This is a genomic window from Halomicrococcus pelagicus (genome assembly GCF_050954125.1).
Genome location: NZ_JBPBWC010000001.1, coordinates 1 through 217630, shown reverse-complemented (window position 1 = coordinate 217630; position 217630 = coordinate 1). Strand labels below are relative to the sequence as shown.

Here is a 217630-nt window from a genome sequence, read left to right as displayed (position 1 = left end):
AAGTTCGCGAAGTTCAGGATGCTGTACGTCATCGAGAGCCCGATGCCGGCGAGTCCGATTATCAGTCCACGCATGAGGCCGGTCCAAACCAGCGAACCGACGTCCGACAGGAGCAGGCCACCGAACAGCAAGCGGTTTGCGAAGTCCAGGAGCAGGAGAACGGCGAACGCCCCGACCAGTACGGCGAGTGGGCGCTCACCGACGAGGCTCCGCCCCCGGGAGTACGTATCTGTTACGCTCATTGATAACCCCCAACACGATACGGTGCCCGTCACACTACTAAACCTTTCTCACCGTGCCGTACCGCGGGGTTTCGTAACGAGAGCATAACGAAACAGCGCCGTGACAGTTCCGGCCAGCAAACGGCGCCTGGGACGTTGACTCGGTTCCGCGTTATTTTTCACAATACATCACCGACACACATATGCCGCGGGCCGGTGGAATCCCCCGTATGTCCATCGAGACCCTGGACGACCTCGCCGTCCAAGGGACCACGCTCGGCGTGCGAATCGACATCAACAGTCCGTTGACTGACTCGGGGGACCTCGCCGACGACGCGCGCCTACGGGCGCACGTCGACACTCTCTCCGAACTGCTGGAGCGGGGCGGAGCGGTGGCCGTCCTCGCCCACCAGGGACGACCCGGCGGCGACGAGTTCGCCGGCCTCCGCCCCCACGCCGACCGCCTCGACGAACTGCTCTCCGCCCCCGTCTCCTACTGCGACGCCACCTTCTCCGAGGACGCCCGCGACGTCGTCCGCACCCTCGACGGCGGCGAAGCCGTCGTGCTGGAGAACACCCGCTTCTACAGCGAGGAGTACATGGAGTTCCCGCCCGAGAAGGCCGCCGAAACCCACCTCGTCGACCGCCTCGCTCCCGCACTCGACGCCTACGTCAACGATGCCTTCGCGGCCGCCCACCGCTCCCAGCCCTCGCTCGTCGGATTCCCGACCCGCCTGCAAGGATACGCCGGTCGGGTCATGGAGCGCGAACTCGACGTCCTCGGCGGCATCGAGACGACCGCCCGTCCGCGGGCGTACGTCCTCGGGGGTGCCAAGGTCTCCGACTCCATCGGCGTCGCGCGGAACGTCCTCGAGCGAGACCTCGCCGACCACGTCCTCACGGCGGGCGTGGTGGGCAACGTCTTCCTGTTCGCCGACGGCGCGGACGTGGGCGACGCCACGGCCGACTTCATCCACGACCAGGGCTACTGGGACTACATCGACGACGCCGCCGACCTGCTCGAAGAGTACGGCGACCGGATTCGGCTCCCGAAAGACGTCGCAGTCGAGCGCGACGGCGACCGCCACGAGGTGGCTCGCGAGGCGTTTCCGCCGGGCGACGGCGAGGCGGCGATGGACGTCGGCAGCGCGACCGTCGACGCCTACTCGTCGCTGCTCGCCAACGCGGAGACGGTGGTGCTCAACGGTCCCGCCGGCGTCTTCGAGGAGGAGACGTTCGCTCACGGCACCCGAGAGCTGTACGCGGCCGCGGCCGAGTCCGCCTACAGCATCGTCGGCGGCGGCGACACCGCCGCGGCCATCAGACGGTTTGGCCTGGACGGCTTCGACCATGTCAGCACCGGCGGCGGCGCAGCCCTGCGGATGCTCACCGGCGAGCCGCTTCCGGCAGTCGAGGCCCTGGAGGAGTAGATGAGAGTCGAGGTGGCGACGACCGACGACGTCGACCGGGTCACGGACCTCTGGGTCGACCTCGCCCGCGACCAGCGCTCGTACGGTAGCCACCTCCGCGCGGAAGCGAACCGCGTCCCGGTCCGAGAGACCATCGCCCGCCACGCCAGCGAAGACACCCTCCTGGTCGCACGTGACGACGACGTCGTCGGGTTCGTGACTGTCGGCATCGAGACGGGGTCCTTCGCCCAGGACTGCACCCGGGGCGTCGTCCAGAACGTGTACGTCGCTCCCGAGCGCCGCGACGAGGGCGTCGGCTCTGCGCTGCTGGCCGCTGCCGAGGAGCGGCTGAGAGACCTCGGTGCCGACGTCGTCGCCCTGGACGTCCTCGCCGACAACGACGCCGCCTGGCGGTTTTACCGGCGCGCGGGCTACGAACCGCATCGCGTCGAGATGGAAAAATCGGTCGAAAACGATAACCACTCAAAGGAGTAACCGCAAGTGAGGCGTGCGCCAAGGGAGCTTGGGCGGCTCAAGCACTCGATTTGTAATCGAGAATTCGTGGGTTCAAATCCCACCCTTGGCTTGCGTCCGGAGGTCGGGACCGGTAGTCTTCGCTCCTGACCGAAACCGGTCCTTACTCGGACGGGAACGAACGGTTCTCCTCGAAGGTCGCGATGCTGGACGGAGACGTTCTCGGTTCGTGCGAGTTCGTTCTCACACGGAGCTCTCGAAGACCGCATATCCGATATCTTCGGGCACGTGGGCCGTTTCGTCGTCTGCGCTCTGTTCTTCTTCGACCGTGAGTTCGACGCCGGTTCCGGAGAGATTCCGGTAGCGGGGATTTGCCGGGTCGATGCCGCGGAACGTTTGCATGTCCGCGACGAACCGGGGGGATTCGTACTGCTACTGGAAGGTGATGGGAGTTCACTCGTCCGTAACCCCATGTCCGGACCGCTGTACCTCGAACGGTTTCCCGTCGAGCCGTCCGATTACCTGTTCGAGCGCGACGTAACCGATCGTCTCGACGCCCGTGCGGACCGAGGGCCTCCTCCTGCAGTCGCACGTCGAACGATTCCCGAGAGACCCTCGCCGGTCGCGTGACGATGGGGTCGATACCAGCGAACGTCTGGGCCTTCGTGAGGACGACCGGCACTTCTCCGTGAGAAGGAACTCTCGAACGGTACGGTGACGAAGTCGGTAGAGAGGGACGCCGATACCGACGAAACGGCGTGGAAGCGCACGGACCGAGCGGCGGCCATCCACTTCCGAGCGACGTACCGGACGACAGTTGACGCTACCGAGACCTCCCTCGATACGCTGGTCGGCCGGTTTGTAGCCGCGAAACCGCGAGGCTGAAGATCGTCGTCCCGCATTCCGTCACCGTACGAACCGAAACGGTCACCAAGTCGACGTGCGTCTCGTCAGACCGTCCACCGTCCCTCCTCGCCCTGCCCGCGACCGGAGACCGTGGTTCCGGGCACCGACGGCGAAATCCCCGGAATTACCCGCCTGAAACGCTCGAACTGGGGGCGTCGCGGCTCGGAAACGACTGCAGCGAGGCGGTGCGGTCGAACGGGTTCTCACCCGGAACCGCGACTCGAACGCAGCAGTCCGTTCGTGTCGAGCGAGTGCCTATAGAAACGGACAGTACCGCTTCGCTGAGGTGATTAATGGGGGGCTAACTCCGTTCTGGGAGTTGCAGACCGTTGTTCTGGTTTGCCGGCGGCGGGAGTATCCCCCGGGTTTATGCTCGCGCCGCACTTGGACATTTTCCTATGAGCCGGGCCCAGAGTGTTCCTCAGTGGATGGCAGCGCCGGAGGAATTCAGGAACACACTAAAGATGGTGTTGAGTACTGCGTACAAAAACGACCGCCGCTTCGACCGGGCCTGGACGTTCCGCTACTCGGAGGAGGGGCGTCACGACCTGATGGTGGAAATAACGCACCTTGAGAAGCGCGGAACAGGAGAGGTCGTGGAACCGCCGACGCCGACGAAGTCCCCCGGAGACGCCGTCGTCAGGGACTTCCGGGACGTGCTCGGGGACCTCCTCCTGAAGGCGTGGAAGCGGGGAATTCAGTTCGACCAGGCCTGGACGTTCCGCTACTCCGACGAGGACCACCCCGATCTGATGGTCGAGATTACCGTCCTGGGGGAAGACGAGGAAGCGCCCGGGTCGGCCGCCGACGAGCCGAGCGACGACGGAGCGGGCCGGGAAGCCTGAGTCCGCAGGCGCACCAGCGCGTCGGACACTGGGCAGGGGATGGGACGACCGCGGCCGTTCGGGACGCGACCGGCCCGGTCGCCCGGGAGAAGCGTTCTTTTGGCGGTTCGTTCGACGGCCGCCCGAACGTTCCCGCCAGGTAGCGGGGACGGAACGGCGAGTGGTACGCGGCGATGGTCGAAGTCTCGAACGACGTTTCCGACGAGAAGCCTGGCTCACTCCAGGTTCCCTTATATAAACCCCTTCTTTTCCGGTTTTGGAACCTCCTCCGTCGAGGGGTAGAAAACCCCGCCTGGGAGCGGTTTCATACGTTGTAGATTTTTAATTTATCTGGAATAGTACGAGTATACAGGCAACAGTTATATATCCCTACAGACCATGCATTAAATAGTATCGGGTGGCAAACCCCCACACGGTCGCGAACCACGTTCCAGCACTCGACCCCCGGCGACGTGCGCTGGCCAGAGTGGTGGCGTGCGTGGGGACGGCACGACATGACAGGTTACACTCGCAGTCAGTCCGGGTGTGCTTTGCATACCCCTGTTCGAGCCCTCTCGCAGAGTCGACCCCCCGTTCCGACCGTCATATCTTTGTGGGAGTACGTCATCTACATACTTCGCGTCGGCAACGCGCCGTCCAGTTGTCTCGATCTTATCTCGTGCAGCCCCAATCAATGCGTGATACAATGAAAGGTGACATGGAAACGCTGGAAGACATCAGTCAGCGCTACCAGGAATCGATGCCCGAAGACCTCCGCGAAACCAAGTCGTTCGACTGGTACCTCGAGGAGGTGTACGACGACCCGAAGATAGCCCGGAACGCCCACCAGCGGGTGGCCGACATGTTCGACTACTACGGCACAGAGTACGACGAGGACTCCGGCGTCGTCGAGTACCGACTCGCGTCGGAGGACCCGCTACACGACGGTGAGAACACGTTCTACGGGCGTGAGATCCACCGCGCCATCCACGAGTTCGTGAACAAGGTCAAAAGCGGTGCGCGGGGCCTCGGCCCCGAGAAGCGTATCAAACTGCTTCTCGGCCCGGTCGGCTCCGGCAAGTCCGACTTCGACCGCCAGGTCCGGGAGTACTTCGAGGATTACACGCTCCGCGAAGACGGGCGGATGTACACCTTCCGGTGGACGAACCTCTGCGACGTCATCGACGACCAGGACCCCGCCGACGACGAGGTCCGGTCGCCGATGAACCAGGACCCGCTCGTCCTCCTGCCGTACGACCAGCGCCAGCGCGTCCTCGAGGACATCAACGAGCGCCTCGATGCGCCCTACACCATCCAGAACGAGCAGGCCCTCGACCCCGCCAGCGAGTTCTACATGGACAAGCTGCTGGCGCACTACGACGACGACATCCAGCAGGTGCTCGAGAACCACGTCGAGATAACCCGGCTCGTCGCCGACGAGAACAAGCGCCAGTCCGTCGAGACGTTCGAGCCGAAGGACAAGAAGAACCAGGACGAGACGGAGCTCACGGGCGACGTCAACTACAGCAAGATCGCCATCTACGGCGAGTCCGACCCCCGGGCGTTCGACTACTCCGGTGCGTTCTGCAACGCCAACCGGGGTATCTTCTCCGGCGAGGAGCTGCTGAAGCTCCAGCGGGAGTTCCTGTACGACTTCCTGCACGCCACGCAGGAGCAGACGATCAAGCCCAAGAGCAACCCCCGTATCGACATCGACCAGGTCATCGTCGGCCGGACGAACATGCCCGAGTACCGGGACAAGAAGGGCGACGAGAAGATGGAGGCGTTCAACGACCGCACCAAGCGCATCGACTTCCCGTACGTGCTGGAGTACGAGGAGGAGGCCGACATCTACCGGAAGATGCTCCGGAACGCCGACGTTCCGGACGTGCACATCGAGCCCCACACGCTCGAGATGGCGGGCCTGTTCGGCGTCCTCACCCGCGTCGAGGAGCCCGACACCGAGACGGTCGACCTGATGCAGAAGGCCAAGGCGTACAACGGCGAGATAGAGGACACGGAGGACGTCGACGTGAAGAAGCTCCGCGAGGAGGCCGAGGAGAAGGCCGACATCGGCGAGGGGATGGAGGGCGTCTCCGCCCGGTTCGTCGGCGACGAGATAGCGGAGGCCATCATGAACTCCACGCACCGCAGTCGCGGGTTCCTCTCGCCGCTGTCGGTGTTCAACCACTTCGAGGAGAACCTGGAGAACCACGGCTCCATCCCCGAGGAGAACTTCCAGACGTACTACCGCTACCTCGAGAAGGTTCGCGACGAGTACCGCGAACGCGCCATCGAGGACGTGCGTCACGCGCTGGCCTACGACATCGAGGAGATACAGCGCCAGGGCGAGAAGTACATGGACCACGTGATGGCGTACATCGACAACGCCACGGTCGAGGACGAACTGACCGGTCGCGAGCAGGAGCCCGACGAGAGTTTCCTGCGCTCGGTCGAGGAGAAACTCGACATCCCCCGCGACCGCAAGGACGACTTCCGCCAGGAGGTCTCGAACTGGGTGTCCCGTCGCGCCCGCGAGGGCTCGCCATTCGACCCGCAGGACAACGACCGCCTGCGCCGCGCCCTCGAACGCAAGCTCTGGGAGGACAAGAAGCACAACATCAACTTCTCCGCTCTGGTGTCGGCCAACGAGATGGACGACGACGAGCAGAACGCCTGGATAGACGCGCTGATAGAGCAGGGCTACTCGCGCGACGGTGCGAAGGAGGTGCTGGAGTTCGCCGGCGCAGAGGTCGCCCGCGCGGAGATGGAGGAGTGAGCAGTGCCCGACGGCACCGACTTCATCGACGACGCCGACCGCCAACTCCGCGAGACTTACGAGGAGCCGATGAGCCTCGCGGAGTACGTCGACGCCGCGTTCGAGAACCCCGCCATCGCCGCTCAGGCCAGCAAGTACCTCCTGCTGGCCATCGAGTCGATGGGCACCCGGACCGTCGTCGAGGAGGGCGAGGAGAAGCAGCGCTACCGCTTCTTCGACGACCCTCACAACGACGGCGAGCACGCCATCCTCGGCAACACCGAGGTGCTGAACGCCTTCGTCGACGACCTCCGCTCGATCGCCGCCCAGCGCGGCAAGGAGGAGAAAATAATCTGGTTCGCCGGACCGACCGCGACCGGCAAGTCCGAACTGAAGCGCTGTCTCGTCAACGGCCTCCGGGAGTTCTCGAAGACCGACGAGGGCCGACGCTACACCGTCGAGTGGAACGTCGCCACCGCGACGGAGACGGCGGGGCTCACGTACGGCAACGACTCGACGGCCGCCAACGAGGACAACTGGCACGCGAGCCCCGTGCAGGCCCACCCCCTGCTCGTCTTCCCGCCGGAGGTGCGCGAGCAGTTGCTCGCTGATCTCAACGAGCGCGTCGACGACCACGTCGACGTCAGAGTCGACGGGAAGCTCGACCCCTTCAGCCGCGAGGCCTACGACTACCTCGAAGAGCAGTACCGCCGCAACGGCGAGGAGGAACTGTTCTCTGCCATCATCGACCCGAACCACCTCCGCGTGAAGAACTACGTCGTGGACGTGGGCGACGGCATCGGCGTCCTCCACTCCGAAGACAGTGGCCGGCCAAAACAGCGACTGGTCGGGTCGTGGATGCAGGGGATGCTCCAGGAGCTGGACTCGCGGGGCCGGAAGAACCCGCAGGCGTTCAGCTACGACGGTGTGATCTCGCAGGGCAACGGACTGCTGACCATCGTCGAGGACGCGGCCCAGCACGCCGACCTGCTGCAGAAGCTGCTGAACGTCCCCGACGAGAAGTCGGTGAAGCTGGACAAGGGCATCCAGATGGACATCGACACCCAGCTCGTCATCATCTCGAACCCCGACCTGGAGGCGCAACTCAACCAGCACGCCGACGCGGGCGGACAGGACCCGCTCCGGGCGCTGAAGCGCCGGCTCGACCGCCGCGAGTTCAAGTACCTCACGAACCTCAGCCTGGAGGCCGAACTCATCCGGCGCGAACTGACGAACGAGACCGAGGTCTGGCAGGCCGACAGCTACGACGAGATAGAGGCGCGCTTCCAGGAGCCGGTGACGGTGCAGGTGCGCGACAGCGACGACGTCGTCCGCGCCCGCGAGGTCGCACCCCACGCCGTCGAGGCGGCGGCGCTCTACAGCGTCGTCTCTCGACTGGACGACGGCGACCTCCCCTCGGGCCGGGACCTCGTCGACAAGGCGCTGCTGTTCGACAGGGGTTATCTCACCGACGGCGACGAGCACGTCGACAAGGACGACTTCGAGTTCGACGACGACGCCGCCGACGGCGAGCAGGGCATTCCGGTCACCTACACCAGGGACATCATCGCCGACCTGCTGAACGAGACGCAGGACCGCCACCACCCCGAGTACGACGTGGAGAACGTCATCATGCCCCGCGACGTGCTCAACGCGATGGCGGAGGGCGTCGCCGACGCCCCCGTGTTCTCGACGGCCGAGCGAAACGAGTACGAGAACCGGCTCGTGACGGTGAAAAACCACGTGTTCCAGCAGCAGGAGACCGACGTGCTGGACGCCATCATGCGCGACCGGCAGGTCGACGAGGAGACGGTCGCGGAGTACATCGAGCACGTCTACGCGTGGGCCACGGACGAGACGGTCGAGAACGACCGCGGTGAGCGCGTCGGTCCGGACGCCCTGAAGATGAAGGTGTTCGAGACCGAGCACCTCGGACGGTTCGGCGAGGACGCCTACGAAAACGACTACCAGCCGGGTCCCGCGGTGGCGGAGTTCAGGCGCAGCAAGGTCATCACCGCGCTGAACCGCCACGCCTGGGAGAACCGCACCGACGACTTCGAAATCAGCGACATCGACCTGAAGGAGGTTCCGGTCATCAAGACGGTGCTGGCCAACAACGACTGGAGCGACGTGCGCCGGGTGTACGAGGACTTCGAGCCGGGCCAGTGGGAGAACCCGCCGAGCAACACGGAGACGGCGGAAGTGAAGGAGAGGACCGTTCGGAACTTACAGGAGATGTTCGGCTACTCGGCGGCGTCGGCGGAACTGACCAGCCAACACGTCATGAACCAGGTGAGCTACAAATGGGACTGAGAGACGACCTCGAACGGTATCGCGAAGTCGGCGAACAGCGCCGCGAGGACCTCTCCGATTTCATCCAGTACGGTGACCTCGGACGGAGCCTCCCCGACGAGATCCATGTCCCGATCAAGATCGTCGACCTGCCGGAGTTCGAGTACGACCAGCGCGACCAGGGCGGCATCGGTCAGGGTGACCCCGACGTCGGCGACCCGGTCGGCGAGCCCCAGCCGCAGCCGGGCGACGACGGCGACGAGGACGGCGAGCCCGGCGACGAGGGCGGCGAACACGGCTACTACGAGATGGACCCCGAGGAGTTCGCCGAGGAACTGGACGACGAACTCGGCCTCGACCTCGAACCGAAGGGCAAGGAGGTCATCGAGGAGGTCGAGGGCGACTTCACGGACGTGACCAAGACCGGGCCCGACAGCACGCTCGACTTCGAGCGGATGTTCAAGGAGGGGCTGAAGCGAAAGCTCGCGATGGACTTCGACCCCGACTACGTCCGCGAGGCGATGAAGGTCGACGGGATGGGCCCGCAGAAGGTGTTCGAGTGGGCGCGCGAGAAGAACCTCACCGTCTCGAAGCACTGGGTCGAGGAGGCGTACGCCGACCTCGACGACGAGGAGAAGGCGAAGTGGTCCTCCATCGAGGAGATGGAAGAGTCGGTCGAGCCGACCTCGACCGCCCAGATGATAAAACAGGAGGGCATCAAACACGTCCCGTTCCGGCGCGAGGACGAGCGCTACCGCTATCCGGAGATAATCGAGGAGCGCGAGAAGAACGTCGTCGTCGTCAACATCCGCGACGTCTCCGGGTCGATGCGCGAGAAGAAGCGCGAACTCGTCGAGCGGACGTTCACGCCGCTCGACTGGTACCTGACGGGAAAGTACGACAACGCCGAGTTCGTCTACATCGCCCACGACGCGGAGGCGTGGCGGGTCGAGCGCAACGACTTCTTCGGCATCCGGTCGGGCGGCGGGACGAAGATATCGTCGGCGTACGAACTCGCCAGCCAGATTCTCGACGCGGAGTACCCCTGGAGCGAGTGGAACCGGTACGTGTTCGCGGCGGGCGACAGCGAGAACAGCCGCAACGACACGGAGGAGAACGTCATCCCGCTGATGGAGGAGGTGCAGGCGAACCTCCACGCGTACGTCGAGACCCAGCCGGACGGCAGGGCCATCAACGCGACCCACGCCGAGGAGGTCGAGGAGTACTTCGGCGACGCCGACAACGTGGCCGTGGGCTACGTCAATGGACCGGAGGACGTGACCGACGCCATCTACGAGATACTCAGCACGGAGGAATCATGAACGAACGGACGAAACTCGGCGAGGCCGAACTGGTACGGGAACCGGTCGTCGAGGCGCGCAAGCTGGCGAAGAAGCTCGGTCTCGACCCCTACCCGGTGAAGTACTGGATCATCGACTACGACGAGATGAACGAACTCATCGCCTACGACGGGTTCCAGGAGCGGTACCCGCACTGGCGGTGGGGGATGAAGTACGACCGCCAGCAGAAGCAGGGCCAGTACGGGGGCGGGAAGGCGTTCGAAATCGTCATCAACGACGACCCGGCCCACGCCTTCCTCCAGGAATCCAACAGCCTCGCCGACCAGAAGGCGGTCATCACGCACGTCGAGGCCCACTCGGACTTCTTCGCCAACAATCGCTGGTACGGGATGTTCGCGGAGGAACTCGACGCGGCCGCGCTGCTGGAGCGTCACGCCGACCGCATCGGGGAGATAATGAGCGACCCCGAGATAGACCGCGAAGAGGTCGAGAAGTGGATCGACAGCGTGCTCTGCCTGCAGGACAACATCGACCAGCACGTGGCGTTCAAGCGCCAGGACGTCGGCGACGACGAGGAGCGCGAGACCGACGAACTTGCCCAGAAGCTGGCGGAGATGGACGTGAGTGAGGAGGTCCGCAAGGAGGTGTTCGACGACGAGTGGGTCGAAGAACAGGAAGAGCGACGCGCCGGCGAACTCGACGAACCCGAGAAGGACCTGCTCGCGTTCCTGCGCGACCACGGCAAGGCGTTCGACCCCGAGGAGGAGCGGGCCGTCGAGATGGAGTCGTGGCAGCGGGAGGTCCTGGAGATGCTGCGGGCGGAGTCGTACTACTTCGCCGCCCAGAAGTCGACGAAGGTGATGAACGAGGGCTGGGCCGCCTACTGGGAGTCGATGATGATGGGCGAGGAGGCGTTCGCGGGCACCGACGAGTTCCTCGAGTACGCCGACCACCAGGCTCGAGTGCTCGGCTCGCCGGGGCTGAACCCCTACAAACTGGGCAAGCAGCTCTGGGAGTACATCGAGAACACCGAGAACCGCCGCGAGGTGGCGCGGAAACTCCTCCGCGTCGAGGGTATCACGTGGCGCAACTTCCACGACGTCGTCGATTTCGACCGCGTGGCGGAGCTCCTGGAGCCCGACCCCGCGCTCGACGGCATCGACCCGGACGACCTCGGCGCGGTGGCCGACCTCCCCGACGAGAAGGTCGACCGCGAGGCCATAGACCGGGCGATGACGGGCGAGATAGACGTCGGCGAGCACCCCTGGAAGGTGCTGACCTACGAGGGACTGGCAGAGCGACACTTCTCGCTGTGCAAGCTACAGAACCGTGGCTTCCTGGAGTCGGTGAACCAGGAGGACCTGGAGCACTACGCGCGCTACCTGGTTGACGACGCGCGCTACGACGACGTCGAGGAGGCCATCGCGGACGTGGAGTACACCGCCGGCTGGGACCAGATGTACGAAGTGCGGGCCAGCCACAACGACGTGACGTTCCTCGACGGCTTCCTCACGAAGGAGTTCGTTGTCGACAACGACTACTTCACCTACGAGTTCAGCCAGACGACCGGCGACTACCGGGTGGCGAGCACGGAGTACGAGGACGTCAAGAAGAAGTTGATGCTGCAGTTCACCAACTTCGGCAAGCCGACCGTCGCTGTGTACGACGGCAACTACCGGAACCGCAACGAACTCCTGCTGGGCCACCACTACAACGGGGTCATGCTCGACATCGACCAGGCCCAGCGCACGCTCGAACGCATCTACGACCTCTGGGGGCGGCCCGTCAACCTCAAGACCATCGTGAAGGAGGTCGACGAGCGCGACGCCGAGATAGCGCGGCGGCGCGACCGCGAACCGGAACCCGAAGAGCAGGGCAAACTCATCCGCTACGACGGCGAGGAGTTCGAAATCAGCGACCTGCCGTGGGGCGAGGTCGAGGACATCGCGGCGACGGAAGTGGACTACGACACCAAGCCCGACGAGTGGTTAGCGTGACCACTCGAACACCTTGATTTCTCCGCCGTCCACGACCACGTTGTACGGGCCGTACTGGAACGTCGCGTGGACGCTCATCCCGTCTCGCCGTGCGAGTCGCTGGAGTGCCCCGACGTCGACGACCTCCTGCAGCGGCCGGAGATCGGTCGGCGAGCAGCCCTCGACGGCCGCGAGCGCGCGGGCGAGCGACACGACGATGGAGTCGCGGTCCGTACCGTAGACGGTCCAGTACACCTCCTCCCCGGACATCTCGTCGGGACCCGTCAGTCTGGGGCCGACGACCTCCCCGGTGTCGGGCGGCGACCGCTCGTCGTCGCTCCCCCCGGCGTCGCCGAGGGTAACGTACTGCTCGAGCGCGTCGCCGTCCACCGTCGCAGTCACGACGTCACCGTCGACCGAGAGCACGTCGGTCTCGGCCAGTTCCGGGAGGTGGAGGTGGTGCAGCGTGATGCGAACGCGCTCGCGAACGTCGGCGCTCGGGTCGCCGCTCGGCGACTCCCAGACCGCCACTCGCGCGGCCAGGTCGGCGACCGTCGCCGAGTCGTCCACCTCGGCGAGATACCGCATCGCCAGCCAGCGGCGGCGCGACTCCAGAATCGCCGCGAGCACGTCCGGCGAGAGGTCGTCCGCGTACGGCGCCGGGAGGTCGCCGACCACCACGTCGAACAGCGGTCGGAGCGTGGCGACCGTCCGCTCGTCGTGGGCGACCGGGTCGAGGTGGAAGTGCGAGTCGACGGTGGCCTCGGTCAACCGGACGAGGAGGGAGCGAAGGAACCGGAAGGTGGCCACCCGACCAGCGTGGTCGAGCACGGCCGTAATCGAGTCGAAGCAGACGACCGTCGGGGCGTCGTCCCAACCGTCGACGAAGAGGTGGATGGCGGTCTGGAGTCGGCCGAGGCTCACGGGACGGGTCAGCGAGACGACGCTCGTTCCGTCGATAGCACCCGGTTCGTCGTCGGCGTCACGGACCGAGACGATGCCGAGTTCCGCCGGGTCGACGTCGACTCGCGCGTGCCACGACGCCAGCAACTGCTCCGGTGAGCGGTCGTACGTCACCAGCAGGACGTACTTGTCGTCGACGCCGTTCCTGGCGAACCGTTCCACGCACTCCGCGTCGTCGTCCGCCCCGACGGCTGGGGTGGAGAGCAAAGCGGTCGTCTGCCGAGGCCCTTCGTTCATTGTGTATTCCGTGCCGTCGAAATCAGTGTCGGGGGTGTCGGCTCGGGCGCTCCGTGGTACTCGGCAAAACTGAGGTGGCCACAACTAATAAATGTACGGACAGCGCTACGCGCCGTACCGCCGTCTGCCGGCAGCGTCGCTCGGCGGCCGCACGTCGCCGTCGTTCTTCGGTCGGTCGTTCCACAGGTCGGCGATGCGGCCGTGGCCGCATCTCCGTCGTGGTCGAGGGAGCCGACTGACCCGGAGCGGACCCTTTCGACCGGGCGGGCTACGGGGGCCGGTCGTGGTCGACCATGACGGCGGACGCTCTGGCGGCCCCACGTCGGCGCTCCTCGACCAGCCGCGACAGCGCTCGCTCGACGTCGTCGGCTCGCCCCGTCATACCGACCGTCGACAGGACGGCCTCGTCGAGGCGGTCCAGCGCCGTCGCCCGGTCGGCGTCGGCGTTCGCCTCTGCGTCCATCAGCGAGAGGACGCGTTCGCGGACGGCGGTCCGTTCTCTGGCGTCGAACGTCCGCGGGTCGGGAATCGGAACCCGCTCGGTCTCGTAGACGGTCTGCTGGAGCCGTGTCATCCCGTCGCCGCCCGCGCGTCGCCCGAGGAGTTCGCAGGCGAGCGCGGTGACCCGCGTGTTGAGCAGGCCACAGAGCACGAGCGGGTCGGCGTCCTCGTTCGGACGTATCTCGTAGAACTGCTGGTCAGCGACGGCTTCCGCCTCGTTCCAAACGGTGCGATGTGTCCGCCACGTGAACCGGGTGTGCAACAGCGGTGCCGGGGACGTCTCGCCGAGGTCGAACCAGACGTCGTCGCCGTCGAAACTCCGCCGGTCGTGGAACCCCTGCCCTCGCCCCCAGGCGACGTAGTCGGCGAGGGCGTCGTGGCCCTCGCGTCGAAGCCACCGCTCGACGCGCGTCCCGTTCGACCCGTCGCTCGCCTCGCCGGTCGCCGCCGACGGCGCGGTCGCAACAAGGTCGTGAACGTCCAGCACCCGCCACTCCGCCGCCGCGGCGTCGTCGAACCGGATTCGGTCGACCTGCCCCGACGCCCGCAGCAGCGGTGCGGCGTACTCCGCGACGCCGCGACGTTCGAACGCCTCCGTCCTGGCGTAGAAGAACTCGTTGGCACCGCTGGTGACGCCGCGGGAGACGTCCGCGACGTCGTCCAGCCCGACCACGTCGGCGGCGCTCCGGTAGTCGAAGTACGCCGGCGGTGCGGCGAACGAGAGCCACCACGCGCGTTCGTTCGCCAGGTCGGCCTGCCGGCGCGCGAGCAACCGGTAGTCGTCCGTGACGACGAGTTCGTCGGGGTCGCGGGACTGCTCGACGAGCGCCGCGACGGCCTCGACGGGACGGTCGCCGCGGAGTCGGAGGAACGTCGCCACGTTCTCGGCCCGACGGCGGTCGTCGCGCTCGCGTTCGAGCACCAGCATCGTCACCCCCGCCAGCGAGTCGTCGAACGCCTGCCGGTCGAAGGTGACGACCGCCTCGACGCGATACCGGTCGCGGACGAACCGCTGGACGTCCTCGCCGTAGCGGGTGTCGAGCCACCGGTCGCTCACCACGAAGCCGAGTCGACCGCCGTCGGCGAGAAACTCCGTCGCGTGGGTGAGAAAGTAGACCGACAGGTCCGAGCGCCCCGAGAGGTCGGTCGCGTCGAGGCGGGCGAGATGCCGGCGAACCCTCGTCCGCCCCTCGATTGCCTCCTGGCGGACGTAGGGCGGGTTTCCCACGACGGCGTCGAACCCCGCCGGGTCGCTCCGGAGGTCGCCGGGGTCGACCGCGAAGAAGTCGGTGACACGGACGTTCGCGTCGTCTGGAGCCGCACCGGTACGCTCGTCGTTCGCCACGCCGCCGGCCCGGAGCGCCAGCGCCGTCTCGGCGAGGCGAGCGGGAGCGGCGCGTACCTCGACGCCGAACAGGCGGTCGAGCAGCCGTCCGTCGTCCGCCCCTAGCGCGCGGAGTCGCCGGTGCGCGCTCGCCAGGAACCGTCCGCTACCGGCCGCCGGGTCGAGGACGACGTCGTCCGCGTCGGTGACGGTCAATCGCGTGACGAGGTCGCAGACGGCCGACGGGGTGTGGAACTCCCCCCGTTCGCGGCGTCGCTCGGCCGGAGCGAGCGCTTCGTAGACGCGGCCCAGCGCGTCGCGGTCGCGCCCGTCGGCACCCGGCGCGGTCGCGTCGGCCCCGATGCCGTCGCTCCGAATCTCCCGCACGAATCCGCGCAGGTCTGGCTCCACGGCGTCGAGCGCCGACGACACGTCCGCCGTCCTCTCGCCGGACAGCCCCGGTTCGTCGAGGGCGGCGGCGAGGTCCGGGTCCCGCTCGCCGAGGACCGCGGCGGTCAGCGCCTCCACGACCAGCAGGCGCGCCACCCGGTTCGCCAGCTCGGCCCCGAGGTCCGTCCGCAGCGACGACGCGACGCACTCGTACGCCGTCCGTGTTCGTTCGACGACGGACTCTCCGCTCTCGTCCATGGTCGGAGTTCCTCCCGTGCCGTTCGACGGCGAGCACGTAACCGTTTGGGGACGAACGTGCCGCCGCCCTTCCGCCCGAGTAGGACGGGACGCCGGCGACCAACGGTCGGCGGGCCGTCGGGTCGAGCGTGCGCCGCGACCGACGGCAGGCGGTCGTCACTCCGACGGCGTAACGTCGTCGGGGCGCTCGGGGTCGCCGCGGGTCGTCTCCGGCCGCGTCGTCATCCGCGTCCACCTGCCCTCGACCTCGCCGTTCCCGAGGACGACCACGTCGCCGTCGACTTCGAGACGGGTCTTCCGGAGCTCGATGCTACGGACCGTCCCCGTGACGCCGCCCGCGGTCACTGTGTCACCGACGTTGAAATCGGGGGCCCGGAGGAGGTAGACGCCCGCGACCGTGTCGGCGATCATGTTCGAGAGTGCGTAGCTGACGCCGAGCGCGAGAAAGCCCGTGGCGGTCCCGAGGCTCGCCGCTATCTCACCCATGCCGAGAATCTTTAGCAGGGTGAGCGCCGCTCCGAACCAGAGGAAGACGCCCACGATGGTGGTGAACAGGCCCACGACGAGGTCCTGGTCGGAGTAGATACCTGCCAGCACGGACCTGACGACCGAGAGCGCGACCTTGATGCCGAAGTACGCCACCGTCACGAAGAGCATCGCCGTCACCAGCCTCGGAAGGGCGTCGACGAGCCCCGACTGGAGTTCGCGGAGCGACGTCGCGACGATTTCGCCCAGTGTCTCTGCCATGCGGGAACCCACCCGTGCGAGCGAGAAATAAAGTTCCGGCTCGTCCGCCCCGTTCGGGGTACGGTCGCCGGCGTCACGGCGCGACCGAACTCGCGGCACGTCGACGCGTTCGACGTTCCCGGTCGCTAGCCCGACGGCACGACCGGTCGCCGCTCCGAGGACGACGGTCCGAACGAACCGCGAATAAGTAGACGGCGAGCCGTCGAGTCAGTCGGCGCCCGCCGCCGCCCGCTGTTCTTTGACGTGTTCGATGATCTCGTTCGTCTCGTCGATGAACTCGTCCACGTCGACCTCCGTCCCGTGGAGGATGGTCGAGAAGTACTGGGTCGCACTGGCCAGGTTGACGGCCTCCGCGAGTTCGTCCTCCGTCACGTCCTCCATCCGCGCGTCTTCTTTGTGGAAGTAGACGCAGTACGGGCACTTGATGGCCGCCGCGACGCCGACCCCGACGAGCGCCTTCTCCCGTGCGGACAGGTCGGTCTCCTCGAGCTCCAGGTCTCGCATCAGCTTCCAGCTGTGGTCGCCGGCCGGTTCGGCGAGGTTCTCTATCCAGCTCGGAACCTTCCCCAGATACTCCTCCGCCTCGTTCCGTGTTTCGGTCGATACCATACTGTTTCTCCCCCCGTTGGATTTCACGACTGCGCCGCGCCGTTCCTGCCGCTGTCGCTGTGGCGCTGGAAATCCGTCCGGAGATACAACCCCTGAGTAATGAAAATTTGCGAATGGGGTCTGATAGCACGAGTAATGGTATTATCTGTCCCGTCGGCGAACGGTACGGCGGCAATGGCGAACACTTCGTTACGAGGGAAGAGAAACCTCGAGAAGGCGGCAGAAGAGTGCTCCGTCTGGGATTTGAACCCAGGTCATCGGCTCGAAAGGCCGAAATGATTGGCCGGACTACACCAACGGAGCCAACGCATCTCCTGATTCCGCCCAGATTAGTTTAAACCTTCCGTCTTCGCCCGACAGCGCCCGAATCGGCCGTCAACGGTTCCCACGCGAGAGGCGTTTCGAGCGAGCATTTCCCTCCGAGGTCCGGTTCTGAGTCCGCGACGGCCAGCCGGGTGACGGGCGCGGCGAGGCCCTCACTTGCCCTGGAAGTCCGGTTCGTTTCCGTCAGAGCTTCTCTAACGACGTTCGCCGGACGTCCGGCGGCGTTCGCTTCGCTTACTTGCCCTGGAAGTCCGGTTCGCCGTCGCCCATGAACGCCGTGACGCCCTCCATCAGGTCGTCGGTGCTCATGAGGTGGCCGAACGCCTGGGACTCGATTTCGAGGCCGGCGTCGGTGTCCTCCCAGCCCTTCAGCATCGCGCGCTTGGTGTACTTCTGGGCGATGGGCGGACCGGCGGCGAGGTCGCGGGCGAGTTCCCACGCGCGGTCCTCGAACTCGTCGTTCGCGACGACCTCGTTGAGGAAGCCGTAGTCTTCCATCGTCTCGGGGTCGAAGCGGTCGGCGGTGAAGATTATCTCCTTCGCGCGACCCTCGCCGACGATGTGCTGGAGGCGCTGGGTGCCGCCCCACCCGGGGAGCAGGCCGAGGTCGTGTTCGGGCTGTCCCAGTTCCGAGCGCTCGGTGGCGATGCGGAGGTCGGCGCAGGTCGCCATCTCCATGCCGCCGCCGAGACAGTAGCCGTCGATGGCCGCGACGACCGGCATCGGACACATCTCCAGCTTGCCGAACGTCTCCTGGCCCTTCCGCGAGAGTTCGACGGCGGAGAGCGGGTCGCCGCCGCCCGCCGCCATGCTCTGGACGTCCGCGCCCGCGGAGAACGCCTTGCCACCTTCGCCCGTGAGAAGCAGGGCGCGCACGTCGTCGTCCGCGCCGAGGTCGTCCACGGCGTCGCCGAGTTCGTCGAGCAACTGCTCGCTGACGGTGTTCATGCGGTGCGGTCGGTCGAGGACGACGTTCGCGACGTCGCCGTCGCGCTCGACGCGAATGGTCTCGTACTCGGTCCGGCCGTCGTCGCTCTCGTCGTCGTAGAAACCGCCCGCCTCGGCGCGCTCGCGGAGGTAGTCGGCGGGCACGTAGCGGTCCGCGCCGGTCTCCTCGGACAGTTCTTCGAGCGTCTCCACCAAGGTCGCCAGTCCTGCGTTGTCGGCCATCTTGGCCGGCCCCTCGGGGAAGCCGGCGCCGAGCATCACGGCCTCGTCCACCTCGTCGGCGGGCGCGACATCGCCGCCGACGAGCTTCGCGACCTCGTTGGCCATCATGGCCTGCAGGCGGAGGACGATGTCTTCGCTACCGGCGTCCGTCGGGACGTCGGCGCCGCCGTCCTCGTAGTCGTAAAATCCTTCGCCGGTTTTCTTGCCGAGGTCTCCCGCTTCGACTTTCTCCGCCAGCAGGGGGCAGGGCTCGTAGGCGTCGCCGAGCACGTCGTTCATGTACTCGAGGACGTGATAGCCCACGTCGATGCCGACCTGGTCCGCGAGTTCGAAGCTCCCCATCGGCAGGCCCATGTCGAACTTCGTGGCGCTGTCGACCTCGGCGACCGTGGCGTCGCCGGACTCGACCATCCACGCCGCCTCGTTCATCAGGGGGACGAGCACTCGGTTGACGATGAATCCGGGGCTGTCCTTGCGAACTCGGACGGGCGTCTTGCCCATGTCCTCGGCGAGTTGCTCGGTGAGGTCGAGCGTCTCCTCGTCGGTGTGCGCGCCGGTGATGACCTCGACGAGCTGCATCCGGACCGGCGGGTTGAAGAAGTGCATCCCGCAGAACTGCTCGGGACGCTCGGTGACCTCCGAAAGTTCGGTGATCGAAAGGCTGGACGTGTTCGTGGCGAAGACGGTCCGGTCGGGGGCGTACTCCTCCAGTTCGTCGTACACCTCCTTCTTGATGTCCATCTTCTCCGGCACTGCCTCGACGACGAAGTCCGCGTCCGCGACCGCCTCTTCGAGGTCGACCAGCGGCGTGACCCGGTCGAGAGCGGCGTCGGCCTCCGACTCGCTGATCTGGTCTCTCTCCGCGAGTTTACCCAGACTCCACTCGATCTGATCGTAGCCGTTCTCGACGAACTCTTCCTCGACGTCCCGCAGGTTGACGTCGTAGCCGGCCAGCGCCGCGACTTCGGCGATGCCATGGCCCATGTTCCCTGCACCGAGAACCGTTATGGTGTTGATATCGTCTAGCTCCATGCGCAAATGCTCAACATGGGGGCGTTTCAACGTTTCTTTATCGCTAACGACAAACTCCTGGTGAGTTTATTCACGGTTACAAAACGATTTATCTGTGGCCCCGTAACGTCGTGACATGGACTTCGGACTGACAGAGGAACAACAGGCCATCCGCGACGAGGTGCGGCGCTTCGCGGAGAACGAGGTAGAACCCATCGCGAAGGAGTACGACCAGGAGGAGAAGTACCCCTGGGAGATAATCGACGAGGCGGCGAAGATGGGGCTCACCGGAGCGAACATCCCCGTCGAGTACGGCGGCGCCGGCTACTCGCCGCTCGAAACCGCGATCATCACCGAGGAACTGTTCGCGGTCGACGCCGGCATCGGACTCTGCATCACGAGCACCGCCTTCGGCGCGGACGCCATCATCGAGTTCGGGACGGAAGCACAGAAAGAGGAGTACCTCACCCCCATCGCGGAGGGCGAGGCCATCATGGGCACCGCCATCAGCGAACCCGACACCGGGTCGGACGTCTCCTCGGTCTCGACGTCCGCCGAGAAGGACGGCGACGAGTGGGTCATCAACGGCAACAAGATGTGGATCACGAACGGGTCCGTCGGCGACTACTTCGTCGTCATGTGCCAGACCGACCCCGAGGCCGAGGACCGCTACTCCGGGTTCTCCCAGATCATCGTCGAATCAGACCGCGACGGCTTCGAGGCCGACAAGATAACGGGCAAACTCGGCATCCGCGCCAGCGACACGGCGGAACTCATCTTCGACGACGTGCGCGTCCCCGAGGAGAACCTCATCGGAACGCGCGGGATGGGCTTTCTCCAGCTCATGCAGTTTTTCGACGAGACGCGAACCTCCGTCGCGGCCCAGGGCGTCGGCATCGCCAAGGGAGCCTGCGAACGCGCGCTCGACTACGCCCAGCAACGCGAGCAGTTCGGCAAGTCCATCAGCGAGTTCCAGGCCATCCAGCACAAGCTCGCGGAGATGCACACGCAGACGGAGGCCGCGCGCAACCTGACGTACAAGTCCGCCTGGAGCGTCGAGAACGAGGACGGCGACCTCACGCAGCTCGCCTCGATGGCCAAGGAGTACGCCTCCCGCATCGCCGTCGAAGTCGCCGACGAGGCGGTCCAGATTCACGGCGGCTCGGGGTACGTCAACGACTTCGACGTCGAACGGTTCTACCGGGACGCCAAGATCACCCAGATATACGAGGGGACCACGGAGATTCAGAAGAACATCATCGCCCGCGAACTGCTCGGCAAGGGCTTCTGACGGGGCGTTACGGCTTCCGAGCCGGTTCCGTCGGTCGACTCCCGTTCACGGGAGTCCGGGACGGCGAGCGTCGATACTTCTTTAATGGTTGACTACTTGGTTTCGACTGGAGGTCTACGACCATTGGAAATCTCTGATAAACTCCTGTGTCTGTTCAGTGCTGACGTTACTACCAAAGGCGACGAGTACGTCGTCTCGGTGCCGCGCCGAGAGATCGATACAGGGTCTGTAGAACCGGGCGAGACCTACCGGGTCGCACTCATCTCCCGCGAGACGGAGACCGAGTCTACCGAAACCGAGAACAGTGCCGGCGACGAGTCCGTCTCCTCGGAACCGCAGCCGCCGGTCGAGTCCGGCGAGGTCCGGTACGTCGAGATAGAGGACATCGGCAAACAGGGAGACGGCATCGCGCGCGTCGAACGCGGCTACGTCATCATCGTTCCCGGTGCCGAAATCGGGGAGCGCGTGAAAGTCGAGATCACGGAAGTCAAGTCCAACTTCGCGGTGGGCGAGATCATCGAAGAAGAGTTCTAGAGACGACCCTTTTACTTCGTCGAGCGTCCTCGCGTCTACGACGCTCGCGGTTCTACCGTCCGTTTCGTCGAGCGCTCCGCGCCTCGCACGCCGAGGCAACGGCCTTCGAAAAATCTGCACTCCCGAGTCCCGCGGGCGGACGCGTTCACTTCGCTCCGCTCCGTTCCTTGCTCGGACTCGCGTCCGCACGAGCGAACTTCGAGAGGTCCACGTCCACCACGTCGGCGAGTTCCTCCGGGGACTCGTACGGCCGGTCGACGAGGATGTTCCCGGCGCGCTGCCGTCCCAGCCCCGGGATGGCGGTGAGTTCGTCCATCGACGCGCTGTTCACGTCGAGCGGGTAGGGAACGCCAGTGACGGATCGATACCCGTGGTCGACGACCGCCACGTCGACGGTCCGTCCGAGTTCGCGCTCGCCGGGGATACCAACGAGCAGCGGATAGGTACCGAGCTGGCGACCAAACGTCCGGCCGTCCTGGTGGTATTCGAGGTGGACGTCCGGCAGCACGGTCCCCGCCGGGGCGACCCGCTGGAGCATCGGATTGTCGATCTCTTCGCGGACCTCCTGCTTGTACTGCTTGAACAGCTTCTTGTGGTCTCTGGCGATGTCCGCGCCCACGTCGCTCATCTCCGTCCCGTCGAACGCCATCACCTGACGGATGTTCACCCGGCGCAACGTCAGACCGGCGTCGTAGACACGGTCGAGGAACTGCTTGTTGTGTTCGAACGTCTCCTCGCGTTCGCCCTTCAATCCGTGCAGCAGGTTGATACCCGGCAGGAGTTTCGGCAGTCGGTTCGCGGCGTCCGGACCGGGGGTGGGGACGTCGTTCGCGGCTTCCCCGCTCGCAATCGCGGCGCGGTGGGCATCGGGGTCCTCTCCGGGCCGCCAGCCCGCTTCCTCGTTGACTATCTTCACCGCCCGGAAGCACTCCTCTGCCGTGACGTTGAGGTTGTTCTCCTCCTGGACGAGGGGATCGGCCGACTCCAGGCCGAAGGCGGCGGTGTCGCCGGGCGTGTTGTGTTCGGCGATGACCCGGATACCCTCCCGGGCGAGGTCCGGCCACTCGACGACCGTGATGGGGTTCATGTTGTCGAGATGCAGCGTCTCGAGGTCGGGGGCGACCTCCCGGATGCCGCCGTAGAGGTCGCGCAGCGCGTCCGGGTTCGGCTTCTCGCCGTCGCCGCCGTACGCGAGGATGTCCGCCTGGCGACCGAGACGGAAGTGACGCGCGCCGCGGTCGTAGAGGCTCTCGACCTCCGCGACGACCGAGTCGGGCCGGCGGAAGGAGGGGTTGCCGTACAGCGGTTCCGTGCAGAACGAACAGCGGTACGGACAGCCCCGCGAGGTCTCCATCTCGCAGATGAGATACTCGGGATGGTTCGGGTGCTGTTCGACGACGAACGCTCCCTTCGCGGCCCAGCGGTCTATCTCCTCGTTGTCGCGCATGCGGTTCCCGAAGCCCTCCAGACCGCTCGCGACGAGGTCGTGGGCCGCCGCCTCCACGTCGCCTTTCGCTACGAAGTCGAAGTCGAGGTCGTCGCGCTCGGTCTCGGTCCCGCCGGCGTTCTCGTCGCCGACGCCGAACTTCACCGGACCGCCCATGAGGCTCGTCCCCTCCGCGGTCCAGGCCATCTCCTTCACCTCGTCCGGTTCCGCCGGCGTCCCGCCCACGTACTTGCCCGGGACGGTCATCCCGCCGATGTAGACGAAGAGGTCGGCGTCGGCCACGTCGCGCCACTTCGACCGGTCGTCGCGCAGTTCGTCGATGGTGTGGTAGGTCACCTGCTCCGCCGGCACCCCCGCGTCGACGAGTCCGCCCGCGGTGTACCGCGGATACGTCGAGATGTACGGCGGCACGCCGAAGTGAGCGGGTTCGTCGACGTAGCCGTCAACCAGCGTCACGTCGAGGTCCCCGGGGTCAATCATACCAGTCCGTTGCGTCTCGACGTGTAAAACGATGACTACCCCGAGGCCAGCCTTCGGGACGACGCGAACCTTTAAATCGGAAGGCGAGGCCATCACCGGCGTGACCTGACCGACCGCCGCGACGGGGTCCCGGCCGGAGCGCGGCACGCCCCTCGCGAATCGAGTCCGACGCCGCCCGTTCGCCCTACTCCTCGAGTCGCTCGCGCAGTAGCTCGTTCACCGCACCCGGGTCCGCGCTCCCGCCGGTCTTCTGCATGACCTGCCCGACGAGGAAGTTCAGCGCACCGCCCTCGCCCGCGTGGTAGTCCTCGACCGCGTCGGGGTTCTCGTCGATAGCGTCCTCGACGGCCACTTCGACCTCGCCGGAATCCGCTTTACCCAGCCCTTCGCGCTCGATGATCGCCTCGGGGTCGTCGCCCTCGTCCAGCATCTCCCTGAGGACGACCTCCTCTGCGTTCTTCGTGGTGATCTCGTCCTCGGCGACCAGTTCGACGAGACGCGTGAACTCGTCGAGACGCTCCTCGACGTCCGTGATAGCCATGTCGCGGTAGTTGAGTTCGCCGAGCAGGTTGTCCGCGACCCACGTCGCGGCGAGGTCCGGGTCGAACGTCTCGGCGACGTCCTCGTAGAAGTCCGCGACCTGCTTCGTCGAAGTGAGCTTGCTCGCGGCCTCCTCGCTGAGACCGTACTCCGCCCGGAAGCGCTCGCGACGGTCGTCCGGCAGTTCCGGAATCGAGAGTTTCTCCTTCCAGTCGGAGACCTGCAGCGGCGGGAGGTCGGCCTCCCGGAAGTAACGGTAGTCCTTCTCCGCTTCCTTGCTCCGCATCGAGACGGTGATTCCCCGCGTCTCGTCCCAGTGGCGCGTCTCCTGTTCGACCTCACGACCGCGCTGGATGGCGTTCTTCTGGCGCGTCTCCTCGTACGCCAGCGCCTTCTCTGCACCCTTGTGACTGGAGATGTTCTTCACTTCGGTGCGGTTGGCCGACTCCAGCGTCGCCTCGTCGATGCCGCTCACGTCGTCTACCTCCTCCCCGGAGACGATGCTCAGGTTCGCGTCCACGCGGAGGCTCCCGTCCCGGGCGCTGTCGAACACGCCGAGGTACTCCAGTACCTCTTCGAGTTTGGCGAGGAACGCCCGGACCTCTTCGGCGCTTCGGAAGTCGGGGTCGGTGACGATCTCCATCAGCGGGACGCCGGCGCGGTTGTAGTCGACCAGCGTGTAGTCGGCGGTGTCGATGTTTCCGCCCTGATGCTGGAGACTGCCGGGGTCCTCTTCGAGGTGAGCGCGCTGGATGCCGACAGTGCGGCGTTCGCCGCCCACTTCTATCTCCAGTTCACCGTCCTGGCAGACGGGGGCGTCGTACTGGGTGATCTGGAAGCCCTTCGGCAGGTCGGGATAGAAGTAGTTCTTCCGGTGGAAGCGCGTCTCTTCCGGGATGTCGGCGTCGATGGCCTTGCCGACCTTGACGGCGGACTCGACGGCTGCCTCGTTGAGCACGGGGAGCGCCCCGGGCAGGCCGAGACAGACGGGGCAGGTATAGGTGTTCGGCTCGGCGTCGTCCTGCTCCGTCGAACAGCCACAGAAGATCTTCGTGTCCGTCTCCAACTGGACGTGGACCTCGAGGCCGATGACGGCCACGAGCTCGTCCTGCTGGACAGCCTGTGCAGTCATTGTTCAGGCTTCGGGCCGCCACTCCTTAAAAGGCTACGGGACGCCGTGCTCGGACTCGACGTTTGTATCGTCGGGTCGCGTCGCTGCCGGAACCGGAAGCCTCTAAGCCCGTCTGTGACAAGGGTTCGACAATGAAAGAGCAGTTGCCCGACGTACAGGCGACCGAACCGGACGTGACGGTGGGACTGAACCGCGTCGGCGTTACGGGCGTCGAGAAACTGGTCGAAGTCGCCCGGCCCGACAAGCGACCCTACGTGCTGATGGCGGAGTTCGACGTGCTCGTCGACCTGCCGAGCTGGCGGAAGGGCGCGGACATGAGCCGCAACATGGAGGTCGTCGACGAGGTGCTCGAAGACGCGGTCAGCGAACCGACGTTCCGCGTCGAGGACGTCTGCGGTGACGCCGCCGAGCGCCTGCTGGCCAAACACGAGTACACGACGAAGGCGGAGGTCAGCATGGAGGCGGAGTTCATGGTCCGCGACGAGACGCCCGAGAGCGAACGTCCGACGCAGGCGACGGTCGACATCATCGCCAGCGCGACCGCGACGGACGAGCAGACGACCGAGGAAATCGGCGCGCGCGTCACCGGCATGACGGTCTGTCCCTGTTCGCAGGGGATGATGGAGGGCCGCGCCCGCGAGAAGCTCCAGGAGCTCGGCGTCGGCGAGACGGAAGTGCGGGAGTTCCTCCAGGCGGTTCCGCAAGCAGGCCACGCCCAGCGCGGCCACGCCACCCTCACCGTCGAGAGCGCCGGCGCGCCGGAGGTCGACATGCACGAACTCGTCGAAGTGGCCAGGGACTCGATGAGCGCCCGCATCTACAACCTCGCCAAGCGCCCGGACGAGGACCACATGACCTACGAGGCGCACGCGAACGCGAAGTTCGTCGAGGACTGCGTGCGCGACATGGCCCACGGCGTCGTCGAGCACTTCCCGGACCTGGCCGACGACGCGATCGTGACGATGAAACAGAGCAACGACGAGTCCATCCACCAGCACAACGCCCACGCCGAGCGCGTCGCCGAGGTCGGAACGCTACGCGAAGAGGTCGCTACCAGCTCGGAGGCGTAAGCGCCGCAGCGCGGCGGGCGAGCCGAAGGTTTTTGGGCGTCCTTTCGATACGTACTCCATGGTCACCGTACGGGCTCCCGCGACTAGCGCCAATCTCGGAAGCGGCTTCGACGTGTTCGGACTGGCGCTCGGGCGGCCCGCAGACGTGGTGCGCGTCGAGCGCGCCGAAGAGACGACGATAGAGGTGAAAGGAGCGGGCAGCCAGTACGTGCCCGAGGACCCGGCGGAGAACACGGCCGGCGTCGTCGCCAGGGAACTCGACGCTCCGGCCCACATCAGCATCGACAAGGGCGTGCGTCCGTCGTCCGGACTGGGGTCGTCGGCCGCGAGCGCGGCGGGCGCAGCCGTCGCGCTGAACGAGTGTTACGACCGCGGGCTGACGAAGCGCGAACTCGTCCGCATCGCGGCGGAGGGCGAGGCGGCCGTCTCGGGCGAGGCCCACGCCGACAACGTCGCGCCGGCCATCCTCGGCGGATTCACCGCGGTCGTCGACGACGAGATAACGCAGGTCGACGCCACCATCTCCCTGGTGGCGTGTCTGCCCGAGACCGTCGTCTCGACCCGCGACGCGCGGCAGGTCGTTCCCGAGTCCGTGTCGCGAGACGACCACGTCCGCACGGTCGGCGACGCCGCGACGCTCACCGCGGGGATGTTCCGCGACGACCCCGAACTCGTCGGTCGGGGACTCCGCGACGGTGCGGTCACCGCCTCGCGTACGTCGCTCGTCGACGGGTTCGACGAGGTCCGGGACGCCGGGTTGACGGCCGGCGCGACCGGCGTCGCCATCAGCGGAGCCGGGCCGAGCATTCTGGCGGTCTGTCGAGAAGACGACCGCACCGCCGTCGCGGGTGCGATGCTCGAAGCGTTAGCGGACGCCGGTGTCGACGCTCGCGCCTACCAGACCGAAATGGGACGCGGAGCGACGGTAGCGAATCGCTGACGGGGGCGGTCGAGTCGTCCGACGAACGGACGGCTACGCGCCACGCGCACGTTCTCCAGACTGGTCGAGGGAGCTATATCCGGTAGAGCCGCGTCGTCCAGAACTCGTGGAACGCGTCGTCGAGCGCGGCGCGGGGGTCGCCGGTCGCGTCCACCGGTCTCGTCCGGGTCGCTTCCTCGCGGAACTCCGAGAGCAGGGTGCGCTGGCCGACGACGTAGAGGCGGTCGGCGTCCCGCGCTTCGACGGCCTCCCGGCACTTCTCGACGTGCTCGTCTATCTGGGCGTCCCGGCGGCGCTCGAATCGTCCCTGCGAGAAGCCGCCCTTCGAGTGGTCGCCTTTCACGTCGCTCTCGAATCCCGAGAAGGCGGTACGTTCGCGCCCGTCGTACTCGCCGAGCGCGAACAGGTCCGAGCGGACGAGCGCCAGCGCGAACTCCCCCGTCGGCTGGAACCAGCGGCGTTCGACGTCGAACTCCTCACCCCACGCGACGAAGGGTTCGGGTGGGTCCGGCGGGACGAGCGCGGCGCTGACGAGGCCGGCGTCGTCGGTCGCCGCGAGGCAGGGCGTCGCCCGGGCGACGAGCGCGGCGTGGTCGCCGAACGCCTCCCGCACGTCGTCGGACGGGTCGTCGTCGACCATCGCCGTCAGCGCTCCTTCCGGCCCCGCGTCGACCGACGCGAGCCGGTCGAGCACGGCTGCGAGTCGGTCGTCTCGGAGCGTCTCGACGCCCCGGTAGTCGAGGTCCGACTCGCCGTCCTGGAGGCGCTCGACGCGGTCCTCCAGTTCGGCGACGCGGTCTTCGAGGCGGTTGACTTCCTCCTCCGCCTCCTGCCGCGCGGTCGCGGCCTCGGCACGGCGTTCCCCTTCGGCCTCCAGTCGTCGTTCCAGATGGCGTTTGTCCTCTTCCAGGTCCGCTATCTTCTCCTTCAGTTCGGCGCGCCCGAGCAACTCGTCTAGCATCGGATAGGTGGGTGTTCCCGTGGACCTTGTAGGTTCGGGGTCGAAAACCGGACCGGGCGTCGCCGTTCGCTACGCTCTCTCACGGATGTCGTAGCGGTAGGGCGACGAGCGGATGACGGTGACGTCGCCGTGCCGGGCCCGCCGACCCAGCACGGTCGCTATCTCGTGAGCGCTCTCGAACTCCTCGTCGCGTTCGTCCAGGAGCGTCAGTATCTCGCGCGCGGTGAGCGGCTCGTCGGCACTCGCTTCCGAGACGACCTCCCGAATACGCTCGAACTCTCTTCCGCGAGCAGACATATTTGTCGTTACGAAAGACGCGGACTTAACGTTCAGTCAGACGGACGTCAGACGCTCGCGCGGGCGTCCGGACGCGGACTCGACCGTTCGGGATGTCGACCTCTCAGCGGGCGGTGTCGTTCGGGCCGGTGAAATCGCGCTCGCGACGGTACTGCTCGACGAACGCCTCGACGTCGAAGTCCAGCATGTCCTCCTCGAACTGCGTCATCGCGTCGGAGTTCTCGGCGTGGCTGACGGCGTGTTCCATCAGTTCGACGAGCAGTTCCACGACGATCTCGTGGAGGCGGCGCGAGTCGAAATCCGTCATCCAGACCAGCGCGTAGCCGACGTCCTGGTCGTCCTCGACGTTCTCGCTGACGACCTGCTCCGGGAACTCCTCCAACACGATGCCCATGACGTGCGTCGTCCCGAACTCCCCCATGTCGTCGGCCGTGTCGACCGTCTCCCGGAGCACGGAGACGAGGAACTCCGGGACGAACCTGGACGGCGGGTGGACGTCCGTGACGACCGCGTGGGAGTCGCCGCAGGCGCAGTCGTACTCCCGCATTCCCATGTCGAGGTCGTGGACGTGTACCGACTCGCCGCAGGGGAGGTCGAGTTCCGCCCCGCGACCGCCCGGTACGCGCGGTTCTGCCATGCCGTCCGCTTCGTGTTTCGCGCGTTTAAACGCCGCGGAACGCGCGACGACCGAGTACTCGGACTCAGACCGAGTACTCGGACTCCGTCAACTGGACGTACTTGCCGTCGCGGTAGCTGTACTTCGTCTTCTTGTACTTCCCGACGAGCTTCGCCCCGCGGACGCCGGAGGAGAACTTCTTCTTGAACATGCCGCTCTCCCGGTCGTCGTCGAGCAGGTCGTCGACCATCGAGAACGTGCGGTCCCAGTCCGCGGGGCCGTAGTCGGCGACGATGTCCGCGAAGGAGACGTTGCGCAGGAGCTCCTCGCCGATGGCCTGCTTCCACCGGTCGTTGTACTCCCCGAGCGAGTCGGTGGCGGCGAGTTCGCCGGCGAGTTTGCCGGTCCGGACGGCGAGGTGGTAGCCGCCCTCGTGGAACGCGCTCGTGGTTCCCATCGCCCCGCCGGCGACGGCGACGCCGGCTCGCGTCGGCGACTCGATCGGGCGCGTCGACGAGATGGGGTACGTCTCCGTGCCGCCCGACTTTCCGCGGTCTTCGACGAGCGGGAAGTCGCTCTCGACGTCGTACTCGTCGCCGTACAGGCGGTCGAGCAGTCGGCGGACGTACTCGCCGCCGCGCGGGACGCGCTCGTCGTCAGGGCGGAGCAGGGCGTAGTCCTCGCGGTTCTCCACTTCGGCGAGGTCCAGTCCGATGGGCATCGTCAGGCCGACGCGCGCGACGGTGCCGTCGTTCGGGAAGACCCAGGGGTACGCCGTCTCGCCCGGCATGACGCCCCACCAGAACTTGAGCGCGGAGGGTTCGAACGCCTCCTCGGGGAACTCCCGGTACTCCTGATAGGCGATGTGGTTCGCCCTCGGCGGCGAGAGGTGCTCGCTCACCGAGCGTCCCTCGGGCATGAACTGGTCGAGCGCGTTCAGGGTCACCTGGCGCTGCGGACCGTCGGCGAGCACGAGGTACTCGGCCGCCACGTCCTCGCCGTCCGCGAGGCGGAGGGTGTGACGGGGCGCGGCGTCCAGGTCGGTGTCGACCCGCTTCACGCCGACGCCGACGCGGTAGCTGGCCCCGGCGGCCTCGGCGCGCTCCCGGAACCAGTCGTCCATCCGCGCGCGGTGGAAGGTGAACCCGAACTCGGGGTACGACGATTCGATGCCCGTACTCTCCAGCACGCAGGCCTCGTTCGGCCCGTAGAAGTCCACGCGGTCGAGTTCCTGCAGAATCACGTCGTCGGGGATGTCGCGGTAGTCCTCGTCCATGAGGTCGACCCAGTAGTCGAGCATCCCGGCGGCGTCGGTCGAATCTGGACCGAGCACTTCCCGGTCGGCTCGCGGTACTCCTTTCTCCAGGACGACCGTCTCCGCCCCGCGCTGGGCGGCCTGCTCGGCCGCCGCCATGCCGGCTGGACCCCCGCCGACGATAGCTACGTCGAAACGCTCCATACCACTACGCTACTCGACATGGGGTACTAAATTCTTGACCTTCAGGCCCGGGACGATGTCTGCGGCGGCCACGTGCGAATCCGCCGGACCGGACGGGAGGCCGCCCGGGCGAATCGCGGTACGATTTTCACGCGGCCGCCCCAACTCCGGACGTGGCCGAGTACGAACACCTCAGCGTCGAACGAACCGAGGGCGTCGCCCGTATCGTCATGGACCGCCCGGCGACGAACAACGCGATGGACCGCGCGATGGCGAGCGAACTCCGGACCGCGACGGCGAACGTCGTCGACGGGGACGCGCGCTGCGTCGTCCTCACCGGCTCCGGCGACGTGTTCAACACCGGTGCGGACCTCTCCGTGCTCGACGGCGCGGCGAGCGACGCCCGCATGCTGCGGAAGATCGCATCGAGCCTCCACCGCGCCATCGAGAACCTCGTCAACGCTCGCAAGCCGGTCGTGACGGGCGTGAACGGCGTCGCCGCCGGCGGCGGGTTCGGACTGGCGCTGTCGGGCGACCTGGTCGTCGTCGCCGACGACGCTCGCTTCGAGTTCGCCTACCCCCGCGTCGGCCTGACCGGCGACGGCGGGTCGACGTTCTTCCTCCCGCGCCTTGTCGGACTGCGGCGCGCGAAGGAGATAGCGCTGCTCGACGAACCCATCGACGCCGACGCGGCGGTGGAGATGGGGCTCGCGACCGAGGCGACGGCGGCGCTCGACGAGCGCGTCGCGGAACTCGCCGCCGACCTCGCCGACGGGCCGACCCGCGCGTACGGCGCGACCAAGCGCCTGCTGACCGAGAGCGCGGGTCGCGGGCTGTCGACCCAGATGGCGGCCGAGGTCGACGCTATCACGTGGGCGACGCGGTCGGCCGACTACGAGCGCGGACTGGCGGCGTTCTTCGGCGGCGACGACCCCGCGTTCGAGGGCCGCTAGCCGGCGGACGCCGGCCTCCCCGCGTCGGCGGCTGGCCGCAGTTCGGCGAGCGCCGTCGCGGCCGGACCGGAGACGTCGGACGGGAATCTTGAAGTCGGCGAGGGCCGTCGGTTCGCGTATGGACGACGCCGGAATCTACGCGCGCGAGTCGACGTATCTCGAACGACACGTCCAGCTCGGAATCGCCAGCGGCCGGGTTCTCAGCGTGTCGTTCCCCCACGACCCGGACGAGGAGGCTCAGGGCGACCACGACCTGCTCGACCGCGTCTTCGCGTACCTCGAGGGCGTCGAGGACGACTTCTCGGACGTGCAGGTCGCGCTCACGCTGCCGACCGACCAGCGGAGCGTGCTCGAACGAGTGCGCGAGATACCGTACGGCGACCAGATCAACGTGGAGACGCTCGCCCGGATGACCGCGGGGGTCGACCACACCGACGAGGACGACCAGAACATGGTCCGGAGCGCGCTGGACTCGAACCCCGCGCCGCTTTTGGTGCCGGACCACCGCGTCCGGGACGGGCCGAGCGCCGCTCCGCCGGACGTCGAGCAGAAGTTGCGGTCGCTCGAAGGGCTGTAGTTCCGGCGTCGGGCCGTCCCACGGAAGCGACGCAGCGTCCGTCGATTCCGCCACACCTTTTTATCTCCCCGCGGCGAACCTCCTGACATGTACGTCCGGGACGCCAAAAACAGGGAGGAGGTCTGGTTACTCGATCACATCGAGGCGATGGGGCTGGACGAAACCGCCTTCCGCTCCCGGGATTACGTCATCGCCATCGACGAGAAGAGCAACGAGAAGGCCGGGTTCGGTCGCATCCGCATCCACAAGCCCGAGGACGCGCCGGAGATCTGCGAACTCACCAGCATCGGCGTCCTCGACGCCTGGCGCGAGCAGGGCGTCGGCGCGCACGTCATCGAGCGTCTCGTCGAGCAGGCGGGGGACCAGGGGTTCGAGGAGGTGTACGCGCTCGTCGGTGAACCGGGATATCTCACGCAGTTCGGCTTCGAGCGCATCGACGAGAGCGCCCTGCCCCCGAAGCTCCAGGACCGCCTCGAATCGAAGCGCGAGGGCGTCGAACCCGACGCCGTGCCGGTGGTGCTCGACGTCGACGCGTTCGAGATGCCCGACCGCCTCCGCGAGCGGTTCAAGCACGCCGAACCGAAGGACGAGGGCGAGGAGGAGGTCGAGGAGTCCCCCGAGGACTTCGGCATCGACCCCGACGAGGCGACCTACAAGTACGACACGGGCGGATAACCGCGCGATTACGACCGGACTCCGCACGACGCGGTCGGGACGGTCCCGGGCCCGCCGTCGCAGCCACAGCGAACTTGTCGCTTCGCGTCCTTGCTCCGACCATGGAACAGTGCCCAGTCTGCGGCATGGACCTGTACGAGAACCGCGACGAGGAGTTCGTCACCGTTCACCTGGGTCGCCAGCGCCGGTTCTGCTCGGCCGAACACCGCGACGAGTTCGAGGAAACGCCCGGAAAGTACGACTGACGACCGTCCCGCGCCGGAGCGTCGGTCGGACGAAGAGTGTAGCAGCGTAGACGGTCTGTACCGCCTTTTCTCACGGTCGTGCGGTCGAGAAGCACGCCGCGCGAAACAAAACCAGAGAACGCGCGCCGTAGTCGTACCGACGCGGAACTGCTCGACTACCGCTGCGACCGCGAGCGTCGGCGTCTCAGGCCGTCGGCTGGACGCGGACCGTGTCGCCCGGCTCGACGGGGCTGTTCACGGAGACCGGTTCGCTCGCGTCGCGGGACTCGCGGACGATGCGGGTGTCCGGACGGATGCCGAGCGTGTCGACGATGCCCGCGGTGGCCTGCGGGCCGCACTTCTCGCCGAGCTTGTCGATGACGTCGGCAACAGTGGCCGACTCGGGGACGGCGACGCGAGCGTCTCGGGTACCGGTGCGCGCGACCAGGCTACCGGTGAGTTCGACTCTGACGTTCATACCCCGTACTACGAGCGCCAGCTAAAAAAGTTTACTCACACTCGAAAAAGTACTGTCGAACGAAACGGCTTATGGGCGCGGGCGGTGACGCCCCCGACATGGCGAACGCACCCAGTCCCGGGTCCGCAGACCCCCTCGACCTGCACGGCGTAGTCCCGCCGACCGTCACGGCGTTCGACGAAGACGAATCGGTCGACTACGAGGCGACGGCCGCACACGCGGAGTTCGTCGTCGACGGCGGCGCGCACGGCGTCTTCCCCCTCGGAACCAACGGCGAGTTCCCGCTGCTCACCCACGAGGAGCGCGACCGCGTCGTCGAGACGGTCGTCGACGCCGTCGACGACGTGCCGGTCATCGCGGGCGTCGGCGCGCCGAGCACGCACGAGACCGTCCAGCACGCCGAACACGCCGAGTCGGTCGGCGCGGATGGCCTCGTCGTCGTGACGCCGTACTACTACCCCCTCGACGACCACGCCGCCGTGGAGCACTACCGGCGCGTCTGCGAGGCCGTCGACCTGCCCGTCTACGTCTACCACATCCCGAGCAAGACCGGCAACGCGCTGTCGCTGTCCGCGCTCGCCGACATCGCCGAGATTCCGAACCTCGCCGGCCTCAAGGACTCGAGCAAGGACGTGCCGTGGCTCGGCCAGGCCATCGACGCCCACCCCGACCTCACGTTCCTCGCCGGGTCCGACTCGCTGCTGTTCCCCGGGCTGGAGGTCGGCTGCTCGGGGATGGTCAGCGCCGTCGCCAACGCCTTCCCCGAACTCGTCGTCGACCTCTACTCGGCCTACGACGACGGCGACGAGGAGCGCGCCCGCGACCTCCAGAGCCGGGTGTACGACGTCCGGGACGCGCTCAAGACCGGGCCGTACATGGCGGGCGTCAAGACGGTGCTCGACCTCCGCGAGACGGGCTTCGACCCCGGTCCGCTCCGGAGTCCGCTGCGAAAGATGGACGACAGCGACCGCGCCGCCCTCGAGTCCGACCTCCGCTCGCTCGACCTGCTCTGACCCGCGTCCGATACCCCCGCTCGACCTCCGCGTCGGCACCCCGCAGGTCCCTAGCACTTTACGGACCGCGGGCGTGCCGGTCGCTATGGCGAAAGTCAACGCAGACGACGTCGAGTGGACGACGCTCGAACGTGGAGAGACGCGTTTCAGGCGGAAACAGCTGAGCCAGGCCGCCGGCGGCGACGACCTGGGGTGTAGCCTGTACGAACTCCCGCCGGGCCGACGGTCGTGGCCGTACCACTACCATACGGGGAACGAGGAGGCACTGTTCGTCCTCGCCGGCACGGGCGCGCTGCGACTCGACGGCGAGACGACCCCGCTCGCCGAGGGCGACTACGTCGCTCTCCCCACCGACGAGTCCGGCGCACATCGGGTCGTCAACGACTCCGACGAACCGCTCACGTACCTGATGATCTCGACGATGAACGACCCGGACGTGCTCGTCTACCCCGACTCGGAGAAGGTCGGCGTGTTCGCCGGGTCGCCGCCGGGCAGGCGCGAGACGCGAACGCACCACGCGTACTATCGACGCGAGGACGCCGTGGACTACTGGTCGGGGGAGGAGAGCACCGAGTAGACCGGCCGAGCACCCATCGCGGTGGAGCGGGTCGGTCGCACCCCGGTCGACCTGCTCGAACGCCGACCGAGCCGCCGGATTCTCAGCGCCACCCGTACAAATAAAAGTGGGAACGTGTACGTAACTACGGAGATGGCGAACGACCCTCCAGGAACGCCGTACCCGAACCGTGGACAGATACGCACTCACGACGGACGGGGGACGCCCGTGCTGGCGTCCCCGGCGAACGAACGACGGAGCGAGAGCTGAGATGGCTGACGACCGAGACGCGGTCGTGATTCCGGCGTCGCGGTACCCGCACGGGTACGCGTCGGTTCAGTCGCTGGCGCAGGCGGACGTGCACGTCATCGTCGCGGTCGCCGACGACGCCCTCCCGGTCACCGCGTCGCGGTACTGCGACGAGGTGGTCACGATTCCGCCCGCCCGCGACCTCCTCGCGTACAAGGACGCGCTGCTGGGACTCGCCGCCCGCCCGGACGTGCGGACCATCGTTCCGCACCGACCCCAGGGCCCCTACCTCCTCTCGAAGTACTACGACGAGTTCGACCGGTACGTCGACCTCGTCGTTCCACGGCTCGAGACGCTGAAACGGGCCCACGACAGGAAGCGGCTGATGGACGCCGCGGACGACGCCGGCGTCCCGGCACCGCGGACGGAGCTGCTCGACGAGGCCGACGACTGGGAGTCCGACCGGATCGTCAAGTCCCGGTACAACCTGCTCGTCGACGAGTACGTCGACTCGTTCGACCTGGGCGAGTCGAGCATCGCGAAACTGGTGAAACACGTGCCGGCGAACGAGTCGCCCGACACCGCGGCTATCCGGGAGAAGATGAGTCACACGCCCATCGTCCAGGAGTACGTCGACGGGACGGACGAGTACGTGTTCGGAGCGCTGTACGACCACGGCGAACCGCTGGCGACGTTCCAGCACCGACAGCTACGGGGCGATTCGTACACCGGCGGCGGCGGCGTCTATCGCGAAGCGGTCGACATCCCGGAACTCGAATCGGTGGCTCGCTCCCTGCTCGACGGCCTCGACTGGCACGGACTCGCCTGCATCGAGTACGTCGAGGACGCCGCCACCGGCGAGTTCAAACCGATCGAACTCAACCCCCGCATGTGGCAGTCGCTCGCGTGTGCGACGCGTGCAGGGGCGGCGTTCCCGCTCTGGTACTGGCTGCAGGCGACCGGTCGCCCCGAACTGGTCGACCCCGGGTACGAGGTCGGGGCCGGCACCCACTATCTGGCCGGCGAACTCGAACACCTGGTGAGCATCGTCCGCGAGAGCTCTTCTCTCGTCGACGGACCGTCGCTGTCGGGGACGACCCGAGAGATTCTGCGGTCGTGCTACGAACGGCCCGACTTCGACTACCTCCATCTCGACGACCCGGGCCCCATCCTTCGTCAGGCCCGCCGTGGATTCGCGCAGGTGGTCGACAGGCGACTCGGTTGACGAGGTCGTACGCTGTTCGGGCCGCACACCGAACGGCGAGCGGTCGAGAAGCCCGAGCGCGGGGCCGGGGTCGACGCCACCGAGAGGAAGGGACACCACAACCAGGCTTATGGACGACCGTACCGTCACCCACGAAACCCGAACATGACGACGATTCCGGACCGGTACGACGACCTGTTCGAGCGGGAGACGCTGGCGCACTTCGCGACCGTCCTGCCCGATGGCGCGCCCCACGTCGTCCCCGTCTGGGTCGACCGGGACGACGACCACCTGCTGGTCAACACCGTTCGCGGGACGCGAAAGGAGCGGAACGTCCGCCAGGACCGCCGCGTCGCCCTCTCGCTCGTCGACCCCGACGACCCGAACCGGTTCCTCGCGGTGCGGGGGGAGGTCGTCACGGCGACCGAGGACGGCGCGGTCGAGCACGTCAACCGACTCGCCCGCCGGTACATGGACGTCGAGGAGTATCCGCGGCTTGGCGAGGAGTCCGGCCCCAGACTCCTGCTCCGTATCCGCCCCGACGAGGTCACGACCAGCGAGTAGGGGCCGTCAGGTCCCCGTCGCCTGCCGCCACTCCTTCAGGCCGACGACCGCGCCGTCGACCTCCTCGGCGGGAGCCTCGGTCGCCGCCCAGTGGAAGAGTCCGGCGACGTCCTCGGGGCTCCGCCCTCGCTCGCCCTTCTCGCCCATCATCTCGGTCGCGACGACGCCCGGGTCCACACCGGCGACGGTCGCGTCGATCTCGGCCGCGAACCCGCGGACCAGCGCCTCCGCGGCGGCTTTCGAGACGGCGTAGGAACCGTAGCCGGGCCGTGACTCGTGACCGATGGCGCCCGTCGGCACGAGCACGCGCGCACCGTCGTTCACGTGCGGAAGCGCCTCGCGGACGGTCGCGTACGCGCCGCGGGCGTTCGTCCGCATCGTGTCGTCGAACGCCGAGTAGGACTCCTCGGCGAGCGGCGTCTCGCCGGGCGTGCCGTGATAGACGCCGGCGCACGCGACGACCGCGTCGATGCCGTCGCCGCCGAACCGCGCCGCCGTCTCCATCAGACGCTCCAGGTCGAACTCGTCGCGCACGTCGGCCCGGAGGCCGCGCGCGTCGCCGCCGGCGTCCTGAATGGTCGCGACGGTCTCCTCGACGCTGTCGCCGTGACGCCCGCAGACGACCACGCGAGCGCCGTCGTCCGCGAACGCCGCCGCGACTGCCTCGCCGATGCCCCGGGTACCACCGGTCACGACTGCAGTTCGTCCGTCCATGGACGAGACAGGACCGGCAGGCTGAAACCGGTTTCTGTCCGATTCTTTCGGGGCGAAATCGACCACGACAGTTTTCCCCCTGGAACGTAATCACCGGGCATGCACCGGCCGGGCCATTACGGCGTGGCGCTGGCGCTGTACGCGCCGCTAGGCTACGCGCTCGTCGCCGCCGGCCAGTCGACCCTCGCGCTCGCTGGGGGTCTCGTCACGCTCGCGCTGACGAACCTTCCGGACCTCGACGGCAAGACCGACCGACTGCAGCACCGCGGGCCGACGCACTCGCTCGTCTTCGCACTCGCGGTCGGCGTGCTCGCCGCGGCAGCGGCGGTCCCGTTCGGGTTCGAGGCCGGACCGGTCGCCGTCCTTCGGCTGGCGGGACTGGGCTTCGCCGTCGGCGTGCTGGCGGTCGTCGCCCACCTCGTCGCGGACGTGATCAACCCGATGGGCGTGCGACCGTTCTGGCCGTTCTCCGACCGGCGGTTCACCTTCGACCTCGTCCTGGCGAACGACCGGGCGACGAACTACCTCCTGTTCGCCGTCGGCGTGACGCTGGCGGTCGTCGCGTGGGTGCTCGGGCGCACGACGGCGTGACCGCGGCGGCCGCGTCTCGCAAGATAGTTGGCGCTCGCCCCCCGAACGGGAGTCATGACCGAGTACTTCGAGGTCCACGAGCGGGACGGGGCGGCCCGCATCGGGGAACTCCGCCTCGCGGAGCCGCTGACGACGCCGTCCCTCGTGGAGCGAGCGGACCGCCGCTCCACCGACGGGGCGAGCGGCGGACGCCGCGAGACGGCCGTGCTGGCGGACGCCGGCAGCCTCTGGCCCGCCGAGCGCGACGTTCCCGAGGGCGACGAGTCGAAGCTGACCGTCCTCCCGCACCGCGCGTTCCCCGGCGGGACCGCCGACGAGGTGATGGAGTCGTTCGCGGTCGACTACCCCGAGGTCGACTACCCGAACGCGGTCGTCGTCGCGCCCGAGACGGCCGACGACTACGGTGCCGACGGCTACGTCCTCTCGGGCGCGCAGGAGTTCGTCGGGCACGGCGCGGGGTTCCGGGACGCCGTCGTCGAGACGCGGTCGGCGATTCCGGCCGACAGCGCGCTGCTCCTGCCGGGGGTCGCCACGCCGCGGAACGTCGCCACGCTGGTCTACGCCGGGGTCGACCTCGTCGACGCCGACCGCGCGGTCGTCGCCGGCACCCAGGGAATCTATCTCACCACCGAGGGTCGCCACTACCTCGATAGCCTCGACGAGCTTCCGTGCGCGTGTCCCGCGTGCCGGCAGTCCGTCTCGGAGTTCGACCGCGAGGACTGCGTCGAGCACAACGTGAACGCGCTCCGGGCGGAGCTGGCGGTCGTCCGCGAACGCGTCCGGGCGGGACGACTCCGGGACTACGTCGAAGGACAGGCCCGCCACAACCAGTGGCTCACGGCGGCGTTCCGCGAGTTCGACCAGCAGTGGACGTACGTCGAGCAGCGCACGCCGGTCGTGCGCGACGCCGAACTCGCCGCGACGACCGAGGACAGCCTCCGTCGCGTCGAGATACAGCGGTTCGCGGACCGCGTGACGTCCCGGTATCGCAACCGGTTCTCGAACCCCCTCGTGCTGGTGCCGTGCTCCGCGAAGAAGCCGTACAGCGAGTCCCAGAGCCACGGCCAGTACCACGACGCCATCCAGTTCCGGGGGCACAAGGTGTCGATGACCAGTCCCATCGGCGTCGTCCCGCAGGAACTCGAACTCACCTACCCGGCCCAGCACTACGACTCGGCCGTGACGGGGCGGTGGAGCGCCGAGGAGAAGGAGTTCGTCGCGAGAGTGCTCCGGCGCTATCTCGAACGCAACGACTACCCGCAGGTCATCGCACACGTCCCCGACGAGGGGTACCGCGACGTCTGCGAGCGCGTGGAGGCCGCGCTCGACCTCGACTTCGAGTACACCGTCGAGGACCACCCGACCACGACGGAGTCGCTGGCCAACCTCTCGTCGGCGCTGTCGGACGAACTGAAGTACGGCAAGCGCGAGCGCCAGCACAACACCGTCCGCGCCATCGCCGACTACCAGTTCGGCGAACGCGCCGGCGACGACCTGTTCGAGTCCATCACCATGCAGAGTCGCTACCCGAAACTCCGGGTTCACGACGACGACGACGGCGAGCAACTCGCCGCGATGGTGCCCCAGTACGGCGTCCTCTCGCTGACGCTCGCGGGCGCGCGCCGCTGGGTGGACAGCGACGCCCCCACGAAGCGCGTCGAGATAGACGCCTTCGCCCCGCACGGCAGCGTGCTCGCGCCCGGCGTCGTCGACGCCGACGAGGACGTCCGGGTCGGCGACGAGGTCGTCGTCGAGGGGCCGAAGGCGTTCGCCGTCGGCCGTGCGTCGATGTCCGGGGCGGAGATGAGCGAGAGCACGCGCGGCATCGCCGTCAGCGTCCGGCACGTCGAGGAGAAGTAGCGCCGAACCGCCGTCAGTCGTACTCGTAGAACCCTTCGCCGGTCTTCTTCCCGAGGTCGCCCGCGTCGACCTTGCGCTTGAGGAGGTAGGCGGGCTTGTACCGGTCGCCCAGCTCCTCGTGGAGCGTTTGGCTGGCGTCGAGACAGATGTCCAGGCCGATGTGGTCGGCGAGTTCGAGCGGTCCCATCGGGACGTTCGTGCCGAGTTTCATGCCCGTGTCGATGTCCTCCCTGTCGGCGACGCCCTCGTCGTAGGCCCGGATGCCCTCGTTTATCCACGGCATCAGGATGCGGTTCGTGACGAAGCCGGGTTTGTCGTCGGACTCCCAGGTCTCCTTGCCCAGTTCCTCGGCGAACTCGTGGGCGAAGTCGACGACGGCGCGGTCGGTCTTCTCGCCGACGACGACCTCGACGCCTTTCATCACGGGGACGGGGTTCATGAAGTGCAGGCCGACGACCTCCTCCTCGAGGTCGGTCGCGCTGGCGATGGTCGTGATGGAGAGCGTGCTGGTGTTGGTCGCCAGCACCACGTCGTCGTCGACGACCGCGTCGAGGTCCGCGAAGACGTCCTGCTTGACGTCCATGTCCTCGACGGCGGCCTCGACGACGAAGTCACAGTCCGCGAGGTCGTCGAGTTCGGTGGTGCCCGCGATGCGCTCGGTCACCGCGTCCGCCGTCGACCGGTCCATCTTCTCCTTGGAGACGAACCGGTCGAGGCTCGACTCGATGGTGTCGAAGCCGTTCTCGACGAACTCCTCTTTCACGTCGCGCATGACGACGTCGTAGCCGCTCGTCGCGGCCACCTGTGCGATGCCGCTGCCCATGGTGCCCGCTCCGACCACGCCGATGGTGTCGATGGTTTCGAGGTCGCGCATGGGCGGGACTGCTTCCGGCACGGTTGTAAGCATAGCGGAACGTTTCAACGGACGGTGCCGGACGAGTGTCGTCCCCGAGTCACGTCGGCGGCTCGGACGCTGCCGGGAGGCCCCGGACGGTCGTCTCCGGCGCTCCGGTCGCCGACCCCGTCCGATCTACCGTTCCGTCGAAACATTCAAGAACCGATAGTGTGACTCGGAAACGAGTTGGGACGGCCGTGACGGAAAACGACACGAACGGGGAGACCGACGACGCCGCGGGGGAGAGCGACGCGCCCGACGAGTCGGCCAAGAGCGAGGCGACCGTGACCGACCCGACCGACCCGACCGACGTGAAGTTCGTCGGTCCGGCGACGGCCTCGACGCTGGCGGACGCGCCGTTCGACGCGGCGGCGATTCCGGCCCGCGACGTGTCCTACGAGATGCTGACCGAGGCGGGCGTCAACCCCGGAGTCGCCGCGCGCCTGCGCCGCGAGCACTCGCTGTCGTGGTCGTTCGAGAGCAGCGGCGACGACCTCGAACACCGCTCCGACCAGGTTCGAGGGCTCCGAGACGGCGAGCGCGCCTGGGTCGCGGCCAGTTCGGGCGACTGGGAGGACGCAGACGTCGCGACGACCGACGACGAGGACGACGAGCGCGCCTGGGCCGCGTCGGCCGGTTCGGCCGAGCGGGGGGACGCCGGCACCGCGACGACGGACGGCAGCGGGGACGCCGAGCAGGCCGAGGCGGCGTGGCGCGAGCGGAGCAAACCCGACCCCGTGACCGACGTGTCCGGCGTCGGGGACGCCGAGGCAGCGGAACTCGCCGAGGCCGGCATCACGTCGGTCAGGAGTCTGGCGACCGCGAACCCGGAACGGGTCGCCGACTCGCTCGGCCTCGACCGCGAGGCCGTGACGGCGTGGCGCGACGCCGCCCGGGAACTGCTGTGAGTTTACTACTTTCGTAGTTCCGATATCCGCCAGTAGAGGTTCCGAGACTCCGCGTAGCGGTGGTCTCGGTCTCCGGCGGACCACCACATTCATATATTTCGTCGCCGCAGTTTCCGACGATGATACCGCTGACTGACTCGCCAGTAACGCGCGACGGCAAGTCACTTATCCTCGCTATGGACCACGGACTGGAGCACGGACCGTCGGCCGACTTCAGTTCCGTCCCCGACACGCTCGACCCGGAGACGGTCTTCGACATCGCCACCCACGACGCGGTCACGTCGCTGGCCGTCCAGAAGGGCGTCGCGGAGACGTACTACCCCTCCTACGACGACGACGTCTCCCTGCTCGCCAAGCTGAACGGCACGAGCAATCTCTGGATGGGCGAGCCGTACTCGCCGCAGAACTGGACGGTGGACTACGCCGCGGAACTCGGCGCGGACGCCGTCGGCTATACCGTCTACTCCGGTTCAAACCGGGAGCCGGAGATGTACGAGGAGTTCCGGGACGTCCAGGAGCGCGCCCACCGCGAGTACGACCTGCCGGTCGTCATGTGGTCGTACCCGCGCGGTCAGGGGCTGAAGAACGACACGAAAGAGAGCGTCATCGCCTACGGCACCCGCATCGCCCACGAACTCGGTGCGGACATCGCGAAGGTGAAGTACCCGGGTAGTCCCGAGGAGATGGAGTGGGCGGTCAAGTCCGCCGCCGACACGAAGGTCGTCATGAGCGGCGGGTCGAAGGTCAGCGACTACGACTTCCTCTCCAGCGTCGAGGCCGTGATGAACGCCGGCGGCTCCGGACTCGCGGTCGGACGCAACGTCTGGCAACGCGACGACCCCGAGCGCATCCTCGACGCGCTCGAACAGGTCATCTTCGAGGGCGCGACGACCGACGAAGCCCTCGAATGATGGACGCAGTCGACGAGATATTCGAGGCGGTCGCGGCCGCCGCGCCGGAGATTCGGGGCGGGCTGGCGGGTCGCCGCCGGAAGGCCGACGAGGAGAACCCCAGCGGCGAGACCCAGCTCGCGGCGGACGTGTGGGCCGACGACCTCCTCGAAGAGCGACTCACCGCCATCGAGGGCGTCGGCGAGTTCGCCAGCGAGGAGCGCGAGTCGGTCGTCGACTGCGGGACGGGGCTGTCGGTCGCCATCGACCCCCTCGACGGCTCCTCGAACGTCGAGTCGAACAACTCGATGGGGACCATCGTCGGCGTCTACGACGCGTCCCTGCCCGCATCGGGCCGGGACCTCGTCGCGGCGGGCTACGTCCTCTACGGTCCCCTCACGACGATGATGGTCGCCCGCGACGGCGAGGTGACGGAGTACGTCGTGGAGAGCGGCGAGACCGGGAGCGCCTCGGAGCGACGCGGGCCGGGCGACCGTCGCGCGGTCGAGGAGGACCTCGCGCTCCCGGACGACCCCGTCGTCTACGGCTTCGGCGGACGCGTGCCGAACTGGACCGACGCGTTCACCGAGTACGCCCGCGAGATAGAGGACGAACTGAAGCTCCGGTACGGCGGAGCGATGATCGGCGACGTGAACCAGGTGATGACGTACGGCGGCGTGTTCGCCTATCCTGGTCTGGCGTCCCGCCCCGAGGGGAAACTCCGCCTCCAATTCGAGGCGAACCCGATGGCGTACGTCGTCGAGAGCGCCGGCGGCCGGTCCTCCGACGGCGAACGGTCGCTCCTCGACGTCGAACCGACGGACCTCCACCAGCGCGTGCCGGTTCACCTCGGCAACGAGGCGCTCATCGACCGCCTGGAAGCGACGCTTCGCTGACACCTCCGCTTCGATTTTTCGCGACGGTACCCGACTTCGACCGCGTGCCAGCACTGTCGGCACCGCCGCTTCGACGACCCGTCGATTCCTGTCGCCACGACCGAACGTTCGCCCGCGTTAGCGCCTCTCGTTCGTCGTCGCTGGCATCTTTCTAGGCATCTAGATTCACCATTCTTTAGTGTCGGTCGTCAACTGAGAGTGCGCGCAGGCATCATGAGTAATGAGTCACCATATCGGGACGACTCGGGGAAACGACAGCCGGCACATCCACCGCACGTACTCCGTGCGGAGCCCGGCGTGAGCAGGCCCTCGTTCGACGACATCTTCGACCTCCTCTCGGTCGAGCGGCGGCGGTACGCCATCCACTATCTCTCGGAGATTCCGGACGGCGTGGCGACGCTCGACGACCTCTCGGAGCAGGTCGCCGCCTGGGAGACGGACACGGCAGTGGCCGACGTTCCGGACGACTTCCGCAGGCGCGTCGAGGCGTCGCTTCACCACACGCATCTGCCGCGGCTGGCGGACGCGAACGTCATCGACTACGACGCCCGGAGCGAGTCGGTCCGGTACTACGGTCAACCGGTTCTCGAAGAGTACGCAGAACACGTCGCTGCGATGGAACTGCCGGACCAGTAATCCCGTTTTCGCCGTTCCGGTCGTCCGTCCCCGTCCCGATACGTCCCCGCCCCGACCGACGAGCCCCGGCCGTAGTTTAAGGACGATAGCGGTCGAAGCACCGACGTGCGACTCCACTGGCATCGCCGCGACCTTCGCGCGACCGACAACCTGGCGCTGGCGGCCGACGACCGCGTGCTCCCCGTTTTCGTCGTCGACCGCGCGATACTCGACCACGGCGCGCCGCCCCGGGTGTCGTTCATGCTCGACGCGCTCGATGCGTTGCGGGCGCAGTATCGCGAGCGCGGCGGCGACCTGCTCCTCGTCCGCGGCGACCCGAGCGACGCCCTTCCCGACCTCGCCGCGGCCTGCGACGCCGACGCGGTCACCTGGAACCGCGACTACTCCGGGCTGGCGACCGAACGCGACCGCGCGGTCGCGACGGCGCTCGCCGACGCCGGCGTCGCCCGCGAGCGGTTCCACGACGCCGTCCTCCACGAACCCGGAACCATCACGACGAACGAGGGGAGCCACTACTCCGTCTACTCGTACTTCTGGAAGAAGTGGCGGGACCGGGAGAAGGCGACCCCCGTCGCCGCCCCCGGTCGCGAGGACGTGGTCGACCCGCGCGACGCCCTCGGCGAGGACTTCGATACTGCCGCACCGCTGCCGTCGCTCGCCGACCTCGGGTTCGACGACCCGGAAGCCGACGTGCCGTCCGCGGGAACTGACGTCGCACGAGACTTGCTCGACGACTTCTGCGATGACGCCATCTACCGCTACGCGGACGAACGCGACTACCCCGCCCGGGCGTCGACCTCGCGCCTCTCGCCGCACCTGAAGTTCGGGACCGTCGGCGTCCGGACGGTCTGGGAGGCCACCGCCGATGCGACGGCCGCCGCGAGAGACGGGGAGGCGCGGGAGTCGGTCGAGGCGTTCCGGCGACAGCTCGCCTGGCGGGAGTTCTACGCGCACGTCCTCGACGCGCGCCCCGACGTGGTCACCGAGAACTACCGCGAGTACGCGAACGAGATCCGGTGGCGCGACGACCCGGAGGCGCTTCGGGCGTGGAAGGACGGCGAGACCGGCTACCCCCTCGTCGACGCCGGGATGCGACAGTTGCGCGCCGAGGGGTGGGTCCACAACCGCGTCCGGATGGTGGCCGCCGCGTTCCTCACGAAGGACCTGCTGATAGACTGGCGCGAGGGGTACGACTGGTACCGCCGGAAGCTGGTGGACCACGACACCGCGAACGACGTCGGCGGTTGGCAGTGGGCCGCCTCGACGGGCACCGACGCCCAGCCGTACTTTCGCATCTTCAACCCCGCGACCCAGTGCGCGAGGTACGACCCCGACGGCGAGTACGTCCGGGAGCACGTCCCCGAACTCCGGGACGCACCGACCGACGCCATCCACGAGTGGCCGGCGCTTTCAGACGAGGAGCGTGCGAACGTCGCGTCCGACTACCCCGCGCCCGTCGTCGACCACGCCGAGCGCCGCGAGTGCGCCATCGCGACGTTCGAGGCCGCGCGCGGTGACGGGTAGCTGAGAGTCGATGTCGTACGAGCGACTGCCGACCGTCGGTGCCGAATTCGGCCCGAACGGACGGTGAACCGGCGGAACGGCGTCGATCGCGGACGGCCTCGCCTAAACGTTTAACACCACCACCGTTGACCCACAGACGGGGGTTCACATGGCAACCTACGAGCTACCGGAACTACCGTACGACTACGACGCGCTGGAACCGAACATCGACGCGCGCATCATGGAACTGCACCACGACAAACACCACCAGGGGTACGTCGATGGTGCGAACGCGGCGCTGGAGACGCTCTCGGAGATGCGCCAGAACGACGAGTGGGGGGACGTGAAAGGCGTCGAGCGCAACCTCGCGTTCAACCTCTCGGGGCACGTCAACCACTCCGTCTTCTGGGAGAACATGTCCCCGGACGGCGGCGGCGAGCCGGGCGGCGAACTCGCGGACGCCCTGGACGACCACTTCGGCGGCGTCGACGCGTTCAAGAACCACTTCTCGGCGGCGGCGAAAGGCGTCGAAGGGTCCGGGTGGGGGCTGTTGCTGTACGACCACGTGTCCGACGAACCCATCGTCAGCATGGCGGAGAACCACCAGAACCAGACCCCGCAGGGGACGACGCCGCTACTCGTGCTCGACGTGTGGGAGCACGCCTACTACCTCCAGTACGAGAACAACCGCGGGGAGTACGTCGATAACTTCTGGAACGTGGTCGACTGGGACGACGTGGCCGAACGCTACGACGAAGCGAGCAGCATGGCGTAATCGTCAGCGGGATTACTGAAAATTATTTTTGTAGTTCTGAGACGTGTTATCATACAACTTCTCAAGGTTTAACAGCTAGAAGGGTGATGTAAAACGTGGAGGCTACACCATGCCAGAAAAATCAAACGCCGAACTGCCGCCACTTCCCTACGACTACGACGCGCTGGAGCCGCACATCAGCGAGCAAGTGCTCACGTGGCACCACGACACCCACCACCAGGGCTACGTGAACGGTCTCAACGACGCCGAAGAGACGCTCGCCGAGAACCGCGAGAACGGGGAGTTCGGTTCCTCGGGGGCAGCCATCCGCAACGTCACGCACAACGGCTGTGGCCACTACCTCCACACGCTGTTCTGGGACAACATGTCCCCGAACGGCGGTGGAGAGCCGGACGGCGAGCTCGCCGACCGCATCGAGGAGGACTTCGGCTCCTACGAGGGCTGGAAGGGCGAGTTCGAGGCCGCCGCGAAGAACGCGTCGGGCTGGGCGCTGCTGGTCTACGACCCGGTCGCCAAGCAGCTGCGGAACCTCGTCGTCGACAAGCACGACCAGGGCGCTCTCTGGGGCTCCCACCCCATCCTCGCGCTGGACGTCTGGGAGCACTCCTACTACTACGACTACGGTCCGGACCGCGGCGACTTCATCAGCAACTTCTTCGAAGTCGTCGACTGGGACGAGGTCGCCTCCCAGTACGACACCGTCCGTTCGAACCACGAGTAGGGATAATCCGCCGATTTTTTCGCCCGCCGACCCGCACAGCCGCCGGTCCGTCACTCGAGCGCGACCGACTCGTCGACGTCGTCGCGGAGCGCCGCCTGTACCGCCCGCTCTGCGACCGCGGCGGCAGTGGTCGCCGTGCGTTCGACGCCGTCCATCGCCGTCGCCCACGCGTACGTCACGTCGTCCTCGCGGTACGCCCGTCGTCGCAGGTCGGAGACGGCCTCCGCGAGCGAGCGACTGGACTGCACCAGCTCGTGTGGCGGCTGGTCGGCCGTCAGGGCCGCGTCGACGGCCCGTTCGACGTAGTCCCGCGACTTCTCGGCGTGACCGTCGAGTTCCGCCGCCCACGACACGGAGTCGACGCGGTCACGCTCGTCCACCGCCTCGGCCGTGCGCTTCGCCTGTTCGGCGACCGACGCGAGATGCCGTGACACGGCGTACCGGTCGAACATCGCCGGCCGCGAGTAGCCCAGGCTGTCGAGCGACTCGACGTCGGTGAGCGACCGGTGGAAACAGCTGCTGGCGACGTCGAGTCGCCGCACGACGTCGTCCCAGCGGCCGGCGGCGCTCCCGGCGACGGTGGCGTTGCCGTCGAGCAGCGCCCGGACGGCGTTCCGGTGCATCGACAGGGCGGTGTACTGCAACTGCAACACCGTTCGCTCGATGGACACCGACTCCGTGTCGAGGATAGTTCCGAACAGGAGCTCCGCCTCCGTCTCTCGCTGGAGCTGGAGTCCGGTGCGGTCGGCGACCACCGTCTCGGCGGCGCGACGATGCTCCCGCTCGATGCCGTCGTCGCTTCCGAGCGCGAACTGCTCGTTGCCGGCGGCGTACAGCGCCTCGACCGTCTGCCGGACGTCCGCCGCTGACATCCCGGTGACGTCGACCTCGGGTCGCTCGTCGTCGCCGGCCCGGTCGGCTCCGATGACCAGCTCTCCGTTGTCGGACGGGTACAGCGGGAGTTGCATCCCCGCTTCGACGCCGTGGTGGTCGGCCCACTCCTTCGGCAGCGATATCGTGTACGTCGAGTTGCCCGTGAACTGGACCTTCCGCGTCTCCAGAGTGCGGTCCATGCTCATCCGAACTTTCCGGTGACGTAGTCCTCGACGCGCTGGCTGTTGGGGTTCTCGAAGATGTCGTCGGTGTCGCCGTACTCGACGAGTTCGCCGCCGGTGAGGAAGACGGCGGTCTGGTCGCTGATGCGGGCGGCCTGCTGCATGTTGTGAGTGACGACGACGACCGTGTAGTCGTCGGCGAGTTCTTCGATGAGCTCTTCGATTTTGGCGGTGGCGATGGGGTCGAGCGCGCTCGCGGGCTCGTCCATCAGGATGACTTCGGGGTCGACCGCCAGACACCGCGCGATGCAGAGCCGCTGTTGCTGGCCGCCCGACAGCCCCAGCGCGTTGTCGTCCAGCCGGTCTTCCACCTCCTCCCACAGGGCGGCGTTCCGGAGCGAGCGTTCGACGAGTTCTTCCTCCGCGTCGGGGTTGGCGTTGCCGAGCAGGCGCGCGAGCAGGCCGGTGTCGACGTCGCCGTGCTTGCGCGGGCCGTACGTGATGTTGTCCCGGATGGACTTCGGGAAGGGATTGGGCGACTGGAACACCATCCCCACGCGTTTGCGCAACTCGACGAGGTTGACGCCGTCCTGGTAGATCTCCTCGCCGTCGAGGGTCACCGACCCGTCGACTTCGGCGGCGTCGATGCGGTCGTTCATCCGGTTGAGACACCGTAGGTACGTCGACTTCCCACACCCCGACGGCCCGATGAGCGCCGTGACGCTCTTCTCGGGGATGTCCATCGACACCCCCTTCAGCGCGTGGTCGTCGCCGTAGTAGACGTCCATGTCCTCGACGGAAAGTTTCGTCGCGCCGTCGAAGCGGTAATCCGTCCACTCCACTCGAATCTCCTCCTCGCTCTCGCCCGTCGTGGTCGTGTTCGTCGGCTGTTCGTCTGCCTGGTTCGATCGGGTGATTTCGACGTTACTCATTGTGTAGCTTCCTCCGGAAGTAGAACCGGCTGCCGATGCCTATCGCGTACATTCCGAGGACGACGACGAGCAGCACCAGCGCGACTCCCCAGCCGAACTCGGCAGTGGTGAATGCGTCGCCGGGGACGTGGCCGGCAGTGATGGACGTGTAGAGCTGGTAGGGGAGCGCACTTCCCCGGTCCAGCAACACGGGGTTGGTCACGAACGGGGGCGTCGACGTGAACTCGAACGAGCCGAGCACGTCGGGGGTTCTGCTCGGGAACGGCTGTCCGCCGAACGTCAACAGCAGCGGTGCCGTCTCGCCGGCGATGCGACCGACGCCGAGGATGATGCCGGTGATGACGCCGGGCATCGCCGCCGGGAGCACGACGCTCCTGACGGTCTGCCACTGCGAGACGCCTAGCGCCGCGCTGGCGTCGCGGTACTCGTCGGGGACCGCCTTGATGGACTCCCGGCTGGTGATGACCACCAGCGGCAACAGCATGAACCCGAGCACGATTCCGCCGCCCAGGAGGGACTTCGTGCCGTTGCTGACCCGCGGCAGGACGAACGCCAGCCCGAACAGCCCGAACACGATGCTCGGCGTGCTCCAGAGGCCGTTGGTCGCCACCTCGACGAGCTGCGTGAACCGGCCCTTCTCGGCGTACTCGGTGAGGAAGACGGCCGCGCCGACGCCGAGCGGCACCGCGAACACCACGGCGATGAAGACGAGCCAGACGGTGCCGACGATGGCCGGCAGGACGCCGGGCACCTCCACGAAGAGGCTCGACGCGACGTTCGTCAGGAACGGAATTTCCAGGTTCCCGACGTTCGCGCCAGTCAGCACGGTTTCGATGCCGTTGACGACGATGAACGCGACGAGGAGGCCGAGAACGGCGAGCATCCCGAAGACGCTCATGGAGACGAGCAGGAACGCTCCCTGCTGGCGACCGCGAGCCCCGAATCCCGCGCGGGCCTTCGCGGCGCTCCACGACCCGACCAAGGCCGCGACGATGGCGAGCACCGGGACGACGACCGACCCGACGAGCGTCACCGACAGATTCTCCGGCGACCAGGTCCACCCGGCGTCGAGGAGTCCGGAGACGACGACCGCCCCGGCGAACAGCAGGAACGCGCCCGCGGGAATCGTCGACCCGACGTCCTCGCGCGGAAGGACGGTCGCGGCCGCGAACGCCGCGCCGAGCGCCAGTGCGCCGCCGACCCAGCCGACTGGACCGAGACCCAGCGTCTGCGAGGCGACCAGTGCGCCGACGACGACGCCGACGCCGCCGAACAGCGTGCCCGGGAACAGGCCGGCGGTGTCGACGGGGTCCGTCGGGAGGACGCCGTACCGCGACGCGGCGCCCTGCGCGAGAATGCCCGCGCCCATCGCGAGCAGGCAGAGACCCAGCGCGTCGAACAGGGAGACGCCGAACAGGGTCGTCTCCTCGCCGACCCACTGGAACAGCGTCGTCCAGCTCGCGACGAAGACGGCGAGTCCGAGTCCGACGATGGTGGTCGCGAGCCGGTCGCCGACCGTTCCGTCCTCGACGACGAGTCTGGTCCGTCGAACGTCGCTCATCGGCTCCCCCCGAACTTCCGCTCCATGCGGGCCTCGACGTACTGCGAGACGACGCTCAGCGCGAAGACGGTCGTGAAGAGGACGACGCCGGCGGCGAACAGCGCGCTGTAGTGCGTCCCGGAGGCGTTACCGGCCTCGAAGGCGACGACGGTCGTCAGCGTCTCGCCGACGCCTCCGAACACGTCGTACAGCGGATCGGGGAACGCCTTCGTGTGCGGAATCATGACCGTCGCGGCCATCGTCTCGCCGATGGCGCGGCCCACTCCGAGGAGAACGGCCGCGGAGACGCCGGAGAACGCCGCCGGGATGGTGACGCTCTTCATCGTCTGCCAGTCGGTCGACCCGACGGCCAGCGACCCGCTCTTCATCGACTCCGGCACCGTCGAGAGCGCGTCCTCGGCGACCGTCACGATGGTCGGCAGCGCCATCACGCCGATGACCGCTCCGACCGTGAAGTAGTTGCCAATCGTCGGCGTCCGCAATTTCGCGTAGAAGAAGTCGTTGATGATGACGAACCCGACGAACCCGTACGTGATAGACGGGATGCCGGCCAGCAGTTCGACGCCGGGTTTGACGACTTCCCTGACGGTGTCCGACGCGATTTCGCTGAGGAACAGCGCGCCCGCGATACCGAGCGGGGCAGCGACGACGGTCGCTATCAGCGTGGTCAGGACCGTACCGAACATCATCGGCGTGAGCGAGTACGTGTCACCGCCCCACAGCGGCTTCTCCGTGCGGAGGAGCAGGTCGAGCCCCATCGCTCGCATCGCCGGCAGTGCTTCCTTGACCGTGAACGCGATGATGAGTCCGAGGACCGTCACCGTCGCTATGGTCGCGAGGAACGTGAGCCCCATCGCGGTCTCGGGCTGGTACGCGAACCAGCCGACCGCGACGAGCGCGATGAATCCCACGACCGGAACGACGGTCCACCGCGAGCTGTTCATAAACAGGACGAACGCCGCGAGCAGGCTGACCGCTCCCAGTCCCCAGACGGCCAGTGCGCCGTCGTCGTGCTGCGTCCGATAGTTGGTTACGCGTGTCGATAGTACGTCTAGCATCTGAATAATGTGGTCGAGGTGATTGCGGCGGCTACTCTCGCTACGTCCGAGACGTCACTCGTACTTGCTCGGCTTGACCTTCTCTCGCTGCTTCTCGAGCCGGTCCGTCGGGAGCGCGAAGTAGTTGTTACCCTTCACGAACATCTCCTGTCCGAAGTCGCTGAGGACGAAGTTGAGGAACGCTGCCTCCTGTGCCGAGGTGTTCTCCCACGTGTATGCGTGGAGGTCGCGCGAGAGCGGATACTCCTTCGCCCCGAGGTTATTGCCGTACTCGTAGACGGTGTCCTCGATGTTGAGCGCTATCGGGGGGACCTGGCCGCTGGGCTGGACGAACGCGAGCGCGATGTACGCGATGGCGTTGTTGGCCTTGGAGACGGCCTGCTGGAGCTGCTGGTTCTTCCCGTAACGCTGGTCGGGGTCAATAGACGCCTTGGGGTCGCCGTAGACGTTCTTCCGGAACGCCGTGTCGGTACCGGATCCCTGGGCGCGGCCGAGCGCGAGGATGTCCCGGTCGGGGCCGCCGACCTCGCTCCAGTTCGTTATCGTGCCCTTGTATATCTTCTTGAGCTGCGAGAGGGTGATCTGCTCGACGCCCGCGTCCTTTATCTCCTTGCTCACGACGATGGGCTGGCCGTCGACGCCGACGACGTGGTCGACGAACTTCTTCATCTTGGAGTCGGAGACGTTCTTCCCGGCGAGTTCGGCTTTCGCCGACGCGCTCGAGTCGCCGATGTCGACGCGTCCGTTCATGACGCCTTCGATGCCGGTTCCGGAGTGCGAGAGCGCGATGCTCACGCGGAACGGCGGCTTCGACCGCTTGCCGGTCGCCTCGTAGCCGTACTCGCCGGCGAAGAAGTCCGCCAGTCGCGCGTCCGTGCTGTACTGCTCTTTCGCCCACTTCTTCGGCCAGTAGTCCTCGTCGCCGGGTTCGGGGTTCGAGTTCCAGTAGCTTGCGGCCGTGTTCGTGATGGGGAACACGGTCGAGGAGCCGTCGCCCGTCAGGACGTCGGTCTGGAGTCCCTTCTTCCCGCCGCCGTTATCGTTCCCGTTGCCGCCGCCATCACCCGACGTGGTGCCGTCGTTGCTGCCGCCGGAGCCAGCACACCCTGCGAGCGCGAGGGCGCTTGCAGTTCCGGTCGCCGCGATGAACGTTCTCCGCGAGGTGCCATCTTCGAGACGCTCGGTGTTACGCGTCATCCGGGCGGAACTGCGCAGTATCAGTTAAAAACCCCTTATAATAGGGGTACGTAGCGTCTACCCTCCGAACGTACGTCTCAATCCGGACATAATCTAGTATTTGTGCTATATAGAAATAGGGACGGATACGTCCGGTAGAGAGCCGTACCGTCGTCTCTACGACCGGCCGGCGTGTTCGGACGAGCGTCGTGGCCGCGGTTCCGACCCGGAAGAGTCCGCCGCGTTCACTCGCTCGGGGTCACCGACGCGAGCTCGTATCTCGACGCCGTCTCCTCCACGCGTTCGTTGAGCGTGGCGAACTCGTAGCCGCCGTCTCGCTGGTCGAAGCTGGCGAACACGCCGAGACGGTAGCCGTTCTCCCCGAAGAACGTTCGGAACTGCTCGAAGTCGTCGAACCCTCGGGCCGTGTACTGGTAGGACGCGTAGTACAGCTGGTCGTACGTGTCGCGGGTGACGAACCCGTACCGCTCGTTGTCGACGAACCGGGCGACGTCCACCGTTTCGAGTTTCTCGGCCACGTCTTCACGGAGGTAGAGGGCTTCGAACGCCGACTGGTCGAACAGCCAGACGTCGCGGAGCGACTCGCCACCGAACTCCGAGAAGACGGAGGCGAGCGCCGTCTTCGCGTCGTCTTCAGGTGCGTCGTTCTCGTCGCGCATGCGATGGGATATCAGGAACACCATCCATAAAAACTATGTTATATTACCACTCCTACAGCTCCCGGCGGCAATGTCGTCGCCGGCCGAAGGTCGGCCGGGCCGGACGTCCGAACGCCTCCGTTCGAGCGGTCGGGACTCCTTCGAGCGCTCCCCGGCGTTAAAGATAAGTACTGTGGTCTGGTAACACGATACATGGAGTTCTCCGAGAAACTAGAGTTCGGCCACGACGACCGCCGCCGAATATACGAGTACGTCGAACGGCACGGGGCCGTCGACGCCGAGGACGTGCGGGAGACACTGCACGTCGACCCCGGCGGGTTCCGCCATCACGTCGCCATCCTCCGTCGGGACGGCTACCTCTCGGAAGACGACGGCGTCCTGACGGTCGCGCTTGAGACCGGTGCCGAGGAGGAGTACGAAACTGACGACGTGGAGTTCACCATCCGGCCCGCGCGCCAGGAGGACCTCACGGGTATCGTGGGCGCCATCCGGCAGGTCGCCGAGCAGGGACGCTACATCGTCGCCGAGAGCGTCGCCGACGAGATCGACCATCAGGAGACGTTGCTGCGGCACAACGAACTCGAATCACGGATGTTCTTCGTCGCGATGGTCGGCGAGGACGTGGTCGGGTGGGTGCATCTCCACGCGCCCGAACTCGACAAGCTCAGTCACACCGCCGAGCTTACCGTGGGCGTGCTCGACGAGTACCAGGGCAACGGCATCGGGAGCCACCTGCTCGAGCGCGGTCTGGAGTGGGCCGCCTCGAACGGCTACGAGAAGGTGTACCAGAGTGCGCCCTCGACGAACGAGCGCGCCATCGAGTTCCTCTCGGACCACGGCTGGGAGACGGAAGCCGTCCGGGAGAACCACTACAAGATCGACGGCGAGTACGTCGACGAAGTGATGATGGCCGTCGAACTCTGAGAGAACCGCCGTCCGGTCGTCACTCCCCGTGGTGGACCGGGAACGCCACTTCGACCGTCGTCTTGTACTCCGTCACCTGACCGTCCTCGACGTTCGCGGTCCAGTCCTCGACCTCGATACCGTGGATGTCGTCGATGGTCTGGCTCGCCTCCTCGACCGCCTCGTGGGCCGCATCTTCCCAGGACTCCTCGGACGTGCCCAGCACCTTGATGATTTTTACTGCCGTCATGGCCAGATGGAGTACGCTAGCATCCGTATAGCCGGTTGTGGCCGCAGGGGGCGGGGCCGGCGCGTCGGGCCGGCGACGAGAGGTTTAACAGCGCGTCTCGAGAACCGTCTCGCATGCAGACCCACATCGTCCCGGTCGGGTTCGACTACGACCGGCTCATCGCGCCGCTGGTGCGCGACCAGCTCGACGTGGACCGGGTCGTCCTGCTGGAGGGGGCGGTCGGGAGCCAGGCCAACGTCGAGTACTCCCGGAACCTCTCCGAGAAACTGGAGAAGGACTTCCGGAACCTGCTCGGCGCGGCGACCGAGCGCGTCGTCGTCGGCGACGTGTACGACTACGACGCCGCCTTCGAGCAGGCGTTCGACCTCATCAACGCGGAACTGGACCGCGACAACGAGGTCTGGGTGAACATCTCGGCGATGCCGCGGACGGTCAGCTTCGCCTTCGCCACCGCCGCCCACTCCATCATGGTCGAACGCCAGGAGGACCGCGACCGCATCCACACCTACTACACCGCCCCGGAGAAGTACCTCGAAACCGAACTCGCAGAAGAGCTCCGCGAGCAGATAGACCTTCTCTCGGACCTCCGCGAGGACGGCGTCGACGACGGACGCGTCGACGAGCGCCTCGACAGCGCCCGGGACCTGCTCGCGGAGTTCGACGAGCGCGGGACGACCATCGGCGCGAAGGAGGTCGACGGCGGCCACATCGTCGAACTCCCGGTCGCCTCCTTCTCGAACGTCAAGCCGTTCGAGGAGCTCATCCTCTTCACGCTCGGCGAACACGGCGAGTTCGAGAGCGTCAGCGAACTCGCCCAGGAGCTCGCCGGGGAACTCGGCGAGGAGTACACCGACAGCTTCCGCTCGAAGGTCATCTACAACGTCGACCGCCTCGGGCCGGGCGGCAAGGGGTACGTCGAACAGGAGGAGCACGGCAAGTCCTACCGGACGACGCTGTCGCGCATCGGGGAGCTGTGGGTGCGAGCTCACGCGAACGGCGACCGGCGGTAGCCGGCGACCGGCAAGAGTCGGGAATCACCTGCCGGACGACGGTCGGGCGTCGGCTTCCAGCTTCTTCACTCGCGTCGACAGCGCCAGGAACGTCGCGGCGAGCGTCAGCACGACCGCGCCGGCCGCCGCTATCTCGTGGGTCGGCGAGGGGTGGCTGAACCCGACGACGTCGCTGGCCTCGACGAGGCGCTGGCCCGGCAGCGTGGTGTGGTGGGGCGTGCCGACGAGCGGGACGAAGTAGTCCACGAGGTCGTTGAACCCGTACCAGACGACCGCGACGAAGACGGCCCACACGGGGAAGTCGCTGTAACGGTGGATCAGAAACGCCTCCGCGACCATGGCGAGGTGGCTGCAGAAGAGGAAGGCGTACATCGGCCAGCCGACGCCGATGAACCCGGGGAAGAAGGCCGCGAGGACGAACGGCGTCCACGCGCCGAGCTTGATGCAGCCGAAGAACGCCAGCGCGTTCACCCACTCCTGGTTGCGGCCGAGCTTCCACAGCCCCAGCGAGAGCGCGATGAACAGCGTCGCCACGGGGCTGTCGGGGACGAGCGGCCACATCACGGCGGGCTCGCCGGCGAACTGCCACGTTATTAGCGGGTCCGACGCCGGCAGCGGGTGGAACCCGTAGTACCAGAAGCCGAAGGCCGTTCCGAGGAGGTTGACGGCGACGATGAGCCAGGCCGCCCGGAGGCCGAAGTTCTCCAGCCACACCGGCAGCGGCGCGACGTACCGCGGCAGGTCCTCACGCGCCGGAAGGTCTCCCATGTCCGCGGCGAGGGATGGAGCAGGCAAAGACTCTTCGATGCACTCGGTGTCAGCACCGCATCGAGAGAGAAGGTTGATTAACGGCGAATCCCAACCCATCGGCAATGGCACGGACAGCGAAGAAGGTAGAATCGCTCATCGCCGAGGACGGGGCGATGGCGGACGCTATCTCGACGGTGTACGAACGCACCGACGAGGGCACTCGCGAGGTCCAGTGGGGCGACGTGAGCGACGACATCACGAGCGGTCAGTGGGGTCGCCTCATCGAGAAGGGCATCCTCGTGGACGGCGACGAAGGGTTCGAACTCTCGAACCCCGACGCGGTCGAGCGAGCGCTCGAAGACGAGGACGCCACCGTATCGGCGACGACGAGCACCGACGACGTCGACGACGAGGGGAGCTCGTGGTCGAAGTGGGACAAGATAGCGGCGGTGGCCAGCCTCGGCCTGTTCGCCGGCTACTCCGTCGGCCCCATCAAGAACACCATCGGGAGCATCCTCAACGTCGCGCTGGGTCCCATCGAGAGCGTGTTGCCGTTCTACGTCGTCATCATGATTCTCGCCATGCTGACGGGGCTGTACTCGACGCTCCTGCAGGACAACCTGATGGACATGGAGAAGATGGGCGAGTACCAGGAGCGGATGAAAGAGATACAGGAGAAGCGCAAGGAGGCGAAAGAGCGCGGCGACGACGAGGAGATGGAACGCATCCGCGAGGAGCAGATGGACGCCATGGGCGACCAGGCCGGGATGATGAAAGAGCAGTTCCGGCCGATGGTGTGGACGATGTTCCTCACCATCCCCGTGTTCCTCTGGATGTACTGGCGCATCAGCTCCGCGAGCGCACCCGTGACGCCGTCGGGGCTCGTCATGCCGCTCGTCGGTAACGTGAACTGGACGGAGGGCATCATCGGCCCGATGCAGGCGTGGATCGTCTGGTACTTCCTCTGCTCGATGGGGTTCACCCAGCTCATCCGGAAGTCGCTGAACATCCAGACGACGCCGACGTAACAAAACCTCTTTGTCTCCCCTGCTCGCAGTGCGGATATGTTGATCACCGTCTCCGGACCGCCGGGTGTCGGAAAGAGTACGACGGCCTCCGAACTCTCTGCGGCGCTCGATCTCGAACACATCAGCGGTGGGGATATCTTCCGCGAACTCGCCGACGAGCGAGGCTACACCACTCTGGAATTCAACAAGCTGGCCGAGCAGGACGACCAGATAGACCGCGACCTCGACCGGCGACTGCGCGACATCGCCGCGAACCGCGACGACGTCGTCCTCGAATCGCGGCTGGCGGGCTGGCTGGCCGGCGACCACGCCGACTTCCGGGTCTGGCTCGACGCGCCGCTTTCCGTCCGGGCCGAGCGCATCGGCAACCGGGAGGACAAGCCGGTCCAGAAGGCCCGCGAGGAGACCGCCGCACGCGAGGGCAGCGAGGCGGACCGCTACCAGCAGTACTACGGCATCGACATCACGGACCTCACCATCTACGACCTGTCCATCAACACCGCCCGCTGGGACGCCGACTCCGTGGTGGACATGCTCGAGACCGCCGTCGAGGACTACGACCCGGCGGCCGACGAGGGGAAGTACCCCATCGAGATGGACTACGACTTCTGACCGATGAATCTCCGTGGCCCACCGGACGAGCGCGACCCCCGCGACCTCCTCGAGTTCGGCGTGGTCAACCTCGACAAACCGCCGGGACCCTCCGCCCACCAGGTCGCGGCCTGGGTCCGTGACCTCTGCGACGTCGAGCAGGCCGCCCACGCCGGCACGCTCGACCCCAAGGTGACGGGATGTCTCCCCGTGCTCACCGGCGCGGCAACCCGGCTCTCGCAGGTGTTCCTCGAGGGAACGAAGGAGTACGTCGCGGTGCTGGAACTGCACGGCGACCCACCCGCCGACCTCGAGGCCGTCGCCGCCGAGTTCGAGGGACCGATCTACCAGAAGCCGCCCCGGAAGAGCGCGGTCGTCCGCCAGTTGCGCGTCCGGGAGATCCACTCCCTCGACGTGCTCGAAGTCGAGGGACGGCAGGCGCTGTTGCGGATTCGCTGCGAGAGCGGCACTTACGTCCGGAAGCTCTGTCACGACCTGGGGCTGGCGCTCGGGACGGGCGCGCACATGGGCCACCTGCGGCGGACGGCGACCGACCCCTTCGACGACATCGACCTCGTGACGCTACACGACCTCTCGGACGCGCTTGCCAGATGGCGCGAAAACGACGACGACGATTGGTTGCGCGAGGTCGTCAGCCCGGCCGAGCGCTCGCTGGACCACCTTCCCCGGGTGACAGTGGCGTACAGCGCCGCCGAGGAGATCGCGAACGGCGCGCAGGTGTACGCGCCGGGCGTCATCGACGCCGAGGCCGCCGCCTCGGACGACGGACTCGTCGCCTGCTACACGCCCGACGACGCGGTGGTCTGTCTCGGCCGGATGGTCGGCGACCCCGACGCCGAGCGCGGCCGGGTCGTCGAACTGGAGCGCGTGCTGGTCTGACTCGACTGCCGGTTCGCGCGCTTTTTTGACACCGCCGGAACACCTCCGCGTATGCAAGTCGGCACCGCCGAATCCGCGCCCGGCGAACTCGCCACCGGGTGGCTCGACGTGACGGACCTCCCCACCGGAACGCCCGAACGACTCCCCGTCCTCGTCGCGGAGGGCGAGGACGACGGCCCGACGCTGTGGATCACGGCCGCGATTCACGGCGACGAGGTGACCGCGATGGCGACTGCACAGGACACGGTGGACGAGGAACTCGCGGAGCGCCTCCGCGGGACCGTCGTCTGCCTGCCGAACCTCAACCCCGCGGGCCTCCGGCGGAACGCCCGGACCTCCTACTACCACGGCGACGACCCGAACCGCTACTTCCCGGACCCGGACGCCGACGGCTCCTGCCCGCCGCGCGTGCAGGAACTGATCGACGAGCGCATCTTCGAGGCGTTCGCCGACTCCGCGGACGCGCTGATCGACCTCCACACCGCGCAGGTCGGCTCCGTGCCGTTCGTCATCCGCGACCGCGTGCTCTACGGGGAGACGTCGGGAACGGCGGACGGCGACGAACGGCGCGCGGAACGCGACGAGGACGAGGCCCGGGACCTCGCCGACCATCTGGACCGGCTCGCGGACGCCTTCGACTTCCCGGTCGTCAACGAGTACGCCGCCGAGGAGTACACCGAGCGGAACCTCCAGCGCTCGACCGCCGGCGCGGCGCTGAACAACGCCGGCATCCCGGCGTTCACGGTCGAACTCGGGAGCCACAGCGTCGTCGAGGAGGACGCCCGCGCCCTCGGCGTGACCGGCCTCCGGAACGCGATGTGCGAACTCGGGATGCTGGACGGCGACCCCGAGCCGACCGGCCTCGACGCTCCGGTCGACTTCCCGGTCAAGCGCGCGGTCTACCCCCACGTCGACGCCGCGGGCGTCGTGCGCCACCGCGTCGCGGCCGGCGACGTAATCGAGGCGGGGGAGGTCGTCGCGAACGTTGTGACGCCCCACGGCGAACGCCAGGCGACCGTCGAGAGCGAGCACGACGGCTACGTCCTCGGGCGCTTCGAGGGCGTCGCGGCGTACGAGAACGACCCCGTGGCGAGCCTCGCGGTGCGGGACGAGGGGGACCTCGTCGTACCGCGCGACGCCGGGGAGTGATAGCAGTCCGGCGGCGTGCCGCGGTTCCGCGCGCGAAACGAAGCGCTTAAACGGGGGACGCGCATTTTTCGAGTTGCAAGGCGGGACCGTGGGGTAGTGGTATCCTCTGCGCATGGGGTGCGTTGGACCCGTGTTCGAATCACGGCGGTCCCATCACCGATTCTCTCGCGTTTCCTACTTCGGCAGTATCGTCACGGTTCAGTAAATTACTAGTTCCATTAAGAGAAATAAATCGGCCAGCTCCACGTGGGAGTTTCGCTTCGGCCCCTCCTTCGACGAGCGAGACGTCCTCTCCCGGGAAATCCTCCGTCAGCCGAGTCCCTCCGACCGGCCGCTGACAGTGGCGGACCGCCCCGACGACGCCCTGCGGCGAGCGTGGCAGACGCAGGCCGCGAGCGTCAGCAGGCAGCCGTACAGCAGCGGGGTCCCGAGGGTGAACAGGGGTTCGGCGACCGCGAGGACGGCCGAGCGCACGCCCGGCGGGGGCGAGAGGGCGTCGAGGACTCGCCGGACGCTCCGCAGCGTCGCCGGGAGGCTGGCGACCAGCGCCCCCGCGACGAACAGCCGTCCCGCGCGACCCTCCAGCAGGTAGAGCAGGGGGACGAGGGGGAAGTACAGCAGGGGGAAGTAGACGAAGTACGTCGGAAAGAACAGGAGGACGGCGACCAGCGTGACGTGGACGCCGACGAGTCGGTCGGTCGCCGTGTCGAGGCCGCGGTAGCAGTAGGCGACGACGGGCGCGAGCAGCGCCGCCGCCAGCACGGGGAACAGCGTCGGGTCCAACCCCGGCAGGAGCACCGATAGCGGTCGCCGGAGCGTGAAGTACGGTGCCGCCGGCGCGAGACCGCCGACGAACGCCTCCCGGTACAGGCGCGGGAGCACCGCGTCGTGGAGCCACGTGCGGTGGGCGTCGAGTCCGAAGAGAGGGACACCGACGAGCAGGAGGCCGCCGCCGGTCGCGACCGCCGCGGCGACGGCCCGCCAGGCGCGCCGCCGGAGCAGCCAGAGGCCGACGCCGGCCGGGAACACCTTCACCAGCGCCGCCAGGCCGAACGCGACGCCCGTGGTCTCCTCGTCGCCGCGTTCGAGCGCGACGAATCCCAGAGCGAGCGCCAGCGCGAGCGGGAGGTTCGTCTCGCCGTAGAACAGCGACGGCACGGTGTGGACCGACAGCAGGACGTAGCCCGCAACGAGCGCGACGTCGACGGGAGCCAGGGGGTAGCCCCGGCGTTCGATGGACCGCACGACGAGCAGCGCCAGCGCCAGTCCGGCGGCGAGTTCGAGGACGGTGAAGAGCGCGAATGAGACGAGCCAGTCGCCGACGAGCGCGAACGGGTAGAACGGGAGAATCGTCACCGGCGGGTAGACGTACCCGTACGCGGGATGGGCGGGCGGGGAGACGGCGTACATCCCCTGGCCGGCGAGGCTGGCCCGCGCCGCGTAGTAGTACACCTGGAAGTCCATGCCGAACTTCCAGGACTGCACGACGGACTTGTACGCCAGCATCGCCACGCCGAGCACGAGACCGCTGGCGAGCACGAACCGGGGACCGGCGCGTCGCACGTCCGGGCGCTCGCATCGGGGGTACTTTACGATAGTGGTCGGCGGTTCGAGAGCTATCCACGTCGGTCGTCGCCGCCGTTCCAGCCGTACTCGACCCCGTCGTCGCGGTCGTCGCGGCCGCTCCAGCCGTATTCGACGCCGTCGTCGGCGTCGTCCTGACCGTCGCCGGACCGGGCGTCGCTATCGCGCGCGTCCCGGCGCGCGACGCGCTCCGCGCTCTCCCAGTCGTGGCCCTCGGTCCGTTCGCGTTCGGTCTCGGAGTCGACGAGCGCGTAGAGGACGAGCGGTGCGGCTATCGCCAGCGCGAGGACGGCCAGGAACGCGAATCCGAAGCCGGGGGGGACAGCGGCAGGAGCGGAGACACGTCCAGAAACGCCATCTCGCGGGGCTTAGTCCTTCCGCCGGCCCGGGTCGGCGGTCGAGGGAGGCAGCGGCGGGGACGCCGCCGAGGAACGAACCGGCCGACGTGCCGCGACTAGAAACGACCGACGTGGCCGTAGTAATTAAGAAAGCTTATTCGAGACGACCCCGGACCCAATCACCATGGTAGAGTTGCAAGTGCCGGAGGTCGATTACACCCGGTACTCGAACCGACAGCTCGCGAGCGTTCCACTCGCCGTCCTGACGCTCGCGTTGCTGGTCATCGCCGGCTGGTACGTCACCACCGGCGCACCGGTGAGCCCTGGCACCGAGTTCACCGGCGGCACTGAGATGCGTATTCAAACGGACACACCGCAGTCGCAGATAGATGCACAGTTCGACGCCGAGGTGACCTCGGTGACCGCGACGCAGTCGGGGACGAACACCTACATCGTCGAGTTCCAGTCGACGAACACCGACGCCCTTCGCGCGCAGGCGAACCAGGCCGGCTTCGAGATACTGTCGCTACAGAGCACGTCGGCGAGCTTCGGGGGTAACTCCCAGCGGCTCGCGCTGTACGGCCTCGTCGCCGCGTTCGTCGGCATGAGTCTCCTCGTCTTCGCCATGTTCCGGACGTTCGTTCCCTCCGTCGCCGTCGTCGTCTCGGCGTTCAGCGACATCGTCATCCCGGTCGCGCTCATGAACGTCCTGGGCATCAAGCTCTCGCTCGGCACCGTCGCCGCGCTCCTGATGCTCATCGGTTACAGCGTCGACTCCGACATCCTGCTGAACAACCACATTCTACGCCGCTCGGGCGGGTTCTACGAGAGCACGTACCGTGCGATGCGGACCGGCGTGACGATGACGCTCACCTCCATCTCCGCGATGTCGGTGATGACGCTGGTCGCCGCGTTCTACGGTATCGACCTGCTCACCGCCATCGGCGTCGTGCTCGTGATGGGACTGGCGACTGACCTGATGAACACCTACATGCTCAACCTCAGTCTCCTGCGCTGGTACAAGTACGAGGGGGTAGCCCGATGAGCCTCCGAAGCAACTGGCGCGTCATTCTGCTCGTCCTCCTCCTGCTCGGCAGCACGTTCGCGCTGTTCGCACCCGGGGGAGCCGTCGCCGGCGGTAGCGACGGGAACAACTTCACCACCAGCACCAGCGACGGCCCGACGAATCTCAAGTTCGGCCTCGAACTGGCCGGCGGGACTCGCATCCGCGCGCCCGTCCAGGGCGTGACCGCCGAGGACGTCCAGTTGACGCGGGACGTCAGCCAGAGCGAGGCCCAGAAGCGAGTCGCCGACAATCTCTCCGGCGCCGACGTCGGGGACGTGATGGTCCGCCGGACCCAGGAGGGCACCACCGTCGAGGTGTTCGTCGATAACGTGACCACGGCGGAACTGCAGACCGCCCTGGACCAGGCCGGCATCGAGTACGGTTCGGTCCGGACGGGCGTCACCGACACGACGCGCGACGAGATCGTCCGCATACTCAGCGACAAGATATCGAAGGCCGGCCTCGCCGGCGGACGCGTCCAGCAGGTGACGACGGCGACGAACGAGCACTTCATCGTCGTCGAGATGCCGAACGCGAACCAGAGCCGGATGAAGGAACTGGTGACGAGCAAGGGGAAGGTCCAGATCGTCGCCCACTACCCGACCCAGAACGGGTCGGAGAACACGACGGTCCTCCGCCAGGGCGACTTCGCCAGCATCGGGTCCGCCGAGCAGGACCAGAGCGGCACGTCCTACGTCTCCGTGACGCTCAACCAGCAGGCCGCCGAGCGGTTCGCCCGCGTCATGAACCAGAACGGGTTCACGAGCGGCGAGGGCATCCAGGCCTGTAACTACCCGGCGAGGAACGCGAACAACGCCGGCTACTGCCTGTTCACGGTCGTCGACGGCCAGGTGGTCTACGGCGCCGGGATGGGCAGCGACCTCGCCCCGTCCATCAGGAGCGGCAAGTTCGTCCAGAACCCGCAGTTCCGGATGATAACGGGCAACATGTCGGAGGCGCGCGAACTCCAGATCAACCTCCGCGCCGGCGCGCTCCCGGCGGCGCTCGACACCCAGGCCGGCACGACGACCTACCTCGCGCCCAGCCTCGCGACGGACTTCAAGGTCCAGTCGCTCATCGCCGGGCTCGCGGCCGTCCTCGCGGTCAGCGGCACGGTCTTCGTCCGCTACGGCAAGCCGCAGGTCGCACTGCCGATGATAGTGACGGCGCTCTCGGAGGTGGTCATCCTGCTCGGGTTCGCGGCCGCCGTGCAGTTGCCGCTCGACCTCAGCCACATCGCCGGGTTCATCGCGGTCATCGGGACCGGCGTGGACGACCTCATCATCATCGCCGACGAGGTGATGGCCGAGGGCGACGTCTCGTCGGGCCGCGTGTTCCAGTCGCGGTTCCGGAAGGCGTTCTGGGTCATCGGAGCCGCCGCCGCGACGACCATCATCGCCATGAGTCCGCTGGCGGTCCTGTCGCTCGGCGACCTCCAGGGCTTCGCCATCATCACCATCCTCGGCGTGCTCGTCGGCGTGCTCGTCACGCGCCCGGCGTACGGTGACATCCTCCGGTACCTGCTCACCGACCGCTGAGAAACCCTTTTTTGCCGTTCACTACCGATACAAGCACGGCCTGACGCCGTCACAGGCGGCGATTACGCGGACAACGATGCGTCCCCTATAACAGCGCGGTCGTGGAACCGGGGACGATGCTCGACCACCTCCACCACGGCCGGAGACGCGTCGCCGTCGAGATGGACCGACTCCGTCTCCGGGCCTCGAACGGCCGCGTGCTCGACGCCGAGACGGCGGTCCGGTCGCTCCCGTCCGACCCCGGCGTCGTCTTCCTCTGTCTCGGGAACATCTGCCGCAGCCCGCTCGCGGAACGCTACTTCCGGACGCGTATCGAGGAGACGGACTGCGACCCGTCCCTCGTCACCTCCGCCGGATTCGTCGACGCCGAGGGTCGGGAGAGCCCCGACCCGGCGGTCTCGGCCGCCCGCGAGCACGGCGTCGACCTCGCCGACCACCGCTCCCAGCGCGTGAGCGAGCGCCTGCTCGACGCCGGCGACCTCGTCCTGCTGATGGACGCCTGGAACTACCGGGACCTGAAGCGGGAGTTCCCGGCCGCGCTGGAGAAGACCTGCTTCCTGAAGGCGTTCGACCCGGGGACGGACTTCGAGATAGCGGACCCGTACGGCGACGACCCCGAGGAGTTCCGCGCGGTCTACGACGAGGTGACCGACGCCGTCGACGAACTCGTCGACGCGCTCGCGAAGCGATGAGCGAGGCGGTCGTCGTCCCCGCCATCGGAACGGGTAGCAGTCTCGCCTGCGTGCGGTCGCTCGGCCGGCGCGGGATTCCGGTCGTCGCGGCCGCCGCGTCCGAGAGCGCGCCGGCGGCGGCCTCGAAGTACTGCCGCGAGACGGCCGTCGTCCCCGACCCGTCGACGGGTCTCGGGGCCTACCGCGACGCCCTGCTCGCGCTCGCCGACCGCGACGACGTGCTGACGGTCGTTCCGCTGCGCGAACCGGACGCCTACGTCCTCGCGCAGAACCGCGACCGGTTCGCCGAGCGCGTCGCCGCGCCGTGGCCGGCGTTCGAGACGTTCGAGCGCGTGCGCGACCGCCGCCGCCTCTTCGACGTGGCCGAGACGGCGGGCGTCCCGGCACCCGAGACGGAGGTGCTAGACGGGTGGGACGTCCGGGCGCGCGACGCGGTCGTCAAGTCCCGGTACACCGTGCTGGTCGAGGACGACGCCACCGCGTATCCCGACGTGACCGTCGTCCCGGCCGGTACCGACCCCGACCCGGACGCCCTCGAAGAGCGGATGGGTCACCGCCCGCTCGTCCAGGAGTACGTCCCGGGCACCGACGAGTACGGCTTCTTCGCGCTCTGTGACCGCGGCGACCCCGTGACGACCTTCCAGCACCGGCGGGTGCGGAGCTACTCCTACACCGGCGGCGCGAGCGTGTTCCGGAAAGCGGTCGACGAACCCGACCTCCGGGAGCACGGCACCGCGCTGCTGTCGGCGCTCGACTGGCACGGACCGGCGATGGTCGAGTTCCGGCGCGACCCCCGCGACGGCCGGTTCAAACTGCTGGAGGTCAACCCCCGCTTCTGGGGGTCGCTCCAGCTCGCGGTCCACGCCGGCGTCGACTTTCCCCACGAGTACTACCGCCTCGCGGCCGGCGACGGAGCGTCCGCCGGGAGGGAGGAACCGGCACGCGAGACCGGTGACGGCCCGTCCGACGTGGCGGCGGAGTCGACGTACGAGACCGGTGTCGGCAGTCACGTCCTCCGGGGCGAACTCGCGTACCTCGCCAGTCTCCTGCGCGAGGGACACGACCCCGCCGAGCGACCGTCGCTACCGGCGGAGACGGCGAGAATCCTGGCGTCGCTCTGGCGGGAGCCGAACTTCGACTACTGCTCGCGCGACGACCCGAAGCCGTTCGTCCGCGACGCGGCCGGGGTCGTCGACGAGTACGCGCCGTCGCTGTCGGGCGTCGCGGCCGCCGGGCGTGCGGTGCCGACGGTCGCGCGGCGACTCTGGCGCAGGTGAGTCAGAACTCGTCGAGCGCGGACTGTTCGCGGGCGGCCAGCACGTCCTCGCAGGTGCTCCAGGAGGCGCGCGCGCAGTCGGGGAGGTCGCCGTGGTCGGCGACGTACTTCCGGAGGAACTGGCGGGTCGTCGGGTCGCTGGGGTAGCCCGACCCGAGGTCGCCGTACTCCTCGGCGAGGCGGTCGACGTGGGCGTCACGTTCGACCTTGGCGACGACGCTGGCCGCCCCGACGACCGCGTGGCGCTCGTCCGCGCCGTGCTCAGCCGTCACCGAGACGGGGACCGATGCGGCGTCCGCGACCCGGCGCGCGAACCGTCGTTCGCTGGTGTCGCCGGCGTCCACGACGCCCCGTTCGTCCGCCTCGGCGACCCGCGAGACCGCTCGCGCCTGGGCCGCGACGGTCAGTGCGTTCATGTCGGTCGCCGGCGCGTCGATGCGCTCGACCGGAACCTCGGCGACGCCGACCGCGACGCCGTCGCTCGCGCGCAGGTCGGCCGCCAGTTCCTCACGGCGGGCCGGCGCGAGGTTCTTCGAGTCGTCGACGCCGTCCGGCAGGTCGGCGGAGTCGTCCACCGCGACCGCCGCGGCGAACATCGACCCGAGCACCGGTCCCTTGCCCGCTTCGTCCGCCCCGAACACGGTCGACCGATGGCGGTCGCGGTACATGGTCGTTGCCCTTCGCGGTCCGGCGAGCGTCACGCATTCGTTCGCCCGGCGCGTACGCCGGGGCATGGTACGCGTCGCCGTTGACGACCGGGAGCCGTCGGTCGTCGTTCGGGAACTCAGGGAGCATCCGGACGTCACGGACGTCGAGGTCCGGCGGTTGGAGGCCGGTGACCTCGTGGTCGGGAAGGCAGGGTTCGAGCGCAAGACGCTCGACGACTACGTCGGGTCGGTCGTGGGCCGGACCGGGTCGGACCTGCGCGACCAGGTGCTGAAGCTGACCGAGGGGTACGACCACGCCTACGTCCTGCTGGAGGGCAACCTCTCGGACGTGGCCGAGATGAACCCCGGGGTCCGGCAGGCGGTCGTCCACGGGTCGATGGCGTCGTTCACCGCGCGCCACGACGCTCCGGTCCTGCCCTGCTCCGACTGCGAGCGCCTCGTCGACGTGGCGGTCCGCATCGGCCGCAAGCATCTCGAATCCCCCACCGCGCGCCCGGTACCCTCCGGGACCGTGACGGGACGGACGGCGCCGACGACCAAGCGCATCTACGGCTGTATCGAGGGCGTCGGCCCCGCGACGGCAGACGCGCTGTACGAGGCGTTCCCGACCGTCGAGGCGCTGCTCGGCGCGTCGGAAGCCGAACTGCTCGACGTGGCAGGCGTCGGCGAGAAGCGTGCTCGCGCCATCAGGGCGGCGTTCTGCGAGACGGACTGAGGAGCGGTGGACGCCGCGCCGGCGGCGCGTCCCTCGTCACTCGCCCGGGTTCGCCTCGACGACCGCGCCCTGGCCGACGTCCTCCCGCTCGACACCGTCGAACTCCAGCACGAAGTCGGGCCCGAACGCCGACGCGGGCGTCTGGAAGCCGGACTCGACCTCGCCGTCGGCGACGCGCCGTGCGGCCTCGACCGCGGTCCGGGCCGTCAGTTCGTAGGTGTCCGGCGCGCGGAGTCGCGCCGTCGCCCGGTCGCCCTCGTCGTCCTCGACCTCGCCCCACACGCGGCTGACGCTCTGGGCGCGCTCCTCCGCGGTCGGGCCGGAGACGGTCGCGTCGACGACCGCCTTCATCGCGCGCTGGACCGGCCGCGACCCGAGGACGGACGACAGCGGCCCCGTCCGGCGCATCACGGAGAGGGCGTACTCGGGCACGGTGGCGTAGGTCTCGATGTCGTCGATGCCCGTCGTGTAGTAGGCGGTCGAGACGTCGCCCCAGGGGATGGTCACCGCCGTCTTCGGCCCCTGACCGAAGTCCACGTACCGGGTCTTCCAGGCCGCCGGGACGGTCCGGATGGTGCCGTCCTGGCGCACTGCGCCGGGCCGCGAGAGCCCCTCGACGATGGATTTCGCCGTTCCCGGCGAGAAGGTGCCGAGGCCGTCGATGGCGAGCGTGAGCTTCGTCGGCGACGACAGCTTCGACCGGAGGTGGGCGGCCAGACAGTCCGTCGGCACCACGTCGAACCCGGACCCCGGCAGCAGGGTCACGTCGGCGTCCTCGGCGTCGACGTCCCGTCCAGCGATGGTCTCGAGGACGTCTATCTCGCCGGTGATGTCGAGGTAGTCCGTCCCGGCCGTCAGGCACGCCGTCGTGAGCGGCCCGGCGGTCGAGGAGAACGGGCCGGCGCAGTTCAGCACCGCCGAGACGTCTTCGATTCGGTTCTCGACCACCTCGGGATGTTCGAGGCTGAACACCCGGTGGTCGAGTCCGAGGTCGGTCGCCTGGCGCTCGACCTTCGCGGCGTTCCGTCCCGCCAGAACGGGCGAGAATCCCCGGTCGACCGCGGTCTCGGCGATCAACGCCCCCGTGTAGCCGTACGAGCCGTAGATGAGCACGTCGTCCATAGTGGAACGTGGGGCGGAAGTCGAAAAAACGCAGGGGCCGAACGCGTCGCGACCGTTCAGAAGTCGGTCAGCTTCGCCTCGGTCGCGCCCTTCGCGTCGGTGTCGAACTCCGAGAGGCCGACGAACTCCAGGCCGTCATCGCGGAGCGCGCGCTCGACGCGCTCGGAGGCCGAGGGCGCGACGAGCATCCCCCGCACGTCCTCGTTTCCGGCGGCCTCTCGCGGGTCGCCAGACGCCGACGCCGTCTCCTTCGAGGCAGGGTCGTCGCCGCCGAGCGACGCCGTCGGACCCTCCCCCATCTCGTACAGCGAGACGTATCGCTTGAGCTGGTCGAAGTGGTTCAGCGTCGCCTGGATGCGCTTTACCTCGACGACCACCGGGGTTCCGTCCTCGTCGCGGGCGAAGAAGTCGATGAAGCCGTACTTCGTCTCGCGCTCGTGTTCGACGATGCGCAGTCCCTCTTCCAGCGCGTCGGGGTTGGACTCGATGTACTCGTGCATCTCCGCCTCCGTCCCCGACTCCTCGTACGTCGCCCCGTCGGTCGCGTCGAACCGTGTCAGCGAGTGGGCCTCGTGGACGCGCACCTCGACGCGCTCGTTCGGGGTCGTGCGCCGCGCGAGCAGGACGGCGGTCCGGGACGGCTCGTCTGCAGCGTCCGCCTCGCTCACGCGAGCGGAGACGGTGCCGCCGCCCGGCATCCAGTTCACCGGCTCGTTGCCGGTCGGCTGGTGGACGAGGAACGTCCCGTCGGGCTTGGCGACCAGGAGGCGGTCGCCCGGCCCGAGATAGCCGCTCGTGCGTCCGTCGTACTCCACCTCGCAGTGCGCCTGCACCGTCAACACCGCACCGTCCCGGAACGCCGCCTTCGCCGCTTCGACGAGGGCGTCCGGGTCCGGCGCGTCGAGTTGCTCGACGACCATCCGTTCTCGGCGGTGGTTCCCTCCGGAGCAAAAAGGTAGCTGATTCGCGGCGAGAGCGCAGGTCACCGCGAGACGCGACCGTCCTGGCCGCCGGCGTCCGCGGCGCGGTCACACCGACGTGGCTCTGGTCCCGCTCTTGGCTCCGGTCGCGTCGGAGATGAGTCCGTTCACGCGCTCCGGTTCGCGCACGCAGTCGAACACGATCTCCGGAACGTCGTTGCCGGCCGTGTCGAGGGTGAGTTCGCCGCAGTTGGCCGGTCGCTGGAGGAGCGACTGCGCGAGCGAGACCGTCTGGACACGTTCGAGACGAACCGTGTTCTGGTGCTTGTTGAGGAGCCCCGTCTTCTTGTACGCCTTCTCCGTGGTGACGACGTAGGTGATGGTCCTCGTCTTGACGTAGGCGGCCGCGGCGACGCCCACACCCGCGACCACCGCGAGCCAGCCGAGCAGCCGCCAGTCCGGCGGGAGGAACGTCGCTCCGATGAGGCCGAGGACGATAGCGACGGCGGCGACGACGAGCCACCGTTTCACGAGATACAGGCTCGGATGGTCGCTCCACACGACCGTTTCCTCGCGTCCGAGCGTCACCCAGTCCGGCGCGTCTTCGTCAGTGGACATACGTTCAGTAGTCGCGCAGGCCCCTTATTTGTCGGGAGCTACCGGAAACGTGAACAGTCGCCGAGAGCGAACGGTGGAAGTCGGTCAGAACCGGTCGTCGACCTGCCGGTAGGTCTCCTCGAGCGTCCCGGAGTTGTCCACCGTCACGTGGTCGACGGAGATGGGGTCGAACCGCTCGCGGTAGGTCGCGTACACCTCGAAGTCCGCGTCGCTCTCGTCGTCCTCTCGCTCGGCTATCCGCTGGCGGACCCCGGCTTCGCCGCACTCGACCCGCACCAGCGAGAACCCGACATCGGTCGTCGCCGCGAGCGACCGGGCACGCTCGCGGTCGCGCTCGCGCCGGAACGTCGCGTCGAGGACGACGCTGCCCCCATCTTCGAGCGTCGTGCGCGCACGGTCGAACAGTTCCCCGTACACGTGCCGGGACTCCGCCTCGGTGTACTCCGGGTCGGGGAAGAGGTCCTTGCGGACCACGTCCGTCCTGAGGAGTCGCCCGTCCACGCGCTCGGCGACGCGTTCGGCGACGGTCGACTTTCCGACGCCCGGCAGCCCACAGACCGCGACGAGCGTCGGCGTTCGCGCTCGCGCGTCGGTCGCGTCGACTTCAGCCACCGGAACCACCTCTCTCTCGAGTCCGGCCCGAACGAGCGGTCGCGGAAGTTTCAGTCATTCGAGTAATGCTGGCGGTGAACCCCATATCAATGTAGCGCAACCGGGTTCGGCGCGACCGCTCACAGCGAGACGTGCGAGAGGTCCGACTCCAGTCCGTCGACGTGGGCGTTGAACGCCTCGACGAACGCCGCGAACTCGCCGGCGAGTTCGCGCACGTCGCGCGTCGACGGCGGTTCGTACTGCGAGAGCAGGTAGACGCCGCCCTCGCCGCCGACCCGGAGGTACGACGCGCCGTCTCCGTCCCACTTGAGCTCCCACCGGGTGCCGGACACCCGCGTCGAGAACGTCCCGTAGTCGCCGCCCTCGTACCGGGAGAGTTCGTGGGCCATCCGGTCGGTCGCCTCGCGGACGCGTTCCAGGATGCGGTCGCGCTCGCTCACGACGGCGTCGGTCGACTCGACCGCGGGGAAGTCGGCGGACACGTCGTCCAGCACGCCGTCGAGCGACGCGACGTAGCGGTTGTACGACGCCACGAAGGCGTCGTAGTCCGCCAGTGCCGCCGCGAGCGCCTCCGGTTCGGGCTGGCGCTTGGTCGAGACGACGTACGTCTCGCCGCGGCCGCCGTCGAAGCGGAGGTACTGGAGGTCGCCGGCCTCGTACTTGACCGTCCACTCCCCGTCGTCGGTCCCGAACGTCCGCTGGCCGTAGTCGCCCCCCTGGAGGCGGGCGAGTTCGCGCGCGATCTGGCCGGCGTGGTCCCGGACGCGAGCGACCACCTCGTCCCGGCGCTCGGCGACGGTCTCGGTTGAATCGACGTCCAGTTCGAACGGCTCTGTCATCCACTCGTCGTCGGAGTTCGAGGGAGATAACGGCTGTGACGCCGACCGGAGAGCGCCAACGGAGCGGTTCGACGACGACGGCCCGGAACCGGTCGCGTTCGCTCGACGGTCGCCGGGTCGGGCGTTCGTCTCGCGGTCGTTCTCGTCGGCCTCCGGATTCGCCGAGGAAACCCGAGCCATCCTGCAGTTCAGGACGTCCCTAAGAGCCGGACGCGGGCTAGGCGGTTCGTTACAGCGGACGCCGACGGAAAACGGTGGCCGCGACTTATCAGTTCCGCCGGCGAAGACGGTCACCATGCAATCGACGTACCTCCGCCGGCGGACCGTCATCGCGGCGAGCGCCGGCCTCCTCGGACCGGGAGTCGTCGCCGGCGGCGACAGAGACCGCGACGCGAGCCAGCCCGACCGGGACGGGGGCGGCGCACGCAACCGCCTCGTCGTCGCGGGGGGCAGCCCCGAGAACGTCGTCGAGTACCAGTTCGTCGTCAGCGGTCGAGCGCGCAGGAGCGGGCGGGCGGGCGACGCGCCGGTCGACGACAGCGCCGTCACCGTCGACGAGGAAGACCGGATCGAGGACGGTAGCCTCGCCAGCGGGGCCGTCGCGGGCGGAGCCGACGCCTACGTCTTCACCGGGCGGATATCCCGGTTCAACATTTCGCTCACCCGCCGGAGCGCCGACGAGGTTCGACTCTTCCTGAACGGCGAGCGCGTCCGGCCGAGCGAGCTTGGCGACGACTCCGCCGCCGGGACGCCCGTCGAGTTCCTCGACTGCAACACGGCGGTCGTGACCGGCGACTTCGAGGGGGTGCAGTTGAACGTGAGCTTCTGGGCCGAGAGCGGCCTCGGAACGAGCGTCCTCTTCCCCGGTCCCGTCAGCGGCGTGACGACGCTCCACCCCGCCGACCAGTTCGCCCCCGACCCCTTCGCCCTCGATTCGGTCCGCCTCGACCCCGACCCCATAGAGACGCCGGGTGCGCCGGCGCAGTTCAGCGCTGCGAACCCCTTCGCCGGGCCGTGGTGCGAGGACGAGGAGAACCAGTTCCCGAACCACCTGGTCGTCGCGGGCGGTAGCCCCGAGAACGTCGTCGAGTACGGGTTCGCGGTGACCGGCAGCGCGAGGAAGACGGACAGCGCGGGTGACGCCCCCGTCCCCGAGAGCGCGGTCACCGTCGACACGGAGGACCGGGTTTCGAACGGGCGGGTCGGCGGTGCCGTCGCGGGCGGGGCCGACGCCTACCGCTTCTCCGGGGCGATAGCGGCGTTCCGCGTCGGCGGGTCCGCGGCGATCTTCCTGAACGGTGAGCGCGTCCGACCGGACGACCTCCACGGGTCGGCGCGCTCCGGCAACTGAACGGACGACGTGACGACCGCGGTCGCTCGCGGTGGCGAACCGCCGAAGAGCGGACCGCCGCGGGTCGAGTCGGACGGCGGGGAGCGGAGGCGGGCTACGGCGGCGGCCGTGGAGCGCCGACGCGAGGCCGAAGCCCTGAAAGGGGCGTCGTCCGACGGTGGAGGTAGCGATGTTCGGCGTCGAAACGCTCGCGGTGTTCGTGCCGGCCGCGCTGGCCCTGGTGCTCGCGCCGGGACCCGACACCGTCTACGTCCTGACCAGGTCGATAGGCGGCGGACGACGCGTCGGCGTCGCGTCCGCCGCCGGTATCGGCGTCGGCGTGCTCGTCCACACGAGCGCGGCGATTCTCGGCCTGTCGGTCGTCGTGCGGCGGTCCGCCCTCGCGTTCCGGGTGGTGAAGTACGTCGGCGCGGCGTACCTCCTCTACCTCGGCGTCGAGACCCTCCGGTCGTCGCAGCAGTTCGAACTCGACGGTGCCTCGACGACGTCGACCGACCGGCGGACCAGTTTCGCCCGTGGCGTGCTCGTGAACGTCCTCAACCCGAAGGTGGCGATATTCTTCCTCGCCTTCCTCCCGCAGTTCGTCACTCGAACCGGCCCCGTCACGCCCCAGCTGGCCGCCCTGGGACTGACGTACGCAGTACTGACGCTGTCGTACCTCGTGGCCGTCGCGCTGCTCTCCGGGACGATTCGACGCGTGCTGGCGGCCCGGTCGTGGGTCGAGGACGGCCTGCGCGCGGTGACCGGCAGCGTCCTCGTGGGACTCGGCGTCCGCCTCGCGGTCGAGGAGTCGGCGTGAGTCACGCTCGGACCTGAACCGCCGTCGATACGCCTCGCCGTCGCTCGGCGATGGAGGATGGGTAAAAGTGGGCCGGCGCGAATTTGAACCGGGCGAGACTCGCTACGCTCGTCTCGCTTGCTCTCGTTCGCTTCGCTCACGAGAACGCGGTTACGGCCACCCCAAGACCGCCGCTAGAGGAACGAAAGTGGGGAGAAGTGGGCCGGCGCGAATTCGAATCGCGGTTACGGCCACCCGAAGGCCGAAGGATACCAAGCTACCCCACCGGCCCGCAACTTCAACAAGGCAATCCCCGCCTTTAACGCTTCCGAAATTCACCCCCTCTCGTCGAGCGCAGTTTCGACGTACGAAAGCGCCTCCTCCGGCGTCACGACCGCCTCGACGCCGGGCGCGTTATGGGTGCCGAGGCCGGCGACGGGGCGGTCGAACACGCCAGCGAAGCCGAGTTCCGACAGCGTCCCGGGGCCGCCGTCGATGGCGACGACGGCGTCGCCGTTCAACACGACCAGTCCGTTCCGGGCGTGACCCAGGCCCGTGGCGATGGCCACGTCGACGTGGGGGTTCGCGGCGTCGCGGTCCTCGCCGGGGAGGATGCCGACGGTCCGGCCGCCGGCCTCGCTCGCGCCGCGACAGGCGGCTTCCATGACCCCGCCCAGGCCGCCACAGACCAGGTCGTGGCCGCGCTCGGCGACCAGTCGACCGACCGCCTCGGCGCGCGCTGCCTCCTCGTCCGTGACGGTTCCCCCGCCGACGACGCTCACTCGCATGGTCAGTAGTCGGCGTACCCCGCGGTGTCGAGGTAGTTGTGTGCGACGGTGATGGCGTGGTCGCCGTGGAGCAGTTCCGGGCCGAGCCGCACGCGCTCGTCCCCGGCGTCGGCCAGCAGGTCGGCCTCACGGTCGGTGAAGTCGCCGTGGTCCGAGAGCACGAAGACGGGATTCTCGGGCGGTTCGACCTCGACGACGGGGCGGCCGTCCTCGTGGAGTTCGACGACGGTGCCGTCGCGGGCGGCCGCCTCCAGCACCGGCTCGAACCCGCGCTTGGAGACGTAGACGCCGGGCGTGCTCTCCTCCTCGATGTGGCCGACCGCCTCCCCTCTCGCTTCGAGGGCCTGCCGGACGAGCGCGGCCGTGCTGCGCTCGTCGGGGTTGAGCCGCCGGAGCTCCGACCCCTCGAAGCGTATCGTCACCTCGTCCTGATGGACGAGAAAGCAGCGCACGTCCTCGCGGATGGCGTGCGAGAGGAAGAAGGCGCTGTTGACGCAGCGGCAGAGGGCGTCGAGTCGGCCCGCACCGCCGGCGAGGTCGTCGAGCGAGAACTCGGGGGTCGTCGGCGCGTCGTGCCCGAGGACGATGAACTGTCGCATGCCCGGAGGCTGTCGGCGGGTACGTAAGTCGTTTGCTCACCTCGTCGCGGCCGTTTCTGAAAGCTGACAGACGTGCGTCTGACGCAGCTTTATGGTGACACCGTTACGCATAGATGATATGACTAGCCAGCGCGACCGCATCGAGTCGCTCGAATCGCGGGTCGAGGAACTCGAGGCGACCATCAGGGGGCTCACGGAGGAACTCGTCGAGGCGAACCAGCGCATCAAGGACCTGGAGACGACCGAGGAGGAGCGCGACGTGGCCGCCGAGTCGGCCGGAGCCATGAGTGCGTCCGCCGACGGGCCGGCCGCGGCGGAGGAAGCGCCCGCGGACGAAGAGGCTAAAAACGACGAGTCCCAGGGAGAAAACGAACCAGAAGACGAGGGTGGTTCCGAACTCGGCGACGACATCATCGTTGCGTAGGGCCGTTCTCGTCCTCACGAGCAACCTATGCACATAAAAAAGCTCGTCCTCGACAGCTTCAAGAGCTTCGGCCGCAAGACCGAAATTCCGTTCTACGAGGATTTCACGGTGGTCACCGGTCCGAACGGCTCCGGGAAGAGCAACATCATCGACAGCGTCCTGTTCGCCCTCGGCCTCGCTCGAACGCGCGGCATTCGGGCCGAGAAACTCACCGACCTCATCTACAATCCCGGGTACGAGGAGGGCAGCGAGTCGACGAGCGGGCCCCGCGAGGCCAGTGTCGAGGTCGTCCTCGCGAACGAGGACGGCACGCTCGACCGCTCGCAGGTCGTCAACGCCGCCGGGTCGGACGACGTCGGCGACGTCGAGGAGATTCGCATCAAGCGCCGCGTCAAGGAGACCGAGGACAACTACTACTCCTACTACTACCTGAACGGGCGCTCGGTCAACCTCTCGGACATCCAGGACCTGCTCGCGCAGGCCGGCGTCACCCCGGAGGGGTACAACGTCGTCATGCAGGGCGACGTGACGGGCATCATCAACATGACTCCCCACGAGCGCCGGGAGATAATCGACGAAATCGCGGGCGTCGCGGAGTTCGACGCGAAGAAGGAAGACGCCCTCGGAGAGCTAGAGACCGTCGAGGAGCGCATCGAGGAGGCGGAACTACGCATCGAGGAGAAGCGGGACCGCCTCGACCAGTTGCGCGACGAGCGCGAGACCGCCCTCGAGTACCAGGGCCTCCGCGAGGAGAAAGAGGAGTACGAGAGCTACCGGAAGGCCTCAGAACTCGAAGAGAAGCGGTCGGACCTCGAAGCCACCCGGCGGGACATCGACGAGCGCGAGGACGAACTCGCGGACCTCCAGGCCGAACTCGACGAGAAGCAGGGGCGGGTAATCCGCCTCGAGGACGAACTCGAAGAGCTCAACGCCGAGATAGAGCGCAAGGGCGAGGACGAACAGCTCGCCATCAAAAGCGAGATAGAGGAGGTCAAAGGCGACATCTCGCGGGTGGAGGACAAGATAGCGTCCGCCGAGGAGCGCATCGAGGAGGCGGAGAACGAGCGCCGACAGGCGTTCGTCGAGATAGACCGCAAGCAGGAGACGGTCGACGACCTCGAGGACGACATCCGCGAGGTGAAAATAGAGAAGGCCTCGGTCAAGAGCGACATCCAGGGGAAGGAGACGGAACTCGCCGAGGTCGAGGCCGAGATAGAGAGCGTCGACACCGAGTACGACGAGGTGAAGGCGGAACTCGCGGAGAAGAAGGAGGCCCTGGAGGAAGAGAAGAGCGCGAAGAACGAGCGCCAGCGCGAGAAAGACCGCCTGCTGGACGAGGCACGCCGCAAGTCCAACGCCGTCGAGGAGAAGCAGGCCGAGATAGACGCAGCACGGGAGAAGATTCCCGAACTGGAGACCGAACTCGACGACCTCGCGGACGAACTGCTGAAGGCCGAGCGCAACGAGGAACAGATCCAGGGCGTCGTCGACGACCTCAAGCAGGAGAAACGCGAGCTACAGGACGACCTGGAGTCGGTCGAGAACGACCTGCAGGCGCGCCAGCAGGAGTACGCGGAACTCGAGGCGAAGGCCGACGAGAGCGGCGACTCCTCGTTCGGTCGGGCGGTCTCGACCATCCTGAACGCCGGCAAGGACGGCGTCCACGGCGCGGTGGCACAGCTCGGGAGCGTGGGCCAGCAGTACGCGACCGCCCTGGAGACGGCGGCGGGCGGTCGGATGACCCACGTCGTCGTCGACGACGACAGCGTCGGCCAGAGCTGCATCGAGTACCTCAAGTCCCGTAACGCGGGTCGGGCGACCTTCCTGCCCATCACGAAGATGAGCAACCGGTCCCTGCCGAGCGCGCCGAACCTGCCGGGCGTCGTCGACTTCGCGTACAACCTGCTGGAGTTCGACTCGGAGTACGCACCCATCTTCTCGTACGTCCTCGGGGACACGCTGGTCGTCGAGGACATGGAGACCGCCCGGGAGCTGATGGGTGACTACCGCATCGTCACCCTGTCGGGCGAACTCGTCGAGAAGAGCGGCGCGATGACCGGCGGGTCCAAGAGCGGGTCGCGGTACTCCTTCTCGGCGTCCGGCAAGGGCCAACTGGAGCGTGTCGCCCGGAAGATAAACGAACTCGAGGACGAGCGCCGGTCGGTTCGCGAGTCGATACGCGACGTCGAGGAGCGACTGGACGACGCCCGCGACCGACAGGGCGACGCCAGCGACCAGGTCCGTATCATCGAGAACGACATCGAGCGCAAGGAGGAGGAACTGGCGTCGTTCGAGGAGAAGATAGACGACCTCGAGGCGGAGATCTCGGAGCTACAGGACGAACGGGAGTCGGTCGACGAGCAGATGCAGGAGATAGAGGCCGACATCGCCGACCACGACGACGCCATCGCCGCCATCGAGTCCGACGTCGCGGATCTCGAAGCGGAACTCGAGGACTCGAAGATTCCGGAACTCACGGCGCAGGCCGAGGAGATAGAGGACGAGATAGACGACCTCGAAGACCGGATGGACGAACTCGACGGCGAACTGAACGAACTCCAGCTGGAGAAGCAGTACGCCGAGGACGCCATCGACGACCTCCACGACGACATCGAGCAGGCCCAGAACCGCAAGGCCGACCAGGAGGAGGTCATCGAGGAACTGGAGGCGAGCATCGCGGAGAAAGAAGAACTCCTGGAGGAGAAGCGCGAGGCCGTCGCGGAGCTGGAGGACGAACTCGCGGAACTCAAAGACGAGCGGTCGGACCTCAAGGAGGACCTCCGGGACGCCAAGGAGGTCCGGGACGCGAAGCGCGACGAGGTCGAGAAGGTCGAGAACCGCCTGGAGAGCCTGCGTCGGAGCGCCGGGCGACTCGAAGACGAGGTCGCGGAGCTTCGCGAGGAGGTCGGCGACTACGACCCCGAGGAGGTGCCGGACCACGACGAGGTCGAGGAGAACATCGAGCGCCTCGAACGCCAGATGGCGGAGCTGGAGCCCGTCAACATGCTCGCCATCGACGAGTACGACGAGGTCGAGTCGGAGCTCGACGAACTCGAGGAGCGGAAGGGGACGCTGGTCGAAGAGCGCGACGGCATCCGCGACCGCATCGACTCCTACGAGGCCCAGAAGAAGTCGACGTTCATGGACGCCTTCGAGGCCATCGACGACCACTTCAGGGACATCTTCTCCCGGCTCTCGAACGGGTCGGGCGAACTCCACCTCGAAGACGAGGACGACCCCTTCGACGGCGGCCTGACGATGAAGGCCCAGCCGGCGGACAAGCCGGTCCAGCGCCTCGACGCGATGTCCGGCGGCGAGAAGAGCCTGACCGCGCTCGCGTTCATCTTCGCCATCCAGCGCCACAACCCCGCACCGTTCTACGCGCTGGACGAGGTGGACGCGTTCCTCGACGCCGCCAACGCCGAGCGCGTCGGCGAGATGGTGGACGAACTCGCGGGCGACGCGCAGTTCGTCGTCGTCTCCCACCGCTCGGCGATGATGGAGCGGTCGGAGCGCGCCATCGGCGTGACGATGCAGGGAGACAACGTGAGCACCGTGACCGGTATCAAACTCGACGGAAGTCAGGAGGTGCCCGCCGATGACTAGCGAGGAACCTCGTTCCTCGGAGAAAGCGAGCGGAGAGGCTCCGGAGGAAAATCGGGACGATGGCGACGTTCCGCTGGACATCTCCGGTCACGAGGAGCGCAAGCGGGAGCGCGAGGGCGACGCCGAGGCCGGCGAGAACGGCGAGGAGAACGGCGACGGCGTCCTCCCGGGGGAACTCGCGCCCGACGACGAGGACGACGAGGCGGTCGAGCCGGTCGAGTTGCTCGTCCAGATGGCCGAGGAGGGCGAGATAGAGCCGTGGGACATCGACATCGTCGAGGTGACCGACAAGTTCCTCGACCGCCTCGACGAGGCGGACCTGCGCACGTCCGGCCGCGCGCTGTTCTACGCCAGCGTCCTCCTGCGGATGAAGAGCGACGCGATGCTAGCGGACGACGACGAGGACGAGGAGCCCGAGCCGGAGCCGTGGGAAGCGCCGATGGCGATGGACGACGGCGCTGACGCGCCGGCGTACGACCCTGTGGACTCGCTGGAGCGCGAGATGGAGCGCCGACTCGACCGCAAGCACGCCCGCGGAACGCCCGAGACGCTGGAGGAGCTCGTCCGGGACCTCCGCGAGCGCGAGCGGGGGTCGTGGTGGAAGGAGTCCCGGAGCTACGACACCAGCGACTCGCCGGAGGGGTACCAGCGGGGCACGCAGACGCTCGACTACCACGCCGGCGACGACATGCGGCTGGACGACGAACCGACGGAGAACGACGTGACTGGTACGACCCACGACGAGGACATCGAGTCCGTCATCGACGACGTGCGGTCCGAACTGGAGACCCAGTACGACCGCGGGCGCAACGAGGTGCTGTACGCCGAAATCGAGGACGTGGGTCCGACGCGCGTCGAGACGTTCCTCTCGCTCCTCTTTCTCGCCCACCGCAATTTCGTCCTGCTGGAGCAGGACGAACTGTTCGGCGACCTCTGGGTGCAGAACGCCGAGATAGCGGACGAGCGTGCCGAAGAAGTGCTCGCTGACTGACCGCGGCGACGCCGGTCGTGACGCTCTGCTTTCGAGTCGACGCGGCGTCCGAGCCACCGGTCGGGAGGCCGAGATACTTGTCGACGGCCGTCGTAGCCGGCAGGTATGCGTCCGCGACGCGCACTGGTCGCGGCGCTGGGGGTCGCCGTCCTGCTGTCCGCGGTGGGGGGCGGTGCTACCGGCGGCGCGACGCGAGCCGAGAACGGTACCGACGCGACGACCATTCGAGTGTCCGGGGCCGGCGACGTCGAGGCGGACCCGAACCAGGCCGTGCTGGAAGTCGCCGTCGTCCAGACGGCCGACGACGCCGACGCGGTCAGACGGGGACTGGCCGCGAACGTCTCCGAGATGCGCCGGGCGCTCCGCGAGGCGAACGTGAGCGACGACCAGGTCCGGACGACGAGGTTCGACATCGGCGAGGACCGGGACGAGACGGGAGAGCCGGCCGGCTACCAGGGCCTTCACGCGTTCGAGATAACCCTGAACGACACGTCCCGCGTGGGAGCGATAATCGACGTGGCCGTGGAGAACGGCGCGAACCGGGTCGACGGCGTGGCGTTCACGCTCTCTGAGGAGCGCCGGAACGAACTCCGGGCGGCGGCGCTCCGCGAGGCGGTGACCAACGCTCGCGCCGACGCGGACGCCGTCGCGGCCAGCGCCGACCTCGCAATCACGGGCGTCCGGACCCTCTCGACCGTGGAGTCGGGGGTCGCCCCCGTCCGGACGGACGTTGGCGGGGTCGCTGCGAACGCGGCGAAGACGGACGTGGAGTCCGGGCCGGTGACCGTGTCGGTGCAGGTGGTGGTGACCTACGAAGCCGGGCAGGAGGAGAAGTCCGCGGCGGCCTGAACGCTTTTTCCGGGCCGTATCCTTGCACGAACGTGCGTCTCGTACACGTTCTCACCCCTGACGACAAGCGCGACGAGATACTGGCGACGCTTGACGACGAGGACGTCGACTACGTCGCTACGGCTGCGCAATCCGGGGAGAAAAGTACGCTCGTAGAGTTCCCGGTCCCGACGGACGCGGTCGAAGACGTGTTCGAACAGCTCCACGAGGCCGGCCTCGCAGAGGACGCGTACACCGTCGTCGGCAGCGCCGAAACCGCGACCACGCCGTCGATGGAGACGCTGGAAAATCGGTACTCCAGCACGTTCTCGCCGCTGGCGACGACGATGCTGCGGTCGAAGGCGCGCGACATGGCGCGGGACTGGTACTCGTTCGTCTGGATGGTCTTTCTGTCGGCGATCATCGCCGCGGGCGGACTTCTCGGCGACTCCCCGGCCATCGTCGTCGGGTCGATGGTCATCGCGCCCATGGTCGGCCCCGTCCTCACCGCGGGCGTCGGCGCAATCACCGGCGACGGCAGGATGCTGATAGACAGCATCCTCTACCAGGTCGCCGGACTGTTCGTGGCCATCGTCGGGGCGACCGCGTTCAGCTTCCTGCTCAAACTGGTCGGGTTCGCCCCGACGGGGCTCGGGGTGACGGCGCTGGAACTCGTGAACGTTCGCCTCGCACCGACGGCAGTGTCGGTGGCCGTCGCGCTGGCGGCGGGCGGCGCAGCGGCGTTCTCGATCACGACGAAGGGGCCGACGGCGCTCGTCGGCGTGATGGTCGCGGCGGCGCTCGTTCCGGCGGCGGCGACGACCGGCATCGCGCTCGTCTGGGGCTCGCTCGCGGTCGCGGTCGGGTCGTTCCTGTTGCTCGCCGTCACGCTCGTCGCGATCAACGTCGCGGTCTGGGCCACGCTCCGGTTTCTCGGCTACCGGTCCGAGAACGGCGTCGTCGGCCACGTGAGGAAACGCACTCCGATACTGGTCGCGGCGGTCGTCCTCCTCGCGGCCGTGGGCGGCGTGCTCTTCGGCACGTACGAGCAACTGTCGTACGAGCAGCAGGCGACGGAGACGGCGTCCGACGTCGTCGCCGACGAGCGGTACGCCGGTCTCGACGTGGTCGCGGTTCGTTCGGGGTACGCACCTCCGTTCCTCTCCTCGTCGCGGACGGTCACGGTGGTGTTGCAGCGAACGTCGGGCCGGGCGTATCCCGACCTCCCGGAGCGGCTCAGGCGACGCATCGCGGCCGAGACCGGCGAACCGGTCACCGTCCACGTCCAGTACAAAGACTACGCGGTCGCACGTCCGGAGCGTCAGCCGTCGAAGGGGAGTTCGGGTTCGTACCCGATCGCTTCGACGGCCGCGTCGAGCGTCTCGTCGACGTTCTCGCCGTTCTCGACGCTCATGAAGCGGTCGGCGTCGACGTCGGTCGAGAGGTCGGCCTTGTTGCAGACGGTGAGCACGGGAGTGTCGCCGAACTGCTCCGCGACGGAGTCCCGGAGCGCGAGCTGTGCGTCGACGTCGAACCCGCAGTAACCGCTGGCGTCGACGACGAACAGGACGCAGTCTGCGAGATGTTCGAGCGCGGAGACGGCCTGGGCCTCGATGTCGTTGCGCTCCGCCGGGGGGCGGTCGAGGAGGCCGGGCGTGTCGACTATCTGGTAGCGGACGTGGTCGCGCTCGAAGTGGCCGACGCGAACGCCCTTCGTCGTGAAGGGGTACTCCGCTATCTCGTTGCTGGCGCGCGTGACCGCGTTGACGAACGACGACTTGCCGACGTTCGGGTAGCCGGCGACGACTACGGTCGGGTCGTCCGGGTCGATGTCGGGCAGGTCCCGGAGGTCGTTGCGCGCGTCGCCGACGCGCGCCAGGTCGTCGCCGACCTCCTCGACCACGTCGGCGAGGCGAGCGAACGCCTGCTTGCGGAACTTGCGCGAGGTGTCCGCGTCGCCGGAGAGTTTCGCCTGGTACTCCCGGCCGATCTCCTTCGTCTTCCGGGCGGCCCACTGTATCTCGGAGAGGCTCTGGCGCACTTCGTCCACGTCCACGATGGCGTCGGCGAGTTCGTAGTAGAAGGGGTCGACCTCGCCGAAGTCGGGCCACGCCGTGACGACGTTCTCCAGGTTGTCCGAGAGAACGTTCGAGGCGGTCTGGAGCATCGACTGCTGGGCTTCGACGCCGCTCTTGGCTCGGCCCGCGCGCGCCGCCCGCGAGAACGCCATGTCGAGTAGCTCCTCCGACGTGGGCGTCGTCGGCAGGTTCTCGAAAATCATGGACGTGCGTACGTCCCCGTCGCTTAAAAGGCCGTCCATAGCCGGTTTCGCGGGGCGCTCCACCGGACGAGCGCTCGACCGAGAACCCGTCGGCCGACCCGTCAGAGATGACAACCATCTGTCGGACATCCTTTTGTCGGCCTGTCACCTCTTGGCAGAGAAGATGACGCCGCCGGACGAAGTTGGACTCAGGGTGACGCTGGACATCTGGCACCCGGACTGCTGGACGCTTCAGGTGACCGAGCGTGCGCCCGGCGGACTGCTCGGCCACGGCGTTCACAGCATCGAGGGACTGGCGACGGGACGGTTCACCGCCTACGGCGACTCTACGGAGACGGTGGACGCGCTCGTCGATGCCATCGGCGACTCGCCGCTCACGGACTCGGTCTGGGAGACGGAGCATCCCCACGCGAGCGACGCCGACGCGACGGCGTTCGGCAGCGCGACGCGCGGGATCGTCGTCCGGTACGACCTGAAGAACAGCATCAACGACGCGCTCGTCTCGCGGGGGTTCATCCCCGACGAACCGGTCAGGATGCACGGCGGCCGGGAGTACTGGACCGTCATCGTCGACGCGACGCGCGAGGAGGTCGACGAGCGCGTCGCCGCCGTCGAGGAGGAGATGGACGCCGACGTGCGCGTGCGCCACGTCGCGACGGCCGAGACCGGGGCCGGCATCCTCCGCACGGACGACCTCTCGGAGCGCCAGCGCGAGGCGTTCGAACTCGCGCGTCGACGGGGGTACTACGAGTGGCCCCGCGAGTTGACCGCCGCCGACCTCGCAGAGGAACTCGGCGTCTCGAAGGCCACCCTGCTGGAACATCTGCGCAAGGCCGAGGCGAAACTGCTGGGGTGACGCCTCACTCGACCCGTTCGCGCGCGGCGGCGACGACGAGCGGGAGCGTGATGGTCGCGTCGGCGTACACCGAGACGTTCCGGGCGGCCTTCTCCAGTTTCCCCCACGAGCGCGCCTCGTCCAGGGTCGCGCCGGAGAGTCCGCCGGTCTGGGGTGGGTCCATCGTCAACTGGACGGCGTAGTCGTAGGCGTCCGGGGAGACGAGCATCGTCTGGAGGACGTAGTTCTTGGGGACGCCGCCGCCGACGACCATCGCGCCCGCCTCGTCCGCGTCGAACGCCTGGTCGGTGATGGTCGTCATGTCCGCCAGCGCGTCGAGCGTGAACTCCGAGGTCTGGGAGTACATCCACGCCTGCAACCCGAGCACCGAATCCTGCACGGCGGGGCAGTAGACCGGCACGTCGTTCTCGTAGGCCGCGGCGGCGATGCCGGGACCCTCGTCGACGCCCTCGCGGTCGTTGACCGCGGCGTTCGCCCGGCCGAGTTCCTCGGTGAGCCGCCGGATGCTCACCGCTCCCTCAGCTTCGAGCGGGGGGAACACCTCCTCGCGGAGGTGGCCCTCGAACAGCGCGAAGTGCTCCTGGGGCAGGTAGACGTTGTAGATGCGGTCGACCTCCTCGTCGCGAAGCCGTTCGTCGTGTTCGCGCATCGACGTCCCGGACCGTTCGTCGTGGCCGCGTTGGTCCGACTCGTCCGAGTGCGAGCAGGGCGGGCCCGCCCGTCCGTGGTGGTGTTTCCCGCCGATGGCCTCGATGGCGTCGTGGGTGAGGTTCGCGCCGGTCGTCACCAGCGCGTCGACGTGGCCGTCCCGGATGAGGTCGGCGACGATGCGTCGCATCCCGGTGGGGACCATCGCACCCGCCAGACCGAAGAAGTTCGTCACGTCCTCGTCCAGCATCTCGGCGTACACGTCGACCGCTTCGTGGACGGTGGCCGCTCCGACGCCCGCCGCGCCGTACTCCTCGGCGAGTTCGCCGACCGTCATCCCGGCGCGGGCCTCGGCGTGGGCGACCGGGTCGTGTTCGAACTCCTCGCGGTGAACGTGGTCGTCGTCGCTCATGTACCCTCCTTGCGGACCCTACCTGCTTCAACGTCGCGATTACCGGACGACTCCGTCGAGCTCGTCGACCGGAGCGACGGTCGTCGGCCCGCGTCGAACGGGGTCACGACGGCTCCGTACGTGTCGCTACGCGACGTGACCTCGTCGGAAGAACTGTGTTGCCGACTACCCAGCGGGCGCGCGTGGCGTCGGGTCAGTCGCCAGCGGCGCTTCGATTGGCCGCAACCTGACGGTTCGGCCATCGGGGCCGGTCGGCGACGGCCCGTGTCCGGCGAGAGCCGGGACGTGACCCGGTTGTCCCGGCGGCCCTCTCGAGCCGTGGAGACCCGCCGGACACACGATTCGATTCTCGACGGCCCGCGTTTTAATACCTCCCATTTCGAGCGAAATCGTCCGGCGATGGTGTCAGAACGAGGAAACGACGGCGGTCAGAGTCCGGTCGGCGCGTCGACGAACGTCGTCGCCAGCCCCCACTCGTCGGCGAGCGCGCGGAGCGACCGCACGCCGAACGTCTCCGTCGCGTAGTGACCCGCGAGGAAGACGTTCACGCCCGCTTCGCGGGCCTCGTGGTACGCCTTCTGCTTTCCCTCGCCGGTCACGAGCGCGTCCGCGCCCGCAGCGGCCGCCTCGTCGAGCCAGTCGATGCCGCTGCCGGTGACGATGGCCACGTCCTCGACGCGCTCGGGGCCGAAGTCGAGCACCTGTACGTCCCGGCCGCCCGTGTCGAGTTCCGCGTCGAGCGTCGCCCGGAGGTCGTCGCGGTCCCACTCGCCGCGCCCGCGCTGACCGACGTGTTCGGGTCCCATGCGCCCGAACGCCTCGCGGTTGTCCAGGTCCAGCAGGTCGGCGATGCCGGCGGCGTTGCCCAGTTCCGGGTGTGCGTCGAGCGGCAGGTGGGAGACGTACAGCGCCACGTCGTTCTCGACGAGCGCGGCGACGCGGTCGTGGGTGCGGCCCGTCACGCGCTCGAAGCCGCCCCACGAGAGGCCGTGGTGGACGACCAGCGCGTCGGCGTCGCGGTCGGCCGCCTCCTCGATGGTCTGGGCGGCCGCGTCGACGGCGAACGCCACTGTCTCCACCTCCTTTTCGTCCGGCCCGACCTGGAGTCCGTTCGCGCTCGCGTCCACGTCGGCGAAGTCCTCGGTCCGCAGGCGCTCGTCGTAGCGTTCGGTGAGTTCGGCGAGGTCCATACAGTCCGTTGGTCGCGCGACCGGCTTGTATCTCCCGAACGACGGGACCGGCGGGAATCGTCGGGACCGAGCGGTCGCGCCTACGCACGGAACGCGGCCCACCGCAGCGCGTCGTCGAACTTCACGGCCGACTCGTACCGGTCGCCGGGGTCGTCGGCCATCGCGGTGGCGAGCACGTCGTCCAGTTCCGGCGGAAGCGAGGGGTCGCGGTCGCTCGGCGGCGTCCACTCGTCGTCGGTGCCGGCGGACGGCGCTTCCCCCGTGAGGGCGTAGTAGGCGGTCGCCGCGAGGCGGTACTGGTCGGTCTTCGCGTCGGCGTCGTCGCCCGCGACCTGCTCCGGCGCGGCGTACGCCGACGCGTCGTGCCGCTCCAGCGCGGCCGCGAGTTCCCAGTCCCCTACCACCGCGTCAGTCGGGTCGTCGAACAGGACCGTTGTGGGCGAGAGTCCGCCGTGGACGACGCCGTCGCCGTGCGCCCGGTGGACGGCCACGTTCGCGGCCGAGACGGCGTCGACGCGCTCGGCGACCCGGACGTCGCCGGCGTCCGCGAGCGAGCGTCGGAAACAGGGCGTCCGGACCCACGGCTCCGGGTCGTCGCCCCGGTCGAGAACGGTGAGGACGCCGGGGCGGTCGTCCATCGCCGCCCAGCGCTCGACCGCCGCGCGGAAGGCGTCCGCCCGGTCGGGGTCGGTCAGGTGCGTCTCGGCGACGACGCGAGGGCCGTCCCCGGTCCGCTCGCGCACCCGGTACGTCTCGGTCGCCGGCCCCGTGCGGAGCCGTTCGAGCGTGCCGTACTCCGGGTCGGAATCGTCCGGGTCGACGACTCCCCCGGCCGTTCGGTCGGCGGCGTCGAGTCGACGGTACGCGGCGAGCACGCCGGCACCGCCGAGGACGCCCGCGAGCGCCATGCCGGGACCCGAACCGAGGAACTCGCTCGCGTCGTCCATCGCGGCGGCGAGCAGCGAGCGCTGGCGCTCGATGGCGTACAGGCTCCCGTCGTTGGCCCCGGCGAAGACGAGTTCGTCGGTCGCCTCCGACCACACCATCTCCCGGGACGCCCGCTCTCGTTCGTCCACGGGCCGGTCCGTCGTCGTCTCCGCCGCGGACGGCACGAACCGCCACTGCCGGTCGCCGCTCCGAGCGTCGAGGGCGTACGCCCCGCTGCCGACACCAACGTAGACGCTGCCGCCCATCGCCTCGCCCCAGAGCGGGTTCATCGTCCCGTCCTTCTCGAACGACCACTGCTCGTCGCCGTTCGCCGCGTCGACCGCGTAGAGCGACCCCTCGCGAGTCGGCGCGTACACCGTCCCGTCGGCGACGTGCGGCGAGAGACCCGCCATCACCCTCCCGGTCTGCGTCTCGAACCGCCACTTCTCGTCGCCGCTCGCGACGTCGACGGCGTACAACCTCGCTCCCCAGACGTACATCGTCCCGTCGTGAACCGTGCCGGGGAACCAGTGCCCGTCGGACCGCACGTCGAGTTCCCATCGCCGAGTGCCGTTCGCGACGCCGAGCGCGACCACGCCGCGCTCCCCCCAGACGAGGACGCGCTCGCCGTCGGTCGCGACCGGCCGCCAGTTGCTTCCCGACAGGGTCTCGCGCCACCGCTCGGTCCCGTCACTGCGGTCGACGGCGACGACCGACCCGCGGTCGGACAGGAACAGCGACTCGTCCGTGTGAATCGGGAACGGGGAGAGCACCGAGGTGAACAGGTGCTCGACGCCGTCGAACGTCCATCGCCGCTCGCCGGACCTCGGGTCGTACGCGACGAGCGACTGGTCCCAGGAGACGTACAGCTCGCCGTCGACGAGTCGCGGGCCGCTTTCGGCCGTCCTGTCCTGACTCTTCTTCCACTCCACCTGACCGCTCTCGCCGTCGAACGCGTACAGCGTCGAGACCGCCTGGTCGTCGTTGCGTTCGATACCGACGGCGTACACGAGGCCGTCGCCCGTCTCGTGGAACGACGCGTGGTCGCCGAACGTCCGGTTCCACTTCTCGTCGCCGCTCTCGACGTCGAAGGCGTGCAGCGACGCGCGCCAGTCCGAATCACCCGACGGATTCGACGGGTCCGACCGGGTGACGGCGTAGGCGGTGTCGCCGTCGACGGTCACCGGATAGACGAAGTCGACGTCCGACGGGTCGAACGTCCACCGCACGGAGGGCGCGTCCTGCGATACCGTGGTCGGCGAACTCGTGGTCGCAGCGCCGCGACCGGTCGCACCGAGCGCGGCGGCGGTGAGGAGGCCGCGTCGGGAGAGCGAACTGCCAGTCGGGGAACCCATATCAGTACGATTTCAGAGTAATTATTTATATTTACTCACGCGAGAACGTCGGGCCGGCTACCGACCCAGCGACTCGGACATGCGCTCGGGGAAGCCGCGAACGAGGTCCATCAGGTGTCGGACGATTCCGCGGTCCTCGGTGTCACCCCGGAGGTACGACCGCGTGCGCTGGCTGACCATCTCCACGCTCACGACGAGCAGGAAGATGACGATGATGGTCGCCATCATGTTCGTGTACGCGAACAGCCCCTGCTGGGTCTGAAGGATGCTCCCGAGACCGCCGGCGCCGATGAGACCCATCGTCACCGCGATGCGGACGTTGATCTCCAGGATGTACATCGTCCACGCGATGAACGGCGTGAACACCTGGCTGAGCATCCCGAACACGATGGTCTGGACCCGGTTCGCACCGGTGCTCTCGATGGCCTCGATGGGACCGTCCTCGACCTCTTCGAGCGCGTCGGTGAACAGTCGACCGAGATTGCCGACGGTGTCGGTCCCGATGGCCAGCGTCGCCGTGAACGGCGAGAGACCGCCGAGCGGGATGTAGATGAGCGCCCAGACGAGCGCGGGGATGGACCGGATGGTACTCATCGTCCCCCGGAAGATGAAGTTGAACGGGAACGGCGTCACGCGTTCGCTGCCGAGCACGCCGAACAGCAGCGCCCCGGGGATACCGAGCACCGTGCCGGCGAACCCGATGGAGAACGTGGTGATGGCGGCGTCGACGAACGTCGACCCGTTCTTCGGTTGCTCGACGGTGATGAACTGCCAGTACGCCCCGAAGTCGACGAACGGGACGCCGTTGTACGTCGTCGTCGGGACGAACTCGCCGAGCGCCTCCCTGAACGCGGGCCAGTACTTCACCAGTTCGGCGATGGAGAAGCCGACCTGGCCGAGCGTGAACGAGAACAGGTAGCCGAACAGCGCGACCCCGACGAGCCAGAACAGGCGACTCACCGTCTTCGACCGTTTGAGCTCCGTGAGGCGGTGTTCGACCTCGTCCGTGCCGGCGTAACCGATGCCGAAGTACGCCCGGAGTCGCTCGACGAGCCCTCGTTCGGCGCTCATGCGTTCGCCTCCTGGTTTCGGATGGCGTCCGTCTGGATGTCGCCGTAGATGGTGTCGATGACGTCGATGGAGAGGTCGTCCTTGTACCCGTCGAACACGGCTCGACCCTCCTTCATGCCGATGAACCGTTCGCCGAACTCGCGGGCGAGGTTGACCTGGTGGAGGCTGGCGAGCGTGGTGAGGTCGCGTTCGTCCGCCGCGTCGCGGATGTACCCCATCACGGACTCGGCGCTCGCCGGGTCGAGGCTGGCGACCGGCTCGTCGGCGAGCAACAGCGTCGGCTTCTGGACGAGCGCTCGCGCGATGCCGACCCGTTGCTGCTGGCCGCCGCTCATGTTGCTCGTCTGCTGGTGGGCCTCCGCGAGGAGGCCGACCGTGTCGAGCGCGCGGAGCGCCTCGAGTTTGTCCTCGCGATCGTTCCACTGGAAGACGCTGCGGAGGAACGACGTTCGATTCAGCGACCCCGTCAGCGCGTTGGCGTACGCGCTCAACTGGCCGATGATGTAGTGCTGCTGGAAGATCATCGCGACGTCGTCGCGCGGTCCCCGGATCTCCTCGCCGTCGATCTCGACGGTGCCGCTCGTCGGCTGTGTCAGTCCATTCAGACAGCGGAGAAGGGTGGACTTCCCGGCCCCCGACTCGCCGAGGATGACGACGAACTCCCCGTCCGGTATCTCGAACGAGACGTCTTCCAGCGCCTGTACGTCTCCGTACGATTTGCTCAGATTCTCTACTGTTATAGTGCTCATTGTTCGTATCGGTGGTCGCCGAGCCGCCTCGCCGCGGTCCGTACTCCCCTACAGAATTACACTGTTAAAACGACACGAAAGATTTCGGACGGTTAGTTGCCGAACTCCAGACCGAGATTCTCCTTGACCTTCCGAACCGGCTCGTAGTCACTGGCGTCGCCCTTCTCGAGGCCGGTGAACCAGAGTTCTTCCTCGGCCTCGCTGCGCTTGAAGTCTTCCTTCTTGGCGTCGAGCAACGCCTGCTCGACGTCGCTGCGCTTGGACGAACTCCAGTTCGAGCGCGCGAGGATGGGAGCGCGCGGAATCGGCTGGGACGCCTTCAGCAGGTCGAGTTTCGGGTCCTCGGTGCCCGCGTCGTCGAAGCCGGCCGCGATGTCTTTCACGCGCTGCGGGAACTGGTCTTTCGGCACGTTGCCCATCGTCGCGAACGCGCCGGTGCCGGCGGCGGCGACGTCCGGGCGGTTTATCATGGCCTTCTTCGCGTTGTCGTGGTTGCTCCAGATACCCTCGAAGTCCTTCGGCTCGCCCTCGGGGGCCTGGCCGATGTCGAGACCGGCCTGCTTGAGCATGTACAGCGGGAACAGCGAACCGCTGGTCGACACCCTGTCCGCGAACGCGACCGTCTCGCCGTTCAGGTCCGAGAGGTCGCCGATGGAACTGTCCGCCGGGGTCGTGAGCAGCGAGAAGTACTTCGCTGCACCGAAGGCGACGCAGATGCCGATGACGTCGGTGACTCCCTTGTCGGCACCGACGACGGCGAGCGTGGGCGAGGCGTCGGCGATGTCTGCCCGGCCCGATTTCAGCGCCTGGAAGACGGCCGGGTAGTTCGCCGCCTTCCTCGCGTTCACCGTGACGCCCGCCGCCTCCTCGATGTGCTTGATTACGCCGGCGTACTGCTTCTTGACGTTCACGCTGGACTCGGCGGGCGTGAGGATGAAGTTGACCGTGCCGTCGGAGCCGCTCTTCGTCGTCGTCCCGGTGCCCGTCCCCGGACTGTCGTTCGTCGTGTCGGTGGTCGTTCCATCCGAACTACCGTCGTTCGAAGTACAGCCTGCCAGTCCCAGTGCACCCGCTGCGCCCGCGGACTTCAGGAAGGTACGTCGGTTGACCATTCTGAATCATGTTGTCCGTTCGCCACTTACCCGATAAATATTCCTATTCTTATTATATAGATATTCTTAGATTTTTACGGGCTGACGTCCTTAGAGTCGATAATACGACCCATAGAGGACCTCTAGAGCCACATATAACCTGACGATACAGTTTCATTTACTTTTTGTTTATATTCAAATATAGGTAGGGAGACGGACACGATGGACGCGACGAATGCGATAAACGAGGGCAGGGAGCGGACGGTCGAACGATGAAGCGATGGACGACCGTTCGAAGCGTCCTTCGAACGCCTGCGCTGGTCGAGGACCGCCCCGGGACTGCTGCCGGAACGGAAAGGGACTTGCCTGCAGGGACACTTCGTTCATACATGAGCGCCAGTTCTCAGCGACGGGCGGCCGAGAGCGCGTCGGTCGTCGTCGTCGACTACGGGCTCGGGAACCTCCGGAGCGTCTCGCGCGGCCTCGAACGCGCGGGAGCGGACGTCGAGATATCGGACGACCCGGACGCGTTCGATGCCGCGGACGGCGTCGTCCTGCCGGGCGTCGGCGCGTTCCGCGAGGGCGTCGAGAACGCGGGGCCGTACCGTGACGCTCTCGTCGACGCCGCCGAGCGCGGGACGCCGGTGTTCGGCATCTGCCTCGGGATGCAGATGCTATTGACGTCGAGCGAGGAGTCCGAACGAACCGGGGAGGGCGACGTCCGCGGACTCGACCTGATTCCGGGGACGAACTGCCGATTCTCCGGTGGAAAGAAGGTGCCGCACATGGGCTGGAACCGGCTCTCGGTGGAACGCGACCATCCCATCGTCGACGGCGTGGACGATGGGTACGCCTACTTCGTCCACTCCTACTACGCGGTCCCCGAGGACGACGACGCGGTCGTGGCGACGACCGACTACGAGGGGACCTTCCCCGCGGTCGTCGCGAACGAGACCGGCAACGTGTTCGGAACGCAGTTCCACCCCGAGAAGAGCGGCGAGACAGGCCTGCAGATACTCCGCAACTTCACAGACGTCTGCCGGGAGCGGTAGGGTCGTCCGGGGCGACGCCTACAGGAAATCGCGCACGTCGGAGTACCACATGTCGTGGTGGTCCATCTCGTCGACGCGCCGGGCGATCTCGTACGCGAGGACGTGCCAGCACAGCGACTCGGGGTCGTCCGGGTCGATGTTGTACTCGCTGTCCTTGCAGGTACAGCCGTCCTCGACGACGTACTCGTCCTCGTAGCCGACGACGACGACGAAGTCCCGGTACTCCTTGACCCGCCGTTCGGTGACCGCCTCGATGGCTCGTCGACCCCGGGTGCCGTGGACCGCGAGGAGGCGTTCCGTGGCGTCGGGCGTCAGTTCTCCGTCGTCTTCCAGGGCCGCCTGCCACTCCTCGACGGCGTTCACGCTGGAACCTCCTCGTGGCGTTCGCGGGCGTGACGCTGGGAGAGCACCGGGAGCACGACCGGGCCGTTCGAACGGATGCGACATACGCGTTCCGGTCGCCGCATCGCGGTTCGGGTCGTCCGGGGGGCGGGCGACCGTCGAGGGACGCCTCGACAGTCGCACGGCGACGCCCGCACGGAGACGGAATCCCATCCCTTTTCGCACCGGACCGTCGAATCTCGACCATGAACGTCCGCGAGGGAGGAGTCGAAGTCGAGGTCCCCGAACAGAGGGGCGAGGGCATCGGCGACGAGGTGTTCTTCAATCCCGTCCAGGAACTGAACCGGGACGTGACCGTCGCGGTGCTCCGGGCCTACGAGGACCGCGAACCGCGCGCGGAGACGTATCTCGACGCGATGGCCGCCTCCGGCGTTCGCGGCGTGCGGGCCGCGGCCGAGGGCTGGGACGTCACCTGCGCCGACATCGACGACGACGCCGTCGAACTGTGTCGGGAGAACCTCGCTCGCAACGACCTCGACGGCGAGGTCGTCCACAGGAACGCCAACGGCCTCATGCACGAGTCCGTCTTCGACGTGGTCGATATCGACCCCTTCGGGACGCCGGTGCCGTTCGCCGACGCCGCGTTCGCCAACACCCGCGACCTGGTCTGCGTCACCGCGACCGACACCGCACCCCTCTGCGGCGCACACTTCCACAGCGGCGTCCGGAAGTACGGGGCCGTCCCGCGCAACACCGACTACCACGCCGAGATGGGCGTGCGAATCCTGCTGTCGGCGATGGCCAGGACCGCGGCGCGCTACGATGTCGGCGTCGCACCCCTGCTCACCCACGCGACGAACCACTACGTCCGGACGTACCTCGAACTCGACCACAGCGCGACCGACGCGAACGCCGCCGTCGACGAACTCGGCCACGTCTACCACTGCGAGGACTGCCTCCACCGCGAGTACGACCGGGGCCTGATAGCGAACCCGCCAGCGTCGTGTCCGGCCTGCGAGAGCGACCGCCTGGTCACCGCCGGTCCCGTGTGGCTCGGCCCGGCCCACGACGCCGACTTCGTCGCGAGCGTCCGCGAGGCGGTCACCGACGACATGGGAACGGCGAAGCGCGCGCGGAAACTGCTGACGACGCTGGAGGCCGAACTCCACGAACCGACCCACTACGACCAGCACCGCCTCTGCAAGGAGTGGACCCGGGAGGCGTCCGGCATGGACGAGTTCCTGGAGCGACTCCGGGACGCCGGCTTCGACGCGTCGCGGACCCACTACGGCGGGACGACGTTCAAGACGCCCGCCACCGTGGCGGAGATTCGGGAAGCGACCGGTCCGGAGTAGCGAGGGAGTCGGCCACGCCGTCGGCGAACGGTCGTGCGCCGGGACCACTTGCGACCGCGGAGCGACGCGGACGCCCCTCCTCGCGACCTCCGTCACGGCGTCCCCCGCCGGACGGTCCGTTTCGTCCGGTGGTACGTTCTGCCGGAGCGAGAAGCGGAGAGTGTGACCGGTACCGTGTGCGGCAGTGAGTCGGTTGTGAACGTCCCGCACGGCGGAGCCGAAACCGGAGCGGGCGTCTACCGGCGTCGGGTCGGTCCTCGCGTCGTCGTAGGGTACGACGGTTCGCTGCCTCTACCGGCGAGAGGCGACAATAGATGCGGAGAGGCGGGCTTCCAAAGGCGTGCTCGCCGTGCGAGTGGACGTGAGCCATCACCGCCGAGACATCGACGCACCAGGGGAACGCAACGGGAGGGAAGGCCAGTGAACACGGTCGAGGAGTGGAAACAGAACAAACACCCGCTCGACGTCGTCGAGGACGTCCGTCGGTACGCCGAGGATGACCTCTCGTTCGACGAGATAGAGGAGCGAGCGGGCGACGGCGAGTGGGAGCGTCTCAAGTGGGCGGGGATGTACACCCAGAAACAGCGGGGGTACTTCATGGTCCGGACGAAGGTGCCAGGCGGCCGCCTGACGCCGGCGCAGGCCGAGACGGTCGGCGAGGTAGCCGACGACCTGGCGCGAGCGCCCGAGGAGCACGGCGGCGACGCACAGAACCCGCTGTTCGGGGACGCGTACCTGGACATCACCACTCGCCAGGACGTCCAGATGCACTGGATCGAACTGGAGGACGTCCCCGAACTCTGGCGGCGCTACGACGACGTGGGTCTCACCACCGTCCAGGGGTGTGGCGACTCGGCGCGGAACGTGCTCGGGTGTCCCGCCGCGGGCCTGACGGACCACGACTGCTTCGACGCCCAGCCCATAGTGGACGCCGTCTCGGAGTTCTTCACCGAGAACCGCGAGTACGCCAACCTCCCGCGGAAGTTCAAGATGACCATCACGGGGTGTCGCCACGACTGCGCCCAGTCGCAGATCAACGACGTTGGCATGACGCCGGCGAAGAAGGAGATCGGCGACGAGTGGTACTACGGGTTCCACGCCCGCGTCGGCGGCGGCCTCTCCGACGGCCCGCGGATGGCGTCCGACCTCGACGTGTTCGCCCGCCCGGAGGACGCCGTCGAGTTCACCCGCGCGGTCGCCCAGACGTTCAAGGAACTCGGCGACCGCAACAACCGGGGCGTCTGCCGGATGCGCTACCTCGTCGAGCAGATGGGGGCCGACGCGTTCGAGGAGGCGGTCCGCGACCGGTGCGAGGTCGACCTCCTGTCGCGGGGAACCGACCTCACCGAGGGGTACGTCGGCGACCACGTCGGCGTCCACGACCAGAAGCAGGACGGTCTCCAGTACGTCGGCTTCAACGTGGTCTCCGGGCGCATCGGCGGCGACGAGTTCGCGGAGGCCGCGCGGGCCGCGCGGGAGTACGGCACCGAGGACAGCACCGTCCGCCTCGCGACGGACCAGAACTTCCTCGTCACGCACGTTCCGGAGGAGAACGTCGAGGACCTGGTGAACGAGGCGTTCGCCGCCGACTACCAGCCGGACCCCGGACCGTTCGCCCGCGGCGCCGTCGGCTGCACGGGCAGCGAGTTCTGCAACTACGGCATCATCGAGACCAAGAACCGCACCAAGCGGTGGGCGCGCGAACTCGACGAGCGCATCGACACGCCCGACGACCTCGACGTCGTGCGGATGCACATGAGCGGCTGCTCGGCGTCGTGCGCCCAGCCCCAGATAGCCGACATCGGCTTCCGCGGCGAGACGGTCGCGGTGCTCGGCGACGACGAGGCGAAAGCGCGCGTCGACGACGAGGGGACGGAGCGGTTCGAGTCGGAGGTCGACGAGCCGGTCGACGGAGCGGGCGACGACAGCATCGTCGAGGGCATGGACGTCGGCCTCGGTGGGAGCCTCGGCGCGGACAACGCCTTCATCGACTGGATCGAGACGGCGGTGCCGGCCGACGCGGTCATCCCTGCGCTCGAACGCCTGTTCGAGTCGTACGCGGAGGAACGCCGCGACGGCGAGCGGTTCTACGGCTGGAGCCGCCGCACGGACGGCGACCGCCTGCGCTCTATCATGCAGCAGGCCGACGCCGACGTCTCGGGAGGTGTCGCGGTCGATGACTGACCGCGACCCCCGTCGGACCGACGACGACGGCGGCGAACCGCTGCCGGGCGTCCCCGAGTACGAGAGCGGAGACGAAGACGTCGTGCCGTCGGTCGCCGACCGGCCGGAACAGGGCGGGTCGAGGGACGACCGGAGACCCTTCGAGTACCGCCGGGCCGACGCGTCCGACGAGCGCCCCGCGGACGGTGCGCGCAGCGAGACCGGCCGTTCCGACGCGAGCGACGCCTGCGGTTGCGGGAGCTGCGGCTGCGGGGGCGAGTCCGACGCAGAGTCGAGCGGTTCGACGGCCGTCGCGGACGGCGGCGCGACGCCGGCGAACGTCGACGGCGAGGGGAACCTCCGCGACGTCGAGTTCACTGCGCCCGCGGAGGGCAAGAGCCAGGACTTAGAGAACGGCGACGCGCCCGACGAGCGCGTGGGCGTTCCCGAGGACGTCACGCTCGACACGCCGGAGTACGGCATCCGCAGCGAGATGAACGACATCGACGCGCCGGACGACAAGACGTGGTTCATGGAACTGGACGACGCGGTCATCGACGAGGACCGCTGCATCCAGTGCGGCACCTGCGTCGCGGCGTGTCCCTCGGACTCCATCGGCATCGGCGACGACGGCCTGCCGAAGCTGGTGAAGATGTGCACCGGCTGCTCGCTCTGCTGGGACTTCTGTCCCCGCGGCGGCATGCGCTACGAGCGCCAGTGGAAGATAACCGGCGGCGACGACAACGTGAGCGGTGCGGGCGACCCCATCACCGAGTACTCGGCGCAGGTCCGGGACGACTGGCGCGAGAGCGCCCAGGACGGCGGCGTGGTGACGGCCGTCCTGAGCAGCCTGCTGGAGGCCGGCGAGATAGACGGCGCGCTCGTCGCCATGGAGTCCGACGACGAACCGTGGAAGGCAGAGAGCTTCCTCGCGACCACCCACGAGGAACTGGTCGCGAACGCCGGCAGCTTCTACAACCAGACGATGGCGCTCGGCAACCTCGACCTCGGCCGGTGGGAGCACAAGCTCCCCGACGAGGACCTCAGCCTCGCGCTCGTGGGGACGCCCTGCGAGATAGAGGGCATCCGAGCGCTCCAGGACTTCGAGTGGGACTACCAGTCCCACGAGACCGGCGTCCGCGCGGTCGATTACACCATCGCGCTGATGTGCACCAAGAACTTCAATCACCAGCGCCTCTTCGGCGACCAGCTGGAAGAGAACCACGGCATCCCGCCCGAGGACATCGAGCGCCTCGACGTGGTGGACGGCCGCCTGACCGTCCAGGGCCGCGACGGCGACGTCCTGCTCGACGAGGACATCCGGGAGTTCCACGACGCCGCCCTCAAGGGCTGTGATGAGTGCGCCGACTTCACGGGCTACGCCGCCGACCTCACCGTCGGGTCGGTCGGAAGCTCCGACGGGTTCTCGTCCATCATCGTGCGGACCGAGACCGGGGAGGAGGCGTGGGACCACGCCGAACCCGCGCTCGACTACCACGACCTCGAAGACCGGAGCGCCGTCGGCGGCCTCCAGAGCTGGGACAAGAGCCGGGCGTTCGAGGCGCTCGAACGCCCCTTCGACCCGGACGCGCCGCGGTTCATCGACTACACGGACCACGTCGAGAACTACGGCACGACGCTCAATCCGCACGAGGAGGACCACTGAGGCGGTTCGGTCACGCGTCGCGCCACTCGTCGGCGGCGCGCGCGGCAAGGCGGGCGACCCGGAGCGGTTCCGGCCGGCCGCCCTCCGGTGTGAACGCCCGGACCACGTCGCCGGCCTCGCGCTCGTCCATGCCGACCGAGCGGACGAAGACGGTCTGGTCGTTGACGGCGAGTTCGCGGCGCGGCGGCTGGTCGCGGTAGACGTCGCGGCGGCGGGCGAGTTCCTCGCCGGAGAACTCGGCGTCGAGGGCGTCCTCCAGGCCGTCGCTCTCCTCGAAGGTGACGGAGACGACCGGACGCTCGACGGCCGCCTGAATCCGGTTGAGGTCGAGAACGTTGTACCACGACAGCGCCATCCCCGCGAGGAGGACGTAACGCACGTCCTCGCGGTCGAGGCGGGCGACGAGGTCGACGACGGCGTCGGTGGCGTCGGTGCCACCCACCGTACAGGAACCGAAAACGAATCCGTCGACGACCCGGCTGGCGCGGGTCACCGCACCGGCGAGCGTGCTGGCGTCGCCGCGGTACGACTCCGCGACGCCGAGCGCACGGACGCCGGATTTCACGTCACTCCTCGTCTTTGATGTCCGAGAGCCGGTCGATCAGTTCGTCGTTAGACGCTCCGATCTCGAAGTCGACGCTCCCGTCGTGGTCGTGTTCGGTGGTGTTCACGCCACTGTCGTCGTTCAAGTCGGCGTCGTACTCCTGGTTGTCTTGTTCGGATTCGTCGTAGCTCCCGAAGCCCATACTGATTGTCACTACTCGCTTCGGCTACTAAAATCGCACGCCGCCCGTCAGGACTTTGCCAGTTGCGCCGTAACCGGCCAGCATGCGAGTCTACAACGTCACCGCCGACGCCGAGACGTTCACCTGCAACGCCTATCTCGCGCTCGGCGACCGGACCGTTCTCGTGGACGCGGGAGCGATGGACGGGGTCGTGGAGGCGGTCCGGGAACGCACGGACGACCTCGACGCGGTCGTGCTCACCCACCAGCACGGCGACCACGTCGAACGACTGGACGCCGTCCTCGACGCGTTCGACGCCGACCTCGCGGCGTACGCCGACCACCCCCGACGAACCCGCGAACTGGCCGACGGCGACGTCGTCGACATCGGCGACGAGACGTTCGAAGCCGTCCACACGCCGGGCCACGCCGACGACCACCTCGCGTTCGTCGGCGACGCGACCATCTTCAGCGGCGACGTGGTCGTCCACGACGACGGCGCGTTCGACGACGGGAGTTTCGGCCGCACCGACATGCCGGGACAGTCCCGCGAGCGACTCATCGAGAGCCTCCGCGAGATACTGGACCGCCTCCCCGACGGCGTCGAGAACATGTACGCCGGCCACGGCGGCGAGTTCCACGGGGACGTGCGCGAGGTGATAGAACAGGCGCTGGAGCGCGCCGAGCGACGCGAACCGAAGTATCCGGACGAGTAGCGGCGTCGCACGCCACGAAACTTTTTCGTATCAGTTATCGTACTACTGGGTATGCCCGGTCCCGTCTTCCTGGAAGGCGACGGCATCGAACTCAGGACGGTCGAGGAGGAGGACCTGGAGTTCCTCCAGGCGACCATCAACGACCCGGCCGTCCGGGAGTATCTCGGCAGTCGACCGCCGATAAACGGTCGGCAAGAGCGAGAGTGGTACGAGGAGCGATGTTCGAACGATGACCACACGAACCTGCTCGTCTGCCGGGACGGCGAACCGATGGGGTCCGTCGGTCTCCACCCGAAGGACCAGACGGAGGCCAGCGCCGAGATCGGCATCTTCCTCGCCGAGCGGTACTGGGGCGAGGGGTACGGCACCGAGGCGAGCAGGCTCGTCACCGACTACGCGTTCCGCGAGCGCCGCCACCACCGCGTGATGGCCCGCGTCTTCGAGGGCAACGCGGGGTCGGCGCGCATCTGGGAGAAACTCGGCTTCCGCCACGAGGGGCGGTTCCGGGAGGCCGAGTTCCTCGACGGCGAGTACGTCGACGTCGACTACTACGCAATCCTCGAAGACGAGTGGTTCGACGGGGAGCGGTAGCCAGCGGTGGACGCGCCGCTCGTGGCGGGTCGGCGTCGAGGAGAATCGGTCGGCGGTTACGCGCTGCGCGACTCCGTGCTCTTCGGGCGGAGGTTGCCGTAGCCGCACTTGCGACACTGGTCGGCTCGCTGGGGGTTCCGCGCGTTACACCGCATGCAGATCATCTTCTTGAGCATCCGTTCTTCCGCGGGGTCGAAGCTAGCCATACCGTCGATTTCGTCCGACCGCGTTTAAACGTTTCCGAGTCGCTCTCACCGGCCGGCGTCGAGATACTCCTGCTGGACGGCGACCACCTCGGAGGAGTCCTCGCAGTCGGCGTACCGCCGCAGCGGTTCGGCGTTGAGTTCGAGGAAGGTCTCCCCCCACGTGAACTTCCCGAGGATATCCTCGGCCTGCTCGCGCTCGCCGAGGATGGAGAGCGCCGCGGCGAACGCCTCGACGGTCGTCAGCCGGAACGGCTTGCCGTAGTTGACGGGGTTGGCGGCGACGAGGAACGGGAGCGCCCGGTGGACGCCGGGCATCTCGAACAGGGCCGCCTCCGCGGTCTCCCACGAACAGTCGAGCGCGACGAGGCGGTCGCTCTCGGCGCGGTCGGCCGGCGACAGCGCCTGCTCGGCGTGGGGGTTGAGCACGACCCCGTACGGCGTCGCCCGGGTCGTGCGATGGAGTTCCGCCATCTCGAACCGGGCGAGCTTTCGCGCCGTGCACTTGTCGGGGTCGTCGTCGCCCTCGTAGCGCACGTGGAGGTTCACGCTCTCCCGTAGGAGCGAGTCGGTGAAAAGCGTCCGGAAAGGAGTCGAACGCGCCGCGCGGGACCCGCCCGGGGCCGAGTTCCGCGAGACGCCATCCTCAAGGACGACCCCTGCGTCGTCTCGGGCATGGACGCCGAGACCGTCGTTCGGGGGTACTATCGAGCCATCGACGACCACGACTACGAGGCGTTCGCCGACCTGCTGGCTCCGGCGGTGGTCCACCACCGTCCCGACCGGACAATCGAGGGCCGGGAGACGCTCGTGACGTTCATGCGCGACGAGCGCCCGGACGCGGAGACCAGCCACGAGGTGGACCGGGTGTTCGCGGACGCGACGCCGGGGGACGGAGACGCGACGGTGGCGGTCCGGGGGCGACTCCGCGACGCGACGGGCGAACGATTGTTCGCGTTCGTGGACGTGTTCTCGGTCGCTGACGCACGGATAGCGGAGATAGAGACGTTCACGCGGTAGGCGGCCGGGGTGCCACGAGAGAAAAACGGTTATCCCGACGGGCGAGAGACTGGGGGTATGTTCGACAAGTCCACCTGGATTCGCCTGCCCCGGAACGTGGTGGTGGGTCACGGCGTCCTCTCGGAGACGGTGGACGCCGTCAGCGAACTGCATCTCGACGGGCGACCGCTGGTCGTCACGAGTCCGACGCCGCGCGAGGTGGCGGCCGAGCGCGTCGCCGAGGGCTTCGAGGACGCCGGCACCGACACCGAGACCATCGTCGTCGACGAGGCGAGCTTCGACGCCGTGACGCGGGTCATCGACGCCGCCCGGGAGGCGGACGCCGGCTTCCTCGTCGGCGTCGGCGGCGGGAAGGCCATCGACATCGCGAAAATGGCCAGCGACGAACTCGACGTGGGGTTCGTCTCCGTCCCGACCGCGGCGAGCCACGACGGCATCGTCAGCGGACGCGGCTCGGTCCCCGACGAGGGGACCCGCCACAGCGTCGCCGCCGAACCGCCGCTCGCGGTGGTCGCCGACACCGAGATCCTGGCCGACGCGCCGTGGCGACTCACCACCGCGGGCTGTGCGGACATCATCAGCAACTACACCGCCGTCAAGGACTGGCGGCTCGCCCAGCGCCTGCAGAACGTCGAGTACTCCGAGTACGGCGCCGCGCTCGCGGAGATGACCGCCGAGATGCTGGTCGACAACGCGGACTCTATCAAGCCCGGCCTGGAGGAGTCGGCGTGGGTCGTCGTGAAGGCCCTCGTGTCCTCCGGCGTCGCCATGTCCATCGCCGGCTCCTCGCGTCCCGCCAGCGGCGCGGAACATCTCTTCTCCCACCAGCTCGACCGCATCGCGCCGGGCGCGGCGCTGCACGGCCACCAGGTCGGCGTCGGCTCCATCGTCACCGAGTACCTCCACGGCGGCGACTGGCGCGGCATCCGGGACGCGCTGGCGACCATCGGCGCGCCGACGACGGCGGAGGAACTCGGCATCGACGACGCCACCGTCATCGAGGCGCTGACGACCGCCCACGAGATACGCGACCGCTACACGATACTGGGGAACGGCATGAACGAGGCGGCGGCCGTCGAGGCGGCCGAGACCACGGGCGTCATCTGACGGTCCGACCCCGAATCAGTCGTCGCGGACTTCTGTTCGGCCGATTCACTGTCGGGTGTGACACGTCCGTAGACGGGGAACCGCTTACCTCCGTTCGCCACTCGCTACCGCTTCGCTCGCGACGGGCCAGCGACGCGGTCGGGGCGGAGAAATCGAACGGAGTGGGGCGAAAGCGCCCGCCGGCTCAGCTCAGGTCGACGCTCCGGAATCGCAGGTAGCCGAGCACCACCGGGACGACGAGCCAGGCGAGCAGGATGACGAACAGGAACCAGCTGTCGAGGTAGAACGGAACCTCGCCGAGGACGGCCTCGAACTGGGTCGTGGCGTTCTCGTTGATGAGCAGGGTCGAGAGCGTGGAGTAGGCGTTCTTCGGGTTGAGCACCTGCACGAGGAAGAACCACGGCGGCAGTTCGCCCGTCGGCAGTCCGCCTTCGACGACGTAGTAGACGCCGAGCGGGACGAAGTCCCAGATGAGCTGGAAGACGAAGAACAGGCCTATCGCGCCCGCCATCGCCCGCGACCGGGTCGCTGCCAGCGACGAGAAGCCGATGGCGATGCCGACGAAGGCGGTGGCGAACAGCAGCGTCAGCACGCCGAGTACGGCGAAATCGACCACCGGGACGGTCCCGTAGTTCACCAGCAGGACGGCCGCGCCGGCGACGAAGGCGACGAGGGTCGCCACGCCGACGACGACGGCCCGTCCGACGAGTTTGCCGAAGACGACGTCGCCGCGCGTGTGGGGCAGGCCGAGCAGCAGCTTGATGCTTCCCGACTCGCGTTCGCCCGCGATGGCGAGGTAGGCGACGACGAGCGCCGCGAGCGGGATTATCAGGCTCGCGGGCGTGCCGAGCCAGTTGATGGCGTCGGCGGCGCTCGGGTTGCTGTTCATGGCGTCGTAGGCGTACATTCCGCCGGCCGTCGTCAGCACGAACAGGACGGTGATGGCCCACAGCATCTTCGAGCGAGCCGCGTCTTCGAAGTCCTTGCGCGCGACGACCGCCCAGCTCATGCCGACACCTCCTCGCCGGTCCGGACGTCGTTCGACCCGGACGTGTAGGCGGTGAAGAGGTCCTCCAGCGAGGACTCCTTCGTGGTGATGTCGGTCACGGTCGCGCCGGTCTCCTCGACGCGGTTGATGACCTTGGCCTTCGCGTTCGAGGCGGTGTACGTGACGGTGAGGACGCTACCGTCGGTGGTCGCGTCGGTGACGCCGTTGACGTCGCGGACGGCGGCGACCGCGGACTCGTCGAGCGGCGGGTCGACCGTGAGTTCCATCGTCGCACCCGTGCCGACGGACTCGCGCAGTCCGTCGATGGTGTCGACGGCGACGAGTTCGCCGTCGCTCATGATGCCGACGCGGTCGCAGACGGCCTCGACCTGCGAGAGGATGTGGCTGGAGAAGAACACGGCCGTGCCCGAGTCGGCTTCGGTCCGGATGATGTCGCGCATCTCCCGGACGCCGTTCGGGTCGAGACCGTTGGAGGGTTCGTCGAGGATGAGCAGGTCGGGGTCGCCGACGAGCGCCATTCCGAGCGTGACGCGCTGGCGCATCCCTGTGGAGTAGTCGCCCGCGGGTCGTTCGGCGTCGTCGCAGTCGAGGCCGACGCGGTCGAGGAGGGCGTCGACGTCGTCGTCGCTCCCCTTGGAGTCGATGGCGAACTGGACGTGTTTGCGCCCCGAGAGCCGGTCGTAGAGGTCGAACGTGTCCGGCAGGATGCCGATGCGCTGGTGGATCGCCTGCGTCTCCTCCTGTGCGTCGGCCCCGAGGACCGTGGCAGTGCCCTGGGTTGGTCTGACGTAGTCCAGCAACATGTTGATGGTCGTGGACTTGCCCGAACCGTTCGGACCGAGGAAGCCGAAGATTTCGCCCTCTTCGACCTGGAGGTCAAGGTCGCGAACCGCGACCACGTCGCCGAACCGCTTCGTGAGACCGTTCGTCTGGATGGCGGCCATGTCGGTTGATTGAACGGAACGTAGTTAAAAGTACGCTGTCATGTATGGGCATACCACCGTTTCGTCCCCTCTATCGTGCAAATTCGCCGGGATATTCCTGCGGCGCTGGAACGCTGAAAGGTCGACGGAATCCTCTCCGGGGTCGGCGCGCTCGAAGGAACGGTCGCGAACGGAGACGAGTCACGCCGCGAGCGCGACCGTTTCTGGAGGTGGAGCGGTCCCGGCAGTCCGAGCAGCGGGGACGACCCCGGGAGTGTGAACCGACGAGGGGAGGAGACGCGGGGGTTCAGTACGGCAGGATGCGGAACCCGTTCGGGAGCGCGTACCCGAGTATCAGGAAGAGGAGGGCGGAGATGGTCGCACAGATGACGGCGTAGGGAATCTGGGTGCGGACGTGGACGAGGTGGTCGCTACCGCTGGTCGAGGACGCGAGGACGGTGGTGTCGCTGATGGGCGAACTGTGGTCGCCGAAGATGCCGCCCGAGAAGACCGCGCCCATCACGAGGGGAAGGTTCGCGCCCGTCGAGAACGCCACCGGGATGGCGATGGGGAACATGATGCCGTAGGTCGCCCAGGAACTCCCGTCGGAGAAGCTGACGGCGCTGGTGACGAGGAACAGCGAGAGGGGGACGACGGCGGCCGGGACGCCCGAGAACCAGTCTGTGACGAACGCCGAGATGCCGAGCGTCGTCACGGAGTTCTGGATGGCGGTGGCGAACATGAGGATGACCGCCGCGAGCAGGATGCCCTTGAACCCACGCATCATCGCGTCGGTGGCGTCCTCGTTGCTCGGGATGTCGCCCCGGAGGCGGTAGAGGACGAACGCGACCACCAGGCCCGCGGTCGAGGCGAGGCCGAGGCGGATGCCGCCGATGTCGAACGCCCACTTGCCGCCCGCCGGGAGCATGAACTCGTACCCGCCGAGCGAGAACAGCGTCGTCATCTGAGGTGCGGAGACGACGGGGCTCGGGCGCCAGAACATCGCGCCGAGGCCGACCAGTATCATGGTGGCGATGGGGATGGCGAAGTTGCGCCAGTCGGGGTCCGCCGTCTCGGACATCTCGTACTGGTCCATCTCGCGGGATATCATGGGGTCGTCGTTCTCGCCGACGACGCCGCCGCCGTTGCGCGCCCGCTCCTCCTCGTGCTTCATGCCGAAGATGTTCGGGAACACCTGCCAGGCGACGAGGCCGGCGAGGACGAGCGCCGTCCACGAGTAGAAGCCGAACGCGAGGCTGTTGAAGAACAGCGGCCATATCTGGGCGGTGGCGGCGGCCGGGCCGTCACCGGTCTGGGTGACGTAGTTCCCCATGTCGGCGGGGAGGCTTCCGCTCGTCGCGGCCTGTTCGATACCGCTGCCGATGAAGCCGATGAGCGCGACGCCCCACGTCGAGTAGAAGGCGAGTCGCGCGGCGGGCGACCCGGCCGAGTCGACGTAGTAGGCCAGTTTCGCCCGCGAGACGTCGTACTTGTCGGTCAGCGGGCGCATCATCGAGCCGACCACGAGGCAGTTGAAGTAGTCGTCGATGTGGACGGCGATGCCGGCGAGGAACGCGGCCTTCTCGGCGTCGGCCGCCGAGTCAGCCCGCTCGGTCAGTGCTTCGAGAACGCCCTGTATCGCCCCCGCCCGTATCATCAACCCTATCATGCCGCCAATGGCGAAGATAGCCATGAGGACGTTCTTGACGTACCAGGTCGAGGAGAAGAGGGGCGCGGTGGCGATGAGTTCTGGAACGTGCTTCACCCCGAACACCGCGCCGAGCGCCGGTCCCAGCGCGCCGCCGCCCATGTCCGGGGGGACGCCGACGGTCTCCGGCCTGAACGCGCCGTAGACGACGCCGGCGCTGGCGACGCCGACGAACAGACCGATTATCGCGTCCCGGGTGTACCACGCGAGACTGATGGCGAGCAGTGCCGGGAGTAGCGACCACGGACCCGTAGTTATCTCTTCGAGAGCCATACCCCCCTTTGCCAACCCCGGCGATAAATGAGTTATGGTGGTTGCAGAAGAGAGAGTTCAGAATGAAAAACGTACAGCAGAAGAGACGTCAGGAACAACTATCGCAAGCGGGGCTCGGTTAGCGGACCCGGGAGAGGAACTGCTTCGCGCGTTCTGTTTCCGGGCTGTCGAAGAGGTCCGACGGCGGCCCGGTCTCGACGATGCGCCCCTCGGACATCAACACGACGCGGTCGCCCACTTCGCGGGCGAAACCCATCTCGTGCGTGACGACGAGCATCGTCATCCCCTCCTCGGCGAGCGTCCGCATGACCCCCAGGACCTCGCCGACGAGTTCCGGGTCCAGCGCCGACGTCACCTCGTCGAACAGCATCACCTCGGGGTCCATCGCCAGCGCCCGCGCGATGGCGACGCGCTGTTGCTGGCCGCCCGACAGCTCCGCGGGATAGGAGTTCATCTGGTCGCCCAGTCCGACCGCCTCCAGCAACTCCCGTCCGCGCTGTCTGGCGTCGGCCTGCGAGAGTCCGCGAACGCGAATCGGTGCGAGCGTGACGTTCTGCAGCGCGGTCTTGTGCGGGAAGAGGTTGAAGTGCTGGAACACCATCCCGACCTTCTGGCGGAGGCGGTTCACGTCCACCCCGGGTGCGGTGATGGACTGGCCCGCGATGCGGACCTCGCCGCTCTGGATCTCCTCCAGTCGGTTCGCACACCGCAGTAGCGTGGACTTGCCGCTCCCGCTCGGCCCGATGACGACGACGACCTCCTGGGGGTCCACCGCGAGGTCGACGTCCTTCAGGACGTGGGCGCTCCCGAAGTACTTGTCCACGCCGTCGAACTCGACCATCGGCTCGCCCGTCACCTGCTCCGCGGTCGTCCTCACGGCGTCGCTCATCTAGTGGTCACCCCAGGTGAACCAGTTTCTCGACCCCTCCCCATCCTCGCCGTCCGACCCCCACTCGGCGCGAGTTTCGAGGTACTGGACCAGTCGCATGAGCGGAAGCGTGATGGCGAGGTACGTCACCGCGACGAGAACTATCGGCGTCCACGGGTCGAACTGGTTGGAGTTGATCTCCCGGAACACCGTGAGTATCTCGGGAAACGCGATGACCGTCAACAGCGAGGTGTCTTTCACGAGGATGACCTGGTCGTTGCCGATGGCGGCCAGCGAGTTGCGCCACGCTTGCGGGAGGACGACCTCCCGCATCGAATCGACGTACGCCATCCCCAGCGACCGTGCGGCCTCCATCTGCCCCTCCGGAACGGCGTTGATGCCGCCTTTGATGGCCTCGCCGACGTAGGCCGCGTGGTTCAGCGTCAGCGCGATGACGGCCGTGGCGAAACTCCAGTTCCCGACGGGGAACTCCCCCGGCGGCCACAGCGACGGGATGCCGAGGTAGATGATGAAGAGCTGGAACAGGAGCGGCGTCCCCCGGAAGAACTGGACGTACGCGGTGGCTATCGCGTGGGTGATGGACGTACGCGACACCCGTCCGAGACCGACGAACACCCCCGCGGTGACCGCGAGGACGCTGGAGATGACGACGACCTTGACGACGCGAACGAACGCCTCGACGAACCGCGGAATCACTGCGAACAGCAGGTCGTAGTCCACGTACTCCAGCAGGACGAGCGCGATGAACGCGAGTATCGCCGCGGTGAACAGAAGCGACACCGCGATGCCCGCCCACCTGACCCGTTCGTCGGTCACCACCCCCTCGCCGACCGAGACTTCGCTGCCGGGGTCCTCGGTGTACGTCTCGCCCATTGGGTGTTATCCACCCGTGGTCGTGGTCGTCTCCGCGGTGGCGTTTCCGGCGGTCGTGGTCCCCTGACCGCGTTGCACGATGCTCTGAGGCGGTTCGCCGGGGAAGTACTCCGTGTATATCTCCGCGTAGCGACCGCTCTGGATGACCGCGGCGAGCGCCTCGTTGACCTGCTGGCGGAACTCGTCGTCGTCTTCGCGGAAGGCGATGCCGTACCGCTCGACCGTGAGCGTCAGGTACGGCGGCGCGTTCTCGAACTCCCTGGCGGCCTCCCCTTCGCCCTCCAGCATGACGATGTTGTCCCTGTCTTCGGTGTACTGGAGGTTGACCGCGTTGTCGTTGATGACCGCGACCGCCTGCCCGTTTATCAGGGCGCTGAACGCGCCCGGAATCTGGTCGTAGCTGTCGACCGTGAGGTCGCCGTCGAACTGCTGTTTCAGTTCCTGGGCAGCGGCCTCCCCCGTCGTCCCCTTCTGGACCGCGACCGTCTGACCCCGCAGGTCCTGGAGCGACTCGATGCCGCTCCCCTGCAGTATCGCGACGGTCTGGTAGGCGATGAAGTACGGGTCCGAGAAGTCCACCTTCTGGTCGCGCTCCTCGTTTATCGTCATCGCCGACATGATGATTCGGAAGTTGCCGTTGTTCAGACTCGGGATGATGGTGTCGAACCCGGTCTGGACGAACTCGTACTGCCGGCCGAGTTCTCCCTGGAAGATGGCTTCCGCCATGTCCACGTCGAACCCGGTGAGGTCGCCGCCCTGGGTCCGGTACTCGAACGGCTTGTACGGGATGTCCGAACCGATGCGGACGACGCCTCCGTCGTCCTGCGCGCCGACCGTCCCGGCGACGGTCAGTCCGGCGATAGCTCCCGCGCTCCCCCTGAGAAAGTTGCGTCTGTGCATTCCGTGTTCCCCCGCGAACAACATGGTCGATGGCAGTATATAACTTTACTATCAGTTACCCGGGGGTGGGGGCTAAAACTTTCCTCGGGGGGAGAAAATCACGGCGAGGAGCCGGAGAGACGTGTCCCCTAATCGTCGGAGGGATAGCCGTCGGCCGTCTCGGTCGCCGAGGCGGTCTCCGCGCGCGGTTCCTCGTACGCCCACAGCGTCGCCGCCAGCAGCGCGGCGAAGATGACGAGCGCCGCGGCGTGGTGGGCGACCTGGACCCAGACCCCGTAGAACAGCACGGTCCCGCCGCCGAGCAGTATCTGGACCGGGAGGACGACCAGCGCCAGCGTCGCGGCCGCCCGGATGCGCGTGCTGTCGTAGTACTTCCACGCGCCCCACGTCGTCCCGAGGATGAAGAATCCGGTTATCATCGCCACCAGACGGTGGAACCACTCGATGAACCCCGGCACCGTCTCCCAGAGAAGTCCCCCGGCACAGAACGGCCAGTCGGCGCCACAGGACAAGCCCGCGCCGGCCGAGGCGGTGTAGACACCGAGCAGGATGAGCGCGAAGGTCAGCGCCGTCGTGACCGCGAACAGCCGACGGAGTCGAGCCCCCATCAGGCGTTCACCTCGATTGGGTCGGTGCGTTTCATTCCTATTCGAGAGCGTTGGGAGGCGGCGCACTTAGGTCTGTCCGACCGCGATTCCCGGCGCTAGCTCGGCCCGGCCGGACGACCGCGGTGCGCTTCCGACGGCGGTCGCGGGACGCGGTGCCGGCGGGGTGTCGGTCGGCGTGTCGCCTGCGGTCACGACGAGGGCGACCGGCGGCGGTCGACGACCTCGTCGCTCCGGCTACCGCCGGCCGCCTGCTCGACCCGGCGGAGCAGGTCGGGACGGGCCAGCGCGTACACAGTGTCGCCGGCCGCGAGCACCCGCTCCCGGGAGGGGAGCGCCGCTATCCCGCCGTCAGTCGGCCCGACCGCGACGACGGTCACGTCGAGGCCGCCGACGGGAAGTCCGACGAGGGGCGAGTCCGGGGCGAGCGTGACGACGGCCATCGTCACGTCGGCGGCGCGCAACTGCGCGGCGAACTCCCGTTCGGGGCGTTCCCGGGCCGGCAGGGTGACCAGCCGGTAGGACGTCGCGTCGTCGAGCGCCGCCGCGTCGGCGTCGTCGACAGCGAGCGTCACCACGTCGCCGGCCGCCGCCCGAAACTCGGCGGTGGCGACACGCTCCGGGCCGGCGTCGCCCTCGCGCCAGACGCCGACCACGTCGCCCGGGCCGGCGCTGAACGGCGGATCGGCGCGCACGGCCACCGCCGCGGTTCCGGGCGCGAGCGTCGGCCCCAGACCGGCGACGCGGCGGCCCACCGCGAGATACTCGACGGTTCCGTCGTCGGCGAGTTCCACGTCGACGTGACCGACGCCGTAATCGTCCTGGAGCCTGGCGACGAGGCGGGCCCGGAGTTCGGCGACCGTCAGACCGCGCGGGAACGTCAGCGTCTTGCCGGCGAGCGACGCCTTCGTCTCCGGTGGCGTCGAGTCGTAGCCGTCGACGTCCGCGATAGTCTCCGGAAGCCTGACGGTGATGACGCGGCCGACCGCGTTCACGATGCGGCTCACGTCCCGGTCGAGGGCGGTCGCGTCCGTGACGGTGGCCACGTCGGTCGTGAACCGGTCGCCGAAGCGCGCGCCGACGGCGGCGGTGAGCGACGCGACGGCGAACGCCACGACGGTGACGAGCGCCTTCGTGAACCCGAGCAGGTCGGTGTCGCCGCCGACGAACTGGGCGAGCGCGTACCGTGTGTTCAGCGCGAGGCCGACCGCTCCGAGACCGGCGAGGACCGCGACGCCGTCCGGGACGCGCTCGCGGGCGTACCAGCGGTGGAGGGCGGCTGCGCCGGCCGCGACCGCCGCGGACAGGAGTGCAAGTCCCCCGACCCGTGCCATCGCCTGCACCGTCCTCGTCGCGAGCGGTTCGGTCACGCGACCGCCTCCGCGAACCGGTCGAGCGCCGAGCGTGGCCCCACGGCGAACAGTTCGTCGCCGGCCGACAGCGCCGTCGGACCGCGCGGCGCGACGGTCCACTCGCCGGAGCGTCGGACCGCCAGCACGGCCACGTCGTAGCGTTCCCGGACGCCGACGTCGCCCAGCGTCGTGCCGTCCAGCGGTCCGCCGGCGCGCACGGCGAATTTCCGGAAGCGGTTGCCCGCTCGCCGCAGCAGCCCCAGGAGTTCGAACTCGCGACGCGTCCCCCGGGAGCGAACTCGGACCCCGACGTCCCGGCAGTCGAGAACGGCTGTCGCGTCGGTGCTCGGCACGGCGACGGTCACCCGACCCTCGCCGCCGGTCGTCGTCGGCGTGCGCGCCGGCGCGTCCGGAACGTCGGCGGCGGTTCCGTCGTCGGTCGTCGGTGCGGTTCCGGTCTCGCCGTCGTCCTCGGCCGGCGCGACGCCGTCGCTCCTGGCGCTGACGACCGTGCCGGCGAGTTCCCGGTCGGGTAGCGAGAGGACGACCTTGTCGCCGCGCGCCAGCCCCGTCGGGACGAGCGCGGGGACGGAGACGGCGCGCTGGCCCGCCGGTACGCGGCGGGAGAGGCTACCGGCCGGCGGCGCGGCGGCGACCGAGGCGCGGCCCCGCGAGTCGATGCTCACGGCGACGTCTTCGAGGTCGTAGTCGGTGCGGAGTCGGTCCGCGAGCCGCGTCTCCAGTTCCGAGAGCGGGAGGTCGGCGGGGAACGTCCACTCCCCCTCCCGAATCGCGGTCCGGAGGTCCTCGGACAGCGGCGGATGCCCCTACACGTCGCCGACCTCGCCGGCGACCCGGACCCGCACCTGACCGAAGTCGCCGACGCGCTCGACGACGTCCGCCGAGAGGCGGCCCGGAGCCAACCGCCGGAGGTCGACCCGGCGGGGGAAGGTCGCTCCCATCGCGTCGCCTTTCGCGTGGGAGTACTGGACGGCCATCATGACGACGACGAGCGCGACCACGGCCGCCGGCGAGTTGACGACGCTGGGGTCGATGAGGCCGAGGAGTCCGCCCTGGACGCCCGCGATGGCGACGCCGAGCACGACGACGGCGAATCCCGGCAGCGTGACGCCGGTCACGTAGCGGAAGACGAACCCGAGGCCCCACGCGACCAGCGCAGGGACGACGCCGGTCAGCGCACCGAGGTAGAGTCCGAGCAGCAGTTCGACCGGTAGCGACCCGTTCATATCTCCGCACAGACACGGGGGTGTTAAATATCCCGTCGGCCGCAACGGGCGAGCGTTCTCGCCGGGACCGTCCCGGCCGGAACTCGCCGGCGTACGGCAGACGGGGCACGTACCGACAGGTTCTCCGGGCGAGGAGTAGAACGCGAGGTATGGAGGTGAACGAGTGGCGCGAACGCCACGGCGGCCGGATCACCGTCGGACTGACGACGGCGGTGGCGGCGCTGTCCATCCTCGTCGGCATCGTCAACATCACGCCGACGCCGCTGCGGCCGTTCCCGGGCGTCGTTCCGTCGGTCGCGTCGCCCGTCGTTGAGCAGATGGCCGCGTTCACCGGCGTTCTCACCGGGTTTCTCGTCCTCACCGCCGCGTTCGCGCTGCGACACGGGCTCAGGAGCGCGTGGTACGCCACGCTCGTGTTGCTCCCTGTGACGGCGCTCCAGGGGCTCGTCCAGGCCAGTCCGCACTCGCTGCTGCTCGTCGTGCTCTCGCTGGTCGCGTTCCCCGTCGTGTTCGCGAACGGCGGGCGATACGACCGCCCGACGACGCTGACTGACTCCCAGCTCGCCGCCGGGGCGGCGCTCGTCGGCGTACAGCTGTACGGCACCGTCGGCACGTACGCGCTCCGCGACGAATTCCGGGGCATCGTCACGCCGATGGACGCACTCTACTACACCCTCGTCACGGCGAGCACCGTCGGCTACGGCGACGCGACGCCGATGACCCAGAGCGCCAGGCTCTTCGGCATGTCCATCGTCGTCCTCGGTGCGGCGAGCTTCGCGCTGGCGCTCGGGACGCTGCTCGGCCCCGCCATCGAAGCCCGCCTCGCACGCGCTCTCGGACGAATGACGACGAAACAGCTCGAACTCCTGGAGGACCACGTCCTCGTGCTGGGGTACGGACGACTGCTGACCGAATCGATTCTCACTGACATGGCCGACCGGACGTCGTTCCTCGTCGTCACCGAGAACGAGGAGGCCGTCGCGGAGCTGTCCGACCGCGAACTGAACGTCCTCTCGGCGGACCCGAGCGACGACGAGGTGCTCCAGCGGGCCGGCGTCGAGCGGGCGCGCGCCGTCGTCGTGGCGACGAGCGACGACGCGGAAGACGCGCTGGCCGTGCTGACCGCCCGTCATCTGAATCCCGACATCCGCATCGTCGCCGCCGCCGCGGAGCGGGAGAACGTGGAGAAACTGCGGCGCGCGGGCGCCGACGTGGTCGTCAGCCCCGCGGTCATCGGTCGGCTCGTCGTCGAGTCGGCGCTCGACGGACGGGGCAGCGAGTCGACGGTCGGTCCGACCGACGTCGAAGCGGATGAGTGACCCCGGCCCTCGCGGGTCGTCGGTGGGTCGCGTCGGACGGGCGGGACGAGCATCGCGACGCCGTGGTCACGGCCGATGGACGACGGCGACGTCGCAGTCGAGGTCGCCGATGCGCTGGAACGTCGGCGGTGCGACGAACCGCGAGGCGGCGCTGCGGTCGGTGCTCGCGCCGATGATGAACAGGTCGTAGTGGTCGTCGTTGGATGCCAGGAACTCCTCAATGTCGCTCCGGGCGACCCGCGTCTCGAACGAGCCGTCGAACGCCTCGACGAGGTCAGCGAGCATCGACTCGGTGGAGCGGCGGTCCCCCTCGCGGTCGATGCACGTACAGACGCCGACCGACCCGCCGCGGCCGACCAGCCGCCGCGCGAAGTCTATCATCGCGTGGGCCGTGTCGCCCGCCCGGCGAACCGGCACCAGCACGCGCCGCCACCGCCGCCGGGGCTCGCTGTCCGGCGCGGGGCGGTACGCGACGGCGTTGACGGTACCGCCGAACAGGGTCCGGACGAACCCCGAGAGCCCGCCCCGGTACTCCTCGTACGGGGTGACTATCAGGTCGCAGTTCATCTCGCGGGCGGTCCGGAGGACGGTCTGGCCGGGGTTCGAGCCGTCGCCCGCGACGACCACCTCGCAGCGAACGCCCAGCTTGGTGCGGATGCGGTGGGCCTGGGTCTCCAGCCGTTCGGCGGCGTCGTCGGCCGCCTGCGCCTCGGCGACGTCCTCCTCGGGGTCGAGTTCCGACGTCTCCGGGTCGACGAGCGTCGTGTCGGTCGCCGCCTCGGTCGAGAGCGTCTCGGCGGCCTCCGCTATCGCGCGGTCGTCGACGACGTCGACGAGGACGACCTTGCCGGCGTCGTGGGCTGCAGCGAGTTTCGCCCCGAACATCGCCGCTGCCTCGGCGTCCTCCCCTCGCATCGGTACGAGCACCTGGTCGTCGCCCTGCGTCGACCGGTAGAGGTAGCGCTCGCGCTGCTCGTAGAACTCGCTCCGCCAGAAGGAGAACGCCACGGCGACGACGCTGCTGGCGACGAACACGGAGCCGGCGTACTGCAGCAGGAAGTCACCGACGGTCCCGGAGTTCGAGAACACCGGCGCGATGAGCGCCAGCAGGGCCGTCGAGAACGCCGACGGCTCTTCGAAGTCGAACGCCCACGTCACTACGCCCGTGAGGAAGATGGTGAGCGCGGCCGCCACCGGCGAGACCCGCAGCGAGTCGGTTCCCAGCGGATCGTGTAGCGCCGTGTGCATGGCGACCCAGATGGCCGCGGTACCACAGAGCGCGCCGGCGGTCAGCCCCGCGACGAACTTCGTCGGCGAGGCGTACTTCCCCTCGGGGTCCGCGAACAGCGTGAACGTCCCGGATGCGAGCGGCGGGAAGAGAACGAACGGGAACACGTCCCCGGTGTTCGAGATGACCGTGACCGCCGCGATGAGGACCGGAACGAACAGGAGCACGGAGATGTGGACGAGATTGCTCGTGTGTTCGAGCCACGCGGCGAACTCCCGGAGCTCGCGCCGTTCGACTCGCCTGGCCCGCTGGAGCCACGGGCGAACGACGTCGACGAGGTCCCGTAGTACTCCGGACATCTGGCTAACACGAGCACGCTGGCACTCAAAAACCTGACTGACCGGCCGGGAGCGGTCGCGAGCGGCCGTCGGGCGACCCCGGCTTACAGCGACGTCACGGCGTCGAGCGAGATGCGAATCGCGCGCTCGACGTTGTCCTTCGCCTTCTCGGGGAGTTCCTCGTCCTCCGTGTCGGTTCCCTTCTGGGTCCCCTCGACGAGGTTGCCGTCGACGGTGCAGATAGCGCCCGCGGCCATCCCCTTCCGGCGGGCGATGGAGAAGACGGCCGCGGCCTCCATCTCCACGCAGAGGATGTTCGCCGCCTCCCAGTCGTCGACGTACTCGTCGGTTTCGGCGTAGAAGGCGTCGTCGCTGGCGATGGGTCCGACGTGGACGTCTTCGCCATTCGCCTCCGCGGCGTCGACCAGCGACGAGAGCACGTCGTAGTCCGGTACGGCGGGGTACTCGACGGCCTCGTAGCGCTCGCTCGTCCCCTCGTTTTTCGCCGCGCCCGTGGCGACGACCATGTCTCCGATGTCGATGTCCGACTGGAGCGCGCCGGTCGTCCCGACACGAATCACCGTCTCGACGCCGACGGCGTGTAACTCCTCGACGGCGATGGCCGCGGACGGACAGCCGATACCGGTCGAGCAGATGGTCAGTGGCGTCCCCTCGAACTCCGCGTTGACTACCTTGTACTCGCGGTTCTGGGAGACGACCGTCGAGTCGTCGCACTGGTCGGCGATGCGGTCGACGCGCCCCGGGTCGCCCGGGATGAGCGCCACGTCGTTCAGGTCGCCCTCCTCAACGAGCAGGTGTGGCTGCGTTGCCATGCGAGTGGGTTCCGGCGAAGCCGGCAAAAAGCGTCCGGGTTCGCGGCGACGCGCTGGAAACGAGGTCGTCAGCCACGTCGCGCGACCCGGCGAGAGCGCCGGCCCGAGACGACCGCACAAGGCTTATGCCCCGATTGGGATACGTGTCATTCATGTCACACTGTCCCGACTGCGGAGAGGACGTGACCGAACTGACGAAGAGCCAGGTCGCCGCCGACCACACGTTCAGCGCGGCGACCGTCTGGGAGTGTCCCCACTGCGGCGCAGTGCTCGGCGTGAGCGACAACGGCTAGGACCGCCGGTATCCGCCGTCAGGGCATGTACCGGACGCTCACGACGCCGTCCGCAGAGCGCACCTCCACCCGGGCGACGCCGAGGCGCGCCGCCCGCGAGAGCGTTCCCTCGTCGTCGAGCACGTCGGCCGCGGCGTCGTCGGTGTCCTCCGGCGGCACCGAGAGGACGTGAATCTCGCCGGTGCCGGCCCGCTCTTCGCGGGCCACGTCGCCGACCGCCTGGTCGGCGGCCAGTTCGCGCTCCCTGGCGGTCGGCGGTTCGTCGCTCGCCTCGACGTCGAGCGACCACTGGTCGTCTATCTCCACGACCGCCCACGTCACCTCCATCGGCGGTTCGGGCGCGACCGTGGCCTCGACAGCCTGGTCGACGTCGACGCCCGGATTCGTCGAGAGGGTGTGGACCTGCCCGTCGTGAACGTCTTTCAGCACCGCCGAGTCGTCCTCGGCGTGCGTGACGAGGAACGTGCTGGTCTTCTCGGTCATGGGCGAGCGTAGACGCCGACGCTTCTTCGGGGTTGCGTTCGTCGGCCGTCAACTGAGCAGGCGGTGGACGACGACGACGAGCGCGGCGCCCACGACCGGGGGAGCGAGCCCCCACAGCGGGGGGAGCGAGTAGAGGAAGGCGCCGACCGCGCCGGGGTCGGCCGACTGGAACTGCGGCGGCACGGAGATGGCGATGCCGGCGTACAGCAGGACGACGAAGGCGACGCCGGTCAGCGCGTGCGCGGCGTCGTAGCCGGGCGTGCTCTCGCCGCGACGGTGGCGACGCGCGACGAACAGCACGGGCGCGAACAGCGGCCCGAGGACGAACAGCGCGACGACGCCGAGGAACGCGTTCGCGGTGGTGACCAGCGCCGACTGGCCGACCGTCGCGAGGAACCAGCTCAGCAGTCCGAGCGCGAACACCAGCGCCAGCGCGGCACCGAGGAGGAAGCTAAAGAGCGCGTACAGTCGGAACAGCGTCGACTCCGACCGGCCGAACCCGTACCGGAACGCTCCGAGCAGGCCGGAGTACCCCTCGTCTCCGTCCTCGCCACTGGTCGACCCCTCGGGACCCGACTCGTCGGGCGGCGCTTCCCCGGGCGACTCCCGGGCCGCGGCGGTGTCGCTCATCACGTCCGAATCGGGGTCGAACGCAGGTAAATGGCGCGACTCCGCTCTCCCCGGTGACCGGCGGCCCTCTCGGATGCGCGGCGTCCGACCGTCCGAAACCGACAGACCCTTTCTCGAACGCACGAACCGCCAGGTATGAGCACCATCCGGGTCGTCTGGGGGACCGCCGCCGGGCCGACGAAGATGTCGTCGTACGACGCCGCGCTCGCGGACGCGGGCGTCCACAACTACAATCTCGTCCCCGTCTCCTCGGTCGTCCCCGCCGACGCGACCGTGGAGTCGGTCGGCACCGCGCCGGACCTCGGCCCCGCCGGCCAGCGTCTCACGGTCGTCGAGGCGGCCGCGACCCGCGCCGGCCCGGGACACGTCACCGCCGGTCTGGGCTGGACGACGGGCGACGGACCGGGCCTGTTCTACGAGGCCGCGGGCGAGACCGACGCCGAGACAGTCGAGGAGCGCGTGCGGACCGGGCTGGCCGCCGGCAGGGAGTTGCGCGACTGGGACTTCGCGGACGAGGAGACGAGGACAGTCGAGACCGACGCCGAGTCGGGCACCTACGCGAGCGCGGTCGTCCTGGCCGTCTACGGCGAGAGCGAACCCATCTGTTGAACCGCGAGCGACCACGACCGCTTATGTCGGCGGCCGGCGTGTGCGATGGTATGGGGGAACACGTTCTCGTCCCGATGGACGGCTCGGACCAGTCCAGGCGGGCACTGGAGTACGCGTTCGGAATGGAGGACGTCGACGTCACCGCCATCACCGTCGTCGACCCCTTCGACGTCGACCCGCTCACGCCGGGCTACCAGTCCCCGGTCGGCAAGTCCGGGATGCCGGGATACTCCCAGGAGTGGTACGAGAAGCAGTGGGACAACGCGAAGGAACTCCACGAGGAGGTGCGCGAGAAGGCCGAGAAGGCCGAGGAGTTCGATGGAGAGTTTGAGAGCGTCGTCAGGATGGGGAAGCCGGCGAACGAGATACTCCAGTACGTCGAGGACCACGACGTCGACCAGCTCGTCATCGGAGCGTCGGGGGAGAGCGGCCTCTCGCGCATTCTCATGGGGTCGACCGCGAAGACGGTGACGCGGCGCTCGCCCGTGACGGTGACGGTCGTTCGGTGAGTCGCTACCGGGGAGCGACGACGAGCCAGGCCACGAAGACGACGACGGCCCCGAGACCGGTGCTGGCGACCGCGTGGGTGCGCAGGCGGTCGAGCAGCGCGTGGGCGTCCTCGCCGACGCTCGCGACCTCGTAAACGTCGCCGCCGAGTTCGCAGCGCGGGAGGAAGTCCATCGCGACGTGGAGGAACACGCCGGCGGCGAACCCGAAGACGAGACCGTTGACGGCGGGGCTGGTGGGGAGTTCCAACAGCGCGGAGAGGACGGCGGCCACGCCGACGCCGCTAGCTGGCAGCAGGAGCACCGAGACGGGTTTCCCGGAACGCCCGAGACGGTGGGCCGCGACGTACCCCGCCGGCCCCTTGTGGGAGACGATGGCGAGGCCGAGCAGGAGGCCCAGGTCCGGCATGTTACCGTAGACGAGGCCGATGATGGCGCCGGCGGCGAGCGAGTGGGCGGTCAGTTCGACCGCGGCGTGGTCCATCGGGAAGTCCATGTGGGTCGCCCGGTGGCCGATGGTGTGCGCGCCGAACCCGGTGAGGACGCCGAGCGCGATACCGAAGCCGCCGTACCGGGGATGGTGACCGATGGCGTCCGGGACGAGGAAGACGGCAGCGCTCGTTATCATCGCGCCGCTGGCGAGGCCGAACGCCCAGACGAGACGGTCCACGTCGGTCGCGTCGCTCCTGCGCCCGCCGAGCACGGCCGCTCCCGCCATCGCCGCGAACGCGACCCAGCCGATGGTGACCACCTTCCAGAGGCCGGCCGTCGCCGCCAGCGCGGTACAGACGGCGAGCGCTCCCGCCCCTGCGAGCCCGATTCGAGAGAGTTGCGGCATCGTTATTAAGATTATAGCAGCCATTAATAAGCCCGTCGGTCGCCGGACGAATCGCGGTTGGCGACGAGAGTGCGGACGGTTCTCGGCCGCGCGGAACGCTTCGCGGTCGGGCACACGGTCGCATTTATCATCTCGCTGGCCGAACTTTCTGCATGAAGTTCGATACGGTCGAGGTCGACATCGGCACGCGGCGACCGGAGGTCCTCTTCAACGCGGCCGACGCCGAGGAACTCGGCGTCAACCCGCTCGACCGCGTCCAGATAGAGTACGACGGTCGGACCGTCATCGGCATCGTGGAGGTGACCGAGGAACTCGTCCCGGAGGAGACGCTGGGTGTGACCGAGCGGCTCGCACACGTCGACGGGACGGTCGACGTGACGCTGGCACCGAAACCCGACTCCGTACGGGTGCTCCACAAGAAACTCGACGACGTGGAGCTGGAAGCCGACGAACTACGCACCATCGTCGCGGACATCAACCAGGACCGCCTGAGCGACGTCGAACTCGGCGCGTACGTCTCCGCCGTCTACGCGAACGGCATGTCGCTGTCGGAGACGATGTACCTCACCGAGGCGATGACCGACGTGGGGGAGACCATCGACTGGGGCGAGTCGGTCGTCGCCGACAAACACTCCATCGGGGGCGTCGCGGGCAACCGCGTGACGCCCGTCGTCGTCCCCATCGTCGCCGCGGCTGGCGTCAAGATTCCCAAGACCTCCTCCCGGGCGGTCACCTCGCCCGCCGGCACCGCCGACACGATGGAGGTGTTCTGTGACGTCTCCTTCTCGCTGTCGGAGATCGAGACCATCGTCGCGGAGACGAACGGCTGTATGGTCTGGGGCGGCTCCGTCAACCTCTCGCCGGTCGACGACAAGATAATCCGGGCGCTGACGCCGCTGTCCATCGACCCGCCGGGGCAGGTCGTCGCGTCCGTCCTCTCGAAAAAGCGCAGCGCCGGATCGACGCACGTCCTCATCGACGTGCCGTACGGCGAGGGGTCGAAGGTCGACGGACTCGACGACGCCCGGGAGCTCGCCGAGGACTTCCAGCACGTCGGCGAGGACGCCGGGATGCACGTCGAGTGTGCCATCACCCAGGGCTCCCAGCCCATCGGTCGCGGTATCGGCCCCGTTCTCGAGGCCCGGGACGTGCTCGCCGTCCTGAACGGCGACGGCCCCGAGGAACTGCGGCTGAAGAGCCTCCGACTCGCGGACATCCTCCTCGACGGCTGCGGCTGCGAGGAGCGAGCCACCGAGATTCTCGACTCGGGGCAGGCACTGGCGAAGTTCCGCGAGATAGTCGCCGCACAGAACGGGGACCCGGACGTGACCCGAGAGGACCTCGGACCGGGCGAGCATCGGGCGGTCGTCCGCGCCGGGCGCGACGGCATCGTGACGCACGTCGACAACCGACTCGTCAGCGACCTCGCCAGACGTGCCGGAGCGCCGAAAGACGCGGGCGCGGGACTCGTCCTGCACCGGCGCGTCGGCCGGGACGTCCAACGGGGCGACGAACTGTTCACGCTGTACGCCGAGAAGGAGGGCAAACTGGACGACGCGCTGTCCCGGGAGCGTCGGGTCGAGACCGTCAGGGTCCGAGGTCGCGACGAGGCGCTGGTCGAGCGCGTGTGAGACGCCGCGTCCGTCGTGACGCGCGGTCTATCGCGGCGTGTCGGTGCCCCACTTGTCCAGCGCCGTGGCGAGTTCGGGGTTGTCGTCGGCGTACTCGGTGAGGGGGACGCCCTCCATCGTCGCGTCGATGGCCTGCCGGAGCGCCTTCGCGCCGGCGTGGGTGCCGTCGGGGTGGCCGTGGACGCCGCCGCCGGCCTGGATGCCGATGTTGTTGCCACAGCGGTCCATCAGCTCCGGGACGAGGCCGGGGTGCAGACCGCCGGAGGCCATCGGCAGCACGTCGTTCATGCCGTAGAGGTCCGAGTAGAGCCACTCGTTGATGCCGACCGTGTCCTCGTTCTCGAGTTTGCCGAGGTCCGCGGTGCCGGTGTGGATGTGGTCGACACCACAGAGCCGGGCGACCTGCGCGATGGTGCGCATCGAGACGCCGTGGTTCGGCACGCGGTCGAAGGCGGCGTGCATCGCGCGGTGGGCGTGGATGGCCAGGCCGAGCTCCTCACAGCGCTCCCGCACCGTCTGGACCGCGGCCCAGCCCGTCGTGACCACGTCGACCATGACGTACTCGCAGCCCTGCTCGGCGACGGCGTCGGCGCGGTCGAGCATCGTGTTCGCGTCGGCCGTGATGTTGACGAGGTAGCTCTTCGGTTCGCCCGTCTCCTCCTCGGCCTGGTCGCGCCGGGCGAGGCTCTCGGCGAGGCGGTCCTCGAAGGGGTTGAACGTCTGGTCGGTGAGGTTCTCGTCGTCCTTCAGCAGGTCGATGCCGCCGGTCCAGGCCTCGTAGCCGATCTGGGCGTGCTGGTCGGTCGAGAGGCCCACCTTCGGTTTCGGCACCGTCGCGGTGATAGGTCGGTCGCCCGCGTCGAATATCTCGTTGCGAACGTCGGTGCCGAACTGCGGTCCGGGGAAGGAGGTGGCGAGCTTCTCGGGCCACTCACAGTCGTTCAGCCGGATGCGCTCGACCGCCTTCATGCCCAGGATGTTGCCCGCGATGCAGGAGAGCACCTGGGCCATGTTGCCGTCCTCGAACAGTTCGTCGGGGTACGCGACGCCGACGGTGTTCCCGTCTATCTCGAACGCGGTCGCGCTGAGGTCGGTGACGGAGCCTTCGACCTGCAGTTCCGCCCACGTCCCGTTCGACGACTCGGAGGCGACGCGACTCGCCGCCGACTCCATGTCCATGTCCGCGGCCGGTTCGACGTGGAACCAGCAGACGAGTTCCGAGTCGGCGGGGTCGTAGTCCAGGTCGAGGAAGTCTTCGTACTTGATGCCGGGCATACCATTGCTATTCGCACTCATACATTAAAAATCCGACCGCCGGACGGCGGGATGAGACGGACTGCGCCGTCCGCCGACGCCGTCGCCTCTGCGTCGCTTCCCCCCGAGGGGTCGCCGCCGAAGCTACCAGAGGGTCCTGCCGTTCTCGTCCACCCGGCCGACGTACAGCAGGTGTGCATACGGGACGAACGCGAGGAAGCTGTTGTCCGCATCGAACAGCGTGATGCCGTTGTCGCCGACCTCGTAGTCCTCGCACTCTATCTGCTCGCCGTCCGTGAGCTGTGCTTTGAACATGATTACCCACACGACGGATGGGAGTGTAAAGCTGTCTCCGGGACGGAGTGGAAATCACCAAGTTCGTCCCGCGAGTCACCGCGACCATGCGAGTTGGCGTCGGTAGTCGGAATCCAGTGAAAGTCGCCGCGACCGAGGCGGCGCTCGGCGACCGGTTCGACGCGACGGTGGAGTCCGTCGCCGTCGAGTCGGGCGTCGCCGAGCAGCCGTTCGGCGAGCGCGAGACGGTCGCGGGTGCGGAGAACCGCGCGCGACGCGCCTTCGAGGCCGGGTACGACCTCGGCGTCGGTCTGGAAGGTGGCGTCGCCGAAGTCCCCGGAATCGAGGGGCTGTACCTCGTCATGTGGGCCGCGGTCACGGACGGCGACCGCGTCGGACGGGGCGGCGGCGTCCGCCTGCGACTCCCCGACGCGGTCGCCGAACGCGTCCGGGCCGGCGAGGAACTCGGGCCGGTGATGGACGACGTGCTCGGCGAGTCGAACGTGGCGCGAAACCAGGGCGCGGCCGGCGCGCTGACGGACGGCATCGTCGACCGCGAAGAAGCGCTCGCGGGAGCGGTGGCGGGGGCGCTCGGCCCCTTCGTCACCGACCACTACTAGTCGTCGAGCGACGTCGGGTCGGAGTCGACCGACATCTCGCTGCCCTCCTCGACCGCGGTGGTGAGCGAGACGTTGAGCGAGAACATCGACCCGACGCCGCCGACCAGCGTGACGACGTTCTTCACGGCGTGGTCGAGGATGGCCGCGCCGAGCGCGATCTCCCAGCTCAGCGGCGTGAGACCCCAGACGAAGACGGTGAACGCCGCCTCGTAGAGGCCGACGCCGCCGGGAGACAGCGGCAGCACCTTCGCGAGGTTCCCGACGCTGACCGCGAAGAAGCCGATAGTGACCAGCGTCACGGGATCGAGCGCGACGCCCTCGAACGCGACGAGGACGAGCAGCGCCGTCACCACGTCCAGCGACCAGATGGCGAGGCTGCTCGCGCCGACGCGGAGGAACGCGTCGCGGTCGCCCGCGACCGTCTGCACGTCGGCCGTGAACCGCTCGACGATGCTCGCCACGTGGTCCGCGTAGGAGTCGGAACTGACCCACTGCATCGCGCCCCGGACGAGGTTCCGGTCGGAGCGTGCGCTGACGACGATGGCGACGACCGCGGCGATGGCCGCGACGCCGACGCCGGCCGCGACGCCGACCGCGACCTTCGCCGCCTGCCCCTCCTTCGCGCCGATGACGGCCTGGACGAGTTCGGTAGCCTGGCCCGTGACGGTGAGCCCGAGCAGTACCGTGCCGGCCATGACGGTTATCGTCAGCAGGTCGAACACGCGCTCGACCGCCAGCGACGCGAAGCCGGTCGGGTAGGGGATGGCGCGCCGGGCCTTGACGACGTAGGCGCGAACCGCGTCACCGGCGCGAGCCGGGAACACGAGGTTGCCGGTCTGGCTGATGAAGATGGCTCCCGTCAGGAAGCCGGTGGTCTCGGTGTAGCCGAGTTCTTCGAGGATGTCGCGGTATCGCGCGCCGCGCAGCGGCCACGAGATGACGTAGACGATAGCTGCGATTCCGACGAGCACTGGGTTGGCGTTGCTCATCTCCGTCAGGACGCGCTCCAGCGGGAGGTACTTCCCCATCAGGAACACGGCCATGACCGTCAGCAGGACGCCGAACGCCATGGAGACGCGACGGGTGATGCGGGGCTGGACGGCGAACTCCCACCAGCACCGGAGTATCTGGCCCCCCATGCCGAACACGTCGCGAACGAGGTCGACCTTCGTATCGCCCTTCGGCGTCCAGTCGACGGCGAACTCCTTGACCCGGTAGCCGCGGCGCTGGGCGCGCACCAGGACCTCCGTGTCCCAGAACCAGTGTTCGTCCTCCACGTTCTCCAGCAGGTCGAACAGGGCGGTGCGGTCGAACGCCTTGAACCCGCACTGGTGGTCGCGGAGTCCCGACCCGAGGAACAGTCGCGTCAGTCCGTTGAATCCGCGACTGGCGAAGTCCCGCTTCGCGGGCCGGTCGGCCTCGTCGCCGGGCATCCACCGCGAACCGGTCGCGACGTCGTACTCCCCCGAGCGAACGCTCTCGACGAGCTCTTCGAGGTGCCTCATGTCCGTCGCGAGGTCGGTGTCGAAGTAGACCAGCGTCTCGCCGTTCGCGGCCTCGAACGCACGGTTCAGGGCACCGCCGCGGCCGAGTCGCTCGTCGCTGTGGAAGTGACGGACGCGGGGATCTTCGGCCGCCATCCGGTCGGCGATGTCCGGCGTCCGGTCGTCACAGCCGTCCTCCGCGACGATGACCTCGAAGCTGTTGGAGGGCAGAAACGATTCCAGCGTGTCGAGGGTCGTCTCGACAGTGTTTTCGATGGTCGCCTCCTCGTTGTAAGCGGGGAGAACGACACTCACCTCTACGGAACCACCGCTCATTACTTGCCTATCTCACCCTCGCCCCGTAAGTAGCTTCTGCCCTCCCTCCGAGGTCACTGTGTGGTATACTCCCGCGTATCGACCGCGTGACGTTCTCTGTCGGCAGCGCGAAAGCGGGGGCTACCGCCGACAGGACGGAGCAGCCGGTCGGCCAGGCCTCGCTTGTCGCACCGACTCGCGTCACGGCGACGGTCGCCCCGGCCGTCAGGGCCGACCTACCCGGCCGAACGGTGGCCGGCGTTTTTGGTTCCGGCAGCCGTGCCGGTAGAGATATGCCGACAGGCCAACGAAACCGACGACCGACGCCGCCGACCGAACCGCCCGCGGACCGGGTCAACGCGGGGCGAACGTCGGGGTGGTGAGCGTGGCCCAGAGCGTCCAGACGACCGACGAGACGTACGACGTCCGACTGTACGAACCCCGCGACCGCGAGGACCTACTGGCGCTGTGGGACGACGTGCTCGGCAAGGAACCGGGCGCGTGGTTCGACTGGAAGTTCCGCGACAACCCCTACCTCGACGAGGTGCCGATCTGCGTCACCGAGTACGACGGCGAGGTGGTCGGCGCGCGTCCGAGCTTTCCCCTCCCCCTTCGCGTCGGCGACGACTCGCTGCTCGCGCTCGTCCAGGAGGGGGCGATGGTCCACGCGGACCACCGCCGACGCGGACTCTTCACGCGGATGGTCGAACACCTCTACGACCACTACGCCGACCGCGAACCCGCGGCGTCCATCGGGTTCCCGAACGACCGCGTCGTGAGCGCGCTCCGGAACCTCGACTCCCGGCTCTCGCTGTCCGGCGGCGTCGTCGACCGCCTGCCAATCTACTACCGCGTGCAAGACCCGGCGGCGATGACTGGCGACGGCGACCGCCCCGGGTGGCTGGCCCGCCTCGCGGGACCGGCGGTCCGGCCCTACCTCGCGGTCCGCGACGCGACCGCACCCGGAGCCGACGACGTGAGGATAGAGCGCCGTCCCGGCGTCCCGGCCGCGACGCTCGCCTCGCTGGCCGGCGAGCACGCTCCGGCGGCGGCCCACGCCGCCCGCGACGAACGGTTCTACCGCTGGCGGTTCGCTCACCCCCGGTTCGAGTACGCGACCTACGTCGCGCGCCGCGACGGCCGGCCCGTCGCCGCCGTCGTCGCCGGGCGCGAGCGCGACGCCACCCCGCCGGTCGTCCACGTCTCCGAGGCGCTCCCGCCGACCGGCGAGCGCCCGGACGCCCTCTCGGCGCTGCTCGGCGAACTCGTCGCCGACAGCGCCGACGCCGCGCTCGTGGCCGCCGCCGGTCCCCGACTTCCGGACCGCGTCCTGCTCGCCCACGGCTTCCTGCCCGATACGCGCGCACCGCTGTCGGCGGTGACGACCCCGGACAACTTCGTCGCCCGGCCGCTGACGAGCGACGACGTGGCGACGTGGAACAGAGACGGGGTCCGGCTTTCGAACCGCGACGGCTGGACGCTGTCGTTCTGCGAGCGCGAACTCGGCTGACGCCGCGCTCGTCGGGCGACCCGGACGGTCCGTCGTCGGGCAGGAACCCGGCGACTCGGACGGGCGCGGAGGTCCCGAGCGTGTCGACCCGGCGCCGGTCCGAGGGACGTCCCTACCGGCCCGTGACGCTTATGCCCGCGCCCGTCGACTTCGGACGAGGGACAGAGAATGACAAATAGACGCAACTTTCTCCGAGCGGGGGCAGCGGCGGCGGGCGGACTGGCCACGGCCGCGAGCGTGCAGGCCCAAGACGGCCGGGCGGCGTACAGTGCGGGACGGATGAGCGGCGGCGCGGTGGCGAACCAGGTCCGGACCGAGGCGGAGGGTGCGGCGCTGTTCGTCCGGGATGGCGACGGCAGCGACGGCCGGATGCAGTACGTCCTGATAGTCACCGGCATCGAGAACGTGACGCAGGCACACATCCACCGGGGCGGCGAGGGCGACGAAGGGCCGGTCGTCACCTGGCTCTACCCCGGGCCGATGGCGCGCGAGCCACAGCGGATTCCCGGGCGGTTGGACGGCGTGCTCGTCACGGGCCAGTTCCGGTCGGGCGACCTCGTCGGGCCGCTGGAGGGCGCTCCGCTGTCGGAGCTCGTCGCCGCCATCGAGGACGGCAACGCGTTCGTCCAGGTCCACACCGAGGGGAACCCGGCGGGCGAGATACGCGGCCAGCTCGCCGGCGTCGAGCAGTCGACCGTCCAGTTCCGCAATCGCGTGGAGGTCACTGCCGACGACGGGTTCGGGCTCCAGCGGTCGGTCCAGTTGCAGGTCAACGAGCAGTCCTGAGCTCAGCGCTCCCGGCGCAGGCGCTCGCGAACCGCCTCGCGGTCGACCGTCCCGGAGGCGGTCCGGGGGAGTTCGCCGACGGTCGCCAGCAGCCGCGGGTGTTTGTAGCCCGCGAGCCGGCCCTCGCAGTGCTCGCGGAGGTCGGCGAGCGAGAGGTCGCCGCCGTCTCCGCGGGGGACGACGAGCGCCGCGACGCGCTCGCCCCACTCCTCGTCCGCGACGCCGACCACGGCGGCCTCCCGGACGCGCGGGTGGTCGCGCAGCACGTCGACCACCTCGCCGGGGTCGACGTTCTCGCCGCCGGTGACGATGCGGTCCGAGCGACGGTTCAGCACCCAGACCCGGCCCGCCTCGTCGCGGTAGCCGACGTCGCCGGTGCGGAGGCCGTGCTCGCCGAACGCCGCTGCGGTCGCGTCGGGGTTCCCGTAGTAGCCCGCCATCACCGTCGGCCCCGAGACGACGAGTTCGCCGGCCTCGCCGGTCGGCAGGGGGTCGCCGTCCCCGTCGACGACCGTCACGTCGGTCCACAGCAGCGGTCGTCCGACCGTTCCGACGTGGTCGAACGCCTCGCCGGGGCGCGCGGTGGCCACCTGGGAGGCCGTCTCGGTCATGCCGTACGTCGGGCAGACCGGGACGTCCCGGCGCGCACACTCCGCGATGAGGTCGTTGCGGGCCGGCGCACCGCCGAGGAGGACGAACCGGAGCGAGTCGGGGAGGTCGCCCCGGTCGAGCAGTCGCCGGAGCATCGTCGGGACGAGCGAGACGCCGGTCGCGTCGCACTCCCGCAGCGCCGCCAGGGTCGCGTCGGGGTCGAACCCCTCCTGGAGGACGACAGCGGTGCCGTACAGCGTCGAGCGCAGGACCGGCGCGAGCCCGCCCATGTGGTACGTCGAGAGGCAGCAGTGCCAGCGGTCGTCCGGGAGCACGCCGAGGCGAACGGCCGAGGCGGTGGCGCTCGCCAGCAGGTTCCCCGTCGTGAGCGCCACCGCCTTCGGGTCGCCGGTCGTGCCCGACGTGAAGAGAATCACCTGTCGGTCCGACCGCTCCCACGTCGCCGGCTCGAACGCCGCCGGTTCGCGCGCTCCGAGCACGGGGCTCGCCGCGTCGCCGTCCACCGAGACGACCGGTACCTCGCCGGCGACCGCCCGCGCGTCGGCGTCCGTCGCCGCCTCCGAGACGAGCGCCGCGAGGTCCGCGACACCGACCTGTCTCCGGAGCTCCGGTCGGGCGAGCCGGACGTTGAGCGGGACGAGCACGCAGCCGAGTCGCATCGCGGCGTGAACCAGGCGAACCGCGGCCGGCCGCGTCTCCATCAGCGCGCCGAGGTGGTCGCCGGGGCGGAGACCGAGCGCGGCGAGTTGCGCGGCGGTCTCCTCGACCGCCGCGTCGAGGTCGGCGTAGGTCCACTCCGTCCCGTCCGCCGCCTCCACGAGCGCAGTCGCGTCCGGCGAGACCGCCGCCCGGTCGGCCAGCCAGTCGTTCATCGCGCCCCCCACGTGTCGGCGACGCCGACGCCGGCGGCCTGCGGGACGCCTATCGCGCCGTCGACGACTCGGGCGCGGTCCGGCCCCAGGTCGCGCGCAAGCAGCGCCCCGGTCGCCAGCCCGCAGGCCGGTGGGTCGGGGAGCGCGGCCGCGACGTGGATGGCCGCGGTCCGCGCGACGACGGCGTCCACGGTGGTCGTGACGATAGCCGCGACGCCGCGCTCGCGGGCCCGCCGGGCGACCTCGACGGCGCGGTCCGGCCCGCCGAGCGCCATCGGCTTGCAGACCAGTGCGTCCGCGGCACCCGCGTCGAGCACCTCGCTCGCCGCGCGACCGGCCAGCGACTCGTCGGCCGCGACGCCGACGGCGAAGTCGTCCCGGAGGTCCGCGAGGCCGGCGAGGTCCCCGGCCGGGAGCGGTTGCTCGACGTAGGCGACGCCGACGGCGTCGAGTTCCTCGAACGCTCGCCGGGCCTGCTCGCGCGACCACGCGCCGTTGGCGTCGGCGCGCAGTTCCACGTCAGGGCCGACCGCGTCCTGGACCGCCCGCAGGCGGTCGCAGTCCTCGGCGACTGGGCGCGCGCCGACCTTCACCTTCAGCGCCTCGAACCCCGCGTCCGCCGCGTCCGTCGCGGCCGTGACCGTCTCGCCCTGCGGGGCGTCCCCGACCGTGGCGTTGACGGGCACCGATTCGACGCGTTCGGGCGCGTCGGAACCGGCGAGCCACCGGTAGAGCGGGCGTCCCTCGCGGCTTGCTCGCAGGTCCGCGAGCGCGAGCGCGACGCCGTGACGGGCGGCCGGGCGGTCGTCGAGTTCGAGTTCGTCGAGCGCCTCCTCGCCGTCGAGTTCGTCGAGCGCGTCCCGACACTCCGCCAGCGTCTCGGTCCAGCCCGGCAGCGGCGTCGCCTCGCCGAGACCCACGTCGCCGTCGTCCTCGACGCGCAGGAGGAACCCGTCCCGGCGCTCGACGGAGCCGCGGGCGGTGGCCAGCGGCGATTCGAGCGGAAGCGAGAACTCGCGGGTCTCGACGTTCATGCTACCATCCCGAGCGCGAACAGGGCGGAGTGGGTCGCCAGCAGTTTGCCGGTCCGCTCCAGCGCCGGGTTGAGCGCGTCGCCGGACGCCTCGGTCAGCACCGTCCGCGAGACGAGCGCGGCGTAGGGGAGCGTGACGAGCGGCAGGAGGACGGCCGGGCCGAACGCGTCGGTCGTCCAGAGGAAGACCGGAACGAGGTACGACAGCGCGAGCAGGGCCACGAACTCGGCGCGGCTGGCCTGCCGGCCGATGAGGACCGCGAGCGTCTTCTTGCCCGCCTCGCGGTCCGTCTCGATGTCCCGGACGTTGTTGACGACGAGGATGTTCGTCGAGACGGCCGCGACGGGGAGCGACGCGAGGAACGCTGTCCAGGTGACGGTGCCGTCGGGAATCCCGATTGGGACGCCGGCGACGAACGAGGCGGCCTGCACGTAGAAGGTGCCCATCACCGCGACGACGCCGAAGAAGACGAACACGAAGAGGTCGCCGAGGCCGTGCGAGCCGAGGGGGTAGGGACCGCCGGCGTACGCGACGCCCGACGCCACGCTGGCGAGGCCAACGACGAGGATGGGGAGGCCACCGACGGCGACGAGGTAGACGCCGACGACGACGGCGGCGGCGAACGTCGCGTACATCGCCCGCCTGACCTCGTTCGCGGGGATGAGGCCGGACTGGGTGACGCGGGTGAACCCCTCGCGTTCGTCGGTGTCGACGCCCTTCACCGCGTCGTAGTAGTCGTTGGCGAAGTTCGTTCCGATCTGGATGAGCGCCGCCCCGAGGAACGCGGCCAGCGCCGGCAGGGGCGCGAACACCCCCTCGTGGACCGCCAGGCCGGCGCCGACGACGACGGGGGCCGCGGCCGCGGGGAGCGTGTGCGGCCGGGCCGCCATCAGCCACGCCTCGCGCCGGGAGACCTCTGTCGCCGTTTCGGTCATTACCGTGACCTTTCGCCGAGAGCGTCATAGCGTCTGCGATTTCGGAAGCCGCGACGGAACGCGCGAGACGCGAACGCTAGCGGCGCGAACCGGGAGGAGCGACCCCGGACGCAGTCAGTCGTCGAGGTCGGGGTCGGTGTCGACGAAGCGGTCGATGCGCTCGGGGGCGCGCCAGTCGGTCGTCAGCTCCAGCAACTGCACGACGATGCGGCCCGTCGCGCCCCAGACGGTGTAGCCGTCGACGTGGAAGAAGTGGATGACTATCTCGCCGTAGTTCGGGTGGTCGCGGTGCTCGGTCTCGTAGTTGGCGGCGTCGAGGAACGCGGAGACGGGGAGGACGGCTATCTCGGCGACCTCGCGCTCGTCGGGGTCGTACCGTCTGTCGGGAATCTTGGCGACGAACGGCGTGACGGCGTAGTTCGTGACGGTCCGGATGTCGTCCAGTCGGCCGACGCCCTCGACCTCCTCCGGGCGGAGACCGATCTCCTCGCGGGCCTCGCGGAGCGCCGTCTCCCAGAGGGTGGCGTCCCCCGGCTCCCTGCCGCCTCCGGGGAAGCTCATCTGGCCGGGGTGTTCGCCCAGATGGTCGGCCCGCTTCGTGAAGAGGAGACCGAGTTCGCCCTCGCGGACGACCACCGGAACGAGCACCGCCGCGTCGCGGTCCTCGTCCGTGACCGGCCGCGGAACGCTGTCGGTCACGCGACCCAGGTCCATACACGGCAGTTGCCTCGCGCGTTCTTAACTCGCCCGCTTCAGTCGAGGACCGGGTCCAGTCGCTCGCGCACCTCGTCGGTCTCGACCGGCCCCCAGGCTTCGAGGTCGTAGCTCACGTCCAGCAGGTAGCCGGCGCGCTCCTCGTCGCCCGTCTCGGCGACCGTCTCGGCCTCTTCGCGCAGTCGGGTTCGCGTGCACTCGGCGAGCGCCGTCCGGTCGACGCCGCGGTCGGGGACGTCCATGATGTGCGGCAGGTCCTCGCCGTTCTCCGGAACGGCCGGGAACGCCACCGGACCGGACGCGAGCACCGACTCGCCGTCGTAGTTCCCCTCGACGAGGTAGTAGTCGTCGACCGCGTCCGCGATGACCGACTCGAACGCCGACTCGTCGACCTCCTTGCCCTGCTTGAACGCGAGTTCGGCGAGCGCCCGGGCGAGTTCCGCCCGCGTCAGCGCCCCGAACAGGTCCACGATCCCCGCGAGTTCGTCCTTGGTTCGGCTCACTACCGGAACGGGTCGGGCGACCGACATCAGTGTTTGCGTTCCAGCGAACGCGACGGCTACGGCCAGTCGTCGCGCTGGTCCTCTTCGACCGCGCGGTCGTCGTCCTCGACCTCCGCGGCGAGGGTCCACTCGGCGGCCTCGGCGGCCTGCTCGACGGGGAGGTACTCCCAGTCCTCCTCGTCGGCGAGGTCGCGGTCTTCGTCGGCGGTTCCGACGAAGACGTGCCGGTCGGTGTCGAACTGCTCTCTGACGCTCGCCAGACTCTCGGCGCGGCCTTTCGGTCCGGAGAAGAAGTCCTGGCGGATGCGGTTCTTCCGCGTGAAGTTCGTCACGACGTAGGTCGGCTTGTCCGAGATAACGCCGACGTAGCGACTCCAGCGCCGGGCGTCGTCGAAGACTTCGCCGGGATTCGCCAGCGCTTTCAGCGCCTCCAGTTCGAAGGCCAGCGTCATCTCGCCGCTGCCGTTCATACTGGTATCTCCTTTCCTGTCGGAGAAAACGGCTTCGGTCTGGGTGACGAGCGAAGGGGGCCGGATGGCGTCGGCCGGGACGGCGGCTGATCGGGCGGGGGGCTATCGAACGTCGACGCGGTAGTACTCCGTGAACACGACGACGCCGTCGCCGATCTCGTCGGCAACCGACTCGGCGACGGGAACGAGCGCCTCCTCGCCGTCGAGGTCGGCGAGCACCTGCTGGGTGCGCTCGTCGAGTTCGTCGAAGTGACGCACGCGGGCGTCCGGCGGCACCGTGTCGATTCGGCTGACCGCGACGGCCCGGCGTTTTCCGGCCGCGGTCGGTGCCTCGCTACTCGTGGTGTTCGTGGCCATTGATGTATGTTACCAAAGACCATTATACATCTTAAACCTTGTGGTAAAACTGTGCGAGGGCAGGAGGAAGACCGTCAGAAGACGAAGCGCCGTCAGGTAACGACTACACGATAGTAGTCGGTGTAGTTGACGAACTCGCCGTCGGTGAACTGGAGCGCTGTCTCGTCGTCGACGTGGCGTTCACCGCCGTCGACGACTGTGGCGAACTGTCGTTGCGCACACCACCCTAGTTCGTCGTAGTCTCGGACAGTCGCGCCGTCCGGAATCGTCTGAGCAGGTTCGAGCGTTATTTTCGGTTGCAAGGACACCACAGACCGTACTGGTCTTTGGTATCGTGTAGCATGGAAGAACTTAGAATTTGCTTTCGTGACAGAGTTGCGGGACCGGTCCGCCGACCGAGAACGGACCACCGAGAAGGGTCGACTACTGTTCCTGGGGGAGAGCGAGTTTGTCGGGGTCGAACTCCTTCTCCAGAAGGACGTCCTTCTGGTCCGAAACCTCGGCTTCCCGCCGGATGAGGTCCTTGTAGTTACCCTGGGGAGCGATGTCGCCGATGAGGACGCCGCCGACGAGTTTGCCGTCCTTGAACGCGAGCCGACGCCACTCCGTGTCGCTGTACTTGCGCTCGCACTCGTCGTCGCCTAACGTCGGGAAACCGAAGCTGAGGAACGGGAAGTCGAAGTGCGTGATAGAGTACGACGACACCCAGCGGAACTCCTTCGTCTCGTCGTCGGCGACCATGTTCTGGGCGGCGACGACGCCCTGCTCTTTGGCGCTCCCCCACGAACCGTTCTGGGCGTACTCGTCGAGGATGACGTCGTAGTAGCGCGTGATGTCGCCCGCCGCGTAGATGTCCTCGGTGCTCGTCTGCAAGTACTGGTCAACGACGATGCCGTTGTCCATCTTCAGGTCCGCACCCTGGAGGAACTCCGTGTTGAAGTTCAGGCCGATGGCGACGCCGACGAACTCGCTGTCGTAGGTCTCGCCGTTGGCGTCCACGGTCGAGACGACGTGGCCGTCGTCGTCCGTCTCGAAGCGGTCGACGCCGCTCTCGAAGACCGTCTCGACGCCCTTCTCTTCGAGGGCGTCGTGGATGATCTCCGCCCCGTCGAGGCTGAGTCCATAGCGCCACCAGCGATTACCGCGCATGATGTACTTGGCGTCGACCTCCTGTGCGGCACAGACGGCCGCGAGGTCGATTCCCAGCAGGCCCGCCCCCACGACGACGCCGGTCTCGGCGTCCTCGGCGTTCTCGGCGATGCGCCGGGCGTCCTGGAACGTCCAGAAGTGATGGACCCCGTCAGCGTCGCTGTTGTCCACCGGGAGCTGGGTCGGCGTCCCGCCCGTCGCGACGAGCAGCTTGTCGTACTCGTAGGTGCCGCTCTCGTGGGTGTGAATCTCGTGTGCGTCCGCGTCGACGTCGGTGACGAACGTGTTCAGGTCGAGGTCGATGTCGCGTTCGTCGTACCACTCCTCGTCGTGGATGGAAATCGGAGCTTCCGGGAGCTTCCCCTTCGCGAACTCCTTGATCAGGATGCGATTGTAGAGGGCTTCCCCCTCGTCGGTGATGACTGTGACGTCGGCATCCGGCTCCTCCTCGCGGATGGTCTCGGCTGCGGAACTCCCCGCGATGCCATCGCCGATTATCACGTACGACTCGGTCATGTGAACGAATTTCTCCTTCGGGGTTAAAGTGGGTTGCTATCTACGGATAGCTACCGGTTCGACCCGGGGAGAGAACGGCCGACGCACACGCCTGCGGCGTCTGGGCCGTCGAGGACCACTGCGCGTTCGTCTCGCGCCGTCACCGTCGCGATTGCCGACGGCGGCCTGCCGCCGATCTGTCCGACGGGACCCTCCGCTGTCTCCCGACTGACATCCGTCCACCCGGATTCGGCGAACTGCCTCGAACGCCCCACAGGGTCGAGCGGGCGGCGGTCGCCGGGCGGGACGCAAGTAACATTAATCTGTACGGGGTTCCAGTGACAGAACGATGAGAGTTGTTCCGGGCCGGCCGGCAGCGGTCGCCGACGCGGAGGCGATTCGATGAGCGACGACGACTGGTTCGAGTCGGCGCTCGACGAGACGGACGGCGAGGACGCCGACCGGAGCGTCGAAGGCGACGACCGCGAGGAGCGAGAGGTGGACGACGGGGCCGACGAGAACGACGCGAACGACGAAGAGCGGGCCGACGAAGGCGGCGACTCGCTGTTCGACGACGATTTCGGCACCGCGTTCAGCAACGCTCCCGGTACCGGCGGCGGCGAGAACTTCGGCGGCGGCGAGGACTTCGGCGGCGGCGAGGACTTCGGCGGCGGCGAGGACTTCGGCGGCGAGTTCGAGGGCGGGTTCGGTACCGGCGATGGTTTCGGCGAGATCGGTGGCGAGTTCGACGACGAGGAGTTCGAGTCGTCAATCCCGCGCGTCGACGTCGGCATCGAGGGTCTCGACGGGATGATACAGGGCGGCATCCCCGAGCGAACGCTGATGGTCGCCATCGGCGACGCCGGGACCGGGAAGACCACCTTCGGCCTCCAGTTCCTCGAAGAGGCGCTCTCGCGGGGCGAGAAGGCCGTCTACATAACCCTGGAGGAGAGCCACGAGCGCATCGTCAACAGCGCGACCGAGAAGGGGTGGCCGTTCGACGAGTACGTCGCCGAGGACCGCCTCGCCGTCCTCGACCTGGACCCCATCGACATGGCGAACTCCCTGACCAGCATCCGGAGCGAACTCCCCGGCCTCGTCCGGGAGTTCGGCGCGACCCGACTCGTCCTCGACTCCGTCTCGCTGCTGGAGATGATGTACGAGGACCGGGCGACCCGGCGCAACGAGATATACGACTTCACGAAGAGTCTCAAGCAGGCCGGCGTGACGACGATGCTCACCAGCGAGGACAGCGCCTACGCCTCCCGGCACGGCATCATCGAGTACCTCACCGACGCCGTGTTCGTCCTCCGGTACGTCCGCGGCAGCGACGACTTCCGCGAGACGCGACTCGCCATCGAGATACAGAAGATTCGAGACGCCAACCACTCCCGCGAGATAAAACCCTACGACACCACGAACGAGGGCATCAGCGTCTACCAGCAGGCGAATCTCTTCTGAACCACCGTTCCCGCGGCCGCTCGTCTCCGTCGATTCCGGCACCGGAGTCGACAACACGGTTTCCACCTCGGAATCGGACACCCGTGGACCACCGCGTTCCTGGTTCAAACTCATCGACAGGGGTTTCCTAACGGGGAAATCAGTAGTTACGCCGTTCCAGGACCGGATCGAAACTGACCGGTTCGTTCGAGAAGACTCCGTCGCGGGAACTGGACGCCTTCGAGTCGTACGACCGATTCGCCCGCGGCGAACCCCTCGACGAGGCGTTCGAGTGCTCGTCGTCCGACCCGTACGAACGCCACTGGAGGAGTACCCTATCTCCACGCGATACCGTTACGTCCCTCCTGCGCTTGGGGGGGAACGCGGAGTCCCAGAACCGCACGTTCGTCCGATAGCCGCACCGAAGTCCCGGTAGTCGTGGCCCCGAGCGTTCTGCTGCGTACGTCCTCTCGATCGCCGGCGTCGCCGAGCGTACCCTCTCGACCGGCCCGTTTCTTCCGGCGGAACGGGCTCGCCGTCGCGGGCTACCCTTCGACTGCTTCGTCGAGGATGGCGAGAGGAGTTACCGAACCGTTACCAAGCCTCGTGTATTCTCAACGACTGCTTTGAGAAATCGTCTGCGCACGGTAACGTGCTCAACTCCGTCGATTTCTGCACTAAATGATACCCTACTGGTTTGTACAATCGCGTGAATCTTATTGACCAAGAACGTCCCAGCGGTCACGGTACTGCATGACTGCGCACGCACCTCCTCTCTCCCTCTGGAGATCGACCGACCCCCGTCGCAGATATACGCTCCCGGAATCGGCTCCGTACCAGTGCCTTCCTCCGTTACTGAACCAATCACGGAACGTAGCGAAATCGACGTCCGCACTCCGTACGTGCTCTTCGAACTCGCGGCAGTCCGTATCGGCGAGTAGCACGGGCGTCTCGGCGACGGTGAGAGAAAACGACTGGCGATGCGTGCCGTCCCTGCGCGGCCGCTCCCGTTACTGGCACGTAGGTTACGATTCCATCCACGAACCATAATGGCGGGGGACAGTAGTTTCACCGACCGGCCCACGGACGAGCGCGAACAGTCCCGCCTGGAGCAGGCCGCCTCGTCTATCGCCGCCGCCCTCACGAGAGACCGGGTCTGGCTCGGAATCGCGCTGGTCGTCGCGGCCGTCGTCGTCGGTCTGTACTACCGGTCCCATCCGTACCCCGCGTACGGGGCCGGTTTGTACCTCTCCATCGCCGAGGAGATTCTCGCTCACGGTTATCGGCCTCCGATGCGAATCTCCGGCTACACCGCGGAGGGCGTCCCGTTCGTCTATCCGCCGGTAGGATTCTACGTCACCGCAGTACTGCTCGATGTGGGCGTCGACCCGATGACGCTCACTCGCTTCCTTCCCGGCGTCGTCTCGACCGTCGCCGTGATTCCGTTCTACTACCTGGCCCGCGAGATACTCGGGTCAACACCCCGGGCCGGCGTGACGGCCAGCATCTTTGCGGCGACGCCGGTCGTGTTGCAGTGGCATATCTCGGCGGGCGGTATCGTGCGCTCGCCGGCGTTCCTGTTCACGCTGACCGGACTCTACTGCGGGATACGGCTGTTCCGAGGCAACCACCGTCGCTGGCTCGCGCCAGCGGCAATTCTCTTCGGACTCACGCTCCTGACGCATCCGACGTACACCGTCTTCTTCGGGGCGAGCTACGTGCTCGTGTGGCTGTTCTACGACCGTTCGTCGACCGGGTTGGTCGCGGGGGCCGCAGTGGCTACCGGTGGCCTCGTGATCGCATCGCCGTGGATAGCGTACACGGTCTCGACGCACGGCCTGGAGATATTCGCGGGGGCGGCGGGCACCCACGGCGGACTCGTTCAAACTCGCTCGCCCTTCCGCGTCCTCTCCGAACTGGGGCGGCCGATCGCCGCCGGCCGCACCATGTCGCTCTGGTACCTCCTGACCCTCCTCGGCGGCGGCTACCTGATCGCTCGGCGGCGGTTCTTCATCCCGGCCTGGTTCCTGGTCTCGATAGTGCTTCTCCACGAACGCAGGTTCGCGTTCGTCCCAGGAACGATGGCCATCGGCGCGTTGATGACCGCGCCTCGCCACCTCGGAGCCGACGAGACGTACCAGTACGCCACCCGGTGGTTGTTGCGGGGCGTGACCGCCGGACTGGTGGTGCTGTTGGTCGCGATGGGCGGTTTTTACGCGGTCGGCACGCCGCTGCACGGCGGCACGTCACAGCCGTCGTTCGTCGACGAGGAGGACGCCACGGCGATGGAGTGGGTCGACGAAGAGCTGCCGGCGGACGCCGACTTCGTCGTCGCCGGCGACGCTGCCGAGTGGTTCCCGTATCTCTCCGACCGGACGATCCTCGTGGGACCGTGGGGCGTCGAGTGGAACTCGCCCGCGGCGTATCGACACCACCTGCAGACGTACCGGCGTCTCTCGCACTGCCACGCCGAGACGTGTCTCTCGAAACAGCTGCGTCGAGCCGACGTTCGGCCGGACTACGTGTACGTCCCGAAGGGCACCTACACCGTTCGGGGCATCGAGACGCAGCAACGCCCGCGGATGCGCCGCTCGCTCGTCCGCTCGGACGACTACCGGCTCGTCTACGAGAACCGGGGCGTGATGATATTCCGGGTGCGGTGATGGCCCCGACCGGACGACGGCGCTCCTAGCGGACGACGGTCACGGGCACGGGCGACCGCCGGACGACGGTCTCTGCGACGCTACCGAGCAGGATGCGCGAGACGCCCGACCGACCGTGGCTCCCCATGACGATCTGGTCGAGGTCGTTCTCGTCGGCGAACTCGACGATGACCTGCGAGGGACGGCCGAGTTCTGTCGCCGTCGACAGCGTCACGCCGTGCTCGTCGGCCAGTTCCTGGGCCTCCTCGAACAGTCGTTCGGCGTTCTCCTTGGACTCCTCGTACCACTCCTCGGAGTAGCCCGGCATCCCGACCGTCGAACTGTACCCCACGTCGATGGGGTCGATGACGTTCAGGACCTCGATTTCGGCGTCCTCGAACTCGGTCAGCGCGTGTTCGAGCGCCTTCGTCGACTGCCGGGAACCGTCGATCGGAACGAGTACGCGCTTGGTCATGGTCGACACTACTATCTCTCGATATATCGAAGCATCGGTCTCGCCGGCGCGTCGACCGGGGACGGCGGTCGGTCAGTCCCGACCGTGGCGGGTGACGCACTTCGAGAGGCCGACGAGTTCGACCGGCTCGGAGTTGTCCGGCGAGTAGACGACCATCTGTCCCTTCTCCATGTAGGGGACCTTCCGTTCGAGATTCGCCGGGATGTTGACGCTCTTGATGGCGTCCTCGTCGCCGAGGTTGAGGACCACGGTCGTGTTAATCTGCTTGAACACCGGTTCGGCGACGTCCTGGGGGTCCTGCGTGACGAGGAAGAGGCCGAGACGCTCCTTGCGACCCTGCTTCGCCGCCTCGGTGAACTTCCCGACGACCTTCCGGGCCTGGACGCTGTCGGCGTCCGAGAGGAAGTTGTGCGCCTCGTCCATCCCGACGACGAGCGGCGTCTCCTTGATGCGGTCGAACCGCGGCGCGTTCGACAGCTTCTCGTCGATGAGGAGACTCGACACCGCGAGCACTATCATCTCCGTCGCCCGCGTGCTGTTGACGTGGTACGTCGGGACGACCGTCAGCCCGCCGGGACGGACGAACTGCTTGACGAGGTCGGTCAGCGGGCGGGCGTCCTGGTCGAAGACGTTCTGGAACGTAGGGTTGACCGCGCGTCGTTTCACCGCGTTGAAGGTGGCCTCGTGGACGCGTCCGTTCTCGTCGAGTTCCTCGCGGAGCGCCGGGTCGTCGAGGAAGTCCCTGAACTGGCGGTACGTCCCCGACGACCCGTGCCGGTCGAAGAACCGCCCCAGGAGGAGCTGGAGCGCGTTGTACTGGTTGTCGTTCAGGCTGGCACCCGCGATGAGCCACGGGTTCGACCGTACCATCGAGAACGGGACGGTGAACTCCACCTGCTCGGCGCGGTGGTGGTCGGCCGCGTAGGTGACGCCGTCGACCTTCGGAACGAACGCGGTCGTGTCTTCGTGACCGCCGTGGGCGACGTTCTCGCGCTCCCAGGCGCGCTCGTCGTCGCGCGTGACCTCGGGGTTGTCGTCGTGCATCTGGGCGTACTCGTCCTGCGGGTCGAACTGCACGACCGCCATCCGGCGCTCGCGGTCGCCGCCGCTCTCGACGGGGTACGTACGCTCGTCGGCGAGGTACTGGCGGAGGACGTTCTTCGTACCGTGGGTCTTGCCGGAGCCGGTTCCGCCCGCGACGAGCGTGTGCCGGAAGACGAGCGGGTCGCCCTCGCTGTAGTCGTCCTTGACGCGGTAGTCGATGGTCGGCGGCTCCGCGGCGGTGCGGACCTTCTCGCCGCCGACCGCGAGGTGGCCGAGGAAGACCCCCTCGGTCGGTATCTTCAGCCCGGTCTTGATGTCGGCCTGGTCGTCAGCCTGCCGCACCGTCGTCTCGGGCTTCGGCACGCGGTCGGTCATCCGGCGCTTGAGTTCGCCGTCGTCCTCGTACAGCACCGCGACGGGGTCGAGCGACGCCACGAACTTGTAGTCGGTCTCCTCGACGTCGTCCCGGCGCATCGCCCGCCGGGCGTGAATCTCGGTGGCGTCGTCGCTGCGGTACTCCTGGGCGTACTCCAGCGCGGTGACGCGGCAGAACAGTTTCTCGTCGTCGAGGTACGGCACGAGCAGGTACTTGCCGACCCGGACGTCGCCACGGTTCGGGGCGGTCACGTACGCCCGGAGGCAGTCGTCGTCGTCGGCCTCGCCGATGGACAACCCCTCCGAGACCGCGAGGTGACCGATACCCCGGTCGCGACCCGTCGGGTCGGTGTCCATCCGCTCGAACGACCGGCGTTCGCTTCCGTCGTCCGTGCTGCCGTCGTCCGCACTGGCGTCAGCGCTGGCGTCGTCCGCGTCGTCAGCGTCGTCGCCCCCGTAGTTGGCGAAGTCGTCGAGGTCGCTCACGCTCCGCTCATCTCGGTCACACGTCAAACGCTTTTCGCACGCGCACGGCGGACGCTGTTCTCGCGCTCGTTACGGAGTCGATAGAACGGACGGCACGGGTGTCGGTTCGGCCCGGAAGACGGACTTTCGTGGTGGGCGTGGTTGACACACCTGGCGAGAGGCCAGCACGCCACCAGAGCCCACGGCACCGCCGGACCGACCACGACAGCAGGACGGCGCACGGTGGGACGACGGCGAAAGCGCGCCGACGCCCCGTGTCCTTCTGCTGCCATCGGGAAACAATTCCAGCGACGTACTAAATCTAACGGCCATAGAATCTGCCAATAATCAGCAAGGTTCGGGACGAGCCGGCGGTCGGGGCAGCCGATTGCGCCCGAACGAAAGCGACACAGCGACGAGCGAAGCTGTTTTAGGGCACCCAATCGTATTGAATCGTAGATGGTTGAGCCCGGCAACGTCGATGAAAATAAGCGCGCGACGCTCAGACGCTTCGCGGCGCTCGGCGCGGCAGCGCCGCTGACGAAACTCGCCGACCGCGACAGCGAGCGTAGCGACGTGCCCGACGCCATCGCGGGCTACGTCGCCACGACGCCGGGTGCGCACTTCTCGAAGGTGCGCGACGACCTGCAACTCGGCACCGGCGAGACCCAGCACCACCTTCGCCGACTGGTCGAGACCGGCGTCGTCGAGAGCCACCGAGACGGCGACTACCGGCGCTTTTTCCCCGCCGACCAGTTCTCGGCGTTCGAGCAGGTGGCGCTCTCGTACCTCCGCCGGGACACCCCGCGCGGGATGATCGTCGAGTTGCTGCGCGACCCGTCGGCGACGGGCGGCGACCTCGCCGACGCGCTGGACGTCTCGCGGGCGACGGTGAGCAAGCACGCCGCCGACCTGGAGGAGATGGGACTGCTCTCCCGGGAGGGCGGCTACGCCGTCGAGCGCCCGGAGACCCTCATCACGCTGCTCGTCCGCTACGCCGACTCCTTCGACGCGAACGCGGAGACGTTCGCCACCGAGGCGGCCGGCCTCATCTCCTTCGACCCCTGAACCGGCGGGCGTCTCGCGCTCGCGACGAACCCCGCGTTCGCCGACGTCCCGTGCGTTCTCCCGTCGAACCGGGATACACTGATGGTCGTTCGGAGCCACGTCGAAACGATGACCGACCTCCAGATGGACCCCGAAACGCGGTCGTATCGCTACTACCGGAACGCGGTCGAGCGTCACTGGGACCCGCACGACGTCGACCTGGACGACGACGGGGCCGAACTCGCCGAGTTCGACAGGGAGGCGTTCGACGCCTTCCGCCGCACCGTCGCCCGGTTCGGCGCGGGGGAGGAGTCGGTGACGGAGGACCTCGCGCCGCTCTCGGTCGTGCTGGACGACCTGGAAGACGAGATGTTCGTGACCACACAGCTGTACGAGGAGGCCAAGCACACGGACTTCTTCGACCGTTACTGGCGCGAGGTCGTCCGGCCCGAGGAGGAACGCCGGGGACTGGCCCCGTCCTCGCCCGCGGACGACCGCTGGTTCAACGACGAGTACGACGAACTGTTCGAGCGCAACGCGGCGGCGATGACCGCCCTGCTGGACGACGACGCGCCGGAGCGCCGGGCGACGGCGTACTGCCACTACCACCTCACCATCGAAGGGGTTCTGGCTCAGACGGGGTACTACGGGCTGACGCGAGCCTACGACGCGGACACCCATCCCGAGCTTCCGCACCTCCCGGGTCTCGTCGCCGGGCTGACGAAGGTCAGGGGCGACGAGGGCCGCCACGTGGGGTTCGGGATGGCGAAACTACGGGAACTCGTCGAGAGCGGCCGGGTGGACGCGGCGCACCTGCACGACACCGTCGGGGAACTGCTCCCGCTCGTCCGGGCGAGCATCCCCGAGCGCGACGCGGAGGGGCCGGGGCCGTCGCCCGACGAACTGGTCGCCTACGCCGGCGAGAAACACGCCCAGCGGATGGAACAAATAACGGCGGCGGACGCGGAGATTCCGGACGTGGACGCGTTGACGAGCGTCGAGTAGTGCCCTAGACGACCTTCCACGTCGTCGAGGAGGAGTAGCCCCACTTCTCGACGTCGACGTCGAAGTCGCCTTCGGCGATGGCGGTCATGTTCGCCCCGACCTCCTTGGCGGTGAGGCCGAGGTCCTCGCCGATGAGTCGGGACTTGAAGTACGTCCGGGTGTCGCCGTTCTCGCGGAGATACTGGAGGATGCGCTGCTGTTTGTCGGTGAGGGTGGTCGCGGACGCGGAAGCGGTGGTGGTCGTACTCATATCTACGTAGAGAAGAGATGCAGCCTTAGTGGATTTGGTACGCGCAGTTAACTCGCCGCTGTCATGCGTTTTCTCGCCGATTGGACGTGAATAGAACCGCCGCGACGGTCGCCGTTGGTACGGTGAGTAAAACGGTACATCGGGGTCTTCCGGACGGTCGACTCCGGTCGTCTGCGTCCTGACAGGGCCGGCGAACGCTCGGCGGTCGCGCGGGGAGGTCGGTCGAGCGACGGTCGTCTAGATTCGCCCCGGTCGGTCGAGCGACGGTCGTCTCGCATCGCTTCGACCGCGAGTCCGTTCGTGCGAATCGAAAACCGGTTTACGCGGGGGAGACCTCGACACCGACATGGACGTACTCGACGCAGCCAGACGGGTCGTCGCCGAGGGCCCGGTCTGTGACCCCTGTCTCGGCCGGCCGTTCGCCGACCGGAGCTTCGGCCTGACGAACCGCGACCGGGGGCACGCCCTCCGGGTCGCGGTGGCGCTCGACGACGACGAGGACTTCGAGGAGCCGGACGAGCAGTGCTGGGTCTGCGAGGGCCAGACCGACCGGTTCGACGAGTGGGCAGAGACCGTCGCCGAGCAACTGGCGGACGTCGACTTCGAGACGTATCAGGTCGGGACGCGCGTCCCGCCGCTCGTCGAGGAGAACGAGCGACTGCTCCGCGAGGCGGCCGACCTCCCCGAGGACGCGGGCGAGCCGTTCAAGTCGGAGTTCAACCGCGAGGTCGGCAAGCGCGTCGGCCGACTCACCGACACGGAGGTCGACTTCGAGCGACCCGACGTGCTCGCGCTGCTCGACCTCGAGGCGGCCAGCCGGGAGGGCGACCTCTCTTCGCACGCCGTCGACGTGCAGGTCAACCCGGCGTTCGTCTACGGCCGCTACCGCAAGTTGGAGCGCGACATCCCGCAGACGGAGTGGCCCTGTCGGGAGTGCGGCGGGACGGGCAAACAGCTGGCCGAGGGAGGCGGCGAGGAGCCTTGCGACCACTGCGGCGGCTCGGGCTACATGTACGACGAGAGCGTCGAACAGCTGACGACGCCGCCCATCCGCGAGGCGATGGACGGCGACGAGGCGGTCTTCCACGGGGCGGGACGCGAGGACGTGGACGCCCTGATGCTGGGGACGGGGCGACCGTTCGTCGTCGAGGTCAAGCGCCCCCGCAGTCGAACGCCCGACGCGGACGAACTCCAGCGGGAGATAAACGAGTTCGCGGACGGCGAGGCCGAAGTCGAGGACCTCGCGCTCGCCACCCACGAGATGGTCGAGCGCGTGAAGGAACTCGACGCGAGCAAGACCTACCGGATGGACGTCGAGTTCGACGCGCCCGTCTCGGAGTCGGACCTGGCGGACGCCGTCGCGGAACTCGACGGGACGACGGTCGAGCAGTACACGCCGAACCGCGTCGACCACCGCCGCGCCGCCCGGACCCGCGAGCGGACCGTGTACGAGATAGACGGCCACCTGGAGGACGAGCGCCACGCCGAACTAGAGGTCCACGGCGAGGGCGGTCTGTACGTGAAGGAACTCGTCAGCGGCGACGACGGACGGACCGAACCGAGCCTCGCCGGACTGCTCGGCGTCGGCGCGGAGGTGACGGCGCTCGACGTGGTCGCCGTCGAGGGCGAGGACGAACCGTTCGACGACCCCGAGTACCTGCGGGAGTAGAGCGGAAGCCGGGACGTTGAAGGCCGTCGCGGCCCGAGGTTCGCACATGAAGATCCGCCAGAACGTCCGCCACTGGGCCTCGAAGAAGGCGCTGGAACTGCCGGTCGTCGGCGACGTGGTCAACGACAAACTCGTCGACATGCACACCGACATCTTCCTCGAACGAGCCGACGAGGACCACCGCGAGGAGCGCCGCGAGCACTTGGACGCCTTCTTCGACGCGACGATGGACACTTATCTCACCGCGCTCCAGGAGGGCGCACCCGAGGCGGAAGCGCGGGAGATAACCCACGTCCAGGCGAACTTCGACTTCTACAACCACGGCTGGACGGAGATGATGGAGTTCCCCGGCGACGAACTCGACGAGCATTACGAGCGCTACGAGACCTTCTTCGAGCGCCACGGCATCACTATCGCCGACCCGCTCGGCGAGTTCGAACCGGCGGGCGGGATTCCGGACGCGCCGTCGACGCCCGAGAAACTGGACGACCCCGAACACCCCTACGCCGAGGGCGGGTTCGCGGACGACGTGTACGTCGAGGGCGACGACGGCGAACTCCGCGTCGGCGGGCAGGAAGAACCGGCGGACGTGAGCGTCGACAACGCTCCGGGCGTCGACGAGGACGACGCGTAGGCTACCGCGAGCGCCGGGTCCCTCGCGCGCGACGGACTACGCCGACCGCCGCCCGTGCGCGGCGAGGAGCGACCAGACGACGCCGACGACGAGTCCCCAGACCAGGACGAGGAGGACGGGCCAGACCACGATGGGCCCTGCGACGCTCACCGTTGTACCTCCGCCGGCGTGTCGGTCGCTATCCACCGCTCGCCGCGGTCGGGGTCGCGGATCTCGACCCACCCGTCCGAGCAGAAGACGGTTTCACACTGGTTCCGTTCACTTGTCATCGTGGAGGCGTCGACCGTGCGTCCGGCGCGTGGGGAGCCGTCACAGTCGACGCGTCACCCGGTCGACCCGTCGACGGAACCGTCCTTAGTTATCCGGAGCGTATCACGTTGGTAGGACGAGCCTAGTCCGCGAAAGCACTCCTAAACGACCGCACAATCGGTCGCTTCGACCGTTTCCGGACGAGCGCGACGGAGGTATCGGCAGAAGGTACTTGTCGGATTACGACGACGTTGCGCGCATGCCCTCCAGACGAAGCCTCCTCGCCACTTGCGGAAGCGCCGCGGCGGTCGCGCTCGCCGGCTGTCTCTCCTCGGGGTCGACCCGGGGCGGGACGACGACCGGTGACGCGACCGGAACGACGGCGACGTCGACCACCGAACCGCCGTCCCCCGAGGTCCGCGAGGTCGACCCCGCCGACCTCGACCGCGGCGTCCCCCTGGCGCTCCCCGACGTCGGCGTCTCGCTCGACGGCCCGCCCGCTCGCGCGTTCGCGGTCGGGACGGACGACCCGGACGCCGACCCGAAGCCCCACCCCGTCTGGGTGTGGAACGCCACCGACGCGATGCTGACCGTCGAACTGCATCTCGCGATGGGGAGCGCGTCTGGAAGCGAGACGACGCTGCTGGCGGAGTCCGTCACCCTGGACCCGGGTTCCGCGGTCGCTGTCGCGCTCCGCGAGCGCCGGCACTACTACCGGCTGACGACCCTGGTCGGCAACCGGGAGGAGGACGTCACCGTCCGCCACTCGGACGTCGACTGCAACGACTCGGCGACCGACGTCGCGGTCACGAGCGAGAAGATACGCACGAGTTCCGTGACGACCGACATGGCCTGCGGCACGTCGACGGGCGTCTGAACTAGCGGGCCAGCGGCAGGCTGTACGCCGTCTCGCGCTCGACGACGGCCTCCCAGGTCGCCTCGCACTCGCAGTCGACCTCCGAGAAGACGCTGGGGTCCTGGCGGAGGTCGAAGTCCTTGATGGCCTTCTGGACCCTGTCGTCGCAGTCGCCACAGTTGTGCGGTCCGCGGTCGCTGCCGTGACCCACGGGGTCAGAGACGACGATGGCGTCGGCGTCGGCGGTGTCTTCGAGCACCTCGGCGACCGACCAGAGCCACGGCGGGCGGTAGCCGTCCCGGAAGTACAGTTCGTCGACCATCGTGTACCGCTGGACGTTCGTCGGATTCATGGAGACGGTGTGGGCGTGTTCGGCGCAGCGCCGGACCGAGGACTTCATGTCCTCGATGGCCTCCGACTCCGAGAGGAACGGCGGCTTCATGAGGAGGTAGGCCTTCACGCCCGCGCCGGCCTCGTCGGCCGCCTCGCTGGCCGCGACGAACTCCTCGAAGTCGAAGTACTTGTTCACGCAGTCGTGGCGCACGCGGTCGGTCGCGGTCTCCAGGCCGATGGCGACGTCCGTGTCCAGGCCCTGCTCGGTGAAGTCGGCGAGTTTCTCGCGCTCGACGAAGTCCGGGAGGCTCTCGACGACGATGCGCTCGCGGTCCCCGAACGTCTCGGCGATGGCGCGGCGCGTCTCCGCGCCGACCTCGCGCTCGTCGAGGAACGACCCGGAGGTGTATATCTTCACGAGGCCGCTCTCCTCGTCGGCGTTCTCCCGCTCGTGGTCGAGACAGACGTCTATCTGGTCCATCAGCGCCTCGTGGGTGACGCTGCCGCCCTCGACGGACTCGGCGACGTAGCCGCACATCGTACAGCCGCCGGCGCGCGCCCACCGACAGCCGCCGGTGTTGAGGATGATGGTGAGGCTCTGGTAGACCCCGCCGGGCGTGTTGTCCTCGTCTATCCAGACCCGGGTTGGTTCGTGTGGGTCGTACTGGGCGTCCTTCTGGGCGCGGATGCCCCGCATCACCTCGTTGTGGGCGTCCATGCCCTTGCCGCGCTCGTAGACCTCCGGACTCGGCTTGCTCATTACCTGACGAAAGCGGCCACGGGCGTAAAGCGCCTTCGGAGCGGCCCGCGTCGATGCCCGTCCGGGCGTCGGAACGCGGCGAAGGGGTCAGAGGACGAGGAGAAAGAGGAGGTACGACCCGACTGCCGAGAGCGTCGGCGAGAGCACCCAGAGGATGACGATTCGGCTGGTCGCCGCCGGGTCGAACAGGCTCTCTGCGGTCAGTTCGTCCAGCTTCTCCTCGCCGATGGGCGGTACCTCCGGCGGCTCCTCCGCGGCCTGCTCGACCTGCTGTGCGCTCTCGCCGCTGGCGAGCGTGCCGACGGTCGGTCCCTCCGGAGTCGTCTGCTCGGCTTCGGGACCCGCGAGCGCACCCGTCGTCAGTTCCTGGCCGAGGTCGGTGGCCGCCTCGGTGTCGGCGGCGGTCGCGGCCACCTCCGCGAGGGTGACCGCGCGACTCGCCCGCCCCCACCCGAGACCGATGATGCAGCAGGTCGTGCTCACCGCGAGGCTCGCCGGGATGCCGAGTTGCGAGAGCACGGTGATGATGGTCGCGCCGACGATGGAGACGACGAGCGCCGCCAGGATGGGGAGATCGGTGATGCCGTCGCCGACGGTGGCGAGCGTCCGGCGCGCGATGGTGAACCCGCCGAGCCCGATGGTCGCGACGGCGAGCAGGACGCCCTGCTCTATCGTCACCGCGCCGTTGCCGACCAGCGGAGCGACCGCGTTGGCGGCGTTCGACGCGCCCGCGCTGAACCCCATGTAGCAGGCGATGACGACGACGAGCACCGCGCCGACGACGTCGCGCGGCGACGCGTTCTCGTTCAGGCGCGGGCGCGGCACCGCCCCCGAGCGGTCGAACTGCACCAGCGAGTCCTCGATGCGCGTGAAGGCGATACGGGCGTCGAGATACGGGTAGAGGTACCGACCGACGACGACGCCGACGAGGAACGCGGCGAGCGGCGCGACGATCCAGGCGGAGACGATGGTGAACATCAGCGACTCCCGGAGGGTGTCCGTGGCGAGTCCCAGTCCGACGATGGCCCCGACGGCCGTCATCGACGTGGACGCGGGGACGCCGTAGAGGTTCGACAGCAGGAGCGCCGCCCCGGCGAAAAAGAGCACGCCGACGCTCGCCGCGGGCGTGAACTGGCTCGCCGGGACGATACCGTCGCTCATCGTGTCGATGACGTTCCGCCCGACCGTCCACCCGCCCCAGAAGGCGAAGACGGTGAACAGCGCCGCAGCAGTCACTTTGCCGACGATGCGACTGCCGACCGCCGGTCCGAACGCGACGCCGGTCGAGGAGCCGCCGATGTTGTAGCCGACGAACGCCGCGACCAGCAGACCGATGACGACCAGTGCTGACACCATCGAGAGGTTCCAGACGGGGTACGACGACGACGGTACTACTATTTTTGAAAGACGTTCGACAGTTCCCGTCGAGTCGCGGTGGCCGGAAACGGCTAACGCCTCCCGCGACCAACGTCAGCTATGCCGACGCTGATGGACACGTACATCGAGAACCGTGAGCGCGTACAGCCCAACCACGCGAACAACTACGAGACGGCCCACGGCGGCGTCGTGATGAAGTGGATGGACGAGATCGGCGCGATGTCGGCGATGCGCTTCGCGGGCGAGACCTGCGTCACCGCCAGCGTCGACCACATGGACTTCCAGCGGCCCATCCCGGTCGGCGACACGACCGTCATCGAGTCGTACGTCTACGACGCCGGACGGACGAGCGTGAAGGTCCGCCTGAGCGCCTTCCGGGAGGAACCCCGGTCCGGCGAGCGCGAGAAGACCACCGAGTCGCACTTCGTCTACGTCGCGGTCGACGACGACGGGAAACCGACGCCGGTCCCCGAGTTCGCCGTCGAAACCGACCGCGAGACCGAACTGCGGGAGGCCGCCGTCGAGGCCGACCCGCACTCCCACTCCTGACCGCCCGAACGCTACAGCTCCCGCTCCGAATCGGGGTCGTCGAGGTCCCAGAGGTACTCGGGGAGGAACGCCTCCAGGTTGTCGACGACCTTCCGGTCGCCAACGTTCATCCCCTCGCAGTGCTCCCGGGCCGACTCCCGGACGGAGACGTGGATATCGCCCGCCTCGGCGCGCACCGAGAGCGGGAACACCGAACAGCGCGCCGGCTTCCAGTCGTCTTCGGCGTGGAGTTCGCAGAGGCCGTCCTCGCGGAGGAAGTAGCAGGCCCGGCCGTCCTCGCCGGCGTGGTCGTGGTCTTTCTCCTCGCGGACCACGAAGTCCTCGCCGCGGAACTGGGTCGTCGCCTCGTTCAGGTTCGCTCGCTTCGCCAGTTCGAGGAACTCGCGGTCGTACACGAGGACGCCGTGGTGACAGCACCACGTACACTCCGAGACGCAGTCGAAGGTCAGCCCCGGGTCGAACTCCACGACGGCCTCCTTGCCGGGGTACACCTCGACGCGCCTGTCGTCGGCGCTCACGGACAGGGGTAGCCGGTGCGGTCTGAAAGTTCTCGCGGTTCCGGACCCGGACCTATCGCGTCGACCCGCCCGCGGCCTCGTCGTACCGCGACACGACCGAGACCAGGCCGAACAGCGCCGCGAGGACGACCGTCGTGAGCACCATCCCGAACAACGCCATCGACAGCGGCGACATCTGGAACTGCGTAATCAGCAGGTCCATCGACCGGCCGCGCTCCTGACCGGTCGTGCCGACGACGAAACCCAGTCCGCCGGTCGCCAGGACGACCGTCGCCGCGGCGGCCAGGAAGATGGGGCGACCGGAGATGATGCGTTCGCTCATCGTTTCCACCTACTCGCTCCCCGCGGTTACCGTTTGCTATCCGCCGGGACCGCGCGTCGACCGTTCCACGACACGCTCCCCTCCACGTCGAGTTTCTCCAGGTGTGCGGCCACGGTCGCCTCCGCCAGTCCGCGGACGCCGGCGAGGTCCTTGTCGTACGCCGCGTCGGTCACCTCCGCGAGCGTTCGCGCGCCACCGTAGACGGCGTCGCGCACCCGGGCCTCCCGGGCGAGGCGGTGGTCGAGCAGCCGCCGGAGTTGCGCGCGCGGGTCGTCGATGGCGGGGCCGTGACCCGGATAGAGCACGCGGGGGTTCCGGGCGTACAGCCGCCGGAGCGACGTGAAGTACGCGCGCAGGTCGCCGTCGCCCGCCGCGGCGTGGTCGTCGTCCGAGGCCGAGTGCTTCCCCGCGACCACGACGCTCCCTTCGGCGACCACCAGGTCGCCCGTGAGTACGGCGTCGTCGTACTGGAGCGCGACGTGGTCCGGAGCGTGACCGGGCGTCTCGACGACCGAGAGGGGACCGACCCGCGTACCGTCGCGGAACGTCCGGTCCGGGTCGACCCCGGTAGCGTCGGCGAACCGCCGCTCGCGGCCGGCCCGCGCCCAGACGGTCGCGTCGCAGGTGTTGGCGTAGTGGGCGACGCCGCCGACGTGGTCCGGGTGAGCGTGCGTGACGAGCACGTGGTCTACCTCGCGGCCCGCGACGGCGCGGTCCAGGTCGTCGGTGCGACCGGCCGGGTCGACGAGCGCGTTCTCGACGAGGTAGGCGTTCGTCGTTCCGCCCGGTGCGTACGTCCCCGTCGGAACCGGAATCGTCTCCATGGCCGGGGTCAGGTCGGCGGGAGCAAAAAGTCGGTCGGAGGGCGAACGGTCAGTCGTCGAGGATGTAGACCTGCTTGCGCGCGTCGCGGAAACTGTGGCGGGAGGTGACGAGGTCCACTTCTTCGAGGCGGTTCAGCGCGTAGCGGACGGTGCGGTCGGGGAGCAGCGACTCCTCCGCGAGTTCGCCCTGCGTGAGCGGCGCGTCGGTCTCCAGGACCTTGGCGACCAGTTTCGCGCTCGGCGGGAGTTCGCGGAGACGCTCGCGGAAATCGGGAGAGCTTTCGGGAGAGTCGTTGGTCGTCGTCGTGCTCATGTTTCCTCTGCTCCCGAGCGGAGTGGTAAATGTTGGCTATATGGGTATCCAAACAACATGGAGTCCTTTAGGGTGTTAATATCACCATCAACTACCGAAGAGACGCGTTGGCCGGCGGAAAGCTTCTCCAGGGGAGGCGTCGTTGGGGACGTATGGAGACAATTCCCGAGTCCTTCCACGATCTGTTCGAGCGGAAGTCGTTCGGTAACTTCGCCACCGTCATGCCGGACGGGACGCCGCAGGTGACGCCGGTGTGGGTGGACTACGACGGCGACCACGTGCTCGTCAACACCGCCCGCGGTCGCCAGAAGGAACGGAACGTTCGGCAGAATCCGAAGGTGGGCATCTCGGTGTTCGACCCCGAGGACCCCTATCGCTACGTCTCCGTCCGGGGGGAAGTCGACGAGGTGACCGAGGACGGGGCGGTAGAGCACATCAACGAACTCGCACGGCGGTACATGGACCGGGAGGAGTATCCGAACCTCGGCGAAGAGCGCGGGGCCCGCGTTCTCATCGAGATACGGCCGGACCGCGTCGTCACCAGCGGATAGCCGACCGATATCGCTCGCGTCGGTCGGCCGTCTCCACGGTGCTCGTCGGCTACCGTCGTCGGTCGGTCTGCGGCGGTCCGCTGTGGCGGTCGTACGTCCCGACGACGTGTTTGCAGTCGGGACAGTGAACGATGACGAGTCGGCCCCGTTCGTGGCGAACCAGGTCCTCGGCCACGAACTCCCTGTCGCAGTGTTTACACGTCGGCATCTGGAACTCCCGGACTACCTACGAGCGCCAGGTACAAATCGCTTCGCGCCGGTTCGTCGACGGGCCGAGACGGACCGCCGCCGTTTCACGTGCCGCCGTTTCGCGTCGCGACTACCAGTACCGTGGACATTTTTATCCCCCGACCGTCTGGGTTCGAACACCGAATGAGCACACTGGTCGTGTGCGTCGACCGCAACGACGACATCGGACGCAAGACGGGACTGACGATGCCGGTCGCCGGTTGGGAGGCGGTCCGGTCGCTCGTCACCGAAGTCGGACTCGCGGACCCGGAGGACTCCAGCGTCAACTGCCTGCTCGAGACGCTCCGGGTCGCTCGTAACTTGCGGGACGGCGACGAGGAGACCACGGTCGCAGTCATCTCCGGCACCGCCGAGACGCGCGTCGGTGCCGACCGAGCGGTCGCCACGCAGATGGACGAACTCGTCGCCGAGTACGGGCCGGACTCGGCCGTCATCGTCATCGACAGCGCCGAGGACGAACGCCTCGTCCCCATCGTCGAGAGCCGCGTGCGGGTCGACGCCGTCGACCGCGTCGTCGTCCGGCAGGCCCGCGACATCGAGTCGACGTACTACCTGCTCAAGCAGTTCCTCGCCGACGAGGAACTCCGACAGACCGTGCTCGTCCCCACCGGCATCGCGCTCATCGTCTTTCCAATCCTGCTGATGCTGACGGGCCCCGCCATCGCCACGTCGGCCATCACGACCGTCATCGGCCTGTTCGTCCTCTACAAGGGACTGGCCATCGGCGACTACCTCCGCGACCTGCCGGCGGAGGCCCGCGACGCGCTCTACTCCGGGCGGGTCTCCATCGTCACCTACGTCGTCGCCGCGGGCCTGTCGTTCATCGGCGTGTTCGCCGGCGCACTGCGGGTGTCGTCGCCGTCGTTCGGCGCCGGCGAGGGCTACCTGATGCCGGCGATGGGGTTCGTCTTCGAGGGCGTGCCGTGGCTCGCGGTGGCCGCGCTCGCCGCCAGCACCGGTCGCCTGCTCGACGAGGCCATCCGCAACGACCGCGTGAGCAACTCCTACCTCAACCTCCCGTTCGGCGTGCTGGCGGTCGGCCTCGTCGTCCGCGGGTTCTCGGCGTACTTCCTCCAGAGCCAGGGGCTCATCGACCCCGTCGTCGTCCCCCACCTGGAGATCGGGCAGACGACCGTCCCGGAGTTCCCGCTCGACCCCGGTACGCGGCTGGCGGTGTACGTCGTCCTCGGCGTGTTCGTCAGCCTCGTCGGCGTCCGCGTGGCGTCGTACGTCAGCGACACCACGCTGGAAGAGGAACTCGTGGAGTAGGTCGGCGTCGTTCCGACGACGACCCCGAACCGACCGCGGCGAGGGGCGCTACTCCGGACTGATGACTCGCTTCCTGCCCGAGATGCGGTCGGCGCACTCGTAGCCCGCGACGATGCCGCCGTTCAGGCTGCGCTCGGGGTACTGGGCCCTGCTCGCCATCCCGGCGTAGTAGACGCCGTCGGCGACCTCCTCGGAGAGGTCGTAGGGGACGACCAGGTCGAGGTAGCCGCGCTCGTAGACGGGCGCGGCGCGCGGGTTGCGCGCGAGGCGGAACTGCTTCACCTGCGAGCGGTCCCACTCCGGGAACATCTCCTCGATGTGGCCTAGCCACAGCTCCTCTATCTCATCGTCGTCCATCTGCCAGAGGTCCTCCTCGTAGTCCTGCACGTAGCTGGCCACGTACAGCAGGTGGTCGCCGCCGTAGCGCTCCGGCGGGATGTAGTTCGTGTGTTCGACGAGCGCGCCGAAGGGAGCGTCGTGGCCGATGTTGAGCCAGTAGGTGTCGGTCAACTGGTCCTCCATCGTCACCAGCGCACAGACCGCGCCCTGGAAGTCTATCTCGCACTCGTAGCCCGTGAGGGATTCGAGCACGTTGGGCATCGCGGCGACGACGACGCTCTCGACGTCGTGGGTCTCCGTCTGCGCCCCGCCGTCGGCTTCCGCCGGTACGGCCTCGCTCTCCGATTCGGCCACCTCGGCCGTGAGCGACCGCACCTCGCCGTCCGCGACGTCGAGGTCGGTCACGCGAGCGCCCGTCGTGATGTTCTCCTCGCCGACCGCGTCGACGAGCGCGTCGACGAGCTGGCCGAACCCGCCGGTGAGGTAGCCGAGCGGTTCGCCCCGGAGCAGGTCGCGCTCGCCGCGGAACTTGATGCGACCGAGCAGCCACGCGGCGCTCACGTCGTCCTTCCGGGAGCCGAACTTCGCGTCGAGCAGGGGTTCGAAGAAGTTCTCGTAGACCCCCCGGCTGGTGTGCTCGACCAGGAACTCCCTGATGGGAACGTCCTCGAAGTCCTCGAGGCGCTCGTAGGTGTCGAACTTCGGAATCCCGCCGCGGACGTCTATCTCCTGGGTCAGCATCGTGAGCCGGAACTTGTCGTACACGCTCATGTGCGGGTACGCAAGTATCTCCCAGGGCTTGTCGAGCGGGTGGACGACGCCGTCGACGTAGTAGGCGTTCTTGCCGATGGGCCAGCGCAGGTCGTCGCCGAGACCGAGTTCCTCGATGAGGTCGACGATGGTCTCCTCGGACTTCGAGAGGTGGTGGTAGAACTTCTCGATGCGGTCGCCGTCCGTCTCGTAGGTCGCGGCGAGACCGCCGAGGTCGTCGCTCGCCTCGAACACCTGCACGTCGTACCCCTGCTGCTGGAGGCGGTAGGCGGCGCTCAGACCGGCGATTCCCCCACCGACGATACCTATCATGGTCCTTTCGTTCGACGCGCTCCGGAATACGTGTTACGACAGCGGTCGTCGGCAGTTGCCGCGAACCTCTCGGACCGCTAACCAGCACGCTGCCGGGAGAGACGCCTTTAAGCTACCGTGGGACCACCTGCCGCGCATGCAAGTAGCAGTGCTCGCTCACGAGAAGTTCCCCGACCGGGCGAAGACCGCGGTCGGCATCCTCCGGTACGCCGACTACGACGTGGCCGCCGTGCTCGACCGCGACCGGGCCGGCGAGCGCGTCGCCGACCACGTGCCGGACGTCCAGGACGCGCCCATCGTCGCCGGGATGGACGACGTTCCCGAGGTCGACGCGCTCGTCATCGGCATCGCCCCCATCGGCGGCGGCTTCGACGAGTCGTGGCGACCGGACGTGACGACCGCGCTGGAGCGCGGTTGCGACGTCATCTCGGGCCTCCACTATTTCCTCGAAGACGACGAGGAGTTCGCCGCGCTCGCCGAGCGCCACGACTGCGACCTCCGGGACGTGCGCAAACCCCACGAGGACCTCTCGGTCAGCGACGGCGTGGCGGCGGACGTGGACGCCGAGGTCGTCCTGACGGTCGGCACCGACTGTTCGGTCGGGAAGATGACGGCGACGCTGGAACTGGTCGAGGCCGCCCGCGAGCGCGGCGTCGACGCCGGGTTCGTCCCGACGGGCCAGACCGGCATCATGATAGAGGGCTGGGGCAACCCCGTCGACCGCGTGGTCAGCGACTTCACCGCGGGCGCGGTCGAGGAGATGATCGTGGAGACGGGCGACGAGCACGACTACCTCTTCGTGGAGGGCCAGGGCAGCATCGTCCACCCCGCCTACTCCGCGGTTACCTGCGGCATCCTCCACGGGTCGATGGCGGACTCGCTCGTCCTCTGTCACGAGGCCGGCCGCGAGGTCGTCCACGGCTACGAGAGCTTCGACCTCCCGCCGATTCCGGAGTACGTCGACCTCTACGAGGACCTCGCGCGTCCGGTCCACGAGACCGAAGTCGTCGCGGGGATGCTGAACACAGCCGACCTCGGGAGCGACGAGGCGGCGCGCGAGGCGGTCGAGGGGTTCGAGTCCGAACTCGACGCGCCCGCGACCGACCCCATCCGTTTCGACGCCGATGACGTGCTGGAGGCGATACTGTGAGCCTCGCGACCGAGTTCGAGCGCCTGTCCCTGCCGCTCGAACACGCGTTCACCATCTCCCGGGGCACCCAGACCACCGCCGAGAACGTCGTCGTTCGAATCGAGGACGCAGACGGCACCGTCGGCGTCGGCGGGGCCGCACCGTCCACGCACTACGGCGAGACGGCCGACACGGTGGAGGCCGTGCTGCCGGACCTGCTCGCCGTCGTCGAGGACGTGGGCGACCCCCACCAGCTAGAGCGCATCGAGCGTCGAATGCGCGAGACGGTCGCTCGCAACCCCGCCGCCCGCTGTGCGGTGAGCATCGCGCTCCACGACCTCGTCGCCAAGCGCGCCGACCTGCCGCTGTACCGCTACTGGGGGCTGGACCCCGACGAGACGGTCGAGACCTCGTTCACCATCGGCATCGACGACACCGACGTGATGCGCGAGAAGACGGAGGAGGCGGTCGCCGCGGGCTACTCCACGCTGAAGGTGAAGGTCGGCACGGACCGCGACGAGGAGATAATCGGTGCGGTCCGGGACGCCGCGCCGGACGCGACGGTCCGCGTCGACGCCAACGAGGCGTGGTCGCCGCGCGAGGCGGTCCGCAAGATAGACGCGCTCGAAGCGTACGACGTGGAGTTCGTCGAACAACCGGTGCCGGCGGAGAACCCCGACGGGATGGCGTTCGTCCGCGAGCGCGCCGCGCTCCCCATCGCGGCCGACGAGTCCTGCGTCACCCTCGGCGACGTGGCCGAGGTGGCGGGCACGGCCGACATCGCCAACCTCAAGCTGATGAAATGCGGCGGTCTCCGCGAGGCGATGCGGATGATTCACGCCGCGCGCGCCGAGGGGCTGGAGGTGATGCTGGGGTGCATGATAGAGAGCAACGCGAGCATGGCGGCCGCCGGCCACCTCGCGCCGCTGCTCGACTACGCCGACCTCGACGGCTCCCTGCTGCTCGCCGAGGACCCCTACGACGGCGTCCCGATGCCTGACGGCGACATCGACCTCGCGGGCCTCGACCGGCCCGGGACGGGTGCCGAGAGGTGAGCCTCACCCGACCTCTGAGAGCCGACCGAGTCGCTCGGCGCTGAACCCGACCATCTCGTCGTACCCCTCCGTGGACATCAGGACGGGGTAGAACGGGTCGTCGGCGTGCAACTCCTCGCCGTCCCGGCGGGCGAACGTTTCGCCCGCCTCGACGCGCTCGAAGTTCTGACCGACGAACTCGTACTCCCGTCCCGTGACCGCTCCCGTCACGCGGTACACCTCGGGGTCGCTCTCGTCGAAGGGAACGTCCAGCGCGCCCGTCGCGCCGAGGAAGTTCCGGAGGATGCGCTCGGCGTTGCGCTCGGCGGTCGCCGTGCCGACGTAGCCGCACTCGACCGCGACGCCGGCGACGTGGCTGATGAGGCCGCCCGGGATGTGGCCGATGTCGACGACCCGTTCGAGTCCCGTCGCGCGGACAAGGTTTCGCCGCGTCTCGTCGAGGCCGTCGACGAGCGCGAACGGGACCGGATGCGAGTGCGTCGAATGCAGGTCGAGCACGCGCCGGTCGCGCAGTTCCGCCAGCAGTTCGGCCGCGAGCCGCGACTCGTAGGTGTCGCCGTCCGGGTTCCCGGGGAACGCGCGGTTGAGGTCCTCGTCGACGAAGCGCACGTTCGCGGCGACCGCCGCCTCGTTGGCCACGACGAACTGCACGGCGCGGTCGAATGTCGGCCGCTCGGCCATCAGGTTCCCTATTGCCGACTTTCCGCACTGTTCGTCGCCGTGGAGGCACGCGACGACGGCGAGGTCGGGCGTGCCGTCGCCGACCGTCTCTGTCTGCATCGGTGACGAGTTGGACCCCGACCGACTTAAGTTGGTTGAACTTCGTGAAACTCCACAACGAAGCCGACCCCGCGAGCGCTCACCGCTCGCCGACGCGTCCGGGGACGGTTCGCCGCGGCTGGGGGCGGTCGTCGGTCTCCGCCAGAATCGTCTCGCACAGTCCGTCGACCGTCCGCTCCCGCTGTTCGCGCGCGGCGCGGTCCGTCACGGGAACGTCCTCCGAGCCTCCCTCGCGGTCGCCGACGACGGCGTAGTACGGTACCCGGTCGCGCTCGGCGCGTTCGAGGCGCTCGCCGACGGGCACGGCGCGGGCGTCCACGTCCGCACGGACGTCCTGCGCCCGGCAGTCCGCGGCCAGCGCGTCGCCGCGGTCGGCGTGTTCGGCGGCGACGGGGACGAACCGGACCTGCGTCGGCGCGAGCCACGCGGGAAGCCGCGGCGGATCGCGCGACTCGCCGCGTTCGACCGCGGTCGCGACCGCACCGGCCAGAGAGCCGAGCGGCGCACAGCGAACGACCGCCGGCCGGCCGCCGCCCGCGAGCGCCACGTCGAATCGCCCGGCGCTCGCGTCGTCGCGCTCCACGCGCGGTCGCTCGCCGGGCCAGGTCGCCCCGACCGGGTGGAACTCGACCTCGGTGCATTCTCCGCCGTCGTCCAGTCGTTCGGCGAGCACCGGTGCGTCGAGGTCGACGGCGAGGTCGGCGGCGAGCGCGCCGGCGCGGTCGCCCCGCGCCCGGACCACGGGCAGGAACGCGGAACCCAGCGCGGCGACGGCCTGCGCGACGACCGCCGCCTGCCGCCGGAGTTCGGCGTCGGCGTCGCCCGACTCGACGACGGCGACCGCCGCGGGCGCGTCCCGCGAGCGTTCGGCCCGACGCCACGGGAGGTCGTCGAGGGCGTCCGGCGCGGTCGCCAGCGGGCCGACCCCCGCGGGCGTCTCGACCGGGGCGGCGTCCAGGGCGGCGAAGCAGTCGTCGGCGTGGGCCACGAGCGCGTCGCGGACGACCGCACCGCGCGGGAGCCAGTGCGGTCGCTCGTCCGCCGTCCGGTCGCCGACGACCAGTCCCGTCTCCGCCAGCAGGTCACGCGGGAGACGGGGTCGCCGCGAGTCGTCGGCCTCGTTCGCGACCGCCTCGACGGTCGCGGCCACCGCGTCGGGCAGGCGACCGCCGGCGTCCCCCGGGTCGAGGCGCTCGCCGTCCGGAAGCCGAAGAGAGAGCCCTGCGGTCCGCGGGCGGAGCACCGCGGGGTCCACGTCCAGCGACTGCGCCGCGAACGGGTGCCCGCGCTTCTCCAGTTCCAAGGCGAGATGCCAGCCGACGGGCGCGCGGACGACCTCGCGTTCCCCGTCGTCCGCGAGGTCGGCCGCCAGCGTCCGGAGGACGCCGACTGCGTCCGCCGCGTCGGCCGCCGGCGAGTCCGTGAGGTGGGCGGTCGGCACGAGCGCGACCCGGGACTCCCCGAGTCGGTCGACCACGGCCCGGCACTCGGCCGCGGCCGCCGCCGCGGTTCCGGCAGGGGCCGCTACGTCCCCGCGCTCCACCGCCGCCGCGACGACGACGCACGCGCCGAGGTCGGCCGCCATCGTGGCCATCCCGGCCGACGCGACGTCCGACGGCGTCTCTACCGCGGCGTCCGGGTCGCTCGCTTCGTTCGCCGGCGTCTCCGCGGCGAACGAGAACCGCTCGGCGTGAACGGCGAGCAGGTGCATGACGTGACGTGCGGGCGAGGGCTACAAAACGGCTCCGTCGCGGTCCGGGACCGCCGGGATTTAGGTTCGGAGCGTGCTATTGGAAGGCATGGACTCGACAGCACTGTCGGACCGCGGCGCGACCGAGGCCGTCGACGGCGTCTTCCTCACCCAGCTGGCGGCCGGCGAGCGGATGAGCATCCAGCACTTCCACATCGAACCGGGGGCGACGGTGCCCGAACACAGCCACCGCCACGAGCAGGCGGGGTTCGTCTACGCCAGCGCGCTCACGTTCCTCGTCGACGGCGAGGAGTTCGTCATCGAGGAGAACGACTCCTACTCCGTCCCGGGCGGCGAACCGCACGCCGCCGAGAACCGGACCGACGACCCCGTGCGAGGTATCGACGTGTTCAGTCCGCCGCGGACCGACCCCGACTGGCAGGACTGACCCGGGTCAGCGGTCGCGGGTGCAGAACCACCAGTCGCGGCAGTCGTACCCCTCCTCGTCCGCTTCCGAGCGGCGAGCCTCCGCGCCGGCCTCGTCCGAGGGCGGCCGGAGCAGGAGTCGGTCGTCGTGGTCCTCGTTGTCCGGCCAGTTGGCCGGCGTCGCCACCGTCTCCTCGTCGGCGGTCTGGAGCGCCCGAATCGCACGCAGTATCTCGTCGACGTTCCGGCCGACCTCCATCGGGTAGTACAGCGTCAGCCGCAGCGTTCCCCCAGGGTCGACGACGAACACGGACCGGACGGTGCTCGTCCCCATCTCCGGGTGTATCATCCCGAGTCTGTCCGCGACGCGGGCCGCCTCGTCGGCGATGATGGGAAACGAGACGTCCACGTCGAACTCCGCCTCTATCCACTCGACCCACTTGATGTGCGAGTGGACCCGGTCGACCGACAGCCCCATCAGCGCGACGTCGAGTTCCTCGAACGCCTCGCGACGGCGCTCGAAGGCGACGAACTCCGTCGTGCAGACCGGCGTGAAGTCGCCCGGGTGACTGAAGAGGACGAACCACTGGCCGGCGTAGTCGTCGGGGATGGTCTTCGGCCCCTGCGTGGTCTCGACGGACAGCGTCGGGAACGGTTCGCCCAGCAGCGGCGTTCGACGCGTCGGCGGTTCGGCGGTTCGGTCGGCTTCGGTCGGTGTCTGCATCTGGAACCCCCGGTCCACTTCGACGGCGACCGCCATCGCTCGTTCGGCCGCGCCTGGGCAGGGTCCCCTCCGCAGGCCGTCGAACGGACCGGAAGATTCTGCTCGGGACGCGCTTGACGCTCTCGAACCGAATCCGCGAAAAAGGACGGACTGCGTCGGCTCGGGACGCTCCGGAGTTAGGACATCGACTCGATGTTCTCACAGACCGCGTCGGCGAACTCGCTGGTGGCGAGCTTCTCGCCGCCCTCGATCTGGCGTTCCAGGTCGTAGGTGACCTTGCCGGAGTCGATGGTCTCCTCGACGGCGTCGCGGACGAGGTCTGCGGCCTCGGTCCAGCCCAGGCGTTCGAGCATGATGCGACCCGAGAGGATCATCGCGGTCGGGTTCACCTTGTCCTGGCCGGCGTACTTCGGCGCGCTACCGTGGACCGGTTCGGCGAGGAACCGACCGTCGCCGAAGTTCGACCCCGGCGCGATGCCGAGACCACCGATCTGGGCCCCGCAGGCGTCGCTGAGGTAGTCGCCGTTCAGGTTCATCGTGGCGATGACGTCGTACTCGTCGGTCCGGGTGAGCACCTGCTGGAGCATGTTGTCGGCGATGCGGTCGTTGACGACCACGGCGTCCTCGGGCGCCTCGCCGTCGCGCTCCTCCCAGAGCGTGTCCTCGCTGATGACCTCGTCGCCGTACTCCTCTTCTGCGACCTCGTAGCCCCAGTCGCGGAACGCGCCCTCGGTGTACTTCATGATGTTCCCCTTGTGGACCAGGGTCACCGAGTCGCGGTCGTGTTCGAGCGCGTAGTCGATGGCCTTCCGGACGAGGCGCTTCGTGCCGAACTCCGTGATGGGCTTGACGCCGATGCCGACCGGGCCGTCGTGGATGGTGTCGTCTTCGCCCATCTCGTTCTCGACGAACTCCTTGGCCTTCTGGACCTCGTCGGTGCCGGCCTCCCACTCGATGCCGGCGTACACGTCTTCCGTGTTCTCACGGAACGTGACCATGTCCATCTGGCCGGGGTCCTTGACGGGCGACGGGACGCCGTCGAGGTGGTATGTCGGTCGGACGTTGGCGTACAGGTCGAGGCGCTTGCGGAGCGCGACGTTCAGCGACCGGAAGCCGGCGCCGACGGGCGTCGTGAGCGGCCCCTTGATGGAGACGCGGAACTCCTTGAGCGCCTCGACGGTGTCGTCCGGCAGGTTCTCGTCGTAGCGCTCTCGGGCGCTCTCGCCGGCGTACACGCGCATCCAGTGGATGTCGTGTCCCGTGGCCTGAGCCGCCGTCTCGAGCACCTTCTGGGCGGCCGGACCGACGTCTTGTCCGATGCCGTCCCCGTGGATTATCGGGATGGTGGGCTCGTCCGGTACGACGAGTTCGTCCTCGGTCCCCTCTTCGAGCGTAATCTTCTCCCCTTCCTCGGGGACCTCGACTTTCTCGTAGCTCATGAACGTACGGAGGGTTCTCTAGCGAGAACATAAGACCTGCCGTTTTCGAACTCCATGTCCCTTAGTCCCCCTTAAATGTCTGTGAGGGACTATCGTGGCGTTTCCGCCCTCGTCCCGCTGACCCGGTGGAGAGAAATCGTCTCCGTCAGGTCGTCGTTTCGCCCGCCACCGTCGTAGTCGTCTGGCCTGCCGGGGTCGTCTCACCGACCTCCGTCGCGGCCGTTTCGTTCGCTGGCGTCGTCTCCGCCGGAGTCGTCGTCTCGCCTACTTCCGTCGCGGCCGTTTCGTTCGCTGGCGTCGTCTCGGTCGGCGTGGGCGTTTCTTCTGCCGGCGTCGTGGTCTCCGCCGGAGTCGTCGTCTCTTCTGCTGGCGTCGTCTCCGCCGGAGTCGTCGTCTCTTCTGCTGGCGTCGTCTCCGCCGGAGTCGTCGTCTCGGCCGGGGTGGGCGTCGGGGTTCCCGGTTCCTCCACGAAGGTGAAGCTCTCGACCGACGCCGTCTCGGCCGTGGCGTTGTCTACCGACGCGTTCGCCACGAGGACCAGCTCGTACGCGAAGTCGGTAGCGTTGTCCTGCGTGGACTGTTCGGGAGTGGTGGTCGCCTGCGTCTGCCCGGTGGTGACGCTCTCGACGGAGAGAGAACCGATGTCGAGCTGTTCGACCCTGACTTCCTGGATCGACATCGTGTCGACGTCGCCGGACTCGGGTGTCGTGGTCTCGTTCTCCGTCGGGGTCGTCGTCTCGTCCTCCATCGGAGTCGTCGTTTCCGCGGGCGTCGTGGTCGTCGCGGCTGCCTCGTCAGCGCCGAGTTGCCGGATCTCCTCGACGACGACCGTCTGGACCGACACGCGCTGGATGGACACCTGCTGAACGTTGGCGGCGTCGAGGTCGACGCTCCCGGCGCTGGACGCGTTGCCCGTCATATTCGTCGCGTTGACGTCCGAGAGAGTGAGGTTGTCGAGCGACAACTGCTCGATACTGACGTCGGTCATTCGCACGTTGGTGAGCGTCCGGTCGGAGTCCTCGAGACGGAGCTGGTCCGCACGGATCGACCTGATCGTGGCGTTCTCGACCGTCGCGTTCCCGACCTGGAGTTCGTCGACCGTCACGTCCTGAAGCAGTACCCCTTCTGTTGCCGTCCCGGACTGTCCGGCGCTCACGCCCGCCCCGCTCGCGAGCACCAGCAGTGTCGCCACCAGTACGGCTCCGAACTTGCCTGTCTGTTGCATACGGAGAACGCTACATCGATATCGCCGTTAAACGGGACTGATAGTTGCGCTCCGTTCGCCGATTCGACGTGTCCTTATCCCGAGGGAATCCAGATTACCGCCGCGGAACATCCGGTTAGCAATCTGTTACGGCCCGTTGCGCGAGTCGGTCGTCGCACCGGCTTCTTCGGTACTGGGAATTACTACTGGGAATTACCGCGGAGGACCGACGGCAGTGACGACCTTCCGCGCCGACGCGACGAGTCCCGCGACGCGGACGGCGTCGACCGGTCCGCTCGGCGCTCCATCCGTCCGCGAAGGACGAGTACCGCTATCCCCACCGTCGTCCGTGGATTCGATTCCCCGCTCGCGCCGGCACGGACCATCGAACGGACGAACGAATTGTCGAATCGTCCGCGAAGGTCGTACCCCGAATCGGGCAGTTCTCGCTCCGGGCGTACTGCGGACGAGTCGAGCCCCGGTTCGTGGACAAACTCCCCGTCTGACGATAAATAACCTGCTCGAACTGGAGAAAACTTATCACGTTCGGCGGTGCATCCGCGAGCATGCCTCGAACGGTTGGTCCCCCGTGAGAAGTGGATACATTACGGAGTGTTCTTCCTGGGAGTGTTCATGGTGTTCGGCGGGATAGCCGCCGGGTTCGGAGCGCTCCAGTACGAGTTCGCCCTCGATTCCACGACGGAGAATCCGTGGGAGGGGGGCCGTCCCGTCTACGAATACGGGAACCTCCCCCGCAGGAACAGCGCGTCGTGGACGGCGCAATCGACGGAAAGCGATACGCGTTCGAGAGTAATACGCCGATTCCCGGCGTCGGCCAGTCCGGCCTCCGTCCGAAGCAAGTAGTCGTCCGGAAGGGGGACGCGGCCTACGTCTTCACCCACGAGATCGGCTTCGCCGAAACGGAGCCCGCCGGAGCGGCGGCAATCGTACTCGTTCTCGGCGGATTCGTCGCGGTCGCGGAGGCCATCCGCCGTCACCACTACCCGCGGTCGTTACCCTGGCAGACCGGTTGAGAAGGTCTCCGTCGCGAACGCCCGACCGAGGGCCGGAGCGTACGGGTGGTCGAACCCGCTTCCGGCGATCGGTCGTTCGTCGAGGCCGAGGGATTTCGACGGACGACGGGCGACGTTCGCCACCGTGCGCCGAGTAATCGAAACCCACTTGCGCTGGAAGCGTCAACCGACCGACGGGCGAGGGTTGCCGAGCCAGGCCAAAGGCGGCGGGCTTAAGACCCGCTCTCGTAGGAGTCCATGGGTTCGAATCCCATCCCTCGCACTGCTCTTTCGCTCCGTCTATCGGTACGTTTCGCCCGCCTGCACGACTGCGACCGCTATCGACGGCGTCGCGCGAAAGCGAAGAGGGACCGCTCGGCGCGAGTCGCCGCCCGACTTAGAGGCCCGGCGGGACGCCGATGACCTGGAATGAACTGTAGCCGAAGTAGGCCGCCACGTACAGGATGACGAACGAGACGCCCCACGTGCCGACGGAGATGGCCGTCGCCCGGACGATGCCGCCCTCGTAGCTGAGGTCGATGAAGAGGATGTACGCGACGACGGCCAGCAGCGGGCCGAGCGCCACCCAGTAGCCCGCGACACCCACGATGCCCGACACGAAGTACGTCGCGGCGAACCAGATGAACGAGGTGGCCAACGCGGTGACCGCGGACTTCGCGAGACTGGACCCGCTGGTGAGTACACTCGTCGCCACGTGCGTCGACGCCATGACGACGAGGAGACTGAGAACGAATCCGCTTGTTATCGTCGAAAGCTCCATACGTACGAATGAGTCTAAAGTGTTATCGGCGCAATGACTGCAAATTCAACGTCGGCGGAGTCCGAACCGCGGGACGACCGCTCGTCGGTCCGGACAGCCGGCCTCGCGTCGGACGCGCCGTCCGCCGCCCGCGGCGACTTCGGGCGTCGGCCCGCCCGCTTATACCGAACGCGGGCAAATGTCGTTCCATGATAACCCTCTCCCGGGAGGTGTACGACACCCTCGTCAGTCACGCCCGGCGGGGGCGACCGGAGGAGGTGTGTGGCATCCTTGCGGGCGACCGCGACGACGGCGGCGACGCGTACGTCGGCGACACGTTCCTGACGGAGAACGTCGCCGACGACCCGCGGACGCGGTACGCCATCGACCCCGAGGAGCAACTCGCCGTCATGGAGACCATCGAATCGCAGGGAACGGAGGTCGTCGGCTTCTACCACTCTCATCCGTCCGGTCCGGACTCGCCGAGCGACACCGACCGCTCCTCGGCGACGTGGCCGGGCTACTCCTACGTCATCGTCTCGCTGAACGGGTCGAACCCCTACGTCGGGTCGTGGCGCTGGACCGGCGACCGGTTCGACCCCGAGGCCGTGGTGGTCGGCGACGACTCGCCGTCGTCGGCCGGCGGATGAGTCCCGGCAAGCGCGGCGATACCCGTCGCCTCCAGAACAGGGGCGTACCTCGGAGGAGGCCTGCGATTTTCGGGCGTTAGCTCCGCAACGTTTATCTTCGTCTGGTATGGCCTAACACCCATGCCAGCAATGAGTACACTCGACTGGTTGGGACTGGTCGTCCCGTACGTCGTCTTCTTCGCGATGCTGATAGCCTACTACGTGCTGGAGGGCAGGCGCGAGAAACGCCTCCGCGAGCAGTACGGAGGGGAGGTGTAGCGCCGTGGCGGAGGGCATCGCCGGTTCGGCCGGCATCCTGGTGCTCGGCACGTTCGCCGCGTACCTCGTCGTGTTGGTCGGTATCGGCCTGTGGGCCTCGCGGTTCATGGACTCCGTGGGCGACTACGTCATCGGCGGCCGCGAGGTCGGCCCGGTCGTGACCGGGTTCTCGGAGCGCGCCTCCGAGATGAGCGGCTGGCTCACCCTCGGCGTGCCGGCGGACGCCTTCAACACGGGCATCATGGCGTTCCTGAACGGCCTCGGGATGATTCCGGCCGACCTGCTCGCGTGGGCGGGCATCGCCAAGCGACTCCGGAAGTACACCGAGATAGTGAAGTCCGTCACCCTGCCGACGTTCTTCGAGACGCGACTCCAGGACGACACCGGACTGGTCAAGGGCGTCTCCTCGGTCGTGCTGATGCTGTTCGAGGGCGGGTACGTCGGCGCACAGATAGTCGCCGCCGGCACCCTCCTGCAGGTGCTGACGGGCGTCGAACCGTGGATCGGCATCATCACCGGCGGCGTCATCGTCGTCGGGTACACGATGCTCGGCGGTTACTTCGCCGTCGCGTGGTCGGACTACTTCCAGGGCGCCATCATCCTCGCCGCGTTCATCGTCCTGCCCATCATCGCCTACACGAGCTACGGGCTGCCGTTCGACGAACTCGCGAACGTCGGCGGCGGGTCGCTGACCAGCATCACCGCCGGAATGACCGGCTGGGCCGCGCTCTTCGGCGTCATCAGCTACGCCGCCATCGGTCTGGGCGTCCCCGGCAACCCCCACATCATGGTGCGGTTCATGGGCATCGACCGGGTGAAGAACATCCGGCTCGCGGCGCTGGTCGCACAGCTTTTCATGTTCGCCGCGTACGCCGGCGCGGCGCTGGTGGGCCTGTACGCCATCGTCGTCTTCGGACAGGGGAACGTCGCGCAGGCCGACAACGCGATGCCCCGACTCACGCTGGAACTCCTGCCCAGCGTCGTCGCGGGAGTCGTGCTCGCGGCGGCGCTGGCGGCGATGATGTCCAGCGCTGACTCCCAGCTGCTCGTCGCGACGAGCGCCGTCGTCGAGGACGTCTACCACGGGTTCATCAACCCCCAGGCGACCGAGCAACAGCTGGTGCGCTACTCGCGGTACGTCACCCTCGGTCTCGGGGGTGCGAGCATCGCCTTCGCCTACCTCGCCAAGAACACGCCCATCTACACGCTCGTCCTCGACTACGCGTGGGGCGGACTCGGCGCGGCCATCGGCCCGACGCTCGTCGCGGCGCTGTGGTGGAAGCGCGTGACCGCGAAGGGGTCGGTCGCCAGCATGGTCGTCGGCGCGTCGACGATGATCCTCTGGACGCAGCTGTCGACCGTGCTGAACGCGCTGAACGCGATGCCGTCCCAGGAGGCCTCGCCGTTCCTCTACCAGTTCGTCGGCGTGTACGGCCTGTTCCCGGCGTTCATCCTCTCGGCGCTGACGCTGGTCGGCGTCTCGCTCGTGACGAACCCGCCCCGCGGCGTCGACGAACACTTCGACATCTTCGACAAGCCGCTGTCGGCGGTGACGAGCGAGCCCGGCGGCGGCACGCCGAGCTACGTGACCGACGGCGGGCGGACGACGGACGGGGACGGTGCACGCGACGTCTCGCCGAAGGCGGTGACCGAGGCCGACGCCATCCGCGCCCACGTCGAGGCCGCGGACTACTGGGACGAGCAGGAATGACGGCCGACTGGAGACGAGCGATGACGGCCGACGCCCGGGCGGACGACGCCACGGCCGACCTCGTCGGCGAGCACCGCGAGCGCGCCGACCTGCAGGTCATCCCGCCCGCCGTCGCCCGCAAGGAGGCGGGCGACGGTCACGTCGGCGCGGTCGCGTACCCCTACCGCGTCTACGAGGTCGAGGTCACCGTCGGCGCGCCGCTCGTCGGCGACCGCACCGACAGCTACGTCGCCAGCGTGGACCGCTCCCGGCGGCTGGTCCTGCGGGCCGACACGTTCCCCGACGTCGAGGAGCGGACGGTCGCCGACGCGCTCGTGTTGCCCGCGGAGCTCTCGGACGAGCAGTGCCGGGAGAAGGCCCGCGAGTCGGCGTTCGGGTGGACGACCCGGCGCTACGCTCTGTCCAGCGCGCCGGACATCGAGTTCCCGCGCGTGACCGACGCCTACAAGCTGTTCTGGCTGGTCGAGCGCCCCGACGGCGACGTCATCGTCGACAGCGTCCGCGGGACCGAAGACCCGCTGCGGGACTGAGGTCGGTCGCTTCCGACGTTCAGGCCCGAGCGGTGCTGACGGCCCAGACGCCCGCCGCCATCACGGCTCCGCCCGCGAAGAAGGTCGGGCCGAGCGACTCCGAGAGGACGAGCGCCCCGAGCGCCGCGCCGACGACCGGTTGCGCGAAGAAGAAGACGGCGACGACGCCCGCGTCGGCGTGTTCGACGCCCGAGTACCACAGCACCCACGCGGCGGCGGTGCTCGCGACGCCGAGGTACCCCACCGCGCCGGCGACGGCCGGCGTGACCGTCACGCCGGCGAGTGCGGCGTCGCGCAGCGCAAACTCGACGGGAATCAGCACCGCGATCATGGGAACCGCGGCGACCGTCGAGTACGTCGCCGTCTCCAGCGCCGAGTAGGTCCGGACGAGCGGCGTCCCCCAGACGGTGTAGGCCGCCCAGCCGAAACTCGCCGCGAACAGCGCGAGGACGCCGAGCAGGCTCCCCCGTCCGGCCGCGGCGAGGTCGTACTGGCCCGCGAGCACGACCAGCGTCCCGGCGACGGCGAGCGCCATCCCACCGACCTTCCGAGTCGTCAGCGCCTCGTCGAGCACGGCGACGCCGAGCAGTAGCGTGAACACGGGCGTCAGGACCGTCAGCAGCGAGCCCTGGCTGGCGTTCGTCAGGTCGGTGCCGACGAACTGCGTGACGAGCGTGAGCGCTACCCAGCCGCCGAGCACAGCGAACCGCCGCCGCTCCGCCCGCGAGAACGAGCGCGCGGGCTTCGTCGCGCGGACGACGACGAGCAGCGCGGCCGCGCCGAGCGCGACACGGAGAAAGGCGAGCGTCACCGGTGGAATCGCCGCGAACCCCCACTTGCTCACGACGTACATTCCGCCCCACAGCGACGCTGCGGCCAGCGGACCGAGGGAGACGCGTGCCATCGTGGACGACGTGTCCCGCCGGCGATTTACGCGTTCCGCTGTGCCGCCCACACCGCCGTCGCACCGAGCAGCACGGCGGGGACCAGCGGGAGCACGAGGTAGGCAAACTTGAACGGCAGGGCGGGCGGCCGGAGGTAGATGAGCAGCGGCGCGACGACGAACGCGAGGACGATGACGCCGACGAGAATCCAGCCGCGCCGGCCGAACTCGCGGTCGTTCGGGCCGGGGTCGCCAGTCGTCGACCCGTCTGGTTCGTGGACGTAGGCGTCGCTCCCGCCGGGGTCGCGTTCGTCTGGTCCGTCCGTGGAGGCGTCGTCCGTCACAGTTCGCTGTCGGGTTTCACGACGACCTTGCCGAAGCCCTCGCGCTCCTCCAGGAGTTCGTGGGCGCGGGCCGTTTCGCTCATCGGGAGCACCTCGCGGATGGCGGGTTCGAACGTGCCGTCCCAGACGAGTTCGAGGGCGTCGTCGGCCTCGCCGTGGCTGGCCATCGTCGAGCCGATGACCTGGAGCTGGTTCCAGAAGATGCGGTTGATGTCCGTCTCGGGGTTGGGTCCCGTCGTCGCGCCGCAGGTGAGCAACCGCCCGCCCTTCGCGAGACTCTTCAGGGAGTCCCGCCACGTGGCCGCGCCGACGTGGTCGACCACCACGTCGACTCCTCGCTTGCCCGTCAGTTCCCGGACGCGGTCGGCGAAGTCCTCGGACTCGTAGTCGACGACGTGGTCCGCGCCGAGATCGCGGGCGTGTTCGAGCTTCTCCTCGCTGCTCCCCGTGGCGTACACCGTCGCCCCGGCGTGGTCGGCTATCTGGACCGCGGCGTGGCCGACGCCCCCGGACGCGCCGAGCACCAGCACGTCCTCGCCCGGCGTCACGTCGCCCCGCGAGACGAGCATCCGCCACGCGGTCTGGAACACCAGCGGTGCGGCGGCGGCGGTCTCCCAGTCGACGCCCTCCGGAACCTCCAGGAGGTTGTCCGCCGGAACCGCGGCGAGTTCGCTGTGAACGCCGCGGACGTGCTCGCCGATGAGGTGGAAGTCGACGCACATCGAGTGCTCGCCGTGGCGACAGTACTCGCACTCGCCGCAACTGACGCCCGCCGACAGCGCCACGCGGTCGCCCGGTTCGAAGCGCGTGACGTCCTCGCCGACGGCGACCACTTCGCCGGCCCCGTCGCTGCCCGGAACGTGCGGCATGTCGAGGTCGATTCCCGGTAGGCCGCGCCGCGTCCAGACGTCGAGGTGGTTCAGCGCGCCCGCCTTGACGTCGACCAGCACCTCGTCGCGGTCCGGCTCGGGGTCCGGGAACTCCCCGTACTCGATGACGTCCCGACCGCCGTGGTCCGTGAACTGGACTGCCTTCATACTCCGAAGGTTGGGCGGTGGACGTAAAAAACGTACTCGAAGGAGAGCGCACCGGGAGCGAGGCCCCGTTCGGTCGAGCACAGGGTTTAGAACCGGGGCGTCCAACCCTCACGCATGGACCGGGAATCGCGCGAGGGCCGAGCAGAGCACGACCACGGTGAGGAACGCGACCACGACGAAGAGCACGGCCACGACGAAGAGCACGGCCACAGTGAGGACCACGCAGAGCACGACCACGACGAGGACCACGAACACGACCATCACGCACACGACGTCGAGGAAGTCGGCGTCGCGGTGCTGACCGTCTCCTCCTCGCGCTCGATGGACGACGACCCGGCGGGCGACGCCATCGTCGAGACGTTAGAAGACGAGGGGCACGAGGTCGTCACGCGCGAACTCGTCCCCGACGAGTACGACCGCGTGCAGGGGACGGTGGACAACTTCATCGGCCGCGACGACGCGAACGTCGTCGTCACGACCGGCGGGACGGGGGTCACGCCCGACGACGTGACCGTCGAGGCGGTAGAGCCCCTGCTGAACAAGCGTCTCCCCGGGTTCGGCGAACTGTTCCGCCGACTCTCCTACGAGGAGGTCGGGTCGAAGGTCATCGGCACGTGCGCCGCGGCCGGCGTCACCAACGGCACCATCGTGTTCTGTCTCCCCGGCAGCGAGTCGGCGGTTCGGCTGGGCGTCGAGGAGATAATCGTCGAGGAAGCAGGACATCTCGTCGGTCTGGCGCGACGGGACTGACCCCTGTTCTGGGGCTCAGAGCTGAAGGGGTTCGGCGGACTCCCAGTGCTCTTCGAACTGGCCGTCGACGTTCGCGGCGAACTCGGGGTCTTTCAGGTCGATCATGGCGAACGCCTCGCCGGGCGCGAGCGGGTTCGTCACCTCGATGCAGACCTCCACGTCGTCGATGAGGTTGAAGGTTCCCTCGAGGTCCGGCGTCGTCCGCACGGAGAACTGGGGGTGGTCCGACAGCGTGTCGGCGTACCGCTCGCCGACGCTGGCCGGGAGGGTGCGGACGAGTTCGGGCGACATCAGCACGGACACGTCCACGCCCCGTTCCAGGGCCGATTCGAGGTGCTCGGTGACCGTCTCGCCGACGCTGCCGATGTCGAACTTCGGCGATAGCTGGCCCGCGACCATGACGATGCGGTCCTCGGCGGCGTCGAGGCGTTCGACAAGCAGTTCGACCGTCTCCTCGGGGCCGACCGCGGCGGTCCAGAACCCCTCCTCGATGGGCGGGTCCGCCGAGTCGAGTTCCTCGGAGAGTTCGTCGACTATCTGCTCGTACTGTTCGGCCTTCTCCGTGAGTTCCTGGAGTTTGTCCTCGAGCAGTCGGTCGAGCGCCATGTTCGGTTCGACCGCCACGTACTTCTTGGGGCGACTCGCGCTCTGGCTCCGGACGAGGTTCTGCGTCTCCAGGCTGTTCAGCACGTCGTAGATGCGTCCCATCGGCACCTCGCTGGCCCGCGAGAGGTCCTTCGCCGTCGTCGGCCCGGTGTTGAGCAGCGCGCGATAGGCGCGCGCCTCGTACTCGGAGAGCCCGAGATCGCGGAGACTTGCCATGTGGTTTGACATTACGTCGACTGTATAAAAACGCTGTGCGCGTTTGTCCCGTCGGAGCGCACCGCAGGCTCTTATCTGTCAGATGGTCTCAGAATAAATCCGCGACTCGTTCACTCAACTCCTCGGGGGTCGCGACCGGCCCGGAGACGTCGCCGCCCGCGACGACGTAGGCGTGGCCGGCCTCGTACTCCTCGTCGACGCCCGCCTCGTGTGCGGACGGGACGACGACCTTCTCGTGGTCGGCGACGCGCAAGGCGGCCCGGTGGAGGTCCGACCCGGCGGGGGCGGCCACGTCGATGCGCAACGGCGCGTCCACGAGTCGCGCCGCGGCGGTCGCGTAGCCCGCGACCTGGACGTCGAGGCGGTCCGCCGCGCCGGCGAACGCGCCGACCGCGTCGCGGGCGACGCTCCGGTAGCGCTCCTCGCCAGTGAGCGCCCACAGGTCGACCAGCGCCGACGCCATCGCGGCGTTCCCGTCGACGGGGCGAAGCGGCCAGTCGAGCAGACCGGGACCCTCGACGGGACCGTCGACGAACGCGCCCAGTTCGTCGTTCTGCAACGTCTCCACCGCGTGGTCGGCGACGGCGCGCGCGGTGTCGAGGTACGTTCCGTCCGTGCCCAGCACCTGCGCCGCGGTGGCGAAAGCGGCGGCGACGTGCGCCTGGTCCGCGAGCAGGCCGCGCTCGCCCGTCCCGTCGCGCTCGTCGCCGGCGCGGTAGTGGACGACCGCGCCGTCTTCGACCATCCCGTCGAGGAACGCGAGGGTGCGTTCGGCGTACCGGCGGGCGCGCTCGTCGTCGGTGTAGGCGTGGTACGTGAGGAGGGCGTCCGCGGCGAGGGCGTTCCAGTCGGCGAACGCGGTCGGGTCCACCGCGGGGGAGTCGGCCCCCTCGCGGTCGCTCGGCGACCCCGCGTAGTAGTCGTCGTCCGGGCGCTGGCTCCCGCCGAACGCCCCCGTCTCGTCCCGCCAGAGCGTCGTCGTCAGGTACTCGACCGTCTTCCCGGCGACCTCGCGGTGGTCGTCGTCGCCCGTGTACAGGTAGGCGTTCGCGTACGCGCGAAGGAGCGCGGCGTTCGCGTCCAGCACCTTCTCGTGGTGGACGTCGCTCCAGTCGCGCTGGCCCGCGTAGCGGAAGAAGCCGCCGTCGTAATCGTCGAACAGGTGTTCCCGCACCGCGGCGAGCGTGCCGAGGGCGGTCTCGCGCTCGCGCTTCAGGCCGAACTCGACGGTCCGCGGCAGGGGGAACTTCGCGTCGTCGCCCCAGCCGCCGTGGGTCGCGTCGTACTTCTCCGTTAGCTGGCCCGCCACGTTGCGCTCGATGTCCGCGGTCACCTCGCCGCCCGGGGGGTTCTGGTCGCGCAGGCTCCGGGGAACCTGGGCCGCCTCCTCGCCCTTCTGGTTCCAGAGGTCCCGGACCCGGCCGAGGACCTGCCGCATCGCGTCCGGGCCGAGGTAGGTCGCGCCCGTGAGGTGGTCGCCGCTCGGCGTGCAGAAGACGGTGGAGGGGAAGCCGCCGACGTTGTAGCGCTCGCGCACCCGGGGGTTGCGGTCGACGTCCACCCGGACGGGGACGAACGAGTCGTTGACGTTCGCCGCCAGCGTCGGCACCGAGTACGTCTCCTCGTCCATCTCGTGACACCACGAACACCACGTCGCCGACAGCGAGAGGAGGACCGGCTTGTCCGCCTCCTGGGCCTCCTCGAAGGCGTCCTCGCCCCACTCGCGCCACTCGACCTTGGTTCGCTCCGCGGACTCGTCCATACGTTATCGGTCAGTCGGTTAGGTGGGAAAGGGCTTCGCTCTCGGCTTGCGCGTCAGCGGCGGGAACGTCGGAGTCAGTTCCGTGCGACGGGCGACGTGCCGTCCGCGAACGGGAGCGTCGCTCGCCGCCCCTTCGATAGCGACCCGGAATCGTCCGCAGAAGAGGTGCGAGAATACGGTTCGACGGTCAGTTCCCGCGGCCCTGGAGTTTCTCCTCCTCGGGCAGGTCGGCGTTCGCCTCGCCGCGCATGCCGGAGCCGACGTCCTTGCTGATGTCGGCGAGTCGCTCGGGGTCGTCCCAGTTGTTCGTGGCGGCGACGATGGCCTCGGCCATCGCTTCGGGGTCCTCGGCGCCGAAGATGCCGGAGCCGACGAAGATGCCGTCGCAGCCGTGGTGCATCATCAGCGCGGCGTCGGCCGGCGTGGCGATGCCGCCCGCGGCGAAGTTCACCACGGGGAGTCGACCCATCTCGGCAGTTTCGTGGACGAGGTCCGCCGGCGCCTCTATCTCGCGGGCGACGGCCTCGCGCTCCTCCTTGTTCTTGCCCTGGAGTTCGCGGATGGCGCCCTTGATGGTGCGCTGGTGGTGGACCGCCTGGTTGACGTCGCCAGTGCCGGCCTCGCCCTTGGTCCGGATCATCGCCGCACCCTCCTCGATGCGCCGCAGGGCCTCGCCGAGGTTCCGCGCGCCGCAGACGAACGGCGCGGTGAACTCGCGCTTGTCGATGTGGTACGCGTCGTCCGCGGGCGTCAGCACTTCGGACTCGTCGATCATGTCCACGCCGACCGCCTCCAGAATCTGGGCCTCCTTCCGGTGACCGATGCGGGACTTGCCCATCACCGGAATCGACACCTCGTCGATGATGTCCTCGACGTCCGCGGGGTCGGCCATGCGGGCGACGCCGCCGCGCTTCCGGATGTCGGCCGGAACGGCCTCCAGGGCCATCACGGCGACCGCACCCGCGTCCTCGGCGATACGCGCCTGCTCTCGGTTCACGACGTCCATGATGACGCCGCCCTTCTGCATCCGGGCGAACCCTCGCTTGACGAGTTCCGTGCCGCGCTTGAGTGATTCGACGTCGGTTTCGTCGGCCATACCGGCGCTACGGAGTCCGATGCTTAAGACGTACCGATTGCGGAACTCGGCGTATCGCCCCTAACTGAATAAACGTTCGTTACAATTATGGGGCTGTATGATAGAGGATAGCACATGGCAACCAGGGAGGCCCGTTCGCCCTTCGACCGACTCAGGAAGCACTACGAAGAGACGACGCTCCGCTGCCCGGAGTGTGGCTACGTGGACGACGACGGCGAGTGGCGCGTCACCGCCCGCGGCGGGCAGGTGAACTACCAGCACATCTGTCCGCGCTGTGACGCCATCGACACGCGCGTTCTGAAGTACGGCTGAGCGTCCGTCCCGCTACTCCAGTAGCGGCTCGCCGGTCATCGCCGCCGGCCGGTCGACGCCGACGACCGAAAGCAGCGTCGGCGCGAGGTCGCAGAGCGACCCGCCGTTCCGGACGGTTCTCCCGCCGCTGTCGCCCTCCGGCGTCAGGTAGACGAACGGAACGAGGTTGTACGTGTGCGCCGTGTGAGGGTTCTCCGGCGTCCCCATGTCGTCGGCGTTGCCGTGGTCGGCGGTGACGAAGAAGTGCGCACCGTGGGCCGTCAGGGCCTCCACGAGCCGACCCAGCTGCTCGTCGACCGCCTCGACCGCCGCGACGGCGGCGTCGAAGTCGCCGGTGTGGCCGACCATGTCCGGGTTCGCGTAGTTCAGCACCATCACGTCCGGGTCGTCGCTCTCGACGACCTCGATGGCGGTGTCGGTCACTTCGGGCGCGCTCATCTCGGGTTGCTGGTCGTAGGTCGGCACGTCCGGGCTCGGGATTATCTCCCGCCGCTCGCCCCTGAACTCCGTCTCGCGCCCGCCGTTGAGGAAGTAGGTGACGTGGGCGTACTTCTCCGACTCCGCGATGCGCAACTGGGTGAGTCCAGCCCCGGCGAGCACCTCGCCCAGCGTGTCCTCGGGCTGGTGCGGCGGGAACGCGACCGGGAGATCGAACTCCGCGTCGTACTGGGTCATCGTCGTCAGTTCGATGTCCGGCGGCGAAGTCTCGAACGCCCAGACGGGATCGATGTCGGCGAGCATCCGGGTCAGCTGGCGGGCGCGGTCCGCGCGGAAGTTGAAGAAGACGACCGCGTCCCCGTCGTCCAGCGCGGGGCCGCCCTCCACGAGCGTCGGCTCGACGAACTCGTCCGTGTCACCGCGCTCGTAGGACTGCCGGACCGCCTCGACCGCCGACCCGGCCACGTGGTCCGCCTCACGGTTCACGATGGCGTCGTAGGCGCGTCGCGTGCGCTCCCAGTTCTGGTCGCGGTCCATCGCGTAGTAGCGCCCGGAGACGGTCGCCACGTCGCCCGTTCCCTGCTGGTCGACGACGCGCTGGAGGCTGTCGAGGAACCCCTCGCCGCTCTTCGGGGCCGTGTCTCGTCCGTCCGTGAACGCGTGCGTGACCGCGTCGACGCCGCGGTCGGCCGCGAGTTCGATTAGCGCGTAGAGGTGGTGCTGGTCGGAGTGGACGCCGCCCTCGCTCACGAGTCCCGTGAAGTGGACGCAACCGTCGTGGTCCCTGGCGTACTCGAACGCCGCGTCGATGGCGTCGTTCTCCCCGAGTTCGCCCGCCGCGATGGCGTCGCTGATGCGCGTGTACTCCTGTTTGACCACCCGTCCCGCGCCGATGTTGAGGTGGCCGACCTCGCTGTTGCCCATCTGGCCCTCCGGGAGACCGACCCGGCGACCGGTCACGTTCAGTTCGCCGTACGCGCCCGCGTCTGCGTAGCGGTCGAAGTTCGGCGTGTCGGCCGCTTCGACCGCGTTCCTGCCGCCGTCCTCGCTTCCCAATCCCCAGCCGTCGAGCACTACGAGTGCCGCTCTCATGGGCGAGTCGTCGTCGCCTCGCGGTAACTAAGCTTCGTTTGCGGACACGCTTCCCCGGCGACTGGCGTTCCGGTCGGCGAACGCTCTGCCGGGTCAATACTTAAAACCCTGCCGGTAGCTCACGAGAGCCTCTACCGATACGTCGCACTCTCGTCGTCTCTACCCTCGATTTTCCGCTATTTCGCCCCGTCGGAGCAGCCTCGCAGGATTTATGAATCGCGCTACGCACCAAAGAGGTATGAGCGCACCGCCGGAGGAGTTCTACTCCGAGGAACGCTGGCAGAACTGGCTGGACCGCATCCGGGACGAGGAGATCGACCCCGAGGACGAGGACTCCGCGCGCCTCCTGCTCAACCTCCAGGACGACGTCGCCATCGCCGTCGCCAAGATCGTCACCGCGTACGACGACGACGAGATCGGCGAGGAGGAGGCCCTCGAAGAACTCGCCGACATCCGCGAGACGGTGCTCGGCGAGGTGGCATTCGAGGACGAGGAGAAGGCGATGCTCATCGACGGCGTCCAGACGAGTCTCGTCTGCGTGTTCTACGCCGCCGAGGAGTACCTCGCCGGCGGTCCCGCCGAGGAAGCGGCCGTCGAGGAGTACGTCGTCGAAGCGTCGAAGGCCGAGGAGGCCGATGACCTCGACTCCGCGCTCGGCCTCGTCGCCGCGGCGGGCACCCAAATCATCGACGGCGAGGAACTCGACATCGCCGTCACCGAGGACATCGAGTACGGCCTCGTCACGGAGTGGGTCAACGGCCTCGACAGCCTTCAGAGCGCGATGAGCGACCCCGAGGTCGTCGAAGAGGAAGACGAAGCGGACGACTGAGCAGAGACGCCCGGGACGTCCGGCCAGTACGCCGCCAGAGATCTCCCGACGCGCCGTCCGGACCTTTCTCGACCGCGCTACCCCACTCCGTCGCGAGCGACGGCGACGGCAGCGTCGTCGCCTCGACCGACCCCCGGTCAGCGAACGGGAACGCGCCAGGAGAGCGAGTGGTAGGTTTTTTGTCCCCTCGTCGTTCTATCAGATGCATGACGTTCCGGGACGACGACCGCGCCGTGACGGTGCAGGTCGGCACGGTGCTGCTGTTCGCCTCCCTCGTCGTGGCGATGTCGCTCTACCAGGCGACCGTCGTCCCGAACCAGAACCACGGCGTCGAGTTCCGCCACAACCAGGAGGTGAAAGGCGAACTGCTCGACCTGCGCAACGCCGTCGTCCGGACGGGCGCGACGGGGACCGGCCAGCCCGTGTCGGTGACCCTCGGCACCCGATACCCCCGGCGGACCTTCTTCGTCAACCCGCCGCCGACCTCCGGAACGCTGCGGACGACGCCGGCTCGAACCGTCACGGTCAGCAACGCCACCGCTCTGTCGAACGAGACCGCGGACTACTGGAACGGAACGAACCGCTCGTTTCTCACCCGGGGCCTCCTCTTCGAGCCGAACTACCACGAGTACGGCGACGCGCCGGTCACGGCGTACGAGAACACGGTCGTGTACGACCGGTTCGACTCGGCCACCGTCACCGCCACCGACCAGTCGCTCGTGCAGGGCCGCCGGATAACGCTCCTCGCGCTGAACGGCTCGCTGTCGCGCTCCGAGACCGGGACCGTAAGCCTCGACCCCCACGCCGTCAGTCCGTCGACGACGGTCACGCGGACGGTGAGCGTGCAGGCGACCGAGGGTGAGAATCTCACCGTCAGAGTGCCGACCGGCCTGAGCGAGTCGAAGTGGAAGAAACTGCTGGAAGACGAGCGAACGACCAACGGCGGCTACGTGGAGGACGTGAGCGTCGACGGCGGCGTGCTGACGCTGACGCTCCAGGGCGCGCGCGGTGACACGGTGACCTACGACCTCCGGATGGCGAAGGTGAGCGTCGGCAACACGGACGCCGAGACGAAGGCGACCTACATCACGGACGTTCGCGGCGGCGGGAGCGTCAGAGCCAGGGAGAGCACGACGCTCGTCGCCGAGGTCCGCGACCGGTTCAACAATCCCGTCAGCGGCGTCCGGGTGAACGTGAGCGGCGCGCCCGGAGGGACGATTCGACCCGCGAGAGCCTCGACGACGGACGAGAGCGGCCGCGCGGAGTTCGTCTACACCGGCCGGAAGCAGGGTGACCACGAGGTGACGCTGAGCGTCCGCGGCGGGGACCGCGACTACGAGAACGCGACGTTCGACGTGAGCGTCGAATCGCCTGGTAACTCGAATGGTAACGGTAGCGGGAGCGGGCCACCTGAAGAACCGGGGAACAGTTCGAATAATTCTCGCGCCAAGAGCGCATCCATTGCCCCCGGTTCGAACGACGACCGTAGGGAGTACCGATGGGATTTCGACCTCGGGGATGGAGACGGGACGACGACGTCACCGACCGTAGAAAAGCAGTACCGGTCTCCGCCTGAAGAAGCGAAAGTCATCGTGGTCAGAGCGAACGGCGAAACGGACGCCGCCCCAGCCACGTACGATTCCTCACCGACGGCGGACGTCGGACACTATCTCTCGCGCGTTTCGACAACCGTCGATAGTTCTATCGACAGTCCCTTATAGGACGTTGACGCTAATTGCGTGCAAGAATGACCGCCGTCGGCATCGACGCCATGGAGATATGGACAGGCAAGCTGAAACTCGACCTCGCCGAGACGTTCGCGGCGGAGAAGGGCGAGGACCCCGAGAAGTACACGAAGGGACTCGGACTGTTCGCCAGTTCGTTCCCGGACGCCCACGAGGACATCGTGACGATGGGCGCGAACGCGGCCCACCGGCTGATGGAGCGCAAGGGGCTGACGCCGGCCGACATCGGTCGCATCGACGTGGCCACCGAGTCGGCGTTCGACAACTCCAAGCCCGTCTCGACGTACATCGCGGGCTGTCTCGAACAGGTGTACGAGGAGGACTTCCACCACGCCAACAAGGGCGAGCGCAAGTTCGCCTGCATCGCCGGCACGCAGAGCCTGGACGACGCGTACAACTGGATTCGAGCGGGTCGGAACCGCGGTCGGTCGGCGCTGGTCGTCGCCACCGACACCGCGCTGTACGCTCGCGGCGACCCCGGCGAGGCGACCCAGGGCGCCGGCGCGGTCGCGATGCTCGTCACGGAGGACCCCGACCTCGTCGAACTGTCGACCGAGCAGGGCTACGGCAGCGCCGACGAGACGGACTTCCTGAAGCCCAACCAGCAGTTCCCCAGCGTCGACGGCAAGCGTTCGATGCAGGTGTACCTCGCCCGGATGCGCGAGGCGCTGGAGGACTTCGAGAGCGTCGCCGGCGACACGCACCCCGACGACTTCGCCTTTATCCCCTACCACACGCCGTTCCCCGGCATGGTCCGGAAGGCCGGCCTGCTCGGCTACCGCCACATGATTCGCTGCACCGAGGTGGAGGACGAACTCGCGGACGAGATCGGACGCCAGCCCCGCGAGGAGGAGTTCGACGACCGGGAGGCCTACGAGGAGGCCATCCGGGGGTACATGGACGACCTCAAGTCGACCGACCAGTACCGGGAGTGGTACGCCGAGGTCGTCGAGCCGACCCTCTCTATCTCCCGCGAGGTCGGAAACTGGTACACCGGGTCGGTCCACATCGCCCGCGCCGCCGCGCTCCAGTACGCCGCCGAGGAGGACCGCGACGTGACCGGCGACCGACTGCTCGTCGGCTCCTACGGCTCCGGCGCGCAGGCCGAGATTCACGCCGAGACGATTCAGGAGGGCTGGCGCGAGGAGGTCGACGCCCTGAACGTCGACGAACAGATTCGGAACCGCTACGACATCTCCTTCGAGGAGTACGAGCAGGTCCACGACCGCCACAACCACGACAAGTCCATCGAACTGGCGGCGTTCACGGAGCCCGACGGCGAGTTCGTCTTCGCCGGCCGCGGAGCGATGGACGAGCGAACGTACGACTACGTGGAGTAATCCGCGAACGCTGCCCGCTCTCGGCCCAAAGTATTTATTCTCTGACACCGCAGTCGCGGCCGTATGAACCCTGACTCCCCCGACGACAGCGGCTGCCCGAAGTGCGGGTACGCCAGCGCCTCCACGGACACCATCTCCACGACCGGCGGCGGTCTGAGCAAGATGTTCGACATTCAGACCAAGAAGTTCACCGTCGTCTCCTGCGACAACTGCGGGTACTCGGAGCTGTACCGCGACGTGCGGAATCGCGGCAGCGACGTGGTCGACGTCTTCTTCGGCTGACCCGGAGCTAACCGACGAACGTCCGGAGTACGTCCGCGACGACGTCGCCGGCCCGACGGACCTCGTCGACGGGCACGTACTCCCGCGGCGCGTGAGCGACCGCGCCGTCGTCGTCGGCGAGCACTCCTGGCCCGAACACGACGGTCGGCGCGACCTGCGCGAAGTACGACGCCTCCGTCGCCGCGCCGAACGGTCGCACCTCGCCGGCGCCGGCCTCGCGGAACGCCTCGACGACCCGCGCGTCCGCGGGCGTGTCGAACGCTTCGAGGAACGGCGTCTCGCGCTCGGCCAGCGACACGTCCACGTCGACGTCTCCGGGCGCGGCGGCCCGGAGGTGGTCCGCGAGCGCGTCCCTGAACCCGGTGGCGGTCTCCGGCGGGACGCTCCGGCGGTCCACGACGAACGACGCCTCGGCGGGCACCTGGTTCGTCGCCGCGCCTCCCTCGACCGTCGTCGGCGTCAGCGTGGCCGCGCCGAGGTCGGGATGGGGGTCGGGAGCCCCCGGTCGGTCGGCGAACGACTCGAGCGCGTCCAGCACCGGCGCGAGTCCGGCCACGGCGTTGACGCCCGCCTCGGGACTGGCGGCGTGTGCGTTCGCGCCCCGGAGCGTCACCGTCGCCTGGAACCGTCCCCGTGCGGCGTTGCAGACGTCCAGGCCGGTCGGCTCGCCGACGACGACCGCGTCGGGGGGACGCGACGTCGTCTCCTCGTCCGGTCCGCGCCCGAGACGGCCGAGGTCGAGCGCCGCCGCGCCGCGCGAGGACGTCTCCTCGTCCGGTGTGACGGCCAGCGACACGCGCCCGCGGTCGGGGGTCACCCCGAAGAACGCGGTCAGCAGCGCCGCCAGCGGTCCTTTCGCGTCGCAGGAGCCGCGTCCCTCGATGCGGTCGCCCTCCCGGGCGAAGGGAACGTGCGGCGGGACGGTGTCAACGTGCGTGTTCAGGACGACGTGCGGCCCCTCCCGGTCGGCCTCGCGCGCCGCGAGGACGTTCCCGGCGTCGTCGACGCCGGCCGGGGCGCCGGCGGATTCGAGCGTCTCGACGAGCAGCGACCGCATCTCGGTCACGTCCTCGTGGGAGGGCGTCCGGACGGCGCGTTCGAGGAACTCGACGGGGTCGAACGCCGTCATGCCGTCGAGTCGCGTCGCCGGGGTGCCGGCGGGTCTATCTCGCCCTCGAACTCCCGTTCGACGGGACCCGAGAGGGTCGCGCGACCGCCCTCGAACGCGACCCGGAGGTCGCCGCCCGGCGGCGAGACGGCCACGCTGTCGTCGTCGACCAGGCCGAGACGGCGGGCGACGGCCGCGATGGCGACCGCGCCGGTGCCACAGGAGTCGGTCTCGCCCTCGACGCCGCGCTCGAAGGTTCGCTGGCCGAATCCCGACGCGGTCCGCGACGCGAACGTCACGTTCGCACCGTCCGGGAAGCGGTCGTGGTTCCGGATGGCGGGCGCGTCGCGTTCGACGGGCACGTCGGCCACGTCGTCGACGAACGCGACGGCGTGGGGAACACCGGTGTTCACGGCGGTCACGGCGTAGTCGCCGACCTGCTCTTCGACCAGCGGCGCGTCCCCCGCGAGGGGAACGTCGCCGGGGGCGAACGACGGCGCTCCCATCTCGACGGCGACGCCGTCGTCCCGGACCGTCGCCGACCGCGTCCCTGCCAGCGTGTCGATCATCACCGCGTCGGCGTTCGCGCGCCGGGCGGCCCAGTGGGCGGCACAGCGCGCGCCGTTGCCGCACATCGCGGCCGTGCTCCCGTCGGGTTGCACGAGCGTCATGATGACCCGGGGCGGACGGTAGGCGCCTTCGAGCGCCAGGAAGAGGACGCCGTCGGCGCCGATGCCGCGCTGGCGGTCGCAGACCTCCCGGGCGAACGCGCCGCGGTCGGGGACCGGGAGCGACGCGTCCACGACGACGAAGTCGTTGCCGGTGCCGTGGTACTTCTCGAACTCGAGGCTCACAGCCAGTTCACCTCCCGTTCGCCGGCGACCACGTCGGCGGTCGTCTCGCGCTCCCGGACGACGGCCGAGCGGTCGCCGTCGACGACGACCGTCGCGGGCCGGGGCCGGGAGTTGTACTGGCTGGCCATCTCGTAGCCGTAGGCCCCGGCGTTGCCGACGGCGAGCACGTCGCCGCGTTCAGGGTCGGCCAGCGCGTGCTCGCCGAAGGTGTCCGCGCTCTCGCAGATGGGTCCCGTGACGGTCGCCTCGACGCGGCCGTCCGCGCTCCCGCCGCCGAGGGTCCGGACCTCGTGGCGGGCGTCGTACAGCGCAGGGCGCGCGAGCGTCGTCATCCCGGCGTCGACGCCGACGACGGTCGTCTCCGGCGTCTCCTTGACGGTGTTCACCCGAGCGAGGAGCACGCCGGCGTCGGCCACGAGGTAGCGACCCGGTTCGACGACGAGTTCGGCGTCGACGGGCCCGAGCGCCTCGCGCGTCGCATCGGCGACGGCCGCCAGGTCGAGCGGCGGGTCGTCGGGGGCGTAGGGGACGCCGAACCCGCCGCCCACGTCGACGAACTCCAGGTCGACCGGCGCGTCCCGGGCGAGGTCGCCCATCCGGGCGACGAGTTCGCGGTGGGCCGAGAGGTCGTCGCCGGAGATGCCGCTGCCGGCGTGGGCGTGGACGCCGACCACGTCGAAGGTCTCCGCCGCGTCCGCGAGCAGGTCGGCCGCGCGCTCGTCGGGGACGCCGAACTTCGCGTCCGCGCCGGTGCGGACCTTCTCATGGTGGCCCGCGCCGACGCCCGGGTTGACCCGCAGACAGAGCCGGCCGTCGTACCCGCGTTCGGCGAGGCGGTCGAGCGTGTCCTCCGCGCCCGCGGTTATCGTCAGTTCGGGGTGCTCCGCGGCGAGTTCGACGGCGCGGTCGAGGTCGCCGGCGGGCGGGTTGACGGCGGTGTAGTGGACGCGCTCGCCGGGGAAGCCGGCGTCGAGCGCGCGTTCGAGTTCGCCCGCCGAGGCGCACTCGACGCCGGCGCCTTCCGCTTCGAGCGTCTGCAGGACCGGGCGGGCGGTGTTGGCCTTCGCGGCGTAGTGGACCGCCGCGTCCGGGAACGCCGCCGCGAACCGCCGGTGGTTCCGCCGCACGCGGTCGAGGTCGAGGACGTACAGCGGCGTGCCGTGCTCGTCGGCGAGACCGGCGAGAGCGGCGTCGTCCCAGTCGGCGAGGCGTCGTACCGGCGGATTCTCGGCGTCCGCGGAGCGCGCGCTCGCGCCCGCGGCGTCGCCGGTCGCGTTCATCGCAGGGCCTCCTCGCGCTCGACTTCCGCGAGCGTGTCCTCCTGCACGTCGAGCGCGACGACCGCGGGCTTGTACGCGCCGCCGTCGAACAGGTCGTGGTCGCTCACGCCCGACTCGACGAACCGGGTGAATGCCCGGCGGTTCGGCGGGAGGTGGCCGTAGACGACCTCCTCCTCGACGAGGTCGTAGATGGGAATCCGCGGCGTCAGCAGCGTGTTCTCGCCGACCACGCTTCCCTCACCGACGACGAAGCCGGAGGTGACCCGACAACCCGCACCCAGGGACACGTCGTCCTCGACGACGACCGGGGCGCTCTCGACCGGTTCGAGGACGCCGCCCACGAGCGCGTTCGCGCCCAGCTTGACGTTCGAGCCGATCTGGGCGCAGGAGCCGACGGTGTCACAGGAGTCGACGAGCGTGCCGTCGCCGACGTACGCGCCGACGTTGACGAAGCTCGGGCTCATCACGATGCAGTCGCTGCCGACGTGGGCGCCGCGCCGGAGAACGGTCCCGTCCGGCGTGTTGCGGGTGTTCCGTCCCGGCAGGTCGTCGGTCCGGCGCAGCGGGAGCACGTCGTGGTAGGTGACGCCACCGTACTCCCGCGGGCGGGTCTCCCGGAGGCCGAAGGTCAGCAGGATGGCCTGCTTGACCCACTCGTTGGACTCCCACTCTCCGTTACGCTTCTCGGCGGCGCGGACCTCGCCGGATTCGAGCGCGTCGAGGACGGCGTCGAGCGTGACGTAGGCGTCCTCGGTCGCGCTGTCGGCGTCCAGGTCGCCGTCGTCGTAGCGCCGCCAGAGCTCCCGGACATCGCTCTCGAGGCTCATACGCCGACCACCTCCGAGAACTCGTACCGGCCGGGGTCGCGCCCGGCCAGCCAGTCCGCCGCGTCGAGCGCGCCCTCGGCGAACACCGCCCGGCTTCCCGCGCGGTGGGCGAGCCTGAGTTCCTCGTCGCCGCCGGCCAGGAGGACCTCGTGTTCGCCGCGGACGCCCCCGGCCCGGCGCGCGTGGACGCCTATCTCGCCCGGCTCGCGGGGGGCGTCGCCCTCGCGGCCGTGGACGCGTCGACCGTCGCCGTCCCGCGTCGACTCGATGCGGTCGACGACGGTCTTGGCGGTGCCGCTCGGCGCGTCGCGCTTGCCGTTGTGGTGGGTCTCGGTCACCTCCACATCGTACTCCGGGAGGTCGCCGACAGCGGCCTCGACGGCGTCTAACAGCGCCTGGACGCCGCGCGAGAAGTTACTCGCCCGCAGGACGGGAACGTGGTCGCTCGCGGCGTCGAGGGCGGATTCACCCCGGTCGTCGAACCCCGTCGTGCCGACGACGCAAGCGACGCCCGCTTCCGCACAGACCGCCACGTAGTTCTGGCTGCTCGACGGGCCGGAGAAGTCGACGAGCGCGTCGGGGTCGCGTTCGCGGAGTACGCGGCCGAACTCCCGGGCCGGTTCGATGGGGACCTGGGGGTCGGCGTCGCTCGCGTCCGCCTCCGGGTCGCGGTTCACGCCCGCGACGACGTCGACGTCCTCGCGGTCGCTCGCGGCATCCAGGACGGCGCGTCCCATCCGTCCCGTCGCGCCCGTGACGACGATTCGCGTCGGGGAAGCGTCGTCGCTCACGCCGATACCTCCGTTCGGTCGAGTTCGTCGAGTATGGCGGCCAGGTCGTCCCGGTGTTCGTCCGACAGCGGGGAGAGGGGCGAGCGCAGTTCGCCCGGGCCGTACCCGCGGAGTTCCATCGCGGCCTTCACCGGAATCGGGTTCGTCTCGACGAACAGTTCGCGGAACAGCGGTCCGAGTTCGCGGTGCAGTTCGCGCGCGCTCTCGAAGTCGCCGGAGAGCGCGTGCTCGACCATCTCGCAGGTGCGTTCCGGTTCGACGTTCGCCGCGACGCTGATGGCGCCCGTCGCGCCGACGGCGAGCATCGGGAGGGTGAGCGCGTCGTCGCCCGAGAGGACGGCGAACTCCTCGTCGGTCGTCCGCTCTATGACCTCGCCGATTCGACCGAAGTCGCCGCTGGCGGCCTTGTAGCCGACGACGTTCTCGTGGCTCGCCAGCGAGACGGCCGTCTCCACGTCGACGTTCCGCCCCGTGCGCGAGGGGACGTTGTAGAGTATCTGCGGGAGGTCGACCTCGTCCGCGACGGCGCGGTAGTGGGCCTCCATCCCGTCCGGTTCGGGCTTGTTGTAGTACGGCGAGATGAGCAGCAGGGCGTCGGCCCCGGCGTCGGCCGAGCGCCGCGCGAGTTCGAGCGCCTCGCGGGTCGCGTTGCTGCCGGCCCCGGCGACGACCGGGACGTCCACGACGTCGACGACGGCCTCGACGACCCGGACGTGTTCGTCGTGGCTCAGGGTCGCGCTCTCGCCGGTCGAGCCGACGGGCACGAGGCCGTCGACGCCGGCCGCTTCGAGGCGGCGGGCGTCGTCGCGAAGTTGTTCGTAGTCGATACTACCGTCACGGAAAGGTGTCGTCATCGCGGGGTAGACCCCACGGAGTGGTTCGTTCGTCATCGTTCGGTTTGGGGGGAAACGGTCGTCGCGCGGTGCAGAACGAGAACGGCCCGAGACGGGGACGCTACTCCCGCCGCGAACCTCAGGGCGCGCGTTTTGTCCGTTTCCCGACCGCGCTGTGGCTCTCCGCGAACGCGTCCGCGGCAGTGGCCACAGCAGGGTGCATGTTGGACTGGCACGCAGCGAGCGACTTAGCTCTTGCGTCGCTGGCAGGATTTGGCTCCGACGACCGTCGCGGACCGCACCGGTCGGTGACACCGCCGTCCCCGTCCGTCGGGCACCGGCGACCGTGGTCTCGAATCCGGCGAATCGGCGGTCTTATCACGCCGTCGTGACTACGTGAAGTCGATGCTCGTCCTCGGTGACGCTCACGCCGACGACCCCGAAAACCGTCGCGCGCTGCTCGCCGCCTACCGCCAGGCGGACGCGGACGTCGCTCTCCAGCTCGGCGACTTGCTACACTACGACCTCCCGATTCCGACGTGGTTCATCGCGGGCAACAACGAGGACTTCGACGTCGTCGCCGCACTCCGGAACGGCCTCGTCACCAACTCTCGCGTCGACAACGCTCACCTGCTGGCCAGTACCGCGGTCGACCTCCAGGGTATCCGGGTCGCCGGCCTCTCGGGCAACTTCGCGCCCACGAAGTACGACCGGCCCCGTGCGAACCTGGTCGGCGAACGCCGCCGTCACTTCACTCACGAGGACGTCCAGGCGGCGATGGACCTGACCGACGTCGACGTCCTGTTGACGCACGAGGCACCCCACGGGCTCCCCGTCGCCGAGGAGTACGACGTGGGCTGCTCGCACGTCGACGACTTGCTGAACGCGCTCGACCCCGAACTCTGTCTTGTCGGCCACCACCACGAGCACGCCGAGACGACGTTCGGCGGCACGCGCGTCGTCAGCCTCGCACCGGCGTGGGAGCGATACTACGCGCTCGACCCCGACACGCTCGCGCTGACCGACTACGAGACGCCGGACACGTGACCGTTCGCCCCAGCGTTTAACGGCGGTCCGGTCGTTGGGTCCCCATGCTCGTCCTGGGGGACGTCCACGCGAACGACCCCGAAAACCGTCGCGCGCTGGCGGCCGCCTACGCCGCGGCGGACGCGGACGCCGCCGTCCAGGTCGGCGACCTCCTCCGCTACGACCTCCCGATTCCGACGTGGTTCGTCGCGGGCAACAACGAGGACTTCGACGTCGTCGAAGTGCTCCGTCGAGGAGAGACCGTCGAGGACGCGCACAACGCCCACCTGCTGGCCAGCACCGCGGTCGACCTCCAGGGTATCCGGGTCGCCGGCCTCTCGGGCAACTTCGCGCCCACGAAGTACGACCAACCTCGCGACGACCTCTCGGGGGACCGGCGGCGTCACTTCGTCCGGGAGGACGTCGAGCGGGCGAAGCAACTCGACGACGTGGACGTGTTCCTGACCCACGAGGCGCCGCACGGGTTGCTGTACTACGGCTACGACCCGGGCTGTGAGCCCGTCGACGAGATTCTGGCGACCGTCGATCCGGAGCTCTGTCTGGTCGGCCACCACCACAGACACGCCGAGGCGACGGTTGGCGACACGCGCGTCGTCAGCCTCGCACCGGCGTGGGAGCGATACTACGCGCTCGACCCCGACACGCTCGCACTGTCGTGGTCGGACACTCCGGGGTCCTGACGGGTTGCGAGTGCGAATCCATTTACGCGAGTAGTTATCACACCAACTCATGACCGAGATTCATCCGAACCAGCGGGTGACGGTGCTGGCCGACGCTCAGAACCTCTATCACACGGCACAGAGCGTCTACAGCCGGAACATCGACTACTCGTCGCTCCTGAAGAAGGCCACGCAGGACCGCGAACTCACCCGGGCCATCGCCTACGTCATCCAGGCCGACAGCCCCGACGAGGAGAGCTTCTTCGACGCGCTCACCGACATCGGCTTCGAGACCAAAATCAAGGAGCTGAAAACGTTCGGCGACGGGACGAAGAAGGCGGACTGGGACGTCGGCATGTGCATCGACGCCGTCACGCTCGCGTCGCGGGCCGACACCATCGTCCTCTGCACCGGCGACGGCGACTTCGCACGACTCGTCACCCACCTGCGTCACGAGGGCGTCCGCGTCGAAGTGATGGGGTTCCAGGAGTCGTCGGCCGACGAACTGGTCGCTGCCTGCGACGAGTTCATCGACCTCAGCGAGCGCACCGAGACGTTCCTGCTGTAGCGACCGTCCCGTCCTACACCGGCCGGCCGTCTTCCGAGGTGCCGAACGCGAGGGCACCGCCGGCGAGTGCCAGCGTGGCGGCACCGGCGAGCACGTTCGTTACCAGTCCGCTCCCCATCGACGTGACGAGGAATATCATGACCGATCCGGCGATGAGCAGGGTGATTCCGACCATCTCTTTGGAGTTCATACCCCCGCTTGGACCTGAGGGCTAATAAATCGCTCCACACCCGCCATACACCAACATGGTATAGCATAGCAAGGATGGGTCGCCGTTCGAGAACGCGAAGGTTTTCACGCGCTGGCACCGAATCCCCGGCGATGATCGACGCCGACGACCTCGCCGACCTCCGGGTGACCGCGGACTACCAGTTCGGTGCCGGTGCGGGCGACGCGCTGTTCCCGCCGGACGACGACCTCTCCGTCCGGCGTTCGTCGTCCGGTCGGCCGAGCCAGGTGCTCGCGGAGGCGGGCCGGCTCGTGACCTACACGACGGATGGGCGGTTCACCCTCGGCGTCGCCGGCGGCCGTCGGCTCGCGGACGCCTTCGAATCGCCCGCCTGCCGGGTCGTCGTCGGCGACGAGAGCGAACCGTTCGTCCGCGACGGCAAGAACGTCTTCGCCAAGTTCGTCGCGGACGTGGACCCCGACGTGCGCCCGGACGACGAGGTGCTGGTGGTCCACGAGCGCGGCGACCTGCTCGCCGTCGGTCGGGCCGAACTCGACGCCGACGCCATGCTGGACTTCGAGACCGGGATGGCGGTGAAAGTGCGCGACGGCGCGGAGGAGTGACGCCCGCTCTCCCGGCGCGTTCCGGCCCGCTGGCGACCCGCGTCCGCCACGCTTATCTCTCCTCGTTCCGACGGTTCTCGTATGTTCGGAGGAGGCGGCGGGGGCATGAATCCCCGCAAGATGAAACAGATGATGAAGCAGATGGGCATCGACGTCGACGAGGTCGACGCCGAGGAGGTCGTCATCCGGACGGCCGACGGCGAAGAACTCGTCTTCGACGCGCCCGACGTGACCCGGATGGACGCCCGTGGTCAGCAGACCTACCAGATCGTCGGCGACGCCGAGACGCGCGAGGCGTCGACGGACGAGAGCACCGGTGCCATCGAGGAGAGCGACGACTCGGCGAGCGAGATTCCCGACGCCGACGTGGGGATCGTCGCCCAGCGCGCCGGAACGAGCGAGGACGAGGCGCGCGAGGCTCTCGAAGCGGAAGGCGGCGACCTGGCCGCGGCGGTCGAGCGTCTCGAGTGACGGTCCTTCTCGTCCACGGCGACCGGGAGTACCTGCGCGAGCCGGGCGAAGAGCTCCAGACGGACCTCGGCGTCCTCGACGTGCCGGAGGACGTCGAACCGGGCGACACGCTCGAAACCCATCTCGGCGAGGAGTTCACCGTCCGGCGGCTCCGCGGTCCGGACCTCTTCCATCACTTCGAGCGCACCGGCGCGCCGATGATGCCCCGCGACGTGGGGCTCATCGTCGGCGAGACGGGCGTCGCGGCCGGCGACCGCGTGCTCGACGCCGGCACCGGGACCGGCGTGCTCGCGGCCTACCTCGGTCGCATCGGTGCGGACGTGGTCACCTACGAGCAGGACGCCGAGTTCGCCGACGTGGCGCGCGACAACGTCGCGATGGCGAACGTCGCCGACGCCGTCGACGTCCGGAGCGGCGACGTGACCGAGCACTTCGACGACCTCTCGGGGTTCGACGTGCTCACGCTCGACACGCAGGACGCCCCCGCGGCGGTCGAGCGCGCGCCGGACCTGCTCGCCGACGGCGGGTCGCTCGGCGTCTACTCACCGTTCGTCGAGGACGCCCGCGCGGTCGCCGAGGCGGCCCGCGAGGCCGACCTGGCGAACGTGCGAACCAAGGAGACCATCCAGCGCGAGATGGACTTCGACGACCGCGGCACGCGCCCCTCGACCGCTGGCGTCGGTCACACCGGTTACCTGACGTTCGCGCGGAAGGTGTAGCGCGAGCGTCCACCGTCGCGCCGACCGCTTTCTCCTGCAGGAAGTAACGCTCAACTGTTCGTACGACCAAGCGCGAGCCATGGCGGAGTTTCGGAACACCGGACAACCGGACTGGGACTGGTGGGAGACGCTGTGGCCCGACCCGGAGGGCGTCCTCCGGAACCTGGGCCTCGAACCGGACGACAGGGTCGCCGAGGTCGGCTGCGGCGACGGCTACTTCGCGCTCCCGGCCGCCGAGACGGCCGAGGAAGTGTACGCGGTCGACCTGAACGAGGAGTTGCTCGCGGACCTCCGGTCGGCCGCCGAACGACGCGGCGTCGCGGTCGATGTCGCGACGATACCGGGCGACGCGGACGACCTTCCGGACCTGCTTCCCCGCCCGGCGACGTTCGCGCTGCTGGCGAACGTGTTACACGGCGTTCCGGAGCCGGCGTCGTTCCTGGACACCGTCGCGGAGTCGCTGACTGACCGGGGCCGCGTCGGGGTCGTCAACTGGCGCGACCGTCCGCGCGAGGAGACGACCGTCGACGGCGAGCCGCGGGGACCGCCCGCCGACCTCCGGATGCCCCCGACGGCGACCGAGCGAGCGCTCGCCGACGCCGGCTACGAGGTGGCGACCGTCGTCGACCTGCCGCCGTACCACTACGGCGTCGTCGCCGAACGGTAGTCCGTCGGTACCGCTACAAACCGCCGGGAGCGACGCGAGGCACGCTACGAGCCCCGCGGCGCGCGAACTGCGTCGCCGCGAGCGGCGCTCTCGCTCGCGGGAAACTCGACCGAAAACGCACCCGCGGGCGAGAGGCCCGAGGACACCCGACGAAGTAAGAAGGTCGAAGTCAGTGGTCGTCTTCGCGCCACTTGTGCTCGCACTCGGTACAGACGAAGAATCGCGTCTCGCTCTCGTCGGCGGCGCGAATCTGCTGCATGTACCAGTACGCGCGGTCGTTGCCGCACTCGGGACACTGGACCTCGGTGGTCGGCAGGCCGCTGTCCTCGCCGTCGCCCGTCTCGATGACTTCGCTGGCCTCCTGGTCCTGGGTCAGTACGTACTGCGCCTCGGGGTCTTTCGGCTTCTCGTAGCCGCAGCTCCCACAGACCCAGAGTCCGTCGTCGGCTTTCATCATGGAACCGCACTCGTCACAGAACTCCATCGTTGCCCCGGTCTAACTCCGCCGAGCATTTAAGAGGCGTGTTTCGTCCGACGCGACGGAACGAGGCGACGTCCGGCGCGGCGACCGCTCGCGTCTCCGCCCGTTATCCCTCGCCCTCGGACTGGTACGGTTCGCCGACCGCCTCGCGCGGGAGCGTGTTGTTAATCTCGTTCGCCAGGTCGTCCATCGAGTCGAACTCGTCGTCGTTGGCCCGAGAGACGAGGTCGCCGAGATTGCGTTCGCCGTCGGCGAGCTCCACGGTCACGTCGTCGAGTTCCCGCACCGCTTCGTCCTGACTCAACGGGTAGGACAGCTCTCCGAGCACGGCGTCGACGTGGCTCAGTTTGACAGTTCGTGCCATCGACTAGCGTACGCCGGGCGTCTCCTTAGCTGTTGTCGCGGCGCCTCATCGAACGCGGTCGAAGACGGTTCCCTCGCAGTTGCGGCACGTCCGGCGGTTGCGCCAGTAGGTCTTCCCGCAGCCCTGGCATCGCCACGTCGGCCGCAGGAAGTCGGGTGCGAGCTTCTCGACGAGTTTCATACCGGCGATACGGTCCGAGCGAATAAACGACGTTCGCCCCGCACACTTTAGCCGTCCGCCGTCGTTCTCCGGGAGCATGACCGACGCCGAGTTCGGCTACGTCACGCCCGAGACGCTCCCGCTGTTCACCGACCTCTACGAGCTGACGATGCTGCAGGGGTACCACGCGTCGGACCACGAACCGCGGGCGACGTTCAGCCTCTTCTTCCGGGACCTGCCGCCGGACCGGGGGTACGTCCTCGCGGCCGGACTGGAGCAGGCGGTCCGGTACGTCGAGACGCTGACGTTCGGCGACCGTGCGCTCGACTACCTCGCCGAGCGCGGGTTCGAGGACGACTTCCTCGACCGCCTCGCCGACTTCGAGTTCACGGGGGAGTTGCGCGCGCTCCCGGAGGGGACGCCCGTCTTCCCGGACGAACCGCTGCTGGAAGTGACCGCGCCCATCTTCGAGGCCCAGCTGTTCGAGACGCTGCTCATCAACCAGGTCGGCTTCCAGAGCCTCGTCGCGACGAAGGCCGCGCGGATGGCCGAGGCGGTCGACCGGCACGGCGACGACCAGTCGCTCGTCGAGTTCGGCTCGCGGCGCGCTCACGGCACCGACGCCGGAGTGAAGGCCGCGCGAGCGGCCTACGTCGGCGGATTCGACGGCACCTCGAACGTCGCGGCGGGCGAGGCGTTCGACCTCCCCGTCTACGGAACGATGGCCCACTCGTGGATCCAGAGCTTCCCCGACGAGCGCTCGTCGTTCGCGACCTTCGTCGAACAGTACGGCGACGACTCCGTCCTGCTGGTCGACACCTACGACACCGTGGCGGGTGCGAAGGTGGCGATGGAGGTGGCCGACGAGTACGACGCCGACGTCGGCGTGCGCCTCGACTCGGGCGACCTCGTCGCGCTCTCGAAGGAAGTCGAGGAGGTGGTCGGCGACGCTCCCATCTTCGTCTCCTCCGGGATGGACGAGTACGAGATAGCGGACTTCCTCCGGGACGACGGCGTCGCGAGCGGCTTCGGTCCCGGCACCGCCCTGGCGACGAGCGAGGACGCACCGTCGATGGACGCCGTCTACAAACTCGTCGCGGTCGAGCGCGACGGGGAGATGCGACCGAGTATGAAGCTCTCGGCGGGGAAGGTGACCTACCCGAACGCGAAGAGCGTCCGTCGCGTCGAGGGCGAGGACGGGTACGAGCGCGACGTGGTGGGGCTCCGCGAGGAGGCCGACGAACTGCCGGGCGAGGAGCAGCTGGTGACGGTGTTCGAGGACGGCGAGCGCGTCCGCGACCTGCCGGGGCTGGACGCCCTCCAGGACCGGGCGCGCGAGCGACGCCGGAAACTGCCGGCGGGCTGCCGAGACCTCCGCGACCCCGACGAGTATCCGGTCGAGGTCGGCGACGAACTGCGGGCACGAACCGACGACCTCGCCGCCGAACTGCGCGAGTGATGGCCGGGGAACGGCGCCAATCCGGAACGGGGGAGCGTCTCGCTGGACTGGTCATCTGGTTGCTCGCGGTCGCCGCCACCGCGGTCGCGCTCGACCTGCTAGGACTGCTCGCGGTGCCGGTCGGAACCGCTACCTGGCTGCTCGCGCTCGGCGGCGTGCTCACCGTCCTCGTCGAGTCGTTCCTCCGGTACTTCTCGGTCGGTCGGCTGTTCTGACCTACTCGAACAGCTCCCCGTGACGTCGCGAGAGGTCGGTGTACGCCCCGGAGGAGTACGTCTCGAAGGTCTCCTCGGGGTCGACCGTCGTCTCCTCCAGCGGCGTCACGCGGGCGGGCACGCCGCGCGCGAACGACTCCGACGGTATCTCGTACCCCTCCGGGACGACGGTGCCCGCGGCGACGATGCTGCGCTCGCCGACCGTCACGTCGGAGACGGTCGCGCCGAACCCGACGAGCGCACCGTCTTCGACCGCGGCGTCGTTGCACACCGCGCCGTGGCCGACCATCACGCGGTCGCCGACGTCGCTGGCGTGAAGGACGGCGTTGTCGCCGACGTGCGCCTCCGCGCCGACCCGGACCGGGGCGACGTCCCCCCGGAGCACCGCCCCGGGCCAGACGCTGGCGTCGGCCCCGACCGTCACGTCGCCGACCAGGGTCGCGTCGCGGGCGATGCGGGCGCTCTCGTTGACGGCGGGGTCACTCCCCTCGAAACCGTAGGTCGTCATGACGCGTACCGTCACGACGTCCAGCGCCGTGTAGGTTTCCCCGACTGCGACGCCGACACCGCGCGCTTATCCGGGAGACGCACGAAGCGAAAGTCATGGCGACAGAGGAGGGAACCTTCGAGTACAAGGCGACGTTCGGCGACGAGTTCGGACGGACCTACTTCCGGCGGTGCGACGACCTGGCGGTCTCCAGCGTCGGCCTCGGAACGTACCTCGGCGAGCCGACGGACGAGGTGGACGACGACTACCGCGAGGCCATCACGAAGGCGCTGGAGAGCGGCGTCAACGTCGTCGACACGGCCATCAACTACCGTTGCCAGCGCAGCGAGCGCGTCGTCGGCGAGGCGGTAGACGACGCAGACGTGGACCGGGACGCGGTGTTCGTCGCCACGAAGGGCGGCTTCCTCCCGTTCGACGGCGAGCGCCCGGAGGACCCCGGCGAGTACGTCCGCGAGGAGTTCGTCGAGCCCGGGCTCGTGGACCGCGACGATCTCGCGCGCGGCAGCCACTGCATCGCGCCCGAGTTCCTCGACGCGCAACTGGACCGGTCGCTGGAGAACCTCGGACTCGACGGCGTCGACCTGTACTACGTCCACAATCCCGAGACCCAGCTACAGGTGCGGTCCCGCGAGGCGGTGTACGACCAGTTAGAGGACGCGTTCACGCGACTCGAAGAGCGCGCGGCGGCGGGCGACCTCGACCGCTACGGCGTGGCGACCTGGACAGCGTTCCGCGTTCCGAAGGGCCACGACGACTACCTCTCGCTCCGGGAGGTGGCCTCGCGCGCACGCAAGGCGGCCAAGCGCGCCGAGAACACGGCGACCCACTTCCGGGCCGTCCAGTTGCCGTTCAACGTCCACATGGCCGACGCGTTCACCGTCGAGTCACAGGAGGGGCCGGAGGGCGACCAGAGCGCGCTGTGGTTCGCTCACGAGGCGGGCCTGAACGTGTTCACCAGCGCCAGCATCGGTCAGGGTGAACTCGCGAAGGGACTGCCCGAGGACGTGGCCGAGCGCCTGGCCGGCGACACGTCGGCCCAGCGCGCCATCAACTTCGCGCGGAGCGCGCCGGGGGTCACCTCGTCGCTGGTCGGCGCGAGCGACGTCGAGCACGTCCGGGAGAACGTCGGCGCCGGGCGGTTCGAGCCGATGGGCGCGAACGCCTTCGACGCCGTCTTCGAGTGATTACAGCTCCTTCCACTCGCCGTCGCACTCGGGACAGTACTTCACGGTGAACACCTCGTCCGGGTCGTTGTGCGTCTTCAGCGACTCCGCACACGACGTACAGGCCAGCCGCCCGTAGGTGTCTTTCTCTACCGCGCCCTCGCGTAGTGCGCTCCGGACAGAGTTCATAATCGTGTCATTCACTCTCGTATGACAAAAATCATCGGGCAACCACAACGCACCCGAAACGAGTTCTGTCGTACCTGTTACGTTGCGTCGGTCCCCTCGCGAGGCCGAAAGCGACCGGTCACCGACTCGCCCGTCGGGCGTCGGGAAGCGGCGACCGCTCGACACTGCCGGTACCGTCGGCGGCTACCGCCCGTCGCTACGCGGACCGGCGACGGCCGGAGTCCCCGCGTTTATTAATCGTCCGCGCCGTACGTTCAAGCATGCCCGCGACGCTCGAAGTTCGATGTACGAACGACGACTGCGAGATGGACATGTTCGAGATGCACTACACGTACGACATGCCGGACGACGTGGGCGTGACCGACTTCCAGTGCCCGTACTGTGGCGGGACCGACTGCCTCGAAGAGATCGAACTATGACGCTGCGCGAACTCGGCCGTTCGGTCGGCAACGCCGTCTTCCAGCGCGTCGGCCGCGCCGCGAGCAAGGTCCAGGAGACCCGCCCGCTCCCGGCGGACCTGCTCGAGAGCGACGACGCGTACCTCGTCGTCTTCGACGCCCCCGGCGCGACCGGCAGCGACGTCCAGGTCCGGTTCGCCGACGGCGCGGTGCTGGTCCGACTCGACCGGTTCCGGGAGTTCCACGAGGGCTTCGGGATGGTGTTCCCGGGTCGCGGGATGTCGCTCGACGGTCGCGTCGAACTGCCTCCCGACGGCGAGGTGGACGCGAACGCCGCGTCCGCGACGCTGACCGACTCCGGAACACTGGAGGTCCGCGTGCCGAAGGAAACCCAGAGCGCAGAAGCCTAGTCGCGGCGCCGCTCTTTCTACTCGACGGTCATCCCCTCGACGATGGCGAACTCCTCGTCGCCGTCGAAGCGGGTCGGGTCGAACGCCGGAATCCCGCCGTCGCCGAGCACGTCCGCGGCGACGGCCTCGCAGAGCGCCGGTGCGCGCATGAACCCGTGGCCCTGCCAGCCCGCGGCGACGTAGAGGCCGTCGCGGAGTTCGCCGAGCAGGGGGTCGCGGTCGGGCGTCGCAGTGCAGAGGCCGGCCCAGGCACGGTTCACGTCGGGGTCGACGTCGAATCGCTCGCGGAGTCGCTCGACCGTCGCCTCGCGGAACGCCGCATCGCCGTCGCGGTTGCAGTCGTCGGGGTCGCTCTCGACCTCTTCCGTCCCGTTGCCGGCCAGCAACCCCTCCGGGTGCGGCCGGCAGTAGTAGCCCGCGGTCGCGTCGTACAGCATGGGCACGTCGGCGTCGAACTCGCAGGTGAGCGCCTGCACGCGGTACGGCTTCAGGGCGACGGGAATCCCGGCGTCGGCGAGCACGCGCTTCGTGTGCGCGCCGGCCGCCACGACGACCGCGTCGAACGCGAGCATCTCGCCGTCGACCCGGACGCGGGGCGGGCCGGTTCGCACGGCGGCCTCGACGCCCGTCCGCACGTCCGCCCCGGCGTCGCGGGCCGCGTCGGCCATCGCGGTCGCGTACCGCCCGGGGTCGGTCCGACCGGCGTTGCGCGCGATAGCGGCGACGCCCACGTCCTCGACGGCGACGGCGGGATAGCGCTCGGCCAGGTCGGCGGGGTCGAGGAAGGCGACGTCGCGCCCCTCGTCTCGCATCCGCGGGACCTGCTCCCGGATGGCGTCGGCGCGGCGCTCGTCGCCCTCGCGGGCGAACCAGACGTACGGCGTCTCGACGAAGGTGAAGTCGCCGGTGCCCGAGAACGCGCGGAAGCGCTCGATGGCCCGGTCGCCGATGCGGGCGTCCTCCGGTGCGGCGAAGGCGTCGTACAGCACGCCGGCGGCGCGGCCCGTGCTCGCGCCGCCGACCTCCCCTTTCTCGAACAGCGTCACGTCGACGTCGCGGGCGGCGAGGTCGCGGGCCGCCGTCACGCCGACCGCGCCGCCGCCGACGACGGCGACCCTCATCGGTGCTCCGCCGGCCACAGCGCCGACGCGTCCCGCTCGGTCAGCCAGTCGACCAGCGCGGTCAGTTCCTCGCTCGCCCGGTCGAGCAGTTTCTCGCCGGCCTCGCGGGAGGCGTCCGTGGGCGTGCCGACCGCGCCGCTGTCCGAGAAGTCGGCGGTGTCGAAGCCGACGTTCGCACCGTGGACCGTCCGCCCCCACGAGTCGCTCGCGCCCGCCTCGGCCTCCGCCAGGGCCGCCTCCCGGACGAGGTCCTCGGCGACCGCCAGCACCATGCTCGACTCCACCGCGTCGGCGTGTCCCAGCGCGGTGTCGAACTCCGCTTCGACGAGGTCGTCCAGCCCCGCCCACCAGTTCCACGGCGCGGCGAACGCGACCTCCTCCCGGCGCAGTTCGCGGGCCGCACGCCGGAGCGCCTCGTCGTTGCCGCCGTGGCCGTTGACGACGACGGCCTTGCGGACGCCGTGGCTGGCGACGCTCGCCACGACGTCGCGGACGTACGCCTCGAACGTCTCCGGGTCGGTCCACAGCGTCCCGTCGAACTGTCGGTGATGTTCGCTCACCCCGACCGGAATCGTCGGCAGGACGACGCAGTCGTCGCGGTCCGCGGCGGTGCGTGCGACGGCCTCCGCGGCCAGGAAGTCGGTCCCGAGCGGGAGCGCCGGCCCGTGCTGTTCGACGCTCCCCGTCGGCAACAGCGCGACCTCGACGTCGGCGAACGCGTCGCTCGCCGTCGCGGTCGTGTGTTCGTGGAGCAGTGACATACGGGAGCGGTCGGAACGCCGGTACTTAGAACTGCGGTTCGGCCCGCTCGTCGGGCGAACGCCGGGGCGGCGTCGAACGCGAGTCGCGGGTCGGTCGAGCAAAGACTCGCCGGCCCGCCGAGGAACGACGTCCCGCGTTAGTCAAGGAACGACTCGATGCCGCGTGCGGGGTAGCCGACGACGAGGTCCGCACCGGCCGCCTTCAGGTCGCCGACCGTCTCGCCGACCTCCTCGGGGGTGCCGACCAGCGCGAAGTCGTCGCTCGCGGCGAGCAGCACCTCGCGGGCGCGACCCGTCGCGCTCGCATCGGTCGGTGCGCCCTCAGGGAGCGCCGACGCGACGGCGTTGCGCCGGGCGACGTACCCGCCGACCGCGTCGAGGACGGCGTCCTCGTCGTCGGTCAGCACCGTGGGCGCGTAAACCGCGACGGTGCCATCGAAGCCCGCGGCCCGGAGCCCGCGCAGGTCCCGCGTCGTCGACCTGGTGAGCAGTTCGAACTGCGTCGCGCCGGTCGCCATGGCGACGCGTTCGACGCTCTCGGTGCCGACCCAGGCGTCGGGCGCGTCGGCGAGCGCCGCTCCGAGGCGGGGCGCGACCGTTCGCTTGCGCTCGCGGTCGGTCAGGTACGCGGGGTGTCCCGCGACGAGCACCCGGCCGACGGACGCGGGCAGGCCGTCGAGGACGGCGTCGTCACCGAGGGGGTCGAACCCGTCCGCGCGGACGGGAATCGTCAACCGGACGTCCATCTCCTCGGCCAGCGTCTCCAGCGTGGCCTCGTCGGGGAGATGCTCGCGACCCTCGTAGTCGATAGTAATCGCGTCGAGCGGTAGCTCCGTCGCCCGACGGACGTCGCACTCTGCGGGCTTCAGCGCCGCGGCGTCGAGCCCCGTGCGTGCGACGGCGTCGCCACTGGTCAGCATCGGCACACACCTCGCATAATCAGAACTAGTCGTCTACGATTCGTGCGGAACGCGATCCATCGTCTGTGCGACCATGCACGCTTGGGTAGCCCGGGCCGCGTCAAAAGGCTGTCGGCACTGGCAACAGTTCTGTGGGAGCGTTCGGGCGCCGCCGGGACGAGGCGTCGTCGCTTTAAATGCTTTCCGCGACAAGGGACAGATACGAGGAAGTCTTCGTTCTCAGCCGTCCACGTTCTCGCCAGCGGGTCGTCCCTCCGAGTCTTCGGGCCCGTCCGACCGCTCGCCGAGGCTCGGCAGGTTCGGGTCCCGGTGGGGGTTTCGGCCGTAGACGGCGTCTTCGATGCCCTGTTCGTCGACCTGCTCTTTGAGCGTGCGCCGGAGTCGGTTGAGGCTCGTCACGTCGAGGCCGTGTTTCTTCGCGAGTTCGGTGAACCGGTCGTCGTCCGTGATGGAGTGGAACTGGTCGTAGAGCTCCGTCAGGCGCTCGGGAGGTAGTTCGCCTATCCACTCCTGGTCGTGCAGTCCGAGGTAGTGCTCGCGCTCGCGGTCGACGACGTGGCGGATGACGACGAGCGCGACGGTCGGGATGGCGCGCTGGCTGCCGAAGGCGGTCAGGTCGAGGTCCGCCATGATGCCGATGACGCAGTCGCGCTGCCACGGGGTCAGCGACAGGTCGTTGCAGAGCGCGTGGCTGATTCGCACCTTGTCGAGGCGGTGGACGCGCTTGCTGTGGCCGGCCATCGCCGAGTGGCGTTCCTCGTGCAGTCGCCGGACGTCCTCGGAGAGGTCCGCGTCGGGCGAACTGGCCCGCCCGATGAGGGTCGCGCTCGGCGTGACCGGTCCCCAGCGTCGCACCGTCTCGTCGCGCTGGAGGTCGGCGCGACTGACAGCGCTGTCGCCGGGTCGCTGGCTGAGCGGGCGGTCGGACGCTCCACGGTCGTCCGCACGCAGCCCGTCGCTCTCGAAACGGGGGTCGGAGCCGGCAGTCATCGTCCCCCGGTACTCGCCCCGGACAGTTGAAAGATGCGTCTCGCGAAAGAACGGTGACAGGAAAGCGCGGAGACGCGTTCCGCGGTCCGAAAAACCTCCTCGTATCTATCCCTTGTCGCGGGAAGTACTTAAAACGACGACGCCCCATCCCGGCGGACCACTGCAATCAGGTCCGCTCTCCGGGGCCGAACGACCGAACCGGAGACGGCTTCCGTGCAGCGGGCAGGGTCGCTTCCGCGCGGCGACCGTGAGCCACCCGGAAGGTTCCGCGGCGGTTCGCTCGAACGGAGGCACGGGCACTCAGGTGCCGGGGTCCTCGCTCGCCAGGAGGCCGGTCGCCATCAGTCGCCGCACGATGACCACCAGGCCGTTGCTGAACCCGCGGCCGAACACCGCCTGCTCTTTCCCGCTGATCGGGTCGACGGAACTCACGAAGATAGTCTCGCGGTCGACCATGAGCAGTCGGCCGATCGCCGTGTCTTCGTCTCTGGCGGAGCCCCCGTAGCCGTCGCTGGGGGATCCGAGCCAGTTGAGTTCCGAGAGGAACACCTTGGCCTCGAGTCGCCGATCGATCTCCTCTCGCACCGAGTCGGCGAGCGTACCGACGATGAGCGAGACGTCCCTGTCGGCCGCGTCGTCGAGACTCTCGTAGAGTTCCTCGGAGAGGACCGCATCGGTGCCGAGGATGAGGACTACCTCGTCGTCGGCCTCTCCGATCAGCTGCTGGGTCCGATTCGCGATGGCGTCGCTCCCGGACAGCGACCAGACTTCGTGGACCGTGTCCGAGTCGTCGGTCGTCGATTGCTCCAGACCCTCGACGGCGTCCTGGAGTTCGTCGAACCGTGATTCGTACTGTTGACGGAGCGTCGCGATTGCCTCGTCTATCGAGACGGCGCGGAAGTACTGGGGGCTCGAATGTTGCACTTCGACCAGTCCGCGCGCTTCGAGGACGCGCGTCGCATCGTAGACACGCGTGCGAGGGACGTCGGACTGTTCGCTGATCTGTTTCGCGGTCCCCTTCGGAAGCCGGGAGAGAACCACGAAACACTTCGCTTCGTACTCCTTTAATCCAAGTTGCTGTAGCAGGTCGACAGCGTGTTCATATTGTTCGTTTGATGTCATGTGTCCCAACCACTCTCCGGGTGATCCCGGATATACACTACTCGTTCGCTCGCTGCATACAAGCCACTGACGCTCCTCGCGCACGACGAACACACCGCACAATCACGAGAGGCGACGAACTGGAGTTTCGGCGTCGCTACGGTGCGCTACGCTGGATACGTCGTACAGAGCCAGTGGCCGTCGGAGCGCTGGTAGCAGGCGTGCTATCCGTCGAGGGCTCCTCGCTCGGTCGACGCCGTCGGTCCGGAGCGTCGTCAGCCGTCGGGAACATCGCTGTCCTCGTCCCGTAGCAGTCGTAGTTGAGCTTCGAGGGCGTCGAACTGGGGACCTCTGGTGACCGTGTTCGTCTCACGGTTCCACTCGATTACGTCGTTGTCCGCGAGGTTCGGGAGATGACAGTGTTCGAGTTCGAGTTTGCGCGGGTCCGAATACGTCGCGTCGATGTCGAGACCGCCGTCACCGTCCTGGGCAATGCCGGCAGCCGTTTCGCGATCCACGAGTTCGAGCAGTACGTGCCGTCGCTGACTCCTCCCAAGCAGTCGAAAAATGGTGCTGGTGTCCATCGTCGCTTCGAGAGTGGGTCCGGAGCTGCATCAACATCCATCTTTTTTACCCAGGTACTCTGTTTTGATGAAGCGAGTAACAGGAGTTGAGAGCCGCTCCTCGCGTTGAACCGTGGTCAGTTCGAGAGGCAACGATAGTACGAAATCCGACAGTTACGGTCGGAATCTTCCCTCGGAGGAGAACTGCCCGAGATTCTGTCACTCACTTAATCACAAAAGCTTCTTGCCTACGCCAGTCCGAGATACAGATGGCACGCAGCGCGGTAGTGTCCCAACCACTCGCCACTGCGTGCCAGCCCTGCCCTCCGGGGTAGGGATTTCGATACGGACAACGTCAGACAGTATTACTGGTCAGAGACCGATGCGCGAGAATCCGCCCGACGACCCCGACTCCGTGGCTATCGACAACCTCGAACAGCTCGGACTGAGCACGTACGCCGCCAGAACGCTCGTCGCCCTCGTCGGCCTCGGCTCGGGCACGGCGAAGGACGTGAGCGAAGTCGCCGACGTACCGCGGACGCGCGTGTACGACTCGGTCGAGGAACTCCGCGAAAAGGGGCTCGTCGACGTCCAGCACTCGACGCCGAAGCAGTTCTGGCCGGTGTCGGCCGAGACGCTCGGGCGCGTGTTCGAACGGGAGTTCCAGCACCGGCTCTCCCGGCTCGGGGCGGCGCTCGACGCGCTCGATACCGGTCCCCGTCGGACCGAGCAGGAGGGCGTCTGGACGGTCGACGGCCACGAGGCCGTCACCAGCCGCGTCACGGAGTTCCTCGACAGCGCCGAGGACGAAATCGTCTACATAACCGTGGAAGAACTTCTCACGGACGAAATCGTCGAAACGTTGGCCAGGGCCGCCGAGCGCGGGGTCCGGATACAGCTTGCGGGAATCTCGCCGACAGTGCAGGTCCGCATCCAAGAGTCGATTCCCGGGGCCGAGATGTTCGAGTCGCTCTGGATCTGGTCGGACACGCCGGCCGGCCGTCTTCTGATGGTCGACGGGACGAAGACGCTCGTCAGCGTTCGGCAGGAACGGTCGGAGTCCGTCCCGTCGGAGCACGCCGAGACGGCGATCTGGGGGGAGGGGGAGACGAACAGCCTCGTCATCGTCCTCAGAGCGATTTTCACGTGGCGTCTCTCGAACACCGAAGAGGAATGAGCCGCCCCCGCGTTGTCACTCACTTTCTCACAGAAAGTTAATGTAGCAGCACATCCTCTTGAGGGGCATCATGAGCGGGGATGGTGAGCACCCTGATGAGGACCCCACGGGCGGAGACGAGCCACCCGACGCGAGCCTCGCCGACTACGACTGGGCAGTAACGTCGCCGGTCACCGCCGTAACCGAACTGGTCGCGGACGCCACAGACCGAGACCCGGCGACGCTCGACCCGCTGTACGACTACGTCGACCCCGACGCGCTCAACGCGCTCGTCACGTCGTCGAACGACGACCAGGCGCCTCGCGTCCGGATTACGATAATGTACGCCGGCTACGAGGTGACTCTCCGACGGGACGGCCACGTTCGACTACGTGGCCAGCGATAGCACCGGCGAACGCGGACCCCGTCGTGGTCCGCGACGGGAGCGCCGCGGCTTCACGACCGGCGACCGCGTCACTCGTCGGTGTCGGGGTTTTCGATGATTTCGGCGATGGTGACCAGGGCCTCGAACTCCGGCGGAGAGCCACGGAGACGGATGACGCCGTCGGCCCTGTCGTACTCGATGAATTCGGCGTCGGTGGTCTTCGGGACGTGGTTGTGTCGAAGCGAGATGTCTATCCGTTCGAGCGTCTCGTCCGGGACGTCCTCCGGCGACGAGGCCTTCTCCCGGTCGGCTACCGCTTCGGTGAGTTCCGTCACCGAAACCGGCCCGTCCTGTTTCTTCAGATAGTACAGGGCGTACCGTCGACGCTCTTCGCTTAGCAGATCGAAGATCGTGTCCAGCGAGGCCATGGATGTGAATGGCCCCCACAGTTTATAACGACATTGTCAAATAGATAGTAAGATAGCGGAAATAAAATCCCTGTCCTCGGCCGATAAATCGGCCCAGGCGAGTCGAGCAGCGCCCGGAAGCGAGAGGAGACCCGCGGCCACGGTAGCCGAGTTCCGGAGAAGCCTCGTTCGTATCTCTCCCTTGTCGCCAGAAGCACTTAAATGACGAACGGTCGAGGCGGGTGCGACCGCGGAGAGCGCCGACCGGGAGGGTCGCCAGTGGAGGTCGTAGGGCAGCGTCGCGGTCGTCGGGAGGACGCCGAGCGCGAGCACGGAGAGGACGGGATTCAGGCTCGCGCTGCACTGCGACTGCGCGCCGGGCAGCGACGCGGCCCGGCGACGGAGAAGGAGCGACGGGTCTCAGTAGTGCCAGGGGTAGTCGTCGAAGTCGGGATCGCGGCCCTCGTTGAAGGCGTCCCGTCCCTCCTGGGCCTCGTCGGTCATGTACGCCAGCCGGGTCGCCTCGCCGGCGAACACCTGCTGGCCGACCATACCGTCCGAGTCGAGGTTGAAGGCGTATTTGAGCATCCGCATGGCGGTCGGGGACTTCGAGTTCATCTCCTCGCCCCACTCCAGCGCGACGTCCTCCAAGTCCTCGTGGGGGACCACCTCATTGACCATGCCCATCTCCGCGGCCTCCTCGGCGGAGTAGGTCTTCCCGAGGAAGAACACCTCGCGGGCCTTCTTCTGGCCGACCTGCCGGGCGAGGTAGGCTGAGCCGAACCCGCCGTCGAAGCTCCCCACGTCGGGGTCGGTCTGGAGGAACTTCGCGTGCTCCTCGCTGGCGAGGGTGAGGTCGCAGACGACGTGGAGCGAGTGGCCGCCGCCGACCGCCCACCCGGGGACAACGCAGACGACGGGCTTGGGGATGTGGCGGATGAGTCGCTGGACTTCTAGGATGTGCAGGCGGCCGCCCTCCGACGCCGTCTCGCGCTCCTCGTCCCCGTCCCGGTACTCGTACCCCGACTCGCCGCGGATGGACTGGTCGCCGCCCGCACAGAAGGCCCAGCCGCCGTCCTTCGGCGAGGGGCCGTTGCCCGTCAGGAGGACGCAGCCCACGTCCGTCTGGCGCTTGGCGTGGTCGAGCGCGTCGTACAGTTCGTCGACCGTGCCCGGCCGGAAGGCGTTGCGCACCTCGGGGCGGTCGAACGCGATGCGAACGGTGCCCTGGTCTCTCGCGCGGTGGTAGGTGATGTCCCGGAAGTCGACGTCGTCGACCTCCTCCCAGCGCTCTCCGTCGAAAATCTCCGATACCATGCCCGGGAGTGGCGGTGGCACGTCCAAATAGATTCCCGTCGCGGCTCCGGCGGCGACGACGCGTCGATCCGAAATCTCCGCATCCCACGGGCGACGAACTAGAACAGGTCGTCTATCTGCTTGTTGTGGAACTGTTCGGCGGGGTCCTCGCGTTCGGCTCGCTCGCTCGCCTCCTTCGCGCGCTCCATGAACTCGTGGATGCGCTCGGAGCGTTCCGCGCCGCCGAGCAGGACGAGCGACGCGAGGCGCTCGCTGTCGAGCGGGAAGTCGCCGCCGCGCACCTGGAGGCTGCCGGTCTGCTCTTCGACCCACGTCCGGGCGCTCTCGACGCCCTTCCGCGGGATGCGGTCGGGCTGGCCGGCGACGACCAGCAGCGCCGAGTCCGCCGCGACGGCGTTCGGGAGACTGAGGTTCGACAGCAGCGCCTGGCGAGTGTTGCTCGTGACGGTGTTGATGTTCTCGGCGCTCTCTTCGTCCGCGGGCGCGCTGGCGTATCCGAGCGCGGCGATGCCGCCGGAGCGGAGGGTGTTGATAACCTCGCTGGAGTCGACGACGCTCTCTCCGACGCCCTCGGTCGCCTCGCCGGACGCGAACAGGAGGCCGATCGCTGAGCGATGGCCTCGTTTATCGCGTCCAGCGCCTCGCCCATGCTCTCGCCGGCCGCGTGCCAGGCGTCGTTGTCGACCAGCAGGGTGGCGTCGGCCTCGCGGACGACGGTCTTCAGCGACCGACCGGCGTTGGCCTGATACATCGCGCCTTCGCCGCGCCCGGGGAGGACACCGAGCGCGTAGACGGGCATCCCGTGTATCTGCTGGAGTTCGTGGACGAGCACCGGCGCGCCGCCGCTGCCGGTGCCGCCGCCGAGGCCGGCGACGACGAAGACGGCCTCCGCCTCGGCGGTGATGCGGCCCTCGAGCGCGCTCATCACCTGGCCGGCGTCCTCCTGCATCACTTCCGCGCCGAGTTCGTTGTCACCGCCGACGCCGTGACCGTTCACGCGGTCCCGACCGACGAGCACCGTGTCGAGGTCCAGTTCCTGGAGGTCGGCTTCCGCGGAGTTGACGGCGACCGCACCCTGCACCGCGTCGAAGCCCATCCGGGCGTCGAACTCCACCAGCTGTTGGGTTATCTTGCCCCCGCTTGCCCCACTCCTATCAGGACGACTTTCATAAGCGAAGCGTCTGATTGGGGGATAATCAACTTTCCGACGCGGGTGAGAAAAAGCGAGGTCCCGTCGGCTGACGAGACACCGCCGTGCAGAGGGGAACCCGGTGTCGCGGTCCGACCGAGACGAAATCGCCAACCGCGCACCTGGAACGATAGCCGCCGTTCGCGCCGTCGGACGAACCTTTACATACTGGGGCGCGGCCAACGCCGTCGATGCCCGACTCCGACACCCTCGAAGAACGGCTGCACGCCGTCGAACGCGCGCTCGCCGATGCGGAGGAACCCCCCGACCTCGACGACGCCGGACTCGCGGCGACGACCGACGACCTGGCGGCCAGACTCGACGACCTCGAAGCGCGCGTGGACGAACTTGACGCCGCCCTCCAGGCGGTGCGAGGCTACGTCGGCAACGTCCGCTCGGTCAACGAGGACGTCGAGCGCCGCGCCGACGCCGCGCTAGCGAAAGTCGAGGCGCTGGAGTCGTCCGACGTGTCCGCTCCGACCACGGCGGACGCCGTCGTTCCGCCGACGAACGGGAGCGCGCGGGCGACCGGTGACGGGAGCGCACCCACGACCCGCGGCGACCCCGTCGACACCGGCGGAGACGGCGACGCTTCCCTCCTCGACCGGTTGAGGGAGTCGCTGTGAGCGTCTGGACGGCGCTCGCCGTCGTGCTCGCGGTCGCCGTCTGCGGTCTCGCAGCGCCCGCCGTCGAGGACGCCCGGTCGACCAGCGCCGAACGGAGCGTCGAGGGAGACCTCGGTCGACTCCCCCGTGCGATGCAAGCGGTCGAAAGCGACGACGCCGTCCCGCTCGGCGACCGGGGCGCCCGTCGGGTCGTCACGCTCACGATCCCGGCCGCGTCGCCGACCAGCGCCGGGGTCGAGTTCGTCGCGGTCGGGGGCGTCCCCGGTCGTCGGCACCCGAAGGACGCCCGCGGCGACGTGCTGGCCTACGGAGTGGCCGACGGTCGAACCCGCGTTCGGCACGTACCGTTCGACGTTCGCGTGGCGACCCGGGACGGCGACTGGCGGGTGCATTCCGACGCGAGGCCGCTGGTCGTCTGGCGGTCCGGGCGGACGAGGATAACCCTCCGTCTGGTCAGGTACCGGGGGCGGCTGACGGTCCTCGTCTCGCGCGACGGACGGTGACGGTCCAGCGTCCGACGCGTGGTCCCTGGAAATACCAGCATCGTTACGAGCGTCGAAAAGGTGGATTAGACGCCGACGCAGGTAGATTCGAGAACCTGGCGAGTGGATTCGACGACGATGAGAGTGGATTTATTATCTCTGGTGAAAGACGATTGGTAGATGGTCCCCCGAAAACGTCTTCGTGTCGCGTTTGGCGTCCTGCTGGTGCTCTGTGTCGGCGTGCTCGCGTCGGGATACGCCGGACAGGTAACCGGTTCCGGAGCCGTCGCCGACTCCAGAACGACGAACGGCCCCCACGGCATCGCGGACGTTCCTGCCGACGAGATAACGGTCGTCAGCGACCACAAGAGTCCGACCGTCGGGTCGAAGCTCGTCGCAGTCGGTCCCGGCAAGGACGTGCTGTACCACAATGCCACGCTCGACTACTACTCCGACGTCGACCCATCGCCTGCCGGGAAGTACACGGTCACGTACGTCGGCGCCGAGACCATCCCCAAGCAGCAGTGCGACGGCGTGACCAGTTGCCGACGGATGGTCATCGAGCGCCTGAACATGTCCACGGACGAGGTCGACCGGCTGTACAGTCGCGTCGTCCCGACCTACTCCGGGTTCCGAATCCCGTACACGAACCGCTGGCACGACGTCGACCGCATCAACGACACCCACTTCGCGGTCGCCGACATCGAGCGCGACCGGGTGTTCGTCGTCAACACCTCCAGCGAAATCGTCACCTGGCAGTGGCAGGCCCTCGCACACTACTCCCACGACAGCGGCGGTCCCTTCCCGAACGACTTCACTCACCTCAACGACGTGGAGATGCTGCCGGACGGCCGCATCATGGTCAGCATCCGCAACCAGGACGAGGTCGTGTTCATCAACCGGACGACCGGGGTGAACGAGAGCTGGACGCTCGGCGAGGAGGACAACCACAGCGTCCTGTTCGGCCAGCATAACCCCGACTACATTCCGTCGTCCCAGGGCGGTCCCGCCGTCGTCGTCGCCGACTCGCACAACGACCGCGTCGTCGAGTTCCAGCGCGTCGACGGGGCGTGGAAACAGAGCTGGGAGTGGAAGGACGCCCGGATGCAGTGGACCCGCGACGCCGACCGCCTGCCGAACGGCAACACGCTCGTCACCGACACGCACGGCAACCGCGTGGTCGAGATAAACGAGGACGGCGAGAAGGTGTGGAGCGCGCAGTTCAACTTCCCGTACGACGCCGAACGCCTCGGGACGGGCGACGAGAGCGCGGGCGGCCCGAGCGCACAGCGCGCCGACCTCGCCGGGAAGGCGAGCATCGACGGCGAGGCGAAGGACGCGGAGAGCAAGGCGAAGACCGGCGACGACGGCCTGGCCTCCCTGCCGAAGAAGGCGCTGACCGCCGTCGAGGACACGATACCGCCGAAGCTGTTGAACGCAGCGCTCTACGTCATGCCGGGCTGGTTCCACGTACTCGAAGTGTTCGCGCTCGTCGGCGTCCTCCTCGTTGGCCTGACGTGGAGTCTCGCGGAGGCGTACTGGCGCGGGTACCGCCTCCAGCTTCCGGTCGACCGGGTCGCGAGCGACGAGAACTGACGCCGGCGCGCGTTCGTCTCGGGACGAACTACTCGCCTCGGCCAACATTTCCGCCGGACGGTCGTAGGTTTTAGGGGCTGGCTCGTCGTTCTCACAGGAAGATGAACGGGCGTGTCTCGCGTCGGCGGTTTCTCGGTCTCGGGGTGGGTGCAACCGCTGCCGGCCTGTCGCCGACCGGAACGGTACGGAACTCGGACGAGTCACGTACTGGGGCGAAGGGAAGACAGCGATCGTCGGAGCGGTCGGACGGCCGCTCGTCGCAGCCGAGCGACGTCCTCCCGGACGAGTTCGACACCGACGCTCCAGTCGACGTGCGCGGTGCTATCTACGTTCCCGCGCGGGCGTTCAACCGATACCAGATGTGGAAAGACTACGACCGCGCGGTCATCGAGCGCGACCTGGGGTACGCCGCTCGCCTGAACCTCAACGCCATCCGGACGTGGATGAGCTACGCCTACTGGCTCGAAGACCCTGAGGGCCACGAGGAGCGACTCGAACACTTCCTTGACGCCGCCGCCGACCGCGACATGCGCGTGGTCCTCGGCCTCCACGACAGCATCGGCCACGAACCGACGTACGAGAACCTGATCGACGACGACCCGCTCACGGGCGTCCACACGTTCTCGCCCGCGACCCGAACGATAAAGAACGAGCGACTCTGGGAGACGCCGCGGGAGTACATCAGGTGGTTCATGCGGCGGTATCGTAGCGACTCGCGGCTGCTCGCCATCGAATTGACCAACGAACCGGGGTGGGAGAAGAAAGACGTCGAGTTCATGGCGAAGATGGCGAACACGCTCACCGCCCAGCGTGGGGACATCCCGCTGACGGTGGGGGCGACGAGCCTCACGAACAACACCCGCTATCTCGACTGGGGGATGGACATCCTGCAGTTCCACTACAACTTCGCACAGACACCCGCCCAGTACCGTCGGACGCTCCGGCAGGCGAACAACGTCGCGGACGGGATGGAGGCTCCCGTCTGGCTGTCGGAGTGGCAGCGCATCCGTCAGGGGGACGGGTTCTTCGCGAACGTGAGCCAGGAAGAGGCCGTCCCCGACTACTCCTCGCTGGCACCGATAATCGCGGACGCGGGCATCGGCAACTTCTTCTGGTCGCTGATGGTCAAACCGGCGTACTCGGCCCGTCTTCGGCGGATGGGCGTCATCAACGGCCTCTTCCACGAGGACGGGGCGGTCTGGAGCAGAGACGACGCCAGCGCCATCAAGGCCATGTCCGGCGATCCGACGTTCGAGGGACGCGAGCGACGAGAGTACCCCGACTGGTTCGCCGAGATACGGCCCGAGAAGAACGAGGACGGGAACGAATCGACGGCGTCGGTACGGTCGGGCGAGTGAACCGCCTCGGGGTCATGTGGTTCGAGACGCCGACGGCGTCTCGTCATCACGAGAGAGCTTCGCTCTCTCGAACGACCCCGAGGCACTCGGCCTGCTCCGCCTGTAGACCGAGTCACGTCGCGACGCGGTGCCGTCGCACCGCCAGGAACGACCTCGTCGGCGAGGCGGCGTCAGGGATAGTAAGAGACTCGGCGTCCGAGCGAAGCCGACCCCGTCCGCGTTTGACGTCGCCGGCGTAGTTGTTCTCGAAGCGGTTGCCCGAGACGGTGACGTTCGTGCTGGCGTTGTCGACGACGACGCCAAGCAAGTTCTGGTGGAACTCCGACCGGGTGACCGAACTCCGGCGAGTGTTCCAGATGGAGATGGCTTCGGCGTTGGTCGTCGCGTTCACGTTCCGGATGGTGACCTGGGAGCCGTTCATCACGTGGATGCCACGGTTCCAGTCGGTCACCGTCACGGCGCGTATGGTGACGTCGGTCACCGACTCGCCCTCGACGCGGATGCCGGTGGAGTTGGTCACGCCCCTGCCGTCGACCGTGTGCCCGAACCCATCGAGGACCACGTTATTCGCCCGGATGGTGATACAGCTTTCGGAGAGTCCGGCGCTTCCCCCGACGTTGCGCCTGAGAGCGTACTGCCCCGGTTCGGTGATGGTCGTACAGCTCGTGACGTTCGTGTACTGGGAGGCGCTGGCGTTGCCGCCCGGAGCGCCGACGAAGTCGTTGGTGGCGAGGAAGATACTCCCGGAGACGACGCCGAGCGAGACGACGAAGAGCAATATCAATCGCTGAGTGGACAACGATTTAGACGGAACCATCTTGCTTGAGTCTGGACGACGGTCGATGCCAAAAAAGTATCTCTGGCCGTCCGTCGGACGGATTTCAGTCGTCTCGTTGACTTGTCGCGGCGGCTGGTCGACTCGCCGAGAGAACGTGCGTCACGTGACGCCGGGCCACACGGAATCCCGCGGAGTTCCGGCGTACCGGTCCACTTTTTCGCCCACGTCCGCTCTGGTTCGTCAATGAGCTACCGAGACGCGGTGATGGCGGCGAAGTACGCCGGCGGAGCGAGCGAACAGGCGACCGCGCTCCACCAGGAGCGCCTCGACCCCGTCGTCTCCGGAACGAGCTACTTCGGGTTCGACCGGCCGCGGGGCGTCGTCGTCCATCTCGTCCCGGACGGGGTCTACGACGACGGGTACGCCGTCGACCTCTCCGAGCGCGGCGTCCTGCCGGAGGCCGACCCCACCCGGCCCACGCAACTGCCCGTCCTCGGGAACGCGGGCGACGCGCGCGGGACCTGGACCGCCGACGGCTTCGGCGCGTACGTCGAGGACGCCGCCGAGTGCCGTGGCTACGCGCATCTCTTCTCGAACGGCGTCGTCGAGTCCGTCTCGGCGCTGCCGTTCGAGGACGGGGGGAGCGACGGCGGGGAGGCGGAAGACGGGACGGTTTGTCTCGACGGTCGCGCGCTCGAACTCGACCTGACCGCCTGCGTCCGCCGGTATCTCCGCCTGCTCGCGTACCACCAGACCCGCGGTCCCGTCCACGTCGCGATCAGCGTCTTCGGCGCGGCGGGCTGTCGGCTCGACACTGGTGAAGGCGATTCCGACAGGGGCGGCTCCGCCGGGGACGGCTCGGCCACGGTCCGGACCGACCTGCTCGCCCCGTTCACGGTCACGCTCGACGGCTTCGACTGCGACGTTCGCGCGGAACTCGCCGACCCCGTCGACGCGCTCTGGCGCGGGGCGGGCTTCCCGGGGTCGCCCTTCTTCGACGGCGAGTGGACGCTGCGCTCGGCGTTCGAAGAGCGACGGTGAGGTCTCAGACGAGACGCCCGTGGCTGGTCGAACGAAACGACGCTGCAGAAGTCGGCGAACTTCCCTCGTATCTCTCCCTTGTCGCCAGAAGCACTTAAACGAGAAGCGGTCGGCTCGCGGCGACCGGTGGGGGTCGCCGACGGGCGAAAGCCGGCGTCGAGTGCAGCGTCCTACCGCGAGTCCACGAACGCCTCGATGCGGTCCATCGCGGTCCGGAGGTCGTCCATCCCGGTGGCGTAGGACACCCTGAGGTGGCCCTCGCCGCCCGCGCCGAAGACGCTACCCGGGACGGCCGCCACGGACTGCTCGCGCAACAGGCCCTCGGCGAACTGCTCGTCGTCGCCGCCACAGCGCGGGAAGGCGTAGAACGCACCCTCGGCCTCGAAGCAGTCCAGCCCCATCTCGCGGAACCGCGCGAGCACGAACCGGCGGCGGCGGTCGTACTCGCGGCGCATCTCCCGGACGTCCTCCTCGCAACCGCGCAGCGCCTCTATCGCCGCGTACTGGGCGGTCGTCGGCGACGATAGCATTGAGTACTGGTGGACGTGGTTCATCGCCCCGATGCCGTCGGCCGGACCGAGTGCGTAGCCCAGTCGCAGTCCCGTCATCGCGTACGCCTTCGAGAAGCCGTTGAACACGACGGTGCGCTCGCGCATACCGGGCAGCGTGGCGATGGAGGTGTGCTCGCCCTCGTAGGTGAGTGCGGCGTATATCTCGTCGGAGAGCACTGTCAGGTCGTGCTCCCGGGCGAACGCCGCGACCGGGGCGAGTTCGTCCTCGGACATCGTCGCGCCCGTCGGGTTGTTCGGGTAGCAGAGTACGAGCGCGTCGGCGTCCGCCGCACCCGCCGACGCCAGATCGTCGGGGGTGAGCACGAAGTCGTTCTCGGCGTGCGTCGGGACGGCGAGCGGTTCGCCACCCGCGAACGTGACCCCGGGGACGTAGGAGACGTAGGACGGTTGCGGAACCGCGACCGTGTCGCCGGGGTCGACCAGCGCGCGCATCGCCACGTCGACGGCCTCGCTCGCGCCGGTCGTCACCAGTATCTCCTCGGCGGGGTCGTAGTCGAGGTCCCAGCGTTCGACGTGGTCGGCGATGGCCGCCCGGAGCTCTCGCATACCGCGGTTGGCGGTGTAGGAGGTCTTTCCGCGTTCGAGCGACTCGATGGCGGCCGTTCGAGCGCCCCACGGAGCCGAGAAGTCAGGTTCGCCGACGCCGAGCGAGACGACGTCGTCTTTCTCCTCGGCCAGTTCGAAGAAGCGCCGGATGCCGGACGGCGGGACGCGCTGGACGCGGTCGGCGGGCTTCATGGCGAGACGGAGAGGCGGTCGTCGTCGCGGTCGTCGAACTCGATGCCGGCCTCCTTGTACGTCTCCATGACGAAGTGGGTCACCGTCTGGGTCACCTCCGGAATGGGCGCTATCCGGTCGGCGACGAACCGGGAGACCTCGTGCATGGACTCGCCTTCGACCTCGACCGCGAAGTCGTAGTCGCCGGAGACGAGACGCAGGGTCGACACCTGCGAGAACCCGGCGATGCGGCTCGCGATGTCGTCGTAGGAGGTCTCGCGGTCGAGTTCCACGTTCAGTTCGACCGCCGCCATCACGTGCTCGTCGGACACCCGGTTCCAGTCGACGACGGCCGTGTACCCCCGGACGGCCCTTTCGGCCTCCAGTTCCGCGAGCAGGTCCTCGACCGTTTCCTCGTCGAGTCCGAGCTGTCGCGCGAGGTCGTCGGTGCTCTCACGGGCGTCCGACAGCAGCAGTTCGAGCAGTTCGCGTTTCTCGTCCATAGTTGGCACTGCCCGTCCAGCGGGATAGGATTTGCTCACGTGGCAAGTCCTCCCGCGAGGTGTCGCTCGACGACCAAGAGGACAGGCAAACCGGTCGCGAGCGCGCCGCTGACGCCTTAAAATCATGGGAACTATTCGCATGAAACAGTGGTGGAAGGGTGTGAAACAGTCGACGAACGGCAGCAGAACGCGACTCGGGGCGCTCGCGAGACGGCGACGTCGGCCTCGAACCGTGACGAAATCGACCCCGCGACGGCCTCTCGAAACCGAAACGCCGGCTCGTCGCCTCGTCCGCGCGCCGACGGAGGACGGTCTGTAAGTCATCATTTCCCACGGAGCGGTCCCGAAACGGTCGTGAAACTGTACAGGAGTGTTCGGAGAGACTGAACTATCGTCCGGGTCTTTACCCCCTTGCTTCCAGGGATGCAACGGATGTCGAACAGCGATTCATCGCGACGGAAGTTTCTGAAAGCGACCGGTGCAGTTGCAGCGATTGGCCTCGGAAGTACGACGGCAGCGAGCGCGGCGTCCGTCGGTGGCGCACCCATCCCCGACGACACGGATTCGCTCACGTACGCGACCATGGGCACGGACGCGGACAACCCGACGGCGACCCTGTTCGGGAACTTCAAATGTCCGTACACGCAGGAGTTCGTTCAGAAGAACCTCGACGACGTCATCGAGGAGTACGTCGCCGCTGGCGACCTGAACCTCCGCTACCGGGCGCACGCCTACGAGCGCCCCGGCCACACCTCGCACGGTTCGTCGTACTACTACATCTCCGACAGCGACCCGCTCATCTCGAAAGCAGCGCTGGGAGCCTGGAACGTCTCCCCCGACGACTACTGGGCGTTCTTCCGCGACATGTACGACGAGAAGGTGTCCGGGACGGTCACGTACGACGAGATGGCGGACCGCATGCGGGCGGCCGGCGTGGACGACGTGAGCGAAGCCATCGACCGCGCGGAATCCGGCCGATACGACGACGACGTCAAGGCGACCATCGGCGCCGCCGACGACGCCGACGTCGATTTCACGCCGACGCTCGAACTCGGCGGCGAGACCACTTCGCCGCACCACGACGTCGACGACCTGCTCTCCTGGATCGACGGCCACCTCGACGGTGCCAGCGCGTCCACCAGCAGCCAGCCCACGACCCGGGCCGTCACCCTCGACGGTCGGTCGACGAGCGGCTGGACACACTACGAGCTCAGCGCGAGCAGCGGCATCGAGAAGAGCAAGGCGATGAACGCCAGCATCGAGTCCGACGACGTCGTCTCGGGTGCGACCGCCGAAGGCTGGGTCGGTCCCTGGAAGGACAGCTACGTCGTCGAGGGCGACATCACGAACTTCTCGGCTCCCGACTCCCTCCGCGTCTACGTCGACGGCGAGACCGTCGACCCCTCGACACTCGGATAACCGTCTCGCCGCTCATCGGTCCCCGAACACCGCAGACGCCCGTTTTCTCACGGAAGCGAGCGCCGCTCGACCAGCGAGCGCGACCGACGACGACACCGACGGCGGCACGGCGAGGAGTAGAGCTTTCACACCAGAGTCCGTGGGTCGGCCCGCATGCAACGAGTCGACATCGACGACGTGGACCCGAAGACGCTGGCCGACGAGAGCGTCGACCGTCGCGGACTCACCGAGGCGCTCGGCACGTCCGACCTCGCCATCAACCGCTACGCGCTCGACCCGGGGGAGGCGTTCGCGGGCGGACTCCACGCCCACCTCGACCAGGAGGAGGTGTTCTACGTTGTCTCCGGGACCGCAACGTTCGAGACGAAGGACGACCCGACCGGCGAGACGGAGACGGTCGATGTCGCGGCGGGCGAGGCGATTCGATTCGCGCCCGGCGAGTTCCAGCAGGGCCGCAACGAGAGCGACGACCGCGTCGTCGCGCTCGCGCTCGGTGCGCCGAGGCCCTCGACCGAACTGCGGACGCCCCAGCCCTGCCCCGAGTGCGACAGCGACGTGCTCGCGGTCGACATCTCCGAGGACGGGATGCGTCTCGAATGCCCGGACTGCGGCGCGACCCTCGACGCCTGAGCCGTCCTATCGCTCGACGTTCACCTCTCCACCCTCGCTAGCATCGAGTAGACCCGAGCGCGGACGACCTGGTGAAATGACCCATCCAACTGGCACTGTTCAGATAAGGATGAAGGATGAGGCGGTTGGAATTCGCAGTGATCTATGCCCGAATTCGACCGCCTCAAC

Annotated in this window: 227 protein-coding genes, 5 tRNA genes and 3 pseudogenes (1 of these 235 cut by a window edge); 112 read left to right on the top strand and 123 right to left on the bottom strand. The window is 68.4% G+C overall.

Translation table 11 applies throughout. From position 1 onward, the window contains the following. Positions 1 to 242: the 5' end (the start) of a branched-chain amino acid ABC transporter permease gene (locus ACRYA2_RS01170; protein WP_433623418.1), read on the bottom strand. The gene continues 871 nt to the left of window position 1, outside the view; 242 of the gene's 1113 nt are visible here — the first part of the coding sequence; it begins with the start codon at positions 240 to 242; its stop codon lies beyond the left edge, outside the window. A gap of 209 nt (positions 243 to 451) precedes the next feature. Here ACRYA2_RS01170 and ACRYA2_RS01165 point away from each other — a divergent pair, with 209 nt between their 5' ends. The 3 genes from ACRYA2_RS01165 to ACRYA2_RS01155 all read left to right on the top strand — a co-directional run bounded on the left by ACRYA2_RS01165 (position 452) and on the right by ACRYA2_RS01155 (position 2216). After that, complete coding sequence (locus ACRYA2_RS01165; RefSeq protein WP_433623416.1) at positions 452 to 1651, top strand: phosphoglycerate kinase; 1200 nt, start codon at positions 452 to 454, stop codon at positions 1649 to 1651. Continuing rightward, a complete protein-coding gene (locus ACRYA2_RS01160) occupies positions 1652 to 2125 on the top strand; it encodes a GNAT family N-acetyltransferase (RefSeq protein WP_433623414.1) in 474 nt (157 codons plus the stop codon). 17 nt (positions 2126 to 2142) lie between these two features. After that, positions 2143 to 2216, top strand: a tRNA-Thr gene (locus ACRYA2_RS01155). A 131-nt stretch (positions 2217 to 2347) separates the two neighbouring features. Here the strand turns inward: ACRYA2_RS01155 and ACRYA2_RS01150 are convergent. Continuing rightward, the gene (locus ACRYA2_RS01150) at positions 2348 to 2506 is read right to left on the bottom strand and encodes a hypothetical protein (protein ID WP_433623412.1); all 159 of its coding nucleotides are present in this window, start codon (positions 2504 to 2506) and stop codon (positions 2348 to 2350) included. 902 nt (positions 2507 to 3408) lie between these two features. Here ACRYA2_RS01150 and ACRYA2_RS01145 point away from each other — a divergent pair. The 5 genes from ACRYA2_RS01145 (at position 3409) to ACRYA2_RS01125 (ending at position 12182) form a co-directional block, all read left to right on the top strand. Further along, positions 3409 to 3855, top strand: a complete 447-nt coding sequence (locus tag ACRYA2_RS01145) for a hypothetical protein (RefSeq protein ID WP_433623410.1) — start codon at positions 3409 to 3411, stop codon at positions 3853 to 3855. A 685-nt stretch (positions 3856 to 4540) separates the two neighbouring features. After that, the gene (locus ACRYA2_RS01140; protein WP_433623408.1) at positions 4541 to 6613 is read left to right on the top strand and encodes a PrkA family serine protein kinase; all 2073 of its coding nucleotides are present in this window, start codon (positions 4541 to 4543) and stop codon (positions 6611 to 6613) included. A 3-nt stretch (positions 6614 to 6616) separates the two neighbouring features. Beyond that, positions 6617 to 8905, top strand: coding sequence for a PrkA family serine protein kinase (locus tag ACRYA2_RS01135; protein WP_433623406.1), 2289 nt, complete (start codon positions 6617 to 6619; stop codon positions 8903 to 8905). Further along, positions 8896 to 10206, top strand: a complete 1311-nt coding sequence (locus tag ACRYA2_RS01130) for a YeaH/YhbH family protein (RefSeq protein WP_433623404.1) — start codon at positions 8896 to 8898, stop codon at positions 10204 to 10206. The genes ACRYA2_RS01135 and ACRYA2_RS01130 overlap by 10 nt, the downstream gene beginning before the upstream one ends. Further along, positions 10203 to 12182 carry a SpoVR family protein gene (locus ACRYA2_RS01125; protein WP_433623402.1) on the top strand — a complete coding sequence of 660 codons (1980 nt, stop codon included), beginning with the start codon at positions 10203 to 10205 and terminating at the stop codon, positions 12180 to 12182. The genes ACRYA2_RS01130 and ACRYA2_RS01125 overlap by 4 nt, the downstream gene beginning before the upstream one ends. Here the strand turns inward: ACRYA2_RS01125 and ACRYA2_RS01120 are convergent. The 6 genes from ACRYA2_RS01120 to ACRYA2_RS01095 all read right to left on the bottom strand — a co-directional run bounded on the left by ACRYA2_RS01120 (position 12174) and on the right by ACRYA2_RS01095 (position 19716). Continuing rightward, positions 12174 to 13331, bottom strand: a complete 1158-nt coding sequence (locus ACRYA2_RS01120; RefSeq protein ID WP_433623400.1) for a DUF7504 family protein — start codon at positions 13329 to 13331, stop codon at positions 12174 to 12176. The two genes, ACRYA2_RS01125 and ACRYA2_RS01120, sit on opposite strands and share 9 nt — an antisense overlap. 298 nt (positions 13332 to 13629) lie before the next feature. Next, positions 13630 to 15834 (bottom strand): HsdM family class I SAM-dependent methyltransferase, encoded by a 2205-nt coding sequence (locus ACRYA2_RS01115; RefSeq protein WP_433623398.1) that lies wholly within the window; start codon positions 15832 to 15834, stop codon positions 13630 to 13632. Between the two features lie 156 nt (positions 15835 to 15990). Continuing rightward, on the bottom strand, positions 15991 to 16581 hold the full coding sequence (locus ACRYA2_RS01110) for a mechanosensitive ion channel family protein (protein WP_433623396.1): 591 nt from the start codon (positions 16579 to 16581) through the stop codon (positions 15991 to 15993). A 207-nt stretch (positions 16582 to 16788) separates the two neighbouring features. Further along, entirely contained in the window at positions 16789 to 17190 is a 402-nt protein-coding gene (locus ACRYA2_RS01105) for a carboxymuconolactone decarboxylase family protein (protein ID WP_433623394.1), read from the bottom strand. Between the two features lie 228 nt (positions 17191 to 17418). Then, positions 17419 to 17493 (bottom strand) — tRNA-Glu (locus ACRYA2_RS01100). Between the two features lie 255 nt (positions 17494 to 17748). Beyond that, positions 17749 to 19716, bottom strand: coding sequence for a 3-hydroxyacyl-CoA dehydrogenase/enoyl-CoA hydratase family protein (locus ACRYA2_RS01095; protein ID WP_433623392.1), 1968 nt, complete (start codon positions 19714 to 19716; stop codon positions 17749 to 17751). Between the two features lie 115 nt (positions 19717 to 19831). On the opposite strand from ACRYA2_RS01095, the gene ACRYA2_RS01090 reads away from it, so the two are divergent. Then, a complete protein-coding gene (locus ACRYA2_RS01090) occupies positions 19832 to 20986 on the top strand; it encodes an acyl-CoA dehydrogenase family protein (protein WP_433623390.1) in 1155 nt (384 codons plus the stop codon). Between the two features lie 123 nt (positions 20987 to 21109). Then, the gene (locus ACRYA2_RS01085; protein WP_433623388.1) at positions 21110 to 21520 is read left to right on the top strand and encodes a TRAM domain-containing protein; all 411 of its coding nucleotides are present in this window, start codon (positions 21110 to 21112) and stop codon (positions 21518 to 21520) included. A gap of 145 nt (positions 21521 to 21665) precedes the next feature. Here ACRYA2_RS01085 and ACRYA2_RS01080 read toward each other — a convergent pair whose 3' ends face one another. Together ACRYA2_RS01080 and gatB are read right to left on the bottom strand one after the other, a co-directional pair. Next, positions 21666 to 23447 (bottom strand): radical SAM protein, encoded by a 1782-nt coding sequence (locus ACRYA2_RS01080; RefSeq protein WP_433623386.1) that lies wholly within the window; start codon positions 23445 to 23447, stop codon positions 21666 to 21668. 184 nt (positions 23448 to 23631) lie between these two features. Then, a complete protein-coding gene (gatB, locus tag ACRYA2_RS01075; RefSeq protein ID WP_433623384.1) occupies positions 23632 to 25119 on the bottom strand; it encodes an Asp-tRNA(Asn)/Glu-tRNA(Gln) amidotransferase subunit GatB in 1488 nt (495 codons plus the stop codon). Positions 25120 to 25250: 131 nt separating this feature from the next. Here gatB and mptA point away from each other — a divergent pair, with 131 nt between their 5' ends. Further along, entirely contained in the window at positions 25251 to 26189 is a 939-nt protein-coding gene (mptA, locus tag ACRYA2_RS01070; protein WP_433623382.1) for a GTP cyclohydrolase MptA, read from the top strand. A 58-nt stretch (positions 26190 to 26247) separates the two neighbouring features. Continuing rightward, positions 26248 to 27129 (top strand): homoserine kinase, encoded by an 882-nt coding sequence (locus ACRYA2_RS01065; RefSeq protein WP_433623380.1) that lies wholly within the window; start codon positions 26248 to 26250, stop codon positions 27127 to 27129. Between the two features lie 73 nt (positions 27130 to 27202). Here ACRYA2_RS01065 and ACRYA2_RS01060 read toward each other — a convergent pair whose 3' ends face one another. The 4 genes from ACRYA2_RS01060 to ACRYA2_RS01045 form a co-directional block, all read right to left on the bottom strand. Beyond that, positions 27203 to 28090 carry a Vms1/Ankzf1 family peptidyl-tRNA hydrolase gene (locus tag ACRYA2_RS01060; RefSeq protein WP_433623378.1) on the bottom strand — a complete coding sequence of 296 codons (888 nt, stop codon included), beginning with the start codon at positions 28088 to 28090 and terminating at the stop codon, positions 27203 to 27205. Between the two features lie 69 nt (positions 28091 to 28159). Beyond that, positions 28160 to 28387, bottom strand: coding sequence for a hypothetical protein (locus tag ACRYA2_RS01055; RefSeq protein WP_433623376.1), 228 nt, complete (start codon positions 28385 to 28387; stop codon positions 28160 to 28162). Between the two features lie 103 nt (positions 28388 to 28490). Further along, positions 28491 to 29024, bottom strand: coding sequence for a DUF5815 family protein (locus ACRYA2_RS01050; protein WP_433623374.1), 534 nt, complete (start codon positions 29022 to 29024; stop codon positions 28491 to 28493). 64 nt (positions 29025 to 29088) lie between these two features. Next, entirely contained in the window at positions 29089 to 30462 is a 1374-nt protein-coding gene (locus tag ACRYA2_RS01045) for an NAD(P)/FAD-dependent oxidoreductase (RefSeq protein ID WP_433623372.1), read from the bottom strand. A 152-nt stretch (positions 30463 to 30614) separates the two neighbouring features. Between ACRYA2_RS01045 and ACRYA2_RS01040 the strand changes: the two genes are divergently transcribed. The 4 genes from ACRYA2_RS01040 to ACRYA2_RS01025 all read left to right on the top strand — a co-directional run bounded on the left by ACRYA2_RS01040 (position 30615) and on the right by ACRYA2_RS01025 (position 32891). Continuing rightward, the gene (locus ACRYA2_RS01040) at positions 30615 to 31394 is read left to right on the top strand and encodes an enoyl-CoA hydratase/isomerase family protein (RefSeq protein WP_433623370.1); all 780 of its coding nucleotides are present in this window, start codon (positions 30615 to 30617) and stop codon (positions 31392 to 31394) included. 118 nt (positions 31395 to 31512) lie between these two features. Continuing rightward, positions 31513 to 31971 (top strand): MGMT family protein, encoded by a 459-nt coding sequence (locus tag ACRYA2_RS01035; protein ID WP_433623368.1) that lies wholly within the window; start codon positions 31513 to 31515, stop codon positions 31969 to 31971. An 87-nt stretch (positions 31972 to 32058) separates the two neighbouring features. After that, the gene (locus ACRYA2_RS01030) at positions 32059 to 32646 is read left to right on the top strand and encodes a GNAT family N-acetyltransferase (protein ID WP_433623366.1); all 588 of its coding nucleotides are present in this window, start codon (positions 32059 to 32061) and stop codon (positions 32644 to 32646) included. Between the two features lie 101 nt (positions 32647 to 32747). Then, positions 32748 to 32891 carry a TRASH domain-containing protein gene (locus ACRYA2_RS01025; RefSeq protein ID WP_113275244.1) on the top strand — a complete coding sequence of 48 codons (144 nt, stop codon included), beginning with the start codon at positions 32748 to 32750 and terminating at the stop codon, positions 32889 to 32891. A 184-nt stretch (positions 32892 to 33075) separates the two neighbouring features. Here the strand turns inward: ACRYA2_RS01025 and ACRYA2_RS01020 are convergent, their stop codons facing one another. Further along, positions 33076 to 33348: a ubiquitin family protein gene (locus ACRYA2_RS01020; RefSeq protein ID WP_433623364.1), complete on the bottom strand. Its 273-nt coding sequence runs from the start codon at positions 33346 to 33348 to the stop codon at positions 33076 to 33078. Positions 33349 to 33446: 98 nt separating this feature from the next. Between ACRYA2_RS01020 and ACRYA2_RS01015 the strand changes: the two genes are divergently transcribed. The 5 genes from ACRYA2_RS01015 to ACRYA2_RS00995 all read left to right on the top strand — a co-directional run bounded on the left by ACRYA2_RS01015 (position 33447) and on the right by ACRYA2_RS00995 (position 36934). Continuing rightward, positions 33447 to 34361: a dihydrodipicolinate synthase family protein gene (locus ACRYA2_RS01015; RefSeq protein WP_433623361.1), complete on the top strand. Its 915-nt coding sequence runs from the start codon at positions 33447 to 33449 to the stop codon at positions 34359 to 34361. Between the two features lie 85 nt (positions 34362 to 34446). Further along, on the top strand, positions 34447 to 34938 hold the full coding sequence (locus ACRYA2_RS01010) for a cupin domain-containing protein (RefSeq protein ID WP_433623359.1): 492 nt from the start codon (positions 34447 to 34449) through the stop codon (positions 34936 to 34938). Between the two features lie 114 nt (positions 34939 to 35052). Further along, complete coding sequence (locus tag ACRYA2_RS01005; protein ID WP_433623357.1) at positions 35053 to 35187, top strand: hypothetical protein; 135 nt, start codon at positions 35053 to 35055, stop codon at positions 35185 to 35187. Position 35188: 1 nt separating this feature from the next. Beyond that, positions 35189 to 36391 (top strand): carboxylate--amine ligase, encoded by a 1203-nt coding sequence (locus ACRYA2_RS01000; protein WP_433623355.1) that lies wholly within the window; start codon positions 35189 to 35191, stop codon positions 36389 to 36391. Between the two features lie 144 nt (positions 36392 to 36535). Continuing rightward, positions 36536 to 36934: a PPOX class F420-dependent oxidoreductase gene (locus tag ACRYA2_RS00995; RefSeq protein WP_433623353.1), complete on the top strand. Its 399-nt coding sequence runs from the start codon at positions 36536 to 36538 to the stop codon at positions 36932 to 36934. 6 nt (positions 36935 to 36940) lie between these two features. Here ACRYA2_RS00995 and ACRYA2_RS00990 read toward each other — a convergent pair whose 3' ends face one another. Continuing rightward, a complete protein-coding gene (locus ACRYA2_RS00990; protein ID WP_433623351.1) occupies positions 36941 to 37648 on the bottom strand; it encodes an SDR family NAD(P)-dependent oxidoreductase in 708 nt (235 codons plus the stop codon). 99 nt (positions 37649 to 37747) lie between these two features. Between ACRYA2_RS00990 and ACRYA2_RS00985 the strand changes: the two genes are divergently transcribed. Beyond that, positions 37748 to 38239: a metal-dependent hydrolase gene (locus tag ACRYA2_RS00985; protein ID WP_433623349.1), complete on the top strand. Its 492-nt coding sequence runs from the start codon at positions 37748 to 37750 to the stop codon at positions 38237 to 38239. A 54-nt stretch (positions 38240 to 38293) separates the two neighbouring features. Then, on the top strand, positions 38294 to 40099 hold the full coding sequence (gene arcS, locus ACRYA2_RS00980; protein WP_433623347.1) for an archaeosine synthase subunit alpha: 1806 nt from the start codon (positions 38294 to 38296) through the stop codon (positions 40097 to 40099). A 13-nt stretch (positions 40100 to 40112) separates the two neighbouring features. On the opposite strand, the gene ACRYA2_RS00975 is transcribed toward arcS, so the two are convergent. After that, a complete protein-coding gene (locus tag ACRYA2_RS00975; protein WP_433623345.1) occupies positions 40113 to 40973 on the bottom strand; it encodes a 3-hydroxyacyl-CoA dehydrogenase family protein in 861 nt (286 codons plus the stop codon). A gap of 218 nt (positions 40974 to 41191) precedes the next feature. Here ACRYA2_RS00975 and ACRYA2_RS00970 point away from each other — a divergent pair, with 218 nt between their 5' ends. From ACRYA2_RS00970 to sod, 7 genes are all read left to right on the top strand, one after another. Next, complete coding sequence (locus ACRYA2_RS00970; protein ID WP_433623343.1) at positions 41192 to 41902, top strand: DUF7409 domain-containing protein; 711 nt, start codon at positions 41192 to 41194, stop codon at positions 41900 to 41902. A gap of 119 nt (positions 41903 to 42021) precedes the next feature. Continuing rightward, on the top strand, positions 42022 to 42813 hold the full coding sequence (locus ACRYA2_RS00965; RefSeq protein WP_113275234.1) for a class I fructose-bisphosphate aldolase: 792 nt from the start codon (positions 42022 to 42024) through the stop codon (positions 42811 to 42813). Beyond that, the gene (locus ACRYA2_RS00960) at positions 42813 to 43688 is read left to right on the top strand and encodes a class 1 fructose-bisphosphatase (RefSeq protein ID WP_433623341.1); all 876 of its coding nucleotides are present in this window, start codon (positions 42813 to 42815) and stop codon (positions 43686 to 43688) included. Before ACRYA2_RS00965 ends, ACRYA2_RS00960 begins: the two co-directional genes overlap by 1 nt. 297 nt (positions 43689 to 43985) lie before the next feature. Beyond that, positions 43986 to 44324: a DUF7344 domain-containing protein gene (locus ACRYA2_RS00955; RefSeq protein WP_433624706.1), complete on the top strand. Its 339-nt coding sequence runs from the start codon at positions 43986 to 43988 to the stop codon at positions 44322 to 44324. Between the two features lie 105 nt (positions 44325 to 44429). Beyond that, entirely contained in the window at positions 44430 to 45848 is a 1419-nt protein-coding gene (locus ACRYA2_RS00950) for a cryptochrome/photolyase family protein (RefSeq protein WP_433623339.1), read from the top strand. Between the two features lie 148 nt (positions 45849 to 45996). Then, entirely contained in the window at positions 45997 to 46602 is a 606-nt protein-coding gene (locus tag ACRYA2_RS00945; protein WP_433623337.1) for a superoxide dismutase, read from the top strand. 109 nt (positions 46603 to 46711) lie between these two features. After that, a complete protein-coding gene (sod, locus tag ACRYA2_RS00940) occupies positions 46712 to 47323 on the top strand; it encodes a superoxide dismutase (protein WP_433623335.1) in 612 nt (203 codons plus the stop codon). 50 nt (positions 47324 to 47373) lie between these two features. Here sod and ACRYA2_RS00935 read toward each other — a convergent pair whose 3' ends face one another. From ACRYA2_RS00935 to ACRYA2_RS00910, 6 genes are all read right to left on the bottom strand, one after another. Further along, complete coding sequence (locus ACRYA2_RS00935) at positions 47374 to 48396, bottom strand: AbrB/MazE/SpoVT family DNA-binding domain-containing protein (RefSeq protein ID WP_433623333.1); 1023 nt, start codon at positions 48394 to 48396, stop codon at positions 47374 to 47376. A gap of 2 nt (positions 48397 to 48398) precedes the next feature. Next, complete coding sequence (pstB, locus tag ACRYA2_RS00930; RefSeq protein ID WP_433623331.1) at positions 48399 to 49310, bottom strand: phosphate ABC transporter ATP-binding protein PstB; 912 nt, start codon at positions 49308 to 49310, stop codon at positions 48399 to 48401. After that, a complete protein-coding gene (gene pstA / locus ACRYA2_RS00925; protein ID WP_433623329.1) occupies positions 49303 to 50871 on the bottom strand; it encodes a phosphate ABC transporter permease PstA in 1569 nt (522 codons plus the stop codon). Before pstA ends, pstB begins: the two co-directional genes overlap by 8 nt. Further along, the gene (gene pstC / locus ACRYA2_RS00920) at positions 50868 to 51929 is read right to left on the bottom strand and encodes a phosphate ABC transporter permease subunit PstC (protein WP_433623327.1); all 1062 of its coding nucleotides are present in this window, start codon (positions 51927 to 51929) and stop codon (positions 50868 to 50870) included. The genes pstA and pstC overlap by 4 nt, the downstream gene beginning before the upstream one ends. A 54-nt stretch (positions 51930 to 51983) precedes the next feature. Then, positions 51984 to 53126 (bottom strand): PstS family phosphate ABC transporter substrate-binding protein, encoded by a 1143-nt coding sequence (locus ACRYA2_RS00915; protein WP_433623324.1) that lies wholly within the window; start codon positions 53124 to 53126, stop codon positions 51984 to 51986. A 224-nt stretch (positions 53127 to 53350) separates the two neighbouring features. Then, entirely contained in the window at positions 53351 to 53785 is a 435-nt protein-coding gene (locus tag ACRYA2_RS00910; RefSeq protein WP_433623322.1) for a DUF7522 family protein, read from the bottom strand. 192 nt (positions 53786 to 53977) lie between these two features. On the opposite strand from ACRYA2_RS00910, the gene ACRYA2_RS00905 reads away from it, so the two are divergent. Then, complete coding sequence (locus ACRYA2_RS00905) at positions 53978 to 54709, top strand: GNAT family N-acetyltransferase (RefSeq protein ID WP_433623320.1); 732 nt, start codon at positions 53978 to 53980, stop codon at positions 54707 to 54709. Between the two features lie 19 nt (positions 54710 to 54728). Here the strand turns inward: ACRYA2_RS00905 and ACRYA2_RS00900 are convergent, their stop codons facing one another. Further along, complete coding sequence (locus tag ACRYA2_RS00900; RefSeq protein ID WP_433623318.1) at positions 54729 to 54938, bottom strand: dodecin family protein; 210 nt, start codon at positions 54936 to 54938, stop codon at positions 54729 to 54731. A gap of 113 nt (positions 54939 to 55051) precedes the next feature. Here ACRYA2_RS00900 and ACRYA2_RS00895 point away from each other — a divergent pair, with 113 nt between their 5' ends. Then, positions 55052 to 55948 (top strand): HFX_2341 family transcriptional regulator, encoded by an 897-nt coding sequence (locus tag ACRYA2_RS00895; protein WP_433623316.1) that lies wholly within the window; start codon positions 55052 to 55054, stop codon positions 55946 to 55948. Positions 55949 to 55972: 24 nt separating this feature from the next. Here ACRYA2_RS00895 and ACRYA2_RS00890 read toward each other — a convergent pair whose 3' ends face one another. Beyond that, positions 55973 to 56716, bottom strand: coding sequence for a DUF1405 domain-containing protein (locus tag ACRYA2_RS00890; protein WP_433623314.1), 744 nt, complete (start codon positions 56714 to 56716; stop codon positions 55973 to 55975). A 104-nt stretch (positions 56717 to 56820) separates the two neighbouring features. On the opposite strand from ACRYA2_RS00890, the gene ACRYA2_RS00885 reads away from it, so the two are divergent. The 5 genes from ACRYA2_RS00885 to ACRYA2_RS00865 all read left to right on the top strand — a co-directional run bounded on the left by ACRYA2_RS00885 (position 56821) and on the right by ACRYA2_RS00865 (position 60519). Next, positions 56821 to 57726, top strand: a complete 906-nt coding sequence (locus ACRYA2_RS00885) for a DUF106 domain-containing protein (protein WP_433623312.1) — start codon at positions 56821 to 56823, stop codon at positions 57724 to 57726. Positions 57727 to 57762: 36 nt separating this feature from the next. Further along, on the top strand, positions 57763 to 58338 hold the full coding sequence (gene cmk / locus ACRYA2_RS00880; RefSeq protein ID WP_433623310.1) for a (d)CMP kinase: 576 nt from the start codon (positions 57763 to 57765) through the stop codon (positions 58336 to 58338). Positions 58339 to 58341: 3 nt separating this feature from the next. Next, a complete protein-coding gene (locus tag ACRYA2_RS00875; protein WP_433623308.1) occupies positions 58342 to 59217 on the top strand; it encodes an RNA-guided pseudouridylation complex pseudouridine synthase subunit Cbf5 in 876 nt (291 codons plus the stop codon). Positions 59218 to 59268: 51 nt separating this feature from the next. After that, on the top strand, positions 59269 to 60366 hold the full coding sequence (locus tag ACRYA2_RS00870; protein ID WP_433623306.1) for a succinylglutamate desuccinylase/aspartoacylase family protein: 1098 nt from the start codon (positions 59269 to 59271) through the stop codon (positions 60364 to 60366). A gap of 82 nt (positions 60367 to 60448) precedes the next feature. After that, a tRNA-Pro gene (locus ACRYA2_RS00865) sits at positions 60449 to 60519 on the top strand. A 156-nt stretch (positions 60520 to 60675) separates the two neighbouring features. Here ACRYA2_RS00865 and ACRYA2_RS00860 read toward each other — a convergent pair. Next, positions 60676 to 61929, bottom strand: coding sequence for a glycosyltransferase family 87 protein (locus ACRYA2_RS00860; protein ID WP_433623304.1), 1254 nt, complete (start codon positions 61927 to 61929; stop codon positions 60676 to 60678). Positions 61930 to 61982: 53 nt separating this feature from the next. Next, on the bottom strand, positions 61983 to 62246 hold the full coding sequence (locus tag ACRYA2_RS26610) for a DUF8143 family protein (RefSeq protein ID WP_472850121.1): 264 nt from the start codon (positions 62244 to 62246) through the stop codon (positions 61983 to 61985). A gap of 226 nt (positions 62247 to 62472) precedes the next feature. Here ACRYA2_RS26610 and secF point away from each other — a divergent pair, with 226 nt between their 5' ends. The 4 genes from secF (at position 62473) to ACRYA2_RS00840 (ending at position 66861) form a co-directional block, all read left to right on the top strand. Beyond that, positions 62473 to 63333, top strand: a complete 861-nt coding sequence (gene secF, locus ACRYA2_RS00855; protein ID WP_433623302.1) for a protein translocase subunit SecF — start codon at positions 62473 to 62475, stop codon at positions 63331 to 63333. After that, on the top strand, positions 63330 to 64892 hold the full coding sequence (locus ACRYA2_RS00850; protein ID WP_433623300.1) for a preprotein translocase subunit SecD: 1563 nt from the start codon (positions 63330 to 63332) through the stop codon (positions 64890 to 64892). Before secF ends, ACRYA2_RS00850 begins: the two co-directional genes overlap by 4 nt. 116 nt (positions 64893 to 65008) lie before the next feature. Next, positions 65009 to 65584, top strand: coding sequence for a low molecular weight protein-tyrosine-phosphatase (locus ACRYA2_RS00845; protein WP_433623298.1), 576 nt, complete (start codon positions 65009 to 65011; stop codon positions 65582 to 65584). Next, the gene (locus ACRYA2_RS00840; RefSeq protein ID WP_433623296.1) at positions 65581 to 66861 is read left to right on the top strand and encodes a carboxylate--amine ligase; all 1281 of its coding nucleotides are present in this window, start codon (positions 65581 to 65583) and stop codon (positions 66859 to 66861) included. The genes ACRYA2_RS00845 and ACRYA2_RS00840 overlap by 4 nt, the downstream gene beginning before the upstream one ends. Position 66862: 1 nt before the next feature. On the opposite strand, the gene rnhB is transcribed toward ACRYA2_RS00840, so the two are convergent. Then, positions 66863 to 67528 carry a ribonuclease HII gene (rnhB, locus tag ACRYA2_RS00835; protein WP_433624704.1) on the bottom strand — a complete coding sequence of 222 codons (666 nt, stop codon included), beginning with the start codon at positions 67526 to 67528 and terminating at the stop codon, positions 66863 to 66865. A 64-nt stretch (positions 67529 to 67592) separates the two neighbouring features. On the opposite strand from rnhB, the gene ACRYA2_RS00830 reads away from it, so the two are divergent. Then, positions 67593 to 68243 carry an ERCC4 domain-containing protein gene (locus tag ACRYA2_RS00830; protein WP_433623294.1) on the top strand — a complete coding sequence of 217 codons (651 nt, stop codon included), beginning with the start codon at positions 67593 to 67595 and terminating at the stop codon, positions 68241 to 68243. A gap of 36 nt (positions 68244 to 68279) precedes the next feature. Here the strand turns inward: ACRYA2_RS00830 and ACRYA2_RS00825 are convergent, their stop codons facing one another. The 5 genes from ACRYA2_RS00825 to ACRYA2_RS00805 form a co-directional block, all read right to left on the bottom strand. Continuing rightward, positions 68280 to 69365: a saccharopine dehydrogenase family protein gene (locus tag ACRYA2_RS00825; RefSeq protein ID WP_433623292.1), complete on the bottom strand. Its 1086-nt coding sequence runs from the start codon at positions 69363 to 69365 to the stop codon at positions 68280 to 68282. Between the two features lie 56 nt (positions 69366 to 69421). Continuing rightward, positions 69422 to 70285 carry an endonuclease NucS gene (gene nucS, locus ACRYA2_RS00820; RefSeq protein ID WP_433623290.1) on the bottom strand — a complete coding sequence of 288 codons (864 nt, stop codon included), beginning with the start codon at positions 70283 to 70285 and terminating at the stop codon, positions 69422 to 69424. A gap of 108 nt (positions 70286 to 70393) precedes the next feature. Further along, entirely contained in the window at positions 70394 to 70903 is a 510-nt protein-coding gene (locus tag ACRYA2_RS00815; protein WP_433623288.1) for a PH domain-containing protein, read from the bottom strand. 84 nt (positions 70904 to 70987) lie between these two features. After that, positions 70988 to 71515 (bottom strand): P-loop nucleotide/nucleoside kinase family protein, encoded by a 528-nt coding sequence (locus tag ACRYA2_RS00810; RefSeq protein ID WP_433623286.1) that lies wholly within the window; start codon positions 71513 to 71515, stop codon positions 70988 to 70990. Between the two features lie 119 nt (positions 71516 to 71634). Further along, positions 71635 to 72354: a profilin-fold protein gene (locus ACRYA2_RS00805; protein WP_433624702.1), complete on the bottom strand. Its 720-nt coding sequence runs from the start codon at positions 72352 to 72354 to the stop codon at positions 71635 to 71637. A 295-nt stretch (positions 72355 to 72649) separates the two neighbouring features. On the opposite strand from ACRYA2_RS00805, the gene ACRYA2_RS00800 reads away from it, so the two are divergent. Then, positions 72650 to 73705 carry a hypothetical protein gene (locus tag ACRYA2_RS00800; protein ID WP_433623284.1) on the top strand — a complete coding sequence of 352 codons (1056 nt, stop codon included), beginning with the start codon at positions 72650 to 72652 and terminating at the stop codon, positions 73703 to 73705. Positions 73706 to 73874: 169 nt separating this feature from the next. After that, entirely contained in the window at positions 73875 to 74504 is a 630-nt protein-coding gene (locus ACRYA2_RS00795) for a LysE family translocator (RefSeq protein ID WP_433623282.1), read from the top strand. A 198-nt stretch (positions 74505 to 74702) separates the two neighbouring features. On the opposite strand, the gene ACRYA2_RS00790 is transcribed toward ACRYA2_RS00795, so the two are convergent. The 3 genes from ACRYA2_RS00790 to trmY form a co-directional block, all read right to left on the bottom strand. Beyond that, a tRNA-Pro gene (locus ACRYA2_RS00790) sits at positions 74703 to 74775 on the bottom strand. Between the two features lie 43 nt (positions 74776 to 74818). Continuing rightward, positions 74819 to 75271 carry a TIGR00725 family protein gene (locus ACRYA2_RS00785; RefSeq protein WP_433623280.1) on the bottom strand — a complete coding sequence of 151 codons (453 nt, stop codon included), beginning with the start codon at positions 75269 to 75271 and terminating at the stop codon, positions 74819 to 74821. Positions 75272 to 75273: 2 nt separating this feature from the next. After that, complete coding sequence (gene trmY / locus ACRYA2_RS00780) at positions 75274 to 75870, bottom strand: tRNA (pseudouridine(54)-N(1))-methyltransferase TrmY (protein ID WP_433623278.1); 597 nt, start codon at positions 75868 to 75870, stop codon at positions 75274 to 75276. A 118-nt stretch (positions 75871 to 75988) separates the two neighbouring features. Between trmY and ACRYA2_RS00775 the strand changes: the two genes are divergently transcribed. From ACRYA2_RS00775 to ACRYA2_RS00755, 5 genes and pseudogenes are all read left to right on the top strand, one after another. Beyond that, positions 75989 to 76294, top strand: coding sequence for a DUF7518 family protein (locus ACRYA2_RS00775; protein WP_433623276.1), 306 nt, complete (start codon positions 75989 to 75991; stop codon positions 76292 to 76294). Positions 76295 to 76321: 27 nt separating this feature from the next. Continuing rightward, positions 76322 to 79900, top strand: a complete 3579-nt coding sequence (smc, locus tag ACRYA2_RS00770; protein ID WP_433623274.1) for a chromosome segregation protein SMC — start codon at positions 76322 to 76324, stop codon at positions 79898 to 79900. Continuing rightward, entirely contained in the window at positions 79893 to 80891 is a 999-nt protein-coding gene (locus ACRYA2_RS00765) for a segregation/condensation protein A (RefSeq protein ID WP_433623272.1), read from the top strand. Before smc ends, ACRYA2_RS00765 begins: the two co-directional genes overlap by 8 nt. Positions 80892 to 80996: 105 nt before the next feature. Then, complete coding sequence (locus ACRYA2_RS00760) at positions 80997 to 81740, top strand: SIMPL domain-containing protein (protein WP_433623271.1); 744 nt, start codon at positions 80997 to 80999, stop codon at positions 81738 to 81740. Positions 81741 to 81772: 32 nt separating this feature from the next. Next, a pseudogene (locus ACRYA2_RS00755) lies at positions 81773 to 82660 on the top strand (TIGR00341 family protein); the annotation flags it as partial. A gap of 380 nt (positions 82661 to 83040) precedes the next feature. Here ACRYA2_RS00755 and ACRYA2_RS00750 read toward each other — a convergent pair. Continuing rightward, complete coding sequence (locus tag ACRYA2_RS00750) at positions 83041 to 84000, bottom strand: NOG1 family protein (RefSeq protein ID WP_433623269.1); 960 nt, start codon at positions 83998 to 84000, stop codon at positions 83041 to 83043. Positions 84001 to 84163: 163 nt separating this feature from the next. Between ACRYA2_RS00750 and ACRYA2_RS00745 the strand changes: the two genes are divergently transcribed. After that, the gene (locus ACRYA2_RS00745) at positions 84164 to 84856 is read left to right on the top strand and encodes a helix-turn-helix domain-containing protein (RefSeq protein ID WP_433623267.1); all 693 of its coding nucleotides are present in this window, start codon (positions 84164 to 84166) and stop codon (positions 84854 to 84856) included. Between the two features lie 4 nt (positions 84857 to 84860). On the opposite strand, the gene ACRYA2_RS00740 is transcribed toward ACRYA2_RS00745, so the two are convergent. From ACRYA2_RS00740 to ACRYA2_RS00715, 6 genes are all read right to left on the bottom strand, one after another. Beyond that, positions 84861 to 85916, bottom strand: a complete 1056-nt coding sequence (locus ACRYA2_RS00740; RefSeq protein WP_433623265.1) for a deoxyhypusine synthase — start codon at positions 85914 to 85916, stop codon at positions 84861 to 84863. A 428-nt stretch (positions 85917 to 86344) separates the two neighbouring features. Further along, entirely contained in the window at positions 86345 to 87106 is a 762-nt protein-coding gene (locus tag ACRYA2_RS00735) for a Nif3-like dinuclear metal center hexameric protein (protein WP_433623263.1), read from the bottom strand. Positions 87107 to 87186: 80 nt separating this feature from the next. Further along, complete coding sequence (locus ACRYA2_RS00730; protein WP_433623261.1) at positions 87187 to 89388, bottom strand: outer membrane protein assembly factor BamB family protein; 2202 nt, start codon at positions 89386 to 89388, stop codon at positions 87187 to 87189. A 57-nt stretch (positions 89389 to 89445) separates the two neighbouring features. Then, positions 89446 to 90459 (bottom strand): phosphonate ABC transporter, permease protein PhnE, encoded by a 1014-nt coding sequence (phnE, locus tag ACRYA2_RS00725; protein ID WP_433623259.1) that lies wholly within the window; start codon positions 90457 to 90459, stop codon positions 89446 to 89448. Continuing rightward, entirely contained in the window at positions 90456 to 91208 is a 753-nt protein-coding gene (gene phnC / locus ACRYA2_RS00720; RefSeq protein ID WP_433623257.1) for a phosphonate ABC transporter ATP-binding protein, read from the bottom strand. Before phnC ends, phnE begins: the two co-directional genes overlap by 4 nt. A 92-nt stretch (positions 91209 to 91300) precedes the next feature. Further along, positions 91301 to 92320 (bottom strand): PhnD/SsuA/transferrin family substrate-binding protein, encoded by a 1020-nt coding sequence (locus ACRYA2_RS00715; protein WP_433623255.1) that lies wholly within the window; start codon positions 92318 to 92320, stop codon positions 91301 to 91303. 368 nt (positions 92321 to 92688) lie between these two features. On the opposite strand from ACRYA2_RS00715, the gene hisH reads away from it, so the two are divergent. Continuing rightward, on the top strand, positions 92689 to 93351 hold the full coding sequence (gene hisH, locus ACRYA2_RS00710) for an imidazole glycerol phosphate synthase subunit HisH (RefSeq protein WP_433623254.1): 663 nt from the start codon (positions 92689 to 92691) through the stop codon (positions 93349 to 93351). Between the two features lie 18 nt (positions 93352 to 93369). Here hisH and ACRYA2_RS00705 read toward each other — a convergent pair whose 3' ends face one another. After that, positions 93370 to 93714: a hypothetical protein gene (locus ACRYA2_RS00705; protein WP_433623252.1), complete on the bottom strand. Its 345-nt coding sequence runs from the start codon at positions 93712 to 93714 to the stop codon at positions 93370 to 93372. 224 nt (positions 93715 to 93938) lie between these two features. Between ACRYA2_RS00705 and ACRYA2_RS00700 the strand changes: the two genes are divergently transcribed. From ACRYA2_RS00700 to ACRYA2_RS00690, 3 genes are all read left to right on the top strand, one after another. After that, positions 93939 to 95048: a tRNA (guanine(26)-N(2))-dimethyltransferase gene (locus ACRYA2_RS00700; protein ID WP_433623250.1), complete on the top strand. Its 1110-nt coding sequence runs from the start codon at positions 93939 to 93941 to the stop codon at positions 95046 to 95048. A gap of 420 nt (positions 95049 to 95468) precedes the next feature. Further along, positions 95469 to 97232, top strand: coding sequence for a nitrite/sulfite reductase (locus ACRYA2_RS00695; RefSeq protein ID WP_433623248.1), 1764 nt, complete (start codon positions 95469 to 95471; stop codon positions 97230 to 97232). Further along, positions 97225 to 98877 carry a Coenzyme F420 hydrogenase/dehydrogenase, beta subunit C-terminal domain gene (locus tag ACRYA2_RS00690; protein ID WP_433623246.1) on the top strand — a complete coding sequence of 551 codons (1653 nt, stop codon included), beginning with the start codon at positions 97225 to 97227 and terminating at the stop codon, positions 98875 to 98877. Before ACRYA2_RS00695 ends, ACRYA2_RS00690 begins: the two co-directional genes overlap by 8 nt. 10 nt (positions 98878 to 98887) lie before the next feature. Here the strand turns inward: ACRYA2_RS00690 and ACRYA2_RS00685 are convergent, their stop codons facing one another. Both ACRYA2_RS00685 and ACRYA2_RS00680 read right to left on the bottom strand, forming a co-directional pair. Beyond that, entirely contained in the window at positions 98888 to 99442 is a 555-nt protein-coding gene (locus ACRYA2_RS00685; RefSeq protein ID WP_433623244.1) for an endonuclease dU, read from the bottom strand. A 1-nt stretch (position 99443) separates the two neighbouring features. After that, a complete protein-coding gene (locus ACRYA2_RS00680) occupies positions 99444 to 99623 on the bottom strand; it encodes a DUF5786 family protein (protein ID WP_113275178.1) in 180 nt (59 codons plus the stop codon). 82 nt (positions 99624 to 99705) lie between these two features. Here ACRYA2_RS00680 and ACRYA2_RS00675 point away from each other — a divergent pair, with 82 nt between their 5' ends. Together ACRYA2_RS00675 and ACRYA2_RS00670 are read left to right on the top strand one after the other, a co-directional pair. Next, the gene (locus tag ACRYA2_RS00675; protein ID WP_433623242.1) at positions 99706 to 100317 is read left to right on the top strand and encodes an MBL fold metallo-hydrolase; all 612 of its coding nucleotides are present in this window, start codon (positions 99706 to 99708) and stop codon (positions 100315 to 100317) included. Positions 100318 to 100368: 51 nt separating this feature from the next. Beyond that, positions 100369 to 100908: a GNAT family N-acetyltransferase gene (locus ACRYA2_RS00670; protein ID WP_433623240.1), complete on the top strand. Its 540-nt coding sequence runs from the start codon at positions 100369 to 100371 to the stop codon at positions 100906 to 100908. Positions 100909 to 100964: 56 nt separating this feature from the next. Here ACRYA2_RS00670 and ACRYA2_RS00665 read toward each other — a convergent pair whose 3' ends face one another. Beyond that, positions 100965 to 101114: a 50S ribosomal protein L40e gene (locus tag ACRYA2_RS00665; protein WP_113275175.1), complete on the bottom strand. Its 150-nt coding sequence runs from the start codon at positions 101112 to 101114 to the stop codon at positions 100965 to 100967. Positions 101115 to 101159: 45 nt separating this feature from the next. Continuing rightward, positions 101160 to 101660, bottom strand: a complete 501-nt coding sequence (locus tag ACRYA2_RS00660) for a DUF367 family protein (RefSeq protein ID WP_433623237.1) — start codon at positions 101658 to 101660, stop codon at positions 101160 to 101162. Between the two features lie 126 nt (positions 101661 to 101786). On the opposite strand from ACRYA2_RS00660, the gene ACRYA2_RS00655 reads away from it, so the two are divergent. Together ACRYA2_RS00655 and ACRYA2_RS00650 are read left to right on the top strand one after the other, a co-directional pair. Further along, positions 101787 to 102131: a nuclear transport factor 2 family protein gene (locus ACRYA2_RS00655; protein ID WP_433623235.1), complete on the top strand. Its 345-nt coding sequence runs from the start codon at positions 101787 to 101789 to the stop codon at positions 102129 to 102131. A gap of 57 nt (positions 102132 to 102188) precedes the next feature. Continuing rightward, a complete protein-coding gene (locus ACRYA2_RS00650) occupies positions 102189 to 103238 on the top strand; it encodes an NAD(P)-dependent glycerol-1-phosphate dehydrogenase (protein WP_433623233.1) in 1050 nt (349 codons plus the stop codon). 184 nt (positions 103239 to 103422) lie between these two features. Here the strand turns inward: ACRYA2_RS00650 and ACRYA2_RS00645 are convergent, their stop codons facing one another. The 9 genes and pseudogenes from ACRYA2_RS00645 to ACRYA2_RS00605 all read right to left on the bottom strand — a co-directional run bounded on the left by ACRYA2_RS00645 (position 103423) and on the right by ACRYA2_RS00605 (position 113017). Beyond that, positions 103423 to 104247: an ABC transporter permease gene (locus ACRYA2_RS00645; RefSeq protein ID WP_433623231.1), complete on the bottom strand. Its 825-nt coding sequence runs from the start codon at positions 104245 to 104247 to the stop codon at positions 103423 to 103425. Continuing rightward, a complete protein-coding gene (locus ACRYA2_RS00640) occupies positions 104244 to 105191 on the bottom strand; it encodes an ATP-binding cassette domain-containing protein (protein ID WP_433623229.1) in 948 nt (315 codons plus the stop codon). The genes ACRYA2_RS00645 and ACRYA2_RS00640 overlap by 4 nt, the downstream gene beginning before the upstream one ends. A gap of 286 nt (positions 105192 to 105477) precedes the next feature. After that, positions 105478 to 107151 (bottom strand): Na+/H+ antiporter NhaC family protein, encoded by a 1674-nt coding sequence (locus ACRYA2_RS00635; RefSeq protein ID WP_433623227.1) that lies wholly within the window; start codon positions 107149 to 107151, stop codon positions 105478 to 105480. Positions 107152 to 107269: 118 nt separating this feature from the next. Further along, the gene (locus ACRYA2_RS00630) at positions 107270 to 108040 is read right to left on the bottom strand and encodes an amino acid ABC transporter ATP-binding protein (RefSeq protein ID WP_433623225.1); all 771 of its coding nucleotides are present in this window, start codon (positions 108038 to 108040) and stop codon (positions 107270 to 107272) included. Continuing rightward, a complete protein-coding gene (locus ACRYA2_RS00625) occupies positions 108041 to 108913 on the bottom strand; it encodes an amino acid ABC transporter permease (RefSeq protein WP_433623223.1) in 873 nt (290 codons plus the stop codon). Positions 108914 to 108919: 6 nt separating this feature from the next. After that, positions 108920 to 109813 carry a transporter substrate-binding domain-containing protein gene (locus ACRYA2_RS00620; RefSeq protein ID WP_433623221.1) on the bottom strand — a complete coding sequence of 298 codons (894 nt, stop codon included), beginning with the start codon at positions 109811 to 109813 and terminating at the stop codon, positions 108920 to 108922. A 128-nt stretch (positions 109814 to 109941) separates the two neighbouring features. Then, positions 109942 to 110421: a COX15/CtaA family protein gene (locus tag ACRYA2_RS00615; protein WP_113275165.1), complete on the bottom strand. Its 480-nt coding sequence runs from the start codon at positions 110419 to 110421 to the stop codon at positions 109942 to 109944. Between the two features lie 188 nt (positions 110422 to 110609). Beyond that, a complete protein-coding gene (locus ACRYA2_RS00610; RefSeq protein WP_433623219.1) occupies positions 110610 to 111788 on the bottom strand; it encodes a TrkA C-terminal domain-containing protein in 1179 nt (392 codons plus the stop codon). Beyond that, positions 111785 to 113017 (bottom strand): annotated as a pseudogene (locus ACRYA2_RS00605) (potassium channel family protein). The gene ACRYA2_RS00610 and the pseudogene ACRYA2_RS00605 overlap by 4 nt, the downstream one beginning before the upstream one ends. 149 nt (positions 113018 to 113166) lie before the next feature. On the opposite strand from ACRYA2_RS00605, the gene ACRYA2_RS00600 reads away from it, so the two are divergent. Then, the gene (locus ACRYA2_RS00600; RefSeq protein WP_433623217.1) at positions 113167 to 114336 is read left to right on the top strand and encodes an NAD-binding protein; all 1170 of its coding nucleotides are present in this window, start codon (positions 113167 to 113169) and stop codon (positions 114334 to 114336) included. A 66-nt stretch (positions 114337 to 114402) separates the two neighbouring features. On the opposite strand, the gene ACRYA2_RS00595 is transcribed toward ACRYA2_RS00600, so the two are convergent. Both ACRYA2_RS00595 and ACRYA2_RS00590 read right to left on the bottom strand, forming a co-directional pair. Continuing rightward, the gene (locus ACRYA2_RS00595; protein ID WP_433623215.1) at positions 114403 to 115923 is read right to left on the bottom strand and encodes a universal stress protein; all 1521 of its coding nucleotides are present in this window, start codon (positions 115921 to 115923) and stop codon (positions 114403 to 114405) included. 83 nt (positions 115924 to 116006) lie between these two features. Next, positions 116007 to 116735 carry a nucleoside phosphorylase gene (locus ACRYA2_RS00590; RefSeq protein WP_433623213.1) on the bottom strand — a complete coding sequence of 243 codons (729 nt, stop codon included), beginning with the start codon at positions 116733 to 116735 and terminating at the stop codon, positions 116007 to 116009. A gap of 152 nt (positions 116736 to 116887) precedes the next feature. Here ACRYA2_RS00590 and ACRYA2_RS00585 point away from each other — a divergent pair, with 152 nt between their 5' ends. After that, positions 116888 to 117028: a hypothetical protein gene (locus tag ACRYA2_RS00585; RefSeq protein WP_433623211.1), complete on the top strand. Its 141-nt coding sequence runs from the start codon at positions 116888 to 116890 to the stop codon at positions 117026 to 117028. Positions 117029 to 117046: 18 nt separating this feature from the next. Here the strand turns inward: ACRYA2_RS00585 and ACRYA2_RS00580 are convergent, their stop codons facing one another. Next, complete coding sequence (locus ACRYA2_RS00580) at positions 117047 to 117511, bottom strand: DUF5812 family protein (protein WP_433623209.1); 465 nt, start codon at positions 117509 to 117511, stop codon at positions 117047 to 117049. Between the two features lie 48 nt (positions 117512 to 117559). Next, complete coding sequence (locus ACRYA2_RS00575; RefSeq protein WP_433623207.1) at positions 117560 to 118141, bottom strand: DUF8056 family protein; 582 nt, start codon at positions 118139 to 118141, stop codon at positions 117560 to 117562. A gap of 135 nt (positions 118142 to 118276) precedes the next feature. On the opposite strand from ACRYA2_RS00575, the gene ACRYA2_RS00570 reads away from it, so the two are divergent. Both ACRYA2_RS00570 and ACRYA2_RS00565 read left to right on the top strand, forming a co-directional pair. Then, positions 118277 to 118750, top strand: a complete 474-nt coding sequence (locus tag ACRYA2_RS00570) for a pyruvoyl-dependent arginine decarboxylase (protein ID WP_113275158.1) — start codon at positions 118277 to 118279, stop codon at positions 118748 to 118750. A gap of 50 nt (positions 118751 to 118800) precedes the next feature. Continuing rightward, on the top strand, positions 118801 to 119259 hold the full coding sequence (locus ACRYA2_RS00565) for a universal stress protein (protein WP_433623205.1): 459 nt from the start codon (positions 118801 to 118803) through the stop codon (positions 119257 to 119259). A gap of 4 nt (positions 119260 to 119263) precedes the next feature. On the opposite strand, the gene ACRYA2_RS00560 is transcribed toward ACRYA2_RS00565, so the two are convergent. Then, entirely contained in the window at positions 119264 to 120094 is an 831-nt protein-coding gene (locus ACRYA2_RS00560) for a ZIP family metal transporter (protein WP_433623203.1), read from the bottom strand. 152 nt (positions 120095 to 120246) lie between these two features. On the opposite strand from ACRYA2_RS00560, the gene ACRYA2_RS00555 reads away from it, so the two are divergent. Next, positions 120247 to 121725 (top strand): AMP phosphorylase, encoded by a 1479-nt coding sequence (locus ACRYA2_RS00555; RefSeq protein WP_433623201.1) that lies wholly within the window; start codon positions 120247 to 120249, stop codon positions 121723 to 121725. A 27-nt stretch (positions 121726 to 121752) separates the two neighbouring features. On the opposite strand, the gene rbcL is transcribed toward ACRYA2_RS00555, so the two are convergent. Both rbcL and ACRYA2_RS00545 read right to left on the bottom strand, forming a co-directional pair. Next, entirely contained in the window at positions 121753 to 123000 is a 1248-nt protein-coding gene (gene rbcL / locus ACRYA2_RS00550; protein WP_433624700.1) for a type III ribulose-bisphosphate carboxylase, read from the bottom strand. Between the two features lie 123 nt (positions 123001 to 123123). Further along, entirely contained in the window at positions 123124 to 123294 is a 171-nt protein-coding gene (locus ACRYA2_RS00545) for a hypothetical protein (protein WP_433623199.1), read from the bottom strand. An 86-nt stretch (positions 123295 to 123380) separates the two neighbouring features. Here ACRYA2_RS00545 and yjjX point away from each other — a divergent pair, with 86 nt between their 5' ends. Further along, positions 123381 to 123893, top strand: coding sequence for an inosine/xanthosine triphosphatase (yjjX, locus tag ACRYA2_RS00540; RefSeq protein ID WP_433623197.1), 513 nt, complete (start codon positions 123381 to 123383; stop codon positions 123891 to 123893). Here yjjX and ACRYA2_RS00535 read toward each other — a convergent pair. After that, complete coding sequence (locus ACRYA2_RS00535) at positions 123890 to 125713, bottom strand: flippase-like domain-containing protein (protein ID WP_433623195.1); 1824 nt, start codon at positions 125711 to 125713, stop codon at positions 123890 to 123892. The two genes, yjjX and ACRYA2_RS00535, sit on opposite strands and share 4 nt — an antisense overlap. 364 nt (positions 125714 to 126077) lie before the next feature. On the opposite strand from ACRYA2_RS00535, the gene ACRYA2_RS00530 reads away from it, so the two are divergent. Both ACRYA2_RS00530 and ACRYA2_RS00525 read left to right on the top strand, forming a co-directional pair. Next, positions 126078 to 127202: a GNAT family N-acetyltransferase gene (locus ACRYA2_RS00530; RefSeq protein WP_433623193.1), complete on the top strand. Its 1125-nt coding sequence runs from the start codon at positions 126078 to 126080 to the stop codon at positions 127200 to 127202. 168 nt (positions 127203 to 127370) lie between these two features. Further along, on the top strand, positions 127371 to 127988 hold the full coding sequence (locus ACRYA2_RS00525; protein ID WP_433623191.1) for a CHRD domain-containing protein: 618 nt from the start codon (positions 127371 to 127373) through the stop codon (positions 127986 to 127988). Positions 127989 to 127990: 2 nt separating this feature from the next. Here the strand turns inward: ACRYA2_RS00525 and ACRYA2_RS00520 are convergent, their stop codons facing one another. The 9 genes from ACRYA2_RS00520 to ACRYA2_RS00480 form a co-directional block, all read right to left on the bottom strand. Further along, positions 127991 to 129472 carry a class I adenylate-forming enzyme family protein gene (locus ACRYA2_RS00520; protein WP_433623189.1) on the bottom strand — a complete coding sequence of 494 codons (1482 nt, stop codon included), beginning with the start codon at positions 129470 to 129472 and terminating at the stop codon, positions 127991 to 127993. Then, complete coding sequence (menC, locus tag ACRYA2_RS00515; protein ID WP_433623187.1) at positions 129469 to 130506, bottom strand: o-succinylbenzoate synthase; 1038 nt, start codon at positions 130504 to 130506, stop codon at positions 129469 to 129471. The genes ACRYA2_RS00520 and menC overlap by 4 nt, the downstream gene beginning before the upstream one ends. Beyond that, positions 130503 to 131441, bottom strand: coding sequence for a 1,4-dihydroxy-2-naphthoate polyprenyltransferase (locus tag ACRYA2_RS00510; RefSeq protein WP_433623185.1), 939 nt, complete (start codon positions 131439 to 131441; stop codon positions 130503 to 130505). The genes menC and ACRYA2_RS00510 overlap by 4 nt, the downstream gene beginning before the upstream one ends. A gap of 114 nt (positions 131442 to 131555) precedes the next feature. Further along, positions 131556 to 132155, bottom strand: coding sequence for an NUDIX hydrolase (locus ACRYA2_RS00505; protein ID WP_433623183.1), 600 nt, complete (start codon positions 132153 to 132155; stop codon positions 131556 to 131558). A gap of 38 nt (positions 132156 to 132193) precedes the next feature. Beyond that, the gene (locus ACRYA2_RS00500) at positions 132194 to 132658 is read right to left on the bottom strand and encodes a DUF7109 family protein (protein ID WP_433623181.1); all 465 of its coding nucleotides are present in this window, start codon (positions 132656 to 132658) and stop codon (positions 132194 to 132196) included. Positions 132659 to 132714: 56 nt separating this feature from the next. Continuing rightward, the gene (locus ACRYA2_RS00495; RefSeq protein WP_433623179.1) at positions 132715 to 133128 is read right to left on the bottom strand and encodes a DUF7124 domain-containing protein; all 414 of its coding nucleotides are present in this window, start codon (positions 133126 to 133128) and stop codon (positions 132715 to 132717) included. Positions 133129 to 133230: 102 nt separating this feature from the next. Further along, positions 133231 to 133485 carry a DUF7979 domain-containing protein gene (locus tag ACRYA2_RS00490; protein ID WP_433623177.1) on the bottom strand — a complete coding sequence of 85 codons (255 nt, stop codon included), beginning with the start codon at positions 133483 to 133485 and terminating at the stop codon, positions 133231 to 133233. Positions 133486 to 133577: 92 nt separating this feature from the next. Continuing rightward, entirely contained in the window at positions 133578 to 133787 is a 210-nt protein-coding gene (locus ACRYA2_RS00485) for a DUF7979 domain-containing protein (protein WP_433623175.1), read from the bottom strand. A gap of 121 nt (positions 133788 to 133908) precedes the next feature. Then, on the bottom strand, positions 133909 to 135150 hold the full coding sequence (locus ACRYA2_RS00480; RefSeq protein WP_433623173.1) for an NAD(P)/FAD-dependent oxidoreductase: 1242 nt from the start codon (positions 135148 to 135150) through the stop codon (positions 133909 to 133911). 381 nt (positions 135151 to 135531) lie between these two features. Between ACRYA2_RS00480 and ACRYA2_RS00475 the strand changes: the two genes are divergently transcribed. Further along, a complete protein-coding gene (locus ACRYA2_RS00475) occupies positions 135532 to 136590 on the top strand; it encodes a KaiC domain-containing protein (RefSeq protein ID WP_433623171.1) in 1059 nt (352 codons plus the stop codon). Between the two features lie 1028 nt (positions 136591 to 137618). Then, on the top strand, positions 137619 to 139232 hold the full coding sequence (locus ACRYA2_RS00470) for an ArnT family glycosyltransferase (protein WP_433623169.1): 1614 nt from the start codon (positions 137619 to 137621) through the stop codon (positions 139230 to 139232). Between the two features lie 25 nt (positions 139233 to 139257). Here ACRYA2_RS00470 and ACRYA2_RS00465 read toward each other — a convergent pair whose 3' ends face one another. Both ACRYA2_RS00465 and ACRYA2_RS00460 read right to left on the bottom strand, forming a co-directional pair. Next, positions 139258 to 139686, bottom strand: coding sequence for a universal stress protein (locus tag ACRYA2_RS00465; protein WP_433623167.1), 429 nt, complete (start codon positions 139684 to 139686; stop codon positions 139258 to 139260). Between the two features lie 72 nt (positions 139687 to 139758). Continuing rightward, positions 139759 to 141591 carry an ATP-binding protein gene (locus ACRYA2_RS00460; RefSeq protein WP_433623165.1) on the bottom strand — a complete coding sequence of 611 codons (1833 nt, stop codon included), beginning with the start codon at positions 141589 to 141591 and terminating at the stop codon, positions 139759 to 139761. A 438-nt stretch (positions 141592 to 142029) separates the two neighbouring features. On the opposite strand from ACRYA2_RS00460, the gene ACRYA2_RS00455 reads away from it, so the two are divergent. Both ACRYA2_RS00455 and ACRYA2_RS00450 read left to right on the top strand, forming a co-directional pair. Further along, a complete protein-coding gene (locus ACRYA2_RS00455; protein ID WP_433623163.1) occupies positions 142030 to 142638 on the top strand; it encodes a winged helix-turn-helix transcriptional regulator in 609 nt (202 codons plus the stop codon). A gap of 108 nt (positions 142639 to 142746) precedes the next feature. After that, complete coding sequence (locus ACRYA2_RS00450; protein WP_433623161.1) at positions 142747 to 143622, top strand: ferritin family protein; 876 nt, start codon at positions 142747 to 142749, stop codon at positions 143620 to 143622. Positions 143623 to 143626: 4 nt separating this feature from the next. Here the strand turns inward: ACRYA2_RS00450 and ACRYA2_RS00445 are convergent, their stop codons facing one another. Then, positions 143627 to 143872 (bottom strand): DUF7123 family protein, encoded by a 246-nt coding sequence (locus ACRYA2_RS00445; protein WP_433623159.1) that lies wholly within the window; start codon positions 143870 to 143872, stop codon positions 143627 to 143629. A 346-nt stretch (positions 143873 to 144218) separates the two neighbouring features. On the opposite strand from ACRYA2_RS00445, the gene ACRYA2_RS00440 reads away from it, so the two are divergent. Continuing rightward, positions 144219 to 145541: a tRNA pseudouridine(54/55) synthase Pus10 gene (locus ACRYA2_RS00440; protein WP_433623157.1), complete on the top strand. Its 1323-nt coding sequence runs from the start codon at positions 144219 to 144221 to the stop codon at positions 145539 to 145541. Positions 145542 to 145587: 46 nt separating this feature from the next. After that, the gene (locus ACRYA2_RS00435; RefSeq protein WP_433623155.1) at positions 145588 to 146175 is read left to right on the top strand and encodes a DUF6149 family protein; all 588 of its coding nucleotides are present in this window, start codon (positions 145588 to 145590) and stop codon (positions 146173 to 146175) included. 146 nt (positions 146176 to 146321) lie between these two features. On the opposite strand, the gene ACRYA2_RS00430 is transcribed toward ACRYA2_RS00435, so the two are convergent. After that, the gene (locus ACRYA2_RS00430; protein WP_433623153.1) at positions 146322 to 146444 is read right to left on the bottom strand and encodes a hypothetical protein; all 123 of its coding nucleotides are present in this window, start codon (positions 146442 to 146444) and stop codon (positions 146322 to 146324) included. Between the two features lie 239 nt (positions 146445 to 146683). Between ACRYA2_RS00430 and ACRYA2_RS00425 the strand changes: the two genes are divergently transcribed. Then, positions 146684 to 147301, top strand: coding sequence for a hypothetical protein (locus ACRYA2_RS00425; RefSeq protein WP_433623151.1), 618 nt, complete (start codon positions 146684 to 146686; stop codon positions 147299 to 147301). A 1-nt stretch (position 147302) separates the two neighbouring features. Here the strand turns inward: ACRYA2_RS00425 and ACRYA2_RS00420 are convergent, their stop codons facing one another. Continuing rightward, the gene (locus ACRYA2_RS00420; RefSeq protein WP_113275138.1) at positions 147303 to 148373 is read right to left on the bottom strand and encodes an archaeosine biosynthesis radical SAM protein RaSEA; all 1071 of its coding nucleotides are present in this window, start codon (positions 148371 to 148373) and stop codon (positions 147303 to 147305) included. Positions 148374 to 148460: 87 nt separating this feature from the next. Further along, positions 148461 to 149729, bottom strand: coding sequence for an inorganic phosphate transporter (locus ACRYA2_RS00415; RefSeq protein ID WP_433623148.1), 1269 nt, complete (start codon positions 149727 to 149729; stop codon positions 148461 to 148463). Between the two features lie 120 nt (positions 149730 to 149849). Between ACRYA2_RS00415 and ACRYA2_RS00410 the strand changes: the two genes are divergently transcribed. Continuing rightward, complete coding sequence (locus tag ACRYA2_RS00410; protein WP_433623146.1) at positions 149850 to 150299, top strand: acyl-CoA thioesterase; 450 nt, start codon at positions 149850 to 149852, stop codon at positions 150297 to 150299. Positions 150300 to 150310: 11 nt separating this feature from the next. On the opposite strand, the gene ACRYA2_RS00405 is transcribed toward ACRYA2_RS00410, so the two are convergent. Genes ACRYA2_RS00405 through ACRYA2_RS00390 form a run of 4 tightly spaced genes read right to left on the bottom strand, consistent with a single transcriptional unit; the run spans position 150311 to position 152276 of the window. After that, positions 150311 to 150817, bottom strand: coding sequence for a YkgJ family cysteine cluster protein (locus ACRYA2_RS00405; RefSeq protein WP_433623144.1), 507 nt, complete (start codon positions 150815 to 150817; stop codon positions 150311 to 150313). A gap of 52 nt (positions 150818 to 150869) precedes the next feature. Beyond that, complete coding sequence (locus ACRYA2_RS00400) at positions 150870 to 151139, bottom strand: DUF7520 family protein (RefSeq protein ID WP_433623142.1); 270 nt, start codon at positions 151137 to 151139, stop codon at positions 150870 to 150872. A gap of 26 nt (positions 151140 to 151165) precedes the next feature. Next, entirely contained in the window at positions 151166 to 151963 is a 798-nt protein-coding gene (locus tag ACRYA2_RS00395) for an MBL fold metallo-hydrolase (protein ID WP_433623140.1), read from the bottom strand. 49 nt (positions 151964 to 152012) lie between these two features. After that, the gene (locus ACRYA2_RS00390; RefSeq protein WP_433623138.1) at positions 152013 to 152276 is read right to left on the bottom strand and encodes a MarR family transcriptional regulator; all 264 of its coding nucleotides are present in this window, start codon (positions 152274 to 152276) and stop codon (positions 152013 to 152015) included. A gap of 152 nt (positions 152277 to 152428) precedes the next feature. Here ACRYA2_RS00390 and ACRYA2_RS00385 point away from each other — a divergent pair, with 152 nt between their 5' ends. Then, positions 152429 to 152827, top strand: coding sequence for a PPOX class F420-dependent oxidoreductase (locus ACRYA2_RS00385; protein WP_433623136.1), 399 nt, complete (start codon positions 152429 to 152431; stop codon positions 152825 to 152827). Between the two features lie 49 nt (positions 152828 to 152876). Here the strand turns inward: ACRYA2_RS00385 and ACRYA2_RS00380 are convergent, their stop codons facing one another. Beyond that, entirely contained in the window at positions 152877 to 153035 is a 159-nt protein-coding gene (locus ACRYA2_RS00380) for a hypothetical protein (protein ID WP_433623134.1), read from the bottom strand. Positions 153036 to 153199: 164 nt separating this feature from the next. Between ACRYA2_RS00380 and ACRYA2_RS00375 the strand changes: the two genes are divergently transcribed. Continuing rightward, positions 153200 to 154345, top strand: a complete 1146-nt coding sequence (locus ACRYA2_RS00375) for a DUF373 family protein (RefSeq protein ID WP_433623132.1) — start codon at positions 153200 to 153202, stop codon at positions 154343 to 154345. A gap of 48 nt (positions 154346 to 154393) precedes the next feature. On the opposite strand, the gene ACRYA2_RS00370 is transcribed toward ACRYA2_RS00375, so the two are convergent. Beyond that, positions 154394 to 155767 (bottom strand): NAD(P)/FAD-dependent oxidoreductase, encoded by a 1374-nt coding sequence (locus tag ACRYA2_RS00370; RefSeq protein ID WP_433623130.1) that lies wholly within the window; start codon positions 155765 to 155767, stop codon positions 154394 to 154396. Between the two features lie 136 nt (positions 155768 to 155903). Between ACRYA2_RS00370 and ACRYA2_RS00365 the strand changes: the two genes are divergently transcribed. Both ACRYA2_RS00365 and ACRYA2_RS00360 read left to right on the top strand, forming a co-directional pair. Further along, complete coding sequence (locus ACRYA2_RS00365) at positions 155904 to 156917, top strand: N-acetyltransferase DgcN family protein (protein ID WP_433623128.1); 1014 nt, start codon at positions 155904 to 155906, stop codon at positions 156915 to 156917. Further along, the gene (locus ACRYA2_RS00360) at positions 156914 to 157951 is read left to right on the top strand and encodes a dipeptide epimerase (protein ID WP_433623126.1); all 1038 of its coding nucleotides are present in this window, start codon (positions 156914 to 156916) and stop codon (positions 157949 to 157951) included. Before ACRYA2_RS00365 ends, ACRYA2_RS00360 begins: the two co-directional genes overlap by 4 nt. A 3-nt stretch (positions 157952 to 157954) precedes the next feature. On the opposite strand, the gene ACRYA2_RS00355 is transcribed toward ACRYA2_RS00360, so the two are convergent. Both ACRYA2_RS00355 and ACRYA2_RS00350 read right to left on the bottom strand, forming a co-directional pair. Then, positions 157955 to 158731: a M14 family metallopeptidase gene (locus tag ACRYA2_RS00355; RefSeq protein ID WP_433623124.1), complete on the bottom strand. Its 777-nt coding sequence runs from the start codon at positions 158729 to 158731 to the stop codon at positions 157955 to 157957. 79 nt (positions 158732 to 158810) lie between these two features. Next, positions 158811 to 160442, bottom strand: coding sequence for a threonyl-tRNA synthetase editing domain-containing protein (locus tag ACRYA2_RS00350; protein ID WP_433623122.1), 1632 nt, complete (start codon positions 160440 to 160442; stop codon positions 158811 to 158813). A gap of 88 nt (positions 160443 to 160530) precedes the next feature. Here ACRYA2_RS00350 and ACRYA2_RS00345 point away from each other — a divergent pair, with 88 nt between their 5' ends. Further along, complete coding sequence (locus ACRYA2_RS00345; RefSeq protein WP_433623120.1) at positions 160531 to 160869, top strand: cupin domain-containing protein; 339 nt, start codon at positions 160531 to 160533, stop codon at positions 160867 to 160869. Positions 160870 to 160875: 6 nt separating this feature from the next. Here ACRYA2_RS00345 and ACRYA2_RS00340 read toward each other — a convergent pair whose 3' ends face one another. The 3 genes from ACRYA2_RS00340 to ACRYA2_RS00330 all read right to left on the bottom strand — a co-directional run bounded on the left by ACRYA2_RS00340 (position 160876) and on the right by ACRYA2_RS00330 (position 164235). After that, a complete protein-coding gene (locus ACRYA2_RS00340) occupies positions 160876 to 161571 on the bottom strand; it encodes a peroxiredoxin (protein WP_433624698.1) in 696 nt (231 codons plus the stop codon). Positions 161572 to 161747: 176 nt separating this feature from the next. After that, on the bottom strand, positions 161748 to 163010 hold the full coding sequence (icd, locus tag ACRYA2_RS00335; protein ID WP_433623118.1) for an isocitrate dehydrogenase (NADP(+)): 1263 nt from the start codon (positions 163008 to 163010) through the stop codon (positions 161748 to 161750). A gap of 145 nt (positions 163011 to 163155) precedes the next feature. Then, complete coding sequence (locus tag ACRYA2_RS00330; protein WP_433623116.1) at positions 163156 to 164235, bottom strand: hypothetical protein; 1080 nt, start codon at positions 164233 to 164235, stop codon at positions 163156 to 163158. A 749-nt stretch (positions 164236 to 164984) separates the two neighbouring features. On the opposite strand from ACRYA2_RS00330, the gene ACRYA2_RS00325 reads away from it, so the two are divergent. After that, a complete protein-coding gene (locus ACRYA2_RS00325; RefSeq protein WP_433623114.1) occupies positions 164985 to 165248 on the top strand; it encodes a hypothetical protein in 264 nt (87 codons plus the stop codon). A 177-nt stretch (positions 165249 to 165425) separates the two neighbouring features. After that, positions 165426 to 165510 (top strand) — tRNA-Leu (locus ACRYA2_RS00320). 114 nt (positions 165511 to 165624) lie between these two features. Here the strand turns inward: ACRYA2_RS00320 and ACRYA2_RS00315 are convergent. Next, entirely contained in the window at positions 165625 to 166008 is a 384-nt protein-coding gene (locus tag ACRYA2_RS00315; protein WP_433623112.1) for a hypothetical protein, read from the bottom strand. A gap of 188 nt (positions 166009 to 166196) precedes the next feature. Between ACRYA2_RS00315 and ACRYA2_RS00310 the strand changes: the two genes are divergently transcribed. The 4 genes from ACRYA2_RS00310 (at position 166197) to ACRYA2_RS00295 (ending at position 169136) form a co-directional block, all read left to right on the top strand. After that, entirely contained in the window at positions 166197 to 166637 is a 441-nt protein-coding gene (locus ACRYA2_RS00310; RefSeq protein ID WP_433623110.1) for a desampylase, read from the top strand. A gap of 120 nt (positions 166638 to 166757) precedes the next feature. Then, a complete protein-coding gene (locus ACRYA2_RS00305; RefSeq protein ID WP_433623108.1) occupies positions 166758 to 166895 on the top strand; it encodes a hypothetical protein in 138 nt (45 codons plus the stop codon). Positions 166896 to 167001: 106 nt separating this feature from the next. Next, positions 167002 to 168606, top strand: a complete 1605-nt coding sequence (locus ACRYA2_RS00300) for a sodium/proline symporter (protein WP_433624696.1) — start codon at positions 167002 to 167004, stop codon at positions 168604 to 168606. Between the two features lie 20 nt (positions 168607 to 168626). Continuing rightward, positions 168627 to 169136: a hypothetical protein gene (locus ACRYA2_RS00295; protein ID WP_433624694.1), complete on the top strand. Its 510-nt coding sequence runs from the start codon at positions 168627 to 168629 to the stop codon at positions 169134 to 169136. A gap of 19 nt (positions 169137 to 169155) precedes the next feature. Here ACRYA2_RS00295 and ACRYA2_RS00290 read toward each other — a convergent pair whose 3' ends face one another. Genes ACRYA2_RS00290 through ACRYA2_RS00280 form a run of 3 tightly spaced genes read right to left on the bottom strand, consistent with a single transcriptional unit; the run spans position 169156 to position 171400 of the window. Continuing rightward, positions 169156 to 170040: a DMT family transporter gene (locus ACRYA2_RS00290; RefSeq protein WP_433623106.1), complete on the bottom strand. Its 885-nt coding sequence runs from the start codon at positions 170038 to 170040 to the stop codon at positions 169156 to 169158. A 26-nt stretch (positions 170041 to 170066) separates the two neighbouring features. After that, positions 170067 to 170363 (bottom strand): DUF7977 family protein, encoded by a 297-nt coding sequence (locus tag ACRYA2_RS00285; protein ID WP_433623104.1) that lies wholly within the window; start codon positions 170361 to 170363, stop codon positions 170067 to 170069. Further along, a complete protein-coding gene (locus ACRYA2_RS00280) occupies positions 170360 to 171400 on the bottom strand; it encodes a zinc-binding dehydrogenase (protein ID WP_433623102.1) in 1041 nt (346 codons plus the stop codon). The genes ACRYA2_RS00285 and ACRYA2_RS00280 overlap by 4 nt, the downstream gene beginning before the upstream one ends. Positions 171401 to 171514: 114 nt before the next feature. On the opposite strand from ACRYA2_RS00280, the gene ACRYA2_RS00275 reads away from it, so the two are divergent. Then, the gene (locus ACRYA2_RS00275) at positions 171515 to 172150 is read left to right on the top strand and encodes a MogA/MoaB family molybdenum cofactor biosynthesis protein (RefSeq protein WP_433623100.1); all 636 of its coding nucleotides are present in this window, start codon (positions 171515 to 171517) and stop codon (positions 172148 to 172150) included. Positions 172151 to 172165: 15 nt separating this feature from the next. Here ACRYA2_RS00275 and ACRYA2_RS00270 read toward each other — a convergent pair whose 3' ends face one another. The 3 genes from ACRYA2_RS00270 to pdxS all read right to left on the bottom strand — a co-directional run bounded on the left by ACRYA2_RS00270 (position 172166) and on the right by pdxS (position 175830). Further along, positions 172166 to 172972 carry a TrmB family transcriptional regulator gene (locus ACRYA2_RS00270; protein WP_433623098.1) on the bottom strand — a complete coding sequence of 269 codons (807 nt, stop codon included), beginning with the start codon at positions 172970 to 172972 and terminating at the stop codon, positions 172166 to 172168. An 88-nt stretch (positions 172973 to 173060) separates the two neighbouring features. Further along, complete coding sequence (locus ACRYA2_RS00265; RefSeq protein WP_433623096.1) at positions 173061 to 174734, bottom strand: DUF255 domain-containing protein; 1674 nt, start codon at positions 174732 to 174734, stop codon at positions 173061 to 173063. A 187-nt stretch (positions 174735 to 174921) separates the two neighbouring features. Further along, on the bottom strand, positions 174922 to 175830 hold the full coding sequence (pdxS, locus tag ACRYA2_RS00260; protein WP_433623094.1) for a pyridoxal 5'-phosphate synthase lyase subunit PdxS: 909 nt from the start codon (positions 175828 to 175830) through the stop codon (positions 174922 to 174924). Positions 175831 to 175944: 114 nt separating this feature from the next. Between pdxS and ACRYA2_RS00255 the strand changes: the two genes are divergently transcribed. Further along, a complete protein-coding gene (locus tag ACRYA2_RS00255; RefSeq protein ID WP_433623092.1) occupies positions 175945 to 176142 on the top strand; it encodes an HVO_0649 family zinc finger protein in 198 nt (65 codons plus the stop codon). Positions 176143 to 176154: 12 nt separating this feature from the next. Here ACRYA2_RS00255 and gpmI read toward each other — a convergent pair whose 3' ends face one another. Continuing rightward, on the bottom strand, positions 176155 to 177672 hold the full coding sequence (gene gpmI, locus ACRYA2_RS00250) for a 2,3-bisphosphoglycerate-independent phosphoglycerate mutase (RefSeq protein WP_433623090.1): 1518 nt from the start codon (positions 177670 to 177672) through the stop codon (positions 176155 to 176157). Positions 177673 to 177910: 238 nt separating this feature from the next. On the opposite strand from gpmI, the gene ACRYA2_RS00245 reads away from it, so the two are divergent. The 4 genes from ACRYA2_RS00245 (at position 177911) to ACRYA2_RS00230 (ending at position 181868) form a co-directional block, all read left to right on the top strand. Further along, positions 177911 to 178501, top strand: a complete 591-nt coding sequence (locus tag ACRYA2_RS00245) for a DUF2150 family protein (protein ID WP_433623088.1) — start codon at positions 177911 to 177913, stop codon at positions 178499 to 178501. A gap of 206 nt (positions 178502 to 178707) precedes the next feature. Further along, complete coding sequence (locus ACRYA2_RS00240) at positions 178708 to 180222, top strand: Ig-like domain-containing protein (protein WP_433623086.1); 1515 nt, start codon at positions 178708 to 178710, stop codon at positions 180220 to 180222. A gap of 26 nt (positions 180223 to 180248) precedes the next feature. After that, a complete protein-coding gene (hmgB, locus tag ACRYA2_RS00235; RefSeq protein WP_433623084.1) occupies positions 180249 to 181586 on the top strand; it encodes a hydroxymethylglutaryl-CoA synthase in 1338 nt (445 codons plus the stop codon). 63 nt (positions 181587 to 181649) lie between these two features. Further along, positions 181650 to 181868, top strand: a complete 219-nt coding sequence (locus ACRYA2_RS00230) for a zinc ribbon domain-containing protein (RefSeq protein ID WP_433623082.1) — start codon at positions 181650 to 181652, stop codon at positions 181866 to 181868. A 7-nt stretch (positions 181869 to 181875) separates the two neighbouring features. On the opposite strand, the gene ACRYA2_RS00225 is transcribed toward ACRYA2_RS00230, so the two are convergent. The 6 genes from ACRYA2_RS00225 to dapA are packed head-to-tail and all read right to left on the bottom strand — an operon-like array spanning position 181876 to position 187618. After that, entirely contained in the window at positions 181876 to 182997 is a 1122-nt protein-coding gene (locus ACRYA2_RS00225; protein WP_433623080.1) for a M20 family metallopeptidase, read from the bottom strand. Then, a complete protein-coding gene (gene dapF / locus ACRYA2_RS00220) occupies positions 182994 to 183830 on the bottom strand; it encodes a diaminopimelate epimerase (RefSeq protein ID WP_433623078.1) in 837 nt (278 codons plus the stop codon). Before dapF ends, ACRYA2_RS00225 begins: the two co-directional genes overlap by 4 nt. Next, on the bottom strand, positions 183827 to 185110 hold the full coding sequence (gene lysA / locus ACRYA2_RS00215) for a diaminopimelate decarboxylase (RefSeq protein ID WP_433623076.1): 1284 nt from the start codon (positions 185108 to 185110) through the stop codon (positions 183827 to 183829). The genes dapF and lysA overlap by 4 nt, the downstream gene beginning before the upstream one ends. Further along, entirely contained in the window at positions 185107 to 185937 is an 831-nt protein-coding gene (locus ACRYA2_RS00210) for a 2,3,4,5-tetrahydropyridine-2,6-dicarboxylate N-succinyltransferase (protein ID WP_433623074.1), read from the bottom strand. The genes lysA and ACRYA2_RS00210 overlap by 4 nt, the downstream gene beginning before the upstream one ends. After that, positions 185934 to 186674, bottom strand: a complete 741-nt coding sequence (gene dapB, locus ACRYA2_RS00205; protein ID WP_433624692.1) for a 4-hydroxy-tetrahydrodipicolinate reductase — start codon at positions 186672 to 186674, stop codon at positions 185934 to 185936. Before dapB ends, ACRYA2_RS00210 begins: the two co-directional genes overlap by 4 nt. A gap of 50 nt (positions 186675 to 186724) precedes the next feature. Then, the gene (dapA, locus tag ACRYA2_RS00200; RefSeq protein WP_433623072.1) at positions 186725 to 187618 is read right to left on the bottom strand and encodes a 4-hydroxy-tetrahydrodipicolinate synthase; all 894 of its coding nucleotides are present in this window, start codon (positions 187616 to 187618) and stop codon (positions 186725 to 186727) included. 348 nt (positions 187619 to 187966) lie between these two features. On the opposite strand from dapA, the gene ACRYA2_RS00195 reads away from it, so the two are divergent. The 3 genes from ACRYA2_RS00195 to ACRYA2_RS00185 are packed head-to-tail and all read left to right on the top strand — an operon-like array spanning position 187967 to position 189835. Further along, entirely contained in the window at positions 187967 to 188608 is a 642-nt protein-coding gene (locus ACRYA2_RS00195) for a metallophosphoesterase family protein (RefSeq protein WP_433623070.1), read from the top strand. A 44-nt stretch (positions 188609 to 188652) separates the two neighbouring features. Further along, positions 188653 to 189288: a metallophosphoesterase family protein gene (locus ACRYA2_RS00190; protein ID WP_433623068.1), complete on the top strand. Its 636-nt coding sequence runs from the start codon at positions 188653 to 188655 to the stop codon at positions 189286 to 189288. A 49-nt stretch (positions 189289 to 189337) separates the two neighbouring features. Then, complete coding sequence (locus ACRYA2_RS00185) at positions 189338 to 189835, top strand: LabA-like NYN domain-containing protein (RefSeq protein ID WP_113275098.1); 498 nt, start codon at positions 189338 to 189340, stop codon at positions 189833 to 189835. Positions 189836 to 189848: 13 nt separating this feature from the next. On the opposite strand, the gene ACRYA2_RS00180 is transcribed toward ACRYA2_RS00185, so the two are convergent. Beyond that, positions 189849 to 190025 carry a hypothetical protein gene (locus ACRYA2_RS00180; RefSeq protein ID WP_433623066.1) on the bottom strand — a complete coding sequence of 59 codons (177 nt, stop codon included), beginning with the start codon at positions 190023 to 190025 and terminating at the stop codon, positions 189849 to 189851. 131 nt (positions 190026 to 190156) lie between these two features. Here ACRYA2_RS00180 and ACRYA2_RS00175 point away from each other — a divergent pair, with 131 nt between their 5' ends. The 4 genes from ACRYA2_RS00175 (at position 190157) to ACRYA2_RS00160 (ending at position 192484) form a co-directional block, all read left to right on the top strand. Beyond that, positions 190157 to 190627 (top strand): PUA domain-containing protein, encoded by a 471-nt coding sequence (locus ACRYA2_RS00175; protein ID WP_433623064.1) that lies wholly within the window; start codon positions 190157 to 190159, stop codon positions 190625 to 190627. An 81-nt stretch (positions 190628 to 190708) separates the two neighbouring features. Further along, on the top strand, positions 190709 to 191098 hold the full coding sequence (locus ACRYA2_RS00170; protein ID WP_433623062.1) for a nascent polypeptide-associated complex protein: 390 nt from the start codon (positions 190709 to 190711) through the stop codon (positions 191096 to 191098). Further along, positions 191095 to 191817: a methyltransferase domain-containing protein gene (locus ACRYA2_RS00165; protein ID WP_433623060.1), complete on the top strand. Its 723-nt coding sequence runs from the start codon at positions 191095 to 191097 to the stop codon at positions 191815 to 191817. Before ACRYA2_RS00170 ends, ACRYA2_RS00165 begins: the two co-directional genes overlap by 4 nt. Positions 191818 to 191896: 79 nt before the next feature. Beyond that, complete coding sequence (locus tag ACRYA2_RS00160) at positions 191897 to 192484, top strand: class I SAM-dependent methyltransferase (protein WP_433623058.1); 588 nt, start codon at positions 191897 to 191899, stop codon at positions 192482 to 192484. 169 nt (positions 192485 to 192653) lie between these two features. Here ACRYA2_RS00160 and ACRYA2_RS00155 read toward each other — a convergent pair whose 3' ends face one another. The 3 genes from ACRYA2_RS00155 to ACRYA2_RS00145 all read right to left on the bottom strand — a co-directional run bounded on the left by ACRYA2_RS00155 (position 192654) and on the right by ACRYA2_RS00145 (position 193509). Next, positions 192654 to 192968 carry a transcription factor S gene (locus tag ACRYA2_RS00155; protein ID WP_113275093.1) on the bottom strand — a complete coding sequence of 105 codons (315 nt, stop codon included), beginning with the start codon at positions 192966 to 192968 and terminating at the stop codon, positions 192654 to 192656. Between the two features lie 103 nt (positions 192969 to 193071). Beyond that, positions 193072 to 193329, bottom strand: a complete 258-nt coding sequence (locus ACRYA2_RS00150; RefSeq protein ID WP_433623055.1) for a DUF5789 family protein — start codon at positions 193327 to 193329, stop codon at positions 193072 to 193074. 45 nt (positions 193330 to 193374) lie between these two features. Continuing rightward, positions 193375 to 193509 (bottom strand): hypothetical protein, encoded by a 135-nt coding sequence (locus tag ACRYA2_RS00145; RefSeq protein WP_433623053.1) that lies wholly within the window; start codon positions 193507 to 193509, stop codon positions 193375 to 193377. 76 nt (positions 193510 to 193585) lie between these two features. Here ACRYA2_RS00145 and ACRYA2_RS00140 point away from each other — a divergent pair, with 76 nt between their 5' ends. Continuing rightward, the gene (locus ACRYA2_RS00140; RefSeq protein WP_433623051.1) at positions 193586 to 194947 is read left to right on the top strand and encodes a nicotinate phosphoribosyltransferase; all 1362 of its coding nucleotides are present in this window, start codon (positions 193586 to 193588) and stop codon (positions 194945 to 194947) included. Next, on the top strand, positions 194947 to 195162 hold the full coding sequence (locus tag ACRYA2_RS00135) for a hypothetical protein (protein ID WP_433623049.1): 216 nt from the start codon (positions 194947 to 194949) through the stop codon (positions 195160 to 195162). Before ACRYA2_RS00140 ends, ACRYA2_RS00135 begins: the two co-directional genes overlap by 1 nt. Position 195163: 1 nt before the next feature. Here the strand turns inward: ACRYA2_RS00135 and ACRYA2_RS00130 are convergent, their stop codons facing one another. After that, positions 195164 to 195670 carry a gamma carbonic anhydrase family protein gene (locus ACRYA2_RS00130; protein WP_433623047.1) on the bottom strand — a complete coding sequence of 169 codons (507 nt, stop codon included), beginning with the start codon at positions 195668 to 195670 and terminating at the stop codon, positions 195164 to 195166. A gap of 95 nt (positions 195671 to 195765) precedes the next feature. Between ACRYA2_RS00130 and ACRYA2_RS00125 the strand changes: the two genes are divergently transcribed. Continuing rightward, a complete protein-coding gene (locus ACRYA2_RS00125; protein WP_433623045.1) occupies positions 195766 to 196854 on the top strand; it encodes an aldo/keto reductase in 1089 nt (362 codons plus the stop codon). On the opposite strand, the gene ACRYA2_RS00120 is transcribed toward ACRYA2_RS00125, so the two are convergent. Further along, positions 196855 to 197022, bottom strand: a complete 168-nt coding sequence (locus tag ACRYA2_RS00120; RefSeq protein WP_433623043.1) for an HVO_0758 family zinc finger protein — start codon at positions 197020 to 197022, stop codon at positions 196855 to 196857. Between the two features lie 260 nt (positions 197023 to 197282). Here ACRYA2_RS00120 and ACRYA2_RS00115 point away from each other — a divergent pair, with 260 nt between their 5' ends. Then, entirely contained in the window at positions 197283 to 197441 is a 159-nt protein-coding gene (locus tag ACRYA2_RS00115) for a DUF7559 family protein (RefSeq protein WP_433623041.1), read from the top strand. Beyond that, positions 197438 to 197830, top strand: a complete 393-nt coding sequence (locus ACRYA2_RS00110; protein ID WP_433623039.1) for an Hsp20/alpha crystallin family protein — start codon at positions 197438 to 197440, stop codon at positions 197828 to 197830. The genes ACRYA2_RS00115 and ACRYA2_RS00110 overlap by 4 nt, the downstream gene beginning before the upstream one ends. A gap of 17 nt (positions 197831 to 197847) precedes the next feature. Here ACRYA2_RS00110 and ACRYA2_RS00105 read toward each other — a convergent pair whose 3' ends face one another. The 6 genes from ACRYA2_RS00105 to ACRYA2_RS00080 form a co-directional block, all read right to left on the bottom strand. After that, a complete protein-coding gene (locus tag ACRYA2_RS00105; RefSeq protein WP_433623037.1) occupies positions 197848 to 198951 on the bottom strand; it encodes an NAD(P)/FAD-dependent oxidoreductase in 1104 nt (367 codons plus the stop codon). Beyond that, a complete protein-coding gene (locus ACRYA2_RS00100) occupies positions 198948 to 199712 on the bottom strand; it encodes a creatininase family protein (RefSeq protein ID WP_433623035.1) in 765 nt (254 codons plus the stop codon). Before ACRYA2_RS00100 ends, ACRYA2_RS00105 begins: the two co-directional genes overlap by 4 nt. 137 nt (positions 199713 to 199849) lie before the next feature. Continuing rightward, positions 199850 to 200632 (bottom strand): DUF7388 family protein, encoded by a 783-nt coding sequence (locus ACRYA2_RS00095; RefSeq protein WP_433623033.1) that lies wholly within the window; start codon positions 200630 to 200632, stop codon positions 199850 to 199852. Positions 200633 to 200851: 219 nt separating this feature from the next. Beyond that, a complete protein-coding gene (locus ACRYA2_RS00090) occupies positions 200852 to 201622 on the bottom strand; it encodes a DNA-directed RNA polymerase subunit epsilon (RefSeq protein ID WP_433623031.1) in 771 nt (256 codons plus the stop codon). Between the two features lie 300 nt (positions 201623 to 201922). Beyond that, entirely contained in the window at positions 201923 to 202744 is an 822-nt protein-coding gene (locus ACRYA2_RS00085; protein WP_433623029.1) for a TrmB family transcriptional regulator, read from the bottom strand. A 254-nt stretch (positions 202745 to 202998) separates the two neighbouring features. Further along, a complete protein-coding gene (locus tag ACRYA2_RS00080; protein ID WP_433623027.1) occupies positions 202999 to 203307 on the bottom strand; it encodes a DUF7344 domain-containing protein in 309 nt (102 codons plus the stop codon). Between the two features lie 361 nt (positions 203308 to 203668). Here ACRYA2_RS00080 and ACRYA2_RS00075 point away from each other — a divergent pair, with 361 nt between their 5' ends. Beyond that, a complete protein-coding gene (locus tag ACRYA2_RS00075) occupies positions 203669 to 204463 on the top strand; it encodes a TrmB family transcriptional regulator (RefSeq protein ID WP_433623025.1) in 795 nt (264 codons plus the stop codon). Positions 204464 to 204533: 70 nt separating this feature from the next. Next, positions 204534 to 204848 carry a HalOD1 output domain-containing protein gene (locus ACRYA2_RS00070; protein ID WP_433623023.1) on the top strand — a complete coding sequence of 105 codons (315 nt, stop codon included), beginning with the start codon at positions 204534 to 204536 and terminating at the stop codon, positions 204846 to 204848. A 68-nt stretch (positions 204849 to 204916) separates the two neighbouring features. Here the strand turns inward: ACRYA2_RS00070 and ACRYA2_RS00065 are convergent, their stop codons facing one another. The 3 genes and pseudogenes from ACRYA2_RS00065 to ACRYA2_RS00055 all read right to left on the bottom strand — a co-directional run bounded on the left by ACRYA2_RS00065 (position 204917) and on the right by ACRYA2_RS00055 (position 207721). Next, the gene (locus ACRYA2_RS00065) at positions 204917 to 205255 is read right to left on the bottom strand and encodes a DUF7344 domain-containing protein (RefSeq protein WP_433623021.1); all 339 of its coding nucleotides are present in this window, start codon (positions 205253 to 205255) and stop codon (positions 204917 to 204919) included. 399 nt (positions 205256 to 205654) lie between these two features. After that, complete coding sequence (locus ACRYA2_RS00060; protein WP_433623020.1) at positions 205655 to 206551, bottom strand: 1,4-dihydroxy-2-naphthoyl-CoA synthase; 897 nt, start codon at positions 206549 to 206551, stop codon at positions 205655 to 205657. A 98-nt stretch (positions 206552 to 206649) separates the two neighbouring features. Further along, a pseudogene (locus tag ACRYA2_RS00055) lies at positions 206650 to 207721 on the bottom strand (tubulin/FtsZ family protein). Positions 207722 to 207931: 210 nt separating this feature from the next. Between ACRYA2_RS00055 and ACRYA2_RS00050 the strand changes: the two are divergent. The 4 genes from ACRYA2_RS00050 to ACRYA2_RS00035 all read left to right on the top strand — a co-directional run bounded on the left by ACRYA2_RS00050 (position 207932) and on the right by ACRYA2_RS00035 (position 211802). Further along, on the top strand, positions 207932 to 208366 hold the full coding sequence (locus ACRYA2_RS00050) for a DUF7310 family coiled-coil domain-containing protein (RefSeq protein WP_433623018.1): 435 nt from the start codon (positions 207932 to 207934) through the stop codon (positions 208364 to 208366). Then, complete coding sequence (locus ACRYA2_RS00045; RefSeq protein ID WP_433623016.1) at positions 208363 to 208869, top strand: DUF7311 family protein; 507 nt, start codon at positions 208363 to 208365, stop codon at positions 208867 to 208869. The genes ACRYA2_RS00050 and ACRYA2_RS00045 overlap by 4 nt, the downstream gene beginning before the upstream one ends. A gap of 159 nt (positions 208870 to 209028) precedes the next feature. Continuing rightward, a complete protein-coding gene (locus ACRYA2_RS00040) occupies positions 209029 to 210444 on the top strand; it encodes an arylsulfotransferase family protein (RefSeq protein WP_433623014.1) in 1416 nt (471 codons plus the stop codon). Between the two features lie 101 nt (positions 210445 to 210545). After that, entirely contained in the window at positions 210546 to 211802 is a 1257-nt protein-coding gene (locus tag ACRYA2_RS00035; protein ID WP_433623012.1) for a cellulase family glycosylhydrolase, read from the top strand. 112 nt (positions 211803 to 211914) lie between these two features. Here ACRYA2_RS00035 and ACRYA2_RS00030 read toward each other — a convergent pair whose 3' ends face one another. Further along, complete coding sequence (locus ACRYA2_RS00030) at positions 211915 to 212580, bottom strand: right-handed parallel beta-helix repeat-containing protein (protein WP_433623010.1); 666 nt, start codon at positions 212578 to 212580, stop codon at positions 211915 to 211917. A gap of 243 nt (positions 212581 to 212823) precedes the next feature. Here ACRYA2_RS00030 and ACRYA2_RS00025 point away from each other — a divergent pair, with 243 nt between their 5' ends. Then, the gene (locus tag ACRYA2_RS00025) at positions 212824 to 213621 is read left to right on the top strand and encodes a hypothetical protein (protein WP_433623008.1); all 798 of its coding nucleotides are present in this window, start codon (positions 212824 to 212826) and stop codon (positions 213619 to 213621) included. 170 nt (positions 213622 to 213791) lie between these two features. Here ACRYA2_RS00025 and ACRYA2_RS00020 read toward each other — a convergent pair whose 3' ends face one another. Next, positions 213792 to 214931, bottom strand: coding sequence for a pyridoxal phosphate-dependent aminotransferase (locus ACRYA2_RS00020; protein WP_433623006.1), 1140 nt, complete (start codon positions 214929 to 214931; stop codon positions 213792 to 213794). Then, positions 214928 to 215413: an Lrp/AsnC family transcriptional regulator gene (locus tag ACRYA2_RS00015; RefSeq protein ID WP_433623004.1), complete on the bottom strand. Its 486-nt coding sequence runs from the start codon at positions 215411 to 215413 to the stop codon at positions 214928 to 214930. Before ACRYA2_RS00015 ends, ACRYA2_RS00020 begins: the two co-directional genes overlap by 4 nt. Before the next feature lie 432 nt (positions 215414 to 215845). On the opposite strand from ACRYA2_RS00015, the gene ACRYA2_RS00010 reads away from it, so the two are divergent. Together ACRYA2_RS00010 and ACRYA2_RS00005 are read left to right on the top strand one after the other, a co-directional pair. Continuing rightward, the gene (locus ACRYA2_RS00010) at positions 215846 to 216832 is read left to right on the top strand and encodes a DsbA family protein (protein WP_433623002.1); all 987 of its coding nucleotides are present in this window, start codon (positions 215846 to 215848) and stop codon (positions 216830 to 216832) included. 153 nt (positions 216833 to 216985) lie between these two features. Beyond that, on the top strand, positions 216986 to 217462 hold the full coding sequence (locus ACRYA2_RS00005; protein ID WP_433623000.1) for a cupin domain-containing protein: 477 nt from the start codon (positions 216986 to 216988) through the stop codon (positions 217460 to 217462). The last annotated feature ends 168 nt before the right edge of the window (positions 217463 to 217630 follow it).

What these genes read in the sequence shown, in the direction of transcription:
- ACRYA2_RS01020 (WP_433623364.1), bottom strand. Translation starts at nt 33,348, where the DNA reads ATGAACGTCAGAGTCGAACTCACCGGTAGCCTGGTCGCGCGCACCGGT.
- ACRYA2_RS00280 (WP_433623102.1), bottom strand. Translation starts at nt 171,400, where the DNA reads ATGAAGGCAGTCCAGTTCACGGACCACGGCGGTCGGGACGTCATCGAG.
- ACRYA2_RS00270 (WP_433623098.1), bottom strand. Translation starts at nt 172,972, where the DNA reads ATGGCAAGTCTCCGCGATCTCGGGCTCTCCGAGTACGAGGCGCGCGCC.
- dapB (WP_433624692.1), bottom strand. Translation starts at nt 186,674, where the DNA reads ATGGGACGCGCCGTCCTGGATGCCGCGAGCGACCGCGAGGACGTCGAC.
- ACRYA2_RS00160 (WP_433623058.1), top strand. Translation starts at nt 191,897, where the DNA reads ATGGCGGAGTTTCGGAACACCGGACAACCGGACTGGGACTGGTGGGAG.
- rbcL (WP_433624700.1), bottom strand. Translation starts at nt 123,000, where the DNA reads ATGCCCGGCATCAAGTACGAAGACTTCCTCGACCTGGACTACGACCCC.
- ACRYA2_RS01140 (WP_433623408.1), top strand. Translation starts at nt 4,541, where the DNA reads ATGAAAGGTGACATGGAAACGCTGGAAGACATCAGTCAGCGCTACCAG.
- rnhB (WP_433624704.1), bottom strand. Translation starts at nt 67,528, where the DNA reads ATGTACCGCGACCGCCATCGGTCGACCGTGTTCGGGGCGGACGAAGCG.
- ACRYA2_RS00005 (WP_433623000.1), top strand. Translation starts at nt 216,986, where the DNA reads ATGCAACGAGTCGACATCGACGACGTGGACCCGAAGACGCTGGCCGAC.
- pstA (WP_433623329.1), bottom strand. Translation starts at nt 50,871, where the DNA reads ATGAGCGACGTTCGACGGACCAGACTCGTCGTCGAGGACGGAACGGTC.
- ACRYA2_RS00805 (WP_433624702.1), bottom strand. Translation starts at nt 72,354, where the DNA reads ATGACAGAGCCGTTCGAACTGGACGTCGATTCAACCGAGACCGTCGCC.
- pdxS (WP_433623094.1), bottom strand. Translation starts at nt 175,830, where the DNA reads ATGGCCGACGAAACCGACGTCGAATCACTCAAGCGCGGCACGGAACTC.
- ACRYA2_RS00465 (WP_433623167.1), bottom strand. Translation starts at nt 139,686, where the DNA reads ATGACCAAGCGCGTACTCGTTCCGATCGACGGTTCCCGGCAGTCGACG.
- ACRYA2_RS00375 (WP_433623132.1), top strand. Translation starts at nt 153,200, where the DNA reads ATGAGCACACTGGTCGTGTGCGTCGACCGCAACGACGACATCGGACGC.
- ACRYA2_RS00090 (WP_433623031.1), bottom strand. Translation starts at nt 201,622, where the DNA reads ATGACTGCCGGCTCCGACCCCCGTTTCGAGAGCGACGGGCTGCGTGCG.
- ACRYA2_RS00915 (WP_433623324.1), bottom strand. Translation starts at nt 53,126, where the DNA reads ATGACGCGTAACACCGAGCGTCTCGAAGATGGCACCTCGCGGAGAACG.
- ACRYA2_RS00020 (WP_433623006.1), bottom strand. Translation starts at nt 214,931, where the DNA reads ATGAAGCCCGCCGACCGCGTCCAGCGCGTCCCGCCGTCCGGCATCCGG.
- ACRYA2_RS00425 (WP_433623151.1), top strand. Translation starts at nt 146,684, where the DNA reads ATGCCCTCCAGACGAAGCCTCCTCGCCACTTGCGGAAGCGCCGCGGCG.
- mptA (WP_433623382.1), top strand. Translation starts at nt 25,251, where the DNA reads ATGAAAGAGCAGTTGCCCGACGTACAGGCGACCGAACCGGACGTGACG.
- cmk (WP_433623310.1), top strand. Translation starts at nt 57,763, where the DNA reads ATGTTGATCACCGTCTCCGGACCGCCGGGTGTCGGAAAGAGTACGACG.
- ACRYA2_RS00570 (WP_113275158.1), top strand. Translation starts at nt 118,277, where the DNA reads ATGAGCACCATCCGGGTCGTCTGGGGGACCGCCGCCGGGCCGACGAAG.
- ACRYA2_RS00795 (WP_433623282.1), top strand. Translation starts at nt 73,875, where the DNA reads ATGTTCGGCGTCGAAACGCTCGCGGTGTTCGTGCCGGCCGCGCTGGCC.
- ACRYA2_RS01065 (WP_433623380.1), top strand. Translation starts at nt 26,248, where the DNA reads ATGGTCACCGTACGGGCTCCCGCGACTAGCGCCAATCTCGGAAGCGGC.
- ACRYA2_RS00490 (WP_433623177.1), bottom strand. Translation starts at nt 133,485, where the DNA reads ATGGCCACGAACACCACGAGTAGCGAGGCACCGACCGCGGCCGGAAAA.
- ACRYA2_RS00730 (WP_433623261.1), bottom strand. Translation starts at nt 89,388, where the DNA reads ATGGGTTCCCCGACTGGCAGTTCGCTCTCCCGACGCGGCCTCCTCACC.
- ACRYA2_RS00975 (WP_433623345.1), bottom strand. Translation starts at nt 40,973, where the DNA reads ATGCGCGACCTCGAAACCATCGACACCATCGGCGTGGTCGGAGCGGGC.
- ACRYA2_RS00525 (WP_433623191.1), top strand. Translation starts at nt 127,371, where the DNA reads ATGACAAATAGACGCAACTTTCTCCGAGCGGGGGCAGCGGCGGCGGGC.
- ACRYA2_RS00615 (WP_113275165.1), bottom strand. Translation starts at nt 110,421, where the DNA reads ATGGGGGCTCGACTCCGTCGGCTGTTCGCGGTCACGACGGCGCTGACC.
- ACRYA2_RS00025 (WP_433623008.1), top strand. Translation starts at nt 212,824, where the DNA reads ATGAGCTACCGAGACGCGGTGATGGCGGCGAAGTACGCCGGCGGAGCG.
- ACRYA2_RS00180 (WP_433623066.1), bottom strand. Translation starts at nt 190,025, where the DNA reads ATGAACTCCAAAGAGATGGTCGGAATCACCCTGCTCATCGCCGGATCG.
- ACRYA2_RS00665 (WP_113275175.1), bottom strand. Translation starts at nt 101,114, where the DNA reads ATGGCTAGCTTCGACCCCGCGGAAGAACGGATGCTCAAGAAGATGATC.
- ACRYA2_RS00740 (WP_433623265.1), bottom strand. Translation starts at nt 85,916, where the DNA reads ATGAGCGACGACGACCACGTTCACCGCGAGGAGTTCGAACACGACCCG.
- ACRYA2_RS01055 (WP_433623376.1), bottom strand. Translation starts at nt 28,387, where the DNA reads ATGTCTGCTCGCGGAAGAGAGTTCGAGCGTATTCGGGAGGTCGTCTCG.
- ACRYA2_RS00825 (WP_433623292.1), bottom strand. Translation starts at nt 69,365, where the DNA reads ATGGACGACGTGCTCATCTACGGCTCGTACGGCTACACGGGGGCGTTG.
- ACRYA2_RS00735 (WP_433623263.1), bottom strand. Translation starts at nt 87,106, where the DNA reads ATGGACCTCGCCGAACTCACCGAACGCTACGACGAGCGCCTGCGGACC.
- ACRYA2_RS00650 (WP_433623233.1), top strand. Translation starts at nt 102,189, where the DNA reads ATGTTCGACAAGTCCACCTGGATTCGCCTGCCCCGGAACGTGGTGGTG.
- ACRYA2_RS01025 (WP_113275244.1), top strand. Translation starts at nt 32,748, where the DNA reads ATGGAACAGTGCCCAGTCTGCGGCATGGACCTGTACGAGAACCGCGAC.
- sod (WP_433623335.1), top strand. Translation starts at nt 46,712, where the DNA reads ATGCCAGAAAAATCAAACGCCGAACTGCCGCCACTTCCCTACGACTAC.
- ACRYA2_RS00670 (WP_433623240.1), top strand. Translation starts at nt 100,369, where the DNA reads ATGCCCGGTCCCGTCTTCCTGGAAGGCGACGGCATCGAACTCAGGACG.
- ACRYA2_RS00775 (WP_433623276.1), top strand. Translation starts at nt 75,989, where the DNA reads ATGACTAGCCAGCGCGACCGCATCGAGTCGCTCGAATCGCGGGTCGAG.
- ACRYA2_RS00345 (WP_433623120.1), top strand. Translation starts at nt 160,531, where the DNA reads ATGGACTCGACAGCACTGTCGGACCGCGGCGCGACCGAGGCCGTCGAC.
- ACRYA2_RS00210 (WP_433623074.1), bottom strand. Translation starts at nt 185,937, where the DNA reads ATGAGCCTCGAGAGCGATGTCCGGGAGCTCTGGCGGCGCTACGACGAC.
- ACRYA2_RS00390 (WP_433623138.1), bottom strand. Translation starts at nt 152,276, where the DNA reads ATGAGCACGACGACGACCAACGACTCTCCCGAAAGCTCTCCCGATTTC.
- ACRYA2_RS00365 (WP_433623128.1), top strand. Translation starts at nt 155,904, where the DNA reads ATGCAAGTAGCAGTGCTCGCTCACGAGAAGTTCCCCGACCGGGCGAAG.
- menC (WP_433623187.1), bottom strand. Translation starts at nt 130,506, where the DNA reads ATGAACGTCGAGACCCGCGAGTTCTCGCTTCCGCTCGAATCGCCGCTG.
- ACRYA2_RS00340 (WP_433624698.1), bottom strand. Translation starts at nt 161,571, where the DNA reads ATGCAGACACCGACCGAAGCCGACCGAACCGCCGAACCGCCGACGCGT.
- ACRYA2_RS00060 (WP_433623020.1), bottom strand. Translation starts at nt 206,551, where the DNA reads ATGGTATCGGAGATTTTCGACGGAGAGCGCTGGGAGGAGGTCGACGAC.
- ACRYA2_RS01080 (WP_433623386.1), bottom strand. Translation starts at nt 23,447, where the DNA reads ATGATTGACCCCGGGGACCTCGACGTGACGCTGGTTGACGGCTACGTC.
- ACRYA2_RS01165 (WP_433623416.1), top strand. Translation starts at nt 452, where the DNA reads ATGTCCATCGAGACCCTGGACGACCTCGCCGTCCAAGGGACCACGCTC.
- ACRYA2_RS00680 (WP_113275178.1), bottom strand. Translation starts at nt 99,623, where the DNA reads ATGGGCTTCGGGAGCTACGACGAATCCGAACAAGACAACCAGGAGTAC.
- trmY (WP_433623278.1), bottom strand. Translation starts at nt 75,870, where the DNA reads ATGCGACAGTTCATCGTCCTCGGGCACGACGCGCCGACGACCCCCGAG.
- ACRYA2_RS00195 (WP_433623070.1), top strand. Translation starts at nt 187,967, where the DNA reads ATGCTCGTCCTCGGTGACGCTCACGCCGACGACCCCGAAAACCGTCGC.
- ACRYA2_RS00295 (WP_433624694.1), top strand. Translation starts at nt 168,627, where the DNA reads ATGACGGCCGACGCCCGGGCGGACGACGCCACGGCCGACCTCGTCGGC.
- ACRYA2_RS01035 (WP_433623368.1), top strand. Translation starts at nt 31,513, where the DNA reads ATGGACGACGCCGGAATCTACGCGCGCGAGTCGACGTATCTCGAACGA.
- ACRYA2_RS00305 (WP_433623108.1), top strand. Translation starts at nt 166,758, where the DNA reads ATGCCAGCAATGAGTACACTCGACTGGTTGGGACTGGTCGTCCCGTAC.
- ACRYA2_RS00890 (WP_433623314.1), bottom strand. Translation starts at nt 56,716, where the DNA reads ATGGGAGACCTTCCGGCGCGTGAGGACCTGCCGCGGTACGTCGCGCCG.
- ACRYA2_RS00075 (WP_433623025.1), top strand. Translation starts at nt 203,669, where the DNA reads ATGCGCGAGAATCCGCCCGACGACCCCGACTCCGTGGCTATCGACAAC.
- ACRYA2_RS01095 (WP_433623392.1), bottom strand. Translation starts at nt 19,716, where the DNA reads ATGGAGCTAGACGATATCAACACCATAACGGTTCTCGGTGCAGGGAAC.
- ACRYA2_RS00845 (WP_433623298.1), top strand. Translation starts at nt 65,009, where the DNA reads ATGCTCGACCACCTCCACCACGGCCGGAGACGCGTCGCCGTCGAGATG.
- ACRYA2_RS00785 (WP_433623280.1), bottom strand. Translation starts at nt 75,271, where the DNA reads ATGCGAGTGAGCGTCGTCGGCGGGGGAACCGTCACGGACGAGGAGGCA.
- ACRYA2_RS00190 (WP_433623068.1), top strand. Translation starts at nt 188,653, where the DNA reads ATGCTCGTCCTGGGGGACGTCCACGCGAACGACCCCGAAAACCGTCGC.
- ACRYA2_RS00355 (WP_433623124.1), bottom strand. Translation starts at nt 158,731, where the DNA reads ATGCAGACAGAGACGGTCGGCGACGGCACGCCCGACCTCGCCGTCGTC.
- ACRYA2_RS00380 (WP_433623134.1), bottom strand. Translation starts at nt 153,035, where the DNA reads ATGCCGACGTGTAAACACTGCGACAGGGAGTTCGTGGCCGAGGACCTG.
- secF (WP_433623302.1), top strand. Translation starts at nt 62,473, where the DNA reads ATGGTAGAGTTGCAAGTGCCGGAGGTCGATTACACCCGGTACTCGAAC.
- ACRYA2_RS01145 (WP_433623410.1), top strand. Translation starts at nt 3,409, where the DNA reads ATGAGCCGGGCCCAGAGTGTTCCTCAGTGGATGGCAGCGCCGGAGGAA.
- ACRYA2_RS00590 (WP_433623213.1), bottom strand. Translation starts at nt 116,735, where the DNA reads ATGGCAACGCAGCCACACCTGCTCGTTGAGGAGGGCGACCTGAACGAC.
- hisH (WP_433623254.1), top strand. Translation starts at nt 92,689, where the DNA reads ATGAGCGCCAGTTCTCAGCGACGGGCGGCCGAGAGCGCGTCGGTCGTC.
- ACRYA2_RS01015 (WP_433623361.1), top strand. Translation starts at nt 33,447, where the DNA reads ATGGCGAACGCACCCAGTCCCGGGTCCGCAGACCCCCTCGACCTGCAC.
- ACRYA2_RS00440 (WP_433623157.1), top strand. Translation starts at nt 144,219, where the DNA reads ATGGACGTACTCGACGCAGCCAGACGGGTCGTCGCCGAGGGCCCGGTC.
- ACRYA2_RS00745 (WP_433623267.1), top strand. Translation starts at nt 84,164, where the DNA reads ATGACGCCGCCGGACGAAGTTGGACTCAGGGTGACGCTGGACATCTGG.
- ACRYA2_RS00815 (WP_433623288.1), bottom strand. Translation starts at nt 70,903, where the DNA reads ATGTCCACTGACGAAGACGCGCCGGACTGGGTGACGCTCGGACGCGAG.
- ACRYA2_RS01060 (WP_433623378.1), bottom strand. Translation starts at nt 28,090, where the DNA reads ATGCTAGACGAGTTGCTCGGGCGCGCCGAACTGAAGGAGAAGATAGCG.
- ACRYA2_RS00470 (WP_433623169.1), top strand. Translation starts at nt 137,619, where the DNA reads ATGGCGGGGGACAGTAGTTTCACCGACCGGCCCACGGACGAGCGCGAA.
- ACRYA2_RS00120 (WP_433623043.1), bottom strand. Translation starts at nt 197,022, where the DNA reads ATGAACTCTGTCCGGAGCGCACTACGCGAGGGCGCGGTAGAGAAAGAC.
- ACRYA2_RS00935 (WP_433623333.1), bottom strand. Translation starts at nt 48,396, where the DNA reads ATGGACCGCACTCTGGAGACGCGGAAGGTCCAGTTCACGGGCAACTCG.
- ACRYA2_RS00410 (WP_433623146.1), top strand. Translation starts at nt 149,850, where the DNA reads ATGCCGACGCTGATGGACACGTACATCGAGAACCGTGAGCGCGTACAG.
- ACRYA2_RS00985 (WP_433623349.1), top strand. Translation starts at nt 37,748, where the DNA reads ATGCACCGGCCGGGCCATTACGGCGTGGCGCTGGCGCTGTACGCGCCG.
- ACRYA2_RS00620 (WP_433623221.1), bottom strand. Translation starts at nt 109,813, where the DNA reads ATGCACAGACGCAACTTTCTCAGGGGGAGCGCGGGAGCTATCGCCGGA.
- hmgB (WP_433623084.1), top strand. Translation starts at nt 180,249, where the DNA reads ATGACCGCCGTCGGCATCGACGCCATGGAGATATGGACAGGCAAGCTG.
- ACRYA2_RS00555 (WP_433623201.1), top strand. Translation starts at nt 120,247, where the DNA reads ATGAAGTTCGATACGGTCGAGGTCGACATCGGCACGCGGCGACCGGAG.
- ACRYA2_RS00245 (WP_433623088.1), top strand. Translation starts at nt 177,911, where the DNA reads ATGAGCGCACCGCCGGAGGAGTTCTACTCCGAGGAACGCTGGCAGAAC.
- ACRYA2_RS00415 (WP_433623148.1), bottom strand. Translation starts at nt 149,729, where the DNA reads ATGGTGTCAGCACTGGTCGTCATCGGTCTGCTGGTCGCGGCGTTCGTC.
- ACRYA2_RS01045 (WP_433623372.1), bottom strand. Translation starts at nt 30,462, where the DNA reads ATGGAGCGTTTCGACGTAGCTATCGTCGGCGGGGGTCCAGCCGGCATG.
- ACRYA2_RS00700 (WP_433623250.1), top strand. Translation starts at nt 93,939, where the DNA reads ATGAACGTCCGCGAGGGAGGAGTCGAAGTCGAGGTCCCCGAACAGAGG.
- ACRYA2_RS01160 (WP_433623414.1), top strand. Translation starts at nt 1,652, where the DNA reads ATGAGAGTCGAGGTGGCGACGACCGACGACGTCGACCGGGTCACGGAC.
- ACRYA2_RS00625 (WP_433623223.1), bottom strand. Translation starts at nt 108,913, where the DNA reads ATGGGCGAGACGTACACCGAGGACCCCGGCAGCGAAGTCTCGGTCGGC.
- ACRYA2_RS00170 (WP_433623062.1), top strand. Translation starts at nt 190,709, where the DNA reads ATGTTCGGAGGAGGCGGCGGGGGCATGAATCCCCGCAAGATGAAACAG.
- ACRYA2_RS00105 (WP_433623037.1), bottom strand. Translation starts at nt 198,951, where the DNA reads ATGAGGGTCGCCGTCGTCGGCGGCGGCGCGGTCGGCGTGACGGCGGCC.
- ACRYA2_RS00495 (WP_433623179.1), bottom strand. Translation starts at nt 133,128, where the DNA reads ATGAACGGCAGCGGCGAGATGACGCTGGCCTTCGAACTGGAGGCGCTG.
- ACRYA2_RS01090 (WP_433623390.1), top strand. Translation starts at nt 19,832, where the DNA reads ATGGACTTCGGACTGACAGAGGAACAACAGGCCATCCGCGACGAGGTG.
- pstB (WP_433623331.1), bottom strand. Translation starts at nt 49,310, where the DNA reads ATGAGTAACGTCGAAATCACCCGATCGAACCAGGCAGACGAACAGCCG.
- ACRYA2_RS00225 (WP_433623080.1), bottom strand. Translation starts at nt 182,997, where the DNA reads ATGACGGCGTTCGACCCCGTCGAGTTCCTCGAACGCGCCGTCCGGACG.
- ACRYA2_RS00635 (WP_433623227.1), bottom strand. Translation starts at nt 107,151, where the DNA reads ATGGCTCTCGAAGAGATAACTACGGGTCCGTGGTCGCTACTCCCGGCA.
- ACRYA2_RS00350 (WP_433623122.1), bottom strand. Translation starts at nt 160,442, where the DNA reads ATGCACCTGCTCGCCGTTCACGCCGAGCGGTTCTCGTTCGCCGCGGAG.
- ACRYA2_RS00155 (WP_113275093.1), bottom strand. Translation starts at nt 192,968, where the DNA reads ATGGAGTTCTGTGACGAGTGCGGTTCCATGATGAAAGCCGACGACGGA.
- ACRYA2_RS00910 (WP_433623322.1), bottom strand. Translation starts at nt 53,785, where the DNA reads ATGCGCGACGAGAACGACGCACCTGAAGACGACGCGAAGACGGCGCTC.
- ACRYA2_RS00135 (WP_433623049.1), top strand. Translation starts at nt 194,947, where the DNA reads ATGGCCGGGGAACGGCGCCAATCCGGAACGGGGGAGCGTCTCGCTGGA.
- yjjX (WP_433623197.1), top strand. Translation starts at nt 123,381, where the DNA reads ATGCGAGTTGGCGTCGGTAGTCGGAATCCAGTGAAAGTCGCCGCGACC.
- ACRYA2_RS00885 (WP_433623312.1), top strand. Translation starts at nt 56,821, where the DNA reads ATGGCACGGACAGCGAAGAAGGTAGAATCGCTCATCGCCGAGGACGGG.
- ACRYA2_RS01115 (WP_433623398.1), bottom strand. Translation starts at nt 15,834, where the DNA reads ATGGACGAGAGCGGAGAGTCCGTCGTCGAACGAACACGGACGGCGTAC.
- ACRYA2_RS01000 (WP_433623355.1), top strand. Translation starts at nt 35,189, where the DNA reads ATGGCTGACGACCGAGACGCGGTCGTGATTCCGGCGTCGCGGTACCCG.
- ACRYA2_RS00690 (WP_433623246.1), top strand. Translation starts at nt 97,225, where the DNA reads ATGACTGACCGCGACCCCCGTCGGACCGACGACGACGGCGGCGAACCG.
- ACRYA2_RS00580 (WP_433623209.1), bottom strand. Translation starts at nt 117,511, where the DNA reads ATGACCGAGAAGACCAGCACGTTCCTCGTCACGCACGCCGAGGACGAC.
- ACRYA2_RS00960 (WP_433623341.1), top strand. Translation starts at nt 42,813, where the DNA reads ATGGACGCAGTCGACGAGATATTCGAGGCGGTCGCGGCCGCCGCGCCG.
- ACRYA2_RS00175 (WP_433623064.1), top strand. Translation starts at nt 190,157, where the DNA reads ATGATCGACGCCGACGACCTCGCCGACCTCCGGGTGACCGCGGACTAC.
- ACRYA2_RS00945 (WP_433623337.1), top strand. Translation starts at nt 45,997, where the DNA reads ATGGCAACCTACGAGCTACCGGAACTACCGTACGACTACGACGCGCTG.
- ACRYA2_RS00900 (WP_433623318.1), bottom strand. Translation starts at nt 54,938, where the DNA reads ATGACGGCAGTAAAAATCATCAAGGTGCTGGGCACGTCCGAGGAGTCC.
- nucS (WP_433623290.1), bottom strand. Translation starts at nt 70,285, where the DNA reads ATGGTCGTCGAGCAACTCGACGCGCCGGACCCGGACGCCCTCGTCGAA.
- ACRYA2_RS00420 (WP_113275138.1), bottom strand. Translation starts at nt 148,373, where the DNA reads ATGAGCAAGCCGAGTCCGGAGGTCTACGAGCGCGGCAAGGGCATGGAC.
- ACRYA2_RS00850 (WP_433623300.1), top strand. Translation starts at nt 63,330, where the DNA reads ATGAGCCTCCGAAGCAACTGGCGCGTCATTCTGCTCGTCCTCCTCCTG.
- gpmI (WP_433623090.1), bottom strand. Translation starts at nt 177,672, where the DNA reads ATGAGAGCGGCACTCGTAGTGCTCGACGGCTGGGGATTGGGAAGCGAG.
- ACRYA2_RS00140 (WP_433623051.1), top strand. Translation starts at nt 193,586, where the DNA reads ATGACCGACGCCGAGTTCGGCTACGTCACGCCCGAGACGCTCCCGCTG.
- ACRYA2_RS00575 (WP_433623207.1), bottom strand. Translation starts at nt 118,141, where the DNA reads ATGAGCGACACCGCCGCGGCCCGGGAGTCGCCCGGGGAAGCGCCGCCC.
- ACRYA2_RS00065 (WP_433623021.1), bottom strand. Translation starts at nt 205,255, where the DNA reads ATGGCCTCGCTGGACACGATCTTCGATCTGCTAAGCGAAGAGCGTCGA.
- ACRYA2_RS00095 (WP_433623033.1), bottom strand. Translation starts at nt 200,632, where the DNA reads ATGCTGACCAGTGGCGACGCCGTCGCACGCACGGGGCTCGACGCCGCG.
- ACRYA2_RS00435 (WP_433623155.1), top strand. Translation starts at nt 145,588, where the DNA reads ATGAAGATCCGCCAGAACGTCCGCCACTGGGCCTCGAAGAAGGCGCTG.
- ACRYA2_RS01050 (WP_433623374.1), bottom strand. Translation starts at nt 29,024, where the DNA reads ATGGCAGAACCGCGCGTACCGGGCGGTCGCGGGGCGGAACTCGACCTC.
- ACRYA2_RS00455 (WP_433623163.1), top strand. Translation starts at nt 142,030, where the DNA reads ATGGTTGAGCCCGGCAACGTCGATGAAAATAAGCGCGCGACGCTCAGA.
- ACRYA2_RS00125 (WP_433623045.1), top strand. Translation starts at nt 195,766, where the DNA reads ATGGCGACAGAGGAGGGAACCTTCGAGTACAAGGCGACGTTCGGCGAC.
- ACRYA2_RS00765 (WP_433623272.1), top strand. Translation starts at nt 79,893, where the DNA reads ATGACTAGCGAGGAACCTCGTTCCTCGGAGAAAGCGAGCGGAGAGGCT.
- ACRYA2_RS00265 (WP_433623096.1), bottom strand. Translation starts at nt 174,734, where the DNA reads ATGGACGAGTCCGCGGAGCGAACCAAGGTCGAGTGGCGCGAGTGGGGC.
- ACRYA2_RS00655 (WP_433623235.1), top strand. Translation starts at nt 101,787, where the DNA reads ATGGACGCCGAGACCGTCGTTCGGGGGTACTATCGAGCCATCGACGAC.
- phnE (WP_433623259.1), bottom strand. Translation starts at nt 90,459, where the DNA reads ATGAGCGCCGAACGAGGGCTCGTCGAGCGACTCCGGGCGTACTTCGGC.
- gatB (WP_433623384.1), bottom strand. Translation starts at nt 25,119, where the DNA reads ATGACTGCACAGGCTGTCCAGCAGGACGAGCTCGTGGCCGTCATCGGC.
- ACRYA2_RS00230 (WP_433623082.1), top strand. Translation starts at nt 181,650, where the DNA reads ATGAACCCTGACTCCCCCGACGACAGCGGCTGCCCGAAGTGCGGGTAC.
- ACRYA2_RS00630 (WP_433623225.1), bottom strand. Translation starts at nt 108,040, where the DNA reads ATGAGCGACGCCGTGAGGACGACCGCGGAGCAGGTGACGGGCGAGCCG.
- ACRYA2_RS00080 (WP_433623027.1), bottom strand. Translation starts at nt 203,307, where the DNA reads ATGGACACCAGCACCATTTTTCGACTGCTTGGGAGGAGTCAGCGACGG.
- ACRYA2_RS00830 (WP_433623294.1), top strand. Translation starts at nt 67,593, where the DNA reads ATGGTACGCGTCGCCGTTGACGACCGGGAGCCGTCGGTCGTCGTTCGG.
- ACRYA2_RS00430 (WP_433623153.1), bottom strand. Translation starts at nt 146,444, where the DNA reads ATGACAAGTGAACGGAACCAGTGTGAAACCGTCTTCTGCTCGGACGGG.
- ACRYA2_RS00130 (WP_433623047.1), bottom strand. Translation starts at nt 195,670, where the DNA reads ATGACGACCTACGGTTTCGAGGGGAGTGACCCCGCCGTCAACGAGAGC.
- ACRYA2_RS00115 (WP_433623041.1), top strand. Translation starts at nt 197,283, where the DNA reads ATGCCCGCGACGCTCGAAGTTCGATGTACGAACGACGACTGCGAGATG.
- dapA (WP_433623072.1), bottom strand. Translation starts at nt 187,618, where the DNA reads ATGACGAACGAACCACTCCGTGGGGTCTACCCCGCGATGACGACACCT.
- ACRYA2_RS00150 (WP_433623055.1), bottom strand. Translation starts at nt 193,329, where the DNA reads ATGGCACGAACTGTCAAACTGAGCCACGTCGACGCCGTGCTCGGAGAG.
- ACRYA2_RS00905 (WP_433623320.1), top strand. Translation starts at nt 53,978, where the DNA reads ATGGAGTTCTCCGAGAAACTAGAGTTCGGCCACGACGACCGCCGCCGA.
- ACRYA2_RS00035 (WP_433623012.1), top strand. Translation starts at nt 210,546, where the DNA reads ATGAACGGGCGTGTCTCGCGTCGGCGGTTTCTCGGTCTCGGGGTGGGT.
- ACRYA2_RS00595 (WP_433623215.1), bottom strand. Translation starts at nt 115,923, where the DNA reads ATGTCCGGAGTACTACGGGACCTCGTCGACGTCGTTCGCCCGTGGCTC.
- lysA (WP_433623076.1), bottom strand. Translation starts at nt 185,110, where the DNA reads ATGAACGCGACCGGCGACGCCGCGGGCGCGAGCGCGCGCTCCGCGGAC.
- ACRYA2_RS00050 (WP_433623018.1), top strand. Translation starts at nt 207,932, where the DNA reads ATGCCCGACTCCGACACCCTCGAAGAACGGCTGCACGCCGTCGAACGC.
- ACRYA2_RS01125 (WP_433623402.1), top strand. Translation starts at nt 10,203, where the DNA reads ATGAACGAACGGACGAAACTCGGCGAGGCCGAACTGGTACGGGAACCG.
- ACRYA2_RS00600 (WP_433623217.1), top strand. Translation starts at nt 113,167, where the DNA reads ATGGAGGTGAACGAGTGGCGCGAACGCCACGGCGGCCGGATCACCGTC.
- icd (WP_433623118.1), bottom strand. Translation starts at nt 163,010, where the DNA reads ATGAGCTACGAGAAAGTCGAGGTCCCCGAGGAAGGGGAGAAGATTACG.
- ACRYA2_RS00255 (WP_433623092.1), top strand. Translation starts at nt 175,945, where the DNA reads ATGGCAACCAGGGAGGCCCGTTCGCCCTTCGACCGACTCAGGAAGCAC.
- ACRYA2_RS00275 (WP_433623100.1), top strand. Translation starts at nt 171,515, where the DNA reads ATGGACCGGGAATCGCGCGAGGGCCGAGCAGAGCACGACCACGGTGAG.
- ACRYA2_RS00445 (WP_433623159.1), bottom strand. Translation starts at nt 143,872, where the DNA reads ATGAGTACGACCACCACCGCTTCCGCGTCCGCGACCACCCTCACCGAC.
- ACRYA2_RS00585 (WP_433623211.1), top strand. Translation starts at nt 116,888, where the DNA reads ATGTCACACTGTCCCGACTGCGGAGAGGACGTGACCGAACTGACGAAG.
- ACRYA2_RS01110 (WP_433623396.1), bottom strand. Translation starts at nt 16,581, where the DNA reads ATGGCAGAGACACTGGGCGAAATCGTCGCGACGTCGCTCCGCGAACTC.
- ACRYA2_RS00840 (WP_433623296.1), top strand. Translation starts at nt 65,581, where the DNA reads ATGAGCGAGGCGGTCGTCGTCCCCGCCATCGGAACGGGTAGCAGTCTC.
- ACRYA2_RS00640 (WP_433623229.1), bottom strand. Translation starts at nt 105,191, where the DNA reads ATGGCCGCCATCCAGACGAACGGTCTCACGAAGCGGTTCGGCGACGTG.
- ACRYA2_RS01130 (WP_433623404.1), top strand. Translation starts at nt 8,896, where the DNA reads ATGGGACTGAGAGACGACCTCGAACGGTATCGCGAAGTCGGCGAACAG.
- ACRYA2_RS00715 (WP_433623255.1), bottom strand. Translation starts at nt 92,320, where the DNA reads ATGGTCAACCGACGTACCTTCCTGAAGTCCGCGGGCGCAGCGGGTGCA.
- smc (WP_433623274.1), top strand. Translation starts at nt 76,322, where the DNA reads ATGCACATAAAAAAGCTCGTCCTCGACAGCTTCAAGAGCTTCGGCCGC.
- ACRYA2_RS00965 (WP_113275234.1), top strand. Translation starts at nt 42,022, where the DNA reads ATGATACCGCTGACTGACTCGCCAGTAACGCGCGACGGCAAGTCACTT.
- ACRYA2_RS00240 (WP_433623086.1), top strand. Translation starts at nt 178,708, where the DNA reads ATGACGTTCCGGGACGACGACCGCGCCGTGACGGTGCAGGTCGGCACG.
- pstC (WP_433623327.1), bottom strand. Translation starts at nt 51,929, where the DNA reads ATGCTAGACGTACTATCGACACGCGTAACCAACTATCGGACGCAGCAC.
- ACRYA2_RS00480 (WP_433623173.1), bottom strand. Translation starts at nt 135,150, where the DNA reads ATGACCGAGTCGTACGTGATAATCGGCGATGGCATCGCGGGGAGTTCC.
- ACRYA2_RS00535 (WP_433623195.1), bottom strand. Translation starts at nt 125,713, where the DNA reads ATGAGCGGTGGTTCCGTAGAGGTGAGTGTCGTTCTCCCCGCTTACAAC.
- ACRYA2_RS00370 (WP_433623130.1), bottom strand. Translation starts at nt 155,767, where the DNA reads ATGATAGGTATCGTCGGTGGGGGAATCGCCGGTCTGAGCGCCGCCTAC.
- arcS (WP_433623347.1), top strand. Translation starts at nt 38,294, where the DNA reads ATGACCGAGTACTTCGAGGTCCACGAGCGGGACGGGGCGGCCCGCATC.
- ACRYA2_RS00100 (WP_433623035.1), bottom strand. Translation starts at nt 199,712, where the DNA reads ATGTCACTGCTCCACGAACACACGACCGCGACGGCGAGCGACGCGTTC.
- ACRYA2_RS00520 (WP_433623189.1), bottom strand. Translation starts at nt 129,472, where the DNA reads ATGAACGACTGGCTGGCCGACCGGGCGGCGGTCTCGCCGGACGCGACT.
- ACRYA2_RS00300 (WP_433624696.1), top strand. Translation starts at nt 167,002, where the DNA reads ATGGACTCCGTGGGCGACTACGTCATCGGCGGCCGCGAGGTCGGCCCG.
- ACRYA2_RS00070 (WP_433623023.1), top strand. Translation starts at nt 204,534, where the DNA reads ATGAGCGGGGATGGTGAGCACCCTGATGAGGACCCCACGGGCGGAGAC.
- ACRYA2_RS01010 (WP_433623359.1), top strand. Translation starts at nt 34,447, where the DNA reads ATGGCGAAAGTCAACGCAGACGACGTCGAGTGGACGACGCTCGAACGT.
- ACRYA2_RS00990 (WP_433623351.1), bottom strand. Translation starts at nt 37,648, where the DNA reads ATGGACGGACGAACTGCAGTCGTGACCGGTGGTACCCGGGGCATCGGC.
- ACRYA2_RS00110 (WP_433623039.1), top strand. Translation starts at nt 197,438, where the DNA reads ATGACGCTGCGCGAACTCGGCCGTTCGGTCGGCAACGCCGTCTTCCAG.
- ACRYA2_RS00675 (WP_433623242.1), top strand. Translation starts at nt 99,706, where the DNA reads ATGCGAGTCTACAACGTCACCGCCGACGCCGAGACGTTCACCTGCAAC.
- ACRYA2_RS00385 (WP_433623136.1), top strand. Translation starts at nt 152,429, where the DNA reads ATGGAGACAATTCCCGAGTCCTTCCACGATCTGTTCGAGCGGAAGTCG.
- ACRYA2_RS00315 (WP_433623112.1), bottom strand. Translation starts at nt 166,008, where the DNA reads ATGGAGCTTTCGACGATAACAAGCGGATTCGTTCTCAGTCTCCTCGTC.
- ACRYA2_RS00875 (WP_433623308.1), top strand. Translation starts at nt 58,342, where the DNA reads ATGAATCTCCGTGGCCCACCGGACGAGCGCGACCCCCGCGACCTCCTC.
- ACRYA2_RS00505 (WP_433623183.1), bottom strand. Translation starts at nt 132,155, where the DNA reads ATGGACCTGGGTCGCGTGACCGACAGCGTTCCGCGGCCGGTCACGGAC.
- ACRYA2_RS00185 (WP_113275098.1), top strand. Translation starts at nt 189,338, where the DNA reads ATGACCGAGATTCATCCGAACCAGCGGGTGACGGTGCTGGCCGACGCT.
- ACRYA2_RS01105 (WP_433623394.1), bottom strand. Translation starts at nt 17,190, where the DNA reads ATGGTATCGACCGAAACACGGAACGAGGCGGAGGAGTATCTGGGGAAG.
- ACRYA2_RS00145 (WP_433623053.1), bottom strand. Translation starts at nt 193,509, where the DNA reads ATGAAACTCGTCGAGAAGCTCGCACCCGACTTCCTGCGGCCGACGTGG.
- ACRYA2_RS00310 (WP_433623110.1), top strand. Translation starts at nt 166,197, where the DNA reads ATGATAACCCTCTCCCGGGAGGTGTACGACACCCTCGTCAGTCACGCC.
- phnC (WP_433623257.1), bottom strand. Translation starts at nt 91,208, where the DNA reads ATGAGCACTATAACAGTAGAGAATCTGAGCAAATCGTACGGAGACGTA.
- ACRYA2_RS00330 (WP_433623116.1), bottom strand. Translation starts at nt 164,235, where the DNA reads ATGCAACAGACAGGCAAGTTCGGAGCCGTACTGGTGGCGACACTGCTG.
- ACRYA2_RS00995 (WP_433623353.1), top strand. Translation starts at nt 36,536, where the DNA reads ATGACGACGATTCCGGACCGGTACGACGACCTGTTCGAGCGGGAGACG.
- ACRYA2_RS00645 (WP_433623231.1), bottom strand. Translation starts at nt 104,247, where the DNA reads ATGAGCTGGGCGGTCGTCGCGCGCAAGGACTTCGAAGACGCGGCTCGC.
- ACRYA2_RS00400 (WP_433623142.1), bottom strand. Translation starts at nt 151,139, where the DNA reads ATGAGCGAACGCATCATCTCCGGTCGCCCCATCTTCCTGGCCGCCGCG.
- ACRYA2_RS00015 (WP_433623004.1), bottom strand. Translation starts at nt 215,413, where the DNA reads ATGGACGAGAAACGCGAACTGCTCGAACTGCTGCTGTCGGACGCCCGT.
- ACRYA2_RS00895 (WP_433623316.1), top strand. Translation starts at nt 55,052, where the DNA reads ATGCAGACCCACATCGTCCCGGTCGGGTTCGACTACGACCGGCTCATC.
- ACRYA2_RS00870 (WP_433623306.1), top strand. Translation starts at nt 59,269, where the DNA reads ATGCAAGTCGGCACCGCCGAATCCGCGCCCGGCGAACTCGCCACCGGG.
- ACRYA2_RS01030 (WP_433623366.1), top strand. Translation starts at nt 32,059, where the DNA reads ATGTACGTCCGGGACGCCAAAAACAGGGAGGAGGTCTGGTTACTCGAT.
- ACRYA2_RS00085 (WP_433623029.1), bottom strand. Translation starts at nt 202,744, where the DNA reads ATGACATCAAACGAACAATATGAACACGCTGTCGACCTGCTACAGCAA.
- ACRYA2_RS00290 (WP_433623106.1), bottom strand. Translation starts at nt 170,040, where the DNA reads ATGGCACGCGTCTCCCTCGGTCCGCTGGCCGCAGCGTCGCTGTGGGGC.
- ACRYA2_RS00475 (WP_433623171.1), top strand. Translation starts at nt 135,532, where the DNA reads ATGAGCGACGACGACTGGTTCGAGTCGGCGCTCGACGAGACGGACGGC.
- ACRYA2_RS00545 (WP_433623199.1), bottom strand. Translation starts at nt 123,294, where the DNA reads ATGTTCAAAGCACAGCTCACGGACGGCGAGCAGATAGAGTGCGAGGAC.
- ACRYA2_RS00040 (WP_433623014.1), top strand. Translation starts at nt 209,029, where the DNA reads ATGGTCCCCCGAAAACGTCTTCGTGTCGCGTTTGGCGTCCTGCTGGTG.
- ACRYA2_RS00510 (WP_433623185.1), bottom strand. Translation starts at nt 131,441, where the DNA reads ATGACCGAAACGGCGACAGAGGTCTCCCGGCGCGAGGCGTGGCTGATG.
- ACRYA2_RS00010 (WP_433623002.1), top strand. Translation starts at nt 215,846, where the DNA reads ATGTCGAACAGCGATTCATCGCGACGGAAGTTTCTGAAAGCGACCGGT.
- ACRYA2_RS00760 (WP_433623271.1), top strand. Translation starts at nt 80,997, where the DNA reads ATGCGTCCGCGACGCGCACTGGTCGCGGCGCTGGGGGTCGCCGTCCTG.
- ACRYA2_RS00450 (WP_433623161.1), top strand. Translation starts at nt 142,747, where the DNA reads ATGACCGACCTCCAGATGGACCCCGAAACGCGGTCGTATCGCTACTAC.
- ACRYA2_RS00395 (WP_433623140.1), bottom strand. Translation starts at nt 151,963, where the DNA reads ATGGAGACGATTCCGGTTCCGACGGGGACGTACGCACCGGGCGGAACG.
- ACRYA2_RS00750 (WP_433623269.1), bottom strand. Translation starts at nt 84,000, where the DNA reads ATGATTTTCGAGAACCTGCCGACGACGCCCACGTCGGAGGAGCTACTC.
- ACRYA2_RS01150 (WP_433623412.1), bottom strand. Translation starts at nt 2,506, where the DNA reads ATGCAAACGTTCCGCGGCATCGACCCGGCAAATCCCCGCTACCGGAAT.
- ACRYA2_RS00560 (WP_433623203.1), bottom strand. Translation starts at nt 120,094, where the DNA reads ATGCCGCAACTCTCTCGAATCGGGCTCGCAGGGGCGGGAGCGCTCGCC.
- ACRYA2_RS00800 (WP_433623284.1), top strand. Translation starts at nt 72,650, where the DNA reads ATGCAATCGACGTACCTCCGCCGGCGGACCGTCATCGCGGCGAGCGCC.
- ACRYA2_RS00565 (WP_433623205.1), top strand. Translation starts at nt 118,801, where the DNA reads ATGGGGGAACACGTTCTCGTCCCGATGGACGGCTCGGACCAGTCCAGG.